At 63.7% G+C, this 230686-nt stretch carries 171 protein-coding genes, 1 tRNA gene, 6 pseudogenes and 1 riboswitch (2 of these 179 only partly in view); of the genes and pseudogenes, 77 read left to right on the forward strand and 101 right to left on the reverse strand.

Annotated features, from left to right (window positions below):
* The 14 genes from BBIA_RS01550 to BBIA_RS01615 all read left to right on the forward strand — a co-directional run.
* Positions 1-684, forward strand: the end of a protein-coding gene (locus tag BBIA_RS01550; RefSeq protein WP_033493388.1) for a phage major capsid protein. It extends 915 nt beyond the left edge of the window; the window shows 684 of its 1599 coding nt (coding positions 916-1599); the start codon falls outside the window, past its left edge; the stop codon is at positions 682-684.
* A 15-nt stretch (positions 685-699) separates the two neighbouring features.
* Positions 700-1548: a hypothetical protein gene (locus BBIA_RS14575; RefSeq protein WP_193786486.1), complete on the forward strand. Its 849-nt coding sequence runs from the start codon at positions 700-702 to the stop codon at positions 1546-1548.
* On the forward strand, positions 1532-1864 hold the full coding sequence (locus BBIA_RS01560; RefSeq protein WP_033493386.1) for a hypothetical protein: 333 nt from the start codon (positions 1532-1534) through the stop codon (positions 1862-1864). The genes BBIA_RS14575 and BBIA_RS01560 overlap by 17 nt, the downstream gene beginning before the upstream one ends.
* Positions 1864-2196: a hypothetical protein gene (locus tag BBIA_RS01565; protein ID WP_033493384.1), complete on the forward strand. Its 333-nt coding sequence runs from the start codon at positions 1864-1866 to the stop codon at positions 2194-2196. The genes BBIA_RS01560 and BBIA_RS01565 overlap by 1 nt, the downstream gene beginning before the upstream one ends.
* A complete protein-coding gene (locus tag BBIA_RS01570) occupies positions 2193-2561 on the forward strand; it encodes a hypothetical protein (protein ID WP_033493382.1) in 369 nt (122 codons plus the stop codon). The genes BBIA_RS01565 and BBIA_RS01570 overlap by 4 nt, the downstream gene beginning before the upstream one ends.
* Before the next feature lie 19 nt (positions 2562-2580).
* The gene (locus BBIA_RS01575) at positions 2581-2988 is read left to right on the forward strand and encodes a hypothetical protein (RefSeq protein WP_033493381.1); all 408 of its coding nucleotides are present in this window, start codon (positions 2581-2583) and stop codon (positions 2986-2988) included.
* A 23-nt stretch (positions 2989-3011) separates the two neighbouring features.
* The gene (locus BBIA_RS01580) at positions 3012-3377 is read left to right on the forward strand and encodes a hypothetical protein (RefSeq protein ID WP_033493516.1); all 366 of its coding nucleotides are present in this window, start codon (positions 3012-3014) and stop codon (positions 3375-3377) included.
* 2 nt (positions 3378-3379) lie between these two features.
* On the forward strand, positions 3380-3655 hold the full coding sequence (locus BBIA_RS01585; RefSeq protein ID WP_033493380.1) for a hypothetical protein: 276 nt from the start codon (positions 3380-3382) through the stop codon (positions 3653-3655).
* A gap of 162 nt (positions 3656-3817) precedes the next feature.
* The gene (locus BBIA_RS01590) at positions 3818-5671 is read left to right on the forward strand and encodes a tape measure protein (protein ID WP_033493379.1); all 1854 of its coding nucleotides are present in this window, start codon (positions 3818-3820) and stop codon (positions 5669-5671) included.
* A gap of 3 nt (positions 5672-5674) precedes the next feature.
* Positions 5675-7177: a hypothetical protein gene (locus BBIA_RS01595; RefSeq protein WP_051923636.1), complete on the forward strand. Its 1503-nt coding sequence runs from the start codon at positions 5675-5677 to the stop codon at positions 7175-7177.
* On the forward strand, positions 7174-7740 hold the full coding sequence (locus BBIA_RS13140; protein WP_051923637.1) for a hypothetical protein: 567 nt from the start codon (positions 7174-7176) through the stop codon (positions 7738-7740). The genes BBIA_RS01595 and BBIA_RS13140 overlap by 4 nt, the downstream gene beginning before the upstream one ends.
* Before the next feature lie 3 nt (positions 7741-7743).
* The gene (locus tag BBIA_RS01605) at positions 7744-7983 is read left to right on the forward strand and encodes a hypothetical protein (RefSeq protein WP_033493378.1); all 240 of its coding nucleotides are present in this window, start codon (positions 7744-7746) and stop codon (positions 7981-7983) included.
* Between the two features lie 16 nt (positions 7984-7999).
* Entirely contained in the window at positions 8000-8413 is a 414-nt protein-coding gene (locus BBIA_RS01610) for a phage holin (RefSeq protein WP_033493377.1), read from the forward strand.
* Positions 8410-9150 carry an N-acetylmuramoyl-L-alanine amidase gene (locus BBIA_RS01615; RefSeq protein ID WP_033493375.1) on the forward strand — a complete coding sequence of 247 codons (741 nt, stop codon included), beginning with the start codon at positions 8410-8412 and terminating at the stop codon, positions 9148-9150. The genes BBIA_RS01610 and BBIA_RS01615 overlap by 4 nt, the downstream gene beginning before the upstream one ends.
* Positions 9151-9180: 30 nt before the next feature.
* On the opposite strand, the gene BBIA_RS01620 is transcribed toward BBIA_RS01615, so the two are convergent.
* Both BBIA_RS01620 and BBIA_RS01625 read right to left on the reverse strand, forming a co-directional pair.
* Positions 9181-9966: a tyrosine-type recombinase/integrase gene (locus BBIA_RS01620; RefSeq protein ID WP_238548400.1), complete on the reverse strand. Its 786-nt coding sequence runs from the start codon at positions 9964-9966 to the stop codon at positions 9181-9183.
* Between the two features lie 376 nt (positions 9967-10342).
* Positions 10343-12889 carry a peptidase gene (locus BBIA_RS01625; RefSeq protein WP_152600519.1) on the reverse strand — a complete coding sequence of 849 codons (2547 nt, stop codon included), beginning with the start codon at positions 12887-12889 and terminating at the stop codon, positions 10343-10345.
* A gap of 262 nt (positions 12890-13151) precedes the next feature.
* On the opposite strand from BBIA_RS01625, the gene BBIA_RS01630 reads away from it, so the two are divergent.
* The 5 genes from BBIA_RS01630 to BBIA_RS01650 all read left to right on the forward strand — a co-directional run bounded on the left by BBIA_RS01630 (position 13152) and on the right by BBIA_RS01650 (position 21293).
* Positions 13152-15428 (forward strand): alpha-1,4-glucan--maltose-1-phosphate maltosyltransferase, encoded by a 2277-nt coding sequence (locus tag BBIA_RS01630; RefSeq protein WP_033493371.1) that lies wholly within the window; start codon positions 13152-13154, stop codon positions 15426-15428.
* 31 nt (positions 15429-15459) lie between these two features.
* Entirely contained in the window at positions 15460-15906 is a 447-nt protein-coding gene (locus BBIA_RS14085) for a hypothetical protein (RefSeq protein ID WP_152600518.1), read from the forward strand.
* A 72-nt stretch (positions 15907-15978) separates the two neighbouring features.
* The gene (locus BBIA_RS01640) at positions 15979-16473 is read left to right on the forward strand and encodes an inorganic diphosphatase (protein WP_033493367.1); all 495 of its coding nucleotides are present in this window, start codon (positions 15979-15981) and stop codon (positions 16471-16473) included.
* Positions 16474-16643: 170 nt separating this feature from the next.
* The gene (locus tag BBIA_RS01645; RefSeq protein ID WP_033493365.1) at positions 16644-19451 is read left to right on the forward strand and encodes a glycoside hydrolase family 2 protein; all 2808 of its coding nucleotides are present in this window, start codon (positions 16644-16646) and stop codon (positions 19449-19451) included.
* A 69-nt stretch (positions 19452-19520) separates the two neighbouring features.
* Positions 19521-21293 (forward strand): DUF2264 domain-containing protein, encoded by a 1773-nt coding sequence (locus BBIA_RS01650; protein WP_051923639.1) that lies wholly within the window; start codon positions 19521-19523, stop codon positions 21291-21293.
* Positions 21294-21348: 55 nt separating this feature from the next.
* Here the strand turns inward: BBIA_RS01650 and BBIA_RS01655 are convergent, their stop codons facing one another.
* Together BBIA_RS01655 and BBIA_RS01660 are read right to left on the reverse strand one after the other, a co-directional pair.
* Positions 21349-22527, reverse strand: coding sequence for a beta/alpha barrel domain-containing protein (locus BBIA_RS01655; protein ID WP_033493363.1), 1179 nt, complete (start codon positions 22525-22527; stop codon positions 21349-21351).
* A 102-nt stretch (positions 22528-22629) separates the two neighbouring features.
* Entirely contained in the window at positions 22630-23940 is a 1311-nt protein-coding gene (locus BBIA_RS01660) for a CPBP family intramembrane glutamic endopeptidase (RefSeq protein WP_081891829.1), read from the reverse strand.
* A 126-nt stretch (positions 23941-24066) separates the two neighbouring features.
* Between BBIA_RS01660 and BBIA_RS15030 the strand changes: the two genes are divergently transcribed.
* Positions 24067-24798: a response regulator transcription factor gene (locus BBIA_RS15030; protein ID WP_160268223.1), complete on the forward strand. Its 732-nt coding sequence runs from the start codon at positions 24067-24069 to the stop codon at positions 24796-24798.
* Here BBIA_RS15030 and BBIA_RS13145 read toward each other — a convergent pair.
* The 3 genes from BBIA_RS13145 to BBIA_RS13150 form a co-directional block, all read right to left on the reverse strand.
* The gene (locus tag BBIA_RS13145) at positions 24795-26288 is read right to left on the reverse strand and encodes a sensor histidine kinase (protein ID WP_051923640.1); all 1494 of its coding nucleotides are present in this window, start codon (positions 26286-26288) and stop codon (positions 24795-24797) included. The two genes, BBIA_RS15030 and BBIA_RS13145, sit on opposite strands and share 4 nt — an antisense overlap.
* The gene (locus BBIA_RS01675) at positions 26288-27055 is read right to left on the reverse strand and encodes a DUF805 domain-containing protein (protein WP_035140949.1); all 768 of its coding nucleotides are present in this window, start codon (positions 27053-27055) and stop codon (positions 26288-26290) included. The genes BBIA_RS13145 and BBIA_RS01675 overlap by 1 nt, the downstream gene beginning before the upstream one ends.
* A 115-nt stretch (positions 27056-27170) precedes the next feature.
* On the reverse strand, positions 27171-27566 hold the full coding sequence (locus tag BBIA_RS13150) for a hypothetical protein (RefSeq protein ID WP_152600517.1): 396 nt from the start codon (positions 27564-27566) through the stop codon (positions 27171-27173).
* 80 nt (positions 27567-27646) lie between these two features.
* Between BBIA_RS13150 and BBIA_RS01680 the strand changes: the two genes are divergently transcribed.
* On the forward strand, positions 27647-27931 hold the full coding sequence (locus tag BBIA_RS01680) for a PH domain-containing protein (protein WP_051923642.1): 285 nt from the start codon (positions 27647-27649) through the stop codon (positions 27929-27931).
* Positions 27931-29577 carry a PH domain-containing protein gene (locus tag BBIA_RS01685; RefSeq protein ID WP_033493358.1) on the forward strand — a complete coding sequence of 549 codons (1647 nt, stop codon included), beginning with the start codon at positions 27931-27933 and terminating at the stop codon, positions 29575-29577. The genes BBIA_RS01680 and BBIA_RS01685 overlap by 1 nt, the downstream gene beginning before the upstream one ends.
* A 143-nt stretch (positions 29578-29720) precedes the next feature.
* Here BBIA_RS01685 and BBIA_RS01695 read toward each other — a convergent pair whose 3' ends face one another.
* The 3 genes from BBIA_RS01695 to BBIA_RS01705 all read right to left on the reverse strand — a co-directional run bounded on the left by BBIA_RS01695 (position 29721) and on the right by BBIA_RS01705 (position 35444).
* On the reverse strand, positions 29721-31427 hold the full coding sequence (locus BBIA_RS01695; RefSeq protein WP_338010480.1) for an MFS transporter: 1707 nt from the start codon (positions 31425-31427) through the stop codon (positions 29721-29723).
* Positions 31428-31627: 200 nt separating this feature from the next.
* The gene (locus BBIA_RS01700) at positions 31628-34030 is read right to left on the reverse strand and encodes an alpha-L-arabinofuranosidase C-terminal domain-containing protein (protein ID WP_033493356.1); all 2403 of its coding nucleotides are present in this window, start codon (positions 34028-34030) and stop codon (positions 31628-31630) included.
* Positions 34031-34079: 49 nt separating this feature from the next.
* A complete protein-coding gene (locus BBIA_RS01705) occupies positions 34080-35444 on the reverse strand; it encodes an alpha-amylase family protein (RefSeq protein WP_033493355.1) in 1365 nt (454 codons plus the stop codon).
* Between the two features lie 310 nt (positions 35445-35754).
* On the opposite strand from BBIA_RS01705, the pseudogene BBIA_RS15085 reads away from it, so the two are divergent.
* A pseudogene (locus tag BBIA_RS15085) lies at positions 35755-36899 on the forward strand (LacI family DNA-binding transcriptional regulator).
* A 321-nt stretch (positions 36900-37220) separates the two neighbouring features.
* Here BBIA_RS15085 and BBIA_RS01715 read toward each other — a convergent pair.
* Positions 37221-39791 carry an alpha-L-rhamnosidase gene (locus BBIA_RS01715; protein ID WP_160268222.1) on the reverse strand — a complete coding sequence of 857 codons (2571 nt, stop codon included), beginning with the start codon at positions 39789-39791 and terminating at the stop codon, positions 37221-37223.
* A gap of 349 nt (positions 39792-40140) precedes the next feature.
* Here BBIA_RS01715 and BBIA_RS01720 point away from each other — a divergent pair, with 349 nt between their 5' ends.
* Positions 40141-41190, forward strand: a complete 1050-nt coding sequence (locus BBIA_RS01720) for an alpha-arabinofuranosidase (RefSeq protein ID WP_033493351.1) — start codon at positions 40141-40143, stop codon at positions 41188-41190.
* A gap of 482 nt (positions 41191-41672) precedes the next feature.
* On the opposite strand, the gene BBIA_RS01725 is transcribed toward BBIA_RS01720, so the two are convergent.
* Positions 41673-43262 (reverse strand): type 2 periplasmic-binding domain-containing protein, encoded by a 1590-nt coding sequence (locus tag BBIA_RS01725; protein WP_051923644.1) that lies wholly within the window; start codon positions 43260-43262, stop codon positions 41673-41675.
* Between the two features lie 153 nt (positions 43263-43415).
* Here BBIA_RS01725 and BBIA_RS01730 point away from each other — a divergent pair, with 153 nt between their 5' ends.
* Positions 43416-44435, forward strand: coding sequence for a LacI family DNA-binding transcriptional regulator (locus BBIA_RS01730; RefSeq protein WP_051923645.1), 1020 nt, complete (start codon positions 43416-43418; stop codon positions 44433-44435).
* A 173-nt stretch (positions 44436-44608) separates the two neighbouring features.
* Here the strand turns inward: BBIA_RS01730 and BBIA_RS01735 are convergent, their stop codons facing one another.
* The 4 genes from BBIA_RS01735 to BBIA_RS01750 all read right to left on the reverse strand — a co-directional run bounded on the left by BBIA_RS01735 (position 44609) and on the right by BBIA_RS01750 (position 52580).
* The gene (locus tag BBIA_RS01735; protein WP_033493349.1) at positions 44609-46804 is read right to left on the reverse strand and encodes a beta-galactosidase; all 2196 of its coding nucleotides are present in this window, start codon (positions 46802-46804) and stop codon (positions 44609-44611) included.
* An 855-nt stretch (positions 46805-47659) separates the two neighbouring features.
* Complete coding sequence (locus BBIA_RS01740) at positions 47660-48823, reverse strand: family 43 glycosylhydrolase (RefSeq protein ID WP_081891833.1); 1164 nt, start codon at positions 48821-48823, stop codon at positions 47660-47662.
* Between the two features lie 386 nt (positions 48824-49209).
* Complete coding sequence (locus tag BBIA_RS01745; protein ID WP_033493495.1) at positions 49210-50262, reverse strand: alpha-arabinofuranosidase; 1053 nt, start codon at positions 50260-50262, stop codon at positions 49210-49212.
* Between the two features lie 47 nt (positions 50263-50309).
* Entirely contained in the window at positions 50310-52580 is a 2271-nt protein-coding gene (locus tag BBIA_RS01750) for a hypothetical protein (protein ID WP_035137917.1), read from the reverse strand.
* A gap of 253 nt (positions 52581-52833) precedes the next feature.
* On the opposite strand from BBIA_RS01750, the gene BBIA_RS01755 reads away from it, so the two are divergent.
* Positions 52834-55119 carry an extracellular solute-binding protein gene (locus BBIA_RS01755; protein ID WP_033493347.1) on the forward strand — a complete coding sequence of 762 codons (2286 nt, stop codon included), beginning with the start codon at positions 52834-52836 and terminating at the stop codon, positions 55117-55119.
* Between the two features lie 165 nt (positions 55120-55284).
* On the opposite strand, the gene BBIA_RS01760 is transcribed toward BBIA_RS01755, so the two are convergent.
* On the reverse strand, positions 55285-56865 hold the full coding sequence (locus BBIA_RS01760; RefSeq protein WP_033493345.1) for a type 2 periplasmic-binding domain-containing protein: 1581 nt from the start codon (positions 56863-56865) through the stop codon (positions 55285-55287).
* Between the two features lie 483 nt (positions 56866-57348).
* Entirely contained in the window at positions 57349-58938 is a 1590-nt protein-coding gene (locus BBIA_RS13155; RefSeq protein WP_051923646.1) for a glycoside hydrolase family protein, read from the reverse strand.
* 397 nt (positions 58939-59335) lie between these two features.
* Here BBIA_RS13155 and BBIA_RS01770 point away from each other — a divergent pair, with 397 nt between their 5' ends.
* Entirely contained in the window at positions 59336-60199 is an 864-nt protein-coding gene (locus BBIA_RS01770) for a hypothetical protein (RefSeq protein ID WP_152600513.1), read from the forward strand.
* Between the two features lie 207 nt (positions 60200-60406).
* Here BBIA_RS01770 and BBIA_RS01775 read toward each other — a convergent pair whose 3' ends face one another.
* The 3 genes from BBIA_RS01775 to BBIA_RS01785 all read right to left on the reverse strand — a co-directional run bounded on the left by BBIA_RS01775 (position 60407) and on the right by BBIA_RS01785 (position 63678).
* Positions 60407-61321: a family 43 glycosylhydrolase gene (locus BBIA_RS01775; protein ID WP_033493341.1), complete on the reverse strand. Its 915-nt coding sequence runs from the start codon at positions 61319-61321 to the stop codon at positions 60407-60409.
* Positions 61322-61707: 386 nt separating this feature from the next.
* The gene (locus BBIA_RS01780) at positions 61708-62664 is read right to left on the reverse strand and encodes a carbohydrate ABC transporter permease (protein WP_035137920.1); all 957 of its coding nucleotides are present in this window, start codon (positions 62662-62664) and stop codon (positions 61708-61710) included.
* A 30-nt stretch (positions 62665-62694) separates the two neighbouring features.
* The gene (locus tag BBIA_RS01785; protein WP_035137922.1) at positions 62695-63678 is read right to left on the reverse strand and encodes an ABC transporter permease; all 984 of its coding nucleotides are present in this window, start codon (positions 63676-63678) and stop codon (positions 62695-62697) included.
* A gap of 340 nt (positions 63679-64018) precedes the next feature.
* On the opposite strand from BBIA_RS01785, the gene BBIA_RS01790 reads away from it, so the two are divergent.
* The gene (locus BBIA_RS01790) at positions 64019-65062 is read left to right on the forward strand and encodes a LacI family DNA-binding transcriptional regulator (RefSeq protein WP_033492863.1); all 1044 of its coding nucleotides are present in this window, start codon (positions 64019-64021) and stop codon (positions 65060-65062) included.
* Between the two features lie 208 nt (positions 65063-65270).
* Here BBIA_RS01790 and BBIA_RS01795 read toward each other — a convergent pair whose 3' ends face one another.
* The 4 genes from BBIA_RS01795 to BBIA_RS01805 all read right to left on the reverse strand — a co-directional run bounded on the left by BBIA_RS01795 (position 65271) and on the right by BBIA_RS01805 (position 70168).
* A complete protein-coding gene (locus tag BBIA_RS01795) occupies positions 65271-66695 on the reverse strand; it encodes a type 2 periplasmic-binding domain-containing protein (RefSeq protein WP_051923647.1) in 1425 nt (474 codons plus the stop codon).
* Positions 66674-66862, reverse strand: a complete 189-nt coding sequence (locus BBIA_RS14090) for a hypothetical protein (RefSeq protein WP_156103660.1) — start codon at positions 66860-66862, stop codon at positions 66674-66676. Before BBIA_RS14090 ends, BBIA_RS01795 begins: the two co-directional genes overlap by 22 nt.
* A 321-nt stretch (positions 66863-67183) precedes the next feature.
* Positions 67184-68968, reverse strand: coding sequence for an ABC transporter ATP-binding protein (locus BBIA_RS01800; RefSeq protein ID WP_033492866.1), 1785 nt, complete (start codon positions 68966-68968; stop codon positions 67184-67186).
* Between the two features lie 129 nt (positions 68969-69097).
* Entirely contained in the window at positions 69098-70168 is a 1071-nt protein-coding gene (locus tag BBIA_RS01805) for a glycoside hydrolase family protein (protein ID WP_051923648.1), read from the reverse strand.
* A 228-nt stretch (positions 70169-70396) separates the two neighbouring features.
* Between BBIA_RS01805 and BBIA_RS01810 the strand changes: the two genes are divergently transcribed.
* A complete protein-coding gene (locus tag BBIA_RS01810; RefSeq protein ID WP_081891839.1) occupies positions 70397-71920 on the forward strand; it encodes a tagaturonate reductase in 1524 nt (507 codons plus the stop codon).
* 33 nt (positions 71921-71953) lie between these two features.
* Positions 71954-73507 (forward strand): UxaA family hydrolase, encoded by a 1554-nt coding sequence (locus BBIA_RS01815; RefSeq protein WP_033492867.1) that lies wholly within the window; start codon positions 71954-71956, stop codon positions 73505-73507.
* Between the two features lie 449 nt (positions 73508-73956).
* Here the strand turns inward: BBIA_RS01815 and uxaC are convergent, their stop codons facing one another.
* Together uxaC and BBIA_RS01825 are read right to left on the reverse strand one after the other, a co-directional pair.
* Entirely contained in the window at positions 73957-75366 is a 1410-nt protein-coding gene (gene uxaC / locus BBIA_RS01820; protein WP_033492873.1) for a glucuronate isomerase, read from the reverse strand.
* A gap of 191 nt (positions 75367-75557) precedes the next feature.
* Positions 75558-76688, reverse strand: a complete 1131-nt coding sequence (locus tag BBIA_RS01825; RefSeq protein WP_051923649.1) for a LacI family DNA-binding transcriptional regulator — start codon at positions 76686-76688, stop codon at positions 75558-75560.
* A 137-nt stretch (positions 76689-76825) separates the two neighbouring features.
* Between BBIA_RS01825 and BBIA_RS01830 the strand changes: the two genes are divergently transcribed.
* Positions 76826-77854, forward strand: coding sequence for a glycoside hydrolase family 43 protein (locus tag BBIA_RS01830; protein ID WP_033492875.1), 1029 nt, complete (start codon positions 76826-76828; stop codon positions 77852-77854).
* A 220-nt stretch (positions 77855-78074) separates the two neighbouring features.
* Positions 78075-79607 (forward strand): glycosyl hydrolase family 28 protein, encoded by a 1533-nt coding sequence (locus BBIA_RS01835; protein ID WP_160268214.1) that lies wholly within the window; start codon positions 78075-78077, stop codon positions 79605-79607.
* A 216-nt stretch (positions 79608-79823) separates the two neighbouring features.
* Here the strand turns inward: BBIA_RS01835 and BBIA_RS01840 are convergent, their stop codons facing one another.
* The 7 genes from BBIA_RS01840 to BBIA_RS01870 form a co-directional block, all read right to left on the reverse strand.
* A complete protein-coding gene (locus tag BBIA_RS01840) occupies positions 79824-81110 on the reverse strand; it encodes an amino acid ABC transporter permease (protein WP_238548402.1) in 1287 nt (428 codons plus the stop codon).
* A 6-nt stretch (positions 81111-81116) separates the two neighbouring features.
* On the reverse strand, positions 81117-81794 hold the full coding sequence (locus tag BBIA_RS01845) for an amino acid ABC transporter permease (RefSeq protein WP_033492877.1): 678 nt from the start codon (positions 81792-81794) through the stop codon (positions 81117-81119).
* Position 81795: 1 nt separating this feature from the next.
* Positions 81796-82632, reverse strand: coding sequence for a glutamate ABC transporter substrate-binding protein (locus BBIA_RS01850; RefSeq protein WP_033492879.1), 837 nt, complete (start codon positions 82630-82632; stop codon positions 81796-81798).
* Positions 82633-82704: 72 nt separating this feature from the next.
* The gene (locus tag BBIA_RS01855) at positions 82705-83469 is read right to left on the reverse strand and encodes an amino acid ABC transporter ATP-binding protein (RefSeq protein WP_162834997.1); all 765 of its coding nucleotides are present in this window, start codon (positions 83467-83469) and stop codon (positions 82705-82707) included.
* Between the two features lie 163 nt (positions 83470-83632).
* Positions 83633-84184 (reverse strand): YbaK/EbsC family protein, encoded by a 552-nt coding sequence (locus BBIA_RS01860; protein WP_033492882.1) that lies wholly within the window; start codon positions 84182-84184, stop codon positions 83633-83635.
* A 158-nt stretch (positions 84185-84342) separates the two neighbouring features.
* Entirely contained in the window at positions 84343-85716 is a 1374-nt protein-coding gene (locus tag BBIA_RS01865; protein WP_033492884.1) for an MATE family efflux transporter, read from the reverse strand.
* A gap of 59 nt (positions 85717-85775) precedes the next feature.
* On the reverse strand, positions 85776-88289 hold the full coding sequence (locus tag BBIA_RS01870) for an excinuclease ABC subunit UvrA (RefSeq protein WP_033492886.1): 2514 nt from the start codon (positions 88287-88289) through the stop codon (positions 85776-85778).
* Positions 88290-88546: 257 nt separating this feature from the next.
* On the opposite strand from BBIA_RS01870, the gene BBIA_RS01875 reads away from it, so the two are divergent.
* A complete protein-coding gene (locus BBIA_RS01875) occupies positions 88547-89743 on the forward strand; it encodes a MalY/PatB family protein (protein WP_033492888.1) in 1197 nt (398 codons plus the stop codon).
* A gap of 359 nt (positions 89744-90102) precedes the next feature.
* On the opposite strand, the gene BBIA_RS01880 is transcribed toward BBIA_RS01875, so the two are convergent.
* The gene (locus tag BBIA_RS01880; protein ID WP_033492890.1) at positions 90103-91146 is read right to left on the reverse strand and encodes a zinc-dependent alcohol dehydrogenase family protein; all 1044 of its coding nucleotides are present in this window, start codon (positions 91144-91146) and stop codon (positions 90103-90105) included.
* Positions 91147-91429: 283 nt separating this feature from the next.
* Here BBIA_RS01880 and BBIA_RS01885 point away from each other — a divergent pair, with 283 nt between their 5' ends.
* Positions 91430-93010, forward strand: coding sequence for a beta strand repeat-containing protein (locus BBIA_RS01885; protein ID WP_051923651.1), 1581 nt, complete (start codon positions 91430-91432; stop codon positions 93008-93010).
* A gap of 146 nt (positions 93011-93156) precedes the next feature.
* Entirely contained in the window at positions 93157-93984 is an 828-nt protein-coding gene (locus tag BBIA_RS13160; protein WP_051923652.1) for a hypothetical protein, read from the forward strand.
* A 325-nt stretch (positions 93985-94309) separates the two neighbouring features.
* Here the strand turns inward: BBIA_RS13160 and BBIA_RS01895 are convergent, their stop codons facing one another.
* Positions 94310-94771 carry a MerR family transcriptional regulator gene (locus BBIA_RS01895; protein WP_274518573.1) on the reverse strand — a complete coding sequence of 154 codons (462 nt, stop codon included), beginning with the start codon at positions 94769-94771 and terminating at the stop codon, positions 94310-94312.
* Between the two features lie 99 nt (positions 94772-94870).
* A complete protein-coding gene (locus BBIA_RS01900; protein ID WP_033493048.1) occupies positions 94871-97174 on the reverse strand; it encodes an elongation factor G in 2304 nt (767 codons plus the stop codon).
* Positions 97175-97526: 352 nt separating this feature from the next.
* Between BBIA_RS01900 and ilvD the strand changes: the two genes are divergently transcribed.
* The 5 genes from ilvD to ribH all read left to right on the forward strand — a co-directional run bounded on the left by ilvD (position 97527) and on the right by ribH (position 103501).
* The gene (gene ilvD, locus BBIA_RS01905) at positions 97527-99389 is read left to right on the forward strand and encodes a dihydroxy-acid dehydratase (protein ID WP_033492892.1); all 1863 of its coding nucleotides are present in this window, start codon (positions 97527-97529) and stop codon (positions 99387-99389) included.
* A 225-nt stretch (positions 99390-99614) separates the two neighbouring features.
* A riboswitch (FMN riboswitch) is annotated at positions 99615-99756 on the forward strand.
* Between the two features lie 113 nt (positions 99757-99869).
* Entirely contained in the window at positions 99870-100985 is a 1116-nt protein-coding gene (gene ribD / locus BBIA_RS01910; RefSeq protein ID WP_033492894.1) for a bifunctional diaminohydroxyphosphoribosylaminopyrimidine deaminase/5-amino-6-(5-phosphoribosylamino)uracil reductase RibD, read from the forward strand.
* On the forward strand, positions 100966-101643 hold the full coding sequence (locus BBIA_RS01915; RefSeq protein ID WP_033492896.1) for a riboflavin synthase: 678 nt from the start codon (positions 100966-100968) through the stop codon (positions 101641-101643). The genes ribD and BBIA_RS01915 overlap by 20 nt, the downstream gene beginning before the upstream one ends.
* 74 nt (positions 101644-101717) lie before the next feature.
* Positions 101718-103010 (forward strand): 3,4-dihydroxy-2-butanone-4-phosphate synthase, encoded by a 1293-nt coding sequence (gene ribB / locus BBIA_RS01920; RefSeq protein WP_081891841.1) that lies wholly within the window; start codon positions 101718-101720, stop codon positions 103008-103010.
* Between the two features lie 2 nt (positions 103011-103012).
* Positions 103013-103501 (forward strand): 6,7-dimethyl-8-ribityllumazine synthase, encoded by a 489-nt coding sequence (gene ribH / locus BBIA_RS01925; RefSeq protein ID WP_033492899.1) that lies wholly within the window; start codon positions 103013-103015, stop codon positions 103499-103501.
* 387 nt (positions 103502-103888) lie between these two features.
* Here the strand turns inward: ribH and gmk are convergent, their stop codons facing one another.
* From gmk to BBIA_RS01975, 11 genes and pseudogenes are all read right to left on the reverse strand, one after another.
* Complete coding sequence (gene gmk, locus BBIA_RS13650; RefSeq protein WP_081891862.1) at positions 103889-104488, reverse strand: guanylate kinase; 600 nt, start codon at positions 104486-104488, stop codon at positions 103889-103891.
* A 369-nt stretch (positions 104489-104857) separates the two neighbouring features.
* Positions 104858-105775: pseudogene (gene pyrF, locus BBIA_RS01930) on the reverse strand (orotidine-5'-phosphate decarboxylase); the annotation flags it as partial.
* On the reverse strand, positions 105772-109158 hold the full coding sequence (gene carB, locus BBIA_RS01935; protein WP_033492901.1) for a carbamoyl-phosphate synthase large subunit: 3387 nt from the start codon (positions 109156-109158) through the stop codon (positions 105772-105774). The pseudogene pyrF and the gene carB, both read right to left, overlap by 4 nt.
* Positions 109151-110380 carry a glutamine-hydrolyzing carbamoyl-phosphate synthase small subunit gene (gene carA / locus BBIA_RS01940; protein WP_033492902.1) on the reverse strand — a complete coding sequence of 410 codons (1230 nt, stop codon included), beginning with the start codon at positions 110378-110380 and terminating at the stop codon, positions 109151-109153. The genes carB and carA overlap by 8 nt, the downstream gene beginning before the upstream one ends.
* Before the next feature lie 92 nt (positions 110381-110472).
* Entirely contained in the window at positions 110473-110982 is a 510-nt protein-coding gene (gene nusB / locus BBIA_RS01945; RefSeq protein WP_051923653.1) for a transcription antitermination factor NusB, read from the reverse strand.
* 45 nt (positions 110983-111027) lie between these two features.
* Entirely contained in the window at positions 111028-111594 is a 567-nt protein-coding gene (gene efp, locus BBIA_RS01950; protein ID WP_033492904.1) for an elongation factor P, read from the reverse strand.
* A gap of 174 nt (positions 111595-111768) precedes the next feature.
* Positions 111769-112968 carry an elongation factor Tu gene (tuf, locus tag BBIA_RS01955; RefSeq protein WP_033492906.1) on the reverse strand — a complete coding sequence of 400 codons (1200 nt, stop codon included), beginning with the start codon at positions 112966-112968 and terminating at the stop codon, positions 111769-111771.
* A gap of 174 nt (positions 112969-113142) precedes the next feature.
* Positions 113143-115272, reverse strand: a complete 2130-nt coding sequence (gene fusA, locus BBIA_RS01960) for an elongation factor G (RefSeq protein WP_033492907.1) — start codon at positions 115270-115272, stop codon at positions 113143-113145.
* A 30-nt stretch (positions 115273-115302) separates the two neighbouring features.
* Positions 115303-115773 (reverse strand): 30S ribosomal protein S7, encoded by a 471-nt coding sequence (gene rpsG, locus BBIA_RS01965; RefSeq protein ID WP_033492908.1) that lies wholly within the window; start codon positions 115771-115773, stop codon positions 115303-115305.
* A 5-nt stretch (positions 115774-115778) separates the two neighbouring features.
* Positions 115779-116150, reverse strand: a complete 372-nt coding sequence (gene rpsL / locus BBIA_RS01970; RefSeq protein ID WP_003813881.1) for a 30S ribosomal protein S12 — start codon at positions 116148-116150, stop codon at positions 115779-115781.
* A 349-nt stretch (positions 116151-116499) separates the two neighbouring features.
* A tRNA-His gene (locus BBIA_RS01975) sits at positions 116500-116575 on the reverse strand.
* Between the two features lie 749 nt (positions 116576-117324).
* Here BBIA_RS01975 and BBIA_RS01985 point away from each other — a divergent pair.
* Positions 117325-118362 carry a threonine aldolase family protein gene (locus BBIA_RS01985; protein WP_033492916.1) on the forward strand — a complete coding sequence of 346 codons (1038 nt, stop codon included), beginning with the start codon at positions 117325-117327 and terminating at the stop codon, positions 118360-118362.
* 262 nt (positions 118363-118624) lie between these two features.
* Here BBIA_RS01985 and BBIA_RS01990 read toward each other — a convergent pair whose 3' ends face one another.
* Positions 118625-119812 carry a glycosyltransferase gene (locus BBIA_RS01990; protein WP_033492918.1) on the reverse strand — a complete coding sequence of 396 codons (1188 nt, stop codon included), beginning with the start codon at positions 119810-119812 and terminating at the stop codon, positions 118625-118627.
* 57 nt (positions 119813-119869) lie between these two features.
* Between BBIA_RS01990 and purT the strand changes: the two genes are divergently transcribed.
* The 5 genes from purT (at position 119870) to BBIA_RS15165 (ending at position 126547) form a co-directional block, all read left to right on the forward strand.
* Positions 119870-121159, forward strand: a complete 1290-nt coding sequence (gene purT / locus BBIA_RS01995) for a formate-dependent phosphoribosylglycinamide formyltransferase (RefSeq protein ID WP_152600494.1) — start codon at positions 119870-119872, stop codon at positions 121157-121159.
* A gap of 179 nt (positions 121160-121338) precedes the next feature.
* Positions 121339-121803 (forward strand): hypothetical protein, encoded by a 465-nt coding sequence (locus BBIA_RS02000; protein WP_033492921.1) that lies wholly within the window; start codon positions 121339-121341, stop codon positions 121801-121803.
* 155 nt (positions 121804-121958) lie between these two features.
* A complete protein-coding gene (purC, locus tag BBIA_RS02005; protein WP_033492923.1) occupies positions 121959-122708 on the forward strand; it encodes a phosphoribosylaminoimidazolesuccinocarboxamide synthase in 750 nt (249 codons plus the stop codon).
* A gap of 99 nt (positions 122709-122807) precedes the next feature.
* A complete protein-coding gene (locus tag BBIA_RS15160; RefSeq protein ID WP_420796673.1) occupies positions 122808-124529 on the forward strand; it encodes an AIR synthase-related protein in 1722 nt (573 codons plus the stop codon).
* A complete protein-coding gene (locus BBIA_RS15165; protein ID WP_420796674.1) occupies positions 124526-126547 on the forward strand; it encodes a phosphoribosylformylglycinamidine synthase subunit PurQ in 2022 nt (673 codons plus the stop codon). The genes BBIA_RS15160 and BBIA_RS15165 overlap by 4 nt, the downstream gene beginning before the upstream one ends.
* A gap of 178 nt (positions 126548-126725) precedes the next feature.
* Here BBIA_RS15165 and BBIA_RS02015 read toward each other — a convergent pair whose 3' ends face one another.
* Positions 126726-127745, reverse strand: coding sequence for a formate/nitrite transporter family protein (locus BBIA_RS02015; protein ID WP_238548403.1), 1020 nt, complete (start codon positions 127743-127745; stop codon positions 126726-126728).
* Between the two features lie 714 nt (positions 127746-128459).
* A pseudogene (locus BBIA_RS02020) lies at positions 128460-130019 on the reverse strand (Y-family DNA polymerase); the annotation flags it as partial.
* A gap of 302 nt (positions 130020-130321) precedes the next feature.
* On the opposite strand from BBIA_RS02020, the gene BBIA_RS02025 reads away from it, so the two are divergent.
* From BBIA_RS02025 to BBIA_RS02040, 4 genes are read left to right on the forward strand one after another with little or no spacing between them, the layout of a single operon-like run.
* Complete coding sequence (locus BBIA_RS02025) at positions 130322-131899, forward strand: ABC transporter substrate-binding protein (RefSeq protein WP_033492927.1); 1578 nt, start codon at positions 130322-130324, stop codon at positions 131897-131899.
* 23 nt (positions 131900-131922) lie between these two features.
* On the forward strand, positions 131923-132870 hold the full coding sequence (locus tag BBIA_RS02030) for an ABC transporter permease (RefSeq protein WP_033492928.1): 948 nt from the start codon (positions 131923-131925) through the stop codon (positions 132868-132870).
* Positions 132867-133703, forward strand: coding sequence for an ABC transporter permease (locus tag BBIA_RS02035; RefSeq protein WP_051923654.1), 837 nt, complete (start codon positions 132867-132869; stop codon positions 133701-133703). The genes BBIA_RS02030 and BBIA_RS02035 overlap by 4 nt, the downstream gene beginning before the upstream one ends.
* Entirely contained in the window at positions 133700-135289 is a 1590-nt protein-coding gene (locus tag BBIA_RS02040) for an ATP-binding cassette domain-containing protein (protein WP_033492930.1), read from the forward strand. Before BBIA_RS02035 ends, BBIA_RS02040 begins: the two co-directional genes overlap by 4 nt.
* 237 nt (positions 135290-135526) lie before the next feature.
* Here BBIA_RS02040 and BBIA_RS02045 read toward each other — a convergent pair whose 3' ends face one another.
* Complete coding sequence (locus BBIA_RS02045; protein ID WP_152600495.1) at positions 135527-136507, reverse strand: D-2-hydroxyacid dehydrogenase; 981 nt, start codon at positions 136505-136507, stop codon at positions 135527-135529.
* The gene (hisC, locus tag BBIA_RS02050) at positions 136504-137565 is read right to left on the reverse strand and encodes a histidinol-phosphate transaminase (protein WP_033492935.1); all 1062 of its coding nucleotides are present in this window, start codon (positions 137563-137565) and stop codon (positions 136504-136506) included. Before hisC ends, BBIA_RS02045 begins: the two co-directional genes overlap by 4 nt.
* A gap of 163 nt (positions 137566-137728) precedes the next feature.
* Here hisC and BBIA_RS02055 point away from each other — a divergent pair, with 163 nt between their 5' ends.
* The 8 genes from BBIA_RS02055 to BBIA_RS02090 all read left to right on the forward strand — a co-directional run bounded on the left by BBIA_RS02055 (position 137729) and on the right by BBIA_RS02090 (position 147370).
* A complete protein-coding gene (locus tag BBIA_RS02055; protein WP_160268215.1) occupies positions 137729-138814 on the forward strand; it encodes an ABC transporter substrate-binding protein in 1086 nt (361 codons plus the stop codon).
* A gap of 14 nt (positions 138815-138828) precedes the next feature.
* Positions 138829-139707 (forward strand): ABC transporter permease, encoded by an 879-nt coding sequence (locus tag BBIA_RS02060; RefSeq protein WP_033492939.1) that lies wholly within the window; start codon positions 138829-138831, stop codon positions 139705-139707.
* Positions 139704-140507 (forward strand): ABC transporter permease, encoded by an 804-nt coding sequence (locus tag BBIA_RS02065; protein WP_033492941.1) that lies wholly within the window; start codon positions 139704-139706, stop codon positions 140505-140507. Before BBIA_RS02060 ends, BBIA_RS02065 begins: the two co-directional genes overlap by 4 nt.
* A 52-nt stretch (positions 140508-140559) precedes the next feature.
* Positions 140560-141708: an ABC transporter ATP-binding protein gene (locus tag BBIA_RS02070; RefSeq protein ID WP_051923656.1), complete on the forward strand. Its 1149-nt coding sequence runs from the start codon at positions 140560-140562 to the stop codon at positions 141706-141708.
* Between the two features lie 40 nt (positions 141709-141748).
* Entirely contained in the window at positions 141749-143797 is a 2049-nt protein-coding gene (locus BBIA_RS02075) for a CocE/NonD family hydrolase (RefSeq protein ID WP_160268217.1), read from the forward strand.
* A gap of 75 nt (positions 143798-143872) precedes the next feature.
* The gene (locus BBIA_RS02080) at positions 143873-145111 is read left to right on the forward strand and encodes an MFS transporter (protein WP_033492943.1); all 1239 of its coding nucleotides are present in this window, start codon (positions 143873-143875) and stop codon (positions 145109-145111) included.
* A gap of 2 nt (positions 145112-145113) precedes the next feature.
* Positions 145114-145758 carry a GntR family transcriptional regulator gene (locus BBIA_RS02085; protein ID WP_033492945.1) on the forward strand — a complete coding sequence of 215 codons (645 nt, stop codon included), beginning with the start codon at positions 145114-145116 and terminating at the stop codon, positions 145756-145758.
* Between the two features lie 211 nt (positions 145759-145969).
* Positions 145970-147370, forward strand: coding sequence for an AAA family ATPase (locus BBIA_RS02090; RefSeq protein WP_033492947.1), 1401 nt, complete (start codon positions 145970-145972; stop codon positions 147368-147370).
* 471 nt (positions 147371-147841) lie between these two features.
* On the opposite strand, the gene ileS is transcribed toward BBIA_RS02090, so the two are convergent.
* On the reverse strand, positions 147842-151171 hold the full coding sequence (gene ileS / locus BBIA_RS02095; protein WP_274518574.1) for a mupirocin-resistant isoleucine--tRNA ligase: 3330 nt from the start codon (positions 151169-151171) through the stop codon (positions 147842-147844).
* Positions 151172-151791: 620 nt separating this feature from the next.
* Between ileS and BBIA_RS13165 the strand changes: the two genes are divergently transcribed.
* Both BBIA_RS13165 and BBIA_RS02105 read left to right on the forward strand, forming a co-directional pair.
* On the forward strand, positions 151792-153783 hold the full coding sequence (locus BBIA_RS13165; RefSeq protein ID WP_081891849.1) for an AAA family ATPase: 1992 nt from the start codon (positions 151792-151794) through the stop codon (positions 153781-153783).
* Positions 153761-155392 carry an LlaJI family restriction endonuclease gene (locus BBIA_RS02105; RefSeq protein ID WP_160268218.1) on the forward strand — a complete coding sequence of 544 codons (1632 nt, stop codon included), beginning with the start codon at positions 153761-153763 and terminating at the stop codon, positions 155390-155392. Before BBIA_RS13165 ends, BBIA_RS02105 begins: the two co-directional genes overlap by 23 nt.
* Positions 155393-155552: 160 nt before the next feature.
* On the opposite strand, the gene purK is transcribed toward BBIA_RS02105, so the two are convergent.
* The 5 genes from purK to hisS all read right to left on the reverse strand — a co-directional run bounded on the left by purK (position 155553) and on the right by hisS (position 161273).
* Complete coding sequence (gene purK, locus BBIA_RS02110; protein ID WP_033492952.1) at positions 155553-156722, reverse strand: 5-(carboxyamino)imidazole ribonucleotide synthase; 1170 nt, start codon at positions 156720-156722, stop codon at positions 155553-155555.
* Positions 156706-157203 carry a 5-(carboxyamino)imidazole ribonucleotide mutase gene (gene purE / locus BBIA_RS02115; RefSeq protein ID WP_033492954.1) on the reverse strand — a complete coding sequence of 166 codons (498 nt, stop codon included), beginning with the start codon at positions 157201-157203 and terminating at the stop codon, positions 156706-156708. Before purE ends, purK begins: the two co-directional genes overlap by 17 nt.
* Positions 157204-157344: 141 nt before the next feature.
* A complete protein-coding gene (locus BBIA_RS02120) occupies positions 157345-157875 on the reverse strand; it encodes a PadR family transcriptional regulator (RefSeq protein WP_033492956.1) in 531 nt (176 codons plus the stop codon).
* Between the two features lie 201 nt (positions 157876-158076).
* Entirely contained in the window at positions 158077-159873 is a 1797-nt protein-coding gene (aspS, locus tag BBIA_RS02125; RefSeq protein ID WP_033492958.1) for an aspartate--tRNA ligase, read from the reverse strand.
* Positions 159870-161273: a histidine--tRNA ligase gene (gene hisS, locus BBIA_RS02130; protein WP_033492960.1), complete on the reverse strand. Its 1404-nt coding sequence runs from the start codon at positions 161271-161273 to the stop codon at positions 159870-159872. The genes aspS and hisS overlap by 4 nt, the downstream gene beginning before the upstream one ends.
* A gap of 104 nt (positions 161274-161377) precedes the next feature.
* Here hisS and BBIA_RS02135 point away from each other — a divergent pair, with 104 nt between their 5' ends.
* Complete coding sequence (locus tag BBIA_RS02135) at positions 161378-162832, forward strand: DUF349 domain-containing protein (protein ID WP_033492962.1); 1455 nt, start codon at positions 161378-161380, stop codon at positions 162830-162832.
* Positions 162833-163232: 400 nt separating this feature from the next.
* On the opposite strand, the gene BBIA_RS02140 is transcribed toward BBIA_RS02135, so the two are convergent.
* The gene (locus tag BBIA_RS02140) at positions 163233-165854 is read right to left on the reverse strand and encodes an ATP-dependent Clp protease ATP-binding subunit (protein WP_033492964.1); all 2622 of its coding nucleotides are present in this window, start codon (positions 165852-165854) and stop codon (positions 163233-163235) included.
* Between the two features lie 139 nt (positions 165855-165993).
* Here BBIA_RS02140 and BBIA_RS02145 point away from each other — a divergent pair, with 139 nt between their 5' ends.
* A complete protein-coding gene (locus BBIA_RS02145; protein ID WP_033493063.1) occupies positions 165994-166953 on the forward strand; it encodes a universal stress protein in 960 nt (319 codons plus the stop codon).
* 143 nt (positions 166954-167096) lie between these two features.
* Here BBIA_RS02145 and BBIA_RS02150 read toward each other — a convergent pair whose 3' ends face one another.
* The 5 genes from BBIA_RS02150 to BBIA_RS02170 form a co-directional block, all read right to left on the reverse strand.
* A complete protein-coding gene (locus BBIA_RS02150) occupies positions 167097-168254 on the reverse strand; it encodes a DUF3027 domain-containing protein (protein WP_051923659.1) in 1158 nt (385 codons plus the stop codon).
* A 2-nt stretch (positions 168255-168256) separates the two neighbouring features.
* Positions 168257-168646, reverse strand: coding sequence for a cold-shock protein (locus BBIA_RS02155; RefSeq protein ID WP_033492966.1), 390 nt, complete (start codon positions 168644-168646; stop codon positions 168257-168259).
* A gap of 99 nt (positions 168647-168745) precedes the next feature.
* Positions 168746-170575, reverse strand: coding sequence for a sensor histidine kinase (locus tag BBIA_RS02160; protein ID WP_081891866.1), 1830 nt, complete (start codon positions 170573-170575; stop codon positions 168746-168748).
* 161 nt (positions 170576-170736) lie between these two features.
* Positions 170737-171480, reverse strand: coding sequence for a response regulator transcription factor (locus BBIA_RS02165; RefSeq protein ID WP_033493069.1), 744 nt, complete (start codon positions 171478-171480; stop codon positions 170737-170739).
* Between the two features lie 91 nt (positions 171481-171571).
* The gene (locus BBIA_RS02170; protein WP_081891852.1) at positions 171572-172312 is read right to left on the reverse strand and encodes a hypothetical protein; all 741 of its coding nucleotides are present in this window, start codon (positions 172310-172312) and stop codon (positions 171572-171574) included.
* 164 nt (positions 172313-172476) lie between these two features.
* Between BBIA_RS02170 and BBIA_RS02175 the strand changes: the two genes are divergently transcribed.
* Positions 172477-172764 carry a WXG100 family type VII secretion target gene (locus tag BBIA_RS02175; protein ID WP_033492967.1) on the forward strand — a complete coding sequence of 96 codons (288 nt, stop codon included), beginning with the start codon at positions 172477-172479 and terminating at the stop codon, positions 172762-172764.
* Between the two features lie 111 nt (positions 172765-172875).
* Here BBIA_RS02175 and groL read toward each other — a convergent pair whose 3' ends face one another.
* The 3 genes from groL to BBIA_RS02190 form a co-directional block, all read right to left on the reverse strand.
* Positions 172876-174492 (reverse strand): chaperonin GroEL, encoded by a 1617-nt coding sequence (gene groL, locus BBIA_RS02180; RefSeq protein ID WP_033492969.1) that lies wholly within the window; start codon positions 174490-174492, stop codon positions 172876-172878.
* A gap of 250 nt (positions 174493-174742) precedes the next feature.
* Positions 174743-174946 (reverse strand): cold-shock protein, encoded by a 204-nt coding sequence (locus BBIA_RS02185; RefSeq protein WP_033492971.1) that lies wholly within the window; start codon positions 174944-174946, stop codon positions 174743-174745.
* Positions 174947-175215: 269 nt separating this feature from the next.
* Positions 175216-175989: a LytR C-terminal domain-containing protein gene (locus BBIA_RS02190; protein WP_033492973.1), complete on the reverse strand. Its 774-nt coding sequence runs from the start codon at positions 175987-175989 to the stop codon at positions 175216-175218.
* Between the two features lie 169 nt (positions 175990-176158).
* Between BBIA_RS02190 and BBIA_RS02195 the strand changes: the two genes are divergently transcribed.
* The 9 genes from BBIA_RS02195 (at position 176159) to BBIA_RS02235 (ending at position 184428) form a co-directional block, all read left to right on the forward strand.
* Entirely contained in the window at positions 176159-176863 is a 705-nt protein-coding gene (locus BBIA_RS02195) for a uracil-DNA glycosylase (RefSeq protein WP_033492975.1), read from the forward strand.
* Between the two features lie 125 nt (positions 176864-176988).
* A complete protein-coding gene (locus tag BBIA_RS02200) occupies positions 176989-178056 on the forward strand; it encodes an AAA family ATPase (RefSeq protein WP_033492977.1) in 1068 nt (355 codons plus the stop codon).
* On the forward strand, positions 178053-179003 hold the full coding sequence (locus tag BBIA_RS02205) for a DUF58 domain-containing protein (protein WP_033492979.1): 951 nt from the start codon (positions 178053-178055) through the stop codon (positions 179001-179003). Before BBIA_RS02200 ends, BBIA_RS02205 begins: the two co-directional genes overlap by 4 nt.
* Positions 179000-179527 carry a hypothetical protein gene (locus BBIA_RS02210; RefSeq protein WP_033492980.1) on the forward strand — a complete coding sequence of 176 codons (528 nt, stop codon included), beginning with the start codon at positions 179000-179002 and terminating at the stop codon, positions 179525-179527. The genes BBIA_RS02205 and BBIA_RS02210 overlap by 4 nt, the downstream gene beginning before the upstream one ends.
* The gene (locus BBIA_RS02215; RefSeq protein ID WP_033493073.1) at positions 179524-180624 is read left to right on the forward strand and encodes a vWA domain-containing protein; all 1101 of its coding nucleotides are present in this window, start codon (positions 179524-179526) and stop codon (positions 180622-180624) included. Before BBIA_RS02210 ends, BBIA_RS02215 begins: the two co-directional genes overlap by 4 nt.
* Positions 180606-181676 carry a vWA domain-containing protein gene (locus BBIA_RS02220; protein WP_033492982.1) on the forward strand — a complete coding sequence of 357 codons (1071 nt, stop codon included), beginning with the start codon at positions 180606-180608 and terminating at the stop codon, positions 181674-181676. The genes BBIA_RS02215 and BBIA_RS02220 overlap by 19 nt, the downstream gene beginning before the upstream one ends.
* Positions 181673-182374 carry a DUF6466 family protein gene (locus tag BBIA_RS02225; protein WP_051923660.1) on the forward strand — a complete coding sequence of 234 codons (702 nt, stop codon included), beginning with the start codon at positions 181673-181675 and terminating at the stop codon, positions 182372-182374. Before BBIA_RS02220 ends, BBIA_RS02225 begins: the two co-directional genes overlap by 4 nt.
* Before the next feature lie 129 nt (positions 182375-182503).
* Complete coding sequence (locus BBIA_RS13170) at positions 182504-182818, forward strand: hypothetical protein (protein ID WP_051923661.1); 315 nt, start codon at positions 182504-182506, stop codon at positions 182816-182818.
* Positions 182818-184428: a PGAP1-like alpha/beta domain-containing protein gene (locus tag BBIA_RS02235; protein WP_051923662.1), complete on the forward strand. Its 1611-nt coding sequence runs from the start codon at positions 182818-182820 to the stop codon at positions 184426-184428. Before BBIA_RS13170 ends, BBIA_RS02235 begins: the two co-directional genes overlap by 1 nt.
* An 85-nt stretch (positions 184429-184513) precedes the next feature.
* On the opposite strand, the gene BBIA_RS02240 is transcribed toward BBIA_RS02235, so the two are convergent.
* From BBIA_RS02240 to BBIA_RS02255, 4 genes are all read right to left on the reverse strand, one after another.
* The gene (locus BBIA_RS02240; protein ID WP_081891854.1) at positions 184514-185515 is read right to left on the reverse strand and encodes a sensor histidine kinase; all 1002 of its coding nucleotides are present in this window, start codon (positions 185513-185515) and stop codon (positions 184514-184516) included.
* A gap of 173 nt (positions 185516-185688) precedes the next feature.
* Positions 185689-186564: an ABC transporter permease gene (locus BBIA_RS02245; RefSeq protein ID WP_033492984.1), complete on the reverse strand. Its 876-nt coding sequence runs from the start codon at positions 186562-186564 to the stop codon at positions 185689-185691.
* Complete coding sequence (locus BBIA_RS02250) at positions 186561-187517, reverse strand: ATP-binding cassette domain-containing protein (protein WP_033492986.1); 957 nt, start codon at positions 187515-187517, stop codon at positions 186561-186563. The genes BBIA_RS02245 and BBIA_RS02250 overlap by 4 nt, the downstream gene beginning before the upstream one ends.
* A gap of 273 nt (positions 187518-187790) precedes the next feature.
* Positions 187791-188609, reverse strand: coding sequence for a response regulator transcription factor (locus BBIA_RS02255; protein ID WP_033492988.1), 819 nt, complete (start codon positions 188607-188609; stop codon positions 187791-187793).
* 84 nt (positions 188610-188693) lie between these two features.
* Here BBIA_RS02255 and purB point away from each other — a divergent pair, with 84 nt between their 5' ends.
* The 3 genes from purB (at position 188694) to BBIA_RS02270 (ending at position 193227) form a co-directional block, all read left to right on the forward strand.
* A complete protein-coding gene (gene purB, locus BBIA_RS02260) occupies positions 188694-190130 on the forward strand; it encodes an adenylosuccinate lyase (protein WP_033492990.1) in 1437 nt (478 codons plus the stop codon).
* Between the two features lie 40 nt (positions 190131-190170).
* Entirely contained in the window at positions 190171-192690 is a 2520-nt protein-coding gene (locus BBIA_RS02265; protein WP_033492992.1) for a lysylphosphatidylglycerol synthase transmembrane domain-containing protein, read from the forward strand.
* A 255-nt stretch (positions 192691-192945) separates the two neighbouring features.
* Positions 192946-193227 (forward strand): HU family DNA-binding protein, encoded by a 282-nt coding sequence (locus tag BBIA_RS02270; RefSeq protein ID WP_033492994.1) that lies wholly within the window; start codon positions 192946-192948, stop codon positions 193225-193227.
* Between the two features lie 104 nt (positions 193228-193331).
* On the opposite strand, the gene pafA is transcribed toward BBIA_RS02270, so the two are convergent.
* From pafA to BBIA_RS02300, 6 genes are all read right to left on the reverse strand, one after another.
* The gene (pafA, locus tag BBIA_RS02275; protein ID WP_033492996.1) at positions 193332-194795 is read right to left on the reverse strand and encodes a Pup--protein ligase; all 1464 of its coding nucleotides are present in this window, start codon (positions 194793-194795) and stop codon (positions 193332-193334) included.
* Positions 194795-194992, reverse strand: coding sequence for a ubiquitin-like protein Pup (locus BBIA_RS02280; RefSeq protein ID WP_033492997.1), 198 nt, complete (start codon positions 194990-194992; stop codon positions 194795-194797). Before BBIA_RS02280 ends, pafA begins: the two co-directional genes overlap by 1 nt.
* 122 nt (positions 194993-195114) lie before the next feature.
* Complete coding sequence (locus tag BBIA_RS02285) at positions 195115-195942, reverse strand: inositol monophosphatase family protein (RefSeq protein ID WP_033492998.1); 828 nt, start codon at positions 195940-195942, stop codon at positions 195115-195117.
* Between the two features lie 157 nt (positions 195943-196099).
* The gene (gene dop / locus BBIA_RS02290; RefSeq protein ID WP_033492999.1) at positions 196100-197752 is read right to left on the reverse strand and encodes a depupylase/deamidase Dop; all 1653 of its coding nucleotides are present in this window, start codon (positions 197750-197752) and stop codon (positions 196100-196102) included.
* Between the two features lie 171 nt (positions 197753-197923).
* Positions 197924-199486: a proteasome ATPase gene (arc, locus tag BBIA_RS02295; RefSeq protein WP_051923663.1), complete on the reverse strand. Its 1563-nt coding sequence runs from the start codon at positions 199484-199486 to the stop codon at positions 197924-197926.
* On the reverse strand, positions 199483-200184 hold the full coding sequence (locus BBIA_RS02300) for a DedA family protein (RefSeq protein WP_420796675.1): 702 nt from the start codon (positions 200182-200184) through the stop codon (positions 199483-199485). Before BBIA_RS02300 ends, arc begins: the two co-directional genes overlap by 4 nt.
* A 161-nt stretch (positions 200185-200345) precedes the next feature.
* Here BBIA_RS02300 and serB point away from each other — a divergent pair, with 161 nt between their 5' ends.
* Positions 200346-200957, forward strand: a complete 612-nt coding sequence (gene serB / locus BBIA_RS02305; protein ID WP_238548409.1) for a phosphoserine phosphatase SerB — start codon at positions 200346-200348, stop codon at positions 200955-200957.
* 440 nt (positions 200958-201397) lie between these two features.
* Here the strand turns inward: serB and BBIA_RS02310 are convergent, their stop codons facing one another.
* The 7 genes and pseudogenes from BBIA_RS02310 to rpoZ all read right to left on the reverse strand — a co-directional run bounded on the left by BBIA_RS02310 (position 201398) and on the right by rpoZ (position 210334).
* Positions 201398-201742 (reverse strand): DUF6176 family protein, encoded by a 345-nt coding sequence (locus tag BBIA_RS02310; RefSeq protein WP_033493003.1) that lies wholly within the window; start codon positions 201740-201742, stop codon positions 201398-201400.
* A 785-nt stretch (positions 201743-202527) separates the two neighbouring features.
* Positions 202528-203499: a methionyl-tRNA formyltransferase gene (gene fmt / locus BBIA_RS02315; RefSeq protein WP_033493005.1), complete on the reverse strand. Its 972-nt coding sequence runs from the start codon at positions 203497-203499 to the stop codon at positions 202528-202530.
* 332 nt (positions 203500-203831) lie between these two features.
* Positions 203832-204536, reverse strand: a complete 705-nt coding sequence (locus BBIA_RS02320; RefSeq protein WP_033493007.1) for an HAD family hydrolase — start codon at positions 204534-204536, stop codon at positions 203832-203834.
* 144 nt (positions 204537-204680) lie between these two features.
* A pseudogene (locus tag BBIA_RS02325) lies at positions 204681-206939 on the reverse strand (primosomal protein N').
* A 62-nt stretch (positions 206940-207001) separates the two neighbouring features.
* Positions 207002-208305: pseudogene (locus BBIA_RS02330) on the reverse strand (class I SAM-dependent methyltransferase).
* 227 nt (positions 208306-208532) lie between these two features.
* Complete coding sequence (metK, locus tag BBIA_RS02335; RefSeq protein ID WP_033493013.1) at positions 208533-209756, reverse strand: methionine adenosyltransferase; 1224 nt, start codon at positions 209754-209756, stop codon at positions 208533-208535.
* A 293-nt stretch (positions 209757-210049) separates the two neighbouring features.
* Positions 210050-210334 carry a DNA-directed RNA polymerase subunit omega gene (gene rpoZ / locus BBIA_RS02340; RefSeq protein ID WP_033493015.1) on the reverse strand — a complete coding sequence of 95 codons (285 nt, stop codon included), beginning with the start codon at positions 210332-210334 and terminating at the stop codon, positions 210050-210052.
* 125 nt (positions 210335-210459) lie between these two features.
* Here rpoZ and BBIA_RS02345 point away from each other — a divergent pair.
* Positions 210460-211508, forward strand: a pseudogene (locus BBIA_RS02345) (D-2-hydroxyacid dehydrogenase family protein).
* Positions 211509-211525: 17 nt separating this feature from the next.
* Here BBIA_RS02345 and BBIA_RS02350 read toward each other — a convergent pair.
* From BBIA_RS02350 to BBIA_RS02425, 16 genes are all read right to left on the reverse strand, one after another.
* Complete coding sequence (locus BBIA_RS02350) at positions 211526-212458, reverse strand: hypothetical protein (protein ID WP_033493016.1); 933 nt, start codon at positions 212456-212458, stop codon at positions 211526-211528.
* A 5-nt stretch (positions 212459-212463) separates the two neighbouring features.
* A complete protein-coding gene (locus BBIA_RS02355) occupies positions 212464-213468 on the reverse strand; it encodes an ATP-binding cassette domain-containing protein (protein WP_051923664.1) in 1005 nt (334 codons plus the stop codon).
* On the reverse strand, positions 213465-213833 hold the full coding sequence (locus BBIA_RS02360) for a GntR family transcriptional regulator (protein ID WP_033493017.1): 369 nt from the start codon (positions 213831-213833) through the stop codon (positions 213465-213467). The genes BBIA_RS02355 and BBIA_RS02360 overlap by 4 nt, the downstream gene beginning before the upstream one ends.
* 118 nt (positions 213834-213951) lie before the next feature.
* A complete protein-coding gene (locus BBIA_RS02365) occupies positions 213952-214710 on the reverse strand; it encodes an ABC transporter ATP-binding protein (RefSeq protein WP_420796676.1) in 759 nt (252 codons plus the stop codon).
* Between the two features lie 8 nt (positions 214711-214718).
* On the reverse strand, positions 214719-215606 hold the full coding sequence (locus BBIA_RS02370) for an ABC transporter ATP-binding protein (RefSeq protein ID WP_081891858.1): 888 nt from the start codon (positions 215604-215606) through the stop codon (positions 214719-214721).
* 242 nt (positions 215607-215848) lie between these two features.
* The gene (locus tag BBIA_RS02375) at positions 215849-216697 is read right to left on the reverse strand and encodes an ABC transporter permease (RefSeq protein ID WP_152600498.1); all 849 of its coding nucleotides are present in this window, start codon (positions 216695-216697) and stop codon (positions 215849-215851) included.
* Complete coding sequence (locus tag BBIA_RS02380) at positions 216694-217671, reverse strand: ABC transporter permease (RefSeq protein WP_033493018.1); 978 nt, start codon at positions 217669-217671, stop codon at positions 216694-216696. Before BBIA_RS02380 ends, BBIA_RS02375 begins: the two co-directional genes overlap by 4 nt.
* Positions 217672-217988: 317 nt before the next feature.
* Positions 217989-219659 (reverse strand): ABC transporter substrate-binding protein, encoded by a 1671-nt coding sequence (locus BBIA_RS02385; RefSeq protein WP_033493019.1) that lies wholly within the window; start codon positions 219657-219659, stop codon positions 217989-217991.
* A gap of 166 nt (positions 219660-219825) precedes the next feature.
* Positions 219826-221226: a 3'-5' exonuclease family protein gene (locus BBIA_RS02390; protein WP_051923674.1), complete on the reverse strand. Its 1401-nt coding sequence runs from the start codon at positions 221224-221226 to the stop codon at positions 219826-219828.
* A gap of 92 nt (positions 221227-221318) precedes the next feature.
* A complete protein-coding gene (locus BBIA_RS02395; RefSeq protein WP_033493021.1) occupies positions 221319-221972 on the reverse strand; it encodes a peptide deformylase in 654 nt (217 codons plus the stop codon).
* 57 nt (positions 221973-222029) lie between these two features.
* A complete protein-coding gene (glmM, locus tag BBIA_RS02400; protein WP_033493023.1) occupies positions 222030-223418 on the reverse strand; it encodes a phosphoglucosamine mutase in 1389 nt (462 codons plus the stop codon).
* Between the two features lie 232 nt (positions 223419-223650).
* On the reverse strand, positions 223651-226260 hold the full coding sequence (gene pepN / locus BBIA_RS02405) for an aminopeptidase N (RefSeq protein WP_033493025.1): 2610 nt from the start codon (positions 226258-226260) through the stop codon (positions 223651-223653).
* A gap of 88 nt (positions 226261-226348) precedes the next feature.
* Entirely contained in the window at positions 226349-228406 is a 2058-nt protein-coding gene (locus BBIA_RS02410) for a ribonuclease J (RefSeq protein WP_152600499.1), read from the reverse strand.
* A 144-nt stretch (positions 228407-228550) separates the two neighbouring features.
* Positions 228551-229441, reverse strand: a complete 891-nt coding sequence (gene dapA / locus BBIA_RS02415; RefSeq protein WP_420796677.1) for a 4-hydroxy-tetrahydrodipicolinate synthase — start codon at positions 229439-229441, stop codon at positions 228551-228553.
* A 71-nt stretch (positions 229442-229512) separates the two neighbouring features.
* Positions 229513-230265, reverse strand: a complete 753-nt coding sequence (gene dapB, locus BBIA_RS02420) for a 4-hydroxy-tetrahydrodipicolinate reductase (protein ID WP_033493029.1) — start codon at positions 230263-230265, stop codon at positions 229513-229515.
* Between the two features lie 159 nt (positions 230266-230424).
* A protein-coding gene (locus tag BBIA_RS02425) for an ATP-dependent helicase (protein ID WP_033493095.1) crosses the window boundary here: on the reverse strand, positions 230425-230686 show its 3' end. 4037 nt of this gene lie beyond the right edge of the window; 262 of the gene's 4299 nt are visible here — the last part of the coding sequence; its start codon lies beyond the right edge, outside the window; the stop codon is at positions 230425-230427.

Below are 230686 nucleotides of genomic sequence, written 5' to 3' on the forward strand. Positions count from 1 at the left end.
GCGCTCACGTTCGGCAAGGTCACGTTCGGTACGAAGAACGCCGAAATCAAAACGTACGGCGGTTACACCACGCTGTCGCGTCAGGTGATCGAACGCAGCACCACGCCCATGCTGAACACCGCGTTGTCCGCGCTGCGCAACGCGTACGCGAAGGCCACGGAAACGGCCGTGCGTACCTTCCTGTACACGACCATCGCCGCGCAGCGCGACGCGGCCACCGGCGCGAACAAGATCGACGCGCCCGCGACCCTCGCGGCCATGACTATCGACCAGTGGGCGGCGTTGATTATGGACGCGGCCGAACTCGCGGACGATCGCAACGTGAACCTGACCCGTTTGGGCGTGAGCAAGGACGTCATGGCCGCGCTTATCAAGCTCAAGGACACCGGCAGCAGGTTCTTCGACCTGTCCGGCGACGGTTCCGACACGCTCGGCGACTTCGATCTGACCGGCATCGCGGGCCGGTTCCTGCGCGTGCCCGTGCAGATGCTCCCGAACGCGCCGGCCGGCACCGCGTGCTTCATCGATTCGGAGTCCGTGACCGTGTGGGAGTCCGGCGGCCCGACCCAGCTCACCGACGGAGACGTGACCAAACTCACTAACGACTACAGCGTGTACGGGTACATGGCCGTCGCCGCGACCCATCCGACCGGTCTTATCCCGGTCAAGTTCAAGACCGCGTGAAAATGAGGTGACCATATGGCGGTACGCACATTAGGGCCGGGCAGTCTGAAAATCGGCGCGACCGGCAGCGAACGGGACTTCAGCGCGGACGTGATTAACACCGCGTTGGAACCGTCCACGTCCAGCGAGGACAACGACAATTTCCTTGACGGGCACACCGAGGGCGGCAGCCAGACCGAATCGTGGACGCTCACGGGCACGATCAAGGAGGACTTCAGCACCGGCGGCGTGCAGGCGTGGTGTCTGGCGCATTCCGGCGAGACCATGCCGTTCACGTGGATACCGAACACGGACGGCAGCCTGAAACTCACCGGTTCGCTAATCGTGTCTTCGATCAAGTTCGGCGGCGACGTGAAAACGAAGAACAGCAACGACTTCAGTTTCACCGCGTTCGACATCGAAGCGCACGAAGCCAATGTGAACCTGTTGCAGTACGGGCCGGCGTCGGGCAACAACCTGACCTCGACCGTGCAAGCCGACGGCAGCCTGCTCTTGTCAGACGCGGGCGTGGCCAAACGTAACGGTGTTGCGTGGACATTCCCGTTCATCGGTCACGACGGAGAAAAAATGGTCTTCGGATACGTTGACCTACCGGATAAGGCAGCTTCGAAAGTCGAAGCCATCACCACGAACGGCGACCCGACCGAACTCGCGTTGATCTACGGAACATCGAACCTGATAACGTTCACCGTACCGGACGGTACCGCGTCCGTCCGCCTGTCGATCATCCGGCGTTCAACCGACGACACGGACAAGATGAACGGCATTTGCAAAATCCAGTTGCAGAAGGGTTCAACACTCACCGACTGGGAAAAGCCCGCCGTAACAACGCTTAAGGGGGGGGGGTATGAATATCTTGCCTGAAATCAACGTGTCCACGGATACGGTGACAGCCCGCACGACATCCGACGGCGTACTTGTGGAAAAGCTGACCGAGAGCGGTGCCGACTTGACGAAAATATCTCTTGAATCTGGAACTTACCGACTGTCAACGGACTGCGAAACGGCATACTCACGCGTCAATTCCATCACGGTAATCGCGAACAATACTGATGGCACCTATAAAGACACCGAAACGTTCCGGCCGGAACAAGCCGGAACATATACGTTTCGTGTCATCAAGGCCAACAAGTTCACAGTTCCCCTCACGTTTCACCCGGTGTTGGAGCGGTTGGCGTGATGGCGGACGATACGGCGAAGCTCGTGGCCCTGTTGCGCAACGAGGTGAACGTGTTGGCCGGCGACGACGATCGGCTGGCGGAGAAGATCGCGGCGGCCATCGTGTACGTGGACGGCGCGATAGGCGGGCACGTGGTCGCGGATTCGGTGCGCGTGGATTGCATCGTGTCGTGCGCGGCCGATTTGTATAACTCGCGTGACGCGCGGTTGGGCGTGATGAACGTGGCCGATAGCACGCTGGAACCGTTCCGCGTGTCCACCGACCCGTTGCGCAGCGTGTGGCCGAAGCTGAACGCGGCGGGCGTGCCGACCGGCGGGCTGGTGATCGCATGACCGAGATTATCGAGGAACGTGACAGGCTGGTGGAACGGCTCACCGAAGTGCTTGGCAGTCTGGTAAGCACCGTGACGATCGACGCGGCCGAGGCCCGCCCGTTGCCGGGCACGGCCGTAGTGTTGGTCGAACCGCCGACCATCGAGTACGAGGGCTGGCAGTTCGTGAACATCACATGGACGTTGGACGTGATCGCCGGCACGATGGCGACCCAGACCGCGTCGATGGACCTGCTCATGCCCGTGTTGGAACGCCTGCACGAACAGGGGTTGAACATGCGCAAGGCCGAACCGGTCACCTATCAGCTTGCGGGCGCGGGACAGTTGGCCGCCTATCAGATCACGTTAAACCCATTGGAAATCTGAACCAGAAAGGAATCTAGCCATGGCTGAGAAAACTCGTACGCTCGGGCCGGGCAGTCTGCGTATCGGCGCGACCGGCAGCGTGAAGGACTTCAGCGCGGATGTGATTAACACCGCATTGGAACCGTCCACGTCCAGCGAGGACAACGACGTGTTCCTTGACGGACACACCGAGGGCGGCACGCAGACCGAAACTTGGGCGCTCACGGGCACGATCAAGGAGGACTTCAGCACCACCGGCCTTCAGGTGTGGTGTCTGCAAAACAGCGGCAAAACGTTGCCGTTCGCGTGGATACCGAACACGGCCGGCGGGTTGAAGCTGTCCGGCGACGTGGTTATCGCGTCGATCAAGTTCGGCGGCGATGTGAAGACGAAGAACAGCAACGACTTCAGTTTTACCGCGTTGAACGTGACGGCCGGGAAGGCGTAGCCGTGGGCAAGCAAACCGCGCTCATGGTGGTGGGGCAAAAAAGGTTCGTGCAGACCATGCGCAAGGCCGGCGCGGACATGACCGAGTTGAAGGGCGTGAACCGTCAGGCGGCCGACATCGCCCTGCCGGCGGTCAAGGCGCTCGTACCCAAGGGCAAGAGCGGCAAGTTGGCGCGCAGCGTGCGCGCCGGCGCGACCAAACGCGCGGGCGTGATTCGCGCCGGAAAGTCCACCGTCCCGTACGCGGGACCACTGAACTACGGTTGGCCCGGCCACCATATCGAACCCATGTTGTTCGTGAACACCGGCGTTGCCAGAAGTGAACCCGCATGGCAGCGCCCGTACAAGGAATTTATCGAAAAGACACTATCCCAAGTGAAGGGAGCATAGGCATGAAGCAGAAGACAGCGACTATCTACTACGCGGACGGGCACGAAGACGTCGTGAACCTGACCGCCCGCGCGCAGTGCAAGGCCGAGGAACACGCGCAGGTGAACGGCTGGGGTTCGGCCGAGGACTGCAAGATTCGGTTCGTGTACTACTACGTGTACGCGGCCGCACGCACGAGCGGTAAAACCAGTCTGCCGTATGACGCTTGGATTGATTCGATCATCGACGTGCAGGTCAACGTGCCCGAGGACAACGACGCGGAAAACCCTACCGTCTAGCCGAGTGGCCCGACGACAGTCTGGGCGTGCTGTCGTTTCTGCTTGCCAGTCGGTTCGGCGGCACGCCGTGGCAGTGGCGGGCCGAGGCGAGCGACTTGGATTGGGGCACTGGCTTGCGTCTCTTGCAGTTGGAACGGGAACGTTGGGAGGAGGTGAACGAGGATGGGTCATAGCGCCGTAATGAGCGTGCGCATTACCGGCAACGCCGACGAGGCGGCGCGCGCGTTCGAGAAGACCACGAGCAAGGCAGCCGCGTTCGGCTCGTTTATGGGCGGTGCCGCGTTGAAAGGCGTGACCGCGTTGTGGGACACGATAAAGAACTTCAGCGCGGACGTCATGGACATGTCCGATTCGACGGACAAGTTCAAGAACACCATGAGCTTCGCCGGCTTGGATACCAGCGCCGTCGAGAAGGCCACGGCCGCGACGCGCAAGTACGCGGACGACACCGTGTACGATCTGACCACCATCCAGAACACCACCGCGCAGCTGGCCGCGAACGGCATCGGCAACTACACCGAACTGACCGAGGCGGCCGGCAACCTGAACGCGGTCGCCGGCGGTAATTCAGACACGTTCAAGAGCGTGGCCATGGTGCTGACCCAGACCGCCGGCGCGGGCAAGCTGACCACGGAGAACTGGAACCAGTTGGCCGACGCCATCCCCGGCGCGTCCGGTAAGCTTCAGGAAGCGTTGAAGGAGGCCGGCGCGTACACGGGCAATTTCCGCGACGCGATGGCGGACGGGCAGATAACGGCCGACGAGTTCAACAACGCATTGGTAAAGCTCGGCATGTCCGACGTTGCCAAGGAAGCGGCCACGAGCACGCAGACGATGGAAGGCGCATTGGGCAATCTCGAAGCGTCGATCACCGGCGGGTTGACGGACGCGTTCGATCTGATAAAGCCGGCCGTCACTGGTTCGATCGGTTGGGCGGCTGAGAAGATCGCCGACTATGCGAAAACCGGCACGGACAACATGAAAGGGTTCGCCGACGGCCTATCCAATACCAGCGCGTTCCAGTCCGCCAAAACCATGTTCGAGAAGACCGCGGGCGCGGTCAAGGCAGTGGGCGGCGCGTTTCAGGACATCGTAAGCGTGATCGCGCCGGGCGTGCAAGGTTTGTCGGACGCGCAGGGCGTGGGACAGACCACGGGCGACGTGTTCGCGGACGTGGCCGACGCCGTCGGCTGGGTAGCGGACAAGGTGAAGGCGTTCGGCGATTGGGTCAGCGCGAACGCGGACCCAGTCACGGCCGGGTTAGTTGGTATCGGTACCGGTTTGGCCGTGTTCAAGGCCGCCACGCTCATCACGGCCGCCAAGACCGCGATGGAAGGGTTCAGTACAGCGGCCGCATTGGCGGCTGCCAAGCAGGAACTGTTGAATCTGGTGATGTCCGCCAACCCGCTGCTGTTGGTGATATCGCTGATCGCCGGCGTGGTGGCCGCCTTGGTGTGGTTCTGCACGCAGACCGAGACCGGCCGCCGCCTATGGGGCGAGGTCACCCAGTTTTTCGCGGACTGCATGGCGAAAATCAAGGGCCTATTCGACAAGCTGCCGCAATGGGCGTCGGACGCGTGGACCAATGCGAAGAACAGCGCCAAGGCTGCGGTAGACGGTATTGCCGGGTTTTTCGGCGGGCTGCGCGACCAAGTGCTTGGCGTGTTCGATTCGATCATATCCGGTATCAAGAAGTCGTTCGATTGGGCTTCGAGCTTGTGGGACAAGATCACGGGCGCAAAGAAGGAAGCAAGCGGGCTGAGCGCGCAAAACTATTCGGCGGAACCGTCCGCACTGTACGGTGCCGCACCCGTTGCCGTGGCGGCGATGCGGGCCGTGCCGGTCGCTGACCGGTTGCGGGCCGTGCCGGCTGTCCAGTACGCGTCGGCTGGGTCGGCGTACGCCCGACCCGTGTCCCAGACATTCCAGATCACCGTGAACGGAGTGTTGGACGGCGAGGACGCGGCGCGCAAGATTCGTCGCGTGTTGAAGGACTACGAGCGCAAGAGGGGGTGAATCATGTCGCAACAGGTGTTTTTGTTTATGAACTGGGGCGACGGTTGGGTGTCCCTGACCAGCCATGTGAACTCTATGGCCGCTCTCGCCGGCCTGTCGTGCAGGTGGGGCGTGGATACGCCGGACGAACAGCCCGACCCGGCCGTATTGTCGTTTCGCGTGCTGGACCGTACCGGTGATCTTGCCGGACGTGCGGCCACGTTGGCCGGCGCGCGCGTGCTGTTGCAGTTGAGCGAGTCGCCGCGTTGGAGCAGCCTGCCGTCGTTCACGTATGATTCCAGCGACCTTACGTGGTCGAAACTGCCGTCGAAATACACGCCGGACATTCCGGACGTTGCGTCGGCTTCGGCGCAAACCTTGTTCGACGGCATCGTGTCCACCGGCGGCGAGGTGCGGCCGGTGGCCGGCGGTTGGATGCTGTCTCTTACCGCGTCCAGTCGCATGATCGTTCTGAAACGCCTGTCGTCCAAGGGGCCGACCAATACGGCCGCGAAATACAAGGGCTTGCACTGGGTCGGCAGTCCGGCCGAACGGGTGGCCGAGATCAACAAGCGAGCCAGGGCGGCGAACGCGCCTACCGTGGACACGACCGGTTTGGAGCTGCCGCCGAACGTCGCGCCCTATGATGATTCGGATTTTCCGTCACTGCTGGACCTGCTGCACCGGTTGTACGCGCATAGCGGCCGAATGCTGTTGTGGTGCGAGAAACCCAGCAAGACCGCAAGCGTGATCGGGTACACCGCGTTGGCCGACCCGGTGACGATCGGCACGAACGCGAACGGCGACGCGTACACCACCGTGGACGGGGAACGCCGCGATGCGGTGGACGGCTCCCGGATACCGGCAGACGAATCGTATATCATCCCCGAACCGGTCACGCAAATCACGCTCACCTGTCGCAGCGTGAAAAAGAATTCTGACAACGTGCTGGAGATCGGCGACACGCAAACCGTGTACGGCGACGGCGGACTATTACCGGCCAACCTGAAGAACACGCAGTCGGCCATTACCCGTGAAAGCGACGTGATTACGTCGGACGAGTCCGGCGGCACGTGGGGCGGTGTTTTGTGGTCGCCTACCAGTGAGGGCAAGGCCACGGCGTCGGCATGGCTGTACGCGGTCAACATGCGTTTGCGTGCGCAAAACATCGTGTTCGACAGTCGTCGTGTCGAACCGGCCGAACGGCCCGAACTGTACCGCACCTGTCCCAGTGGCCCGCTGGTGATTACCAACGCGACAGCCGCCCGTCTAGTTGGCGACGACGGCAAGCCCGCGTTCACGGGCGCGTGGACCACGATCGGCGGCACGCTCACGTTCGACTGGGAGGCCGACGAACCGGTGTTGCGGCATGAAACCACGATTTGGCCGTTGCCGGTGTACAGCGCGGTCAAATGGTCCGACCTGTCGGGTTGGACCGCCACGTATGACGACGTTGAGATTACGTGGGCTGATTTGTCGATTATGTCGCCGGCGGCGGCAGCTATTGCAGAAAGGACCCCGGTATGACCGGAACCACGACGAACTACAAAATCCCCTACCCGTCCGGCAGTGATCTTGTATCGAAAGCACCGGCGCAGTTGCAGGCATTGGCGGAAAAAGTCGATAGCGCGTTGAAGGAAGTCGATTCGCGAGCCACCACCGAGGGCACCGCGCCGATTGTCGTCACCACTCAGTCGCAACTGAATTCGGCGACCGCGAACACGGGACAGATCGGCTACGTAACCGGCGATTCCACGCAGGAAAAGCGCGGCCCGTACATTCGCGGTACAAGCAGCTGGCAGAAGGTCGTAGCGTCGCAGAACTACGAGGCCGGTTTCTACAACGCAAAAACGAACGCCAACGGCGTCGTCGCTGTTCATTGGGAACGTCACACCCGCGCGCCTTCCACCATGGTGGTCACCCTAGCCAACCACAACGTGGAATCGGAAGTGTTGTTATTCACGCCCATAGTGTGGACGCTCGAGGCGAACTATGCGCAAATCCGGTTCCGACGCGAGGACACGCACAAGTGGATTAACGGTAATGCCGTGAAGTTCCAGTGGCTGGCGTTCTGGGACTACGTGGAGTGAGGCATGAGCGAGAACCTGCTTATAGCGGTGATCGGCATAGTGTCCGCGATCGGCGGGGCGATAGCCACCCAGCTGTTCACGGCAGCGAAGACGCAGATAGAGACCTATCGCATGTTATTGGAGCTTCGCGCGGACAATCAGCGCCTATGGGCGTGGAATCGTTCGCTTGTCGATCACATTTACAAGGGCTTGGGCCCGCCACCGCCTGAACCGCCCGACGACCTGTTCGACCACGAGCAATAAAGGAAGGACCGAAATTATGAAACTGACCACGGAACGAATCAAATCGTTTGGAGTGCTGGCCGCGAGCCTTGTCACCACGGTTAACGCCGTGCTGGCCCTGATCGGCTGGAACCCGCTGCCGTTCGGCGATACCGAGGCGGGCGTGGCCGTGAGCCTTGCCCTGTCGGTGGGCGTGGACGTGTGGGCGTGGTGGCGGCAGAATGTCGTGACCCAAGCCGCCGCGATCGGTCACGACGTGACCGCGAACGAAAAGGCCGCCGCCCGGCAGATCACCGCCGACCACACGGAAACGGCCGTGTCCGCGCTTGTGAACGCGAACGCCGCCGCATCCGAACCGGTCGGACTCACCGACGGCGAGCTGAAGGCGATCACCGCGCAATGGCTTGCCGACATTAACGCGGCACAAGACAAGGAAGGCGGCACGGCGTGACCGATTACAGTGGAGCGACGTGGGTCGGCTCCCCGAACTACACGCCGGGCCGAGCCCAACCCGTCCAGTACATCGCGCTGCACGTCATGGCCGGATACTTGGCCGGCACCGACGCGACGTTCGGCCGTGCCGGCGGCGCGTCCAGCACCTACGGCGTGGGAGCCGTCGGCACGGTTCACCAGTACGTGAGCGAGGCCGACACCGCGTGGGCGGACGGCAACGGCAGTTACGGCAATTCCGCCAGTATCAGCATCGAGCACGAAGGCGGCATTACCGGCGCAGTAAACACGGACGCGTGCGTGGCCGCGTCCGCTCGACTGTGTGCCGACATCGCGCGCCGTTACGGCTGGACACGACTGGAGCACGGCAAGAACGTGCGATTGCATCGGGAAATCTACCCGTACTCGCATCCGGCTTGCCCGGACAAATGCCCGAACCCGCTGCGATGGCAAGAGATCATCGCGCAGGCCAACAACATACTCGCCACCGGTTCGCCGGACTATACGGAAGGAAATCTTTACGACATGGTCGCCGCGATCATTCAACCCAATGACGAAAGCCGTCTTGTTTACTGGGACGGCGCGCATATCCACAACCTCAGCCACCCGGACGAGGTGACGGCCATCAAGGACGCGTACAAGAAGGCCACCGGCACGGACATCGCCGTGTTCAAGCTCGGTTCCAAGACCGCGCCGTGGGCCACGCGCCTGTTCTCCGCCATGAAACGCATCTCATAAAAGCGAAAGGGCCCCATTCGGTCCATTTCGCTATGCCTGAAGCGTTACGGCCGCCATGGCCGCACGCAGATGACTGTCGGGCATGGCGACGTAGATCTGTGTCGTCTCGACGCTGGAATGTCCCAGTAGCTTGGCGACTAGGAACAGATCATGCGTCTGTTCGTACGTTTTCGTGGCGTACCGGTGGCGCAGCGAGTGACAGCCCCACCCGTCCGGCAGCAGGCCGGACACGTGCCGGTTCACGTACGACTGTTCGACATGGCCCGACCACCGGCCGGGAAACAGGTAGCCGCCGGCCGCCTGTATCAGGTCCGCCAGATCGTCCGGCAACGGCACTATCCGCTGCTTGTCGCCCTTGCCTGTCACTATCAGCGACCGGCCTAGCAGATCGTCCATCACGTCGCGCGAGTGGACGCGGGCTATCTCCCCGCGCCGCAACCCGCATTCGGCCGCGAGCCGGACCATGAGCCGTTCCGGCCCGGTGGCCCGGCGCAGCGCGTCCAGTATGTACCGGTCCGGGCACGGGCGCGGCTTCGGCGCGGCCTTGCGCACCTTCGGCAGATCGTCGGCCGGATTGTCCGCGCGCCGACCGGTGCGCTGCATCCAACGGAAGAACGACACCAGCGTCTTGCGGTAGGCCCGTCGCGTCTCGACCTTCCATTCCTGTGCGGCCATCCAGCGCGTGAGCTGTTCGGCCGTCACCGTCTCCGGAGGCTCCCCGACACGGCGGGCGATATATCCCAGCTTGTAGCGCCGGCAGCGGATAGTCTCTTCACTGAGACCGCCCGCCTTGAGCGAGTCAAGCCAGTCTTCCATAGGTTGCCGCCATTCGCCCGGCGGCTGGGCCTTTCTTCTATTTGCCATGGCGACATGTTCGCCTAGGCAGCTAAGTTAAAGACCGATAATCGGCGCAGCCGGTCATGGATTTGAACCATGTTCCTCTGGGGCCTGCCAAGGTTCCCAGAGGAACATGGTTCAAATCCATGCCCCGCTACTAATCGAAAGGCCGGAAATCGCAAGGTTTCCGGCCTTTTCGCGTTCTCGGGGTTATAGGCCAGATTGTGTGTCCGGCGGTCTAGTTGGTTGATGGCCGTTCGACGCGGGTGTGGAACCCGCCGTAGGCATGGAGCCCGGTTCCAGACCGCCATTAATGCGCGCACGGAAGTCGTTCCGGTCGGCGCATATACCGCCATCAGATTGGTCGGCGATGGGCCGCCATGAGCAGGGCGATTCCTCCGGCGAGCGCGACGCAGGCCACGGCCAGCGCGATACCGATGTCCGCGCCCGTATACGGCAGTGACGGTTCCGGTTCTTCCGACGGCGGGACTTCGACGGTCGGCGGTTCGGTCACGGTCACCACTTCCCCTTCGACGCCGAGTTCGTGGGTGACGAGCACGTCGCCTTCCGCAGAGAACACGGTGGCCCTCCAATATACGAACCCAGCGTCGGGCGAGCTGATCTCCGGGCTTGCGGCCGTCCACGTGCCAGTTGCAGCGGCATCGTCGCCGGCATCATCGGAACGCCCAGCTTCTTCTTCGCCAGCGATATCGGCAGCGTCCGTAGCATATCCGTCGTCCGAGGTCTCCGTATCGCGGTTCTCGTCGTCGTGCGTATCATCGTTCACTCCGATGTTCTGATCGTCATCCGGAATCGCATTGCCCTTGCGGACCGCAGCCGCCCCATCCACAACGCCGGCCGGCTGCGGCACCGAACGGGCTTCGTCGAGCAGTTTGTCGTTCACGCCGGGCAGTTCCCCTTCGGCGATCGCCTTGTAGGCGCTGAACGTCACGTACGCGCCGTCCGGCAGCGAACCACGGATCATCGCCACGTCGCGGAACGACTCCCCCACGGCGACCCGTTCGGGGTCGACCTGCGTCACCAACGTCAGCTCGACCGGCTCCTCCGTCGTCTCCGGCTCGTCCGGCGGCGTCTCCTCGTCCGGCGTGTCCGGCGGGGTCATAGGCGGCGATTCGCGCACGCGCGTGCGCTCCCACGCGTCGTCGTACGCGCTGAATGCGGCGGCCACGCGATCGTCTCCGGCGAAACTCCACACGAACACGTACCAGCCATGCGTTTCGGCCGTGATGTGCACCGCGTCGCCGTGCGCGTCCGGCTCGCCTCCTCCCACGCGAATCCGCCCGTTCACGGCCGGATAGTCCCACGTGCCGACGAGTCGGTGATGCTCGTCCTCGTCGGGCACCTGCGCGCCGGCCGGACGCCAGTCGTCGTCCTTGGACGGGTCGCTCGCATCTCCGGCCCACCATACGCTCACCTGCGCGTGCGCGCGATCCGCCCCTAGGCCGAGCGTTTTGTCACCGGCGAACGAACCGTGATCGTCGGGAAAACCACCGACGGTGATCGTGTCGCTCAGTTCGGCGCCCACCGTCGCTGAGTGCTCGGTAACGGTCGATTCGACCATGAGGTTCGACCTGTTCGCGTTGGTTTCGGCCGGGTCGAGGAACGGGGTGACGATGTCGTGCGTGAGATGTTCCCGTACGCGCTCGCTCTGCTCGTCCAGTTCGATGGCCCATACCCAGGTGCCGAACTTGCCGTCGCCCGGCGCCAGATACGGTTCGTCGCCGCCGAGTTCGGTCATCGCCTGCACGCGCACGGTTTGCCCGGACTCGGTGAATGTCGCCATGCCGTACGCGGCCGGCTCGTATCCGAATTCGGCGATGCGCTTCACGAACGCCTCCGCACGTTCGTTCTCGTCCGGCGCGAGATCATCGTCGACACGATCCGCGGGAATACCGGCGAAATACCATCCCGTCGCATTCAGCACTTCCCCGTCGAGCCAGTGGTTGCGTTCGCCGTCGAGCAGCACGGTCACGTCGTCGTATACGGCTTCGCCCGCATCCACTGTTCGGCTCGTAGTTTCGGTGACGATGCCGGGCGCGAAGTCCTTGCGCGCGGCGAACCTCACCGCGTCGCCACCCTGCTTCGTCATGCGTTCGGACAGGCGGATCAGATCCTGTGTGCCGGGCACCAGCTCCAACGCGGGCACGTCGTATGCCGGGGTCACGGTCACTTCGCCAGCTTCCGTCGCACGCCAGGCGTGTATAATCGGCTGGTCCGTCGTAACGCCGGAAATCGTCGCCTCGCCGTTTTCGACGAACACGGCCGGCCCGCTGAGCGTGACCGTGTACGCGACGCCGGCAACCGGCTCGTCGTACGCGTTGAGTATCTGCACGCTGACGTCGCCTTCGCGCACGCCCTTCGCATACGTTTGCTCGACGGTCGAATCAAGCGGCGCGTTGCGGCCGGCCTCCTCCCACAGTTCGTCGACGCGCGCGCCGATGTCGGGATATTCGGCGTAGATCACGTCACGGTGCATCTTCCACCGTTCCATGTTCACGTCGAAATGGTCGTGGACCAGCACGCCGATCGCGGCGAGTGTCAGACCGTCGCCCTGCGTATCGTATTCGTCCATCAGCCAGGCCAGTCTGCGCGCCGGGTCACTGTCGGCGATGAGCGTGGAGTCGCCGATGAAATAATTCACCGACTCCCCCACTTCGCTGCAGTAGTATCGCGCGCCGTTGTGCTTGTCGACCGCCGTCACGCCGACGATGATGCGTTTGTCGGCCTCCGGAGACGGATAGCCGAGATACGTTCCGGATTGTGGGCGGCCCAGCGCCGATGCGGCGATGGCCGTCATGCCCGTCAATCCGAGGACAAGCATGGTCGCCAACGCCGCCGTAATGGCGCATATCAGCTTCACCGCCTTGGTGCGAACCGTCATGATCATTCCCCTTCCTGTATCGACTTACGTTGTCGTCCCGTTCGGCCCACGTCGGCGCATACGGGATGCGAGCATCATGGCACAATTGCGCTGCGGATCGTCCGAATTTCGGACCATGTGGTCGAAAGGTCGCTTTGCCGGCGTGTTGTGGACAACTTTCGGCAAATTCACAGAAAAGTTATCCACATTTAACCGATTCAAGCTCAGAAACGGCGATTTTATGCACAAATTCGCTGTTCCACGTCACACGCACCACCCTAGAATGGGCCGTATGGAAAATGCACAGACTAGCGCTGAAGTTGAGCGCACCAGCAGCACCTCCACGACCTCCGCCCCCGCGACGAAGAAGTCTGACTCCGCCGAGAAGGCAACCAAAACCACCCGCACCCGCAAGACGACCGCAGGCAAGACCACGCGCACCCGCAAGGCGGCGGCCAAGCTTCCCTCCACCACGGCGGTCGGCGAAATGCCGGCGCAGACCCTGCCCGTCACCGAGCCCGGCCAGTTCGGCCGCGTCAACGTGCTGGACATCACCCCGGGCGAGGAGCGCGGCATCTATCCGGCCCGCGTCGAGCTCGGAGAGCCGTTCAAGGTCACGGCCCAGGTCTTCATCGAAGGCCGCACCAAGGTCGGCGCCACTCTGATCGTGCGCAACCCGCGCGGCAAGGAGATGGAACGCGTGCCGATGACCTGCGTGAACAAGGGCCTCGACCGTTGGTCCGCCGAGCTCAAGTGCGGCGAACGTTCCGACGTCAAACCGTGGGATCCCGAATTCGCGGCCGTCAAGCGTCAGCTCGGCGAGTGGACGGTCACCGTCGAGGGCTGGGAGGACACGTACGCCTCGTGGCTGCACGACGCGCGCATCAAGGTCAAGGTCAACGACGACGTGGAGAACGCGCTGGATTCCGGCGCCGAACTGCTCGCCCGCTGGGCCGTCGACAAGGATGCGAAGCTGAACGCGGAGGAGCGCAAGACGCTCAAGGAGGCCGCCAAGACGGCCGCCGACCGCACGCTCAGCCCCGAGGAGCGCCTCGCCGCCGCCGACAACGCCGCCATCGAGGCGCTGCACGAGACCAACCCGCTGCGTGACGGCATTTCGCCGAGCGAACCGCAGCGCTTCAAGGTCGAGCGTCCGACCTCCAGCTTCGCCGCATGGTATCAGTTCTTCCCGCGTTCCGAGGGCGCGTACGTCGATCAGGCGACTGGCAAGATCGTGCAGGGCACGCTCAAGACGGCCGTGTCCGGTCTTGAACGCGCAAAGGCCGAGGGCTTCGACGTCGTGTACCTGCCGCCGATCTTCCCGATCGGCGTGACGAACCGCAAGGGCCGCAACAACTCGCTCGTCGCAGGCCCTGACGATCCGGGCTCGCCGTTCGGCATCGGCTCGTCGTTCGGCGGCCACGACACCGTCGACCCGCTGCTCGGCACGATGGACGACTTCAAGTCGCTCGTCGCCAAGGCACACGAGCTGGGCCTCGAAATCGCGCTCGACTTCGCGCTGCAGTGCTCGCCCGACCACCCGTGGGTCAAGGCGCATCCGAACTGGTTCCGCACCAAGCCGGACGGCACGATCGCGTTCGCCGAGAACCCGCCGAAGAAGTATCAGGACATCTATCCGATCGACTTCAACGCCGACATGCCCGGCATCGAGAAGGAAGTCGAGCGGATCATGAACCTGTGGATCGAGGCGGGAGTGACGATCTTCCGCGTCGACAACCCGCACACCAAGCCGGTCCGCTTCTGGCAGGACGTGATCGCGGCCGTGACCAAGAAGCACCCGGAGGTGCTGTTCCTCGCCGAGGCGTTCACCCGCCCGGGCATGATGCGCGCGCTCAGCTACGTGGGCTTCACGCAATCGCACTGCTACTTCCCGTGGCGCAACACCAAGGAGGAACTCAGCGAGTACCTGCTCGAGACGAACGGCGACGACGGCTACTACCAGCACAACACGTTCTGGCCGACCACGCCGGACATCCTCACCGCCTACATCCGCGACAACGGCATCGCCGGCCACGCGGTGCGCGCGGTGCTTGCCGCCATGGGCTCCCCGAGCTGGGGCATCTACAACGGCTACGAGCTCATCGAGAACAAGCAGCGCCCGGGCTTCGAGGAGCAGATCGACAACGAGAAGTACGAGGTCAAGGTTCGCGACTGGGCCAAGGCCGACAAGTACGGCATCGCCGAGCTGCTCACGTCGCTGAACCGCATCCGTCGTGAGCACAAGGCCGCGTTCGGCTACCACAATGTGACGCTGCTGCGTTCCAACGACCCGTCGATCCTCGCGTTCGCCCGTCACACGCCGGCCGAACTGACCGGCACCGGCAAGGCGGAGACGCTGATCGTCGTCGTGAACCTCGACGGCCACAACGCGCACCAGGACGAGATCCACTTCGAGATGCCTGACTTCGACGTTGACCCGGCCAAGGGCGCGCATCTGCGCGACGAGCTGACCGGCCGCGAATTCGACTGGAAGTGGGACAACTTCGTCTCGCTGGCCCCGTGGGCCGACGTGGCGCACATCTTCACCGTCGTGCGCTAGTCGTTTTCGGCAAGCGGCATAACCCGGCAACATGAAAGGGCTTCCTGCCACTGCAGGGAGCCCTTTTCCGTCTCTTCGGCTTTTCCGCTCGTCCGGCCAGTCGGATCATCCCGACCGATACACTGGAATCACCGAGGAAAGGGCCTCCCATGAAGCACAGGAAAACCATCATGGCACTGACATCGGCGGCAGTGCTGATCATCTGGGCGATCTGCGTCTCCACTTTTTTCATACCCCGCACACTCCCTCTCTGCCGGAAGGATACGTGAACGATGTGATCTCATCCAAGGGCATCGACAACGTATCGTGGGACGATTTCAATCAGTATCCGCATCAGGACGTGGGCAGCGGCAACTACGTTTATCGATACGATCTGCCCGACGACACCCACCTGCTCATCAGCGGTCCGAATCTCGATGATCCGCCCATGTCCGTCACTTTCATCGGCACGGACGGCACCGAAATCAAGCTGAAATGACTCGCGCCGCATCCGGCAAACGCGGTATTGTGGTGCATGTCAATACAACTGTCGATTCTCAAGGAGAACAACATGGCAGAAACCTTCAACGTCGTGGTCGAGATTCCGCGCGGTTCCAAGAACAAGTACGAAGTGGATCAGGAGACCGGCCGCGTCTTCCTCGACCGCGAGCTGTTCACCGCGATGGGTTACCCGGATGACTACGGCTACATCGAGGGCACGCTGGGCGAGGACGGCGATCCGCTGGACGCGCTCGTGATGGTCAAGAACTCCGTGTTCCCGGGCTGCGTCATCGAGTGCCGCGCCGTCGGTCTGTACCACATGGAGGACGAAGAGGGCGGCGACGACAAGGTGCTGTGCGTGCCGGCCGATGTCCGTTACGACGGCATCAAGGACGTCAAGGACGTCAACGAGTACCACCTCGCCGAAATCAAGCACTTCTTCGAGCAGTACAAGGCCCTCGAGCCGGGCAAGGAAGTCAAGCCGGGCGACTACTGGACCGGTGCGGACGTGGCCGAAAAGGAAATCAAGGAGGCGCGCGAGCGCCTCGCCGCTTCGCAGAAGTGAGTCGCGAGTCGGCGATCGTCGTTTGACGCGGATCGCCGGCAACGCTTAGGGGATTCTTCCGCATATGGGAGAATCCCCTTTTTTTCGTTGCCTTCCGCCTGTCATCCGCAAGGCGATCCGCGTACAATAATCGGATGTATAACGATACATAAAACGAAGGGGTTCATCCGATGACGCATATCATCCCGCTTGCACAGACCGAAGTCAGTCATTATCACGTCCGAGACGCCGGCGGCACCGCGGCACTCAACCACGGGCCGGAACGCATGGTCGTCGACCTTGCCGACCTCGGCTGGCGGTTCACCTGCGGGCACGGGGATGAGGGTATCCTCGCCCCGTCCGTCGCCGCCGCGACGGGCTTCGATGATTCCGGCTGGGAGCCCGTCACCCTCCCCCACACCTGGAACGCGCGCGATACCAACGACGGCGTGCGCGGCAACATGAACCGCACGGTCGGCTGGTATCGCGCGCATCTACATGTCGCCGCCACCACGGACGCTGGCCGGGCCACCGTCATCAAGCCCGCAACGATCGCCGCCTCCCCCGACCGCCGCACGTACCTCGAATTCGACGGCGTGAACTCAATCACGTCGCTGTACGTGAACGGCCACGCGCTCGCCCCGCTCGGATCAGATCCGCAGGACACCGCACGCGACACCGGCGATCCGGCGCATCTCGGCGGCTACGCGATGTTCCGCTTCGACCTGACCGACGCACTGCACGAGGGCGACAACGTGATCGCCGTGCGCGTCGACAATCGCCGCGACCTGCGCGTCGCCCCGCTGTTCGCCGACTTCAACTTCTACGGCGGCATCTATCGTCCAGCCAGGCTCGTCCAGACCTCCGACGTGCATCTCGCGCTCGACGATCACGGCGCGCCCGGACTGCGCGTCGTCACGCCGAACGCGGGCCGCAGCGAGTCGATCGAACGGCCCGAGCATCTCGGTCTGACGGAAGTCCACGCGGACATCGTCAACGATTCCGATCGCGAGCGCCGCATTTCCGTCCGCACGACGATCGTCGCGCCGGGCAGTGCGACGGCTGCATCCGTCAGTGCAACAGGCACGCCCGACGACGCGCACTCCGCGACCGTCGCCGACAACGTCACTGACATCACGCTCGCGCCGCACGAACGCCAGCACGTCACGGTCACGCTGGAGGTCGCCGAACCGCATCTGTGGCAGCCGATCGACTACTCGCGCGGTGCGACGAACAGCGACGTCGCGTACCAGTACAACGTGCGCATGGTGCTCGCCGATCAGGACGCGCTCGAGGAAGCTCACGGAACCGCCCCGCTCGACTCGGTGAGCGAGAAGGTCGGCTACCGCTGGTTCCACGTGAGCCAGAACGACGGCTTCTTCATCAACGGCCGGTCGCACCCGCTGCGTGGCGTCACGCGTCATCAGGACCGCGAGAATCTCGGCAACGCGCTGCACGACGCGCAGCATCTCGAGGATTTCACGCTCATACTCGAGATGGGCGTGAACTACCTGCGCCTCGCGCACTATCCGCACGCGAACTACTTCTACGACCTGTGCGACGCGAATGGCGTGATCGTGTGGGCGGAGATCCCGTTCATCGACTGGGTGGGCGAGGACGAGCGCTTCGCGGACGTGACCAAGGAGCAGCTGGTCGAGCTGATCCGCCAGCAGGGCAACCGCCCCTCGATCTGCTTCTGGGGCTTGCAGAACGAGGTCGGCAACCACAACACCGCAAACCAGTGGATCGCCATGCCGCAGCTGTCGCGCGAATTGAACGATCTCGCGCACGCGGAGGACGCGACCCGCTACACCACGCAGGCCGCCGATCAGGACGAGACCGCCAGCGAGCGCGACGACTGGGCGAGCGACATCATCTCGTGGAACATGTATCCGGGCTGGTATTCGCAGCCCGGCTTCGGCGCGCTCATCGAGCAGAAACGTTCGATCGAACGCCGCCCGCTGGGCCTGTCGGAGTACGGCACGGGCGCGAGCATCGACCAGCACGAGCTGCATCCGAACGCGCACAAGACCCGTCCGAACAGTTACTGGCAGCCGGAGGAATACCAGTCGCAGCAGCATGAGGAGGCGCTGGCGTACATCAACGCGCACGACTGGCTGTGGTCGACGTCGCTGTGGAACATGTTCGATTTCGGCGTGGATCACCGGCCAAGCGAGGCGGGGCGGTTCGAGATCAACAACAAGGGTCTCGTGACGTGGAACCGTCGCGTGAAGAAGGACGCGTTCTACCTGCACAAGGCGAACTGGAACCGGCTCGATCCGTTCGTGTACATCGCGTCGCGGCGGTACACGGCACGCGCGGAGGGACCGAGCACGGTGCGCGTGTATTCGAATCTCGACCGCGTGTGGCTGCGCGTCGCGCATGACGGCGGCGCGCAGGTCGCGTACGATGCGGTCGCGCAGGGCAACGGCGTGTTCACCGTGGACGGGCTGCTGGATGAGCCGGGCACGTACACGATCTGGGCGTACGGCGCGTACGACGACGGCACTGCCGGCACGACCGGCGCGCACGATGCAGCCGACGCAACTGACACGCACGACGACGCAGCCGGCGCGCCCGACGATGCGACGGTCTGGGCCGATCAGGTGATCTGGACGCGGCTGGCGGACGACGACCGCGTGGACGGCGGACAGTTGGCCAAGACGCTGATCGACGCGGCCGACAGCACGGCCGTCGACGGCGACGCGACCGACGCCGACGGCCGTGCGCGCGTCACCGGCACGGTGATCCCGTGGTCGCTGTGGGCCCGCCCGGACAGCGGTTTCGCGCTCGACCGCGAGAACCGCCGCATGGTCGCCGAGCGTCCGCTGCACGACATCACGCCCGAACAGTGGCGCGCCGCATTCTCCTTCAATGGCTCCGGCACGATCGACTTCTACGCGACGCTGCCGACCGGCCTGACCCCGGCCGACAAGGCCGTCGTCACCGCGCCGGACGGCACGCAGACCGTGTTCACCGTCGAAGAACGCGCCGACTGAACACGCAAACGCCGCACCCCTCCCATCCGCACCGGACGCAACACCATCATCCAGAAATCAGGCATACCAATGAGTCCCCGTCAACTGCACATCACCGTCGACGACTTCGGCACCCGCGATCGCGCGTGCGCCGTGCTCAAACGCATCATCGACCCGGTCAAACCGTTCTACTCGCCTTCCGGCGCACGTCTCGACATCGGTTCGACCAGCACGTGGTACGAAAACGACACCATTCCCATGGAGGCGTTCTCGCGCGTGCTGTGGGGACTCACCCCGTTCTGGGCCGGCGGCGGCCACGACGCCGACTTCGAGCGCATCGTGCACGACGGCCTGACCGCCGGCACCGATCCAAACCATCCCGACTACTGGCATCCTTGCCACGACTACGACCAGAAGTTCTGCGAAATGGCGTCGATCGCATTCAGCATGCTGTTCGCACCCGCGCAGGTGTGGGATCCGCTCGGCGACGAGGCGAAACGCAACCTCGCCGACTGGCTCAACGAGATCAACCGTCACCGTTGCCTGTCCAGTAACTGGACGTTCTTCCGCATCATCGCCAACGTGGCGCTGCTCAAGCGCGGCATGCCGTATGATGCCGCGAAACTCAAGGCCGGAGTCGAGTTCATCAACAGTCTGTACGACCGCGGCGGCTGGTATTCGGACGGCGTGAACGGCGACAAGGACTACTACAACCCGTTCGTATTGGTGACGTTCGGCGTGCTCTACGCGCTGTTCATGGCCGACGAGGATCCGGACAACGCGCGCCAGTTCCGTGAACGCGCCTACGAGTTCGGTCGCGACTACATCCACTGGTTCTCGCCGAGCGGTCCTTCTCCCGCATTCGGCCGTTCGCAGATCTACCGGTTCGCGCAGGTCGCGTTCTTCTCCGCGTGCGTGGTCGCCGGCATCGATGTGTTCCCGCTGCCGGTGCTCAAGGGCATCATCGCCCGGCATCTGGTGGATTGGCTGAATCGCCCGATTTTCGACAATGCAGGCGTGCTCACCATCGGCTACGGATACCCGAACCTGCGCATGCAGGAGTCGTACAACGCGCCGGGCTCGCCGTATTGGGGGCTCGAGGCGTTCCTGTTCCTCGCGTTGCCGGCCGATCACGAGTTCTGGCGGGTGCCGGCAGCGCCGATGCCGCAGCTGGAGCCGCGGCATTACAGCGAGGCGACGCGCACGATCGTCCAACGCGGGTCGGACGGCGACGTGGTGCTGCTGACGCCGGGGCTGGTCGGCGCGGACCGTCACGCGCACGATATCGACAAGTATTCGAAGTTCGCGTATTCGAGCGCGTTCGGATTCTCGGTGGCGCATTCGATGATGAGCGTGCGCGAGAACGCGCCCGACAGCATGCTTGCGTTCCGCATCGACGGATTTGTGTACTGCAAGGGCGTCGCCGAGCTGCTGCGCGCGGATTCCCGTGGGTTTGCGATTCGTTGGTCGCCGTGCCGCGGCGTGCGGGTCGAAACGACGGTGGAAGCGACCGAACACGGTCACGTGCGCACGCATCGGATCATGTCGGACGTGGACTGCACCGCATACGACTGCGGTTTTGCGGTGAACAACGACGATCTGCGGCGGCCGACGCGGACGGTTGGGGGTGCGCACGCGCGGTGCGATTGCGACGGGCTGTTCTGCAGCGTCACCGCGCTGGCGGACGGTCCGGACGACCGTGACGGCGCGGACGGCGCGGATCGGCAGCCGAAACCGCTGATCATCGAAGCGGATCCGAACACGAATCTGGTGCACCCGAAAACCGTCATTCCGGCGATCGAATACGCCATCACGGCAGGAAGGCCGGTCACCGTCCGCACGGCCTTCGACTACCTGCCGTAACGCCATAACGCTTCGATACGCCGCTGCCGCCGCGGCGCACGTCATGCATCGGGATTCAGCGTGCGGCCTTGATCTTGCGGGCGAGATCGGCGTCCCACATGGCGCCGGTGGCGCTCATGACCGCGTCGGCGCCGGCTGCGCGGTACGCGGCGTAATCCTCGGGCGATACCACGCCGCCGAGTCCGACGATCGTGTAGTCGAGGTCGAGCTTCTCGCGGATCGCAGCCAGACGGGCCACCATGTCGAGACCGGCGCGACGGATCGCGCGGCCGCACACGCCGCTGCGGTCGCGGCCGGCGCCCGGCAGCGCCTGCTCGCCGTTCGCGTCGACCAGTCGTGCGGAAATCGTGTTGATCGCGGAGAACGCCTGCACCGTGCCGCGCGCGGCGGTTTCGCGCACCATGAACTCGAGCGCGGAATCGTCGACGATCGTGCGCTCCGGACCCCAGCCGCCGGTCACTTCGGTCGGCGGGATGTACGCGAGCTTGATGGCAAGCGCGCGGTCGCCGATCTCGTTCTTCACGGCCTCGGTGATGCGGCCAACCAGCGCCGGATCGTGGCACAGCAGGCGGTTGTGACCCTCGTTCGGACAGCTCGTGTTCATAACCATCAGGTCGGCGCCGGTTTCGGTGACGAGCCGCGCGGTGGCGACGTGGTCGGCGATGTAGTCGTCGGTGGTCATGCCTTCCACGCGCGAGCCTTGGAAGCTCGGGATAAGCAGCTGGCCCGGACCGGCGGCCTCGATGGCGCGCTTCATGTCGGGCTGCCATTCGTCCGGGTCACGCGAGGGCACGCCGAACGAGTTGGAAATGGAGATCGGCTGCTCGTAGCGGGTGTCGGCGAGTACGCCCTCGTCGAGTTCGGCACTGCCGGGGATGAGCGAGCCGTCGGCGGATTGCGGATGCACGGCAAGCACGTTCGGGAACGGGTTGCAGCCCCACGCGCGCGAGCGCACGGTTTTGTAGGTGGCGAGGTCGAAGCCGGCGCGGAACGCGGCCGTGGTGAACCGTTCGTTGAGCAGCGGGCCGGCGGGGATGCCAAACGGCAGGTTGACCTTGTGGCCGAGGAAGTCGACGGCGGTTTCGTCGACGGCCGCCGCGCCGGCAGCACCGGCACCCGCGCCGGTCTCGCCCGCATCCGCCGCAAGCGCCGCGGCGAACGCGCCGAACGGGCCTTTCGCGTAATTGTCGTCGTAGCTCAGGTTCACATCGTAGAACGGTTCGAAATCGCTCATGGCACTCCCAACGTCAGGCAAACAGCGTGCGGAAAATCGGTCCATTCCACTGTAAGACAAGCCGTCCTCCGCACACGCCCAGCCCGGCCGCCGATCACGCGATCATGCGGCGCCGGCCATCGCCATCGCGAACGAGATGAGCGCGATCAGCACGTTCAGGATCACCAGCGTGAGGAACAGGCCGGACGTCCAGCCCCAGTACGTGCCGGGCGCGGACCGGTTGACGCGCACGTACTCGCGCAAACCCCAGCCGTACTTGAGCAGCACCCAGATCAGGCCGCCCACGCCGACGATCACCAGACACACCGCATACACGACGTTGCCCGTATCGCCGAAGCTGCCGGCGATCGCACTGAACACGCCACCGATGACCGCATTGTTGAACACGTGCAACGCGATCGACCACACCAGCGAATACTCCATCGCAACGAACGCGAAGATCAGTCCGCACGCAAACGCGAACAGGCCCTGCACCACGTCGTCGTGGAACAGCGCGAACATGAGCGACGAGGTGAGGATCGCGAAATTCCTGCCGAGCGGTTTGAGCTCCTTCATCACCACGCCGCGGAACACGAGTTCCTCGATGACCGGCCCGATCAGGCCGATGTACAGCCACATGCTCACCGTGACGGCCGACTCGGCGATGCCCTCCGACGTGGGCGACGCCAGCGGCGTGCCGAGCGCGGCGAACGCAACCTGAATGAGAATGGATACGCCTTGCACGCCTACGAGCATCGCGGCGAACGCGAGCAGCCACGCAGGTCGCATGGCGGCATGCGGCTCGTGCGGATCGCCGGTCCAGAACGCGCGCGTGAGGATCGTTCGATGCCGCATGAGCAGCATGAACGCGAAACCGACCGCAACGGCCAGCAGGTACAGCACGCCGGTCCATTGCACGGTCTGCCGGGCGACTTCCTGCTCGAATTGGGACAGTTCCTGCTCGGAGAACATGCCGGACGTGGCTTGCGAACCGTAGCGGGACGCGGCCGCGGCGAGGCCGATCACCATGCCCGCGATCAGGCTCGTGGCGGTGAATATGGCCTGATACGCGAGCGCGAGGCCGGCGACTCGGCCGACCGACTTGCGTAGAGTGCGGCGGCGGACCGTTTCCGGGTCGACCGGCGGTTGCGGCGGGTAGGCGTAAGGATACGGCTGGTACTGATACGGCTGGTATGGCTGATACTGCGGCCACTGTTGTTGGGGATACTGCGGTTGCGGTTGAGGCTGCTGATAGTGCTGCCCGGACTGCGACGGAGAACCGGCAGAGTACGGCTGGTATTGCGGATACGGTGGCTGCGGTTGCGGATATGGGCTTGGCTGTTGCGGCTGGGTTTGAGGCTGCGACGATTCCGGCTGCGTCGGCTGCGACGAAGCGCCGGAATCAGGCTGAGGCTGAGATTCGTTGGTACTCATGCCGTTCAGGCTACCCGCCGTTGCTGAACGAATCGTGACGATATCCACACGCGTCTACCAGCGGACATTCATGGACCGTCCAAGCAATGACAATAAGACGAACCGCGAACCATTAGGATGGGATTCATGGTCGAAGCACAAGGGGCCGCACGCGGGCCGGTGACGGTTGCGGCGGTGGACAACGATCGCATGGCACTGCTGGCGTTGAAGGGGATCATGCCGCAGCTGCTGCCGGAGTCGCGGTGGCTGTGGGGCGTGGAAACCGCGGACGAGGCGGTGCGCAGGGCGCTTGATCCGGACGCGCAACCGCAGGTGCTGTTGGTGGACATGTCGCTTGGCGACGCGACCGGCGTGAGCGTGTGCCGCATGATCCGGCAACGCACCGACCGGGTGGCGCTGCTCGCCATCACCGCGTTCTCGACGGACGCGTATGCGCGTCGCGCGGCCGAGGCGGGCGCGCGGGGCATCGTGTCGAAGGCGGACATTCCCCAGTTGGCCAAGGCGTTGCGCACGGTGGCGGCCGGCGGGACCTTTGCCCCGCCGCAGTGCGCAGGCATGTTCCGCACCGCCGATGCCACGGGAACCGTTACGGGAACCGCTGCCATTTCGACCGCGCCCGAAGAGACCCCCACGCTCGGCACCGAGGCCAACGCCGATGCCAACGCCGGGAGCCGTCCCAAGCTCGGCGCCAAAGAAGCCGAAACCCTGCATCTCCTGTCGCAGGGACTCAGCTACGACGAGATCGCCTCGCGTTGGGGCGTGGCCGCTTCGACCGTGCGCACGCACGCGCACCGGGCGGTCGACAAGCTCGGCGCCCATTCCCTCGCCCACGCCATCGCGATCTGGTTAAGCCGCTAGCTGACCGCAAGCGGAATTTCGGCGCTGAGCGTCCATGCGCCGTCCTGCGCACTGGCGTGCAGCATGCCGCCAAGCGCCTCGATGGACGCGCGATGGAGACCAAGACCGCTGCCATGCCGGTGACCGTGCGTCAAGGAGTCGGATTCGTCCGCAAGCGTGTTGACCTCGTTGATGCGAATGTGCCGATCGTCGATGGCGACGAACAGATGGTACGCGGCATCCGCCCGCATCGTGCAATGCCGCACCAGATTCGCGTAGATTTCCTCCAGCAGGTTCATCGTCACCCGTCGCACGGCTGGCGACACCGTCTGCGAGCCCGTGCAACGCACTTGGGATACGCCCCGAATGCCCAGCATGGTCATCGTGCGGTCCTGATCCTCGACGTATTTCTCCAGTTGCACACCGAATGGAGATTCCGCGCTCGCACCATACGCGGTCATCACTTTGGACGGGTCCGACTTCGTCATAAGGTCCCGCTCGCCGTTGAGCACGTCGATCACTTCATGCACGCGATCGAGCGCATGGTGCGACCGTTCGTAGATGGTGTCGAGCATCGTGTCAAGGTCTTCGGCATCAGCAATGCCCGAGACGGTTGGAACATCTGCAACGCCTGAAACGTTCGAAGGGTTCGGCGACTCCGCGGAATCGTCCGTCGTCCCGGCACGGAGTTCAGACGTCATCGGAGTCTGAGCCGCGACCGCGGCTTTCGCCCGCCACGCGAGCATGGCGATGGTGGACATGTCGTTGGCCACCGAATCGTGGATCATGTGCGCGAGCTCCTGTTCGCGCGTGATGCGGCGCAGCAGCCGCTCGCTGCGCGCGGCCCGCTCGTTCGCTTCGGCGGTGCGCCGGAACACCGCGCCGAACGTGACGAGGAAGCCGACGATCATCAGGTCGAGCGCGAACGTGAACACGAGCACGATGATCGAATACTGCGGCAACGCGACTGCAACGGCTTGTCTCCGCGCCTCGGCGCCGCCAGTCGCCGCATCGTCGGCGACGATGTCGTTGATCGCGCCGATGGCGCCGCGGATGACGCGGCCGCCGATCGAATTGGTTCCGGCGAACGAGAAGCCGACCGCGTCGAGCGTCGCGTAGCCGAGCACCGCCGCGACCGCGCCCCACCGCGGCAGCAGATAGCCGACGGCGAGAAACGCGGTCATGATCGCCGTGCCGCCGCTGGTCCACCAGCCTTGGCCGGGCAGGAGCGAACAACCGGCTACGACGGCCTGCAGCGCGATCGCGTATGGCACGCCGCGCATGAACGGGATTGCCGAGACCAGTCCTAGCCATGCGAGCGCGAGCAGCATCTGCATCGGCGAATCGGGCGGCAGGACGATGAGTTCGAGCACGATCAGGGCGCAGCCGAAGATCGTGTTCTTCTCGAGAAAGTGCGGTTCGCGCCACCACGCACGCCGTTCGGCGAGCGGATTGTCGCCGCGCGACGAATCGTCGTCATGCGGACGGTTGCAGTCAGCCGGACCGGTCATCACGCCTCCCCGCGGGCCGTATCGGACACCGCTGGCGGCCGGTCGAATCGCGCGCCGCGCGGGTCGCTGGGCAGGATCATGAGCAGCACCGACGCAAGCAAGGCCAGCAACAGCATGCCGAGCATGGTCAGCGTGGCCACGACGGTCACCTGCAGCGAACCGTCGTCACCCCCGGCGTATCCGTCGATCATGCCGCCGACGAACAGCACCGCGAAAAACGACGTGAACGCGCCGAGCTGCAGCGCGGTGGGCAGAATCACCCACCATCCGCGCAGGTTCTCGTCGTGCAGCCGGCGCACGGACAGCGACAGGTCAGGCAGAAACAGCAGCAGCCAGCAGACGAGCTGCGCCACGGTTCCCGCGTCGTCCCAGACCGCGGTCCCGACGCCGGCCCACAGCATGGCGACGCTTGCGATCGCGATGCAGACCGCCTGCACGAGCATGCCGAACAGCCACGCCCACCAGTATTCGCCGCGCGACGCACACCCGTGGAACACGAACGTCTTGCGGAACATCCGCACGGTCGCCGCGCGGAAACCGATCCCGTACCACGGTTCCCACAGCGCGGGGCGTCGCGCGTCCGACGCCGATGCCCCGACCCGTTGCGACTGGGCGTACTGGGCATATGTCACGTACGGATTCGCCGCGTACGGATTTCCGGACGCTGGATTGTCGAACGGCGCCGACGATGGCTCAGACGCCGCCGATGATTCAGACGGCGTCGCCGGCGGGCGTTGCCCCGGCGGGAACATGTTGGACTCGGTCACGGGATCTCCCTTGCTCACGGTCTCCACTCAACCCCATTCCCGCCGATTCGTCCAGTCCGCCTCGCCTCCCGGTCAACAAGCGTGTACCGGATCGTCGCGGCCGCGCCCGCGTCGTCTAGAGTGAAGGCATCTTGGTCGTACGGCAAACCGTGCGCACATCCGAGGAAGGGGAATTCATGGACGACACCGCATCGCCGAAACCAATCATCGACACCGGCACGCCACCGCCAACGACCGCCCCGTCCACAGCATCCGACATCCCGACAACCACGTCTCCGCCCGTCGCCGAACCGGCGGGGACTGCAGCAGCGGCGCCCATACCGATGCCGTCCGAACCGACGACGCCCGAACCGCCGCGGCACGATCCCTCACAGTCCGTCCCGTGGAACCATACGAACGAGTGGCGCAAGCTGCCCGAACGCATGGCCCAGGTGTGGATGATTGGCGAGGCGGTCAGCTGCGCATGCTGGCTTGCGGGATGCGCGGTCGCCGCGGCGATCTGCTGGTTCAACGGCTGGTGGCATTTCTGGCAGCCGCTCGTCATCGGCCTGATCGGAGCGGGCGGCGATCCTCGACCTCGCGTCGCAGCCGTTGCAGACGCGCTACCGCTACGCGTTCAACCGCTTCATGATCGGCGACCGCTACCTGCGCATCCGCGACGGCTGGCTGTTCCGCAAAACCACGACGGTCCCCTATAACCGCGTGCAGCACGTGGACACCGAGCAGGGCCCGATCCTGCGCCGCTTCGGATTGACGACCATCGCCATTCATACCGCCGTCGGCGAGCACAAGATCGAATCGCTCGACACGGCCGAGGCGGAGCGCGTGACGGCGCTTATCGCCGAACGCGTCGCCGCCGCGAAGGAGGACCTGTAATGGGCGGCGCAACGGGCGAAACCACGCGCGCCAGCCAGACCGGACATGACATTCAGGCCCAGCACGCCGGCCGACCCGGCCGGCACGATGACGGCTGGCGCATGCTGCATCCGGCTGCGTTGATCATGGGCGTCGCCAGCTCGGTCAAATCGGCGATCGGCGTCCTCCTCGCCGTCGTCGGCTACCGGATCATCCGAAACGGATGGTCCGACTGGATTTTTGCCGGTGCTGTCGTACTGGCATTGGCGCTGTTCGTCGTACCGGCCGTCACCGAATGGCTGACCACACGCTACCGGCTGGGCGCGGACGCGCTGGAGTTGCGCACGGGCCTGTTCTCGCGCAAACACCGCACGATCGGATACGGCGCGATTCACACGATCGACAGCGCGTCGCCGATGTACCTGCAGCCGTTCGGCGTGACGCGACTGACGGTCACGGCGGCCGGATCGGACGCGAACATTACGCTCGATGCGGTGCCGGCCGCGCTGCAGCTTGAGCTGGAATCGCTGCGCGCGTCCAGCCGCGGCGGCAACGGCCGCGGCGATACGGGCGACGATCCATCGCCGTCCACGGTCCGCACAACGTCCGCAGTCTCCATAACGCAGCCGTCGCAGCACTCCGCAACCAACTCCCAAACCGAAACGCCGGCGGCAATCGACGATCTCCCCGCACGCGACGGCGTCCCCCATTCCGCCGCCGACCTCCCCGACCGTCCGGTCTTCCGTGCGTCCGTGCGCGACATCATCCTGTTCGCCGTCACCAATATCGGCGCGTTCACCGCAGCGCTGGCGATATACGCGTTCTTCGACCGAGTTCGCGACCTGATCCCGCGCGACTGGATGCGTTCGGCCACGCGGTCGGTCGACGCGATCGTCGCGCGCGGAGTCCTGTCGATCGCACTGTTCGCGGCGGCGTGCGTCGTCACGGTCATGGCCGTGAGCGTCGTCGCGGCGATGCTGCGGTTCTACGGGTTCGAAGTGTGGCGTCGCGGCGACGATCTGGTGATCGTGCGCGGCCTGTTCACGCGCCGCACGTCCACGCTGCCGGTCAGCCGCATTCAGACGATCGTGATCCGGCAGTCACTGCTGCGCCGGCCGTTCCGACTGTGCTCGGTCAGTCTCGGCCTGAGCGCGTCGGCGGAGTCCGGAGACGATGATTCGTCCGGCTCCGACGCGTCGGAGATTCTGCCAATCGTCGGCACGCGCCGCGTGACCGCGATCTTGCGCTCGATGCTGCCGGAGTGGGACGTGCGCGACGGTCTGCCGATACGTCGCACCGGCCGCGGCCTGACGCGGTACTACGTGACGATGCCGATCGCGTGCGGACTGCTGGCCGTCGCCGTGACGGTCGGGGTGATGCTGACATACGGCTGGATGGGACGATGGTGGGCGTGGCCGGTGACGGCTATAGTGACGCTGGCGGCCGCACTGTGGACGGCCCGCGGTTGGCTGCGCGCGCGGGTCGAGGGGTATGCGCTGCCGGTCGACGAAACGGCAGCCTCCGCCGACGGAGACGCGGATGGGCGCACGCAAACAAGCGTCTCCCGCTCCCCCGCTCCCCCACCGCATCGTGGCGACCGGCATGCGCGGGCTGACCCGGTACATGATGGTCACCCGCAGGTCGCGCGTGCAGTCCGTGACGCGTGAGTCGGCGCTGTGGCGCGAGCCGCGAGGCGTCGAAACCCTGCGGATGCCGCTGTTCGTCACCAACGACATCGACGAGCTGCGCTTCCGCTTCCTACGCACCGCCGACGCCGATCGGCTGGCGGAATGGGCCTTGGGACAGGGTTCTACCGCCAGCACCGCTCGTAGGGCAGGCCGGTGAGCGATTCGACGACGCGTCGGGTTTCGGGCGTCACGTCGGCCTTGCTGCCGCCGTTGCGCAGACGGGTGATTTCAGCGAGCACGATGCCGTCGGTGCGCTTGTCGATGGTCAGGCGCGAGGAGATGATCCAGCACACGATCATGGCGAACGCGAACCAGCCGAGCAGCACCGCGCCGAGGCCGATGCGGGCCTCCGGAGTCTGAGCGGCGCGCGTCGCGTCGAACCCGACGAACGAGAGTACCGCACCCACCGCGATGGTCGCGATGCCGGAGCACAACTGCCGGAATGAGGATTGAATGCCGGAGAACGTGGCGGAACGGTACCGTCCGGTCACGATCTGGTCCACGTCGGCGATGTACGGGAACACGGCCCACGGCAGGTAACCGCACAGCGATTTGAATGCGAAGAACCACACCGCGCCGGCCACGGCGAACACGGTCCACCACGCGTCCGGCAGGGCAGGCAGGCCCAGCGCGCCCGCACCCGAACCCGTGCCCGTGCCCGAACCCGGAGCCAGCATCCACGCAACAAACAGCCATGCCAGCCCGCTCAGGCATCCCGCGAAGTTGATCGCATACATGCGTCGCGGCCCGAGCCGGGTCATGCCGAGTCCGAACAGCGGCATGAGCGGCAGGGATATCGCGAGGCATCCGAGCAGCAGCGAGGCGAACGCGGCCGTGTGGTTCCAGTTGTAGACCACGAAGAACACGAATGTCTGCCCGAACACGTCCATAGAGACCTGCACGAGCAGGTAGATCGCCAGATGCTTGCGGAACACGGAGACGCGCAGCGTGGTGGCGTATTCGCGCAGCACTTTGAGCGCGCGCCGCCACCAGCCGATCAGCCCGATATGCCCGTCGCGGATCTCGCCGCGCGCGTACGCCCCGAATCCGGCCTCTTCCGGGGTCATTTCCCACGTGAACCGCCATGCGCCGAACACGGCGAGCGCGAACAGCACGGTGGTGGTGATGGTGAACGCCATGTACCCGCCGGGCCGGGTTTCGCCGAACACGGCCAGAACCGCGCTGCCGGCGAGCGGGATGAGCGTGCCCGCACCGGTGGAGATGAACAGGCGCGTGGTGGACAGTTTGGTGCGCCCGTTGAAGTCGGGCGTCATTTCGCCGGGCAGCGGATTGTAGCCGGTGGCGAACGACTGGCCGAGCACGACCCACAGCGCGTAGGTCGCAAAGTACACGCCGACCGGCAGTCCGGGGATCCACAGCAGGATGCCGGTGAGGATGAGCGGCGAGGTGACGAGCAGCATGAGCCGGCGCCGTCCGAACCGCCGGCCGATCGGATAACGGTAGAGGTTGTCGTCGAACACGCCGAACAGAAGCGCGGCGAACGCGCTGATGATGGCGCTCAGGCCGACCACGGTCTGCGCGGTGCCGATGTCCATGCCGCAGAAGCGCGTCCAGAACAGCGTCAGGTAGGTGGCGCAGATGGTGAGCTGTCCGCCACCGTAGAAGTCGCCGACGCCGAAGCCTATGGCCTGACGCATGGTGATTTTGCGCGGCCCCGGCACGGCGACGGCGGCGGCGAGCGCCTTGCTGCCGCCGCTGTCAGTGCCCGTCTTGTCGTTGACGGTCGCGTCGGAGACGTCGGCGCTGGCGTCCGTTGCGGTGTCGATGATTGTGCCGGAGACGTCGGCTGCGTCGGTCGGGGCGGACAACGTTGGTGCTCCTTGGTCGGGTCGGATGCGGTTGGTCGGGTGCGATTGGTCGGGATGTTTGGACGTGACGCTTGGTCGGGGACGCTTTGGCCGAATGCCGGCTTCGGCATGACAAAAGGGAGGCGTGCGCAGCCCGTGCATCGCATGGGCGGGCGCATGCGCTCCCTTCAGTCTAGTCTCGGCGTATGCCGACGAGGATGTCAGCGGATGACGAGCGTGGTGAACGACCAGGCCGGCGCCGTGTACGTGCCGGACGCGAGGTTCGCCTCGTGGGCCGTCGGCTGGGTCGGCGATTCGGCGCCCTTGTCGCCCGCGTACGGATCGTCGCCGGTGAGCACGTTGGCGGTCGCGTTCGCGCGCGCGGTTTCGCTCACGCCGAGCGCGTCGAGCACTTGCGTCAGGTCGACGTCCGCGGCTTCCGGCAGCGCGTTGACGATGCGGATGTAGTCGACGCCGGCGACTTCGTCGCGCGAGACGGACACGGTGCGGCGCGGCTCGTCGGGCACTTCGTGGCCTTCGGCGACGACTTCGCCGTTGATCGTGAGCTTCATCGCCTCGCCGCGGTCGGTCACGTCGACGCGCACGTCCCACACGGTGCCGGGGCGCACGGCGTCCATCGACACTTCGGTGCCGGCGATGTTGTAGCCGGCGCCGTCGCGGATGAGGCCGAGGCCGAAGCCGCGGCCGAGCGACGTGCGGTTGTGGTTCTTGCCTGCGAGGTCGCCGGAGACGATGTTGACGCCCCACATGCCCTCGTGGTAGGTGACCTTGGCGCGGATCGTGTACGCGTCCGCATGGAGGTTCACGCCGAGGTCGATCGGACCGTTGCCGCGGTAGGAGACATCCGGCAAATCGACACGCTGGCCGTCGGCGGTTTCGATCGAGAAGTCGGCGAAGTCGGCGTGCGCGCCGCCGTCGATCTTCACACCGATCGTGTCGGGCAGTTCGCGGCGGAACGTGGTCGTGCCGTCGAGCGCGACCGGCCATGCGGTGTCGGCCGTGGTGGTCGCGTACATCTGCTGCACCCAGTAGCTGTACGGGTGGTAGACGTGCTCGTTGTCGAAGTAGATGAGGTTCGGGTTCCAGCTGTCGTGGCCGTTCTTGCAGAACAGCGGTGCGTAGGACGCCATGTGCACGACGTCGCCGTTCAATTCCATGCGGCCCATGAACGCGGCCTCGGACAGGCCGTTGATGAGGCCGGTGCCCCACGAGCCATATTCGCCGAGGTAGACCTTCGGGCCTTGGCGGTCGGCGTCGTCGTAGTGGTCGAGGTTGTGGAACCACCAGCTCGGCGCCTGGTACGAGTGCTCGTCGACGATCGGCACCTGCGCCTCGCGCGCGTACGCCCAGCCCTGCTCGTAGTCCTGGCCGCTAGGCGCGGGACCGACGGTGCCGACGACGGTGATTTCGGGGTGCGCGGCCTTGACCGCGTCGAAGATCTGCTGGAAACGGCTCTTGAACACGTCGTCGATGAGATCCTCGTTGCCGATGCCGAGGTATTCGAGGCCGAACGGCTCCGGGTGACCCATCGCGGCGCGCTTGGCGGCCCACTTGTTGGTGGCCGGGTCGGCGTTGCAGAAGTCGATGAGGCCGAGCACCTCGTCGATGTAGGCGGGCATGTCCTCCTGCGCGACCGGGACCGGGCCCTGGCTCGTGTTCTGGCAGCTCACGCCGGCGGGCAGCACGGGCAGCGGCTTGGCGCCGATGGTCTCGCACAGGCGGAAGTACTCGTAGAAGCCGATGCGGAACGACTGGTGGTAGCCCCACACGTTGAAGTTGTGCGGGCGGTGTTCCACGTCGCCGATGGTTGTATCCCAGTGGTACATGTTGCTCATGCCGAGGCCGTGCGTGATGCAGCCGCCGGGGAAGCGCATGAAGCGCGGGTGCAGTTCGTCGAGCGCCTTCACCAGGTCCGGACGGAAGTGTTCGAGGCCCTTGTACGTGGTGCGCGGTTCGCACGAGACGAAGTCGACGTCGATGACGCCGGGCTGGTCGAACGCGACGCGCAGCATGCCCTGCGACGCGACGACCGGCTTGCCGTCGGCGGTGCCAGCATCGCCGGCCGTCTCGCCGTCGCCCGCCGGCACGGTCAGTTCGGCGTGCAGCCATGACCAGTCGCCGCCCGCGTACGATGCGGGAGCGGTCAGTTCGGCCGTGGCGAGCGGCTTGCCGTCGTCGCCGACGAGCGCGACGGTCAGCGGCAGTTCGCGGTCGTGCGCGCGCGCCCACACGGTGAAGTCGTACGTTTCGCCGGCACGGAACACCATGCCGTCGAAGCCGATGTTTTCGAGCGCGACCGGACCGCCGTCGACTGAGCCGACCTCGACGACCGCGTAGTGCGGGTTTTCGGTCGCGACCGGCGCGGCTTCGCGCACTCCGAACGCGGCGAATGAGCCGGCGGGCACGATCTTGCGCCACGCGGTGTAGTTGCTCCAGTCGCCCTTGTCAGCGCGGTTGTATTCGAACGCGCCGTTCTGCACGAGCTCGCTGTTCAGGCCGCCGTCGCCCGAATAGCTGATGTCCTCGAAGAAAATGCCCCACAGGTCGGTGCTGACCTTGCGCACGCCCGCTTTGTCGAGCGTCGCGACGAGTTTGTCCGTCATGAAAAGTCTCCCGTTGATTAGCTTGTTAATGAATGTGCCGGATTACCGGTTACTTGCGATCAAGGGCGATCCACAGAGCGCCATGCGCCGGGATCGTGCCGGTGATGACGCGGTCCGCACCTTCGCCTTCGATGCGCACGTCGGCGGGCTTGCCGGGCGCGCCGGCGAACAGGTCGGTGAGCGTCCAGGCGTCGTTGCGCGCGCCGAGGCCGACGATGGACTGCAGCTGGATGTTGCCGCCGATCTCGAAGTCGTCGGAGCCGGTCCAGAACAGGGCCGCGTAGTGGCCGCCGCGGTGCGCGGAGGGCGTGCCGTCGGCCCAGTCGGCCGCGTCGGCGGCCCATACGATGAATTCGCCGCGGTAGGAGTCGTCCTCCCACCAGTGCTTGAAGATGCGTTCGCGTACGGTTTCGCGGTTGTTGGTCGAGCCGGCGAGCACCTCACGCAGCGCCGGATTGGCGAGCAGCGCGATCGTGTCGTCGGTGCTGGTCGGCAGGTCGCCGCCGACCATGAGCGGCGAACGGCCCATGCACCACAGGGCGAGCAGCGTCTTCTGCTCGTCGAGCGCCAGACGGGACTGGCGGTCGTCGCCACGCTCGGCGCGAAGGCCGATGTGGCCGAACGGCACCATGTCGGCGTCGGCCCAGTGGCCGGTCGTCTGGAACGGCGCCCAGCGGGCGAGGCGCGCGAACTGCTGGTAGATGTCCTCCCAGCGGTCCCACAGGTCGTCGGAGATGCGCCACATCTGCGCGTTTTCGCGCAGGAAGTCGACGTACGAGGTCGCCACCCAGCCGCCGGGCGACAGGGACAGATCGATGGAACGGCCGTATTTGGCTTCGGCCTTGGCGATCGCGCGGTGGTAGGCGGCGATTTCGTCGGAGTGGAACGGGGTCTGCATGTCGTCGACCTTGAGGAAGTCGAGCCCCCACGAAGCGAACAGGTCGAGCTGCGCGTCGTACCAGGCCTGCGCGCCCGGATGCTTCTGGTTGAGGCCGTAGTTGTCGGGGTTCCACTTGCACACGTGCTCGAGGTCGGCCACGTCCTTGGCGGTGTATTCGGTGCCGAGCACGGGCAGGTTTTTGTCGACGGCGATGCGCGGGATGCCGCGCATCATGTGCACGCCGAGCTTAAGGCCGAGCTCGTGGACTTTCTCGGCGAGCGGGCCGAAGCCCTTGCCGTCGGCGGCGGACGGGAAGCGCACCGGGTCGGGCAACTGGCGGCCGTATTCGTCGAGGATGAGCGGGGCGTTGCTGTTGTAGCCGTGGGCGCGGGCGGTCGGGTCGTACCAGTCGATGTCGATGACCAGCGTATCCCAGCCGGCGTCCTTGAGGTGTTCGGCCATGAACCGTGCGTTGGCGAGCACCTCATCCTCGTTGACGGTGGTTCCGTAGGAATCCCAGCTGTTCCAGCCCATCGGCGGGCGCCATACTTGGGGAAGATTCGCCATTGTGACCTGCTTTCGTCTGTGTGGTAAATCGCAAGCTAATATGTACCGATACATATTTTATCGGCAAATCTCAATACGACAACCGGCAAACCTTTCGGAGAGTCGCCTGTCATTGCAACGTTCAGCGACACGCAACCACGATTTTACAAGCGGCGATTTTCTGCATACCGTTACATAACTAAGTTGCATAATTGATGACGGTGTAGCCGGCGATGCACGGCAATGGCCCCGGGCACGGGCCGCGGCGACAAGCCGGACGACCGCAAAGGAGACGATCATGGCAAACAGCAAACCGACCCTGCGCGACGTGGCCGCGGCCGCCGGCGTCTCCCCCATGACCGCATCGAACGCGCTGCACGGCAAGGCGGGCGTCAAGGAATCAACGCGCGCCAAGGTCCTCGCCGCGGCCGAACAGCTCGACTACCGCATCAACCTGACCGCCAGCATGCTCAAGTCGGGCCGCAGCAACATCATCCACATCATCGTCAACGAATTCGATTCGCCGTTCTACTCCAAGCTCGTGCAAGCGCTCGCCACGGCGACCACCGAACGGGGGCTCACGCCGTTCGTCGAACAGACCAGCTATTCCCCCACTGCGGCCGAGCGGGCGCTCACCCGCAACCCGTTCTCCGACCAGCTGTTCGACGGCGAAATCATCCACGCCTCCGGACTCGGCACCAACCTGCCGCTCGCCCGCATGAACGCGGGCCGTCCGCTCGTGCTCATCGACGGATGCGAGGAGACGCCCAGCGTGGACACCGTCAACTTCCCCAACGAGGAGGGCGCGCGGGCCGCCGTGCAGCATCTCATCGAACGCGGATGCCGCCGGATCGCGATCGTCGGCGGCGAATTCGTGCCGCGCGCGACGCTCGCGCACGTCGAGCACTCGTACGGCCTGCGCCTGCGTGGCGCGAGCGGCGCGTTGCTCGACGCCGGGCTGGCGTACGACGAGTCGATCATGTTCTACGGGTACAACAGCGACTACGGCATCAAGCTGGTCATGCGATCGGCGACGCGATCCTCGCGTCCCGGGGCGACACGGCCACGAAGGCCGATAAGGCCGGCCATGACGCCGAACCGCCGTCGGCCGCCGATGCGCCGTTTGACGGTGTGTTCTGCGCGAACGACTATGCGGCGTTCGGTGTGATCCGCGGGCTGAAGGACCGCGGGCTGCGCGTGCCGGAGGACGTGAAGGTGATCGGCATCGACGGCACGAGTTTCGGCGCGTATTCGACACCGACGCTGAGCACCATCCAGGTCGATCTCGATCAGCTCGCCCAGTTCGCGCTCGACATGATCACGCGCCGCATCGAACGCGGCAACGTCGACGGCGCCGGCAACGCCACGGACGCCGCATCGGACCAGCCGGTGCGGGCGACCATCGGATACCGTCTGGTCGCCCGCGAATCCACCGAAGCCTGACCGGCCGCTCCGACGAGGAGAACATATGGCCATAACCGCCAACGACGATTGAGATGACCGGCAATGGTCTTTCCTGAAATTGAGCGGTGTTTCTGCCATATTGCACAGGTCAATTCGTAAATTGAGCGACGGCAAACGCACAGCATGCACCTTCAACGACTCCATGAGCAGCCTTCATAGAGCAATTCAGCTCCGCGCAGCGTGCATGCCACCGCTCAATCGGCAAATCGACCCAGCCACCACCAACGAAACACCGCTCAATTGGCGAATTGCCTCATACCGTTGTTGACGCACATCTCGCCGAGACCAGCACGGCTTCGTCTACCGCAACCGTAAACAGTACGTTCCCACCGTGAGCCGCGAACCCGCGGCATACCCATCAGCGTTCACGCCCAGCACTGCGGTCACGCCCTCCGGCACCGCAATATCCAACGAGACGGTGCCGTCCGCGCTCTGTTTCCACGCCGCTTCGACGCGTCCGAACGGTGTCTCGTGCGCGGCCGAGCCGGAGGTCAGGCCGTGCGCGAGCGCGGCGTCAATCCGCGGAGCGACCAGCACTTCGCGCCAGCCGGGCGCGGCGAGCCGCAGGCCTCCGATCGCGTCGTGCATCCACGAGGCCACCGAGCCGAGCGCGTAATGGTTGAACGAGGTCATGTCTCCCGGGTTCACGTTGCCGTCAGGCAGCATCGAATCCCAGCGCTCCCACGTGGTCGTGGCCCCCATGCGCACCTGGTACAGCCACGAGGGGCACTTGTCGGACAGGAACAGCGAGAACGCCTCGTCCGCATGACCGGTCGCGCACAGCGCATCCAGCACGTACGGCGTGCCGGCGAAGCCGGTGCCGACCACGAACCCGCGTTCGTGCACCAGTTCGGCGAGCCGCTCGCCCGCGACCGAGCGCAGCCACGAACCGTTCTCTGCGTCGTCCAGCAGTTCGAGCGCGATGGCGAGCGCGTACGCGCACTGCGTGTCGGAGGTCATGCGTCCGTCGTCGCGGACGAACCGTGCGCGGAATCCGGCGCGGATGTGCGCGGCCAGCCGGTCGTAGTACGCGGCATCGTGCGCGACATCGTGCGCGGCGTCACGCGTAGCGTCATGTCCGCCCGCGGTCCGATCATCGCCGACGATGCGCAGCATGCGCGCGACCAGCGCGGCGGAATGCGCGGCGAACGCGGTGGCGACGAGCGGCTTTTCGGTCATGGCGCGGGCCGCATCGTCGGGCGGGGCGGTCGGGTCGAGCCAGTCGCCGAGCTGGCCGCACCACACGTCGGGCTCGCGGTCCCACACGCCGTCGTCGGACAGCAGCGAGGCCTCCTGGTCTGCCCAGCGGCGAGCCAGCGGCAGGTGCCGGCTCAGCACGTCCGCGTCACCGGTGGCCATGTACATCGCCCACGGCACCATCACCGCGGCGTCGCCCCACAGCGCGACCGCGTCGGGCTTGCCCCAGCCGGGGTACGGGTACGGCACGTAGTACGGCACCGTGCCCCACTTGTCGGTTTCGATGGCCACGTCGTCGAGCCAGCTGTCGAGGAATCCGGTCACGTCGTACAGGTATTCGGCAGTAGGCGCGAACACGGCGATGTCGCCGGTCCAGCCGAAACGTTCGTCGCGCTGCGGGCAGTCGGTGGGTATCGACGCGAAGTTGGACAGCATGGACCAGCGCACGTTCTCGTGCAGCCGGTTGACGCGTTCGTCGGAGCAGGAGAACCAGCCGAGTCGGGTGTGCGCCGAGCTGTATACGCGCGTATGCAGGTCGGCGGCGGTGAGTTCGGCCCCGTCCGGCCAGCCGCCGATGACCGCGTACCGGAAGCCGTGCATGGTGAACCTCGGCTCCCACCATGTCGCAGTGTTCGCGGCGTCGCCGGACTGTCCATGGTCGTCGCGCCCGGCGTCGGCTGCGACGCCGTCGCATTCGCGTCCGGACGCGATATATCTGTCGTGCTGCACGGCGCGGCGCAGCGGGCGCGTGGCGGGCGCGCCGTCGGGGTTGAGTACTTCGACGTGCTGGATGTCGATTTCGTGCCCGGTCGGAACGTTCGGGATGCGCAGAACGACGCGCTGCGTGCAGTTTTGCCCGAAGTCGACGAGCCAGCGGCCGTCGGCGAGCCGACTGATCGCGACGGGCTTGCGTTCGCCGATGCACCGGATCGCGGTGCCGTCTTCTGCCGGATACAGCGTGGTCCGGTCGAAGTCGAGCCGTTCGACCGGCTGCCATGCGCACGCAGGATCGGTCGACGGATCGTCGGCGCCGGAGCTGGTCGATACGTCACGGCCGGCATCGCCGCGTACCGGTCGGAATGGCTCATTGTCGCCGATGCTCCCGTCGGCCTTGTCGGCGTCATCCGGCCATGCCGGCAGCGTTGCTTGCGCGTCGAACGTTTCGCCTTCGTACAGGCCGCTGGACACGATCGGTCCGTATGCCGCGCACCACAGCCCGTCGTCAGCGTTGCTGGCGATGACGATCTCGATCCCGTTTGCGTCGGTGATCTCGAGTTGCGCGATGAGGCCGAGTCGGCTGCCGTAGCAGTCCTGCTCGCCGCCGCCGAAGCCGATGCGGCCGCGGTACCAGCCGTCGCCGAGCCAGAAAACGAGCTCGTTGCGGCCGGCGCGCAGCAGGTCAGTCACGTCGTAGGTCCAGACGGGCAGGCGCGTGCCGTAGACGGTCCAGCCGGGCGTGAGCACGTCGTCACTGGCTTTACGGCCGTTGATGTCAGCCTCGACGAGCCCGTGCGCGCTGACGTGCAGCAGCGCGCGGGTTGGGGCCGCGTTCAGTTCGAGCATTCGGGCGATGACCGGCGGGCGTCGCATGCCAGTGTCGTTGACGACTTCGTTGTCGGGGCCGGCGATCATGTCGGCCGACTGCATCATTGGTGTGGTCTGTATGCTTGTCATCAGTTCACTCCATCGTTGAAGTAACAACGCGGGAACATCCGCGTCGAAAACCTGCATTGCGCGTCATCGTAGCATCATATCGATACATATCAGCAGCCTCATCCGACACTTCGCGCCACCTCCAATCAAGCCGGCAATTCCCAGCAACAGCGCGGCGGTTCCCCTCTCCGCGTGTCGTACATATAATTATGTACCGTTACATATTTGATCGACGCGAGCCATGATTTCGACGACACGAGCGCACCAGACGCCGGCAAAGCGAGCCGACGCCGACGCAACCGCGCCGGACGACACAGCCCGCAGCGATCCGCACCGACCGCATCCCGAAGACAAGGAATCAACGAGGACCATGAGCGAAACGAACACCCCCAAAACCGAAGCGTACCTTTTCGTGCACTTCATCGGCGACGAAAAGACCCCGACCGACGAGCAGCTGTACTTCGCGCTCAGCCGCGACGGCGTCAAGTGGCACGACCTGCGCCCGGCCGGCAAGCCGGCGCTGACCTGGCTCGGCGGCGAGAAGGGCACACGCGACCCGCACATCGTGCGCGACCCGAATGGCGGCTTCCACATCGTCGCCACCGACCTGTCCATCCATTACCGCGGCGGTTGGGGCCCGCACGACGGCGCCACCACGAACGGCTCCACCGGCCTGGTGATCTGGGACTCCCCCGACCTGGTGCACTGGAGCGAGCCGCGTCTCGTGGACGTCGCCTCGAAGATCCCGGGCGCGGGCATGGCGTGGGCGCCGGAGGCCAGCTGGGACCCGGACAAGGAGCAGTGGATCGTGTTCTGGGCCACCAAGACCAACGAGGACGAGGCCGGCAGCCCGCTCAACAACGAGCTCGGCGACCGCACGAACATGTACTACGCGACCAGCAAGGACCTCGTCACGTTCTCCGACCCGGTCAAGTGGATCGACCGCAAGAACGTCGTCATCGACTCGACCATGCTGCGCGACGACGACGGCTGGTGGTACCGCGCGTCCAAGGATTCCGAGATCACGATCGAGCGCACGCGCAACCCGTACGCGAGCACGTACGAGGTGCTGCGCACCGACGACGACCAGCAGTGGTCGTACGTCGGCTCGCTCACCGACATTCTCGGCAACGGCCGCTACTCGTGGCACTATCTCGAGGGCCCGGAGCTGTTCCGCTACAACGACGCCGACGTGAAGACGGTCAACGGCCGCGAGATGAAGTACGGCCTGATGTGCGACCAGTACGCCGAAGCGAAGGGCTATCTGCCGTTCCGTTCGGCCGATCTGTCCAGCCGCGACCCGCAGGACTGGGCCGTCGCCGACGACATCGACTTCGGCGGGCTCAAGAAGCGTCACGGCGCGATCCTGCCGATCACGGCAGCCGAATACGACGCCGTGGAGGCCGCGTTCAAGCTGTGACCGTGACCAATGAGGCCGGGATTGTCGCAACGACAATTCCGGCCTCGGCCATACGCCGACGGCATCACAACCCCGGTGTCCGCACGGTGCAATTGCCGCGCAGATACCGAGGTTGTCACGATTCACAGACTTTTCCCAGCCAACCCGCACGATTCACCATGAATCGTGCGGTTATATAGGAATCACGGCCGAACAAGCCGCATTGCATAACTGAACATCCTTCTTCTTTCTCTCTTCTCCTTTCTTCGCCCGGCGGCTTCTCCCCGCCGGGTTTCTTTTTGCGCGGGAACCGCAGGAACCACGCCGCACGCCGGAGCCTCAGACAGGAGCCACGTGCAGAAACCAAACCGCGAGCCACCCCGAAATAGCAAACGGCCGCGAACCCCGAGGAAAGGAAGGGAGTTCGCGGCCGTTTCAGGTCAGTCGGCGATCGGCAGGCGCCGGATCAACCGGATCGTCTACCGGACCACCGGTGCGGAATTTCACTTGGCGCTGTCGTACAGCTTCTGGTAGATCTCGATGTTCTGATCGATGTTCAGCGTCTTGAGCTGCTTCTGGAAGTCGTTCCAGGAGGCGTCGGTCAGGCCGCCGTCCTTGATCCACTTGGCGATGATCGGCATCGCGTAGGTGAAGATCGAGGTGTTGTTGTTGGAGACGGTGTTGGAGTCGTCGTCGCCGAGGGTCAGGTACTGCGGCATGTAGTCCTTGGAGGACTTGGGCTGGTACTTCTGGTAGACCGGCCAATCCTTGTTGGAGGCGTCGATGTCCGGCACGCCGGTAATCTTCAGGCCCGGACGCAGCCAGGCGAGGCCACGATCAGCGAGTGCAACCTGGATGGACGAGTCGGCGGAGGCTTCCGGCTTGACGGTGTAGTCGTTGTCGCCGTTCTTGACGACGTACTTGTCAAAGTCGCCGAAGTAGGACTGGATGCTCACGTCAGGATCGAGCCATTCGTTGATGATCTTGAAGACCTGGTCCTTGTACGGGGAGTCGGCCTTGACCGCGGCGCCGTTGTAGACGTCAGCAACGCTCGGCTCCCACGTGGGGGTGGCGCCCGGAGCGGCCGGGGCCGGCATGGAGACGTACTGGTCCTTGAGGTTGCCGAAGGCGTTGGTGTTCCAGCCGAAGGCGACGCCGACCTGCGCGGTCTTGCCGTCGCCGGTCCATTCGGCGTTGTACTTGTCGTCAGCCTTGGTCAGCGCGTCAGCCGGGATGAGGCCCTTGCTCATGAGCTCGTGCAGGTATTCGGTGACCTCGCGGAAGTTCTTGGTCTGCAGGAAGTTGCCGACCTTGCCGTCCTTGACGTAGATGCCCTGGCCGCCGACGCTGGACATCTGCGTGGAGATGCCGGTGGAGTTGAGCAGCAGGTACGGATCCCACCAGCCGAAGCCGTTCGGGTTGAGCGCGCGGATGGTGAACGGGATCTCGTCGGCCTTGCCGTTGCCGTTCGGATCCTTAGTCTTGAAGGCTTCGAGCACGTTCTCGAGCTCGGCCCACGTGGTCGGCACCTTGAGGCCGAGCTTGTCGAGCCAAGTCTTGTTGATCATCATGGACTGGCCGTTGACGTTGACCTTCATGCGGGAGGAGGCGTCGGACGGGATCTGGTAGAGGTGCCCCTGCGAGTCGGTCGCGAAGTCCTTGGCGTCCTTGTCCTCTTCGAGGTACTTCTTGGCGTTCGGCATCTTGTCGAGATCGTCGGAGAGGTCCTCGAACAGGCCCTGGTTCTTGGAGAAGTCGGTCTTGCCGAAGCCCCACACGGTCAGGTCCGGCACGTCGCCGGCAGCCAGCGAGGCGTTCTTCTGCTGGTCCCAGGCGGTGCCGTCGACCTGCTGCCACTTGATGGAGCAGTCGCAGGCGGCCTCGAGCTTCTTCCACCACGTCATGGTGTTCATCTTGCGGGTGGCGGAGTTGGTGATGACCATGACCTTGACCACCGGCTTGCCGTTGGCGTCGGTCTCGCCCTTGCTGGTGTTGCCGCAGCCGGCGAGCACCATGGCCAGCGCCGACACGCCCGCGACGGCGGCGAGCATGCGCTTGCCGTTGCGTCCTGCGTTCTTAAATGAAACGCTCATCGTTGAACCTCTTTGCCTTCGTTCCTCAAGGGTCGGTTCACGCCGGCCCGGTCGTTTCCTAATCGATTAACTTAATCGATTAGTTTTAATATAGAATGATGAGGTAAGCTTGTCAAATCAATTCGTCGACAAGCGTGTGCATAAGGAGTTGTGATGAGTGCCACCATCGCCGACATCGCCAAGGCCACGGGCTATTCGACGGCGACCGTCTCGTACGCGCTGCGCGGCAATCCGCAGGTCAAGCCGGAAACCGCGGCGAAAGTGCGCGAGGCGGCCGCGCGTCTCCACTATCAGGGCAACGCGTCCGCGCGCAGCCTGCGACTCGGCCGCAGCAACGTCATCGCCGTGGCCGTGCACGACCTCGCCCTGCCGTTCTCCGCCGAACTCGCGCACGCGATCTCGGTCGCGCTCGCGCCGCGCGGCTATCAGGTCTTCGCCCAGCAGACGCTGTTCACCGGCAGCAACGAGGAGACCGTGCTGCGCGAGCTCGACCACCAGTTCTGCGACGGCACCATCTTCTGCTCCGGCGAACTCAAGCCCGAACAGATGAAGAAAATCACCGGGTCCAAGCCGCTCGTCATCCTCGACCCCAGCCAGCCGACCGACCTGTACGACAGCGTGTACACGCCCGGTCACGACGGCGCGTATGACGTGGTCAGCCACTTGCTGCGCACCGGCTGCCGCCACATCGTCGCGATGGGCGTCGCGTACCAGCCATACGAACGCGTCCGCAACCTGATCGACGTGAGCAACTCGCGACTGGCCGGCTGCATGGACGCCTGCCGCGACGCCGGCGTCGCGTTCGGTCCGGACAATACGGCCGTCCCCGCGCAATGGACGGTCGAAGGCGCGTACGACGCGACGATGCGCCTGCTGGACGAGGGCCGCAAGTTCGACGCCGTGTACTGCCTGTCCGACACGGTGGCGATCGGCGTAATGCACGCGCTGCACGACCGCGGCATCGCGATCCCCGACGACGTGGCCGTGGCCGGGTTCGACGGCATCGAGGCCGGACGGTCGGCGTTCCCGCCGCTGACGACCACCGCCGTGGACTTCGACCGGCTCGCCGCAACGCTCGCGGACCTGCTGCTGCGCCGCATCGAAACGCCCGACGCGCCGATCGAAACCCGCACCGCCGACTTCACGCTCGAAGTGCGCGGTTCCACGCACTGATCCACACGCGACTCCACACGCTCATCGCCAAACCACGCGTCAGACCCGTCCACCACCGCCATACAGGACGCCCGTGCGAGCATACAGCCGTTTCAACCCCATGAAACGACCGTATGCCCGCAAACAATGCGACATCCGCACATACATACAGCCGAGTGGCCCAGCCAGCCCGGTCAGTAGTGGATCGGATTGACCTCCTCCGGCACCCGGTCGAACGCGACCCGCTCCCCCGCCGCCACGCGGTAGACCGCCTCATGGCAGTCGCGCATCGCCGCGGCCATTTCCGGATACTCCTGCATGCACACGTCCACGAGCCCGATCTGGTAGTTCTCGCCGTCGAAACGGCCGATCGCGCTCTGATCGTTGTACTGGAAGTAGTGCGCGCCCACGAAATACGGGCTGCGCGCGGCCTGCTCCACGTAGTAGCGGTAGGCGACGCCGCGTTCGGTCTGCGTGGTCACGCCGCGGATGCCGTGCGCGGTAAGCCCGCGGTCGAGCGCGCCATGATGGAATTCGCCGACCATAACCGGCATGTCGAGCATGCGCCCGACCTGTTCGACCTGATCGTACGCGGTGCGCTGGTAGCTGTTGATCGAGAACACGTCGTAGCAGTCGGCCCCGGCCAGCAGGCTTTTGTCGGTGATGTACGCGTAGCGCATGCCAAGGTTGAGATGATGCGGGTCGACGCGTCGCAGCGCTTCGGCCGGCACGCGCACGTAGCGGTCGATCATCATCGTTGAGAACGTGTGCAGATCGTCGGCGGAACCCGGCCACGCACTCGCCGCGCGGAACCGCGGTTCGGCCGTGATCTCGTCGAACGAGCCGAACTCCGCGCCCCAGTGTCCGTTCAGCGTGGCGATGCTGTCCGAATACCGCTCGCGCAGCCAGTCGACGAACCGGCGCTTGGACGCGAGATCGGCTGGGTTGGCGAGCATCTCCTCGGCGATGTTGAGGTCATAGACGAACGCCCAGTTCGGCTCGTTGCGCATGAAGTAGCCGATCATGTTCGGATCGTCCTTCCACGCCTCGAGCCCGGCCGCGTAGCGTGCGGCCTGACGCTCGTATTCCGGGTCGAACACGTCCGGGAAGTCGCGGAAGACCATGTGCGGCGTGCTCGGGAAGCCGACGCCGGCAAGCTCCTCGACCGGCAGCACGTACGGCAGGCCGGCCTCGCGGATGAACGCGCGGTCGGACCAGTTGCCGATCGTGTTCACACCCCAGTCGAGCAGGTGCCTGCGCGTGATGCGCGCCCACGCCGCACGCCAGCCGTTCTCGCCGAACGCGGCGCGCAGGTTGGCCTTGCCGTAGTCGTAGAACGCGGTGACGCCGCCGCAGCCGCGCGCGTCCGCACGCCAGCTGAACGACGGATCGGTCGGGTCGACGACGGGCTCGCTGCGGCGGCGACCGGCGTAAACGTCGGTTGCGGCCGGCTTGGCCGAGTCGTGCGACGCGCCGTCTGCCGACGATGCCTTGGCCGCGTCGATCGCATGATCCAGCAGTCCGGCGACGTGCGCGTCCAGCCACGGACGGACCGGGTCGACGCGCGCGCCGACGCCGGGGCCGATGCAGTCGACGCCGGTGGAAACGAACGCGTTGCCGTCCGGGTCGACCAGCCAGAACCGGCCGGGCCTGCCGTCCGAGCCGGCGGGTTCGCGTTCGACGCGGAACCAGCCGGTGGCCTTGAACCGCTTGCCGGTCCAGCCGCCGAAACGGCCCCAGCCATCCAGCGTGTAAACGGGATCGCCGGCGGGCACGCCGGACGTTTCGGACTTGCCGGACGCATCGTCGCCGGCCATCTTGCGCAGCACGGCGTCGCAGGCGGCGCGGTCGGCGACCTTGCCGGGCCATTGCTTGGGCAGCCACTGGCCGAGTTCGTCGACGAGCGGCTGAGGCTGAATGTCGATCTCGGGCATCTGGTCAAGCAGTTCGCACGGCCACAGGCGCACGCTGCGGTCGGGCAGGCTCGGCGTGGCGGAGAGCACGATTTCGGCGATGTCCGTGCGGCGGATGCGTTTGCCGAAGATGGTCATCTTGAGGCGGCCAAGCGTGCGCGGGGCGAACAGCGTTTCGCCGTCGAGCCATGTAAGGTCGAACGGCACGGGCACCTTGACGCCGGGCAGCAGGCCAAAGACGGCGCGCAGCGTCGGGTCGTCGCCGCGCTCGCGCTGGCCGGCCTCGTAGAAGGCGAGCTGGAGGCAGACGGAATGCTCGTCGAGGCTTTGCGCGACGACCGTCAGGCAGGCGGCGTGCTCAAGCGCGCGTGCGGCCTCCGGTTGTGTTTCGCGGTTGAAAATGGTCAGATCGATCCCTTCGGCGGGATACGTCACATCAACGGGACCTTCTTGTCCCGACTGGCAGAGCAGTTGCATTGCGGAACCCCTTTCCACTCTCGACTATATCGTTACACATATTGATTTTCAAAGGATTTGCCGCTCTTTGGCACTGGAAAACGAGCTGGATCCCCTCACCGTGCAGCATCCGCAGTGTCCGCAGGAATCCATGCCACCATCCATTCGCCACCGCCCGGCGTCATCCTGGCGTCATCCAGTTAATGTACCGCGTATGTCCACAATGAGTCTGACGAATACGAGTTGCATCTGACCGAAAGATCAGTCGTGGGCATAGACGGGACCATACCGGCGTTCCGCATCAGTCTTGTCGACAGGGAACCCCGGTCGTGGGCATAACCCGACCATTACCGCCCGCTGATCGTGGGCATAAACGGACCATTCATAGGATCGTGGGCATAACCGGTACACGAACGGGCCCGTTCACGTCTGTTCATATACCGTCCATGCCCACGAATCCTGTCAGCGTACCGTCTACACCCACAACGGTCTCAATATCGGAAGAGATCGGCAGAGCCATGTCATTGTCAGGGAACATACAGGGCAATCGAACGGAACGTTGCACAAAACCGCACGTTGCGCCATGAAAGAGGCGGTTATATGGAGTCACGGCCGCACAGGCCGCACATAACTGAATACACCTCTCTTCTTCCTCTCCTTCTCTCGCAAGCCCGGCCCCAACAGCCGGGCTTGTTCGTTCCCGGGGCATCGTACATGCCATTCGAGCCGACGCAACCAGTCCTTCAGAATTGAACGGCCACGTTTTTATTTCCAGGCTCTCCTTGTCAGGGGGAGCTGTCACGCAGTGACTGAGGGGTAGTCCGAACCCATCGCACAAGGTTCGACAAGCACCTTGCAGACGATGCTCATACGACTTCATGCATCGTCGCGCGCGGGATCGGCGATGCCGTCGATGTCGTCGCGATGCCGGCCGAGGCGGAACCCCTCGTCGGTCACGGCAACCTCATACACGATGCCGTGCGACGTGAGCGGTTTGCCGTCGGCGTCGTGTCGGGTCATGTTGGTGTGCATGATGAGCAGCGGCGTGCCGTCGAACGTGCGGAAGACCATCGCGTGACCGGCATCGCTGTAGTCGATCGGCGCGAGCTGCTCCCACGGTCCGGCGACGCGGCCGGATCGCGAGATCGCCTGCGAAAGAATGTATTCGCCGCGACTGTACGACGTCCACACGCTGATCAGCGAGCCGTTCGGCGTGCGTTCGAGATACGGCCCGTCAGTCACGTATCCGCCGGAGTGTTCCGGAATCGTGGCGCGCGCCTCGTCGGTCGTGAAGTCGCCGCGCCAACCGCCGGCCGGAGCGTCGCCGTCTGCCGGATGCCACACGCCTTCGCTCGCGGACCACAGGTGCACCGGCTCGCCGACGGAGCGCGCGATGTCGTCTGGATCGAGTCGGATCGCCTCCATCGTGCCGTCGAACAGTTCCACCCATTCGTGCGCATATACCATCCACGGACTGCCGTCCGCGTCGGTCGCGAGCGTGCCGTCGAGCGCCATCACGTCGTCCGGCGAGGTCGGCCGCGCCGGGTCGATCACGCGGAACGAGCCGAGCGGCGAATCGGCGACGGCCACGAACACGCCTCGCCGGTGCATCATGCCGTGGTCTCGCACGTACCAGTCCGGGCCGGCGTGCGGCGGTTCCGGAGTGGTGCGCTCGGCGTGCAGCGTGACGAACATCCAGTATCTGCCGTCCCGCGCGTAGACTTCGGGCGCCCACGGCGAGTCGGAATCGTCGTACCATGCGCCGGCGGGCACGTTGTTGAGGTCGAACACGTCGACCGGTTCGGAGAAATGCTTGAGATCGGGGCTCACGTACACGACCACCGACTTGCCGTGCCCGTGCGCGGCGTCGCGATACTGGTAGTAGTTCGCGTTGTACAGGTAGTACAGGCCGCTCGCCTGATCCGCAAGCACGAACGGATCATGCAGGCTGAAGTCGTGCATCTGCAGCGGATAACGCACGTCGATGGCATCGACATCATGCGTTGACGAGGATTCGACAGCAGGCGTATTGGCAGGCATCTCTGGCTCCCTTGCTGGTTTCATTCACTACTGGTCGGCGGAGTGTGCCGTACACGAGGCGCATGCCGAACAGCACACCATGATAGCGATATCATAGCCGCGACTCGCGCATTCATGGCTCTTCGCATTTCCGGCGCACAGGAGATGCAGACACGGCATCGGGATCGCGCGTAGCGCGATCCCGCGTTGTTAGCGGTCTTCGGCCACGGACGCTCCACCACCCGGCTTCGCCGGGAGCCCCCTCAGCCAGGCAGAGCCGTCAAGCAAACGCCGGAGGCGTTTGCAGGCGAGGAGCGAGCGACGGTGAACCAGCAACTCCTATGACATGTTTCACGTGAAACTCAGTAGTGTGTTTCACGCGCGTACCGTCAATACGCCACAACACGTCACCGTGAGAATGCCTCCATGGCCGCACGATATTCCGCTTCGGTGATCGGCAGGATGCCACCGTGGCGCTTCTTCAGCGCACCAAGATCCACGTCAGCGGCGGCATCCCAGTCGGCGCGATCCGCGCTGGCAAGGCTGGCCGAACGGAACGGCAGATAGCCAAGCCCGAGCCGATATTGGTCGCACATCAGCCCATATCGCATGGCGCGCCCGTCGACCACCCGCACGTCGGAGTCATTGAGCCGAAACAGTTCCGGACCTTCGAGATATCCCCCGCTCAGCCGTTCGTCGCCGAAAATCGACGCAAGCGAACCGACGTACGCCCACGAATCGACGCCGTCGCCGGTTTCCAGCCGTGCGTTGGGTGCAAGCGACGTCGCGTACGGGTTCCGCGTCCGTTCGATGGTGATCTGCCCGTCGCCGGACGCACGATACCACCAGCCGTCGTCGGCGTGGATCATCGTCGTATCAATGCAGTAGCTGTCGCGGTCGATCCACTTGACTGGGTCGGTAAACGTCACGAAATCCTCAGTCGTGGCGTAATACATGTTCTGATAATCACCGTTGACGTTGTCCTCATGCGACCCGGTGGCCCAATAGACGATGTACCGGCCGCGTTCCTCGTCCCAGCACGCTTCCGGTGCCCATGCGAAGCACACTCCCGGAATCCCTGACGCAACGTCGACGAGCCTCGGTTCGCTCCAATGCACCAGATCTGTCGTCTCCCAGATCACGATGTCCGTGCTGCCGTTCGTTTTCGCCCCGCCATTCTTCCAACCGCCGCGATGATAAATACTCAGATCGGTGGCCAGCAGGTAGATACGCGACCCGTCATGGGCTCGAATCAGGAACGGGTCACGCACACCGCGCTCGCCCACCGTCGAAACCAGAGCCGGGTCGCCGTCGTTGCGCATGTCGGTCCAATGCACACCATCGCGGCTGAGCGCGAAATACACCTGCTCGTCCGTCGGTCGGCCTTCTGTCCCGGTGAAATGGGCGAACAGGTAGGCGGCGTATGTCTGCGACCGCGACGATTTAACAGTACCGGTCATCGTCATTCCCTTTCGTTCGGATTGTTCGGCGTTACTCCGACAAGCCGCTATAGCGTCTCCAGCAGCCGGCGCACGATGAAGTAGAGCGCCCAGTCCTGATCGTTGGCCATCGGGTCGGCGAAGTGCGTGCGTTCGCCGTTCACCGAGAACGGGAACACGTATGCGCACGATGCGGTGCCGTCCGGGAAGAACAGCTGCAGCAGCGCACGGCGGGAGGCCGCGGCGCGGCGATGATATTCCGTCGGGAAGCCGCCGGGCTGCGATGCCAGCAGCGTCAGCAGATGTTCGCGCACAAACTTGCCGGCGGCGGCGATATCATCATCGCCGTCCCCGTCACCGTCGACCAGCAGATCGCCGACCAACTCGAACACGTCGGCCGTCAGTCCGCTCCAGTAGTGCGGGAACGTGTCGCCGTACTGCTTGCGCTTGCCGAACCAGAAGCCATCCCAGTGGCGGATCGCCACCTCGTTCAGGTGCGCGTCGGGCTGGCATCCGTTAAACTGGTCGAGCACGCGCAGCTGCTCGAAGCCGGCGCGCAGCAGGTCATGGTCGCCGGTCAGCACGGCGGTCTGCAGGATCACGCTCGCGGCGGGAGCCACGATCGACTGCTCGTAGTTCACCTCGTGCTTTGGGTAATACAGACCGAGTCCGGCGAGCGTGCGCGCGTGGGTGAGGAACAGTTCTCGCATCTCGGCATACAGCGCGGTCTCCCCCGTCTCGCGCAGTGCGCGTCCGAGCGCGAGCACCGGCAGTTCGAGCGGATAAAACTGGCTGCCGCCGCCTGCGTAGAACCACTTGAGGATGCGCGCGGCGATGCGCAGGTTTTCGACGTCGCCGTCCGACTTCCAGAATTCGACGTACAGTTCCGCGAACCACGGCGCGTTGTACAAACGCCGGTACGAGTTGTCGCGCGGCGAGTCGTTGAACACTTCGCCGGTGACCGTGTCGACCAGTTCGCGTTCCATGAACGCGCGATATTCGGCGAGGCTTGCGGCCAGTTCGTCGCGCAGCGACAACGCATCGCCGTCGCTGAACAGCAGGTGCGCCACGTCGGCGAGGGAATCGCCGGATTCGTTGCTCCACACGCCGCGGTCGAGCGCGCGCAGGTATGCGTTGATGAGCAGCGCCATGCACACGCGTTCGCGGCCGGCGTTGTAGTCGTTGATCACCTTGCCGTCGTCATCGCCCACGTAGTAGTACTGCCGCTGGTCTTCATTGTCGTAGGCCAGATACGCGCCTTTGAGGTGCGGATCGTCGCCGCGGTACTGCTGGTTGCGCACGATGAAGCGCACGCGTTCGGCGAGCAGCTCGCCCATCGGCGCGGAGACGAATACGCGCGTATGCACGGTGCGGCCGCCCGCTTCGACCGTAAAGACGTGCTCGCCGATGCGGTCGTTGTACGTGTCGTGCGTGAACACGTCCGCGTAGACCGGCGTGTAGTCGAACGCGTATGTGCCGTCGCTGAGCGGCCGCGCGGGCCTGCCGTTGACGGTGACGGCCGAGCTGTCGGCCCGGTCGTGCACGCGATCGCGCGCGCCATCTTGCGCGACGTCGGTCCGTTCGTCCGCGGAATCGTCCGCGCCGTCCGGATCGCCCGTGCCGCTCGCGCCGTACGCATCGTTCACGTCGAACGACGGACAGATGCGCAGCGTCGTCGTTTCTCCGGGGAACACGACGGTGCGGTCCCAGCGCGCGTCGATGAAGCGGCTGCGTTCGGCGGCCTGCGCGAAGAAGTCCTCGCGCGAGTCGCACGGGAAGATGACCCACGAGATCGTGCGCGTCTGGCCGGGCGCGAATTCCATGGCTTCGGGGTGCAGCACGAAGCAGCCGCGGTCGTTGCTGTACTGTGCGAAGTCGCGGCTGACGCTGTACGCGGCGAGCGCGCCTTCGGTGAGCACGAGGCCGAGGTGCGGGGCCTTGCCGCTCATGCGCAGGGCGAGCGCCCAGCTGCATGTGCCGCCGCAGAACAGGTGCGCGTTGCAGTGACGTTCGATGGAATAGTCGTCGGTGTCGTCGTAGTAGCGGTCTTCGAGCGGCAGCGTGATGCCGATGTCTCCGACGGCCGCACAGATGGTTTTGCCCGTCGCGTTGCCGAGCGTGACGGTGGTGACGATCGAGTCGCCGCCGCGCAGCATGTGCACGCTGGATTCGATGCCGTCCGGCGCGGATACGGCCGCGTACGGATGGTCCGGCCGTAGCCAGTTCATGTTCGACGGATCGTTGCCGAAGCGGATTTCGATGCGCCCCAGTTCTGAGCGCATGGAGGTCGTGTCGGCGTATGCCGGCGCGACCGGCGCGTTGTTGCCCAGTGCGTACATGATGGTCGTTTCTCCTTTTGCGGGTCGCCTTCGGCCCCGCCGATCGGTGTTCACTTCAAAATCGCAACGCTGCGATTTTATGCGTGCCGGCGTCCCTTTGTCAACTCGGAACGTCGAACGTTCCGTCCCATCAACTGTCCGAGAGGCAACTGTCACACCATCGCGGCGTTTCTCTAGATTCCATCATTCCTCCCGACCTTGCGCTGTCCAACTTGTTGACAACTCTTGCCAAGTCGGTGCCATAATGACAACCATGGCATCCGTCAATCGCAACCGCCCCACGCTCAACGACATCGCCGCCGAAGCCGGGGTCAGCCTGTCCGCGGTCTCCCGCGCATTAAGACACCCGGGCCGGCTCAACGAGCGCACCGAAGCGCACATCCGCGACGTCGCACGCAGACTCGGCTACCTCGACGCCGCAACGGACCGGCAGGGCACGCAACCGGCGGCAACGGCGGCGTCCACCACGCTCGTCGTCATCATCGCGGCCGACATCAACGACGCGACGACCGCGCACGCGATCGATGGCATGCGCCGGCGCCTGGCCGCACGCGGCTACCATGCGCTCATCATCGAGGAAAGCGACATCATCACGCGCGACGGCCTTGCCGCGCAGTTCCGCAAACTACCGGTGTGCGGCGCGATCATCCAACGCCGCGCGCTGCGCGATCAGGAGATCCGCGCGCTCGCCGCGCAGCTGCCGATCGTGCTCGTCGGCCGCGGTCTGCCGGGCGTCTGTGCCGGCACGATCGACACGGCCGACGCCGTCGCGCGCATGATCGACGCGCTCAAAGCAGAAGGACGTACAAGCCTCACGTATCTGGCCGCTCCGGACGACGGCGTGTTCGGCACCCAACTGCGCGCGCAGATCGCCGCCGAAGCCGCACGCCAGGGCATCGCCATGCTCACGCTGCTCGGCTGCCAACCGGACACTGCATCCGCGCGCGGCACGCTGGAACGGTTCCTGAACAATCCGACGCACGCCGTGTTCTCGCCCGACAACCGCGTAGCCGTGCGGTTCATGGCCGCGGCGCGCGCACGCGGCATCGCCGTGCCGGACGAGCTCGCCGTCGTCGGGTTCGGTGACGACGACGCGATCGGCCTGGACCGGCCGACGCTCGCGCGCATCTCCTGCCCGGCCGAGGAACTCGGCACGGACTGCGCGGAAAGCCTGATTTCACTCGTCAAAGCGCAGCGTCCGGCCGACACGTCACGCGAGGCCGCGTTCGTGCCGGCCGGCAGCATCGGCAAACGCACGCGCGCCCTGTCTGCGAGCGCCGTGCGGGATGATCGCACGCCGCTTGCCGAAGTCCGCAGCCAGCCGATCGAACTGACCATGATGGCGAGTTCGTTCCAGGATTGGGAGCAGCACATCGCCGAGTACGAGCGGCTGCATCCGGAGGTGTCCGTGCGGCGCATTTGGGGCGGCACGCAGGCGGAAATCGTGTCGTCGTACTATCAGCGCGTTCGCGAGGGGCGCGACATTCCGGACATCACGGTCATTGAATACCGCTGGCTGCCGCAGTTGGCGGAGGACCGGCTGCTGCTCAATCTGAACACGCCGTCGGTCCGTGCCGCGTTCCGTCGGCAGTTCGTCGGCGACTGTTGGGATGCGGTGAGCTGGCGCGGCGGCGTGTACGGTGTGCCGTGTGATTACGACACGACGATGCTGTTCCGTCGCACCGACGTGTTCGATCGGTTCGGCGTGGAAACGCCGCGCACGTGGGCCGAAATGATGCGGATGGGTGCCGCGTTGCGCGCGCAAGATCCGCGCATGCGTGCGGTAGCGGTCAATACGCTTGATTCGGCGCCGTTCATCGCGCTGCTGTATATGGCCGGCGCGCGGCCGTGGTCGATGGATGCGGACGGCACGACGATCCAGCTTGCTCTGACGTCGGAGCCGGTGCGCCGGACGACCGCGTTCCTGCGCGATGGCATTGACCAGGGCGACGTGCTGATGATGAATTTCAACGATACGGAATTCCGGCAAATGGTCGCTGACGGATTGGTGGCCTGCGTGCTGAGCGCGAACTGGTTCTGCGAGAATATCGTGCAGCGGTGGCCGGACGAGCGCGGGCTGTGGCGGGCGGCGCTGCCTCCGTCGTTCGGCGACCCGTCCGAACTGCGCACCGCGCACATCGGCGGTTCGGCGTGGACGATCAGCAACCGCGTGCCGCCCGAACGCCGCAATGCGGCCGCGCAACTGGCATTCTGGGCGCAGACCGACCCCGCGTCGATCGACGTGCAGCTGGACCGTGTCATGTCGGCCTCGACGTACTTTCATCGCAATCCGCGGCTCACCGGCAAAATCGACCCGTTCTTCAACCAGAAGCTGTACGACGTGTTCTTCGAGGCGGCCGAGCATATTGCGCCGGATTTTCGGTACCTGCCGTTCATGCCGCAGGTCGAGGCCGTGTTCGCGAACACGGTTCGACCGCAACTCGTGCCCGGCGGCGACCCGGTCGGCCAGCTCGCGAACTGGCAATCGCAAATCGCCGCGTTCGCGCGCGCCAAGGGGTATCGGGTCGAGGTCGGGTAGGCCGACGGCTTGCGCGACGCGGGCAATTGGTTTTCCCGAACGATGAAATGAGCCGTCCGACCGGCCTACCCATTCCGTTCTCCATACGCGCGACGGGCGTCGCCACTGGGGTGACAGCGCCCGTCGCGGCGATTGCGCCGCAGTCAATCGGCTATTGCATGCCGGTTACTTCATGTACTGGTCGTACCACTTCTGCCAGATCTGCACGTTCTGGTCGATGTTGTACGACTTGAGGTTCTTGACGTAGGCGTCCCATTCATTGTCGAGAACCGGCTTACCGGAGTTGATCCACTTGGCGATGACCGGCACCGCGTAGTTGATCATCGTCGCGCCGTTGTTCGACAGGGTCACGCGGTCCTCGTCGCTCGGATTGACGTAGTTAGGGATCACGTCCTTGGTCTTATCGACGTGCGCGAGCTGCTCGTCGTACACCTTGCCGTCCTCGGACTTCTGCACGTCCTGTGCGGCGGCATTTTCGATCTCGACGTTGTCGGGAATCCAGCCGGCGAAATGCTCCTGCAGGCCAGGCAGTTTGCCGTCGTTGTAGTTCTTCTGCCATTCGTCGTTCATCGTGTACGTGTCGCCGGATTTGGTCCAGTACTTGGAGTCGCCGTAGTACTGCTTGACCGAGAACTCCTGCGAGTACAGCGCGTCGATGACTTTGAGGATCTTGTCCATGCGCGGCGAATCCTTCCGAACCGCGACGCCCTGCGCGACGTAGGCGTTCACGCCGGAATCCCAGGTCACGTCGTCGGCGGAGACGCCCGGTGCGGCCGGCAGCGGCATGGCCACGTATTCGTCCGACTTGGAGAAGTCCATGATGGACCAGCCGAATTCCATGCCGACGGTGTTGGTCTTGCCGTCGCCCTTGAGCGTGTTGTAGTACTTCGACCAGTCGGAGGTCAGGTCGGTTTTGCGCATGAGTCCCTTGCCCACCATTTCGCTGAGCAGGTCGACGGTCTGGCGGAATTCGTCGGTGGTCAGGTACGTGCCAACCTTGCCGTCCTTGACGTAGTAGCCGTTCATGGTGGCGTCGTTCATAGTGGTGGTTTCCAGTCCGAACGAGTTGAGGAACAGGAACGGCGAATACGATTCCATGATCTGCGTGGTAGTCCACGGACGGGCGAGATACGGGATTTCGTCGGCTTTGCCGTTGCCGTTCGGATCCTGCGTCTTGAACGCTTCAAGGGCCGTGATCAGTTCGTCCCATGTCTTGGGGATGTCGAGTCCGAGCTTGTCGAGCCACGCCTTGTTGATGACCATGATGTTGTTCGGTGATTCGAGCAGCTTGCCGCGGTAGCTCGGCAGGTTGTACATCTTGCCATTGAGCGTCTCGACGTATTCCTTGGCTTCGGGCTTTTCCTCGAAGAATCGCTCGACGTTCGGCATGTCCTTGAGATGCGGCAGCAGATCCTCGAACTGGCTGCTGAATTTGGCGGTGTCGCTGGTGCTGTATCCGTAGACGGTGATGTCGGCGATGTCGTTGGCGGCGAGCGTCTGCGACTTCTGGTTGCTCCAGGTGGCTTCGTCGATGCCCTTGATGTCGATCTTGACGCCGGTTTCCTTTTCGAGTTCCTTCGGCCAGTCCATGGTGCCGATGCGCATCATGTCGGTTCGCACGTTGACAACGATCGTCACCGGTTCGTCCGCACTGCCGGCGGTGTCGTTGCCGCATGCGGCCAATGGCAGCAGCATGGCCGCCGCCGATGACGCGGCGATGATCGCTTTTACTGATGTTCTTGACATGGTTGCTCTCCTTCGTTGGATATAGTTGTCCCAAGCGTTGCATCTGCAACGTTGCGATTGGGTAGTGCGGCATCGTCTTCAATGCCGTCATCTGTATGGGTGAGATTCCTTCTCGATCGCTCGATTGGTTCCCATTATGCCGGGTGTCCCGCTCCCCCTCCACTTTTTGACAGATTTGCCAAATGCGGAGCGATAAGCGCGATAAACGATCCTCTAGACATGTTTTTCCCCAAGCATCTGCACAGTGACGCATATCATCGGGGCGAGCTAAGAAGCCAACGGGAATTATAGAAAAATCTATAATAGAATTTTCAATAATAGAAAACTCTATAAAGATTCTTGCAGCACTTGCGTGACATTGCAACCGGTAGACCAGCCAAACTGGGGATATCGTCACACGAATCGGCCTCGTGGCGTGACATTGCAATCAGCATGCCAGCGGCACCGGGCTCAATGCCACGCGTCTGCTCGCACAAAGCACCGTTACAGCAGCAGAGCGTGCCAGACGTTGACGTAGGAGTCGGCGCCACCGCGGCGGGTGCCATTCTTTTCGATCCACAGGCCGGTTTCGCCGAGCGCCTGCACGGTGACTTCGTATCGCCCGGCCGGCAGCGGTTTGCTCACGAACAGCGGACCACTGTAGGCCGATTGCGCGTAGCAGTCGAACAGTTGGCAAACGATCGGCGCGGACACGGAACGTGCGACGATACCGGTCTCACGTCCGACATTGCTGCCGGCTGTGCGATCAGCGACATGATCGGCGCCGCCGTCGATACGGCGGATGACGACGCGGCCGACGCCGCCATCCTTGCTGCGCGGGCCGATCAGAACGAGTCGTGCGGCATCGTCGCCGCCGATCGTGCCGTTATGCTCATCGGTGGCAGTGTCATCGGCGGTGTCAGCGATCTCGATAACCGCGGACGCCGAGTCGCCATGACGATTCGAGAACAGGCTCAGCGGCACGGTCTCGCCGCGCAACGCGACCGGTTCGCCGGTCGCCGAATCCCAAGCATCTGCGTATCGCGGCAGCAGCGGACGGCCAAAATCGGCGGGGCGGCCGGCGACCGCACCGCTTTCGGTCGCCGTGCCGATCATCGCGGTCGGCGCGTCGACCGGATCGAGCATGTCGACTCCGGCGTCATCGGCGAGCGCGGCGTCATCGGCCGACCGACGACGCGCGTCATCGGCGTCCGTTGCGATATCGGCTGAACCGTCCCTGACGGACGCAACATCGTCGCCGAACCGCAGCGGCAGCCAGACCTGGCTCGCGCAGGACGCCTGATGCGGGAACGACCAGCGGTCGCCCATGTAGATCAGCCGGTCGCCGTGCCCGGTGTGCAGCGGGAAGACGAACGAGCTCTGCGAATCCCACGTGCAGGTGCCCTGCGGCGCGACGTTGCCGCGGTACGTCCACGGGCCGGACGGGTCGGGCGCAGTCAGGTAGAAGTTGTCGTTGCGGTCCCAGCCGGTCAGATTCGACATGATGAGATAGTACGTGTCGCCGACGTGCGCCATCGCGGGCGATTCGCCGTACGGCTCGAGCGTGTCCGGCTGGACGAGTTCGGCGGACAGATAGTCGTCGGAGAGACGATAGATGTGGCCGCCGTGGATCAGCAGATAACCGGTGCCGTCGTGGTCCTGGAATGTGCCTATGTCCCACATGCGGATCGGCCGGCCGTCGCACAAGAGTGGTCCGACGATCTGGTATTCGCCGTCGATCGTGTCCGACACGGCCATGAGCGTCATCGGATCCTTGTATTCGAGGTTGTCGGAGTGCATGAGCATCACGTACTTGCCGGTCGCGGGGCAACGCATCACCTTGACGCGCTCGCCGACGCGGTCCGGGCCGAGCCGGCCACCGCTCTGACGTGGCAGCACGAGCCGCTCGAAATGCCAGGTTGCGAGATCGCGCGACGAATAGCAGGCGAACCCGTTGAACATGTTCCGGTCGTCGGTTTTGTATTCGCCGAACAGGTAGTACGTGCCGTGTTCCTCGACCACGCATGCGCCGTGCGCGTTCACCGTCTCGCCGCGATCGTCGAACCACGATACGCCGTTGAAGATGGTCGCCATTGTCGTCTCCTTTGCCTTGTGGCGGTATCGTCGCGGACAGCCAAACCCGGAGCCGCGCGACGTACGATCGCCGCGGCCGGCCGCTCCGCCGATATGCCAACTCACTCATGCCTACGGCACCATAGTCAACCGAAACGGCCGTTCTTGCTCAATAAGTTGCCAAAATTGCCGAGTCGTCACGCATGTCGCGTGAGACGTCGATCCGGCAGACATACAGGTCGATGATCGTCTTGCCGTGCGGAAACCCCCGGCGTATCGTGGTAAGCAGCACAACCGTTCTCCTGCAGTCAGTGACGATGCAGCCAGTCAGCCATATATATACAGCAGACGATCGTCGGGCGGGTACGAGGCAGTACCGACGACGATCCCAGCAGCAGACGCATCGGAGGCATCCACGATGAAGCGGTTCACTAGTCGTCATTCATTGGCCGCACGGCACATACGGTACGTATCGGCGCTCATCACAGCGGCGGCATTGCTGGCAACGTTCGCTGTCGCATGGGCAACCGTTCCGGCCACGGCGGCACAGCCATCCCACGGCAGCCAGGTTCCGGAGGAAGTCGCGCAGCTCATGCAGGACAATCTGCCGAAGGCGGCGCAGTTCATCGCAACGCAGGGCACCGTCCGGACCGGCGACGTCGCAGGCCGCACCGCACACGTGCGCTATATCCAGCCGTATTACGTCATCGCGGCCGGCGACGACGGCGGCTACCAGGCCGTCGACGTGGGTTGGATCGCCGCCATAACCATTCGGGGCAAGCCGGCGGGCACCGCCAGCGTCATGCGCGATCCGGACAACGGCACGATCACACCGTACGAGACGACCACGAACGCCGACGTTGCCGCATGCCTTGAGCGAGCGTATCGCGAAGGCGGCGTGTTCGCGGAGCTGACCCGGCTTCATCCGTATGGCTATTTCATGATCAAGGACGGCAAGGTGACGCCGCTGAACGAAGAGTCGGAGCATTACATTACCGAAGCCGTGAGCGAAGACGAGTTCTTTGACGGACTGAACCGTCTGTCCGCGTGGCTGGACGAGGCGTCGCAGCTGGGCTCGTCCGCCCCCGACATCTCCTCCAACCGCAACGTGCTCGTGAATCCCTTGGAGCCGCTCGACACCGGCACCCCGGTCGACGCCATCCTGATCTCGGCGGCGTTCACCCTGCTGCTGGTCGGCGCGTGCGGCGTGGGCTTGTACCGCGGGATTGCGCGGCTCAGCCGCCGGTCTCGCCGACATGTCCGACGAGTCGCCAACGGCTGACGATGGCCGAAGACGGACATATATGACAAAGCGGCGCATGGACGGGAAGGAGGAGAAGGAAAAAAGATCCCGTTCATGCGCCGCCGATTAGGACGGCCGGGCTGGATTCGACAAGTGAGCGATACCGGCCCGGTGTTCAGTTGTTCGAGTGGACGCGCCGCCGACAAGACCGCTGGCGCGACGGCGTCGCCTGTACGTCGGTTCGGGTCAGAGCTCGTTGTCCCATTCGTCGTGCCATGCGAGCAGCGCCTTGCGGTCGCCGATCTCGATGGGCAGGGTGACGAGTTCGGAGTTGCCGAGATCCTTGTTGTGCCAGCGGTCGCCGATGTAGAGGAACTTGGTGGCATGCCACTGGTCCTCGCCGTCGAGCGGGACGATGATGTCGCACTGCGATTCGTAGGTCTTGGAGCCTTCCGGCGTGAACGGCTTCCACTCGCTCCACGGGCCGTGCAGATCGGTGGCGGTGGCGTACATGTTGTCGTTGCAGTCCCAGCCAGTCAGCTGCGAGCCGAACCAGTAGTAGACGCCGTCGCGCTTGACCATGATCGGCGACTCGTAGCCGGCCCAGTAGTTCGTGCCCTTGAGGCAGGCCACGTCCTCGACGACCGACAGGTAGTCTTCGGACAGGCGGTAGATGTGCGTGCCGTGCGGCCGGTCCTCGCTCAGGATGTAGCCGGTGCCGTCTTCGTCCTGGAAGACGCCGATGTCGCGCGACTCGTAGCCGCGGAATTGGAACGTCGAGAGGAACTCGAACGGTCCGGTCGGCGAGTCGCTGATGGCGGTGCCGATGTGCGCGTACGAGTAGTTGTTTTCGCCGTCGACGTGCAGGTACATGACGTACTTGCCGTCGGACGGGCGGCGCAGCACCTTCGGCCGTTCGACGATGTGCTTCGGCCCGTAGACCGAGTCTTCGGGACCGACCGGCAGGACCGTGCCCTCGTGTTTCCACTCGGCGAAGTCCGTAGTGGAGTAGCAGGCGACGCCCTGGAACAGGTTGCCGTTGTTCTTGATCTCGCCGTACGCGTACCAGCGGTCGCCGAACCGCTGCACGCCGATGCCGTGCAGCTGCGCGACGTTGCCGTCGGTGTCCTTGAAGAGCTGAACGCCCTTGAGAGTTGCCATGATTACGTATGTTTCCTTGTTGTTGGATGTATTTAAGTGTGTTGTAGCGGTATCGCGCTTTGCGCGATGCTGTGTTGTTGGCGGCCTTGCGGCCGCGACGCTCCCCCACCCGGCTTCGCCGGGAGCATTCAGCAATTAAGGACGGCCTGACGGCCGCGTTTTGCTGGCTCGCTATCGCTCGCTCCTCGCCTAAAAACGCCTCCGGCGTTTTCTTCACGGCTCGGCCTAGCCGAGGAGGCCGAGAGCTGCCGCCAGCTTCATAGTCGTTGCTACGGTTATGAAGCCAGCGCCTTTAACACGCCTTGCTGGCTCCCTCGGCTGAGGGAGCTGTCACGCGAAGCGTGACTGAGGGAGCGTCGCGAGCCGTCGGCCGGAGGCCGATTCCGTCAGCCCTTGACGGCGCCGATCATGACGCCCTTGTTGAAGTACTTTTGCAGGAACGGGTAGAGGATCAGGAGGGGGGCGGTGGAGACGATGATCACACCGTACTTGATCTGGTCAGCCAACTGCTGCTGCTGGAGTGCGCTCTGGCCACCGTTACCGGCACCGCCCTGCTGAGTCTGGTTCGCCAAGAGGATGTTCTGCAACACCATCTGCAGGGGCTGCTTCGTATCCGTACGAATGTAGATCAGGCCCGTGAAGTAATCATTCCAATGACCCACGAAGTAATACAAGCCCAACACGGCGATGATCGCACTGGACAGGGGGATCACGATTTTGAGGAAGTAGCCGAAGAATGAGAGGCCATCAATCTGCGCCGCATCATGCAGTTCTTCAGGAATCGAGGTTTCGAAGAACGAACGCGCGATAATCAAATTCCACACACTCACGGCACCCGGCAGGATGAACACCCACATGTTATCCAACAGATTCAAATCCTTATACAACAAGTAAGAAGGGATCAGACCACCCGCGAAGTACATCGTGAACGTAAACAAGAACAAAATCACACGACGCGGCTTGAAATCCACCCGGCTCAACGCGAACGCGGCAGGCAGGGTCACGATCATGTTCAACGCCGTGCCCACCACCGAGTAAATAATCGTGTTCTTATAACCAATCCAAATACGACTATCAGAGAACACTTTCTCGTAACCACCGAAGTTAATATCCACCGGCAGAACAGTGACCTTACCAGTCGAGACCATCGCGGGATTCGAGAACGAGGCGATCACCACGAACCACAACGGGTAAATCACCACCACCACAATCAAAGCCAACAAGACCCAGATCACGATATCCGCAACCCAATCAGCAGGCTCACGATGCTGAGCCACATGCTTATTAAACGGAATCTCATCCCCGCTCTTCTTCACGGCCGGGGAAACAGTCGCACTAGCCATAGCCTTTACCTTTACCCTTTCCACGTTCGCTTAGAAGATGCTCGTATCCGACACGCGCTTGGAAATCCAATTCGCCAAAATCAAGAACACGAAATTAATCAACGTGTTAAACAAACCAATCGCCGTAGCATACGAGAACTGGAACGACTTCAAACCAATCATGTACGTATACGTGGCAATCACCTGAGAACCCGGCAAGTTCATAGCATTCTGCATCAACAGAACCTTCTCAAAACCAACCGAGAGGATATTACCCATATTCATAATCAGGAGAATCACACACGTCGGCATAATCGTCGGAATATCCACATAACGAATCAACTGCATACGACCAGCACCATCAATCTTCGCAGCCTCATACAGACTCACGTCAACCGAGCTCAACGCAGCCAGGTAGATGATCGCATTCCAACCACAATGCTGCCACACCTCAGACAACCAATAAATCGGCGCCACCATATTCGGATTATCCAACAGGCTCGTCCCACCAAAGAAACGACCCAAGAGTCCCGTGTTCGGCGTCAAGAAAATGTTCAACATAGCCACAATCACGACCGTCGAGATGAAATGCGGCATGTACGTAATCGTCTGCACAAAACCCTTCACCTGAGTACTGTGAATCTGGTTAATCAACAGAGCCAAGATAATCGGCGCGATGAAGCCTAGCACCAGAGTACCAAGACTGATCTTGATAGTGTTAAGCATCACCTTGCTAAACATCGGCGACGTGAAAAACTGGTTGAAATACTTCAACCCAACCCACTGACCACCCGTCAACCCCTTCGACGGAACAAAATCACGAAACGCCAACTGAATACCATACATCGGGATATACGCGAAAATAAACACAAACACCATCGCCGGCAACGCCATCACCCAATGCTGCCAATAATGCTGCACATGCCACACCAACTTCCTCGGCCACGGCAACGCCTTAAACGCAGCAGTATTATCGATCACTCCCGAAGCATCAACCGTCTGGACGGCCGCGGTCTTTGTCTTGGATGCTGTCATAGCAGTTCCTCCGCACGCATGATCATTGTCTCCTCCTGAGCCGTTGCCGGCCCATCCCTTACGAGCTGCAATGCCCGTAAACCCGCGTTCCTTGGTTGTCGGTGGCCCCGTCAACCCCTGAACGACTATAACGATATACTTAACATTTCAAAAAGTCAAAATCTGAACTCAAACATATCTCAAACGCACAAAACCCAGCAATTGCAACGTTTTTCGCACCTCCCTCGACTACCGAACCGCACAAACGGCATCGCAACCAGCAACAAAACACAACAGAATAGCTCAGAATCACAACGACACGGCACGTAACTTATATATAAAAGCATGTATCTTTATACATATGAAGTCCGTACCATCTTCCCAACAGTCAAAGCCGACGCTCAAAGACGTGGCCGAGGCGGCGGGCGTGTCGATCATGACCGTGTCGAACGCGCTGCACAACAAGCCAGGCGTCAAGGCCGAAACCCGCAAGAAAGTGCTTGCGGTGGCCCGGCGCATGAACTATTCCAGCAATCCGTCGGCGAAAATGCTGCGCTCCGGCCGCAGCGACATCATCGAAGTCATCGTCGGCAGCTTCGACAATCCGTTCTATTCGCGGCTTGCCTCCGCACTGTCGGACGAGATCGAACGCAACGGCCGCGAGGCGCTGCTGCGCGAGACGCACTATGACCGCCGCGGCGAGGAAAACGCGCTGAGCGAACCGTTCAGCCTGTTCTGCGACGGCGTGATCATCGTCACGCCGCTGCTGTCGTCGGACAAGATCAAGCAGATCGCCCTGCACAAGCCGGTGGTACTGCACGAGATGCCCTCCGACGACAACGTATTCGATACGGTCAATCTCGCCAACGAGGACGGCGCGGCCGACGCGATCCGTCACCTATATGCCAAGGGTTGCCGTAACATTGCCGTGATCGGCTCGTCGCATCTCGGTCCCGAGGACATGCTGCTCAATCTGAACAATCCGGGAACGCTGCGCTATCGCGGCTGTTTCCGTGCATTCAACGAACTTGGGCTCACGATGAGCCAGGACACCGCGTTCGACTGCGGTTGGGACGCGCACAGTGGGCGCGAAGCAGCCGAACGGATGCTCACCTCGGGCATTGCGTTCGACGGCGCGTTCTGTCTGACCGACTCGGTCGCGCTCGGCGTGCTACAGACGCTGCGCCGGCATGGCATCCGGGTTCCGGACGATTTCAAGGTGATCGGATTCGACGGCATCAGCATGGGAGCGGATGTCTCCCCCACGCTCACCACCATCGAGCCGGATTACCGCGAGGCCGCGCGCGCACTCGTCGCGGACCTGCTGGCCCGCATCGACGGGTCGACCGCCGCGCCGCGCAAGACGATCGTCGGATATACGGTCACCGAACGCGAGTCGGCGTAACGCATTATCAGGCAGGCGTTCGTCCGACGTCCGATCCGACGTTTCGGCGACCACACCCGTTGTACTGAGTCGCTCACTGAAACGATCCACGACCGGCAACGGACGCACCATGATAAACGAGCGAACCGTGATATAGACGTGATATGCATGGTGGCGGGATACTTTTCGAAGCATCCCGCCACCATGCATATCGGCCGTTCAGCTTGCGTCACTTGGTGTACTTGTCGTACCACTTCTGCCACAGGGCGACGGTGTCGTCCATGCCGAGCGTCTTGAGCTTAGAAACGAAGTCGTCGAACTCGTTATCCACGCCGCCGGAGACGATCCAGCGAGAGATCACCGGCATCGCGTAGTCGAACATCTGCGTGTCGTTGTTGGAGATGGTCGTCGAGTCGGTGTCGGACGGGCGCACGTAGTCGGGCATCGTATCCTTGGTCAGGTCGAAGTGCTTGTACTGTTCGGCGTACACGTCGTCGGCCGCGCGGAACGAGGTGAGGTAGTCGATGTTGTTGACGGTCACGTCGTTCGGGATCCAGCCGGCCGCGCTCTCACCGCCGAGGCCGACGCGTTCGGTGGAATCGTAGACCTTCTGAGTCAGCTCGTAGGTCTTGTCGTCCTTCTTGGTGACGTATTCGGGGCTGGAACCGTAGAACTGCTGGACGGAAACGTCCGGATCATACAGTTCGTTGACGATCTTGAGCACTGCGTCCATGTGCTCGTCGCCGGCACGCACGGCCAGCTTGTTGTTCTGGAACATGGTGGTTTCCACGGAGCCATCCCACGTCACGTCGTCGGCCGACATACCCGGGCCGGCCGGAGCCGGCATGGCCACGTATTCGTCAGACAGGTCGCCGAAGTCGGTGGCCGCGTAGGCGAACGCAACGCCGGTGAGCGCGGTCTTGCCGTCGCTGGAGAGTTCGGCGTTGTACTTGGAGGCGTCCTTGGTGAGCGCATCGGACGGGATCAGGCCCTTGCTCATCAGCTCGTGCAGGTACTTGACGACGGTCTTGAACTCGTCGGTGGCCATGAAGTTGCCGACTTTGCCGTCCTTGACGTAGATGCCCTGCTGCGACGGGCCGGAGTTGAAGTGGGTGACAATGCCCAGCGAGTTGAGCAGCAGGAAGGTGTTGTACCAGTCGGGACCGAAACCGGTGGTGTCGAACTTCTTGATGTTCATCGGGATTTCGTCGGCCTTGCCGTTGCCGTTCGGATCCTGCGTCTTAAACGCCTCGAGCACGTTCTCGAGCTCGTCCCACGTCTTCGGGATTTGCAGTCCGAGCTTGTCTAGCCAGGTCTTGTTGATGAGCATGTGCTGGCCGGAACCGTAGAACTGCTGGCCGCGGGAGGACGGCAGTACGTAGACGCTGCCGGACGGGGTCTGCGCGAGCTTCTTGGCGTTCGGCTGCTCCTTGAAGAACTTGGCGACGTTGGGCAGCTGGTCCATGTGCTGGTTGAGGTCTTCGAACACCGGCACCTTGTCGGCGTCGGACGGGTCGAATGCCGCGATGGAGATGTCCGGGACAGAACCGGAGGCCAGCATCGGGGACTTCTGGTTGGACCACGCGGTGGTCATGACCTGCGACCATTTGATCGTGCAGTCGCACGCCGCGGTCAGCTTCTTGGTCCACTCCATCTTGGCGGGGGCGATGGTGTTAGCTGGGTGACCACGAGGATTTCGATCTGCGGCTTGTCTCCGCCGGCGGTGTCGCTGCCGCAGCCGGCCAGCATGGTCGCGGCCGCGCAGGCCATTGCAGCTCCGGCGATGATGCGCTTGCGCGTGTTCTTCTGTGCACCACTCATTGCTCTGTCTCCTCACTGAGCGTTGCGGGCGGTCCCCCTGTGGACGGCCCTGCGGTTGCCCGATTACTGTTCCCGGCAGGTTTTTGGTATACCGGTGAACCTATCGACAATCACTAAGATATACCGCTGTACCAAACATGTCAAGTCATCGCGACACGCCGGCGCAATCATCGCCCGCGCCGACCTGTGCCGACGCCTCCCCGGCAACCTTCCGGCACCGTCGTATACAAAAAGGCCCGGAATCATCCGAGCCAGGCAGTATCACAGCACCGACGCAACCGTCGTGCAGCCGCGTGCGATCGCACGACTGCGGCAACGCGGCTACATCTGCATCGTTTTGAGCTCGTAGAACTTGCCGCGCGCGGCCATGAGCTCGTCGTACGAGCCCTGCTCGACGATGCGCCCATGCTCGAGCACCACGATGCGGTCGGCGTTGCGGATCGTGGACAGCCGGTGCGCGACCATGAACGTCGTGCAGTGACCCATCATCTTCTCGGTGGCGTGCTGCACCTTCTTTTCCGAGACCGAATCGAGCGCGCTCGTCGCCTCGTCGAAAATGATGATGCGCGGATGGCGAATCAGCGCGCGGGCGATCGAAATGCGCTGCTTCTGACCGCCCGACAGTGTACCGCCGTGCTCGCCAACCGTCGTATCGAGCCCGTCGGGCAGCTGCGCGACCACATCGTCCAAGCCTACCTCGTTGATGATCCGGTCCACCTCGGCCTCGTCGACATGCTCGAGCCCATAAGTGATGTTGTCGCGCAGCGTGCCGGAGAACAGGATCGTGTTCTGCGGCACGACGGCGATCTGGCTGCGGTAGGCGTCCAAATCCATGCATTTCAGGTCGATGCCGTCAACGAGCACCGCGCCCGACTCCGGCTCGGCGAAACCGATGAGCAGCTTGATGAGCGTCGACTTGCCAGAGCCCGAGTCGCCGACGAACGCGATCGACTCGCCGGCGCGCACTTTGAGCGAGAAATCGTGCAGCACGAGCGGCAGGCCCTGGTCGTAACGGAAGTCGACGTGCCGGTATTCGACGTCGCCGCGCAGCGTGCCCGGTTCGACGCCGGCGCTTTTCGGATTGTGCTCGACATCGTCCTCCTGCAAGATCTCGCCGATCGAGCTGACCGATTCGACGCCTTTGGTCAGCAGCGGATACAGGTTGATCAGATTCGACACGCCGCCGACGATCTGCGTGAAGTACGTCTGGAACAGCACCACGTCGCCCACGGAGATGCGGCCGCGGTACGCGAGATAGCCGGTGAAGCCGAGGCACAGCAGCTGGAAGATCTGGAAGATGACCCAGCTGGTCGCGCCGAACACGATGTTGATGATGTCAAGCCGGAAGCCGGCTTCGCGGATGAACTCGAGCTTGCGGTTCATCTTGCGGATTTCCACGTCCTCGAGGCCGTGCGCGCGGGTGACGGGGATCATTTCGATCATTTCGGCCACGGCGGCCTGCGTGCGCTCCATCTGCGTGCGGAAGTCGTGGTTGGATTCGCGGATCGGCTTGCGGAAGAACCAGATCGAGAATACGGCGGTCGGGATGGCGAGCGCGAAGAAAATCAGCACGATCGGGCTGCTGATCGCGGTAACGGTGATCGCGATGATGATGTCGAGGATGACCAGCGGCAGACTGCGGTAGGTCTGGTCGAGCAGCACTTCGACGTTTTCGACGTCGCGCATGATCTTCGACATGAGCCGGCCGGACTGCGTTTCAGTGTGGAACCGGATGGACAGCTGCTGCAGTTTGGCGATGAGGCTGCCGCGCAGCCGGCGTTCGATGAGCCGGTTCACCTTGCCGAAGTGCTTGATGTACATGTACGCGGTGAAGATGTTCTGCGCGATGAAGAAGACGCCGATGACGAGGTTGACGAGCATTTCGTTCACGCTGTGCGCGGCCGGGTTGGTCGCGCAGTTGATGATGTTGCGCGTGACGATCGGCGTGACCCACATCGGAGACTGTTTGGCGATGAGCGCGATGGTGGAGATGGTCAGGTCCACCGCGCTGCCTTTGAAGAAGCGCAGCAGGATGCGGATCGGATGCCCACTGTTGCGCCGGTAGTTCTGGATGTATTCCTCGAATGTGGCCGCCTGCTGCGTCATTGCCTTCCTCTTCCCCTTCGGCTTCTTCGGCGATGCTGTGTCCCAACGCTTGAGTTTAACGATACACAACACGCACTACAACGACGGATGAAGAGGCCGCCGGACGGGGCAGACGGCCCGGCACCACGTTCAGCCCAGATCGATGACCGGTACGGCGCCGCGGTCGCAGACGATGACGTCGCCTTCGACGCGCAACTCGGCGGCCTGGACAACGCTGAGCTGGGCGGCGGTTGGATCGGCGGGCTCGCCGGCAGCGCGCGGAGAACCGTCGTCGTGCGCGTAGGGATGGCAGAAGTAGAAGATGGTGGCACGGCCGTCCTTCGGGTTCACCCAGATGTCGGCGTGGTGACCGAATCCCTGATCCATCGCGCGTCCACTGGACCTGTCGAGGATGTCGGGGCATCGCGTCCAACGATGGAGGGCGGATCCACCATGCCCCTCGGCCGCGTTCCCTTCACCCAGGATCCCGGCATTCCTCTCGGATCCGTCGCCCGCAGCCGAACCCGGGGCGGAGTTCCCGCAATGTTCCTCAGCCACATCTTCCTGCCGGTAGACGACGAGGCCATGCCAGTAGTCGGAGATCATCCAGCGCCGGCCGCCGAGGTCGAACACGTTCGGTCCCTCCTGATGACAGTCGAACACCTCCTGCCCGAGCACGCTCCACTCGTTGAGGTCGCGGCTGACGGCCCGGCAGGTCACGCCGCCCAGATCCTCGTCCTTGTACCACATGGAGTAGGTGCCGTCCGGTTCGCGCGCGACGCACGGGTCGATCACACGGTTGGAGGCGAGATCGATTTCCGAGACGAACGCCCACCGCCACAGGTCGCGCGACGTGTAGTGCAGCATGCGTGAACGGCCATGCCAGTCGGTCGGCACGCCCACGATCATCGGCACGAACATGTGATAGACGCCATCGATGTCAACGACTTCCGGCGCCCAAAACGTGTTCTCTCCAGGAAACGCGTCCAGATCGAGGTCGAGCGTGCCGCGGTACAGCCAGCGGGCGCCGTCCTCGCTGGAGGCGACGGCGATCTTCGTGCCGTGCACCCACGAGACGCCGACCGCGTGCGGGTTCGGCCTGCGTTGGGTATAGAACATGAACATTTGCCGTTCGCAGCCGTTCCAGATCACGGTCGGATCGGTCGGACCTCCGGTGATCGGGTCCTCGTACAGCGGCGCGGACATCGTCACTTGCGTCATGGCACAGCCTTTCAGCATTGGCCCGTCACGGCCGCGGTCCCGGCGGTCACGCCGGGCCGTCCGCGGCACGATCGCAACAGACCGTGCAATCATCAATGATATGTATCGTTACAGCAACCGTTATACCAAACAACGCCCTCTAGTTCAATCGTGTCAACGCACCGTGCCGCTCTGCAAACCGCGGCAACAAATGACCCGCCCGGCGCACAGCGTCCCTACGCTGGCGGCATGAGCGAACAACAGTCTTCCCAGAACATCAGTACCACCGATATCACGTCCGAGGCAACACCACCCCAGCTCAACGCGCGATACGTGCTCGCGCACAGACTGACCACGCGCGAAGCCGCCACACGGCCGATCCGCGTCATCCAGTTCGGCGAAGGCAACTTCCTGCGCGGATTCGTCGACTGGATGGTCCAGCTGCTCAACGAACGCGAGCCCTCGTTCGACGGCAACGTGGCCATCGTGCAGCCGCTGGCCGGAGGCCGCGTCGCAGCGCTCGAGGCGCAGGACCGGCTGTACACCGTACTGCTCGACGGCATGCTGGGCGGACGCGACGTGCAGAGCCGCACCGTCGTCGACTCGATCGGCGCGACCGTAAACCCGTACACGGACTGGGAACGGTTCCTCGCGCTCGCCGACGATCCGAACGCGTCGGTGATCGTGTCGAACACCACTGAAGCGGGCATCGCGCTCAACGACCATGACACGCCCGACCTGACCCCGCCGGCGAGTTTTCCAGCCAAGCTCACGTTGCTGCTCGAACGACGCTGGCGGCGCGGTCTGCCCGGTTTCCTGCTGCTGCCGTGCGAGCTGATCGAAGCGAACGGCGACGCGCTGCGGAAGGCGGTCGTCGAGTGCGCGAACCGGTTTGCGCTGCCGGACGCATTCATCGCGTGGATTGAGCATGACAACGTGTTCGCGTCCACGCTCGTCGACCGCATCACGCCTGGGTTCCCGCGCGACGATGCCGAAACGATCTGGCGCGAGCTCGGCTACCGTGACGACAATATGGTCAAGGCCGAGCCGTTCGCCTCGTGGGTGATCGCCGGCGACGAGCGCGTACGGAACGCCGTGACCGAGCGGTTCCCCGTCGACCGGCTTGGCGTGGGCGCGATCCTCGTGCCGGACGTGCGGCCGTACCGCGAGCGCAAGGTGCGCCTGCTCAACGCGCCGCACACCACGATGGCGCTGGTCGCGCGACTGGCAGGTTTTGCGACCGTGGGCGAGGTGGTGGCCGACCCGCGCATGCACGCGTTCGTCGAACGGGAGATGAACGAGGAGATCATTCCCGTGCTGTCGTTGCCAGCCGACGAGTTGCGCACGTTCGCCGGTCAGGTGATCGAACGGTTTGCGAACCCGCACATGCGGCATGAGCTGGATTCGATCGCGTTGAATTCGGCCGCGAAGTACGCGGCGCGCGTATTGCCGATCGTGCTGGAGAACGTGCGGCGCGGACGCGGGCTACCCCGGCGTGCCGTGCTGGCGCTCGCCGGACTGCTGGCGGTTTACGGCGGTTTCACGCCGGTTGCCGTCGCGATCAGCGATGTGCCGGAGACGCTGGAGCGGTTCCGTTCGTCCGCCGCTGCCACGCACGGCGACGTTCGCGCGTATGTCGCGACGGTACTGGCCGACCGCACGCTGTGGCCGGAGGATCTGACCGCGATCGACGGCCTGGCCAATCTGGTGGCCGACGACGTGACGGCGATTGCGAACGGGCGTATGCAGCAGCTGATCGACAGTCTGGCGTAGCCGATCACGCGTTCAGGGAACAAGGGAGTCATTATGGATGTCATTCGTTTGGACGAACACGACACGGTGGTCGTGGCGGCGCGCGACATCGCCGCCGGCGAGCGCGTGAGCATACCGGGAGCCGACGTGCCGATCACGCTACGCGAAAACGTCTCGCGCGGGCACAAGATCGCGATCCGGCGCATGGAGACCGGCGATCCGATCGTCAAATACGGTTATCCGATCGGACATGCGAAAGCGACGATCGAACCGGGCGACTGGGTGCACACGCACAACTGCCAGTCGAATCTCGGTCCTGACCTGACGTACGAATACCGGCCGGACGCGGGCCGCGTGCATCCCGGCGCGCCGTCCGGCCGCACGTTCCTCGGCTATCGGCGCGCGACCGGCAAGGTCGGCATCCGCAACGACCTGTACATCGTGCCAGCAGTCGGTTGCGTCAATTCGCTGTGCGACAACATCGCGCGCGCGTTCGAACGTGCGCATCCGGGCAACGGGTCGTTCGACTCGGTGATCATCGCGCATCATCCGTACGGCTGCTCGCAGCTGGGCGGCGACCACGCGATGACCAAGCGCATTCTGCAGGACATCGCCATGCATCCGAACGCTGGCGGCGTGCTCGTGGTCGGCTTGGGCTGCGAGAACAATCAGATTCCACAGTTCCGAGCGGAAATGACATGCTGCGGCGAGGAATCGGATAACCCCGCGGCGTCCGTGGACGATCTCAAGGACGGGCTCGTGTATGATCCGGCGCGCGTGAAGTTCATGATCTGCCAGCTGGAGGACGACGAATACGCGACCGCCGCCCGACTGCTCAACGAGCTGAACGACGCCGCGGCCGGCGACCGGCGCGAGCCGATCGGACTGCGCGAGCTCACGGTGGGCGTCAAATGCGGCGGCTCGGACGGCCTGTCCGGCGTGACCGCGAACCCGCTAGTGGGCCGGTTCGCCGAGTTTCTGGTACGCGAGGGCGGGCGCGTGGTGCTCACCGAAGTGCCGGAGATGTTCGGCGCGGAGCAGGTGCTCATGAATCAGGCGAAGGACGAGGCGACGTTCCGCAGCATCGTCAAGCTCATCAAGGATTTCAAGGACTATTTCCGCCGTTACGGCCAGCCGATCGGCGAGAACCCATCGCCGGGCAACAAGGCAGGCGGCATCACCACGCTGGAGGACAAGTCGCTCGGCTGCATCCGCAAGGGCGGCCACTGCGAGGTGACCGACGTGATCGCCTACGGACATCAGGCGACGCGCCCGGGGCTCACGCTCCTGCAGTCGCCAGGCAACGATCTGGTGTCGGCGTCGGCGCTCGCCTCGGCCGGCTGCCAGATCGTGCTGTTCACCACGGGCCGGGGCAATCCGTACGGCACGTATGTGCCCACGTTCAAGATCGCGACGAACACGCCGCTGGCGGACAAGCATGCGCGCTGGATCGACTTCAACGCGGGCCGTCTGCTGGACGAGCCGATGGACGACGTGCTGCCCGGGTTCATCGAGGCGGTGCTGGCCGCGGTCGACGGGGCGCCCACGCGCAACGAGCGCTACGGCATGCACGAGATCGCCATCTTCAAGGACGGCATCACCGAGTAGGCGTCAGCCTCGCTCAGGGGTTTCTTCCTTCTTCCGAAGATCCATCCGATGTGCCTCGCTGGGCTTGCCGGCGGGGTATTCCGACTGGACCTTCGGCGAATCGCCCCGCTCAGACCACTCCCAGCGGGGCAAGACCGAAGGATCTTCGGAACAATGCCCCGCTCAGGAAACCCAGCGGGGCAATTCTGCTAGACCTTCTCCGTTTCACCCCGCCAGGCAACCTCTCAGCGAAGCAAAACCGACAGGCCTTCGGAACAATGCCCCGCTCAGAAAGCCCAGCGGGGCAATCCTGCTAGACCTTCGGCGTTTTGCTCCGCTCAGACCACTCCCAGCGGAGCAAAACGGAGAAGGTCCGGCAGAATCACCTCGCGAAAACCTCGCGAAGACCTGCCTCGTAGACCTGCCTCGTAAAGATCACAAGGCCAAAAGTACGGAAAGACCAAAAGGATTCACGCGAACAGCGCCTTGGCGTTGTTGAAGGAGATGTCGCGCACGAGCCCGCCGAGCCATGCCTCGTCGTCCGGGATCTCGCCGCGTTCGGCCCATTCGCCGAGCAGCTCGCACAGGATGCGGCGGAAGAATTCGTGGCGCGGGAAGCTCAGGAAGCTGCGCGAGTCGGTGGTCATGCCCACGGCGTTGCCGAGCAGCGATTCCTCGGCCATGACTTCAAGCTGGCGGCGGATGCCGGCTCTCGTGTCGTTGAACCACCATGCGTTGCCGAGTGCGAGACGCTGGCGCGCGCCGCCGCCCTGATAGCATCCCATCACCGTGGCGATGGGCAGGTAGTCGTTTGGGTTGAGTGAGTAGATGAGCAGCTTCGGCACTCCCCCGCGCCGCGACGCCGCATCGAGCAGGCGGGCGAGCGGCTCGGCGACCGGCCGGTCGTTCAGCGCGTCGAATCCGGTGTCGGGACCGTGTCCGGCGAATCCGCGGCTGTTGACGTTGCGCATCGCATGCAGGTGCAGCTGCATCGTCCAGCCTTTGGCCGCGAAGATCTGCATGAGCCCGACCAGCAGCGCAGTGCGGAACTGCGAGGCCTCCAGCGCATCAAGTTCCCGCCCGGCACGTGCCTTGTCGAGAATATGGTCGAGTTCGGCGGGCGTCGCCTCGTCGTAGGTGACCAGATCGGCGGCCTGATCGGACAGGCGGGCGCCGTGTTCGTGGAAGAAGTCGACGCGCTGCGCCACCAGCGCCATGAGCGAGTCGAAGCTGGTCACGCGGTCACCGCACGCAGTTTCGAGCCGTTCCACCCACTCGCCGAAGCCGGGCTTGTCGGGGTTGAGCGCCTTATCGGGACGCATGGCGGGCAGCATGCGGAACGTGTCGCCGCCGTCGGCCGCGAACCGCTCGTGCCAAGCGAGGTCGTCGGTCGGATCGTCGGTGGTGCAGATCGTGTCCACGTGCATGCGCCGCAGCAGGGCGCGCCGCGTGAAGTCCGGCCCGGCGAGCATGGCGTTGGTCCGCTCGTAGATGTCGCGCGCGGTGCGCGTGTTGAGCGTGTCCGTAATGCCGAAGTAGCGGCGCAGTTCCATGTGCGTCCACAGGAACACGGGGCTGCCGACGGCGCGTTCCATGGTCGCCGCGTAAGCTTGGAACTTGTCCCACGGGTCGGCGTTGCCGGTGATGAGTTCCTCCGGCACGCCGTTGGCGCGCATGAGCCGCCACTTGTAGTGGTCACCGTAGTTGGAGCCGTCGGTGAGCCACGCCTCGACGATGTTGTCGAAATGCGGGTCGAGATAGATTTCCTCGGGGTGCAGGTGGCAGTGGTAGTCCACAACCGGCATAGCGGCCGCATAGTCGTGGTACAAGGTGTGCGCGGTGCATGTGGTGAGCAGGAAATTGTCGTTGAGAAAGTCCATGGTCCGTCCTTTGTGCGTGCGATGCCGTCCGAGCGGGCGCCCGGCCGGTCGGCCGGTACCATCGCCGGCCGATGATGACGTCATCGTAGAAACGTCGCGCCCGCGCGCCGTCTTTTGTTGCCAGCATTTGCGAACGGTCGCATGATGCCGCGATCGTCACGCGACAACCGTCATGCATGCCGCATGCCGCGTCACCGCACGTCGGCGACGCTCGCGCGCTCGGTCAGCGACGACGGGACGGTGATCAGGTCCGGCACCGGCTCTCCCGCGATGCGGCGCAACAGGATGCGCGCCGCGTACACGCCGAGTTTCGGCACGGACAGGTTGATGCTGGCGATCGCCGGATCGCAGATGCGCGCGACCATGCCGTCGTCGAATCCGAGCAGCGAGTAGTCGTCCGGGCAGCGGATGCCGCGGGCGCGCATGGCGACCATGAATCCGACCGCCATGAGGTCGTTGTGAGCCACGACGGCGTCGGTAGGCGATGCGGCGCAGCGTTCCGCCGCAGCCGCTCCGCCGTCGAAGGTGGGCAGATTCGGCCAGATGCGGCGCACGGTCACGCCGCGCCGTTCGCATGCGGCTTTGAGCGTTTTCCAGCGCACGCCTGCGGACCATGAGGCGGCCGGTCCGTCCAGATACGTGACGCGGCGGTGTCCGTGGTCGGTCAGGCATTGCAGCGCTTGGTCGATGCCGGTGCGCACGTCCACGACCACGCTGGGCACGCCGCGCACCTCGCGGTTGACGACGACCAGCGGCCGCGTCTGCGCGCATTTGCGTATCGTCGCATCGGGCATGCGTGAGCCGGCCAGCACCATGCCGTCGACGTACGGGGCCAGACGGTCGAACGCCTCGCGTTCGGCACGCGCGTCCTCCTGCGATTCGGCGACCATGAGCGAAATGCCCTCGCCCTGCAGTTCGCGCTGCACGCCGCGCATGATGGTGGAGAAGAACTGATTGGCGATGTCCGGCACGATGATGCCGACAAGCCTGGTCGGTTTGCCCAAGGGACGACTTTCAACGCGGTCGTCGTGATAGCCGAGTCGTTCCGCCGCCTCGAAGATGCGTTTGGCAGTGGCCGTGCTGACACGGTCCGGCAGTGCAAACGCGCGCGATACGGTAGACGGGGACACTCCGGCGAGCGCGGCGACGTCGCGAATGGTGACGCGCCGCGGAGTTCTCGGGATGCCGGCTGACAATGACGGCGACCCGGTTGGTGCCGGCGATGCGGACACAGCCGACGATGAAGGCAATGCGGACATGATTTCCGCTGCACCGGTACCATTATCATCGCCACCGCCGTGCCGTCCGATCCCGCCCGTCATACCGCCTCCCGTCAGGTTTCATCATCATAGGTCTTCCGTTGTACCATCTGTCGCACGTATCGAGCCGAACCGTCATATGTAACGATATAATAAACGTCGGTTCCATCTCACGATACCTCTACGCAAAGGAGCACGCCATGACCGACCCGACCACCGACTATCTGTTCGTCCATTTCACCGGATTCGAACAGTCCCCCGACGACGAACAGCTGTATTTCGCGCTCAGCCACGACGGCCGCGTCTGGCATGACCTGCGCGCTCACGGCGATCCTGTGCTGCGTTCGGAACAATTCGAACACGGCGTGCGCGACCCGTACATCATCCGCGAACCGAACGGCACAGGCTTCACGATTCTCGCCACCGATCTGAGCGTGTACCACCGCCACGGCTGGAACGGCACGATCAACCACGGCAGCACGCGGCTGGCCGTCTGGCATTCCGACGATCTGGTCGACTGGGGCGAGCCGTGGTACCCGGACGTTGCCTCGCCGATTCCGGGAGCCGGCTGCGCGTGGGCACCGGAGGCGATCTGGGACGAGGAGCACGGCTGGTACGCGGTCTACTTCGCGGTCGGCGCGGACATGAGCACCACGAATCTGCAACCCGACGAGCCGAACGGTTCGATGAACATGTACATGACCACCACGCGCGACTTCCGCGAGTTCACCAAGCCGGTCAAGTGGATCGACTACACGGGCGCCGCGCTCGACACGACGGTGATCGCCGCAAACGGTCGCTTCTACCGCGCGTCCTCCACCGAAGGTGGCATTCCGCTCGAAACGTGCTCCGACCTGTACGCGCCGTCGATCGGCCACGATGCGACCGGCCGCGCCGACCGCTGGCAAAGCATCGCGACCGTGGACGGCCTGTTCCCCGACGGCGACTGGTTCGGCAAGCTCGAAGGCCCGGAACTGTTCCTGCGCAACCGCGCCGACTGGCGACCGGACGCGAACGGCGAGCCGACGCCGACGTGGGGGCTTATGTGCGACCAGTTCCGCGAGTCCAAGGGCTACATCATGTTCTCCACGACCGATCTGGACGATGCGACGGGCGCCGCGTGGCTGACCGAGAATATCGATTTCGGCACGCTCGTCAAGCGCCACGGCTCGATCCTGCCGATCACCGCGGCCGAGGCGGCGCGCCTGCGCGAGCGCGTGGCCCGCTGACGGTGCGGCGGTCCATTCATCGACGGAGGCCGGGAATCATGCGACTGCGCGCCGATTGCACGATTCCCGGCCAATGACTGGGCCGATCACCGATTTCAGCGGAAGTTTCGGCAAACCGTGGCAACAGTTTGCCCTCGGTTCATTCAATGCTGATAACGTAACCACGCATGAAACAACGGGCTTCACCGGCCCGGACACGCTGAACGCAAAAGAGGCATACATGGCTGATGCAATGCTGCAGTACACAGCGACGCACGATTCGCTGACGGTCTGGTGGGACCGGCCGGACGACGCCGGCGCCAAGCGACACTACCGCGTGATGGTCAACGGCGAGATGGAACGCGAAACGACCGTGACACACTGCACGATCCGCGGCCTGCAGCCGTCGCAGACGTACCGCGTCGCCGTGCGGCTCGACGCCGACGGTTCCGGCCGCTTCCACGGTCTGGCGAGCGTCGAGGCGCGCACGACCGCCGTCAAACGCGTGATCGACGTCACCCAGCCCCCGTACTACGCGGTCGGCGACGGGCGCAAGCTCAACACGGCGGCCATCCAGCAGGCGCTGGACAACTGCGACGCCGACTCCGTCGTGGTGATTCCGGCCGGCACGTTCCTGACCGGCGCACTGCGCATGCACTCGCACACCGATCTCGTCGTTTCCAAGGACGCGACGCTGCAGGGCACCACGGATCCGGCCGACTACGAGCCGTACATCCGCAGCTGGTTCGAGGGCATCGAAATGAACTGCCTGTCGAGCCTGATCAACATCGGCGAACTCGACCACGACGGCCCGGCCAACGTCACCGACGTGACGATCCGCGGCGAGGGCGCAATCCTGAGCGGCGGCCGCGAACTCATGCGCAACGTGATCGACCGGGAGAAGCAACGCATCCGCGACGGGCGGTCGACGGCACCGGCCGCGGTGGGCCGCCCGGACGGCGACGACACGGTGCCGGGACGCGTACGGCCGCGGCTGATCAACATGAGCAATGCGAGCCGGGTCACGATCGCGGGACTCACGCTCGGTCAGTCGGCCAGCTGGAACGTGCACATGATCTACAGCGACCACATCGTCACGTACGGCTGCACGTTCCGTTCGAAGGGCGTGTTCAACGGCGACGGCTGGGATCCCGACTCGTGCGAGGACTGCACGATCTTCGACTGCGCGTTCGAGACGGGCGACGACGCGATCGCGATCAAATCCGGCAAGAATCCGGAAGGCAACGTCATCAACCGGCCGTGCCGGAACATCCGCATCTTCGACTGCCGTGCCACGTTCGGCTTCGGCATCACGCTCGGTTCAGAAATGTCGGGCGGCATCGCGAACGTGCGCATCTGGGACTGCGACATGTCGAGCACGTCGTTCGGCCTAGAAATCAAGGCGACGCGCAAGCGCGGCGGCTACGTGCGCGACGTGCGCGCATACGACAGCACGTTCTCGCACATCCAGCTGCACGGCGTGCCGTACAACGATGACGGCGAGGATTCGGGCCACGTGCCGGAGTTCGAGGACATGCTGTTCGACAACGTGCGCATCGAGGACCGCTTCCCGGCAGCCAGCGACGCGCGCGGCAAGGGGCGAGACATCGAGGTGTGTGGATTCGACGCGGAGCATCCGGCGCATGACATCACGTTCCGCAATCTCACGATCGCGTCGACGCAGCCGGGCGACATCGACCCGAACGCCAACGGCATGGGCAACATCCGTCTGCAGTTTGCGCGCGACATCAGCTTCACCGGAGACTGCGCGTAAGTCCGTCGACGCGTAGATCCGTCGACGCGTCGGTTCGTCCGGGGAAGGCGGGCAGATCGCGGATGATTCGCGCCAGTCCGTGCAGATCGTATCCGCGCAGACGACGCGCACTATAAAGGGCGGACGCCGGTCCCCGTAAGGATCGACGCCCGCCCTTGCTTGCTGTCATCGGATCGAATCGCTCAGTCGGCCATCCGATCGGGTCTATCGGATCGGTCAGATCTTCGGCCGGTGCGGCCCGATGCCCGGATGGCTCTGGTGGCCTTCCGGATTGGTGTGGCCCTTGCCGACATCATTGCCGTGGTTGAACACGGCCTCGTTCTTCGGCATCGCGTCGGGCTTGCCCGCCTTGTCCTCGCCCTTGCCGGAGCCGGACTTGGACTTGTCGATCGAACCGACCTTGCCCGGCTTCTTCGATTTGCCCTTGCCGCCGAGCGCGGGGAATTCGCCGGTGGCCGGGTCGACCTGCGACTCGGGGTGCGTCTCGTCGTAACCCTGTTCGTAGCGCGTCTTGCGCCAGTTGCGGATGGACGCGTTCGTGCCGCGATGGTGCACGTGGTACTGGCGCGGCGTGCCGCCGAGCGGCAGTTCCTTGACTTCCTTCGCGACGGCGATCTGGTTCACGTTCGACGGGTCCATGATCGCGATCGGCGCGACCGGCTCGGGTTCGGCCGGCGCGGCCGTGCGCTGCTGCATGCGCGCCGGCAGCCATTCGGCCAGACGCGACAGCAGCCAGCAGGCGATGAAGTAGATCACCGCGGCCATGACGAGCGTCTGCAGGATGTTGAAGTACATCGAGCCGAGTCGACGCGATTCCTGCAACAGGTCGGTGTACATGATGATCGAACCGAGCGCCGTGTCCTTCAACACGACGACCAGCTGCGTGACGGCGGCCGGTAGCATCGCGTACACGGCTTGCGGCACCTCGATCTGCATGAGCGACTGCGTTTCGGTCAGGCCCAGCGCCAGCGACGCCTCGCGCTGGCCGTTCGGCAGGTTGCCGACACCGGAACGCACCAGCTCGGCCACAACCGAACCGTTGTACAGCACAAGCGCGAGCACGACGGCCCAGTACGAGGGGCTGTCCATGCCGGCGAACGCGAACAGTCGCCAGAAGAAGATCATGAGCAGCAGCACCGGCACGGCGCGGCAGAATTCGACGATCACGGCGGCGATCGCGCGCAACACCGGGTTCGGCAGCAGTCGGCCCACGCCGAAGACGAGGCCGAACGCGACGGCGCCGACCACGGCCACCACGGTGGCCTTGACGGTCATCCACAGACCGGGCAGGTAGAAATCGGTCCACGCCTCGCGTTCGACCGCGGGCTTCCACAGCTCCCAGCTCAGCTGGTTCTCGCCGTCCGGCGGATTGTGCAGGCGCATGAGGATGAGCACGATCACGATCGCGAACAGGATGCCCGCCACCCAGTTGGCGATGCGGATGGTGCGGCGGCCCTTGGGACCGGGCGCGTCGAAGAGCACGGAATTCGAAGTATCAGCCATGGCGGGTCACCTCCTGACCGCGAGCTTGTTGGACAGGTACGTGGTGAGCATGCCGATCGGGATGATCAGGATCACGTAGCCGAACGCAAAGATCAGGAAGATCTGCACGATCACGTCCGGGCGGAATTCGATCATTTCGCTCATGAGCGACGACGTTTCGGTCGACACGGACGCGGCCGCGGCGACGGTCGAGTTCTTGAGCAGCGCGATCAGCGTGTTGCCGAGCGGCGCGACGGAGCCGCGGAACGCCTGCGGCAGGATGATCTGCGTCGCGGCCTGCATGAAGTTCAGTCCCAGCGCGCGTGCGGCTTCGGCCTGGCCGATCGGCACGGTGTTGATGCCAGAACGCAGAGATTCGCACACGAACGCGGCCGTGTACAGCGACAGGCCGGTCACAGCGAGCCAGAAGAAGTTCGTGGCGAACGTGTCGGAGAAGCTGAGCTTCAACTGCGCGTATGCACCGAGCACCATGAACACCATGATGATCGTCAGCGGCAGGTTCTTGAACAGTTCGACGTACGCGCCGGCCACGGCGCGCAGCGACGAGATCGGCGAGATGCGCATCATGACGAGGATCACGCCGAGCACGGTGGAGAACAGGGCGCTCCACAGGGTCAGTTCGATGTTGACGAGGAACGCGCCGAGCACGTCGTAGGTTTGGAGCAGTTGCATGAATCCGTTCATGTCATGCCTCCCCTTCGGTCGGTTCCGGCGGGTTGTACTTCGCGTTCGGCTGGTACGAGGTGCCCTTGGTGTTGTCCTCGATGGCGCGCTGCCATGCGCCGTCTTGGATCATGTCCTCGATGGCGGCGTTGATGCGCGCGGCGAGGCGCACGTCGCCCTTCTTGATGCCCACGCCGTAGTATTCCTGCGTGAACGGCTTGCCGACGACGCGCAGCTTGCCGCGCGAGGCGGAGGCGAGGCCGGCGAGGATGATGTCGTCGGTGGTGACCGCGTCGACGATGCCGGAGAACAGCGCGGTCGCGCATTCGGCGTATCCGGGCTGCTCCATGAGCTGCACTTCGGACGCGAACTTCTCCTTCACGGTCTTCGCGGAGGTGGAGCCGGTCACGGAGCACAGGCGCTTGCCGTCGAGGTCCTCGGGGCCGTTGATCGAGTGGTCGTCGTCGCGCACGAGCAGGTCCTGGCCGGCCACGAAGTACGGTCCGGCGAAGGAGACGGCCTTTTTACGCTCGTCGGTGATGGAATAGGTGGCGAGGATCATGTCCACATCGCCGTTCTGGATCATGGCCTCGCGCTGTTTGGACGGGGCTTCCTTCCAGATGATCTCGTCCTCGGAGTAGCCGAGCTCCTTGGCGATGTACTTGGCCACGTCCACGTCGAAGCCGACGTACGTGCCGGACTTCTTGAAGCCGAGGCCCGGTTGGTCGAATTTGATGCCGATGCGGATCTTGCCTGCCTCGTCCTCACCGCATCCGGCGAGCGAGAACGCGCAGGCAAGCGCGGCCACGGCGGCCACGACGCGCGTGGCGGCGCGTTTGATGCTTGGTCTGAATGTCATAATGCTTCCCTCAGTTGCTTCCTCAGGTGTTCCGCTGTCGCTGTGCGATCGTGCGATCTTGCGATCGGGCGGTCAGTGGGTGAGGATCTTCGACAGGAAGTCCTTGGCACGGTCGGTCTGCGGATGCTCGAAGAACTCGTCGGGCGTGTTCTGCTCGAGGATCTGGCCGTCGGCCATGAACACGATGCGATCCGCGGCCTTGCGCGCGAAGCCCATCTCGTGCGTCACACAGATCATGGTCATGCCCTCGTGGGCGAGTTCGACCATGACGTCGAGCACTTCGTTGACCATTTCCGGGTCGAGCGCGGAGGTCGGCTCGTCGAAGAGCATGACCTTCGGCTTCATGGCGAGGGCGCGGGCGATGGCGACGCGCTGCTGCTGGCCGCCGGAGAGCTGGGACGGCATCTTATTCGCCTGCGTGGCGACGCCGACGCGGTCGAGCAGGTCCATGGCGAGGCGCTCGGCCTCCTTCTTGTCCATGTGGCGGACCTTGACGGGCGCGAGCGTGACGTTGTCGAGAATGGTCTTGTTGGCGAACAGGTTGAACGACTGGAACACCATGCCGACTTCGGCGCGCAGGCTGGCGAGCTCCTTGCCCTCTTGGGGCAGGGGCTTGCCGTCGATGCGGATGTCGCCGGAGTCGATGGTTTCGAGGCGGTTGATGGTGCGGCACATCGTGGACTTGCCGGAGCCGGACGGGCCGACGACGACGAGCACCTCGCCCTTGTTGACGGTCAGGTTGATGTCTTTGAGGACGTGCAGGTCGCCGAAATGCTTTTCGACGTGGGTCAGCTCGACGAGCGGACGGCCGGGTTCGTCTCCCGGGACAAGCGGCATAGTGGGCCGCACTTCTTCTTTCTTATCGGACATAGCGGGCAGTATATCGACAGCATGTTACCGACTCAACCCCCATCGTTCACCCCGCGGACAAGTGAACGTTCACATGGGACCGTTCGCGACAAAAGGCATTATGACGCCGGTTCCGACCGATTTTGCCCGGTCAGCCGCGCGGGTGCCCGAGTCCGGCCACGAACGTGACGCCGGGGATGTCGTCGAAGATCGACCCGTCGACCACGAGCTTCGACGGGCGGATGCCGCTGCCGAGGTACAACTTCGGGATCGACAGGATGTGCTGGTCGACGAGCAGCGGCCAGCTTTCGGGCAGTCCGATCGGCGACATTCCGCCGGATTCCATGCCGGTGGCCTCCACCGCGTCGGCGATGGGCGCGAAGCTGACCTTGCTCACTTCCAGCGTGCGCTTGACGACGCCGTTGAGGTCGGCGCGCGTGTCCGCGGTGACGAACGCCGCGGCGAACTGCGGCGGCGCCTTGCGCGTCTTGTGCGTGTGCACGACGACCACGTTGCCGGTTTGTTCAAATGGGATTCCATATTTCGGACACCACAGGTCGGTGTCCGACTCCTCGTCAGAGTTGATCGTCACGCCCAGAATCTTGCTTTCGGGCGTACCGTGTTCGACCAGCCCCTTCAGCGCGTCGAACACGGGCGCCGCCAGCAGATCCCCATCATGCCAGTCGAGCAGTTCCAGTGTCATCGAAGTCCTCCACGCAAACTTGTTACGGGACAGCTTACCGGCGCGGTTCCGCACGCAACGCCGCGCGACTATAGGCGTTGCTTATGACCGTCTATCAGGCGCCGGCCGATCGCGGCAGCCGCACGGCGACGCGAGGACAACCGCGCACCGACCGCACGTCAGCGTCCCGTCTCGCGCAGATCGTCATGCAGGAGACGCCGCAGCACCGGCACGGTGACGGCGAACGAGAGGATGTCGGAGACGGACTGGGCCATCTCCACGCCGAGCACGCCGAGGAACTGCGGCAGGATCAGCACGACGGGCGCGAGGAACAGGCCCATGCGGCACACGGCGAGGAACGAGGCGATGCCGGTCTTGCCCATGGTCTGCGTGATCATGTTGCCCATCATGTTCACGCCGTTGACCACGACGGTGACGCATTCGAAGTGCAGCGCGGCCACGCCGACCTCCACCACGGCCGGGTCGGAGCGGAAGATCTCGACCAGTTGCGGCGCGAACAGCCAGACGAACGCGCCGATGACGACGAGCACGGCGGTCGACAGGCGGATCACGAACCAGAACGCCTCCTTGACGCGCCCGTACAGCCCGGCGCCGTAGTTGTAGCCGCACACCGGCTGGAAGCCCTGGCCGAGACCGATGATGACCGAGTTCGCGCCGAGCATGATGCGCATGACGATGGCCATGCCGGCGATGGCCGCGTCGCCGAACGGGTTGGCGGCGATGTTCACGCAGGTCGTGGCGATCGAGCCCGCGCCCTGGCGCACGAGCGAGGGCAGGCCGCCGCCGACGATCTCGCGCATGAGCAGCGCGTCCGGCCGGCAGTTGCGCAGCGAGAGTTTCATGACGCCGAACTTGCGGCTCATGGTGGTCAGGATGACGAAGCTGACGGTCTGGCAGATACCGGTGGCGAGTCCGGCGCCGAAAATGCCGAGATTCAGCACGAAGATGAACAGGGGGGCGAGCAGGAAGTTGAGCAGCGCGCCGGTGACGAGGCCGATCATGCCGAACGCGGACTGTCCTTGGTAGCGCAGCAGGCCGTTGAGCGCGAACGAGCCGCATACGCACGGCGCGGCGACGAGGATCGGCGTCAGATACTGCACGGCGTACGGCGCGATCGTATGCGTCGAGCCGAGCATGACGACGAGCGGATGCAGCGTGATCAGCCCGATCACGGCGACGGTCGCGCCGCACACGACCGCGCCCGTGAAGCCGACGGCGAGCAGGCGCGCGGCACGATCGTTGTTCTGCTTGCCGAGTTCGCGGCTCATGGAGTTGCCCGCGCCGTTGCCGAAGAAGAAGCCGATGGCCTGCAGGATGGTCATGATGGAGAACGCGATGCCGATCGCGCCGGACTGCGCGGTGCCGAGCTGGCCGATGAAGAACGTATCGGTGAGATTGTACGCGGTGGTGACCAGATTCGAGACGACGGCCGGAATGCACAGCCGCAGGATGAGCGGCCGGATCGGACTGCCCGTCATCTGCCGGTATTTCGCGTCCGCACTTGCCCGTTTGATCGCATGCATCTGAACCACGCCGCCACTCTACCACCCGCCCGGATACGCCGACGGCGGACGAATCCACAGCGGAACGGCTATCGCAGGTATCGGCCGGTTATACTGTCGGCGTTCCGGGCAATCGCCGGTGGCGTGCCGACAGCGACCACGCGGCCGCCCGCCTCGCCGCCGCCCGGGCCCATGTCGATGATCCAGTCGGCGTTAGCGATCATGTCAAGATCGTGCTCGATCACCACCACGGTGGCGCCGGCGGCAACCAGCCGGTCGAACACGCCGAGCAGCACGCGCACGTCGAGCGGGTGCAGGCCGATGGTCGGTTCGTCGAACACGAACACCGCGTCCGATTGGGCTTTGCCCATGTCGCCGGCGAGTTTGAGCCGCTGCGCTTCGCCGCCGGACAGGGCGGGCGTGGGCTCGCCCAGCGTAAGATAGCCGAGTCCCAGGTCGTGCAGGGTGGTCAGCCCGGCGTGCACCTTGCGCAGGTCGCCGGTCGCGTCCATCGCCTCGTCCACGCTCATCGCCATGAGCTGAGGCAGCGTGAGCTCCCGCCCGTCCTTGCCTCGACGGTGAATGCGTCCGGCCGTCGGCGCGTAGCGGGAGCCCCTGCAGTCCGGGCATTCGATGTCGACGTCCGGCAGGAACTGCACGTCGAGCGAGATCGATCCGGTGCCGTCGCAGGTCGGGCAACGCAGTCTGCCCGTGTTGTAGGAAAAGTCACCGGCCTTATAGCCGGCTTGTTTGGCTTCGTCGCAGCGGGCGAACGCGCGGCGCAGTTCATCGTGGATGCCGGCGTACGTGGCGACGGTGGAGCGCACGTTCGCACCGATCGGCGTCGCGTCGATGAGGTTCGCGCGGTGAATGCCGTCAGCGTCCAGCGCGCGCACGTGCGCGGGCAGCGGTTCGCCGGCCGCGCGGGCCTTGAGCGCAGGGATCAGCGTTTCCAATACCAGCGTGGTTTTGCCGGAGCCAGACACGCCGGTCACCGTCACGAGCCGGCCTCGCGGAATGTCCACGGACAGCGGCCTGACCGTGTGCAGGCGTCCGGTTTCCAGGTGGATGCGCCCCAGATCGAACATGCGCGACTCGTCTGTGGCCGGACGCACCCGTTTCGGCCGGTCTTCAGCAAGGAACGGCGCGATGCGGCTGCCAGGAGTCGTTTCGACGTCGCCGACCGTGCCCTGCGCAATCACATGGCCTCCGCCGGCGCCCGCCACCGGGCCCATTTCGATGAGATGATCGGCGGCCTTGAGCACGCGCACGTCATGGTCGACCACCACGACCGAATTGCCGTCCGTGACCAGATCGCGCATGACGCCGAGCAGGCCGTCCACGTTCGACGGGTGCAGGCCGATAGACGGTTCGTCGAGCACGTACAGCACGCCCGTGGTGCGGTTGCGCACGGCGCGGGCGAGCTGCACGCGCTGGCGTTCGCCGGTGGACAGCGTGGCGCCGGCGCGGTCGAGCGACAGGTAGCCGAGTCCGAGTTCGAGCAGTCGTTTCGCCGTGTCGAGGAAGGATTCACCGATGTTCGCGGCCATTTGCCGCATGTCGGGAGTCATCGTCTCCGGCACGCCGCGTACCCACGCCACGGCCTCGTCCAGGGTCATGGCGGTCGCCTGCGCGAGGTTGATGCCGCACACCTGAGGAGCTCTTGCGCGGGCATTCAACCGCGTGCCGCCGCAGTCCTGGCACGGCGTTTCCTTGAGAAACCGAGCCACACGCTTGAGCCCCTTTTCGTCCTTGGCTTTGGCGAGCGCATTTTCGACCGTGTAGACGGCGTTGTAGTAGGTGAAGTCGAGTTCGGCGAAATCGTCGCCCTTTTTCGGCCGGTACAGGATGTGCTTTTTGACGGCTGGCCCGTTAAACACGATGTCGCGCTCTTCGGGGGTGAGTTCGCGGAACGGCACGTTGGTGCGCACGCCCATCGCGCCGCACACTTGCTTCATGAGATCCCACATGAGCGATCCCCATGGCAATACGGCCCCGTCGTCGATGGATTTGCTTTCGTCGGGCACGAGCGCGGCGCGGTTCACTTCGTGCACGATGCCGGTGCCCGAACAGGCGGGGCAGGCGCCGCCGGAGTTGAACGCAAGGTCTTCGGCGCCGGGCGCGCGGAACTGCCGGCCGCAGGAGGCGCAACGGATTGGCAGATCGGCGGCCACGTTGATCGTGGGCTCGTTGCGCGTGCCGCAGTGCGGGCACACGTGCGCAGCGCAGCGGGAGAACAGGAGACGCAGACTATTGAGCAGTTCGCTCATCGTGCCGAACGTGGAGCGGATGCCAGGCACGGCCGGCCGCTGGTGCAAGGCGAGCGCCGCCGGCACGTACCGAACGTCGTCGACCTGCGCGCGACCGGCCTGTGTGAGCCGGCGACGCGTGTACGTGGACAGCGCCTCAAGGTATCGCCGTGAGCCCTCCGCGTACAGCACGCCCAGCGCCAGCGAACTTTTACCCGAACCGGACACGCCGGCGATGCCGACCATCTCCCCCAGCGGCACGTCCACGTCGATGTTCTTCAGATTGTGCACGCGCGCCCCGCGTACTTCGATCGCCTGCGGCTTGCCGCCGCCGTTCCCCTGCAGACCGTTCATGCCCACCATTCTAAAAGCAGGCATCGTGACACGTCGCGAGATGCCCACCACTCCAACGCACATGCGCATAACAACGTTGGAGAATCCGTCTTTTCACAAGCCATCCGACAATCGGTCCCACTCCCGATCACGCTCCCGGCCATGTGTGCGCCGCACGCCCCGCGCACAACGGGTTACTCTCCGGGTTGAATCGTTCCGCATTGCTATGCTTTGTCGTGGAAAAACTGACGTTCCAGCATGGTTTAAGGTGTGGCAGCATGTTCGATTTCGATACTCCGGTGGACCGTTCGGGCACATATTCGCTCAAATGGGAGGAGGCGGGCGACGCGCTGCCGATGTGGGTCGCGGACATGGATTTCCAAACCGCGCCGGCGATCCGCGAGGCGCTGCGGCGCAGGCTTGATCACGGCGTGTTCGGCTATTCGATCGTGCCGGACGCTTGGGCTCAGGCGTACGTCGACTGGTGGGGTTCGCGGCACGGGCTTGCGATCGACCCGGATTCGCTGATCTTCACGACGGGCGTGGTGCCAGCGATTTCGAGCATGGTGCGCAAGCTGACTACGCCGGCCGAGAACGTGGTCATCCAGACGCCGGTGTACAACATTTTCTTCAATTCGATTCTCAACAACGGCCGCAACGCGCTTGAAGCGCCGCTCGCCTACGATCGCGAGGCCGGCCGCTATTCGATCGACTGGGCTGATCTGGAAGCGAAGCTTGCCGACCCGCAGACCTCGCTGATGATCCTGTGCAATCCGCACAATCCGACCGACATGATCTGGGATCGGGACACGCTCTCCCGCATCGGCGAGTTGTGCTGGGAGCATCACGTCACGGTGATCAGCGATGAGATCCACTGCGATCTGACCGAACCGGGCGTCTCGTACGTGCCGTTCGCGTCCGTGAACGAGCGGTGCGCGGCGATTTCGGCGACGTGCATGGCGCCGACGAAAGCGTTCAATATCGCCGGTCTGCATACGGCTGCCGTGATGGTGCCCGATCCGACGTTGCGACACAAGGTGTGGCGCGGGCTCAACACGGATGAAGTCGCCGAGCCGAACGCGTTCGCGATGGACGCGACGATCGCCGCGTTCAGCCAGGGTGGACCGTGGCTGGACGAACTGCGTGCGTATCTGGCCGGCAATAAGCGCGAGACCGCGCGCATGATCGACGACTACAACGCATCCGAGCCGACCGACCGTCGCGTCACGCTGGTGTGCGGCCCGGCCACGTACCTGCTGTGGCTGGATTGCGCTGCGTTCGTGGGCGAAGGGAAGCGTTTCGCTGATACGGACGGCCTGTGCGATTGGCTGAAGGACGAGCACAAGGTGCTGTTCTCCCCCGGCGCCCAGTTCGGCGGCAACGGCCGCGATTTCATCCGCATCAACGTCGCATGCCCCCGCACACGCCTGCGCGAGGGCATCGGCCGTCTGGCCGACGGGCTGAACAGCCTCTGACCGTTACGCATTCAATCAATTGGCGCAGCATAACGGGTGGCGGGGAAGCCGATAGGAAACGACTTTCCCGCTACCCGTTTTCAAGCTCTTCGTATTTTGGTGTGTATGGCGCGCATGCCTGTTGTATTGGAATCGCGCTGCGCGCGATGCTGTGTTGTTGGCGGCGCGTGGCGCCGCGACGCTCCCCCACCCGGCTTCGCCGGGAGCCCCCTCAGCCGAGGGGGCCGAGAGCTACCGCCAGCACTGGGGAGCGTTGCAACCATTTGGGTACGGCAGATGGCTGCCGCCGGAAACACTGGATTGCGCGTCGCGCAATGTCGTTTTCATGCCTCTCAGCCAACAACGCGAATGGACCGCGGTCAGAAGCGGATGAGGGACTTGATGACCTTGCGGGCGTCCATATCCTCGTAGGCTTCCTGAATGTGGTCGAGATCGTATTCGCCGGTAAACACGCGGCCGGGGTTGATCTCGTGGTTCAGCACCGCGTCGAGCAGGCCGGCGTGCAGATCGTAGTGACGCACCGGGGCCGGGCCGCCCTTGACGCCGATGTTGCGGCCGAACGTGCCCTCGGCGCTGATTTCGGCATAGTGCGGCAGGCCGACGCGGCCGATCACGCCGCCGGCGCGCACGAGTCCCATCGCCGTGTCGAACGACTGCTTGGATCCGACACATTCGAGCACGGCGTCCGCGCCATAGCCGTCGGTCATGGCCAGCACCTTGTCGATCGCGGCCTGATCGCGTTCGGCCACAATGTCGGTCGCGCCGAACTCGCGGGCGACGGCCGCGCGGTCCTCGTGGCGGCTCATCGCGATGATCTGCGTCGCGCCGCGCATCTTCGCGGACAGCACGCCGCACAGGCCAACCGCGCCGTCGCCCATCACCACCGCCGTGTCGCCCGGCTTGACTTCCGCGGACGCGGCCGCGTGGTAGCCGGTCGACATCACGTCGGAGATCGTCAGCAGCGAGGCGAGCGTCGCATCGTCGTAATCCTCCGGCTTGCCGGGAATCTTCACGATCGTGCCGTCGGTCTGCGGCACACGCACGTATTCGGCCTGATTCGAACCGAAGTAGCCGCCGTGCGGGCAGGACGACTCGAAACCGGCCTTGCACACCGGGCACACGCCGCAACTGTATGGGAATGGCAGAATCACGAAATCGCCCGGCTTGACGGACGTGACGGCCGAACCGACCTCCTCGACCACGCCGATGCCCTCGTGACCGATCTGCGCGTGGCGCTCATGCGGGGAAAGCCCCCGGAAATACCACAGGTCGGACCCGCACACGCATGTGCGCACCATGCGCACCACGGCGTCCGTATCGGCCTCAAGGCGAGCCTTCGGCACTTCCTCGACGGCCATGCGGCCCGGTTCCACGAAAATCGCGGCCTTCATCGTTTCACTCATGTCATGCTCCTTGCATTGCGTATTCCGCGTGTATCCTGCATCTTGCCGGAATCGCGACGGCGCGTTCCGCATCAATTCCAGCGACGGCATCAACGTTAGGAACTTCGAGCGCTCGAAGTACAACCGGCGACACGCCGACGCGCCTCATCGCTTTCAGGAAGCGCCCAGAAAACCTCCAGCGAGTTGTTCCAAGGCTTGGAGGCGATGTTTCGCGACATTGCAGGGGTCCTTTCGGAAACGGCCGTTCAATAGGAGTCATCCAAACAAGCGAAAGGATGACACCATGAACAGGAACAAGCGCACTGCCGCAGTCGCCCCGGTGATCGTCACCCGCAAGCTCGTCGCCCTAGCCGCAGCCGTCGCGCTCGGCTCCGGACTTGTGGCGGGAGCCGGCGCCGCGGCGATCGTCAACCACAACTCCTCCTCCAGCCAGTCCCAGACCGGCATGGGCACCCCGCCCGGTGGCATGGGCGGCGCGAACACCATGAGCTACGACTACACCGGCTCCTATTCCGCCGCGCTCACCGCCGACGGCAAGGAGGTCACCTCCTCCGACGACACGACGGCCACCAAATCCGACCAGAACGCGGCCCTCGCCCAGAACGGCGGCACGCTCACCATCGAGAACGCCACGCTCACCAAATCCGGCGATTCCGACAACGCCGATAACAACAACTTCTACGGCACCAACTCGATCTCGCTGACCGTCGGCGACGGATCGAAAACCGTCATCTCCGGCAGCAAACTCACCGCGTCGAGCTCCGGCTCGAACGGCGTGTTCGCCACCGACTCGGGTACCGCGCTCGTCTACAACACGACGATCAGCACCACGTCCGACAATTCGCGGGCGCTCGACGCGACCTACTCCGGCACGATTCTGGCCGGCAAGGTCACGGCCAGCACCAAAGGCGACCACAGCGCGACCGCGGCGACCGACCGCGGCGGCGGCAGCGTATCCGTCACCGATTCGACGCTTTCGACAGCCGGTTCCGGCTCGCCGCTGCTGTACTCGACCGGCGACGTGCAAGTCAACAACGTGACCGGCACCGCGTCCGGCAGCCAGATCGCCGGCATGGAGGGCTACAACACGATCCTCATCAGCAACTCCACGCTGGAAAGCACGAACACCGGCAAAACCGGTTCCGACCCGATCGCCAACGGCGTGATCATCTACCAGTCCACGTCCGGCGACGCGGAAAGCTCCACCGGCGAGCACGCGACGTTCCAAGCGAAGGACTCCACGCTCAAGTCCGCGATCACGTCCGGCTCGATGTTCTATTTCACGAACACGACCGCCGACGTGGTGCTGAACAACACGACACTCGACTTCGATACGAGCAAGGCGACGCTCATCAACGCGTCCGGCAACGACTCCAACAACTGGGGTTCGGCGGGTTCGAACGGCGCGACGGTCACGTTCACCGGGCGTGACCAGACGCTTGAGGGCGATGTGACGGCGGACACGATCTCGTCGGTCGACCTGTATCTGCTGGAAGGCTCGACGTGGACCGGCGCAGCGTCGATCACTGAAAACTCGTCCGCCACGAACGGCAAGACCAGCGACGCGCCGATCACCGTGAACGTCGACGGCACGTCGACGTGGGTCGTGACGAAGGACACGACGATCTCCGCGCTGAACGTCGCGTCCGGCGGCAAGATCGTCGACGAGAACGGCGATACGGTGACGATCGTCGCGAACGGCAAGACCGTGGTCTCCGGCGACAGCGATATCACCGTGACCGTGACCGATTCGTATTCCACGACCGTCGACGCGGGGTCCGATACGGAACTCGCGGACGAGACGATCGATCGCTCCGACTTCGACAGCCAGTTCGGCACCAGCACCAGTTGGTCAATGAGCTGACAGCCCTCCTTTCTTTCCCTCTCGCACACAGCGCGCCGGTCCGGTCCGAAACGTCCCGAATCCGGACCGGACCGGCGCCCCACCACCAAAATCCTTGAACAATATCCGGTCCTGGAAACCGACTCTTTTCCCGAAAGGAACCCATTATGAGCAACAACACCATCAACCCGAACGCCATCAACGGCGACGCCACCGAGCAGACCACGGCCGACACTGACCGCACCGTGCCACTGGAGGCAAACTACGCCGACGCCTCGAACGACACGCAGTCGTCGTACCGCACGTATCACAACGAAGCTCCGACCATGTCCGGCTTCTCGACGGCCGGCACCTCGGATGCGGCGAATGCCGCCGCATCCGGCAATGATGCCGAAACGCGGCAGACCACGACCGCCGCTCCGACCGAGGGCCAGCAGTATGCTGCGCAGGGTTATCCGCAGCAGCCGTACGGCCAGTATCCGCCGCAGTACGGGCAGCAGTACGGCCAGAGCACCCAGGGTGCCTGGCAGCAGCAGCCGATGTGGGCCACGCAGAACGCCGCGAGCAACGGCGTGCCGGGGGTACCGGGTGTGACCGGCGTCGCCGGAGCGGCGGGCGCTCCGCAGGGCAAGAAGGCGCTGGCGAAGGCGTGGGGCATCGTCGCGGCGGTGTCGCTGGTGTGCGGCCTAATCGGCGGCGGCATCGGCGCGTTCGCCGTCACGGCGCTCACCGATAATGGCGGCTCCAACAGCCAGCAGATGAACATGCAGATGCCCGGCGGCGGCATGGGCGGTCAGTCCGGTAATGGCCAGTCGGGCAACGGCCAGTCCGGCAACGGCATGGGCGGCGGCATCCCCGGCAGCACGAACGGTCAGTCCGGTTCGTCCGACGGCCAGTCGTCCGACAGCCAGTCCAACTCCTCCGACAGCGGCAGCTCCAGCAATGATTCGAGCAGCTACTACGGCTCCTCCAGCGACGATCTGATCGAATCCTGATCCGAGCCGTTACAGTCCGATCGCATCAGCAGGCCGTAGCCCGACAGCATTTCCCCGGCTGTTGGACTACGGCCTTTTCAATCTCCATAGCGACCGAGGCCAACGACCACAGCCAACGGTGGCACTCCCCTCTCTCAGTGAGGCGAAGTCCTGCCTCGCGAAACATGATTCCGACCAGTACTTTGTCGGAATTGATGCGATGAGTTCTGACTACCCCTCAGTCACTGCGTGACAGCTCCCCTGACAAGGGGAGCCAAGAATAAAGAATGCGGCAGTATAAATTCGACAAAGTACCAGTAAGCCACCACAGGATGTGAAGGCGTCGTCAGTCGGTGAAGATCTTGTCGCCGTAGTCCTTCCAGTCGGGGCGCGGCGTGCCGTCACGCAGGCTGTCACGGATGTCGCCGTAGAAGTGCAGCTTACGCAGCACGTGATGATAGGCTTCCTCGAGCGCGCGACGCTGCTCTTCGATGGCGGCGCGGCGCTCGGTGAGCAGTTCGACCATGTCGTCGATGTGTTCATCCTCGTTCGCCTCATACATGAAGAAACGTTTGATCTCATCGATCGTCATGCCGGCGTCCTTGAAGCAGCAGATCGATCCGAGCCGCCACACATGCCACTGACGGTAGACTCGCTGGCCGCTGGCCGTGCGTTCCACTCCGGGCAGCAACCCTACCTCCTCGTAATAGCGCAGAGCGGACGGCTCCATATGGAACCGTTTGGCCATGTCGCGGATCGTATACCGGCGTTCGCTGTCATCCGCGCAGCATTCGCCCGTCTCGTCCACCGCATTTTCCTGTATTTCCACAGACTCTGCAGGTTTTCCGGACTGCTCCGCAGCTCGCGTCGCACGCACGTTCTGATGCTCCGTATCCTTCACCATCGGTCAGTCCTCTCCCCGCTCTCCGTTCCAATCGGTTGCATAGTCGAGATGTTTGAAATCAGGCACCTTGTACCATTTGACCGGATATCCGGCCCCGTGCGCGCAGAACACCGAATCCGGCGTGTTCTCCAAGTCGGACTCGGGGTCGTAAGCGGCGTCGGCGATCACGTCGTCCGCGTTATGGCAGGGCCGGTAGCCGCCGAACGTGCAGGAAAGCCGGCCGAGACCGTGCGTGTAGGCGTTCACGTCCATCGCATAGTCGCGCATTTCGGACACCGGGCAGTCGCCTTCGAGCACCGCGTAGTCGCCGTCGGTTGTGACCGGGTCGAACGTGCCAGCCATGCGCTGCACGTCGGACATGGCCCGGCCGATCATGTCCTGCGGAATCTCAAGCCGGAACCGGTACCACGGTTCGAGCAGGCGGCACCAGCCGGGATCGACCGGCTGCCGATCGTCCGCGCCGTCGGCATTGTCGGCGCTCTTGTTGGCGACGTCACCGGCATGCCTGCCGCCCACACCGGCCGCGTTGCGCGCATCGGACGTGCCGTTCTTGCCGCCGACCCCGGCCGCATCACGATCGTCAGCGCCGCCGGAGCGCGCTTCGACTGTATCGCCGATCTCGGCATCCCGCCCGTATCCGGACACGTCGCCTTCCGCACGCGCCATCATCAGTCCTTCGCGCACGGCCCGATACGTGGCCTGACGGAAATCACCGCCCTCCGTATGCTTCTCGTGAGCGCGGCCGGCCACGAGCGTGAGCCGCATGTCGGTGATCGGCGAGCCAGTGAGCACGCCCAGATGCTCCTTTTCCTTGAGATGCGTGAGGATGAGCCGCTGCCAGTTGCGCGCGAGCACGTTCTCGCTCACCGCGCTCGCAAAGCTCAGTCCGCTGCCCGGCGCGGCCGGTTCGAGCAGGATGTGCGCCTCGGCGTAGTGGCGCAATGGCTCGAAATGGCCAACGCCCTCGACCGGATGCGTGATGGTTTCGCGGTACAGGATGCCGCCCGGACCGAAGCCGATGTCGAGCCCGAACCGGTCGTGCATGATCTGTTCGACGATTTCGAGCTGCACCGCGCCCATGAGCTGCACGTGGATTTCCTGCAACCGCGGCACCCACACAACGCGCAGCAGCGGATCCTCGTCGTCGAGTTCGCGCAGCGCGACCAGGCACTTGTGCACGTCGTTGCCGCGCGGCTCGAGCGTATAGGTGAGCACCGGCTGCAGGCTCGGACTGCCCGCATCCAGCTCAAAGCCGAGCCCTTCGCCGGGAAACGTGCGCGTGAGGCCGGTGACCGCGCACACCGCGCCGGCGGGCACGCGTTCAACGGTGGCGAATTTGGCGCCGGAGTAGACGCGCACCTGGTCGGCTTTTTCGTTCCACAGCTCGTCCGCGGATTCGATAACCGCGGCAGCACTTGCAACAGCGCCTGCCACGGTGTTCGCCGCATCGTTCGGAGCGGCAGTCCCAGCCTCGCCGGCTTCCGCCGCGGCTCCTGCAGCCGTCCGGGCGTTCGTGAGCATCATTTTCGCGCGCAGTTCGCTGCCTGTCACCTTCAGCCATGTCAGCCGGTTGCCCTGCGCGTCGTGCGAAATTTTGTAGATGCGAGCACCGAATGCGTCACCGTATCGCGGCTCGCGTACGTACCGCTCGAATCCTGCCAGGAATTCGTCGATCCCGTCCATGCGCAGCGCGGACCCCCAGAAGCAGGGGAACAGCTTGCGTTCGGCAATCATCCTGCGCATGTCATCGTCAGACACGCGACCGTTCGCGAGAAACGCGTCGGTCGCCGCCTCGTCCTGCATCGCTACGTCTTCCGACTCTTCCGGCGCGACGTCGCTCTGAAAATCGACGCAGCCGTCGCCGAACCGTCGCCTTAGCTGCGCGAGCAGGGATGCCCGGTCCGCGCCGGGCGCGTCCATTTTGTTGACGAAGATGAACGTCGGCACCCGGTAGCGCGCGAGCAGACGCCACAGCGTGGCCGTGTGTCCCTGCACGCCGTCCGCGCCGGAAATGACGAGGATCGCGTAGTCGAGCACGCTCAGCGTGCGCTCGGTTTCGGCCGCGAAGTCGACGTGGCCGGGAGTATCGAGCAGTGTGAGTTCAAGGTCGCCGGTTTCTATGACGGCCGGTTCGGCGAAGATCGTGATGCCGCGGGCGCGTTCCATCGCGTCGGTGTCGAGAAACGCGTCGCCGTGGTCGACGCGGCCGAGCTTGCGGATCGTGCCGGTGTTGTACAGCAGCGCCTCGGACAGCGTGGTCTTGCCCGCGTCCACGTGCGCGAGAATGCCTGCGACGATGCGTTTCATGCGATGATCCAGCTCCTTCCGCTTGTATGCGAGCGTCTGCCGCGCGTTCGCCGCGTGCCCCGGCCGCGCACGGCCGGCACGTCGCCACGGCCGGCACGATGCGCACCACACGCGGAACATATGTTTCACGCTACGTTTCACGATTGGATGACCGTGATGCGCAACCGCTGACATACCAGCATACCGTCCGCTTCGCCGGAGGCTGCACCGTGAGCGGGGAATGCCTCCGGAACGCGGATGCGCGAACGTGTGGAGCCGACAGAGAACAGCCCGCCGAACGTTAATAAATTGTGAATTCCACTATCCGAGTATTGACAACACCCGTGTCTCGATTAAGGGCTTGAATAGAGGCATGGCAGAAATGAGATCCGCGAAACTGATGAATGGGCGCGTATTCGCGGGCGCCCGAGCCCTCTACCGTGCCGCCGGTGTCGACGGCAAGGATTTCGGCAAACCGATTATCGCCATCGCCAACTCGTTCGACGAGTTCCTCCCCGGTCATGTGCACCTCAACAAGGTCGGCCGCATCGTCTCCGAAGCGATCAAGGAAGCCGGCGGCATTCCGCGCGAGTTCAACACGATGGCTGTGGACGACGGCATCGCGATGGGCCACACCGGCATGCTGTACTCGCTGCCCTCCCGTGACATCATCGCGGACACGGTCGAATATCAGGTGAACGCGCACTGCGCCGACGCGCTGATCTGCATCCCGAACTGCGACAAGGTCGTGCCGGGCATGCTCATGGCCGCGCTGCGCCTGAACATCCCGACGATCTTCGTCTCCGGCGGCCCGATGGAGGCCGGCACCACAGTGCTCGCCGACGGCACCGTCAAGAAGAACACCGATCTGATCTCCGTCATGTACGCGTCCGCCGACGACAACATCTCGGAGGAGGACCTGCTCAACTACGAGAAGACCGTGTGCCCGACCTGCGGTTCGTGCGCCGGCATGTTCACCGCGAACTCGATGAACTGCCTCACCGAGGCAATCGGCCTCGCCCTGCCGGGCAACGGCACGATCCTGGCCTCGCACGGCTTCCGCAAGGAGCTGTTCCGCAAGGCCGCGCGTGAGATCGTGCACATTGCGAACCGCTACTACAAGGAGGACGACGACTCCGTCCTGCCGCGTTCGATCGCGACCAAGCACGCGTTCGAGAACGCGATGACGATGGACGTCGCGATGGGCGGCTCCACGAACACCGTGCTGCACATCCTCGCCATGGCCCAGTCCGCCGACGTGGACTTCACGCTGGACGACATCGAGCGCATCTCACACACCGTGCCGTGCATCTGCAAGGCCAGCCCGTCCGGCAAGTGGGAGATTTCCGACGTGCACCGCGCAGGCGGCATCACCGGCATTCTCGGCGAGCTCGACCGTGCCGGCAAGCTGCACCGCGACGTGCATTCGGTCGACTATCCGTCGCTCGAGGCCAAGCTGGACGATTGGGACATCATGCGCCCGACCTGCACCGAAGAGGCCAAGACCATGTACCATGCGGCGCCGGGCCACATCATCTCCCCCGAACCGTGGACGCACGAGACGCTGTTCGACTCGCTCGACACCGACCGCGTGAACGGCGCCATCCACGACATCAACCACCCGGAGATCCACGAGGGCGGCTTGGCCGTGCTGCGCGGCAACCTCGCCCCCGACGGGTGCGTCGTCAAGACCGCCGGCGTGCCGGAGGAGATCTGGAAATTCCGCGGACCGGCGCTGGTCGTCGAGTCGCAGGAGCAGGCCATCGAGGTCATCCTCAACGACACACTCAAGCCGGGCATGGCGCTGGTGATCCGTTATGAGGGTCCGAAGGGCGGCCCGGGCATGCAGGAAATGCTGTACCCGACCTCGTTCGTCAAGGGCAAGGGCATCGGCAAGCAGGTCGCCATGCTCACCGACGGCCGCTACTCCGGCGGTTCCTCGGGTCTGGCCATCGGCCACATCGCGCCCGAGGCTGCGAACAAGGGCCCGATCGCGCTCATCAAGAACGGCGACATCATCAACATCGACATCGAGAACCGTTCGGTGAACGTGGAGCTGACCGACGAGCAGCTGGCCGAGCGCCGTGCCGAACTCGAGGCCGGCGACGGCTATGTGGCGCACCGCGACCGCAAGGTGTCGCAGGCGCTTAAGGCGTACGCCGCCTTTGCCCGCTCCGCCGACAAGGGCGCCACTCGCGACCCCGACCTGATCAACAAGCTGTCCGGCCTCGCCTGATGGTCTTCTGACCAGACATACGAGGGGGCGGAATCGCACATGCGGTTCCGCCCCCTCGTCGTATCTCACCACTGCTTATCAGAGCATCGGCATGCGCCAACGGTTCCGCGCAACGGCCATACGCATTCCCGATAGCCGGCTCATGCCAGCGCATATGTCCGCATATCGGACATGCCATGCGGCGTTGACTGGACGCCTCCGTATGCTGAGCCGCAATAACCGAACACGCATCTTCAGGGCAGGGTGAAATTCCCGATCGGCGGTACAGTCCGCGAGCAGCGCGCCTTGGCGCGATGTTGGAGCATACGCTCATGAACCGGTGAGACTCCGGTACCGACAGTTACAGTCTGGATGGAAGAAGTTGCAGCAGCACGACGCAGGCGGAAGCATATCCGAATGCCGTATATCCGCATGCGGTCGTGCCGCCACTGATCCCACGAACCCCTGGACATGCCCTCGTTGCCGAAGGAAAGGGGTTTCATGGGCGACAGGGAATTCATGTCCGTGGCATTGCGTCACGCACGGCTTGGGGCTGGCAAGGTCAATCCCAACCCGATGGTCGGCGCCGTCATCGTACGCGACGGCCGCATCATCGCCACGGGCCATCACGATCACCTCGGTGGATGGCACGCCGAACGCGCCGCACTCGAAGCGGCCGCCGCGGCCGGCGTCGACGTGCGCGGCGCCACCATCTACGTCACGCTCGAACCATGCTGTCACACCGGCAAGCAGCCGCCATGCTCGCAGGCTCTCATCGACGCCGGCATCGCACGCGTCGTCGTCGGCTCCCCCGACCCGAATCCGCTCGTCGCCGGCAAGGGCATCCGCCAGCTCGCCGACGCGGGCATCGCCGTGACCGAAGGCGTGCTGCGCAGCGAATGCGACGCGCTCAACGAGATCTTCCTGCATGCCATCGTGACGCATACGCCGTTCGTCATGCTCAAGTACGCGATGACGCTCGACGGCCATATCGCCACCGCATCCGGCCTGTCGCAGTGGATCACCGGCGAGGCGGCGAGGCGGCGCGTGCACGAGGACCGTGCGCGCTTCGCTTCGATCCTCGTCGGCGTGAACACCGTGCTCGCCGACGATCCGCAGCTCACCAGCCGCATCGAGCATGGGCACAACCCGCTGCGCGTGATCTGCGACACGCATCTGCGCACGCCGCTCGACGCGCAGGTCGTGGCGACCGCCGCGCGCACCCCCACGATCATCGCCACCGCCAGCGCGAATGACGCGCGCGCCCAGCAGTACCGCGACCGTGGCTGCGAAGTGCTGCGCGTCGCGACCGACGGCGACGGCCATGCCAGCATCGCAGCCGTCGCCGCAGCGCTCTATGCGCGCGGCATCGACAGCATCATGATCGAAGGCGGCAGCGGCATCGCATGGTCGGCGCTGGACGCGGGCATTGTCACGAAGGTCAGCGCCTACATCGCGCCCAAGCTGTTCGGCGGCGCCGGCGCGCCTGCGCCGATCGGCGGCCTCGGCGTCGCCTCGCCTGACGACTGCTTCCGCATCGCGCATCCGGCCGTCAGCGCCATCGGCGACGACATCCTCATCGAGGGAGGCGTGGACTATGTTCACCGGCATCGTTGAGGACCTCGGCACGGTGCTGGCCGTGGAGCGCGGCGCGGACTTCGCCCGGCTGACCGTCGATTCGCCCGTCGTCGTCACCGACCGCACCATGCTCGGCGACAGCATCGCCGTCAACGGCGTGTGCCTGACGGTCACCGGCCTGCATGGCACCGCATTCACGGCGGATGTGATGCACGAGACCCTGCGCCGTTCCAGCCTCGGCGCGCTCAGGCGCGGCAGCCACGTGAACGTGGAGCGCGCAATGCCGGCGGACGGCCGCTTCTCCGGGCATTTCGTCTCCGGGCACATCGACGGCACCGGCACCATCGCCTCGATCACGCGCGACGGCATCGCCACGGCGTACGCGATTCGAGCGCCGTACGCGCTGCTGCGCGCCATCGCCGAAAAGGGCTCGATCGCCGTCGAAGGCATTAGCCTGACGGTCACGTTCGCCAATGCAGATGCGTTCGGCGTCGCGGTCATTCCGCACACCGCAGCGCACACCGTCCTGCCCGAGCGCCGCGTGGGCGACATCGTGAACCTCGAAATCGATCCTCTGGCACGGTACGTGGCGCGGCTCATGGCGGTGCCAGCGCGCGCCGCCGACGCCAGCGCCGATGCCGCCAGTGCGCACGCCGATGGCATCACCGAGCAGTTCCTCGCCGCGCATGGATTCTGACGCGCGGCCGTCATCGTCCCGTCATCACCTTTCATTATCGTCAACCTGTCATTGCTATCTGCAAGGAGCCTGCCATGGCCATCACCGATTCCAACTCCTCTGTCACTGCCGCATCCTCCATCGATCCCGAAGCCGAACGCGCCGTTGCGCGCGCGATCCGCGACATCGCCGCCGGACGCACCGTCGTCGTCGCCGATGACGAAAGCCGCGAGAACGAAGGCGACCTGATCTGCGCCGCCCGCTACGCCACCACCGCCAACATCGCGTTCATGGCGACGCATGGCCGCGGCCTCATCTGCACGCCCATGAGCGCCGAACTGGCGGCACGTCTTGAGCTGCCGCCCATGTGCACGACGAATACCGACAACCATCAGACCGCGTTCACCGTGTCCATCGACCATGTGACCACGTCCACGGGCATCAGCGCGCGCGACCGGTCGCTGACGGCGCTGGCGTGCATCGACCCTGATACGCGTCCGCAGGACTTCCGCCGTCCCGGCCACATGTTCCCGCTGGTGGCGCGTCCCGGCGGCGTACTGGAGCGCAACGGGCACACCGAAGCGACCGTGGATCTGGCGCGTCTGGCCGGGCTGGAGCCGTGCGGACTGTGCTGCGAGATGATGAAGGAGGATGGTACGATGATGCGCCGCGACGACCTGCGCGCCTTCGCCAGCGAGCACGGTCTTGCGATCATCACGATCGCGCAGCTGCAGGCCTACCGTCGCGCCCACGAGTTCCCGCGCACGGTGCGCCGCGTCGCGCAGGTGCAGTTGCCGTCCGACTATAGCACGTTCACGATGGTCGGCTACGAGGCGGATGGCGCCGAGCATGTGGCGCTCGTCATGGGCGACGACGTGCTTGCCGCCATGGCCGGCGGCGACGCCGTGCGCGAGCCGGTGCTGTGCCGCGTGCATTCGCAGTGCCTGACCGGCGACGTGTTCGGCTCGCAGCGCTGCGACTGCGGGCCTCAGCTGCGTGAGGCGATGCGTCGCGTGGCCGAGCGCGGACGCGGCGTCATCCTGTACCTGAGCCAGGAGGGACGCGGCATCGGTCTGCTCAACAAGCTGCGCACGTATGAGCTGCAGGACCAGGGCTTCGACACGCTCGACGCGAACATGAAGCTCGGCTTTCCCGCCGACGCGCGCGAATACGAGACGGCGGCGGTGATGCTGCGGAATCTGGGCATCGCGTCGATCGATCTCATGACCAACAACCCCGACAAGATCGGCCAGCTTGAGCGCGCCGGCATTGTCATCGACCGTCGTGTGCCACTGGTCATTGCGCCCACCGACTACGACGCGAAGTATCTGTCCACCAAGGAACATCGAATGGGGCATCTGCTGGGTGCTCTGGCAAAGGAGAACTGATCATGACGGTATTCGAAGGACAGCTGGTCGCCAACGCCGCGAACGGCGAGGCGGCGCCGATCCGCATCGGCATCGTGGCGGCGCGGTTCAACGAGTTCATCACGTCGAAGCTGCTGTTGGGCGCGCTGGACGGTCTGAAGCGGCATGGCGTTGCCGAATCGGATGTCGATGTGGCGTGGGTGCCGGGATCGTTCGAGATTCCGATCGCCGCGAAGCGCATGGTGTCGACGGGCCGCTACGATGCGGTGATCTGCCTTGGCGCGATCATACGCGGCAGCACGTCGCATTACGATCTGGTGTGCAACGAAACGGCGAAGGGCATTGCGCAGGTGTCGCTGAGCACGGATGTGCCGGTGCTGTTCGGCGTGATCACGACCGAGAACATCGAGCAGGCGATCGAACGCGCTGGCACAAAGGCCGGCAACAAGGGCTTCGACTGCGCGCTGGGCGCCATTGAAATGGTGAACGTGCTGCGCGCCATCGACGCCTGATCCGTCCCTCCAGGCATCGCGGAATAACGCGTGCGACCTTGCGGCCGCTTACTTCGCCTACGGGAAGCCCACTGGACTTCCCGCTTAACGGCTCAGCGCAGAGGGCGCTCCGTTATCCCCTACAACGCTGCCTTCGCCCGCTCCGCCGACAAGGTCGCTACGCGAGATCCCGAGCTCATCAACAAGCTCTCGGGACTCGCGTAGCCGTCGCGGCAAGCCGCTCCCCTCACCTACGGACAGTCCACTGGACTGTCCGTTTAACGGTTCGGCCCGTGACCCGGAGCTGATCAACAAGCTCTCCGGTCTCGCCTGATAGGCATTTTCGCCCGATATTGAAAACCCTCCCGATCGGTCGGGAGGGTTTTTCATATCAGAGCTGCTTCATCATTATCGTTCGCTGATACCGTATTCTTTGGCGATGAGGGCCCACAGCTCCTCTGCGGCCTTGTCGACGTTGTCGTTGACGATGGTCACGTCAAATTCGCTTTCGGCGGCGAGTTCGACCTTGGCGGTTTCGAGGCGGCGCTTGCGCTGGGCTTCGGTTTCGGTGCCGCGGCCGACGAGGCGGCGGACGAGTTCGTCGAAGCTCGGCGGCGCGATGAAGACGGACAGGACTTCGAGGCCGAGGTCCTTGGCGGTTTCCTTGACGCGGCGGGCGCCTTGCAGGTCGATTTCGAGAATCGTGGGCGTGCCGGCGGCAAGATGCTCCTCGACCGGCTTGAGCGGGGTGCCGTAGTGGGCCATGCCGTGCACGACGGCGGTTTCGAGGAACTCCCCCGCCGCTTCCTTGGCGATGAATTCGTCCTCGCTCATGAACCAGTAGTTGATGCCGTCGATTTCGCCCGGACGCGGGTCACGCGTGGTGGCGGAAACGGACACCCATACTTCGGGGTGCTTCTTGCGCAACGCGTTTTCCACGGTGCCTTTGCCGACTCCGGCGGGACCGGTGAGCACCAGCAGACGGCCGCCGTGCATGGCCCGCTTCATCTGCCGTTCACGCACGTCCTGCGCGCTTTCATCGGACACGGCGACGGACGCATTCGCTGCCGCCGACGCGTCGACGGTGAAGGCAGCGGACTTGCCGGCTCCGGCCGCGGACGCACCGTCGGCACGGTCCGCGGTTGCCGTCGTATCGGCATCATCGTGTGCGGGTTCGGCGGGCGTCGCATCATGTCCGGCCGCAACAGAAGCATCAGCCGACTCGCTATGCGCCGGAGCAACGGGCTGAGTGGCTGCGGCAGTCGGCGCATCGGCACTCGCTGCGGACGTGTCGGCATCACCGGACGTGCGGGAAGCGGCGCCCATGTCCACGACGGTCGGCGCGTGCGGATCGGCCGCCCGGTCGTCCGTGGCCTTGGTCGCTTCGAGCAGCGCCTGACGCACGTCGAGCGAAATCGCCTCGGTGGCCTGCGACAGCGCGGCGATGTCCGGTCCGTGCGAGGCGATGAAACGAGACACGGTGACGAGCACGTTGCCACGCGTGCCCTTGAACACGGTGCGCAGGTCCTTGGCCTCGGCGCCCTGCCAGCCGTAGCCGGGAGACAGGATCGGGCCGGTGAACTGCGCGGGGTCGACGCCGCTGTCGTTGATCCACTGGCCGATGGTCGCGCCGATGATCAGGCCGACGGATCCCATGCCGGTGATGCCTTCGTTGAACTTCTGCACGGTGCTGGCCACGCCGTACGCCACGGTTTTGCCCTTGTAGTCGCCGTTTTGGCGGATGGCGGTCTGCAGGCTCGCGCCTTCCTCATTCGAGGTGAGGGAGGCGACGAACACGCCGCGGCCGTTGTTGAGTGCATCGTTGATCACGCCGCCGAGCGAACGCGCGCCATAGTACGGCAGCAGCGTGATCGCGTCGGCGAGCAACGGGGCGCCCGGCTTGAAGTAGGCGCCCGGCTTGAAGTAGGCGTCCGAAATCGCGGAGATCGTCGTGGACAGACCGCCGTGCAGGCAGTCGACAATGGTGATGATGCCCATTTGGCGCGCCGCGTACAGGACGCGCTCGAGCGCGGCAAAGCCCTTCGACCCGTAGCGCTCGAACATCGAGGACTGGAATTTGACGGCGGCGGCGCGGCCGGACGCGGCCTGCAGCATGCGCATGGCATACAGCTCCGCGCCCTCCGCATCGACGTTGTAGCCCCAGTCAGTGAGGAGCTTGCGATGCGGGTCGATTCCTACGCACAACGGGCCGTACTTGGCCATTGAATTGCTCAGGCGCAGACCGAAGTCCGAGCGCTGAGCTTGCTGCTCTCCACTGCTGAGGCTGTTGATCATGAGTTATCCCGGCTTTCCATTTCGAACAACTGCTGCGAATGTTCCTGAATGCTCATGATCTGATAGTCGTTCTTCTTGACGGCTTCAATGGCCATGAGCACAGCTGAAAACTCGGTCATCGTCGTGAACTGCGGAATGTCGGCCGCGATCGCGGCGGCACGGATCGAATATCCGTCGGAACGCGAACCGCGGGAGTTCGGCGTGTTCAGGATCATGTCGATGTTGCCGTCCTCGATGAGTTCGACGACATTCTTGCCGATGCTGCCTTCCGCATGCTTGACGACGACCGGCGCGTCCGGATCGGTGTCCATGCGCGTGCTGATCTTGTCGACGATCTTCGATTCGATGCCGTAGCGGCGCAGCACGGAGGCGGTGCCTTCGGTGGCCCACAGCTTGAATCCGAGTTCGACAAGTCGCACGGCGAACATCGGCAGCTGGCGCTTGTCGGAGTCGTTGACCGAGATGAACACGTTGCCGCCGGTCGGCAGGCCGCCTTCATAGGCGGCGAGCTGGCTCTTGGCGAACGCGTGCGGGAAGTCGCGGTCGAAGCCCATGACTTCGCCGGTCGAACGCATCTCGGGTCCGAGCAGCACGTCGACGGTCTTGCCGACCGGCGTGCGGAAGCGCTTGAACGGAAGCACGGACTCCTTGACTGCCACCTGCTGGCCGCGGTGGATGACGCCGCCGTCGCCCTTGGGCAGCAGCAGGCCGTTGGCGCGCTGATCGGCGACGGTTTCGCCGGCCATGATGCGCGCGGCGGCCTTCGCCAGCGCCACGCCAGTGGCCTTGGATGCGAACGGCACGGTGCGGGAGGCGCGCGGGTTAGCTTCGATGACGTACAGGGTGTTCGCCATGAACGCGTACTGCACGTTGATCAGACCCTTGACGCCGCAGCCCTTGGCGATGGCGTACGTGCCCTCGCGCAGACGACGGATCTGGTCGTCGGACAGCGTGGACGGGGGCAGCGTGCAAGCCGCGTCGCCGGAGTGGACGCCGGCTTCCTCGACGTGCTCCATGATGCCGCCGATGTACAGTTCCTCGCCGTCGAACAGCGCGTCGACGTCGATTTCGATGGCGTCCTGCAGGAACTTGTCGATGAGCAGCGGGGAGGGCAGTCGGCCGGACACCACGGTGTCGGCCTTCGCCTCGTCGAGCGCGCGGTTGACGTACTTGACGAGCTGCGCGTCGTCGTACACGATCTCCATGCCGCGGCCGCCGAGCACGTAGCTCGGGCGCACCAGCACCGGGTAGCCGATGTTGTGCGCGGCCTCGCGGGCCTCCTCGAGGCTGAGGGCGGTGCCGTAGCGCGGCGCGTTCATGTGCGCCTTCTTGAGCACCTCGCCGAACAGCTCGCGGTTTTCAGCCAGGTCGATGGATTCCGGCGTGGTGCCGAGGATCGGCACGCCGGCGGCCTTGAGTCGCGCGGCGAGCGAGAGCGGCGTCTGGCCACCGAGCTGCACGATCACGCCCTTGACCGGGCCCATCTTCTTCTCGGCCTCGTAGATCTCGAGCACGTCCTCGAAGGTGAGCGGCTCGAAGTACAGGCGGTCAGACATGTCGTAGTCGGTCGACACGGTCTCCGGGTTGCAGTTGACCATGATCGTGTCATAGTCCTTGCCGAGCTCCTGCACCGCGTGCACGCAGGTGTAGTCGAACTCGATGCCCTGGCCGATGCGGTTCGGGCCGGAGCCGAGGATGATCACGGCTTCGCGCTCGCGCGGGCGCAGTTCGGACTCGTCGGCGTAGCAGCTGTAGTAGTACGGCGTGACCGCATCGAACTCGGCGGCGCAGGTGTCGACGGTCTTGTAGACCGGCTTGAGCCCGTACGTCCAGCGCAGCTCGCGGATCGTGTTCTCGCCTTCGTCGCCGAGGCGGCGCAGGTGCGCGATCTGCAGGTCGGACAGGCCGGCCTGCTTCGCCTTCTTGAGCAGCTTCTTGGTGAGCGTCTCGGCGGCGGCGATTTCGAGCGCGGTGTCGTTGATGAGCGCGAACTGGCGGATGAACCACGGGTCAATCTTGGTCGCATCGAAGATCTGCTGCTCGGTCGCGCCACCCCACAGGGCGCGCTGGATCTGCAGGTAGCGATGCTCAGTCGGCACCTTGATAGCCTCGAGCAATTCGGCGACCTCGTCGGCGGACGGCTTGGCACCGTCCCAGTTAAAGCCCATGTGGCGCTTGTCGATCGAGCGCATAGCCTTGCCGAGCGACTCCTGGAAGTTGCCGCCGAGAGCCATGGCCTCGCCAACGGACTTCATCGAGGTGGTCAGGGTCGGGTCGGCGCCCGGGAACTTCTCGAACGCGAAGCGCGGCACCTTGGTCACCACGTAGTCGATGGTCGGCTCGAAGGAGGCCGGCGTGGACTGCGTGATGTCGTTGCGGATCTCGTCGAGCGTGTAGCCAAGGGCCAGCTTGGTCGCGATCTTGGCGATCGGGAAGCCGGTCGCCTTGGACGCGAGGGCGGACGAACGGGAAACGCGCGGGTTCATTTCGATGACGATGATGCGGCCAGTGTCCGGGTGGATGGCGAACTGGATGTTGCAGCCGCCGGTGTCGACGCCAACGCCGCGGATGATCGCGATGCCGATGTCGCGCAGCTTCTGGTATTCGCGGTCGGTGAGCGTGAAGCACGGCGCGACGGTGATCGAATCGCCGGTGTGCACGCCGACCGGGTCGACGTTTTCGATCGGGCAGACGACCACGACGTTGTCGTTGCGGTCGCGCATGAGCTCAAGCTCGAATTCCTTCCAGCCTTCGATGCCCTCTTCGATCAGGACCTCATCGGTCGGCGAGTAGTGGATGCCGGCGCCGGCGATGCGGTGCAGCTCCTCCTCGTCGTGCGCGATGCCGGAGCCGAGGCCGCCCATGGTGAAGCTCGGACGCACGACCAGCGGGTAGCCGAGCTCGTCGGCGATGCGGTCGCATTCGACGAGCGTGTGCGCGATGCGCGAGCGGGCCGATTCGGCGCCGGCCTCCTCGACGACCTTCTTGAACAGTTCGCGGTCCTCGCCGCGGTCGATGGCCTCGAGCGAGGCGCCGATCAGCTCGACGTTGTACTTCTTGAGCACGCCGGCCTCGCCGAGCGCCATCGCGGCGTTCAGGGCCGTCTGACCGCCGAGGGTCGGCAGCAGCGCGTCGGGGCGCTCCTTGGCGATGATCTGCTCGAGGATCGGGGTTGCGATCGGCTCGATGTAGGTGGCGTCCGCCATCTCCGGGTCGGTCATGATGGTGGCCGGGTTGGAGTTGACCAGAATGACGCGAATGCCCTCCTCGCGCAGCACGCGGCATGCCTGGGTGCCGGAGTAGTCGAACTCGGCGGCCTGTCCGATCACGATCGGGCCAGAGCCGATGACCATGACCGACTTGATGTCCGTACGCTTAGGCATTGCGCTTCTCCTCCTTGGCAGTCTTCGTCGTCTTCATCAGGTCGACGAAACGGTCGAACAGATATGCGGCGTCATGCGGACCGGCCGCCGCCTCCGGGTGGTACTGGACGGAGAACGCGGGGATGTCCACGCACTGCAGGCCCTCGACCACGTCGTCGTTCAGATCGATGTGGGACACGAACACCTTGCCGTACTTGCCGTTCTCGTACGGGGCATCCACCATTTCGCCGATCGGCGCGTCCACGGCGAAACCGTGGTTGTGCGCGGTGACCTCGACCTTGCCGGTGGTCACGTCCTTGACCGGCTGGTTGATGCCGCGGTGGCCGAACTTGAGCTTGTACGTACCGAAGCCGAGCGCACGGCCGAGCAGCTGGTTGCCGAAGCAGATGCCGAAGAACGGGTAGCCGGCGTCGAGCACCTTGCGCAGCAGCTCGACTTCGGGACCGGCCTGCTCCGGGTCGCCCGGGCCGTTGGAGAAGAACACACCGTCCGGGTTGAGGTTTTCGATTTCTTCGAACGTGATGGTGGACGGCACGACGTGCACGCGGCAGCCGCGCTCGGCCATGCGGTGCGGCGTCATGGCCTTGATGCCGAGGTCGACGGCCGCGACGGTGAACAGCGGCTCCTTGCCTTCGAATTCGCCGCACGGTTCGATGGTGTAGGTTTCCTTGGTGCTGACCTCGTCGTAGAGGCTCAGGCCCTTCATCTGCGGCGTGGCCTTGACCTCGGCCAGCATGGACGCGACGGAGCGCAGCGTGCCAGTGCCCTCGTCGATCAGCGCGTCGCCGGAGAAGATGGCCGCGCGCATCACGCCGGCGGTGCGCAGGTGGCGCACCAACTTGCGCGTGTCGATATGGCACAGACCGACGATGCCTTCGCACTTGAGATCGTCGTCGAGCGAGCCCGTCGCACGCCAGTTGCTCACGGTCGGGCTGGGATCGCGCACGATGTAGCCGGCGACCCAGATACGCGAGGATTCGGGATCCTCCTGGTTGATTCCGGTGTCCCCGATGTGCGGGAACGTCTGCACCACGATCTGCCGATCGTAGCTCGGATCAGTCAGCGTCTCCTGGTAGCCGGTCATGCCGGTTGCGAACACGATCTCGCCGCTGGTCTTGCCGATGGCGCCGTAGGGGTCTCCCACATACACTTGCCCGTCCTCAAGAACGAGAACGGCTTCATCAGGGGAAAAACTCACGGCTTCGGAATCAATCTGGTTCACCAAAACCCCCTTAATTACTCGGGATATTCGTCACTCACGATAGCGGCCGGCGGGGACTGGGAACCCGAACGAAACCGCTGGAAATGTGCTGTTTATTCGGACTCGCCGGTCGTATCGGCGGACGTTTCGCCGGTCTGTTCGCCCTGTTCGGACGGCTGCTCGCCGGACTGGTCGGACTGCGACGGACCATCGTCGATGGGGCGCTCGATGCCGTTGCACACGGCGCTCAGCAGGCCGTGGATGAACGCTGGCGAATCGTCGTCGCACAGGGTCTTCGCGAGGCCGAGGGCCTCGTCGATGGCGACCTTGTTCGGCACTTCGTCGTTGAACAGGATCTCCCAGACGGCGATGCGCAGAATGTTGCGGTCGACGACCGGCATGCGCCAGACCTTCCAACCGGTGGAATGGTCGTTCAGCGTGCGGTCAATGTCACGACGGTGCTCGGCGACGCCGCGCACGATGTCGATGGCGTAATCGGGAAGCGGGGTCTGCGCGCCCGGCTCGGCGATGCGCTCAGCAAGAAGGGACAGGATATCCTGTCCCTTCTCGTCCGCTTCGTACAACGTGTTCAGAGCCCTCTTGCGGGCGGTGGAACGTGCCATGAAGCTCTCTATTCCTTTGGTCCCAGCGGATCTCGTACCCGCGGATCAGTTGTTTTCGCGGCCGAGGTAGGAGCCGTCGCGGGTATCGACCTTGACCTTCTCGCCCTCGTTGATGAACAACGGGACCTGGATCTCGGCGCCGGTTTCGACGGTGGCCGGCTTGGTGCCGGCGTTGGAGCGGTTGCCCTGCAGGCCCGGCTCGGTGTGGGTGACGGTCAGGATCACGGAAGCCGGCAGTTCAACGGACAGCGGGGTGCCGTCGTGGAAGGAGACCACGCAGTCGGTGCCCTCGAGCAGGTACTTGGCCTGATCGCCGACCAGCGACTTCGGGATGTAGATCTGATCGTAGGTGGTCATGTCCATGAAGACGAAGTTCTCGCCGTCCTCGTAGGAGTACTGCAGGTTGCGGTTGTCGACGGTCTCGAATTCCATCTTCATGCCCGCGTTGAAGGTCTTGTCGACGATCTTGCCGGACAGGACGTTCTTGATGGTGGTGCGCACGAAGGCGGGGCCCTTGCCCGGCTTGACGTGCTGGAACTTGGTGACGGTCCACAGCTGGCCGTCGAGGTTCAGGACGGAACCGTTCTTGATGTCATTGGTAGTCTGTGCCACAGTTACTCACCTATTCGTTTTGACTGATTTTGCGTGAAGCTGAAAAATAGCCTTCGCCATTATGCCATACCGCCTATACAGGCGTTTCCAATATAAGAAAACCCCCGAATCCGTTGGGATTCGGGGGTTTCTCAGAACGCTAGTTCAAGCGTGTCATGATCTCTCTGACAAAAATCAGGCGAGGATCTTGGTGACACGGCCCGAGCCGACGGTGTGGCCACCCTCACGCACAGCGAAGGTCAGGCCCTCCTCCATAGCGATCGGCTGGATCAGCTCGACGGTGAAGGTCGCGTGATCGCCCGGCTGGACCATCTCGACGCCTTCCGGCAGCTCGATGACGCCGGTGACGTCGGTGGTGCGGAAGTAGAACTGCGGACGGTAGTTGGAGAAGAACGGCGAGTGACGGCCACCCTCATCCTTGGTCAGCACGTAGACTTCGCCCTCGAACTTGGTGTGCGGGGTGACGGAGCCCGGCTTGGCCACAACCTGGCCACGCTCAACATCGGTACGGTTGATGCCGCGGAGCAGCAGACCGGTGTTGTCGCCAGCCTCGCAGGCGTCCATGGTCTTGTGGAACGTCTCGATGGAGGTGACGGTGGTGGACTGGGTCGGACGGATGCCGACGATCTCGACCGGGGTGTTGACGGCCAGCTGGCCACGCTCAACACGGCCGGTGACGACGGTACCACGACCGGAGATGGTGAACACGTCCTCGATCGGCATCAGGAACGGCTTGTCGAGGTCGTGGACCGGGGTCGGGATGTACTCGTCGACGGCGTCCATGAGCTTCTTGACCTGCTCGACCCAGTGCTCGTGATCCGGAGCGTCATCGTGCAGAGCGCCGTAGGCGGACAGACGGATGACCGGGCAGTCGCGATCGAAGCCGTTCTCGTCGAGGAGGTCACGGACCTCTTCCTCAACGAGCTCGATGAGCTCCTCGTCCTCGACCATATCGCACTTGTTCAGGGCGACCAGGATCTTCGGGACGCCCACCTGACGGGCGAGCAGCACGTGCTCGCGGGTCTGGGCCATCGGGCCGTCGGTGGCGGCCACAACGAGGATAGCGCCATCCATCTGGGCGGCGCCGGTGATCATGTTCTTCACGAAGTCGGCGTGGCCCGGGCAGTCCACGTGAGCGTAGTGACGCTTCGCGGTCTGGTACTCGATGTGGGCGATGTTGATGGTGATACCACGCTGCTGCTCTTCCGGAGCGGCGTCGATCTGGTTGAAGTCGTACTCCGGGTTGAGATCCGGGTACTCCTCGTGCAGGACCTTGGAGATGGCCGCGGTCAGGGTCGTCTTGCCGTGATCGACGTGGCCGATGGTACCGATGTTAACGTGCGGCTTAGTACGCTCGTACTTTTCCTTTGCCATTACTTTTGTCCTCCTGGACGTCTCGTGTAGTAGAAGCCCCGGCTTGTGGCCCGGGCACTCGCTACAGTTTACTGGGTTTCTGGGTTATGTGCCACTTTGGAGCCAGAACCCAGTCAGCGCTACACGATATTAGCGCTGACTGGAGACACTGGACGCCTTAAGCGGCAGCGCGTGTCACTCGCCGCGCTGGGCCTTGATGATCTCGTCGGAAACCGACTTCGGCACCTCGGCGTAGGAATCCATCTGCATGGTGAACATGGCGCGGCCCTGGGTCTTGGAACGCAGATCGCCGATGTAGCCGAACATCTCGGACAGCGGGACCTTGGCGTCGATGACCTTGACGCCGGTGGCGTCGGTCATGGACTGGATGTTGCCACGACGCTGGTTCAGATCGCCGATGACGTCGCCCATGTACTCTTCCGGCGTACGGACTTCCACGGCCATGATCGGCTCGAGGATGACCGGCTTGGCCTTCGGAGCGGCTTCCTTGAACGCCATGGAACCGGCGATCTTGAAGGCCATTTCCGAGGAGTCGACCGGGTGCATCTGGCCGTCGTACACGGTGGCCTTGACGCCCACGACCGGGAAGCCGGCGAGCACGCCGGATTCCATGGCTTCCTTGACACCGGCCTCGATGGGTCCGATGAACTCGGCGGAGATGTGGCCGCCGGTGACCTCGTTGACGAACTCGAACGTCTCGCCGGCCTCGGTGTCGAGCGGCTCGAAGTTCATGAACACCTTTGCGAACTGGCCGGAACCACCGGTCTGCTTCTTGTGGGTGTAGACTTCGTTCATCACGGCCTTGCGGATGGTCTCGCGGTACGCGACCTGCGGCTTGCCGACGTTGCACTCGACCTTGAACTCGCGGCGCATACGGTCGACGATGATGTCGAGCTGGAGCTCGCCCATGCCGGCGATCAGGGTCTGGCCGGACTCTTCGTCGGTGGTGACCTGGAAGGTCGGATCCTCGTCGGAGAGCTTCGCGAGGGCGATGCCCATCTTCTCCTGATCGGCCTTGGTCTTCGGCTCCACGGCCACCTGGATGACCGGGTCCGGGAAGGTCATGGACTCGAGGGAGATCGGGGCGGACTCAGCGCACAGGGTGTCACCGGTGGACACGTTCTTCAGACCGACGAACGTATAGATGTTGCCGGCTTCAGCGGCGTCGACCGGGTTCTCCTTGTCGGCGTGCATCTGGAAGATCTTGCCGATGCGCTCCTTCTTGCCCTTGGTGGAATCGAGCACGTTGTCGCCCGGCTTGACGGAGCCGGAGTAGACGCGCACGAACACGAGCTTGCCGTAGAACGGGTGCGTGGAGATCTTGAAGACGAGGGCCGCGAACGGATCGGAGACCAGCGGCTTGCGGTCGATCTCGACGGACTCGTCGCCCGGCTTGAAGCCCTTGATGGACGGCACGTCCTCCGGGGAGGGCAGGTAGTCCACAACGGCGTCGAGCATCGGCTGCACGCCCTTGTCCTTGAAGGCGGAACCGCAGAGAACCGGGTACGCGCGACGCTCGATGGTGAGCTGGCGAATACCCGCGCGGATCTCCTCTTCGGTCAGCTCGCCGGCCTCGAGGTACTTCTCGGTCAGCTCGTCGCTGGCCTCGGCCACGTCGTCGAGCAGCTGGGCACGGTACTCCTCGGCCTTGTCCTGCAGGTCAGCCGGGATGTCGACGGTGTCATAGTGGGCACCCTGATCGGTGGACACGTCGTTCCACACGTAGGCCTTCATGCGGATCAGGTCGACGACGCCGGCGAAGTCGTTCTCGGCGCCGATCGGCAGCTGGACGACGAGCGGCTTGGCGCCGAGCTTGTCCTTGATGGTCTGCACGGAGAAGTAGAAGTCAGCGCCGAGCTTGTCCATCTTGTTGATGAAGCAGATACGCGGAACGCCGTACTTGTCAGCCTGGCGCCACACGGTCTCGGACTGCGGCTCCACGCCTTCCTTGCCGTCGAAGACGGCGACGGCACCATCGAGGACGCGCAGGGAGCGCTCCACCTCGGCCGTGAAGTCCACGTGGCCCGGGGTATCGATGATGTTGATCTGGAACTTGTCCTTGGTGTCGTGCGTCTGGCGGTTCCAGAAGCAGGTGGTGGCGGCGGACTGGATAGTGATGCCGCGCTCCTGCTCCTGAGCCATGAAGTCCATCGTCGAGGCGCCGTCGTGAGTCTCACCGATCTTGTAGTTCTTGCCGGTGTAGAAGAGGATGCGCTCGGTGGTGGTGGTCTTACCGGCATCGATGTGGGCCATGATGCCGATGTTGCGGATCATGTGCAGATCCGTAAGCACGTCAAGTGCCATTTGCTATTCCTTAGCTCTCGTTCTTGGAAATTACCAGCGGTAGTGAGCGAAGGCCTTGTTGGCCTCTGCCATCTTATGAGTATCCTCGCGGCGCTTGACAGAAGCACCGAGGCCATTGGAGGCGTCGAGGATCTCGTTGGCGAGACGCTCGGCCATGGTCTTCTCACGACGGGCGCGGGAGAAGTCGGTCAGCCAGCGCAGCGACAGCGTGTTGGCGCGGTTCGGCTTGACCTCGACCGGGACCTGGTAGGTCGCACCGCCGACGCGGCGGGAACGGACCTCGAGGGACGGACGGATGTTGTCGAGGGCGCGCTTCAGGACAGCGACCGGCTCCTGGTCGGTCTTCTCCTTGACCATATCGAGCGCGGAGTAGACGATGTCCTCGGCGATCGACTTCTTGCCGTCGAGCAGGATCTTGTTGATGAGCTGAGCCACGACGGTCGAGCCGTAGATCGGATCGGGCAGCAGCGTGTGCTTCTTAGCGGGGCCTTTACGTGACATATCTCTTACTTCGCCTTCTTTGCTCCGTACAGGGAACGACCCTGCTTGCGATCCTTAACACCCTGGGTATCGAGCGCGCCACGCACGATGTGGTAACGCACGCCCGGCAGATCCTTCACACGGCCGCCGCGCACGAGCACGATAGAGTGCTCCTGCAGGTTGTGGCCCTCGCCCGGGATGTAAGCGGTGACTTCGATGCCCGAGGAAAGGCGCACACGGGCGACCTTACGCAGAGCCGAGTTCGGCTTCTTCGGGGTGGTGGTGTACACACGGGTGCACACGCCGCGACGCAGCGGGCTGCCCTTCAAGGCCAAAGTCTTCGACTTCTTCGGCTTGGCCTGACGTCCCTTACGGACGAGCTGTTCAATAGTAGGCAACTTGAATTCTCCGATTCAGTGGTTTCTCTTGTTTCCGTGAGACCGCCGCACTGCGCCCACACTTTGCCCACTGATCGACAGATCGGTCAAAGATAGCCACAGTCCACCGGCCCGATGGCCCGATCCTCTTTCACAGTCCGCATTGCTGCGCGCGATCCAGTCGATTCACGGGATATCCCAACCCGCACGCCTGTCACATAAGGCATGCCGTTGGCACACACGAATATCCATAATACGGAAACCCTCGACATACGACACGCCAGGCACCGGTATCATGCCGCGATTTGTCGGAAGACAGGAACTGGGATTGAAAAACAAGAAAGCCCGGGACCTGAGTCCCGGGCTTTACTGGGGTGGATAACGCGGCTCGAACGCGCGACCTGCTGAACCACAATCAGCTGCTCTACCAACTGAGCTATATCCACCATCGTTGTCCTCCGCACCAGCAGTGCGCTAGGCAACAGATGGATACTATACACGAACCTCCGAGATGCGCCAATTCGGCGTGTCGCGTCGTTCTGCCTTGCCCGATCGTGTGCGTTTCATCATCACGAAAACGATCCGAATGTGCAGTTCCGTTCGTTTGGTAAATCGTAAGGAAACACTTGCAAACATTGGGCTAACGGCATCTTGCACTCGCGTGTTCGATCGACGAAACGCGTATACTGTTACATGGAGGCCGGAGTTGTAGGTCGGTCGGGAAGCCGGCAGGCCGCAACGAAGCGCCGCGGTTGTGAGAACCATGCGCAACGCCTCCATATAACTTCATCCGGCAGCAACAGAGGTGGCACCATACAGACGCGCACAGGGCGGTGCGCAACGAACGATATGTACGAGCAGATGTATCATGAGAACCTCCTTTCAGCAGAGGGCCCGCACGGAACGAACCGTGCGGGCCCTTGTTTGTCCCCGACCTTTTCTTCCGCATATGCGACTGCGACGATCGTTCGATCCTCGCTCGGCAACAGTCGGAACGCGGCCGCGGCATCACATGACCACCTCACGCAACGGAACATCACGGCGACCACCGCGACGACGAGCGGCCTCACGGACGACGGCGGCATCGCGCGGTAGACTCGCCTTCGTCATGCAGGCATGCCTTTTGTCATGCAGGCATTCCCGCCGTACGACAGACCGCCGTGCAACAGACGCGGCACAATCCAAGGAGCCAACCATGCTGTCCTTCGAAAACGACTATTCCTGCGGGGCAACCCCAGAAATCCTCGCCCGACTCGCCGAAGCGAACACGACCACGTTCCCCGGCTACGGTTCGGACGATATCTGCGCGTCCGCCAAGGCGAAAATCCGCGAAGCGTGCGGCGCGCCGGACGCCGACGTGTGGTTCCTGGTCGGCGGCACACAGACCAACCAGACCATCATCGACGCAATCACCCCGCCGTACGCGGGCGTCGTCGCGGCCGCGACCGGGCACGTCAACGTGCACGAGGCCGGCGCGATCGAGGCAAGCGGGCACAAGGTGCTCACACTCCCCCATCACGACGGCAAGATCGACGCGAAGGAGCTCAACGAATACTGCGCCACGTTCTACGCCGACGCAAACTACGAGCACATGGTCTTCCCCGGCTGCGTCTACGTATCGCAGGCCACCGAATACGGCACGCTGTACACCAAGGCCGAGCTCGAGGCCATCGCCGAGATCTGCCACGCCTACCACATGCCGCTGTTCGTGGACGGCGCGCGGCTCGGCTACGCGATAACCGCGACCGGCAACGACGTGACGCTCGAGGATCTCGCGCGCATCGCCGACGTGTTTTATATCGGCGGTACCAAGGTGGGCGCGCTGTTCGGCGAGGCTGTCGTGTTCACGCATCACGGCGACTATTCCGACACGCCGAAGCATTTCCTCACGCTCATCAAGCAGCACGGCGCGCTGCTGGCCAAGGGCTGGCTGCTGGGGCTCCAGTTCGACACGCTGTTCACCGATGACCTGTACATGCGCATCGCCCGCCACGCGAACGAGGCAGCCGACCGCATCCGCGCGACGCTGCGGGACAAGGGCTACACGCTGACGTTCGAAGCGCCGACGAACCAGATCTTCATCACGCTCGACGAGCCGACGCGCGAACGCCTCGAAGAGCACGTGCGTCTCGGCTTCATGGAACGCGCCGACGAAACGCACACCGTCATGCGTATCTGCACAAGCTGGCACACCACCGACGATCAGGTCGAGGAGCTGCTCGCGCTGCTGTAGTCAGGGAAAGTTCGACGATCGAGAGGCTGATTGGGCGCATTGCATAGGTCGGTTCGACGATCGAGAGGCAGCCGTTCGATCACAACGGGTGTATCAAACCGCGCTATCCGCGAAATATCAAGGGAGCATCGGACGTTCACGCCGACTGGTCATGAAAGATAGCCTCTCAATCGTTCAACCGACCTAGGCAGGAGTCGATATCAGCCTCTCAATCGTCAAACTCCGGTTGACGTCCGGACAAATTCCACGTCGGATGATGCAATCAGGCATCCACGATGGCCTCACGTTCCATATCCACGAACTTGGCGACGGACGCTTCGACCGAATAATGCTCCTTCGTGTGCGCGGCGTAGCGCGCACCCCACTCAGACAGTTCGTCCGGATGGTCGATCCACCAGTCGATGCGCTGCGCAAGCGCAGCCGCGTCGCGCACGGGGAACAGCGATTCGTCAAGCAGCGCGAACTGGCCGGCGGCACTCAGTTCGGACGAAGCGATCACCGGCACGAGGCCCGAGGCCATGCCCTCGATCACGCTCAATGATTCGATGTCCACGATCGAGGGATGCACAAACAGATCGCAGGAGCGCAGCAAAGCCGGCATGTCGTCGTTCCTATGGAAGCCGATCGACGCAGGCCGGCTGAGCAGCATTTTCGCGCGCAAACGCAAATACCGTTGCAGCGGTCCGGTGCCGCAGATCGTCAGCTCGATGTCCTTGGCGTGACGGCAGCGGGCAATCGCCTTGATGAGCGTGATGTGGTCCTTCTCGTGCGTAAGTCGCCCGGACGCGACGATGCGGAACGGCACGGGCGCCGGTTCGCCGGGTTTGCGCTGCGTCTTCGGCGTGAATCGCGCCGTATAGCCGTTGGAGATCACGTGCAGCTTGGCTTTGTAGCCGTGAGCGCGCAGCTGGCCAGCGATCATTTCTGTGGGCGTGTGGATGTGATCGATGCCGCCGTACAGCCATGTTTTGAACAGCCAGTACAGGAAACCGGAAATGCCCGGCACGTATTTGAGCGGCCCGGCCGAATAGGTGACGTTTTCCGGCTGCAGGTGGAATCCGGCGGTGACCGGAATGCCCATCGCGCGTGCAGCCCGGGCGGCATGGCGGCCGAATCGGAACGGCAGATAAATGTGGACGACGTCCACGCCGCGGAATGCGGTGCGGAACAGGGTTTCGCTGGGTTCGGCGAACTGCATCTGCTGTTTGGCGGCCACCCACGAGACGAGCGGCACGCGGCTGACGCGCGCCGGATATTCGGGCGCGCCGATGCCGACAAGCCGCACGTGGTGGCCCTGACGTTCGAGTTCGTGCGCGTATTGCAGTGCCGAATTGGACGTGCCGTTGCCCTTGTTGCCGATCGTGTCCATGACGAGCGCGATGGTCAGCGGACGGTCGATCCGCGGTTCCTTCTCTCCGGCGGCGACGCCGTCTTCCCTGTTTTCGAGCATTGTCCCATCCTATCGCCGTCGTCGGCCGTATCGTCCCTCGATGGCACAATGAGGGGCATGAGTGATATGAACGTTTCCCCGGTTTCCGCATCTTCTTCCCCTGCCGGCCGCACGCTCGGCACGCCGCTGGGCGCGCATCCGACGCGTGTGCTGTTCCTCGGCGCGGGCGAGCTCGGCAAGGAGGTCACGATCGAGCTGATGCGTCTTGGCGCGTGGGTGTGCGCGGCCGATTCGTACGCCGGTGCCCCCGCGCAGCAGGTGGCGCACGAATGCCGCGTGCTTGACATGGCGAACGCGGAGCAGCTGCGCGCCTTGTTCGACGAGGTCAGGCCGGACATCATTGTGCCGGAGGTCGAGGCGATCGCCACGGGCGAGTTGGCCGCGGCGGCCGCGCGCGGCATTCAGGTGGTGCCGAGCGCCGAGATTGCAGCGATCTGCATGGATCGCGAGCGCCTGCGCGTGATCGCGCACGAGGAGCTGGGTTTGCCGACCACGCCGTACCGGTTCGCCGGCTCGCTTGAGGAGCTGCGTGCGGGAGCCGCCGAGGTCGGCTATCCGTGCGTGGTCAAGCCGATCATGAGCTCGTCCGGTCACGGCCAGTCGGTCGTGCGTTCGACGGATGCGATCGACGCCGCGTGGACGGAGGCGCAGGAGGGTCGCCGCGCGTCCGGCGAGGGCGACGTGTCGCGCGTGATCGTCGAAGCGCTTGCGCCGCTTGACTATGAGCTGACGGTGCTGACGGTGAGCTCGTCGGCCGGAATCGTGACGTGCGCGCCGATTGGTCAGCGTCAGGAGTCGGGTGATTACCGCGAGTCGTGGCAGCCGGCCGCGACGGATGCCGGCGTGCTGGAAACGGCGCAGTCGATCGCCCGCCGTGCGGTCGAGGGGCTCGTGGCGAAGGCCACGGCGACCGGAGAGCATGGCTGGGGCGTGTTCGGCGTGGAATTGTTCGTGCTGACGGACGGTTCGGTACTGTTCAACGAGGTGTCGCCGCGCCCACACGATACGGGCATGGTGACGATGATCTCACAGCGTTTGAGCGAATTCGCGTTGCACGCGCGTGCGATTCTCGGCCTGCCGGTGACGGCCGGCCATGTGGCGCTGTCGATGCCGGCCGGCGCGGTGGCGGCGAGCCATGCGATCGTCGTGTCGGGCGACGGCGAGGCGGAATTTGCGAATGTGCCGGCCGCGCTGGCCGAGCCGGATACCGATCTGCGCATCTTCGCCAAGCCGGAGGTGCACGGTCATCGTCGCATGGCAGTCGCGCTGGCGATCGGCTCGTCCGCGGACGACGCGCGCGCCAAGGCGGCCCGTGTTGCGGACGCGCTTGACATCACCGTGCGATAGCACGTTGCCGGTACGCGGGTGCCAATTCGCCGCGCATTCCGCTGTTGCGTGAGCCGGGCCGTGCATGTCATGAAAGATATGACATGCACGGCCCCGTTTCGTTTCCGGGCGGGACAATGGTTGCAGGGCGGTGTCTGCCACGGCGGGCCGTCGAAGCCCGTTGAAGAAGGAGGCCGATCATGGCTGCGAAACGGCGCATCATACTCATCATCGGCATTGCGATCGTCGTCGTGCTGGCGTGCGCGATCGCCGTGAGCGGACAGAATCGGTCCGTTTCAACCGGCAGCGACGTCGCGGCGAACTGTGCGATCAGCTATGCGAAGTCGTACGATTCCGCACAGGCGTATCTTGACGACGTCCATCCCGATCTGGTCGCCAAGGCGACGCTCGGCGAGCCTGCATTGTCGTGGTCGGGCAACGCCGTCACGTTCACCGCGCACCTGCTGGATGTGAAGGCCGGCACCTATCAGGCTGGCGACGACGTGAAACTCCGCTTTGCATGCAATTCGGTCGCATCGTTCATGCCGGACGGCTACCGTACCGGCGACACAGTGATCGTACTCGCCAACGGCGGCACGCTGCGGCAGCCCGAAAGCGTATGGCCGTTTGATGAGCAAACGTACGATTCGCTGACCGTGGATTAACCCGTGGATCGTCTGCTCTCATCGCGTGCCGGCGCGCGTGCATGTGACGAGAACAGCCGGCGCCATGCCACTCCGAAACAGCCCGCTTGTAGCCCTTTATTGGTACCCTTTTACCGTTAGTTCACCCAGAAATTCCGCTGATTTGAAAGGCGATCATGGAGAAACTGGAAAAGCTCTACGAGGGCAAGGCCAAGCAGCTGTACGCAACCGACGACCCGGAGATCCTGTGGGTCGAGTACAAGAACACCGCAACGGCGGGCGACGGCGAGAAGAAGGAGGACTTCACCGGCAAGGGTCGTCTGAACAACCTCATCACCACCATTATCTTCGACCTGCTCAAGGCCCGCGGCATCGACAGCCACCTCGTCAAGCGCGTGAACGACACCGCCCAGCTGGTGCGCAAGATGGACATGTTCCCGCTCGAGATCGTGCTGCGTAACACCGCCGCCGGCCACTTCTGCTCGCGCCTCGGCGTCGAGGAGGGCCTGCCGCTCAAGGAGCCGGTGCTCGAGTACTTCCTCAAGAACGACGACCTGCATGACCCGTTCGTGAACGACGACGACCTCGTGGCGCTCGGCGTGTGCACGCGCGAGGATCTCGCCGAGATCGCTCCGCTGGCCCGCCGCATCAACGAGGCACTCATCGACATCTTCGCGAAGATCGACGTCAAGCTCGTCGACTTCAAGATCGAGATGGGCCGCGCCTCTGACGGCACGCTGCTGCTGGCCGACGAGATCACGCCGGATTCCTGCCGCCTGTGGGACCAGCGCGACCACTCCGGCAAGGTCGAGCACCTCGACAAGGACCTGTTCCGCCGCGGTCTCGGCTCAATCATCCCGGCCTACGAGGAGATCGAGGGCCGTCTGGCCGAGCTGGCCAAGTCCGAGGGCATCGAAGTCGCCTGACCTTGTTTTCTAGGCTCCCCCTGATGTCAGAGGGAGCCGATTTTCGTTTTATTTGCGCGTTTATTTGCGATCCTCAAGAGTTTTCAGGAAAGGATTTCCATGGTTTTTCGCGTGTACGTGGAAAAGAAGCCCGGTTTTGACGTCGAGGCGCAGCAGCTCGCCGGCGAACTGCGCACGATCCTCGGCATGACCGGACTCAAGTCCGTGCGCATCGTGAACCGCTACGACGTGGAGGGCATCAGCGAGGAGCTGTTCGCCCAGGCCACGCCGACCGTGTTCAGCGAACCGCAGGTCGACAACGTGTCCAACGACCTGCCCGACTTCGGCGACGCGAAGGTGTTCGCCACCGAGTTCCTGCCCGGCCAGTTCGACCAGCGCGCCGATTCGGCGAGCGAGTGCATCCAGTTGATCTCGCAGGGCGAGCGCCCGACCGTCCGCTCCGCCAAGCTGTACGCCCTCGACGGCGAGCTGACCGACTCGGACATGGACGCGATCAAGCGTTACGTGATCAACCCGGTCGAGGCCCGCGAGGCGAGCCTTGCCGTCAAGGAAACCCTGAAGACCGCCGTGCCGACCCCGGGCAAGGTCGAGGTCATCGCCGGCTTCAACGAGATGGACGCGGCCGCCGGCCAGAAGTTCATCGACGAGCGCGGACTCGCCATGGATCTGGCGGATCTCGAGTTCTGCCAGAAGTATTTCGCGGCTGAGAAGCGCGAGCCGACGATCACCGAGATCAAGGTCATCGACACGTACTGGTCTGATCACTGCCGCCACACGACGTTCGGAACCGAACTGGACGACGTCAAGATCGACGACGCGACCGTCAAGGCCGCGTTCAAGCGCTATCTCGAGCTGCGTCACGAGCTGGGCCGCGACGGCAAGCCCGTCTGTCTGATGGATATGGGCACGATCGGCGCGAAGTGGCTCAAGAAGAACGGCATCCTCACGGGCCTCGACGAGTCCGAGGAGATCAACGCCTGCACCGTCAAGGTCAAGGTGGACGTCAACGGCGAGGATCAGGACTGGCTGTTCCTGTTCAAGAACGAGACGCACAACCATCCGACCGAGATCGAGCCGTTCGGCGGCGCGGCCACCTGCATCGGCGGCTGCATCCGCGATCCCCTGTCGGGCCGCTCCTACGTGTACCAGGCGATGCGCGTCACCGGCGCCGCCGATCCGACCGTGCCGGTCGCCGACACGCTGGAAGGCAAGCTCCCGCAGCGCAAGCTCGTGACCACCGCAGCCGCCGGCTACAGCTCGTACGGCAACCAGATCGGCCTCGCCACCGGCCAGGTCGACGAGATCTACCATCCGGGCTACGTGGCCAAGCGCATGGAGGTGGGCGCGGTCGTGGCCGCTACCCCGGCCGATCACGTGCGCCGCGAAACCCCGGCTCCGGGCGACAAGATCATCCTGCTCGGTGGCCGCACCGGTCGTGATGGCATCGGCGGTGCGACGGGCGCGTCCAAGGCGCACAACGTGGAGTCTCTCGAGCTTGACGGCGCCGAAGTGCAGAAGGGCAACGCGCCGGTCGAGCGCAAGCTGCAGCGTCTGTTCCGCCGCGGCGACGCGTGCCGTCTGATCAAGCGCTGCAACGACTTCGGCGCGGGCGGCGTGTCCGTGGCGGTCGGCGAGCTGGCGGACGGCCTGTACGTCGATCTCAACACCGTGCCGAAGAAGTACGAGGGCCTTGACGGCACCGAACTGGCGATTTCCGAATCGCAGGAGCGCATGGCCGTGGACGTGGCCGCCGAGGACGTGGACGAGTTCCTCGCTACGCCCGCGAGGAGAACCTCGAGGCCACCGTCATCGCGACCGTGACCGAGGATCCGCGCATGGTGATGACGTGGAACGGCGACGAAATCGTGAACCTCTCCCGCGAATTCCTCGCCTCCAACGGCGCGTCCAAGCATCAGGTCGTGCACGTCGAGGCGCAGCAGGCGTACGAGACGCCGGCCGCATGGCGTGAGGGCTCACTTGCGGACCGTCTGCGCGCGGTCGTGACCGATCTCAACGTGGCCAGCAACAAGGGCCTGTCCGAGCGTTTCGATTCGACGATCGGCGCGGGCACCGTGCTCATGCCGTTCGGCGGCCGCCGTCAGCTCACCCCGAACGAGGCGATGGTCGCCAAGTTCCCGGTGTTCGGCGAGACGACCACCGCCTCCGCCATGGCGTGGGGCTTCAACCCGTACATCATGAGCGCGAACCAGTTCACCGGCGCCTACCTGTCGGTGGTCGAGTCGCTCGCCAAGCTCGTGGCCGCCGGCTTCGAGCATGAGAAGGCGTATCTGAGCTTCCAAGAGTACTTCGAGAAGCTGCGCGACGAGCCGGAACGCTGGGGCAAGCCGACCGCCGCCGTGCTCGGCGCGCTCATGGCGCAGATCGACCTTGGCGCCGGCGCGATCGGCGGTAAGGATTCAATGTCCGGCACGTTCGAGCATCTCGACGTGCCGCCGACCCTGATCTCCTTCGCCGTGGCCGTGGGCAACATGAAGCGCGCCACGTCGCCGGAGTTCAAGGGCGCCGACCATCGCGTCGTGCGCATCGCGCCGCGCTATCTCGCGGACGGCATCACACCGGACAAGGATGCGCTGCTCGAGGCGTTCTCGATCGTCGAGGAGCTCGTCGACTTCCACGACGCGCTGGCCGTGTCCACGCCGGGTTACGGCGCGACGGCCGAGGCGCTGTTCAAGATGACGCTCGGCAACCGCATCGGCGTGTCGCTCAACGATTCGATCGCCGCGGACGACCTGTTCACGCCGGCGTACGGCTCGTTCATCATCGAGCTTGCGGACGACGCGAAGCTGCCGGCCGCGTCCAACCTCGTCGAAATCGGCGAGATCGGCACGACGACCGCCGCATACGAGCTGCGCGCCGCGGGCGAGACGCTTGATCTGGATGCGATCCAGGAGGCGTGGGAGTCCGGCATCGAATCCGTGTTCCCGTACCGTTCCAAGGGTGCCGATAAGGGCGCGACCGTCGAGACGGTCACGTTCGAGACGCCGAAGAAGACCGTGTACGTGGGCGCTCCGGTCGCCAAGCCGCACGTCGTGATCCCGGTGTTCCCGGGCAACAACTGCGAGTACGATTCGGCCGCCGCGTTCGAACGCGCGGGCGCGGACGTGTCGACGCTGATCGTGAACAACCTCACGCCGGCCGCCGTTGCCGAGTCGACGCAGGCGCTGGTCGAGGAGATCAACAAGAGCCAGATCGTGATGATCCCGGGCGGTTTCTCGGGCGGCGACGAGCCGGACGGTTCCGCGAAGTTCATCACCGCGTTCTTCCGCGCCCCGGCCGTCACCGAGGCCGTGCGCGACCTGCTCAAGAACCGCGACGGCCTGATGCTCGGCATCTGCAACGGCTTCCAGGCACTCATCAAGCTGGGTCTGGTGCCGTACGGCGACATCGTGCCGATGACCGAAGAGTGCCCGACGCTGACGTTCAACACGATCGGCCGCCACCAGAGCCGTCTCGTGCGCACGCGCGTCGCGTCGAACCTGTCCCCGTGGCTGGCGAAGACTTCCGTCGGCGACATCCACACGGTCGCGATCTCCCACGGCGAGGGCCGTTTCGTCGCGTCCGAGCCGGTGCTCGACCTGCTCAAGACCAATGGCCAGATCGCCACGCAGTACGTGGACGAGTCCGGCGTGCCCGGCATGGATCTCGACGTGAACCCGAACGGTTCGCTGCTCGCGATCGAGGGCATCACCAGCCCGGACGGCCGCGTGTTCGGCAAGATGGGCCACTCGGAGCGTTCCGGCAACGGTCTGTACGTGAACGTGCCCGGCAACAAGTACCAGCCGCTGTTCGAGGCCGGCGTCGAATACTTCGCCGCCTGATCCTCGATGCGCTGATCTGACCGGTTGAACGGTCAGGCCGATACGAAAAAAGCTCCCGTATTGTTCGGGAGCTTTTTTCGTATGGTTACGCGCGAAACGCAATGGAGTTGAACAACGCGGTTGCACGAACCTCAAGAACACGCGTTTTTGTCTGCTTGCGGTTCAATCCCCTGTAGTCCTACAATCCTGCCGGACGCGGCGCCTCGAGATGCTCGAGGGCGGAGTTCTCGAACTCGCCGGGCTGCGACGGGTTGGGGTGCGGGCGGTCGTTCATGACGGCGAAGTTGAGGCCGATGAGCACGCCGCCGCCCACGAAGTTGCCGAGCAGGATCACGACGATCGCCGCGATGGCCAGCCACGGGTTGATCACGCCGTGCAGGCCGACGATGAGGAACAGCACGGAATCCGCGACGGAATGCTCGAAGCCGAGATAGGCGAACACGAACACGGCCACGACCATGATGATGCACTTGGTGAAATCGTTGACGAGCTTGCCGTTGTACACCATGAGCATGCCGATGTTGATGCAGAAGTTGCAGAAGATGGCGCGCACGAACAGGTCGACGATGCCGCCGAAGCCCTGCGTGACGTAGCCGGTTTTCGTGAGGGCCGCGTTGGCCATCTGCGTGAAGATCACGCCGTCGGTGATGCTGGAGAAGCGCATGAGCACGGCGATGATGAACCCGCCGATGAGATTGCCGAGCAGGCACAGCGCGAGGATGCGCAGTGAATGCAGCCAGTCGATGCGCTTGTGGTAGACGCCGATCGAGATGATCATCATGTTCGACGTGAGCAGTTCGGAGTTCGTGTAGTAGATGAGCACGAGCGCCCAGCCGAACGTGAGCGCGGCGATGACCTTGCCAATGAGCGCCATTGAGGGGCCGGTCGCGGCGAACGTGGCGCTGATCGCGAAGAACGCGGTGAAGAAGATGCCGACGAAAAAGCCGGCCATGACAGCGCGCTGCATGTACTTGCCGGTGAACTTGCCGGTCATGGTTTCCTTGCTGTCGAGCGCGTCGAGCACGGTGCTGATGAACGTGCGCCCCGGGAACAGCGGGTTCATGCGGGGTGCCGGCGCGGCGGCGACGCCGGCGACCGGAGCCGGGTTCGGTGCCGGTCCTGCGGGCGCGGCCGATGCCGCCGAGCCGCCGGCAGGGATGGTGTCGTTGACGAATGATGCGATGACTTTCTCTTCCACCCCTTTAGTGTGTCACTCCCCCGCACGAGAAACCGGAAAAACCGGTATGACCGACCTCACATTGCCATGTTTTGCAGTGGTTGTAAGGATCAGCACGGCAACAATGGCGGAATTCCGCCGTTCTCCAATGGTTTCCATGTCCAGTCATCCGCCACCCGGTCCACATGGGTACACATGGCTTTCAATCCCGACCATTCGCCGCGAATGCACACGACCGACGTCGCTATCGACTTATGCGCCGAAATCGCAGTCCCCCGCCGCATCCTCGGCGGCGACGCGTTCCTCCACGGCATGCAGGTTGGCAAGAAGCACATCGTCGTAGCCGGCGAGCGCGGCGAACGGCATGAACTGTGCGGCGCGATTGATGGCGGCCATCTGCGGATGGTGCATGGAACGATGGCCTGGCATATCGATGATGTCGTCGTAGCGATGCGTGACGCGCAGCGATGATGCGAGCTGCGATGCTGCGGATTGCCGCGACGCGACGCCGGTCGGCAAGGGCTGCGGAGGAAATGCCGTTGTACGGGGACCCTTGCGGGAACCCGTCGACGATGAGTCCGTCGAAAACGTCGCCGTCGGTATCGAGGCCACAGACCGGGACGGCGTACCGGCATGGGGAGGCAATGCACCAGACCTGCCGCCGCTGCGAACCGCGACTGGTGTGGACGACGACGTGGACGTTACCTCACGTGTCGGTCCTTCATCCGTGGTTCCGGCGGCGTGGCCGCCGATCTGGCTGTTGCGGTCGCGTCCGGTGGCGTCCTGTTCAAGGTTCATGGCCTTAAGCACCGCGTTGTTACCGTATTTCTGTTTGATGGCCAGCAATGCCTGCTGCACGTCGTGTTCGCGGCGCTGTTCCGCATGCCGCGTCTCGCGGCGTTCGTCCTCCGCATCGACGTCGGTGAACAAATCCAGCTGTTCCGCCTCACCAACCGGCGCAATGGTCGAAGCCGAAACGCGAGCGCCATCGACGCTGTCATCACCGTCCGCATATTTCCGCAACCGGCCGACGACCATGTTCAGCCGGCGTACGCTCACGTTCGTGTTGTCGCTGACGATGCGGTCGTACAGCGCGACCATCGCGTCGGCGATGACTTTCGTCGACGACGTGTACTCCCCCAATTCGGCCGTGCCGTTGGCCGGTCGCGGCACCGTCCTGCCGAAACGGTTCGTGGACACCGGCATCGATCCTTCGAATCCCGGCGCACCCTCGTAGCCGACGTACAGGCCGATCTGGCAGGTTTCCTGTTTGCTCTTCACCAGTTCCAGCGAAATCGCGTCGGCCATCTCGCGCACGATGAGCCGCGCTTGCTCGCGCGAGTACGGCCGGTGCAGCACCTGCCCGTTGCTCAGCGAATTTTCGGCCGGCTTGTACGCTTTGATGTCGGCGATCGTGCATGGTTCCCGGCCCCACGCGTGGTCGATGAGCAGTTCCGCGTTCACGCCGAACATGCGGTAGAGCAGGTCTTCGTTGTAGTAGTCGCTGGCGCGGCCGAGCGAGCAGCGGGCGACGTCGCCCATGGTGAGCAGCCCAGCCGATTCGAGCCGTCGCGCGTAGCCGCGACCGACGCGCCAGAAGTCGGTGAGCGGACGATGGTTCCACAGCAGCCGCCGGTACGATTCCTCGGTCAGTTCGGCAACGCGCACGCCGTCGCGGTCGGCGGGCATGTGCTTGGCGACGATGTCCATGGCGACTTTGGCGAGGTACATGTTCGAGCCGATGCCCGCGGCGGCGGTGATGCCGGTGCGTTCGAGGATGTCGCGAACGATGGTGCGGGCCAGATCGTGCGGGCTCATACGATGCACGGTGTTGAGATAGTGCGTCGCGTCGATGAACACCTCGTCGATCGAGTAGACGTGGATGTCAGCGGCGGCGGCGTACTTGAGATAGATCGTGTAGATGTCGCCGCTGGTTTTGAGATAGTACGCCATGCGCGGCTTGGCGGCGCGATACGCGACCTTGAGCTGGGGGAAGCGTGCCAGTTCCTCGGCGTTGCTGGACTCCCCCGCGAACCGGTGTCCGGGGATTCTCGCGCGGCGTTCCTCGTTGACCCGGTTGAGCTTCTCCTCGACCTCGAACAGCCGCGCGCGGCCGGGAATGCCGTATGCCTTGAGCGACGGGGAGACGGCGAGGCAGATGGTCTTCTCGGTGCGGCTCACGTCGGCCACGACCAGATTGGTCGTCAGCGGATCCAAACCGCGCGCCGCGCACTCGGCCGAGGCATAGAACGACTTGAGGTCGATGGCGAGGTACGTGCGGTCAGGTGCTGTCATGCAGCCCATTATCGAACATATGTTCGACAACTGCAGTGATTAACACAACACAAGACGGACTTGGATTTGCGGGATTTCACCCTCCCCACCGTCCCATAAGCGGTTGATTTCGGGCAGGCTTGATGCGTAGTTTTGATACTGGCTGAACGGTGTAACTTGGTTTCCTGTTCATCTTCGGTTGCTCGATTCGTCGCGACAGGTTCAATCACGGCAAATACGGTTGCAAGAAGTTTTTGCGAGAGCAAGAACCACTAATGACGATCGTTAGGTCGTTTCTCCCAAGAAGGAAGAGAGCAGGAACAATGAGCAAAACGTTCCTCGGAAAAATGTCCGCCGCAGCGATAGCGATCACGGCCACAGCCACCATACTTGCCGGTTGCACCAACAATTCGGCAGGAACCTCAGCAAGCGGCAGCAATGACAAGCCTGTCTCTGGCGGAACGCTCATTTTCGCCCGAGGAGGCGACGCAGGCAATATTGTCCCCACTGAAGCCGGCGGCAATGATTCCATTTTCGTGGTCGAGCAAATGTTCGACACATTGCTGACACCAAGCAAGGACGGAACCAAGCTCGAACCCAGCCTCGCCACCGACTACAAGCAAAGCGACGACCAGCTCTCTTGGACATTCAACCTTCGCAAAGACGTGAAGTTCTCCGACGGTACGAACATGACTGCCAAGGACGTGGTCTTCTCCATCAAAACCGCCAGTGATCCCGACCTACCTTTCGGTTTCGTCAACGAAGGCATCAAGAACGTCGAAGCCGTTGACGACTACACGGTCAAAATCATAACGAAGAGCCCGTGGGCACCGTTGCCTTCTGATGTGGCTTTGTTCTCCAATGCGATCGTCCCGGCCAACTACGGTGGCAAGTCTTTGAAGGAATTCGAGAAGAACCCGGTTGGTACCGGCCCATTCATGTTCAAGGAGTGGAAGAAAGGTCAAAGTCTCTCGCTGGTTAAGAACCCACACTATTGGAAGGCAAACCGCCCCTACTTGGACGGCGTTACCTTCACTACAGTCGGCGAGGATAATACTCGTCTCATGCAGGTTCGCGGCGGTCAGGCGCATGTGGACGAAGGTCCGTCGTTCACCACGCTTGATTCCGTGAAAAAAGATTCCAGCGTTAACGTGCTCACCTTCGGCTCCAGTCAAACCGATTATCTGATCATGAGCAACAAGAGCAAGCCGTTCAAAGATCAGCATGTGCGCGCGGCCGTCGGTCATAGCGTTGACAAGGAGTCTATCATCAAAGCCGTGTTGAACGGTAACGGTACTCCCGCGAACTCATTCCTCGCCCCGACCATCTGGGGGTATGACAAGAATCAGAAGGTTCGCGAGTACGATCTCGATAAAGCCAAGGAAGAATTGAAGAAGTCGGCTTATCCGAACGGTTTTGATACGACCATCGAAGTCGTCGCCGGTGATAGTGGCCAGCAGACCACGGCTCAGATCGTTCAGGAATCGCTGAAGAAGATCGGGATCAACGCGAAGATAGTCACCAAGGACGACAGTGCAGCCGGCAATGATCGAGTCAATGGCACCTACGACATGGCGTTCACCTTGTCCACGACCGATATTTCTGACCCGGATGAGCTCGTCAAATTCGTTGCTGTCGAATCAGGTGGCGCTAACGCCATGCGTACGTTCTTCCCGGATGAAAAGATCACCAAGTGGGCTTCCGAGGCCGCTGCAGCTACGGACAACGATAAGCGCCTCGACTTGTACAGCAAGATCCAAACCGAATTCAATGAACAGCAGCCGCTGGTGCCTCTGTACTATTCGCCGAACATTTACATCACATCCAAGAAGCTTCATGATTTCGCCGTCAACGAGGAAACGGGAGCGTACCTGCTAACTGATGCTTGGATCGAAAAGTAGTCGCAGAAAACTCATTCTCTGATATGTTCCAGCGGTTTATTCTGCCAACCCTCAAGCGACTGGTCACATTGATCCCGGTCGCCTTGGGGGTTTGCCTTCTCACGTTCCTTCTCCTTCATGTCGCTCCCGGCGACCCAGTTCGCTTGGCGTTAGGCGACAAGGCAAGCGCCGAAGCGATTGCCACCCGACGCCACGAATGGGGGCTTGACAAACCCCTGTGGGTGCAGTTCCTTGACTTCGTCGTCGGCATCTTCCACGGTGATTTGGGAGACTCGATCACGTTGAACGAGCCGACAGCCACAGCCATCGCGCAACGATTGCCCCCAACACTGCTGCTCATGGCCGGTGGCACTCTGATTGGAATCGTCTTGGCGTTGCCTCTCGCAATCCTGTCAACCAAAAAGATTGGCGGTTTCTTCGACGAGTTCATGCGCGTTTTTGTCGCTCTGTTGCAAGGCATCCCATCGTTCGTGTTGGGCACGTTCGTGATCATCCTGTTCGGACTCCAGCTGAAATGGATGCCAGTCGGCGGGTATGGAACAACCTTGATGGACCATCTGGTCTCCATCGTCTTGCCGTCGATCACGATCGGTATCGGTCTGATTCCCGTACTATTTCGAGGATTCCGACAGGCAATCCTCGACTCCTTGGAATCCGATTCGGTCGCTTTCGGTAAAGCTAAAGGATTGCCGGACGGGTTACTGAAGAGGGATTATGTGATACGTCCCGCAGCCGTCGACACGGTCAATCTCATCGGACTGCAACTCGGATCATTGGTTGGCGGCGTCGTCATCGTGGAAAACGTGTTCGCCATCCCCGGCATGGGCAATCTGATGATGTCAGCTATCCTGTCCCGCGATTTCCCGCTCGTACAAGGCGTGGTCATCGTCTTCGCCGCGCTGGTCACGGTCATCTATCTGCTGACCGATATCTGCTATACGGCATTGGACCCACGAGGAAGCATGTCATGACAGGCAAACAAGTGAAACCCAAAGAGTACGATCCCGCCCGCATCCGCATGTTCAGCGGATGCGCATTATTGCTCGTCACGCTGCTCGTCTGCTTCATCGTCCCCATCTTGATTCATGCCGACCCGTACGCGCAGGACGTGGCAAACGGGCTACGATCCCCGTACGCGGAGCACATCATGGGCACCGACGCGCTCGGCCGAGACATATTCGCCCGGCTGCTCTATGGTGGGCAAACTGATCTCATCGTCGCCATGGTTGCCGTCATCGCTCCATTGATCTTGGGCACATTTCTTGGTGCGTCGGGCGGCTATTACGGCGGCTGGCTCGATACGCTCATCATGCGTATTGCGGACGTGATCAGCGCGTTCCCGTTCTACGTGCTTGCCATCGCGCTCGTCTTTGTCATCGGCAACGGAATGGGAAGCGTGTTCACCGCCATCGCCATCGTCAGCTGGGTCCCATATTGCCGTCTGGTCAGAGCCGAAGCATCAAGGATCAAAAACCTGGATTTCATTTCAGCTGCGAAAATGGGCAACCTCTCCGACCTGAGAATCATCATCAACCACGTCATGCCAAATGTCATGCACCAGGCGCTCACCTACGCTGTAACTGACGCCAGCGCCAACATCGGCGTCATCGTCACCCTCAGCTATTTCGGCATGGGCTTAGTTCCACCTCAACCAGATTGGGGCCAGATGTTGTCGGAAGGACAACAGTACTTCGCCAATGGCGACTATTATCTGATCTTCTTCCCAGCATTGGCGATCATTATCGCAAGCTTCGCCTTTTCCCTGATCGGAGAAGGATTAAACGTAGACAAGGAGACGCGATGAATGCGTTAATGACCGTCTCGAATCTGACTATCGCCACCTCGAATAGAAAACTCGTCACCGGCGTCAATCTGCAGGTTACAGCTGGAGAGGCGACCGGTCTCGTGGGCGAATCAGGTTCTGGCAAAAGCATGGTTCTTCGCTCGATCATGGGATTGTTGCCCAATGGAGTCAACGTCGAATCCGGCGTCCTGACCTACGGGGGCAAAACCTACGACATGACTGATACGAAGCGGCTTGCCACGCTTCGCGGTCAACATGTGACCATGATCTTCCAGGAACCCGGTTCCGCATTGAACCAGCTCCTTCGGATCGGCCAGCAAATCACCGATGCGGTCAACAGCAAAGAGCATTTGTCGAAGGAAGCAAGAAGGCAGTTAGCGCTGCATTTGCTGCAATCGGTCGAAATGCGCAATCCGGAAGAAACCGCCAAAAGTTATCCGTTCGAGCTGTCTGGCGGCATGAAGCAACGGTCAATGATCGCGGCCGCCACCGCGCTCAATCCAGGCGTTATTCTCTGCGATGAGCCAACCACCGCATTGGATGTGACAGTACAGGCGAGGATACTGGACTTGCTGAAAACCATGATGCAAACCACGAATCTGGGCCTGCTGTACGTATCGCACGATCTCGCGGTCGTCAGCCAGTTATGTTCTACGGTCAACGTCATGCACTCAGGCCAGATACTCGAAGAGGGATCATTGGATCAGATCTTTCATGACCCTCAAGACGACTACACAAAGAAACTCATAGCCGCAACTCCGACCATGACCGGACCATATCAGCGTTATGAACCAATCTCGGACGATTCCCTGTTTCAGATGAACAATGTTGTGGTCTCCTTTGAGAACAAAGGTTTCACTCTATTCCATAAAAACAATCGAAAAACCGTTTTGCACAACATTTCGTTAAGCATCGGAAAAGGTGAAATTGTTGGCTTGGTCGGTGAATCAGGTTCTGGAAAATCAACGATCGCAAGAGTAATCAGTGGCCTTCAACCATACGATTCCGGAACCCTGCGATTCGATAATGAGCCGCTTGGCAAACATCGTACAGCAAATCAAAACTGTGCGATACAAATGGTTTTCCAAGATCCCAATGCTTCGCTTGACCCGACAAAAACAATTCGTCAGACACTGCAGGAAATTGTGAATGCAAACCATATAGTTCCACACAACCAATCTAACGAATACATTGTCGAAACCTTGGAAAGATGCCAGATCGACAAGGAGTTACTCAATCGAAAACCTAAACAACTTTCAGGTGGGCAAAAACAGCGTATAGCTATTGGCCGAGCACTGGCATTGCAGCCGAAGCTGCTTATCGCAGATGAGCCAACAAGCGCTTTGGATGTTTCTATTCAGAAAGAAATTCTAGATCTTTTGCTAGATCTTCACAATAAGTTAAACTTGTCAATTCTGTTCATTTCACACGATTTAGCAGTTGTGAGGAGTTTCTGCTCCAGAGTTGTCGTGCTGCAAAACGGAAAAGTAATGGAGGAAAACACAACCGAAGCCATTTTTGATCATCCGACAGATAACTACACAAAGGAACTATTGGATTCCATACCGCAGAAAATAATCAGGTGACAAAGAAGCTGTCGGCTTTATACCGACAGCTTCTTTGTATTCAATCTCCCTTTCCTTCATAAACACAATAATTCGACACTAAAGGAAAAGCCAATTCTCAGCATTCCGCAATTTCTATATCTTCTCTCCTCCAGATTCATATTCTTTTTGTTTCAAGACTTGAGATCGCCTTTACGCGAGAAGCCAAGCAAATGAGCAATATCAGCAGACGCAAGATGCCACACCATAACTGCTCGGTCATCTTCTCACTGCATACCCTTTCTCCTTATCAACAACAAGCGGGAAGTCGCCGCCGGACAACCATGTTTTGGCAAGATCTATGAACTGGCGGATCAACGCCATTTCAAAATCGCCGGCGTCACCTGATATGTGAGGACTGATCGACACATTATTCATGTCCCATAGCGGACTATCCGCAGGCAAAGGCTCCTGCTCGAACACGTCGAGCGAAGCCGATCCGATACGATGCGACTGAAGCGCATCAATCAGATCCTTCTCGTCGATGACCGCACCTCGGCCAACGTTGATAACGTGGCACGTCGGTTTCATCCAAGAGAAAACCTCACGATTGATACTATGCCTTGTGGCTTCAGTCAACGGAGCACAGATGATGAAACAGTCTGCCCATTCAACCGCTTCCCGCATCTTGTCAGAAGAATAGATGCGTTCAAATCCATCAGCCGAAGTGACATACGGGTCAATTCCCCTTACCCGCAAACCAAGACCGTGAAGCATCGCGCCGACGGTGCGACCAATGCTGCCAGTACCGTAAATTACAGCTTGGGAACCGTTCACCGACTCGCTGTGTATGTGCTTCCACGTCTTCTCATGCTGCTGCGACCACAGCATTCCCGACCGTTTCGCATGGGCAAGCACCGAATATGCGACGAATTCCGCGATGCTTACATTGTAGATTCCCGCTGCATTGGTCAACGTAATGTCGGAATCAACCAGTTCAGGGAATAGGAACGAGTCAACTCCAGTGACCGCAGCGTGCATCCACGCTACGCGGCTGAATGTACTCCAATGCCGGCGCATGTATTCATGCAGGTCTGTATCCCATACGAACAACATATCCTCGCCAAGAACATTCGGCAGAGTCTCCGGAACATATACGGATACGGGGCATCCCAGCTCATAGAATAGTTCGGTGGCCCCTTGCGGCAACGGCACCGAACGCGACGTTAATACCGCAATCGAATGGCGTTCTCCGCTCACTGCCAGACCTCCCTTGCAATCGCCATCTGCTCCGGCGTACCGACCGTGATGCGGACTCCGTTCGGCGATTCGAACGGGCGGACGATGAGATTATGCTTGCGGTATTGCGCGAACAGCCGGTCGGCATCGCCGGGAATCATGATGAAGTTTGCCTGGGAAGGAATGTAGCTGACGTCTTTGTCTCTCAAGAACCGCTCATAGGCTTCACGCTGCTGTTTGATGACGTCAACCTTGCTCTTCAGATCGTCAAGAACGTTTCGGTCGGACAACATGGCGACACCGACTGCCTGAGATAAGGTGGAGACCGAGAATTCGGCCACAACCTTGTTGACGGCATCCACGATTTCCGGTCGGGCGATACCGTATCCGAGTCGCAGCCCTGCCATGCCGAACGCTTTGGAGAAGGTGCGCAGCAGTACGACATTGTCGTATTCGTCGACTAGTTTCTTGGATTCCCCGTACGGCTCAGCCGTGACAAAGTCGCGGTACGCTTCGTCGACGACAACCAGAATGTCATCAGGAATGCGGTCGAGGAACCGCCGAATGGCTGCGGTGGTGAGAAACGTGCCAGTCGGGTTGTTCGGGTTGCAGAGCAGGATCATGCGAGTTTTGCCGGTAATCGCACGTTCGCAACCCTCAAGGTCGTACGTCCACGAATCATCCAACGGAACTTTCACCGATACTCCGCCGGCCAGCACCACATCGATATCGTAGGCGGCGAACGAAGGAGAGCCAAAGATGACCTCATCACCGGCGTTCACCACGATGCGTACCAGATCCTGCAGCAACGTGCCTGACCCATCATCGGCAAAGATGTTCTCCGGCTTGGTCCCGACAAACTCTGCGAGCCGTTCGGACAGATCCACCTTGTAAAAATCCGGATACCTGTTCAATGTGGAGAACGCCTCTTCCACAGCTCCGAGCAACGATGCCGAAGGGGACCAAGGAAGCTCGTTGGACGACATTTTGATCAGCTGAGCGCCCGTCTCCTCATCAGGACACTGTCCGGGCCTATAGGTGGGAATCGAGTCGAAAATGGTGCGGAGACGAACGTTCATGCCATGCCTTCCTCTGATTTTTTCAGATTTTCTTGTAGTTGTCAGTCTGATGTCAAAATGTTACAGGCATGTAATTCCAATGGTTTTGACGCCATTCACCCGTAACAAAGCAGAGTTAACTTCGGTTTTGTTGTCAGACAATATGACAAGAGAGGATATCATCATGAGGAAGCCAATCACTAAGCGCGCGAGGATGATCATCGCGGCTGCAGGAGCGTTCGTCATGTCGTTGTCGCTCGCAGGCTGCCAGATCGGCGGTTCTACCACCGGAGCCGTAGAGAAGAAAGCCGCATCCGACACCATCACCATGATGAACTATCCAGACTGGATGGGGAGCAAGGAAGTTGACTCCTTTAAGGAGAAGACCGGATATACCATCAAGCAGGTATCCACTCCGGACGGCGGAGACTCGGCGTGGGTCAACATCATCCGCCAAAACCAAGGCTCGTACGACATGTCCCTCGCTGGCATGAAGGTCGCCGAAACCCTAAAGACTGCCGGACTGCTGGAAGACTTTGACGCATCAAAGGTCAAGAACCTGTCCAATATCGACGAAAAGTACGTGAAGGCATTCCCTTGGGGCATCCCCGTAGAGCAAGGCAAGATCGGCATCATCTACAACAAGGACGAAGTCAAAGACCCGCCGACGTCATGGAAGGATCTGTTCGCCCGCGCAAAGGAGTTCTCCGGCAAACTGCTCATGCCCAGCTACTCGTCCGACGTAATCGACGTTGCCCTGCTCGCCACCGGCCATGATCTGAACACGAAGAACACCGCTGACATCGACGAGGCGAAACAGGCGGTGCTGGGAATCAAACAGTACGTCAAGGCGTTCGTCGATTCGGATGCGGCCTCACAGGTCTACGACGGTTCGACCTCCATCGCGGTCGTATACGACTATGATTACGCATCCGCCAAGGCAAACGGAGACAAGGTCGGCTGGGTCTCGCCCAGTGAGGGCATGCCCGGATACATCGACGGATGGGTGCCGCTGAAGGGCACCGCAAACCTCAACAAGGTATACCAGTTCATGGATTTCCACTTGGACAAGAGCAACTACGCCGACTTCATCAACACCACCCAAGCCTCTTGGCTGATGCCCTCCGTCACGGATTCTCTCGACAAGAATCTCGTGGACAACGAAGCGCTGAACCCGGAGACCGCCGGAAAGACGATCTACGGAACACTGCAAAGCGCTGACATCCAGCAGGCAGTGGCGTCTGCCTGGCAGGAAATTCAGAATTCCTGAAACGAGAGGCCGCCATGAAACGCCATGATCGGAAACTCGACAGCAAGGGAAAGGAACGAGACGGCATAGTCGGAGCGATCCTCGCTTTGCCTGACGGGATCCTAACACTCTGCTGCTTTGCCGTTCCACTCGTCATCATCATCCTATATTCCTTCTGGAAAATCGATCTGACCACATTCATCGTGACGACGGATTGGAACCTCGGCAACTATGCCGATATCGCCAAATCCATCTATCTGCAGGCACTGCTCCGTTCCCTGCTGATTACGCTCATCACCGTCATCGGCTGCATCCTGCTTGGACTGCCGATCGCCTACTTCATCGCATCCTGCAAAGGCAAGCTTCAGCTACTGCTCATCGGTGCGATCGTCATCCCCTTCTGGACGTCGTTTGTCGTTCGTACTTACGCCTGGCTGGAACTGCTCGGAGCCCACGGCGCCATCACTCGGATACTCGTAGGCTTCCGCCTACTTCCCGAGGGAACGGATCTGCGCTATTCCCTGACCGCTGTCGTCATCGGCATGATCTACTCCTACCTGCCCATGATGATCCTGCCGGCCTACTCCACTTTCGAACAGTTAGACAAGTCCCTGTTGGAGGCCGCGGCGGATCTCGGACGACGTCCCTCGCAAGCGTTCTTTGAAATCGTGTTGCCTTCCTGCGGAGGCGGCATCGCAGCCGGCGCATTGCTGGTAGCCATCCCCGCATTGGGCGAGTATACAATCCCAGCGATCCTCGGCGGCAGCAAGACGCTGATGATTGGCAACGTCATCGCCAGCGAATTCCAGACCACCGGCAACTATCCGCGTGGGGCAGCACTTTCATCGGTGCTAATGCTCGCGGTTCTGGTCATACTCATCGGCAAAGAAATCACGGATTGGAGGAAACGATGAAACTGCGCCAGCATTGGTTCTCGGCCATCATGTCAGCCATCGTGTTCGTCTTCCTGTTCCTGCCCATCGTCGTGGTGTTCAGGGATGCGTTCAACGCGAACAAGACGCTGCTCACGTGGGGCGGTTTCACCTTCAAGTGGTTCGCCGAAGCACTGTCCGGAGAACGATTCCAGAATGCATTCGTCATGAGTCTTACGATCGCGATCATCGTCATGCTGCTGTCCATGATCTTCGCGTCATTGGGAGCGATCGGCATGGCGAAACTTCCAGCGAAGGTCCGCACATTCTACGAGTCGGCGATTTTCCTGCGCATCACCTTGCCCGAAATCGTCATTGTCGTCGGACTGTTCATCGTGGCGCGCATGTTCGGCCTCAAGCTCGGACCGGCATGGGTCGTGATCGCACAGACCCTGATCTACTCCGCCTACGCCGCGGTCACCATCAACGCCAGACTCGCCAACGTGTCGTCCCTGTACGAAAAGGCCGCAATGGATCTGGGCGCCAGCCAAACCAGAATCATCTGGACGATCACCCTTCCCCTGCTTGCCCCGTCGATTTTCGTTGGTGGGCTGCTCGCGTTTACGTTCTCGCTGGATTCCGTCGTTTCTCCCACCTTCCTCGGAGGCCCTTCAGCCGAAACCATCCCGCTACTGATCATGGGAATGATCAAGAAGGGCGTATCCGCCGAAGTCAACGCCATAGGCGTCATCATGTCCGTGTTCAACATTCTTGTGCTGCTTATCGTGGTGCGGTTCATCGGTATTCGCCAGGTCGCCGGATCCGCGGTCAAAGGCAGCTGACCGAAACGTCACGCATCCGATTTCGTAAGGCCGAAGACAAAAAGGAACCATTATGTCAGTCAAAACCAAGGGCTTCACTACGCCGGGACACGAGCGTATCGGACAAGGGCCGGTCGCGGGTATCCTATTGGACGACGTTTGCCGCACTTTCGGCGACAAGCAGGCTGTCAGCCATGTCACGCTTGAGATCAACAAGGGCGAGTTCTTCTCCCTGCTGGGGCCTTCCGGATGCGGCAAGACCACTACGCTACGCATGTTGTCCGGTCTTGAGTTTCCCACATCGGGCAGCATTACGCTCGATAACGAAGAGATCACCGACGTGCCAGCCAACAAGCGCAGCGTGCATACCGTATTCCAAAACTACGCGCTCTTCCCGCATATGACCGTATTCGAAAACATCGCCTACGGTTTGAAGAATCGCGGACTCAGCAAACAGGAGATCACCAACAGCGTCGAAGAGATGCTCGATCTGGTTGAACTGCGCGGACAGGAGAAAGTCTCCCCCGGTTCACTGTCCGGCGGCATGCAACAGCGCGTCGCACTTGCCCGAGCGCTCGTGCTCAAGCCGAAAGCCTTGCTGCTTGACGAACCGTTAGGCGCGCTTGACTTGCGCCTACGCCAGCACATGCAAATGGTACTTCGCCAAATTCACCAGGAAGTGGGCATCACGTTCGTATATGTCACTCACGATCAAGGCGAAGCATTCGCCATGTCGGACAGAATCGGCGTCATGCGCGGCGGCCATCTGCTCCAAGTGTCCACTCCGGAGGAGCTATATCGCAATCCGGTGAACAAATTCGTCGCACAATTCCTCGGTTCTTCTTCCAGACTGAAAGGAACCGTTACCAAACGTATTACGGATACCAGTTATGAGGTGGACTTTCCCGAGGCGGGATTGCACTGCCAATGCGCTGGAGTAGCTGGCTTGGATGCCGGAGCGAGCATTGTCGGTGTTATACGCCCCGAGTGCGTCGAAACCCATTCGGCTGGAAAACACGACAGCGAACCCGACACGCTCGGCATCGATCTGGCTGTCGACAACGTCACCTTCATGGGGGCTCACTACCGCACCATACTGTCAGGCAAGAACGACGTTTCCATGCTCGCACATATACCGTCCAACGGCATGCGCGTGCGTAAAGGCGATACACTGCACGCGCAATGGCGGATCCGCGACATGTGGGTTACTCCTGCAGAGTGAGCAGTTGGTATAGAAGATCAGCAAGAATCGAATGATAATCATGAACAGTTCTTATGCAGTTGAGGTACGGCCACACGTGTCCATTCCGATGAGCGACGGCAAGTCTCTGTCGGCCAAAATCTGGATGCCGCAAGGAGCGGAACGGTTCCCAGTCGTGTTGGAAGCAATTCCCTATCGCAAGGATGACGTGTGCCTTATCGATGACGAAGTGCGGTTCGCTTATGTGGCGAAGCACGGCTATGCCTGCGTCCGACTTGATCTGCGCGGATCAGGCGACTCCGAGGGAGTGCTGGACGATGAATACTCTCCTCGAGAGCAATTGGATATCTGCGAGGCAATCGAATGGCTGGCGTCGCAGGAATGGTGTACCGGCAATGTCGGCATGACCGGCATTTCCTGGAGCGGTTTTAACAGTCTGCAGGTTGCATCGCATACTCCGGAACATCTCAAAGCCATCATCACCACCTGCTCCACCGATGACCGATACGACAACGACGTGCATTACATGGGAGGATCCCTGCTGGGGTTCTACATGAACTGGTGGGGTGCAATCATGCACGAGTTCAACGTTCGACCGCCGGATCCTGCGGTTGTCGGCGATGATTGGCGATCCCGGTTCATGGAACGGCTTAGCGAGAACACCAATCTCAGTGAGTTGTGGTTGTCGCATCAGCGTCGAGACGCATACTGGAAGCAGGGCTCGGTGATAGAGGACTACGCTTCGATCCACTGTGCCGTCATGGCCGTGGGCGGCTGGGCCGACTCGTACACGGACGCTATTTTCCGACTGATGAAAGGTCTTACCCAGTCCCCTTGCACGCAAGCCATTATCGGACCATGGGGCCATACCTGGCCCGAACGCGGCATCCCCGGTCCGTCCATCGGCTATCTGCAGGCATGCGTGCGTTGGTGGGACAAATGGCTGAAGGACCAGCCCAACGGGGCCGAGTTCGATCCCAAGATCCGTTTCTTCACCCAAGAGGAATGCCATTCATATCCTGCGATGACCGAACGCACCGGCGTCTGGTATCAGGCAGACGGCTTCCATGCCGGCGATGAATCGAATGCACCGTCGTTTCGGCTGTCTATCGACGCCAAGTCGGACCATTCATTGGCGTGCGAACCTTCATCGGATCCGGAAAGCTATACGCGCATCCATGACGGGAAGGTCACCCATCGCAGCGCGCTGGTTACGGGAACTCAGGTCGATACATGGCTACCCATGGGCTCTCCCATCGACTTGCCGCAAGAGCAAACTCCTGACGATCTCAGAAGTGTATGCTTCACCAGTCAGCCACTGGCAGAAGATCTCGTGATTTCCGGTCAGCCGGTGGTTCGACTGAAAGTATCCGCCGCTGGACGGCAAGCGTTCGTGTTCGCTCGACTGTGCGACGTATGGCCTTCCGGAGAATCGGAACTCATTACACGAGGCAACCTGAACCTATGCCATCGTCGATCCCATGAGTTCCCCGAAGACTGCATTCCCAACGAAGAATACGATGTAACCATTCGTCTGAAGAACGTGTCCCAGAGAATCCCGGCCGGTCATCGACTGAGGCTTTCGCTGTCCACCAGCTATTGGACGTGGATCTGGCCATCTCCGGTTATGACGCCCATCACCATCGACCCGGCCGAAAGTTCTCTGCGCCTCCCGCAGCCTCCCGACAATCTCGCGCCGCTTGCGGTCCCGTTCGAGCCGTCGGTCAACGCGCCCGCGCCGGATGTAACGCAACTACGAGCCATGCACCCGTATTGTCGTCGCTTCGTGGACGAGGAAACCGGAGACGTGGTATATCGTCGTTCCACCGACGGTCGTGGTGACCAGCTGACACCGAGCGGAATGAGATTCTGGGGTAACGAGCATACGGATTATCTCATCAACCCCGATGATCCGTTATCGGCGTCTATGCGCACCACTCGTCATTCCGGCTTCGAACGTCCGGGATGGAAGGTCACTACGCAGTTGGAATCCTCCATGACTTGTGATGCAACCGACTTCTTTGTCAACACACATATGACGGTTACATACAACGGGAAAACCATTCACGAGGAATCATCCACGGTAACCGTGCCACGAGATTTCAACTGACACAGACACGTCTGATGAGCTAGACGGTCGGAATGACAATAAGCGTTTGAGTATCGTGACAAACGGAGAGGGAACATGACACAACGCCAACGGAAGGACCGGCATAACGGAACAGGATATTCGGAACTGTTCGCCACCGCGCATATTCCGTTTCTCGTTGTGTCCTCCGTGCTCGCACGCATGCCTCTGGGATCGTCAGTCATGCTCGTGGTGCTACTGGTGAGCTCTCACTATGATGCCGCTGCAGCGGGTAGCGCCACGGCACTGATGACTGGAGTCATGGCGGTATGCGCTCCGCTGTTCGGCAAGCTCATTGATCTGGGCAAGGCTCCAGTCAGTCTCATCGCGCTAGGCGTCTTGCAGTTCGCTGGCATCATCGGTCTGGTCATATCCGCTATGGCTAATTTTCCAGTCATAGCGGTGTATTTCTGCTCTCTTCTCACAGGAATAACCACTCCGCCCGTAGCTGGGACTACGCGTTCTCTATGGTCGTCAACGGTATCCTCCCAGCTGGTTCCCGTCGCATATGATCTGGAAGTGCTCATCGTGGATGTCTTGTACGTAGCAGGACCATTGATGGCAAGCATGATGATGGTCATATTCGACCCGGGCATGGCCTTGGGACTGGTGTACGGTCTCATGGCCTGTGGATGCATACTTCTAGCCATGAGCCGGCCCGTTCGTAATTACGCCGCCACAGTTACTGCATTGTCCAGTGAAACGGAATCCCACCGACCATTGTTGGGCGATGCGAATGTGGTGTGCTTATTACTAGTTTGCCTGTTTACGGGAGCGTTCAGCGGATGGGTGGAAACCGCGGTTCCACTGTTCTACTCGCAATTGCAGCAGACCGCGTTGAGCGGCATGGCCATTTCGATATGGTCCATCGGATCCATCGTAGGCATTCTGTTATTCACCCGGTTCCATCCCAAACATGCGACGACCACCGTCCAACTGACGTTGTTTACCGGATTGTACTGTCTGGCCTGCGCGCTGCTGATACTACCGCATAACGCATATTCGTTGATCGCCATATTGTTTCTCGTGGGCGTTGCGGTGTCTCCGGGCACGAGTTTGCAGTATCAACTTGCTGGACAGTTGACGCCGCAAAATCGTCAAGGAGAAATGTTTTCCTGGGTTAATACGGCAATGGGCGTCGGCTTGGCAATCGGCTCATTCGGAGCAGGGCAGGTCGCAGACGGCTTAAACGTACACCTACTGTTCCTGCTGCCGGTTGGTTTTGTTATGCTGGCAACGGGGGCCGCTGGTGCGTTGCTCGCGCACAGCGGGGTGGCCGTTCCAGAGGAAAGGTAAACATGGCAGGAGTCAGGCGAATCTCACTCGTGGATCAGCTGGTTGCAACCATCCAACAGGAATTGATTACCGGTCAATATGCCGCAGGAACACCGTTCATCGAGGAAGAGGTCAAGAAGCGGTACGAGGTTTCGCGCAGCACCACTCGAGAAGCTCTCGCTCGTTTGGAGGAAGACGGATATCTGACGAGGGATCCAGCAACGCGCACGCTACGTTTTCGCACACCCGCCGCAGATGAGATCGAGCAAGTGTATTTCGCCCGTCGTTTTTATGAAGGCGCCGGCATCAACAACGCGAAACATGCGTCGCCGCAACAGCTTGAGGCAATACGGGAATCATCGCAGCAATTGGTTGCCGTGTTGGAAGACGGTAAACCTCTGGAGGTTGTTGAGGCTGAGTGGCGTTGTCACACGGCTATCGTCGAATGCATCGGCTCACCGTTGATCACAGCCCAGTACCGTCAACTGCTGCGCAGGCTCAGCTTGGCATTAGCGCAAATAGAATCTCCGCAAGAAGATGCCGCTGCAGGTCAGGATCACATGAGCATTGCCAAACTCATCCTAGCCAAACAGTATCGCGACGCTAAAAAACTGCTGTTCGACCACTTAGCCTCCGGCGAAAAGGAGCTGCTCGCACAGGCGTCATAATCGCGCAGTCGATTCACGCTCGATGATACGGAACGGCGCTGTCATGGTACGGAACGAAGACGCTGCAGCGGGTTTTCGATGCAATCAATGAGGATGGACACTCATGTCCGAACTTCCGACAGATCACGCACATCTGATGAGCCGCCATTATCAAATCACGTTTGTCAAATCATAATTTGACAAAACGTGATTTGATATACAAGATGTAATCATGGTATTCATCGGTCGCACCAAGGAGCTGCAGTTCCTCGAAACCTGCTACTCGGACAACAAGGCCCAACTGGTCTTCCTGTACGGAAGACGACGGGTCGGGAAAACCGAGACACTGTCCAAGTTCGCCGAAGGCAAGCCATGCGTGTTCTTCGCCGCGCAACTATCCACCAAAGAAGCACAGCTGGCGTCCTTCTCCCGACAAATGTTCGAGGCTGGCGCCCCAGCCGGACGATACGTATCTCAATATGAAGACTGGCAGAGCGCCCTGCGCGACATCAGTTCGTTGCCAACTGACGGCAAACGTAAGCTGCTCATCTTCGACGAGTTTCCATATCTGGTCAAATCGGACCCATCGCTGCCGTCCGTACTGCAGAATCTATGGGATCACGAGCTGCGCCATGAAAATGTTATGATTGTGATCTGCGGCAGCGCAATGAGCTTTATCGAGAAGGAACTGCTTTCCGAAAAGGCGCCGCTGTACGGACGAGCTACCGGCATTCTCAAACTGCAGCCCATGTCATACCGCGAAGCAGCTGAATTCCTGCCCGGATACGATGCAGAGGATCGAATCCTTGCGTACGCGATATTGGGCGGAATCCCTCACTATCTTACGCAGTTCGATCCAGATAAGAGCCTGGAGGAAAACGTCAAACAACGAATTCTCACCAAAGGGTCAGTACTGTACAGCGAAACGGAATTTCTCATGCGACAGGAATTCCGTGAAACCAGCATATACAACACGATCATCCAAGCAGTTGCCCTCGGCGCGACGCAATTAAGCGACATCGCCAATCGAACCATGCTCACCCCCCAAAAGACCAGCGTGTACATCGCCAATCTGATTGAAGTAGGCATTCTGGAACGTGAGTTCCCAGTCGGTTCGAAAATCGTCGAACGGTCCAAAGGAATGCGGGGACTCTATCAGGTGAGCGACAATTTCTTCCGGTTCTGGTATGCGTTCGTTTTCCCCAGTATCTCCGATCTCGAGATCGGCGATACTGACGGCGTCTGGGAACACGACATCGAACCCTTACTCCACGATTTCGCAGCCACCCCGTTCGAACGCATATGCACGGCATGGCTACGACAGGAAAGCATCACCGGCCAGCTTCCATTCCGCGCCGGCGATATCGGACGCTGGTGGGATAACCGTGACGAGATCGACGTGATCGCCACAAGTCGAACAAGTAAACAGATGATTCTCGGCGAATGCAAGTTCCGCAGCAAACAGGTTGACAACACCGTACTACGGTCTTTGCAGGTCAAAGGAGCGAAATTCGGAACGATGCAGACCTACTATTACTTGTTTGCCCTAGCCGGATTCACTGATGCATTGAAACGAACAGCAAAGACGGAAGACGACGTGAGACTGATATCAGCTACACAACTCTTTGAATAAAGATGAGACACAAATCAAATCCGACTCATGCAGACCAGAGTTTGGGGCCGACATTACGACCCCAATCTCATATACACCATGCCCCGTCACCGCACGCCCAGCATCGGGCACTGGGCGTCGTTCCACGGACACACTCTGCGGTAGGACAGCCGCCTATAGTCATCGGAGACGCTCCGTCCGACCAGACCATGCGCGAGCAGTAGTCCAGATCGATGATTCTCGCCAGACAGGAGACGGTCACCCGTTTCACGCCATGCTGCTTGAACATGACGAAAGCCAACTCGACGATGCCACCCGACGTCCACATATCGTCGATGAGCAGAATATGTCGGCTCTCTCATCCTCAGCATAGAGCACGGCCAACTCACCACAAAACAATTTGGGGACAGACCGTCATATCCGGTCTGTCCCCAAATTCGGTCACTGCGCGCTACGAACCTACGAGCAGCACACGTTCACGACTCGGCTGTCTCACGCCTTGGCGACGCTCACGCCCAGCTCCTTGGCGTCCGCGTCAGCCACGATCTCGACGCCGGCTTCGGCGAGGGTTTCGCGGGCGATGAGGTCGCGGAACTGTTCGGCCTTCGGCGCGTCGACTGCCGGCACGGTCAGCTTGAGGCTGATGCGGTCGGCGATGTCGAGGCCGGCGTCCTTGCGGGCGTCCTGCACGGCGCGGATCGCGTCGCGCGCGTAGCCTTCGGCGATCAGATCGTCGTCGAGCGCGGTGTCGAGGATCACGAAGCCGCCGGTCGGCAGCGCCGCGGAGACGGACGACGCGGCTTCGGCGGCGTTCTCCTCCTCCACGCGGTTGATCAGCTCGTACTCGCCGGCTTCCAGCGCGACTTCGCCGTTGGGCGTCTCGACCACCGGAGCGCCGGTGGCAGCGTCGACGTGCCAGGCACCAGTCTTGGACGCCTTGATCGCGAACTGGACCTGCTTGCCGAGACGCGGACCGGCCGCACGGGCGTTCACCTTGAGCTGGTGGACGATCCTGAGGCCCTTGGAGCCGGCGTCCTCCATCGTGCAGAACTCGATGTCCTTCACGTTCAGCTCGGACTTGAGGATCTCGGTGTACGCCTCGACATCGGCCACGTCCTCAACCACGACGGTGAGCTTGGCGAGCGGCTGGCGCACGCGGATCTGCTCCGCCTTGCGCAGCGAGAGCGTGCCGGAGACGACCTCACGCACCTTCTCCATCGCGTTGACAAGCTTCGGATCGTCGGCCAGCACGCGGCCGAGTTCGGTCGCCTCGCCGGTCTTCTCGTCCGCAAGGAACGGCCAGTCGGCCAGATGCACCGACTCGCCGCCGGTCAGGCCGCGCCACACGGATTCGGCTTCCATCGGGGCGAGCGGGGCGAGCACGCGCATGAACACCTCGAGCACGGTGTACAGCGTGTTGAACGCGTTCGCGTCCTCGTTCCAGAAGCGGTCGCGGGTGTTGCGGATGTACCAGTTGGTGAGCACGTCGATGAAGTCGGCGGCCGCGTCGCAGGCGTCGGAGATCGCGAACTCGTCGAGCGACTTCTGGACCTTCTCGACCAGTCGGCGGGTGCGGGCCAGCAGGTAGCGGTCCATCTCCGGCAGGCCGGCCACCTCATCGGCACGCAGCGCGCGGGCGTCGAAGCCGGCGCCCTTGTTGGCCGCGTTGGCGTACAGCGTGAAGAAGTAGTAGGAGCTCCACACCGGCAGCATGACCTGGCGGACCGTGTCGCGGATGCCTTCGGCGGTGACGATGAGGTTGCCGCCGCGCAGGATCGGCGAGCTCATGAGGAACCAGCGCATCGCGTCGGAACCGTACTTGTCGAACACGCCGTTGACGTCCGGGTAGTTACGCAGGTGCTTGGACATCTTCTGGCCGTCGGAGCCGAGCACGATGCCGTGGCAGATCACGTTCTTGAACGCCGGACGGTCGAACAGGGCGGTCGCCATGACGTGCAGCAGGTAGAACCAGCCGCGGGTCTGGCCGATGTATTCGACGATGTAGTCAGCCGGGAAGTGCTGTTCGAACTTCTCCTTGTTCTCGAACGGGTAGTGGAACTGCGCGAACGACATCGAACCGGACTCGAACCAGCAGTCGAGCACGTCGGTGATGCGGTGCATGTGGCTCTTGCCGGTCGGGTCGTCCGGGTTCGGGCGGGTCAGGTTGTCGATCCACGGACGGTGCATGTTGATGTTGCCGTCCTTGTCGCGCGGATAGTCGCCGAAGTCGTTCTTCAGCTCTTCGAGCGAGCCGTACACGTCCACACGCGGGTACTTCGGGTCGTCGCTCACCCACACCGGGATCGGGGAACCCCAGAATCGGTTACGGGAGATCGACCAGTCGCGCGCGTTGGCGAGCCACTTGCCGAACTGGCCATCCTTGACGTTCTCCGGGATCCAGTTGATCTGCTGGTTGAGCTCGAGCAGACGCGGCTTGATCTTGGTGACGGAGACGAACCAGGAGCTGACCGGCTTGTAGATCAGCGGCGTGGCGCAGCGCCAGCAGTGCGGATAGGAGTGCACGTAGCTCTTCTCCTGGAAGAGGATCGCGCGCTTGTCCTCGTCGATCTGGGCGAGCGGGCCGTCGCCGGCGCGCAGGTTACGCAGGATCGGCAGGTTGGCGTCGAACACGAACAGGCCCTCGTAGTCCGGGCACTGCGACGTGAAGTTGCAGCCGTTGTCGAGCACGTCGGTGCTTTTGATGCCCTTGGCGTTGAGCGTGTTCATATCGTCTTCGCCGTAAGGGGCCTGGTGCACGAGGCCGGTGCCCTCGACGGTGTCGACGTAGTCAGCGGTGAAGATCGTGTAGCCGTTCGGGCCGGGCACGTTGCCTTCGGTCTCGGCCTTTTCGCCCGCGAAGTACGGGAAGACGGGCCAGTAGCGGCGGCCGGCCAGCTCGGAGCCCTTGAGCTCACGCACGACCGTGTAGTTCTCGCCGAGTTCCTTGGTGTAGTGCGGCAGCAGGTCCTTGCCGAGGTAGAACTTCTTGCCGGCGAACTTGCCTTCGGTCGGCTCGACCTCGACGTAGTCGATGTCCGCACCGACGACGATCGCGAAGTTGGTCGGGACGGTCCACGGCGTGGTGGTCCAGAACACGGCATAGGCGTCCTCATCGCGCATCTTGACGGCGACGGAGACGGTGGTGTCCTGACGGTCCTGGTACACGTCGGCGTCCATGCGCAGCTCGTGCGCGGACAGCGGCGTCTGGTCCTTCGGGCAGTACGGCAGCACGCGGTAGCCCTGATAAGCGAGGCCCTTCTCGTACAGCTGCTTGAACGCCCACATCACGGACTCCATGTACGGGATGTTGAGCGTCTTGTAGCCGTGCTCGAAGTCGACCCAGCGGGCCTGACGGTGCACGTAGTCCTGCCATTCGCGCGTGTACTTAAGCACGGAAGCGCGGCAGGCGTCGTTGAACTTGTCGATGCCCATTTCTTCGATCTGGGCGACCGAGTCGATGCCGAGCTCCTTCTGCGCCTCGAGCTCGGCGGGCAGGCCGTGCGTGTCCCAGCCGAACACGCGGTTGACCTTGTGGCCCTTCATGGTCTGGTAGCGCGGGATCACGTCCTTCGCGTAGCCGGTCAGCAGGTGGCCGTAGTGCGGCAGGCCGTTCGCGAACGGCGGGCCGTCGAAGAACACGAACTCGTTCTGGCTGTGATCACCGGAGGGGCGGCGCTCGACCGACTTCTGGAACGTGTCGTCCTTGTCCCAGTAGTCGAGGACGGTCTCCTCCATGTGCGGGAAGCTCGGGTTCGGCGCAACGGATGCGGTTTCGCCGCCTTCGTTCGCCTTGGGATACACATGATTGGTGGTTTCGCTCACCATGGTTCTCCTCGTCAATGTGTTGCTCTGTCCTACAGGACTGACATGTGACGTGCCATGCGCGAGCCTCGCGGCCGGGCATGACGGTCAGTGTCATTCCTGCCTACGAGGACGATGACCGGTCGGCTCGGCCCTGTGGCCGTCCGCCCGTCACCGCGGTACCACCTCGCTTGTCATCGCTCGCCCGGACAGACCCGCGCAAACGCGACCGCTTGAGTTTCGGCTGTGTCGGGCCGATCCCGTCGGTTCTACTGAGCGCGCGCCATGCCGGCCCGCGCCGTTCTTCCGAAGACTCCCCGCTGATAACGGATCATTGCCTTACAACGCGGCTCATCGTAGCACGTCGTGAGGTCAACGCGCGGGGTACGGCAGCAACGCGCCGTCGGCGGACTCCATGCCGCAATCGATGCACATTCGGCATACCATGAATCATACGTATCGGAGGAAGGAGCGGTCATGAGCAGCGCAACGCAAGCCGTCCCACGATCCATCATGCCGAACCGCAGTCGGGGCAATGCGGACATACTGCGCGACGGCAAGATGACCGGGACTTGGGATCTGCAACGAATCCTTCTCCGTGGAACAGCATCGGCATCTCATGCAGCTTGGAGGACAGCATCATGACCGAATCCTTATTACAGTCATTGCGCGAGTACCATGACTATCTGGAAAACGGCAAGGACATCAAAAAGACACCGTCAAAGGGCGATCCCGACTACAACGTGCTGATCGCGCCGATGGTGCCCCTCCAAGTGAACATCAGTCAGGCCGTGCTGCGGATTCTGGACGAACGTCATATCGATCGCAACGCGTACGGCATCGTTTCCGCACCGAAACAATCCGGCCCCAGCAAGGGACGGGAATCGTTCTCCTGCAACAGTTCGGCCAATCTGCCCGACTGCTCCTGGATCTCCTTCAACGGGCGAATGTCGAAATGCGACATCTGCGTGGTGTACCTGTTCCCCCGCTGGGAAGACAAGGACTCCCGCACAATAGCCCGCCGCTTCTGCCTGACGCTCAACATGTCCAACCGATCCTACGGACAGGACATCTCCGACGACATTCTTGAACAACGTTCACTATTCATCGCCAAGCAGTGCAGGCAGCTTCTGCACGACGATATGACGGGACACGATATCCCGCCAGTGCACTCGTTCATCTCCGGAGATTCGTTCGCCGGCGACTACGGTCCCTACACCGCGTCTAACATCCTTGCCAAGGAGTACGAGTGGAACAACATGCCGACCGACGAACAGCTATCCGCTGACGTCATCAGCCTGATCACCTACTACCATCAACTGCAGGATTATCTGGGCGACGACGGATTCGGCAAGCTCGCAGAGGAGAGCCGGCTGCGCTATCCCGGATCCGGCGAGCACTCAACCACGCCGGACGCCCTGAATGACGCTGGTATGGAAGAGGAGGATCCCGAAGACGGTGAAATCCTGCCCCCGGACTCGTCCGATCCGTACCTTCGAGCATGGAACCTGTGCTGCTTCGGCGCTCCGGGAACCGGCAAGAGTTATCGGATCAAAACCCTATTCGATCCGAGCCGGCATGCGCCGAACACCGTCAACCCGTTTTCCGCCGACCGATTGGAACGCGTAACCTTCTATGCGGACTACATGCACGCGCAGTTCGTCGGATCATACAAACCGCATATGGTCAACGGCGACATCGCGTACGCGTTCCGACCGGGCCCCTTCACCCGCATGCTCGTCAACGCGCTCAATCATCCGAACCAGCGTTACGTGCTGGTCATCGAGGAGCTGAACCGTGCGGATGCGGCCTCCGTATTCGGCGACCTGTTCCAACTGCTGGATCGTGGCAAGGAAGGTGTCAGCGAATATCCCATTGCCGTCAGCGAGGATCTCAAGGACTATCTGGAGAATCAGCTGACAGAGGATGGCAAGACGCAGCTGAGCAGGCTCATCGCCGCCGTGAACCAGACGACGCCCGCTTCGGATCACGTGTGCGATCGCATCGTCATTCCCTCCAACATGTACATTTGGGCGACCATGAATTCAGCAGACCAAGGCGTCTTTCCACTGGACACGGCGTTCAAGCGGCGCTGGGACTTCGAATACGTCGGCATCGACGACGGACAGCAGCGATTGGCCGATCAGGAATGGAACAGGCAACGCAGGCACATCAACAAGCTGCTGCTCAAATCCGGAGTGAACGAGGACAAGCAGCTCGGCCCATTCTTCCTCGGCGATCCAGATCTCGTCCGCAGTGACGGAAACCAACGGGACCGCTTCGACAAGGCCATGATGAACAAGGTCATCATGTACCTGTTCGAAGACGCCGCACGATATCGTCGCGACAGCGTGTTCGATCTCACCCGGATCGCGCAGGCGAACGGAATCCGCTACACCCTCACCGGCCAGACCGTCTCGCTGCACATGCTGTTCAAGGGCTGGGAGCGTCTCGGCTACGCCCTGTTCAAGATGGACGACGAACCTGCCGACGATGGATCCGAGTTCAATGCCGAACCGCTCGCGGCCGATGCCGACGGCGCCGACACTCCATCCGACATGCCGGCGCCGGCCGAATACGATGCCGACTTCCCGATTCGGACCGACGACCATGTCGAAGACGATGTTCTGTAGAATTCTCATCGAAAACGTCGTCTATACGTTCGACCAACTGTGGGGATCACCATCGCAGGTCGCTGGCAACGACGTCCCCATGGACGACAGGAGGCGAATCGTTCGCCTGCTGCGCAACATGAGCGTCGGACGCAGGAACATGCTGGCAAAACTGGACGGCAACCGATACCAGTTCCGTTATGTCGGCGTCGTCGCCGTGCATGAGTGCGTGTTCGCCATCCTGCCAAAGTACTACGCGCCGCAATCGGCAAGTGCGCACGATATCACCATGCAGGAGGCGATTCCCCCGCTGGTCGACGTCCTAGAAGCGATCGAACGGTATGCCAAGGACAACCAGCAGGACAAGATACTGTTCAATCCGGTGATGGAGAACGTCGAAGTCGAGCAGAATACGATGGGCCTGTATCGTTCGCTGCTTGAGGACTACGCCGAATACGGCGCCTATACGAACACCCGGCAGCTGCACGAGTACAACGGCGACGGCGAAATCGACTGGACGCGCACCATCGCGCGCGTCGCTCCCGTTATGCAGCGTCATCGCCCGGCGTACATGGAGATGATCACGTCACGGCGCACGCACGAGCAATCCAACGTCATCGCCCGCATCCAACAGGCTATGGTTACGGAAATCAGCAATATCGTCGCAACCACCGGCATGAACGCCATCTTCCGTCTGCCGCTCATGAGGCCGTCGACGGAGTCCCTCGCCGATCTGGGTGGCGTCTCCTATCTGATCTCCGTAATCGAAAAGGAACGATCCGTGCAGTTTGAGACTAGGAAAAAGATGCTTCTGCACAACATGCTGCTCTATCTGAGCAGCAGGAGCCCGGCCGAATGCACCAAGGTGTTCGCGGAAGGCACCGGATCGTTCAACCTGGTGTGGGAAGGCATCTGCAAGTCGGTGTTCGCCGACGACGGCGCGGACATGCCGCATCCGAGATGGACATATCGCACCAGCAGGCGACTGCTTTGGCCGTCCGGCAACTCGGTGCACGACACCGTCAACGGATCGCAGGACGAAAAAGATGCAGGAGACGAATCCGATGCGCAAGGCACTCGTCTCGATGCGAATGTGCACACACTGATCCCGGACGTCGTGACCAACGTCAACGATACGGAATGCTATATTTTAGACGCGAAATACTATGTTCCACGGTATCGAGACGCCGACGGCAACGGCAAAGGCGGCATTGCGGGCGCGCCGGGCATCTCCGACATCATCAAGCAGTACTTTTACATGATGGCCCTGCAAAACCGGAACGACCATCCCCGAAAGGTACTTGGCAATGCGTTTATCATTCCCGGACGCATCAGTCCCGGGGAACGCGACACCCCCTTCTTCCTGGCGCAGCGCGGCCATGTGTCGCTCGATTTCATGAAAGACGTTCAGGGAAACCTGCACAGGATTCCGATGTTCGAAATGAATCCCGAGCAGGCGATCCGGCTGTATATCAGCGGTAATGGCTCCAAACGAAATGCGCTGCACTATCTTCGGCTCATGTTCCCGGAGCCCCGGCACGCAACAGATCCCGCACACACCCTGCGATGGAGCGGCATTCCACTCACCGGGACACCCACCGTGGGACTGCCCCTGCACACCCGTCAATGATGTTCCCGGGATCAGCCAGTTGCATCCCGGGAACCGGAAACCGCACATTATCAAACAAGCCCGGCATCGCGTTTCGCATAATGCCAGGCTTGTGCATGTTCATATGAACATGGGATAGTTCCCGGGATTTTCGGCGCGAAATCCCGGGAACCGGAAACCGCTACTTGAGGTCGTCCCAGCAGCCGGTCGCCTCGAGCGCGGCCACGGTGGCGGCCGTGTCGTCGGTGAGCACGGTGATGTGGCCCATCTTGCGGTTGTGGCGCAGCTGCGCCTTGCCGTAGTCGTGCACGTTCCACTCGGGGTGCGAGGCGATCTGTGCGCGGGTCGGCAACACGTGCTGGCCGAGCACGTTGACCATGACGGCCGGGCTGAGCAGCTTCGGCTGGATGAGCGGCCAGCCGGCGATGCCGCGGATGTGCGCGTCGAACTGGTCGATCGAGCACGCCTCGATCGTGTAGTGGCCGGAGTTGTGCGGACGCGGCGCGAGCTCGTTGACGATGACGCGGTTGTCCTTGGTGACGAACAGCTCGATGGCGAGCGTGCCGGCCAGTTCGAAGCCCTTGGCCAGTCGCAGCGCGAGCTCGTGTGCGGCCTTAGCGATTTCGGGGCTGACTTCGGCCGGAGCGATCGTCATGTGCAGGATGTTGTTGCGATGATCGTTGCGCACGATCGGGAACGTGACGTACTGCTCGCCGTTGCCGGACACGAGGATCGACGCCTCGAACGCGAAGTCAACAAAGCCTTCGAGGATCGACGGCGGGAAGCCGCCACCGCGGTCGCCGCGCGCACGGATCTTTTCAAGATCGGCGTCATTCTTCAGCACATGCTGACCGTGGCCGTCATAGCCGCCGGAACGGGTCTTGAGCACGCACGGATAGTGCAGTTCGTCGATCGCAGCCTCGAGCTCGTCGAAGTCGTTGACCTCGCGCCACGGCGCGGTTTCAGTGCCGTGCTCGTTGATGAACGTCTTCTCGTGCACGCGGTCCTGCGTCACACGCAACAGATCGGTGCCCTGCGGCGCGGCGACGAGATGACGCACCTCGTCGATCGCCTCGGCGTCCACGTTCTCGAATTCGTAGGTGAGCACGTCGGACTTTTCGGCCAGATCATGGATGGCGGTCTTGTCATCGTATTCACCGACGATCTGGAAGTCAGCCACCTGCGCGGTCGGGCAGTCCGGAGTCGGGTCGAGCACACCGATGCGGAAGCCCATGTATTTGGCGGAAAGCGCCATCATGCGGCCGAGCTGGCCGCCGCCGATGATGCCGATCGTGGCTCCCGGCTGCAGCATCTTAACCGCGCCGTGGGTTTCCTCAGACAAGCTGGGCATTGGATTCAGCCACCTTTTCCTTCAGAGAGTCACGGTATTCCTGCAGCGCGTTCGCGAGCCGCTCGTCGTTGGTGGAGAGGATCTGCACCGCGAGCAGGCCGGCGTTGGTCGCACCCGAGTTGCCGACCGCCGTGGTGGCGACCGGGATGCCACCGGGCATCTGCACGATGGACAGCAGCGAGTCCCAGCCGGAAAGCGCGTGGGAGCGCACCGGCACACCGATGACCGGCAGCGTGGTCTGCGCCGCGACCATGCCGGGCAGGTGGGCCGCACCGCCGGCTCCGGCGATGATGACCTTGAAGCCGTTGCCGCGCGCGTTGTGCGCGAATTCGCCCATGAGTTCGGGCGTGCGGTGGGCGGAGATGACCTGCTTGTGATAGGGCACACCGAACTGGTCGAGGATGTCGCACGCGTGCTTCATCGTCTCCCAGTCGCTGGCCGATCCCATGATGACTGCCACTTCGGGCTTGCCGTCTGCCATAAGAACCTCCGAAAGCGGAAACAAATAAGTACGCTCCAACTGTACGCAAGGCGGGCTACAGACGGCCATTCCCGACGGCTCATACGAATGTCGGGAGCGGGCCGGACGTGCGCCGATCGTCGTCGTCGGCCGATCGGCGCGTCAGTCGTCGATGCCGAGCTGTCCGCGTAGCCAGTCGAGTTCGGCCGCGAGCTCGGCGTCGTGCACGGCGATGATGCCGCGACGGTACGGATCCTTGATTTGCTCGGCGGAGAGCGGGTTACCGGCGTCGCAGTAGAAGTAGTGCACGTCGCCGCGCGACAGATAGTCGTACCGGCGTCGCAGCACCGCATTGCGGTCGGCTTGATCCGGCACAACGGACAGGAATGTGAGGATGACGGTCCAGCGCGTGAAGTCCGTGATGTTGAATCCGTTGGCGTTTTTCAGTTCGTCGACGAGACGATCGAAACCGTCGTCAAGCAGCGTGAATAATCGGCGCTGCCGCCCGTCGCGGATTTCTGATTCTTCGTCGATCAGTCCGGCCGCGACGAGACGACCGGTAGCCGGGTAGATCGCGCCGTCGCTGAACTTGCGCGCGTATCCCTGCAGCTGCTCCATTTTCTTGCGCAGTTCGTAACCGCACATGGAACGTTCCGACAGGAATCCCAGAATCATCATCTCGATCAGGCTCATACGCTTCAGTATATCTCGTTTCGACATATCAGATTGGGGCATTCGCCCATGGCTTCACCGGCACCGCCGCACGGCAACGGTACGGGCATACGCGCGGGCTCAAACGGCGGAGGCCCCGTCGAATCCGCGAACGCGAATCCAACGGGGCCTCCGCATCGTCGGTCAGTCAATAGACGGCCGGACGCAAATCGGCGCAGGAACTCAGTCCTCGTCCTCCGGGTCGTAGTCGACGCCGGTCTCGGCGCGCTGCTCGTCCGTGATCGGAGCCGGGGCACCAGTCAGCGGGTCGCGGCCGCCGCCAGCCTTCGGGAAGGCGATGACGTCGCGGATCGTGTCCGCGCCGGCCAGAATCGACACGGTGCGGTCCCAGCCGAGCGCGATGCCCGCGTGCGGCGGGGCGCCGAACTTGAACGCGTCGAGCAGGAAGCCGAACTTCTCCTTGGCTTCGTCCGGGCCGATGCCGAGGACGTTGAGGACGCGGTCCTGGATGTCGTCGCGGTGGATACGCACCGAGCCGCCGCCCATCTCCTCGCCGTTGCAGACGATGTCGTAGGAGTCCGACATGGCGTGTTCCGGATCCTGGTCGAACTTGTCGATCCAATCCTTGCTCGGCATGGTGAACGGGTGGTGCATGGAAGTCCACTTGGAGTGGCCGACCGCCACGTCGTCGTCGTCCGGATCGTCGGTCGGCTTGAACAGCGGGAAGTCGACGACCCACGTGAACGCGAACTTCTTCGGGTCGAGCAGGCCTTCGCGGCGGGCCAGCTCCACGCGCACGGCGCCCAGCAGCAGCTGGGAGGACTCGCGCGCACCGGCGGCGAAGAACACCGCGTCGCCCGGCTCGGCGCCGACGGCCTCGCGCAGGCCGTTGCGTTCCTCTTCGGACAGGTTCTTGGCGACGGGGCCCTTGAGCTCCCCGTCCTCAGCGAAGACCACGTACGCGAGGCCCTTGGCTCCGCGCTGCTTGGCCCACTCCTGCCATGCGTCGAACTGGCGGCGCGGGGTGGCGGCGCCGCCCTTGAACACGACGGCGCCCACGTACGGGGCCTGGAACACGCGGAACGGCGTGTTCTTGAAGTAGTCGGTCAGTTCGACGAGCGGGTTGCCGAAGCGCAGGTCGGGCTTGTCGGAACCGTACTTGTCCATGGCCTCCTGCCAGGAGATGCGCGGCAGCGGCAGCTGGACGTCGTAGCCGGCGACCTTCCAGATGGCGGCGATGACCTTTTCGGCCATGGCCATCACGTCCTCCTGGTCCACGAAGCTCATCTCCATGTCGAGCTGGGTGAACTCGGGCTGGCGGTCGGCGCGGAAGTCCTCGTCGCGGTAGCAGCGGGCGAGCTGGTAGTAGCGCTCGACGCCGGAGACCATGAGCAGCTGCTTGAGCAGCTGCGGGGACTGCGGCAGCGCATACCACGAGCCCGGCACCAGACGGGCCGGCACGAGGAAGTCGCGGGCGCCTTCCGGCGTGGACTTGATGAACGTCGGGGTCTCGACCTCGGTGAAGTCCATCTCCTCGAGCGCGTGGCGGGCGGCCTTGGCCATGTCGGAGCGCAGCTTGAGGTTGTGCTGCATGGACGGGCGGCGCAGGTCGAGGTAGCGGTACTTCAAGCGCACGTCCTCGCCCGGCAGCTTGTTCTCGGACTCGTTCTCGAGCGCGGTGGACACCTGGAACGGCAAGGCGTCGGACTTGGCGAGGATCTCGATGGACTCGGCCACGACCTCGATCTTGCCGGTGGCCAGATGCGTGTTCTCGTTGCCGTCCGGACGCAGGCGCACCTCGCCGGTGACCTGAATGACGAACTCGGAGCGCAGCGGGCGGGCCATCTCCTCGTCGTAGATGACGACCTGCACCAGACCGGTGTTGTCGCGCAGATCGATGAAGGCCACGCCGCCGTGGTCGCGGCGACGGTCGACCCAACCGGCGAGGGTCACCTTCTGGCCGACGAGCGCCTCGGTGACGTCGGTTGCATGATGTGTTCTGTAAGCCGTCTGGCTCATGCTTCCTCTACTCCTTTGATTTCCACGGTTTGCCGGGCCACCAGCGTATCCGGCTCCCAAGACTGCGCATCGGCTTGCGTCTGCTCGCCGGTGACGATGTTCTTGACTTCGTCGTGAGCGTTCTCATCGGCCTTGTCCGCCGGGAACCACACGTACGGGATGCCGAGCTTGTCGGCGTACTTGATCTGCTTGCCGAGCTTGGCCGCGGTGGGGGCTACGTCGGCGGCGATGCCGCGCTCGCGCAGCGCGTTCGCGATCAGGTTCGACGCGGGACGGTCCTCCTCGTTCCAGACGGCCACGAGCACGGCCGCCGGCGAGACGCGGCTGGCGTGCGCGCCGGCCGTGTGCAGCATGTACGACACGAGGCGGGACAGGCCGATCGACAGGCCGACGCCCGGATACTTGCGGTTGCCCTGCGAGGCGAGGTTGTCGTAGCGGCCGCCCGAGCAGATCGAGCCGAGCGCCGACGCGCCGTCGAGGAACGTCTCGTAGACGGAACCGGTGTAGTAGTCGAGACCGCGGGCGATCTTGAGGTCGGCGATCACCGAACCGGGGCGGATGCGGGCCGCCTCGTCGACGATCATCGCGAGCGTGTCCAGTCCCTGCCTCGCCAGCACGTACGCGTCGGAATCGGACGCGATGCCGTGCGCCTCGCACAGCGCGTCGAACTTGGCGGACAGCTCCGCGCCGTCGGCGGCGGTCAGGTCGGCCAGCTCGAGGCAGGCGCGCGCCTGCGCCTCGCTCGCGCCGCAGCCTTCGACCAGCAGCTTGGCGACTTCGTCCGCGCCGATCTTGTCGAGCTTGTCGATCTCGCGCAGCACGCCCTCGATGTCGGTCAGGCCGAGACCGCGGTAGAAGCCCTCGGACAGCTTGCGGTTGTTCGCGTGCACGGTCGCCTTCGGCAGGCCGAACTCGCGCAGGCACTCCAGCGCGGAGACCATCACCAGCGGCAGCTCGACCTCGTAGTGGTCGGGCAGGTCGCCCTGGCCGATCACGTCGATGTCGGCCTGCACGAACTCGCGGAAACGGCCCTCCTGCGGACGCTCGCCGCGCCAGACCTTCTGGATCTGCCAACGCTTGAACGGGAAGGCGAGATCGCCGGAATGCTCGACCACGTACCGGCTCAGCGGCACGGTGAGGTCGAAGTGCAGGCCGAGACGGTCCTCGACCGGGGTGTCGTTCTCCTGACCGACCTCCTGCAGGCGGCTCAGCAGGTAAATCTCCTTGCTGGTCTCGCCTTTCTTGAGCAGGCTGGAACCCTGCTCCACCGCGCGGGTCTCGATGCCGATGAACCCGTTGAGCTCGAATACCCTACGTAGCGTGTCGATGACACGCTGCTCCACGACACGTTCAGAGGGGAGCCACTCTGGAAATCCTGAAATAGATGCGCCTTTAGCCACGGTTCCCTATAATAAGGGAGGTTGCGGAAAACGCGGAGCCGGCTTTCGGCCGGGAACGCACGTTTTGCAACCCCTCTACCACCTTGTAGCTTAAGGAGCTGGCCATGGCCGACGAGAACGTCACCGAAGAGAAGAACACCGAAACCACCGGACAGGCGAGCACGCCCGCCCCTGAGTCACAGGCCAGCGCCAAGCCCGCACAGCCGACACCCGCAAGCATGCCGAAGCCGCACGCGCCGTCCCCGGCCGCGTTCGCCAAGAAGGCCGCGCACCCGCACGCCTCCGCCCCGGCCCCGGCCAACGACGCCTACACCGAGGCCGACGTCAAGGCCGCCGAGGCGTTCGGCCGCGTCGACGACAACGGCACCGTCTTCGTCAAGGACCGCGAGGGCGAGCGCGAGGTCGGCCAGTTCCCGGACGTGTCCAAGGAGGAGGCGCTGGCGCTGTACGCCCGCCGCTTCCTGGACCTCAAGGCGAAGCTGAACCTGCTGGCGAACCGTCTGAAGGCGTCCAACGTCAAGCCGCGCGAGATCGACGAGTCGCTCAAGTCGCTCGCCGAGGAGACCGCCGAACCGGCCGTGGTCGGCGACATCGCCGCCCTCAAGGCGCAGTTCGAGTCGCTCAAGGCCGAAGGCGCCGCCAAGAAGGCCCAGCTGGCCGAGGCCCGCAAGGCCGCCGTGGCCAAGGCCGTCGAGGAGCGCACCGCGATCGTCGTCAAGGCCGAGGAGCTGGCCGCCTCGCTGGGCGAGAACACGAACTGGCGTTCCACCGCCGACAAGTTCCGCGCCCTGTTCGACCAGTGGCAGGAGCATCAGCGCACGAGCGGCGTGCGCATCGACAAGACCGAGGCGGATGCACTGTGGAAGCGCTTCTCCGCGGCCCGCACCAAGTTCAACCAGGGCCGCCGCAAGTGGGCGCAGGAGCGCGACAACGAGCGCAACGCCGCCAAGGAGGCCAAGGAGGCGATCATCGCCGAGGCGAACGAGCTGAAGGATTCGACCGCCTGGGGCGAAACCTCCCGCAAGTTCAACGAGCTGATGGACCGCTGGAAGCAGGCGGGCCGCGCCGGCCGCAACGAGGACGACGCCCTGTGGGCGCAGTTCCGCGCCGCCGCAGACACCTTCTTCAACGCGCGTCAGGCCGACCGTGACCAGATCTCTTCCTCCGAGAAGGAGAACCTCGCCAAGAAGGAGGAGCTGCTCGCCAAGGCCGAGGCGCTCGTTCCGGTCGCCGACGAGGCCGCCGCGAAGAAGGCCCGTCAGGCTCTCGCCGCCATTCAGGAGGAGTGGGACCAGATCGGCTACGTGCCGCGCGACGACATGCGCCGCATCGAGGGCCGTCTCGACGCGGTCGACAAGCAGATCAAGGCCGTCGAGGACGCCGCCTGGAAGAAGACCGACCCGGAGGCCGACGCCCGCAAGTCCAGCTTCGAGGAGCAGCTCAACGCGCAGCTCGCCGAACTGAACGAGAAGATCGCCGCCGAGTCCGACCCGAAGAAGAAGGCCAAGCTCGAGGCCGAAAAGGCCACCAAGGAGCAGTGGCTGAACGCCATCAAGTAAACGATCGGATTCACCGGTTCTGACAGGGGAAGGCCCCTCCGTCCCGTGCATCATGCACATGGGATGGAGGGGCCTTCCCCATTACCGGCATGTGCCGTTATCCGGTTCTTCGTATGGCGGCGTGTAGGGGTTCGGTTTATCACGGCACCTGCGTGATATTGCCGAGAGCAGGATGGAGTTACCGGGGACAAGACCACGCAAATCAGCCTTATAGCGTGACCTTGTGGCGAGTAGGCCGACCGTACTGGGGTCTATGTCACGCTATCCGTTCAAAAAGCCTATGCGCAAGCCCCTGTGCATACCGTATGAAGCATCAGACGAACGCAAGAACGGGAGGTCTCGATTCGCATGGAATCGAGACCTCCCGTTCTTGGTTTGCTATCAGCCTAATCGAGCGGAATCACTCGGCGTCGGCGTGTGACGACGCGTCGGCTGCATCCGAACCGGATGCAGCGGCGTCGACCAGTTCGGGCTGATCGCCACCATCCGCCGGCTTGTCGCCTTCGGCGTTGGCGTCGGACTGGTCATCCGTCTTGGCCGGCTCGAAGTCCTCGCCGGTGAAGGTGAATTCCTCGTCGAGCACGTTGTCGCCCTCGGTGCCCACGGTCACCTTCTGACCGTCCTTGAGATCGCCCATGAGGATCTTCTCGGAGATCGCATCCTCGATGTCGCGCTGGATCACGCGGCGCAGCGGACGCGCGCCGAGCAGCGGGTCGAAGCCCTTCTGCGCGAGCAGGTCCTTAGCGGCGTCGGTGAGTTCGAGCGACATGTGACGGTCAAACAGGCGGTCGTTGAGCTGCTTGACGTCGAGATCGACGATCTGGCGCACCTGCGGCTCGGTGAGCTGCTTGAACACGATGATGTCGTCCAGACGGTTGAGGAACTCGGGGCGGAACTGCTGCTTGAGCTCCGTGCTCACCTGGTCCTTCATGCGCTGGTAGCTCGACTCGGTGTTCGTGCCGAGGTTGAAGCCGGTGTTCGCCATCTTCGCGATGTCGCGCGTGCCGAGGTTCGTGGTCAGGATGATGATGGTGTTCTTGAAGTCCACCTTGCGTCCCTGACCATCGGTCAGATGACCGTCGTCGAGCACCTGCAGCAGCGTGTTGAAGATGTCCGGGTGCGCCTTTTCGATCTCGTCAAACAGCACGACGGAGAACGGCTTGCGGCGCACCTTCTCGGTGAGCTCGCCACCCTCCTCGTAGCCGACGTATCCCGGAGGCGCGCCGAACAGGCGCGACGCAGCGTACTTCTCGGAGAACTCGGACATGTCGACGCGGATGAGCGCGTCCTCGTCGTCGAACAGGAACTCGGCGAGCGCCTTGGCCAGCTCGGTCTTGCCGACGCCGGTCGGGCCGGCGAAGATGAACGAGCCCGCCGGGCGCTTCGGATCCTTGAGGCCGACGCGGGCGCGGCGGATCGAGCGGGACAGGGCCGAAACGGCCTCGTCCTGGCCGATGATGCGCTTGTGCAGCTCGGCTTCCATGTTCATGAGCTTCTTGGATTCGGCCTGCGTGAGCTTGAACACCGGGATGCCCGTGGTGTTCGAGATCACTTCGGCGATCACGTCCTCGTCCACGACCATCTTGACGTCGGATTCGCCCTGCTTCCAGGCCGTCTCCTTCTCCTTGCGCTCGGCCTCCAGCTTTTCCTGGCTGTCGCGCAGCTTGGCGGCCTTCTCGAAGTCCTGGGCCTTGATGGCCTCGTCCTTGTCGGCGGCGAGCTTGGCGATACGCGTGTCGAGATCCTTGAGCTCCGGCGGCGCGGTGAGGCGCTTGATGCGCAGGCGCGCGCCGGCCTCGTCGATCAGGTCGATGGCCTTGTCCGGCAGATTGCGGTCCTGGATGTAGCGGGCCGACAGTTCGGCCGCGGACTGCAGCGCGCCGTCGGTGATGGTCACCTTGTGGTGGTTCTCGTAGCGCGAGCGCAGACCCTTGAGGATTTCGATGGTTTCCGCGATCGACGGCTCATGCACCTGGATCGGCTGGAAGCGGCGTTCGAGCGCCGCGTCCTTTTCGATGTACTTGCGGTACTCGTCGGTCGTGGTCGCACCGATGGTCTGCAGTTCGCCACGCGCGAGCATCGGCTTCAGCATGTCGGACGCGCCGAGCGCGCCGTCGGCCGAGCCTGCGCCAACGATCGTGTGGATCTCGTCGATGAACAGCACGATGTCGCCGCGCGTCTTGATCTCCTTGAGCACCTTCTTGAGGCGTTCCTCGAAGTCGCCGCGGTAACGCGAGCCGGCCACCATGGAGCCGAGGTCGAGCGAGTAGACCTGCTTGCCCTTGAGCGTCTCCGGCACGTCGCCCGCGTTGATCTTCTGCGCGAGGCCCTCGACGACGGCGGTTTTGCCGACGCCGGGCTCGCCGATCAGCACCGGGTTGTTCTTGGTGCGACGGGAGAGCACGACCATCACGCGTTCAATTTCCTTGGAACGTCCGATGACCGGGTCGAGCTTGCCTTCAGCCGCTTCGGCTGTCAGGTTGCGGCCGAACTGGTCGAGGATGGCGGAACCGGTCTGCGCGCGCTTGTCCTGCACGCCGCCGGCGTTCGCAAGGTCGCCCTTGTTCTGTCCGTCACCGGTCGCGGAGTTGCCGCGGATCATGTCGATGGTCGCGCTACGCAGCTCGCCCAGATCGACGTCCATTTTGATGAGCACCTGCGTGCCCACGCCTTCGCCTTCGCGAATCAAGCCGAGCAGGATATGCTCGGTGCCGATATAGCTGTGCCCCAGCTGCAGCGCCTCGCGCAAGCTCAGCTCCAGCACCTGCTTGGCGTGCGGCGTGAAGGGTATGTGCCCACCGGGGGCCGCGTTGCCCTTGCCGATCATCTCTTCGACCTGCTTGCGCGTATCTTCGAGGGTCACGCCCTTCGAAGCGAGCGCCTTGGCTGCGACGCCCTCGCCTTCGCGAATCAGGCCGAGCAGGAGATGCTCGGTGCCGATATAGTTGTGCTGGAGGGTACGAGCCTCTTCCTGCGCCAGTACGATGACGCGCCGGGCACGGTCGGTAAACCGTTCGAACATGCTTGTCCTTCCACTCTTGTTATTCACTGACACTCTACCGATTTGCGGTGACGTTTCTTCCCGTTGTCCCATGAATTGCGCTGAGAACGCAACGCGAGACGTTATGCTGGTTTTGTCAGGTTATGTCAAGGAGGGCATGATGACCGAGAATACGACTCTGGCCGACATCGTGGTCGGCGTGGACGGTTCGGACGAATCCTTCGCCGCGTTGCGTTGGGCGTTGCGCGAGGCGCAATTGACCGGTCAGCGCGTGAACGCCGTGTACGGTTGGACCCGCTCGTGGGACATGGGTTCGGAGCCGAACAGTGAGGAAGGCTGGGAGCAGCTGCGCGCGCAGATCACCGAACGGCTGCGTGCGTGGGTGGATGAGGCCGTTGCCGGTTTGGACGACGTGTCCGCGGACAACGTGATGCTGACGTCGGTGCATGCGTCCGGCACGTCGGCGTTGCTGCGGATCGGCAAGGACGCGCAGCAGCTGGTGGTTGGTCGCCGTTCGCTGGGACGCGTCGCGCGCTGGTTTACTGGCTCGTTTTCCGCGTCGCTTGCGGAGGAGGCGACCGTGCCGGTGACGGTGGTGCGCATCTTCACCGACGAGGACGAGACGATGCAGGATGCGATCGCGAACGCGCTGACGCCCGGCGAGACGCCGGTCGGCTATGCCCGGCCCACGGCCGACGGCGGCAGGCCCGTGGTGGTCGGCGTGGACGGCTCCGCCACGTCGCGCCGCGCGCTGGAGTTCGCCGCACATGAGGCGCACGTGCACGGTCTGCCGCTGCACGTCCTGTTCTGCTGGCAGCTCAAGGATCTGGGGATCGTGCCGGGATACGAGAACGCGGTGGCCCCGGTCGCCGAGGGGCAGCGTCGCGCGGAGCATCTGCTGGACGACATGCTGGCCGACGAATCATTCGACGAAAGCCTCGCCGTGCAGGCGCATGCGTTCCATATTTCCGCGGCAAAGGGTCTGATCGCAGCGTCCCGCTATGCCAGCCACCTGGTGGTCGGCTCGCGCGGCCTGTCCGGTCTGGACGCGCATTTCCTCGGATCGGTGTCCAAGCAGATCGTCAATCTAGCCGAATGCACGGTCACGGTCGTGCACTGACACACACGGCTTGCGCGATCGCCGCACGGAAACGATCGCACGGACAACGAGGGGGCTGTCGGAATGTTCCGACAGCCCCCTCGTCTGCGTTTCACGGTTCTGCTGCGTTTCACGGTTCCGCACCGGTCAGACCCGGTTACGGCTCACAGCTGCGATCGAAGTACGATCACGCCCTTGCCGACGTTGATGCCGGCGTCGTTCAGCCGTTCGATCAGCTCGATCTGCCCGCGTTCCTCACGCGGTGCCTGTGCGATGACGTCGATGTGGTAATCGTCGTACGCGGGCTTGGACTGCACCCACAGCCTGCTCGGTTCCGGCGGGTCGATTTCCGAATGCTCGCCGCAGCCGTGGTCGATGGAGACCACGCGTCCGTCGTCCGGGCTCCATTTGTTCGCGCACACGCCGAACAGCATGTTGAGTTCGCCCTTGAGCTGGATGAAGAAGCCGCAGTTGGCGCACACGTTGCCGTCGGCGGTTTTGGTGGACAACGACTTGGGTCCGTGCTGTCCCTCGTACCAGCGCTTGGCCGCCTGTGCGCGTCCGAGCGGGGTCAGGACGTGCCGGCGCGACAGGTTGAATTCGCGCACCGTGTCGTCGACGTCCTGTTCGGATGTGACGGACGGTGCGGAAACCTGTTCCGTCGCGTCAGCGGCCGCGTCGGCTGCAGCGGCCGCATCATCGGCAACAGCATGATCGGCCACGACTGTCCCGTCCGAGGTCGCCGCCGCAACGTCCGCGGCATCGGCCACACTCTTCGCGGCATCCGGCGTCGCGGTTTTGTCGACAGTCGATGTATCAGTCTGAGCAACGTCATCCGGCGCAACGTCATCCGGCGCAACGGCGACCGCGACGGCATCGGCCGCATCGGTCTCCCCAGCGTTCGCGACATCGGCCGCCTCCCCGTCCTGCAACGGAGCATCGACCGCGGGTTCGGTCTTGCGGAAGCCTTCCTCGATGCGCGGGTCGTCGGGATCCGTGCCGATCGAATCGGTGACGGACAGGTCGGTCGGTTCCAGCCGGTCCTTCCACGGCACCCACGCCGGCGGGCGCAGGGCGTCCTCCGTAGGCACCAGCGTGGACTCGTTGACCGTCCAGCGTTCCGCCTCCTCGTCGTGGAACAGCGTTACGGTCCACTGCCAGCCCTCATACCCCTTAAGCATGCAAGAGAAGCGGAAGTCGGTCACATGGTCGCCCAGGTCGGAGGACGTGACGAACTGGCCGACCAGCGCGGCCTCGCCGTCCGCGGCCTCAATGGCGACGTCGCGCGCCAGCTGGACCGGATCGATTGTCGTTTCGGGCATCATCATTCCTGTACGTCGAAGTTGTCGGCGACCGCGCGCAACAGCGTGGCCAGCTTCTTGCTTTCCTGCTGCGACGGATAGCGATGGCGACGCAGCGTGGTGCCGGCAGAGTCCAGCAGCTTGATGAGATCCTCAACGATGGCGGCCATGTCGTCCGGCTTCGGACGGGTTGCCTTGACCAGCGACGGCAGGGCCTCGACTAGGGTCACACCCATCGCCTGCGGTCCCTTGCGCCCGTCGACGACGGAGTATTCAACCTTGGCTCCCTTGCGCAGCGTGGTGACGCCGGCCGGCAGCGCGGCGGAGGGCAGGAACACATCCTTGCCCTCCTCGTTCGTGATGAATCCGTATCCCTTGTTCGCATCAAACCAACGCACTCGTCCACTGGGCATCTTGTCTCACACCTCTGTCTTTGCCTCGGTATCGGCGGGCCCCATGCCCGCCGTCACATTCAGATCAAAGACTCAGTGTACCTCAAGCCATGCTCAGTCTCACCGGTTTTTCCGGTCGGCCTTGGCGGATTTGCGGTCGGAGGAACGTGTCCAGACGCTTTTGCCCGTGTTGGATTGGTCGGCCGCGGCAGGCGCCGGAACCGTCGGTTCGACCGGCGCGACCGGCAGCACGACGGTCAGAGTCAGGCCGCCGCCTTCGCTGCCCGTGGCGCAGATGAAGCCGCGATGCGCCTTGACGACCGACTGGGCGATCGCCATGCCGAGGCCCGTGCCGCCCTTGAGGCGGGCGCGCGACGGATCGGCGGTGTAGAACCGTTCGAAGATCTGCGAACGCGACGCTTCAGGCACGCCCGGGCCGTGGTCGGAGAATCGTATGATCGCGTAGTTCATGCCGACCTGCATGTTCTGGCCGACTTCAATGGCCTCGATGAGATGGTGCATGGACGTTTCGGTGGCGGGCATGAGCGCCAGCGATTCGGGGCTGATCGACGCGGGCAGCACGCTCATCGACACTTCGACCGGCGAGTCGGCCGGCGTGTAGCGGTGGATGTTGCCGACGATGTTGGTGACGACCTGGCGCAGTCGGGAACCGTCGCCGGTAAGCGTGACCTGCGGCATGTCGCCTTCCACGAACGTGAAGTCCGATCCGTTGCCGTCCTCGTTGCGGCGCAGCTCGAGACGGCCTTCGCGAATGCCGCGTTCGGGATCGAGCGCGTGCAGGTCGTCGGTCGCGTCGGACACGATCGACGTAAGCGGCACCTGTTGGGTCAGATCGATGCCTCGTCCTTCGTCGAGCCGGGCGAGCGAAAGCAGGTCTTCAACAAGCACGGTCATGCGGGCGCTGGACGCTTCGATGTGTTCGATGGATTCGTCGGCGCGTTCGAGCGCACCCGGGAATTCGCGCTGCATCTTGTACAGTTCGGCGTAGCCGTGGATGGCGGCGAGCGGCGTGCGCAGCTCGTGGCTGGCGTCGGAGACGAACCGCTTCATCTTGTCGGTCGTCTCTTGCTGCTCGTGGAAGCTCTGCTCGATGCGCGCGAGCATGGCGTTCAGCGAGGCGGCCAGCGAGCCGACTTCCGTGTTCTCCGGCGCGGAGGGCACGCGTTGGCTCAGGTCGCCGGCGGCGATTTTCGCGGCCGTTTTTTCGATGCGCTTGAGCGGGGCGAGCGTGGCCTGCACGACAAGCATGCCGATCACGCCGCCGAGCAGGACGACGGCGATGCCAACCATCGCGCTGTATCGCGTGATCGTGTCGGCAGTGTCGTACTGGTCGCTCAGCGACAGGCCGATGTAGATGGTGCCGCGCGTGTACTGCTGCTGGTTGGAGTCAAGGTCAATCCAGCGCAGCGCGATGACGCGCCACGGCAGTCCGGCTTTCTGGATCGTGTCCCGGCCCGCACGCTCGTTTGCCGGGTTCGCCCCGTCGAACGACACTTTGGCGGCGGTGGTAAACGGCTGTCCGAGTGAGACGGAGTTGTCGTTGGTCGGCAAGTCGGGTTTGGAGACCACGCCGCCGCGCAGATTGGGCACGACCGCGTCGGTGACCGTGTTCTCCTTGTAGTCGCGCATCTGCACGAAGTAGCTGGTCATGCTCAGCGAGCCTTCGGACTTGCTCATTTCGTTGAGCAGTTCGGTGTTTCTGGCGACGAGCTGGCTTTGGTTAATCAGCTGTGAGTCGGTTTTTTCGAGCAGGTAGTTGCTGACCAGCTGTCGGATGGCGAACGAGAGCGAGAACGAGCCGATGGTGAGCAGCACGATGATGCAGGCCACGAGTTTGGTCGCCAGCGGGATCGCGTCGATGTGCCGGCCGACGTGCCGCTTGAACCAGGAGGGGCGTGTTTCCGTCCGGACCGCGGCACCCGCTGGCATGGCTTGTCCGTCGCCAGGTTGCGTCGGCGAGGCGGCCGGAAGCGCCGGACCGACCGGCGTCGTCTGCGTCTGCGACGGGGCCACCGGATTCACGCCCGCACCGGGACCCATCGGAACGGCCGGCTGCGGGGTGCCTCCCGACGGCGTGGTGTTTGTGCCGCTCATGCGCCCGGAGCCGTTTTCGGTTCGCGGATCATGTAGCCGATGCCGCGCTTGGTTTCGATGAGCGGGGTCACCTTGCGCTTCTCGCCGTTGGCGTCGGTGTAGGTGATGCCGTCCACCTTCTTGCGCAGGTACGAAATGTACGATTCGACGATGGCCGCGTCGCCGCCCCAGTCATACTGCCAAACATGGTCAAGGATCTGCGCCTTGGACAGCACGCGGCCCTCGTTGTCCATGAGATAGCGCAGCAGCTTGTATTCGGTCGGGCTCAGGTCGATGGGCTGGCCGGCGCGAGACACGTCGTGCGAGTCCTCGTTGATTTCCAGATCGCCGACGCGGATGATCGGGTCGTCCTCGATCTGTTCGCGGGTGCGGCGCAGGATCGCGCGGATGCGGGCGACGACCTCTTCGAGACTGAACGGCTTGGTGACGTAATCGTCGCCGCCGACGGTCAGTCCCATGACCTTGTCCTGCGTGTCGTCGCGCGCGGTAAGGAACAACACTGGTGCGCCGATGCCTTCCTGACGGATGCGACGGGTGACGGTGAATCCGTCGATGTCCGGGAGCATCACGTCGAGCACGATCAGGTCGGGCTGGGTTTTCTCTATCACTTCGATGGCCTCGGAGCCGGACGCGGCGGTGGCGACTTCGAAACCGGCGAAATGCAGGGACGCTACGAGCAGTTCGCGGATGGAGGGTTCATCATCCACAACAACAATCGATGCTTCAATGGGCTTGTTCATGCCTCCCAGCATGTCGCGCCCATCTGGAGGTTTCCTGAATGTCGGCTGATTCTTGTCCAATGGCTGAGAACCGCATCGGCATCGCCGCCGGTTACGATTGTTTCTTCCACATGCCGGCCTTGCGCCGCATGCGGATCTCCTTGCGGGTGAGCGGGCCGTTTTCATCGAATTCCTCGCCGGCCTCCTCCGCGGCCTTGCGCTTCTCGGCGATCTGACGCATCACCTTGCGTTTCATGCGACGACGTATCACGATGGTCGCGACGATGACGGCGACGAGCACGGCCAACACGATGGCCAGCACGACCACGCCGGCCACCACAGAGGAACCGGACGTGGACGTCTTCTTGACGGTCATGATCTCGTCCATCATCGCGGTGGCAGCTCCCGCCCAATCCGGCGTGTCCTTGAGCAGCTGGTCTCCGGCCGCCTTGGACAGGTCGTCGACCGTGGACTGCCGGCGCAGCCATTCGTCGGAATTGGACGAAACGGCCACCACCAGGTTGCCGTCGTCGGAGGCGACGGCCAGCATCACTGTGTTCTTGGCGGGGTTCATGCCCTTGAGCGCGCCCTTCGCCCACGAGTCCGCATTCACCTTGACGCCGAAGGTGCGCAGGTACATGAGCTTGACGCTGACCCCGGTCTCCTTCTTGGTTTCGGCGATCGCGTCGGTGACCTTGCCCAAATCGGAGCCGAGCAGGTTCTGCGTGTCCGTGATGTCGTCGGTGAACGCACCGGTCTGATCAGACGATCCGGAATCGGAATCTGATCCGTCGGCCATGGCCGGAGAAAAAAATCCCAGACACAGGATCAGCGAAATCAGCGTCGCAAGCATTGCAATCATTGGCGACACGCCGTGCCGCGACCTTTCGACCACATGGGTCGTTTTTCCGTACCCGTTTTCGCGATTTGTCATATCGTCCACCTTAGCGGCCGGTTGCGCCAAGCGGCCGCCGCTGGCACAACCAACACAGAACCCGTTCTTGGAAGGAGAACACCATGCCCCAGTACCAAGTGGATTCCGAACAGATCCAGTCATCGTCGGCGGCCGTCAATGCCTCCGTCGCCTCGATCCGGCAGGCGGTGAACGGCATGTACGCCAATCTCAACAACCTGCAAAGCGTGTGGAGAGGCGGCGCCGCTACCCAATTCGCCAGCGTGGCCGAACAGTGGCGCGCCGCCCAGCAGCAGATGGAAGCGTCTCTGGAATCCATCCAGCAGGCGCTCGCTTCGGCCTCCGCGCTTTACGCGGACACTGAAGCGCAAGCCATGCGCCTGTTCTCGTAATGCCGCCGCGACCGGTCATCCGAACCGACCGGTCAACGCAAAAAGGGCTCTCCGCGACCATGCGCGGAGAGCCCTTTCAATCAGCTATGCCGTTCGGCTTCAAACCGCCGATCAGTAGCCCATGTCGGCACCGGCGGCCGGAGCGGCCGGCTTCGGCTCCGGCTTGTTGGCGACCACGGCTTCGGTGGTCAGGAACAGGCCGGCGATGGAAGCGGCGTTCTGCAGCGCGGAACGGGTGACCTTGACCGGGTCGGTGACGCCGGCGGCCAGCAGATCCTCGTAGGTGTTGGTCGCGGCGTTCAGGCCCTCGCCGTCAGGCAGGGAACGAACCTTGTCGATGACCACGTCGCCGGACAGGCCAGCGTTCTCGGCGATCTGCTTGATCGGGGCTTCGATGGCGCGGAACACGATCGCGGCACCGGTGGCCTCGTCGCCTTCGAGCTTGACGTCCTTCTCGGCCTTGGCGGCAGCCTGAACGAGGGCCACGCCACCACCCGGCAGCAGGCCTTCCTCGATGGCGGCCTTGGCGTTGCGCACGGCGTCCTCGATGCGGTGCTTGCGCTCCTTGGCCTCGACCTCGGTGGCGGCGCCGACCTTGATGACGGCAACGCCGCCGGCCAGCTTGGCGAGACGCTCCTGCAGCTTCTCGCGGTCGTAGTCGGAATCGGACTTCTCGATCTCGGCGCGAATCTGGGCCACGCGAGCGTCGATGTCCTCCTTGGAGCCGGCACCCTGCACGATGGTGGTCTCGTCCTTGGAGACGATGACCTTCTTGGCGTGACCGAGCACGGACAGGTCGACGGAGTCGAGCTTGAGGCCCAGCTCGTCGGAAACGACCTGAGCGCCGGTGAGGATGGCCATATCCTGCAGCATGGCCTTGCGGCGGTCGCCGAAGCCCGGGGCCTTGACGGCGCAGGACTTGAAGGTGCCGCGGATGTTGTTCAGGATGAGGGTCGGCAGCGCCTCGCCGTCGACGTCCTCGGCGATGATCAGCAGCGGCTTGCCGGTCTTCATGACCAGCTCGGCGATGTGGACCACGTCCTGCTGGCTGGAGACCTTGCCGGAGGTGAGGAGGATGTACGGATCCTCGAGCACCGCAGTCTGGTCCTCGGCGTTGGTGACGAAGTACGGGGCGATGTAGCCCTTGTCGAAGCGCATGCCCTCGGTGAACTCGAGGTCAAGGCCGAAGCGGTTGTTGTCCTCGACGGTCACGACGCCGTCCTGGCCGACCTTGTCGAGGGCCTCGGCGATCTTCTCGCCGACTTCCGGATCCGCGGCGGAGATGGTCGCGGTCGCGGCGATCTGGTCCTTGGTCTCAACGTCCTTGGCGGCGGCGATGAGCTCCTTGACGATGGTGTCGGAGGCCTTCTCGATGCCGCGGCGCAGCGCGATCGGGTTGGAACCGGCGGCCACGTTCTTCAGGCCCTCGTGAACCAGAGCCTGGGCGAGCACGGTCGCGGTGGTGGTGCCGTCGCCGGCGACGTCGTCGGTCTTCTTGGCGACTTCCTTGACCAGCTCGGCGCCGATGCGCTCGTACGGATCCTCGAGATCGATCTCCTTGGCGATGGACACGCCATCGTTGGTGATGGTCGGAGCGCCGTAGGTTTTGTCGAGCACGACGTTGCGGCCCTTCGGTCCCAGCGTGACCTTGACGGTGTCGGCGAGCTTATCGAGGCCCGCGAGCATTCCCTGGCGAGCTTCCTCGTCGTACGAAATGATCTTTGCCATGGTTTGTCCTCCAAATGGCTTCACGGTACTTATGCTCACTGCGGAGGGCGGCGCGGCGACCGGCCGTCAGCTGCCGGTTATCACTCTCGCCTTCCGAGTGCTAATTGGGAGATTAGCACTCTCGGTGCCCGAGTGCCAACCGGCGGCCGGCGATTGCGCTCATGGCAAACGGCGGCGAGTACAAAAAAGTCCCCGAACGCCTGTGCGTCCGGGGACTAGCTAACGGGATTGGATCCGAATCCGGCGATCCCTACAGCTTGATCACCTTCGTGGCCTGCATGCCCTTGGGCCCGTGCTCAGCCTCATATTCGACCTTCTCCCCTTCTTCCAGCGTTTTGAACCCATCACCCTGAATCACAGAATAATGGACGAATACGTCGTCACCACCGTCATCCGGGTTGATGAAACCATATCCTTTACCAGCGCTGAAGAACTTAACGGTTCCGTGTGCCATAACCATTCTTTCCTAGGGAATCCGAACATCGCGGATAAATGGAAGAACACACACAGCACTACCTCGCGCTCCCCCTACCTCGCGACTCTACCCATTGTAACGGTTGACGGGACTAACTTTGCCCATCAACCGTGAAAACGCTGAATTTCCAACGATTTTTTCTATTGACTCGCGTCAATTCGGGGGAGTCGCCAGCCGGCCGGCCGTACTGCCGGGCATATCGCCCGCGATCCCGGTTCTTCAGGTTCGCAAGGCCGTTTTGCCCGCGATCAGTTACGCAGCACGACGACGACCGGCACGTCGATGCCCGTGACCTGCTGCACGTTCGCGATGCCCAGCTTCGTCGCCACGTCCTGGGCCGTGGCGAGATCCGTCTCGTTCTGGTACCAGACGACGGTGGAGTCCGGCAGGTTGTCGCCGGTCGGGTTCGCGGCCTGCACGTTGGTGTATCCGGCGTCGGTGAGCACTCCGGCCTTTTGCGCCGCGTAGCCGTTGATTCCGGCTGCGTTGACCACGCGCACGGAGGTCGCTTTGTTGGCGGTCTGCGCGTTCTGATCCGTGGACGACGTGTTCTGGTCGGTCGAATTCTGATCCGTGGAATCGGACTTCTGGTCGGACGAATCAGTGCCGTCAGAGGACGACGAACCGTCGGACGAGGTGCTGCCGTCCGTACTCTCGCTCTTCTGATCGGAAGAGGAAGAGGACGAATCGGTGCCGTCGGAGGACGAGTCCGAAGAGGAGTCCTTCTTGGACGAGTCGGTCGAGTCGTTCGAATCATTCGAGCTCGAACCGCTCTGGCCGCCGGCGGAAACCGACGTCGACGAGTTCGGGAACGCTCCCGACACGAACTTGGAGAACTCGCCGGTCATCACGCCCCATGCGAGCGCGCCGGCGAGCGCCGCGACGATGAGGACAATCAGATACGGCAGCGTGCGCGCGCCGACGGATCGTGCGCCGCGATGCACGCCCACCGGACCGACCGGAGGAGTGTCGAATGAATCACGAGCGTACGATTCATAGGTTTCCTTGTCTTGCTTCGCCATACCAGCCCTTCCGTCACAAAACTATCCACGAGTCTAACCGCCACCTTGCCCGAAAGACGACACGCCCGCCCCTCATGCACCGGATATGCACACTCCCCGTGCCGCCCGGAAGCGTTCCGGGAACCTTCGCGGGGCCGCTTCGGCCGGCGGTACGCCTACAGTGAACGGCATGGAAGCATCGCATGTCAAACCATTGTCCGAACTCGTCGAAGCCGGCTGGGCCGAAGCCCTGGCCCCGGTGGAGCCGCAGGTGCACCATATGGGGGATTTCCTGCGCTCCGAGTTGGCCGCGGGCCGCCATTACCTGCCGGCGAGCCGCAATATCCTGCGCGCGTTCACCATACCGTTCGATTCGATCAAGGTGCTGATCGTCGGCCAGGATCCGTATCCGACGCCGGGGCACCCGGTGGGACTGAGCTTCTGCGTGGCGCCCGACGTGCGCCCCCTGCCGAAGAGCCTGGTCAACATCTACAAGGAGCTGGTGGACGATCTTGGCGTGCCGATGCCCTCCAACGGCGATCTGACGCCGTGGACCGAGCGCGGCGTGATGCTGCTCAACAGGTGCCTGACGGTGGGCGTGGGCCGGCCGAACAGCCATCAGGGCAAGGGCTGGGAGCAGGTCACCGACGCCGCGATCCGCGCGCTCAACGCGCGCACCGACGCCGACGGCAAGCCCAAGCCGCTGGTGGCGATTCTGTGGGGACGCAACGCGCAAAGCCTCGAACCGCTGCTGACGAACGCGTACATCATCAAGTCGCCGCATCCGAGCCCGTTGTCCGCGTCGCGAGGCTTCTTCGGCTCCAAGCCGTTCTCCCGCGCCAACGCGGCGCTCGCCGCGATGGGTGCCGAACCCGTCGACTGGCGTCTGGACTAGGCAGTCCGGGGCATCCGAGCCAGCCGGGAGCAGTCCGACGCAACGGATACCAACCGGGCGAACGGGGGGTGGCCCACGGCGTTCGCCGAACGGGAATCTCAGCAAGTGCGGTTACAGTGGAGCGCATGCCTTTGTTCCCCATGCAATCGAATCTTTCCCCGCAGCCCGCGCCCGCCGCAGCGGCCCCGGCCGCACCGCAAGGCCTTTCTTTGGACGACGCGGCACTGGCCCGCCAGCTGGCCGACCGCATCCGCACGCGATTTTCCAAGACGCTGGTCGGCCAGGACAATCTGCGTGAGTCGCTGATCGTCACGCTCGTGGCCGGCGGTCATATCCTCATCGAGTCGGTGCCGGGTCTGGCGAAGACCACGGCCGCGCAGACGCTCGCCACGAGCGTGTCAGGCACGTTCAAGCGCGTCCAGTGCACGCCGGACCTCATGCCGTCGGATCTGGTGGGCACGCAGGTGTTCAATTTCGCCTCGCAGAAGTTCACCACGCAGATCGGCCCGATCCACGCGAATTTCGTGCTGCTCGACGAGATCAACCGTTCGAACGCGAAAACGCAGTCGGCGATGCTCGAGGCGATGGCCGAGGGCGCGACGACGATCGGCGGCGAACGCATCGCGCTGCCCAAGCCGTTCATGGTGATCGCCACGCAGAACCCCATCGAGGAGGAGGGCACGTTCAACCTGCCCGAAGCGCAGATGGACCGTTTCATGATGAAGGCGGTCATGACGTATCCGACCGCCGACGAGGAGACGCGCATGCTCGCACTGCTCACCACGCGCGGTTCCGACACGCTTGATCCCACGACGCTTACCGACGATGTGATTTCGATCCGCGACGTGGAGTTTCTGCGCTCGTCGGCCCGCCGCGTGCATGTGTCGGAGGCGATCATGCGCTACGCGGTGGATATCGCAGCCACGTCGCGCGGCGCCGGCACGCATCCTGTCAAGGGCCTCGCACAGCTGGTGCGTCTGGGCGCGAGCCCGCGCGCTTCGATCGCACTGGTGCGTATCGGTCAGGCGAACGCGCTGCTGGCGGGCCGCGACTACGTGATTCCCGAGGACGTCAAGGCGTTCGCGTTCGAGGTGATGCGCCACCGCATCATGCTCACGTTCGAGGCGCTGGCCGACGGCGTGAGCGCCGATCAGGTGATCGATTCGATCGTCAAGGCGGTTCCTGTCCCATGATCGGACGCAACCGTTCCGACGACCCGATTCGCAGGAGGATCGAGTCCCTCGGCACGTCGCTGAGCCTGCCCACGGTTCGCCGCGCGTTGGGCCTGTTGGAGGGCGAGCATGCGTCCGGCCGCCGTGGGGGCGGCGACGACGTCATGGACGTGCGCGTGTACGAGCCGGGCGACGAGGCGCGCCTGATCGACTGGAAGTCGAGCGCGCGCCAGGGTCGGCCGATGGTGGTGCAGCGCGAGCGGCGCGTCACGAGCCGCGTGTGGATGCTGATGGACGCGGGCCGGCAGATGACCGGCATGTGCGCGAGCGGCGAGACGGCGGGCGATGTGGCGGCGAACGCACTGCGCATGTTCGCGGCGTTGTCGCTGCGCCGCTCCGACGATATTTCGCTGGTGTTCGGCGACTCCGCGAGCATCACGCGTGTACCGTTCAACGGCGGGTTCAGCCAGTTCGAGCACACCCTTGACCGGGCGATGGATCGCGAGTGGAGCCACGACCGCAACATCGACGCACTGCTGGCGTACGCTCGCCGCATCCGCGACCGGGACGCGCTGATCGTGATCGCCACCGACGAGCATGCGCTGCGCCGCGAACATGTCGGCACGATCGGCCTGATCGCGCGCACGCACCCGGTGGTGCTGATCGACGTGGCGACGTTGAACCCGTTTGCGCCTCCCGTCGGCGCGGCAGTCGTCGACGGCGCGGATCGTCGGCGGGTTCCGGCGTTTCTGCGGTCCGCGGCGGCGGCCGAGCAGGTGCGCGTGCACCGCGAGTTCAATGCGGAGGCACTGCGCCGTGAACTGTCCCGGTACGGTTCGCGGATGATTCGCGCCGCGTCGAGCGAGGAGATGTTCGACGAATTCGTGCGGCTGGCGTCGTTGTCGATGACGTCCGCCGCGTTCAACCAGCTGCGCGCGGGACAGCAGAACATGGGAGGTGTCCGATGAACGCGATCGCGGATGGTACGGCCGATCTGAACCCGGTGCCGCAGCTTGCGCTGACCACTCCCCTGCTGGCGGTGATCATCGGCTGTCTGGTGTTGGCGGCCGCACTGATCGCCTTGACGGTCGTCTTGTCGCGGCCGCGGCGCGTGCCGGCGAATGCGCCGCGCCGCGGCAATCACATGACCGGCGGCGACGCGGCGGCGTGGCATGCCCGCATCGATGGCATCGTCGCCCGGTACGAGGCGAAGGAACTGACGCGGGAGCAGGCGTTCGTCGAGCTTGCGGAAACGACCCGTGATTTCGCCGGGGCCGCGACGGGACGCGACATGCGTGCGAGCACGCTGCGCGATCTGTCCTCCCTCCCCCGCAATGCCGGCGACCGGCAGGGTCTTGACCTGTTGCGGCAGACCGTCGCCGCGCTGTATCCGCCGGAATTCGCCGATGCCGCGCTGAACAGGCACGCCGCGTCGATCAACGTGCGCGAGGCGGCCGGATGGGTGTCGAATCTTGTGGAAAGGTGGCGCTGATGCTTTCCTGGCAGTGGCCGTGGGCCGCCGCGGCGGGCGCATTGTGCGTCCTCGCCGTCATCCTGCTCGTCGCGGCATTGGGCAATCCCCGGCGCGGCAGGCGAAACGGAGACGCCGAACAGGCTGAACGCAACGGCAAGCTCTATGAGATGCCGGTGTTCTCGCTGGACGACGATCTGAACACCGAGCAGGCGTCCCGTCTGTTCCATCAGTGGCGTGCGCTGAGCCGCCTGGCCGCCGCGCTGCTGGTCGCGGCGCTGGCGCTGTGCGTCGCGTTGCTGGCGCGCCCGTCCGTCATCGACCGCAGCGAGGAGGTGTCGAGCAGTCGTGACATCGTGCTGTGCCTCGACGTGTCCGGTTCGACACTGCCCTACGACCGCGAAGTGCTGGAAACGTATCTGGATCTCGTGTCCAACTTTCAGGGCGAGCGCATCGGTTTGAGCATCTTCAACTCCACGTCGCGCACGGTCTTCCCGCTCACCGACGACTACGCGCTGGTCGCGCGCGAGCTGAAAAGCGCGGCCACGACGCTCAAAGGCGTCGAATCACAGGCCGACATCGACAAAATGAGCGACCAGCAGTACCAGGAGATCTCCGACTGGCTCGACGGCACGCAGAACCGCACCAACGCGACGTCACTGATCGGCGACGGCGTGGTCAGCTGCGCGGCGATGCTGCCCGGATTCGCGTACGGGTCGGGCGGTTCCGGCGACGCGCGGCAACGCGCCGCGTCAATCGTGCTCGCCACCGACAACGTCGTGTCGGGCAAGCCCACGTATTCGCTGTCCGCGGCGCTGGATCTGGTCCACAGTGCGGGCATCACCGTCGACGGACTGTTCTCCGGGCCCAAGGAGAGCGAATCCGAATCAACCACCACGGACATGAAAAAGCTCATCGAATCGCACGACGGCATGTTCCTCACCCAGTCGAACGGCGCGAGCGTCAACGAACTCGTGCGCAGCATCGATCAGCGGCGCACCACGCACAGCGAACGTACGTCCAAGGCATCCGTTGCGGATGCGCCCGGCTGGTGGGCGCTCGCGCTGACTGTGTTCGTGGTCGCATGGCTGGCCGTCGCATGGAGGTTGCGCCGATGACATGGCATGATTTCACGCTTTCCCCCGCGCTCGGCTGGCCCGCCGGCGCGTGTCTCGCTGCGCTGATGACGGCGTTGGCTGTGACCGAAATCGTGCTGCATGCGCGGCGCCGCGATTCGAGCGACGAAACGGTTGCGGCGTGCGTGCGGCGCGTGCTGCTGTGCGTGACGCTCGCCGTGATGATGCTCACGCCGAGCGTCGTGTCGACGACGAGCAGCCGCGCGGTGAACGCCACCGACGTGGTCATCGCCGTCGACGTAACCGGCTCGATGGCCGTGCAGGACGCGCAATACGGGTCCGCTCAGACCGTCACCCGTATTGACGCGGCCAGGCAGGCCGTCAAGGACATCACGTCGCTGTATCCGGACGCGAGCTTTATGGGCGTGCGGTTCGGTGCGAGCGGTTCGCTTGACGTGCCGCTGACGCCCGACGAGCGGGCGATCGGCAACTGGGCGGATACGCTGGCCGTCGAGGCCACGTCCGTCTCGTCCGGTTCCAGCCTCGACGCGCCGCTCGACACGCTGCTGCTCGACCTCAAGTCGGTGCGCGAGGCGCATCCGAACGACGCGATCATCCTGTACGTGATCAGCGATGGCGAGCAGACCGGTACCAAGCCGCGACGTTCGTTCTCGACGCTGCGCAAGTACCTGAACGACGGGTTCGCGGTCGGCGTCGGTTCGACGCAGGGCGGCAAGATACCGGTGATCCGTGACGGCACGTCGTCCTCTTCGTCGTCCTCGCAGTCGTCCCAGTCGAAGGACGAGGCGTGGGTGACCGACCCGGACACCGGCAAACCGGGCATTTCCAAGCTCGACGAGAAGAATCTGACCAACATCGCCGACGAAATCAGCGGCACCTACCTGCACATGGACCAGACGACCACGATGACGCAGGGCGCGTCGAAACAGGCGTCATCCCGCTGGCAGGTGACCAGCACGGTGAAGCGGCGCACACGCATCACGCCCGTGGTCTGGCCGCTGGCCGCGGTTGCGCTGATCCTGCTCACGTGGGAGGCCGGTACATGGATCGTCACGTCAAGGAGGCTGCTATGAGTGCCACGCATGGGCGTCGCGCCCGACGTGCGGACCGCAACGCACGCCGCGACAGTCGCGCTGCGACCGCGGAGAACGCCGTCGCGGACGAAATCGATATGCCCACGACCGCCGACAGCGCCAAACCGAACGAGGGAACGACCGTACGCCGGACACGCGCCGGACTGCCGATGCGCATCGCGCTCGGAACGCTGGCCGCGATCGCGGCGGCCGCAGCCCTGATCGCCGCAGTGAACCTGCGCGCGGCGACGACGTTCAATCAGGCCACGCAAAGCCTGACCGAGCATATTGCGGCGGCCAAGGCGGACACTCCGGACTGGTCCAAGCTCAACGCGCTGCAGGAGCAGACCGACGCGCAGTTCGACGAAGCCGCGGCAGCGAGCGCCGTGCTGCTGCCGGGCATCCGCGAGGCGATCGCAGCGAACGCGGCAGTGTCGGACAAGCTGACGGCACTGGTGAAACGGAACCTTGACGCGCAGCAGGGCGGTTCGACATCGTCTGGTTCCGGCGATTCGTCGTCGGGAGGCAACGATCAGGAGCAGTCGTCCGATTCGTCGTCGGGCGCGCTCACCGACGAACAGCGCAAGCAGGTGGAGGACCTGCTCAAGGCCAACGAGCAGTCCACGCCGTCGGGCAAGAGCACGTCCAAGGAATCGACGGTCACCAACAACACGGGCAACACGAACAAACCGTGGTGACCGGTGTGTTGTCCACAGCCGACGGGCAAAAACTGTGGACGACACGCCGGGGTGTGGATAACCCCGACCATTCGACCACATACCCCGTTCCGGCTGGACACGGCCGCCGCGTCCCGGTTCAATGGGCGCATGAACAGCATTTTCGCCTCATCGTCCGCGTTCGGCGTCGCATCGCCGTTCGGCGGCTCCTCCGTTTTCGGCACCGACGGCACGTGTTCCTGCCATGGCATCGTCGACGCCAGCCGCAATCTCGTCAGCGCCCGGGTCTCGCAGACGCGGCTCGCGTCCGAGGCCATCCTCGCACCCCGCTCGCGAGGCGACGCCATCCCGTGGGAGGGCAACGCGGCCTCCCTGTTCCGCCAACGGCTCAACCAGTGCGCCGTAGACGCTCGACTGGTCGAACACAACGCGCAAACCGTGCTGAGCCTGTGCTGGGGTGCATGATGGGATGGCAGGTCACTTCGACTATTTCCGGCGGCCAGCCGTATGCGGTGGCCGACCGTGAGGAATACGCGTCGCTGGCCCGGCTGCTGGACGACGTGGCCGCCGACTGGCGTGCCGCCTCCGCCGCATGGAGCGCCGCAGCATTAGAACTGGCACAGCATCAGGCAAGCCTGACCTGGTGCTCGTCGGCGACACCGGATGAAGGCACAACTGTCAGTCATTCTTCGTTGCCCTACGGCGCGCTCATCCAACGATGTTCCGACCTGTCGGTCGACTGCGCGACGATCGGCGAGGAATTGGACACCCTGTCGGCGCTGCTGGTGCGCGCGCACTCGCTGTACGAGGACAACGAGGCATGGGTGCGCCGTCTGGTGACCATGACGGTGACCGCGGCGGCCATCGTCGCACCGCAGTACACCGCACTCGGCACATATGCCGTGGCCAAGGCCGGCATCTTGACCGGTTCCGCCGCTGAAGGCAAAGACAACCGCATCTACGGGCTCACCTCGACGCAATGGGCGCAGGAAGGTTTGGTCCGAGGCGCCTCGGTATGGGTGAACGGTCTTAGACGGGCCTCGCTTCCCCTACTCAACACCGACCAGGGCTACGGCGTGGACGACGCGGCAGGATTTCTCGCCGCGGTAACCAAGCCGATTCAGGACGCCAAGCAAGGCGACGTCCTCACCGTCAGCGAAGTTATGGCAGAGGCTGTCGTGGTCAAGGAATCACATTCGGTGGCCGAATCGCTCGAAAACCTGCGTCGTCTCGCCGAAGAGCGGCTCGGCACCATCGATTTGGGGAGCAAGCTGATCTACGGCACGGTCGCCGTACAACGCTACCGGCACGCCGACGGATCATCCGCATGGCTGATCACCATTCCCGGCACGGACGGCGAACACGATTCCCCGTTCGACTGGCTGCAGAATCTGGAAATCATGTCGGACGACCCCGTGCAGCGCATGACCGGCGACAGTGCGCGTATGGTCGCAGAAGCGATGCGGCAGGCCGGCATCGGCGCCGACGAGCCGGTTGCGCTGATCGGACATTCGCAGGGCGGCATCGTCGCGGCGACGATCGCAGCCGATCTGGCCGACCAGTACAACATTCAGCATGTGATGACCGCCGGATCGCCGGTGGCCAACCATCCTATCCCGTCAACGACATGGGTGACGAGCATTGAAATGGACGACGAGCTGGTGGCGGCGCTCGACGGCGCACCTAATCCGTCAACCGACAACTGGCTCACCATTCGGGGCCATGCGACGCGCACCGACGTCACCTCGCAGGGCGAGGTCAGCTCGGACGGTTCATGCCTGCCCGGCAACGGGTTCTCGTCGTGGAGCCGCGGTTTCGCCGCCGAGGAAGTCAAAGGAGCCTCCGAAGACAAGGAGATCACGCATTGGCTCAAATACCATCAGGCCGCCTACAAGAACGCCTCCGATCTGGGGTCCCACGCCGTAAACGCACACGAGGAGCATTTCCGCCGGATCATTGACGGCACATTGGAGGAAACGCGCTACTATCAAGGCACCATGAGTCACACGCCGCTGCCGTCCACCGTCATGGCGCCGGACAGCGATCGCATAGACATGCAACGGTTCGACGAGTAGTCTCCTTCGGCGTGCGCTGCCGTGCGTTGCCGCAAACTCGCCGTCGTCGACTCATCGTTGCCGTTGCGTCCAGCCATCACTGCCGTCAATGGCCGGACGCGATGGCAAGAGACTCCGGATCCGACTGCCGTTGCAGGCGAATGACCAGCGAATACCGGCAGTCCGTGGCCAACCCGTCGCCGGCGGCATCGTCCCGCTGCAGTGCTGCGTCCAACCGCAGTCGCATCGCGCAGGCAAGGGATTGGGCGACGGCGAGGCCCAGACCTGATCCTTGCTTGCCGCGCGCATCGTCGGCCTGATAGAAGCGGTCGAACAGCCTGTCCGGGTCGAGATCGGCGGCGGTCCGCGCGGCAACGGGATTGGCGAACGCGATCACGCCGCCATGCTGGCTGATCGTCGGCGCACCGCTGCCGTGACGCAGTGCGTTCGTGACGAGATTGTCGACGATGCGCCGCAACGCGGTCCGATCCGCCTCCAACGTGAACAGTTCGTCATCAAAGTCGACGGTCGGCTCCCATCCGCGCTCCTCGAACTCGGGATAATGCCCGACGAGCACCTCGGCCACGAGCGGCTGCACGGCGACCGGTTCGAGATCGAGCGTGCGGTCGGGATCGTTCGCACGCGCATAAGCGAACAGCTGGTCGAGCAGTCCGCGCATGTCGTCCATGCGCTGCAACGCCGCCCGCAAATGACGTTCCCGCTCCGCATCCTGACCGGCACTCGACGCGGACGGGACTTCGCCGCCATCCCGGGCCGGGCGATTCCCGTCCATCGCCAGCTGAATGTGCCCCTGCGCGCCCATCAACGGCGTGCGCACATCGTGTGCGAGCGACGACAGGTCACGCTGGAACTCCTGCGTCTTGGCCATCGCAGCAATCCGCTCGGACTGGATCGCGTCCAGTTGCGCGTTGATCGCCCGAGCCAGTTCGCGGCTCGCCCCACCCGGCAATTCCACAACCAGCCGAGCATTGCTTCCCGCCGGCCGTTCACGCAGAAACCGCGCCATCCTCCGCATCTCGCGCCCATATAGCGCAGCCCCGATAGCAATCCCCGCAACCAGCCCGACCAGCAATCCCACCATCACCATGCCTTCATCCTACGTGTTGTCTTGATCACGTTTGTTCGGTTCCGACGTTGCCGCGTGGAGCAGGGATGTACCATTCCCGACACGCTCCGGGCCGCTCAGCCAAGTCATACGGTCGGAAACGGCACATCCCCGCTCCACGCTCCCTTGCGTACCATCGTCATGTTTGCGACAACTCAGCACACGTCGCGCCGGCGGTTGACGAGAAGCGCGGCGCCGGCGGACAGGACAATCCAGCCGGCGAAGCAGATCAGCGCGTGCGCCCAGACCGGTATGCCGAGCGATACGCCGCCGGCCGTCGTGGCAAACAGGCCGGCGCTGTCGGCGTACAGTTTCACGTTGTTCGACGGCAGCCACGGTGTCAGTTGGCCGAGCCACGGCATATACGCGGCGATCATCGACAGCACGATGTTCGTCAGAGATCCGATAACGCCCGCGCCGACGAGGACCGCAACGGCAACGCCGAACGCCTTGCTGCGCACGATCATCGCCAACGCGACGGCGATCAGCACGAACGTGGTCGTTCCCAATATTTTGAGGCCGCAGAATCCCAGGTAGGCGCCGATGCTCTCCGTATGGCGGAACCGGACGCCAAGCGCGAGACAGGACAGTTCCAAAGCGACGATCGCCACGATCGCATTCCATGCCGTCAGCAGGAATGACAACAGCAGACGGCTTGCGACGTATGGCGTCCGGCTGCGGCGTCCAGCGACGAGGTTTTTGACGAAGCCCGTATCCCAGTCATCCATCACGGCGAGCACGGCCAGCACGGCGACGCACATGGCCAGTATGGAGCCGCCGCCCATTCCCGAACTGGCCAGCATCGCGGTGTGCGAGTCCATCATGCGGGCGGTCGCCGCCAGTCCGGCGGTGGCGTTGGCCGTGACCGAAACGCCGTCCGTGTCGGTCTGCGCGGCTCCGGTGGCGGCGCCGAGCAGAATCAGCGTGGTGAGCAGGCCGGCGGTCAACAGGACGGACAGCGCGGTGACGATCCAGAATTTACGACCGTGAATGAGACGGTACAGGTCGGAACGCAACAGGTTGAACATCATCGGTTTCCTTCCGTGCGGGCGTCGTCCATGAGAGCGACGAAATAGTCTTCCATGTCGCGCGATTTCGCGGACAGTTCAAGGACGGTCTGGTTCGTTTCGTGCAGCAACCGCGAAACTTCGGCCGCGTCGAATCCGCCGGAGATGGTGATCGAACCGTCCGGTTCGGCGGCGAACCGCACCGGGGCGTCCGGATTGCCCGGCAGCCGGTCTTCGAGGATCGCGAGCGCGGTCGCAGTGTCGGCGGTGCGCACGGTGAGGCTTTCGCCGCATTCGGCTTGGACTTGTTCGGCGGTCATCTCGCGTACCATGTGGCCGTTCGCGATGACGCCGTAATGGGTGCACATGCGTTCGAGCTGGTCGAGGACGTGCGAGCTGACAACGATGGTGATGCCGCGCTGTTGGTTGAGCTGCACCAGATAGTTGCGCATGGTGCGTGCGCCTTCGGGGTCGAGGCCGTTGAGCGGCTCGTCGAGCAGCAGCAGATCTGGCCCGCCGACGAGAGCGAGCGCGAGTCCCAGCCGCTGTTTCATGCCAAGCGAGAAGCCGCCGGTCTTCTTGTGACCGGTATTGCCGAGTCCGACCTGATTGAGCAGGTCGCGGCAGACTGGCTTCGGGTCGACGACGCCGAGCACGAGCGCCTGCGTCATCATCGTGTCGAAGGCGCTCATGTGCGGCAGCAGGCCGGGGTTTTCGATGAGTGCACCGACGCGCTGTACTCCGACAGGCGTACGGGCGGTTCCATCATTCACGTTCCCAGCGTTCCCGAACAACGTGATCTCTCCGCCGTTCGGCATTGCGAGTCCGGCGATCATTTTCATCACAGTCGACTTGCCGGCGCCGTTCTTGCCGACGAATCCGTAGATCGCGCCCTGCGGCACGGTCATGTCGAAATGGTCGACTGCGCGTTTGCCGGCGTACCGTTTGGCGAGCGATCGTATGCGAATCGCATCCATAGCCGTTCCTTCCTTTTCGTTTCCTTGGATGATGCACTCATCGTATGGAACGGATCTTGCGCAACCATCGTGCAGCCATCACGCGAATCTTGCGAAAGTCTTGCGAAAGCGTGACGGCGCCGATCACGGGCCGGCTGGGCGTCGTCGTCCGTATGTTCGCGCGATCACGACGGCTGCGCGAACATACGGACAATTGAGGCGCCTGTGTCCTCCGTATGTTCGCGTCAATGCGCCGATCACGCGAACATACGGAGGATCCCCGCGCGACGACGCTCACACGTCGAGCTTGAAGCCGAGTCCCCAGACGGTTCTGACGTACGCGTCGGTGCCGGACGGTTTGAGCTTGGCGCGGATCTTGCTCACATGCGCGGTGACGGTGTTGTCGTCGACTATGTACGGCTCGTTCCAGCACAGTTCGTATACCTGCTGTTTGGTGAAGACCGTGTTGGGGTGCGCCATAAGCAGTTCGACGATGTTGAATTCGGTATTGGTGAGGGACACCGGCCGGTCGTCGATGGCGAACGTGCGCGCGGCGGGGTTGAGCGTCCAGCGGCCGGCGGTGAGAAGACCGGCATGATTGGCGTCTGCGGTCGCGGGATCGTGCGCTTCTCCGGTTGTCTGCGTCAACGTTGCATTCGTCGGCGAAGGTCGACGGACCGCACCGCCCTGCCCGTAGCCGCGGCCGCGCAGCTGGGCCTGGACACGCACGACGAGCTCGTCCAGGTCGAACGGTTTGACGAGATAGTCGTCGGCGCCGAGCTTCAGCAGCGATACGCGATCAGCTACGGCGTCGCGCGCTGAGATCACGATGATCGGCACGCCCGCGCCGCGTTCGCGCAGCATGGCGACCAACCGTTCGCCACTCAGTCCGGGCAACATAAGATCGGTGATGATGCAATCGTACGCACCGCATTCGCCGCCGCCATTGTCGTCCCGTGCGCCCGCGGAATCAGCGCCACGAGCCAGCAACAGCCGCGCCTCCGAACCGGAATATGCGGCCGTGCAGGAGAATCCGGCCTTCATCAGCCGCGTGCAGACCACTTCGTTGATGTCCGCATCGTCTTCGACCACCAGTATTCGCACATTGCCCATAGTCCCCTAAGCGTACAACCACCGGTTCTTGGCGTTTCCCGGCACGACACCGCCCGGTTCACGGCTGGAAGTACCCTAGAATCCATGAAGCTTACTGATATTTCCCCCGCAATCGCACTGACCCCGCTCGACGGCCGCTATCACAACGCCACCGCCCCGCTCGTCGAATACCTGAGCGAACCGGCCCTGAACCGCGAGCGCATGCGCGTCGAGGTCGAGTGGATGATCCTTCTGGCGAACGGCTTCGATGGCAACGGTAACCAGCCGATCGTCGACGGCGTCAAGCCGTTCACCGACGCTGAGAAGGCGTTCCTGCGCGCGATCCCCGAGGATTTCGGCGCCGAGGGCATCAAGCAGCACGCCGCGCATGAGGCCGTCACCCATCACGACGTGAAGGCCGTGGAGTACTACATCGACGACCAGATCGACAAGGCCCCGGCCGAGCTCGCGAACATCAACGACGCGCTCAAGACCCTCGTGCACTTCGCCTGCACGTCCGAGGACATCAACAACCTGTCGATCGCCCGTTGCGTGAAGAACGCGATGGAACATGTCTGGACCCCGGCGTTCAAGGAGATCATCGACCATCTGGCCATTAAGGCCGACGAGTACCGCGACAAGGCGCTGCTGAGCCTCACCCACGGCCAGCCGGCCACGCCGACCACGCTCGGCAAGGAGCTCGCCGTCTACGTCTACCGCCTCAACCGCCAGCTCAAGCACATCGAGAACCAGGAGTATCTGGGCAAGATCAACGGCGCAACCGGCACGTTCGGCGCTCATCTGGCCGCCTGCCCGGACGTCGACTGGATTGCCGTCTCGCGCGAGTTCGTCACAAACCGCATGGGCCTGACCTGGAACCCGCTGACCACGCAAATCGAATCCCACGACTGGCAGGCCGAACTGTATTCGACCGTCTCCCACGCGAACCGCATCATGCACAACCTGTGCGTGGATGTGTGGATGTACATCTCGCGCGGCGTGTTCGCGCAGGTGCCGGTCAAGGGCGCGACCGGCTCGTCCACGATGCCGCACAAGGTCAACCCGATCCGTTTCGAGAACGCGGAGGCGAACTTCGAGATCTCCTGCTCGCTGCTCGACACCCTGTCGGCCACGCTGGTGGAGTCCCGTTGGCAGCGCGATCTGACCGATTCGACCACGCAGCGCAATATCGGCTCCGCGCTCGGCTACTCGCAGCTGGCCCTGTACAACCTGATGGGCGGCCTCAAGTCTATTCACCCAAACGACCACGTGATCTCGCGCGAGCTTGACGAGAACTGGGAGGTGCTCGGCGAGCCGATCCAGACCGCCATGCGCGCCTGCGAGCTGCGCGGTCTGCCGGGCATGGACAAGCCGTACGAGAAGGTCAAGGAGCTCATGCGCGGCCACACGATCGACCGAGAACAGGTCGAGCAGTTCATCGACCAGCAGTCCTTCGATCCCGAGACCGCGGCGCGCCTGAAGGCGCTCACCCCGGCCACGTACACGGGAGTCGCAAGCAAGCTGGTCGACTTCGACCGCTGACCCTCCACATAACCGCACACACCTATCGCAAAGGGTTCCGATGAACAGTCAGGAACATGCGACCGATTCCGCCGACGAGCGCACCGTCTCGCCGGCGGAATCGCGTTTTACGCACCAAATCACGCCGGACGCCGAGCACGACGATCCGAATCACCCGCACATCAACGACGTGCCACCGAAGCGCATCCACGACGTCGGCGACCTGTTCCGCGCCATTCTCGCCGTACTGCTCGCCGCCGTCGCGATGCTGTCGTCCGTATATCTCAACGGCATCACCACCGGAGTCGAATCGGACGCGCACACGGCCGGCCGGGCGCTCACCTGGATGGTCGACCTGCCCACGACGATGCTGCAGCAGCTGGCGATCGTCGTGATCGTGGTGATGGTGTTCGCCCAGATGCTGGTCAGCCGGGAATGGGTGCAGTCGGTGATCGCGATTCTCGCCATGTTCGGCGGATATGCGGCCGCGTGGGGCATTTCGCTGGGCGTCACGGCGATCGGCAACGAGCGTCTGCTCGCCGCGCTCGGCTCGCCGAACGCATGGTTCGGAGCCGGCCTGTTGCCGGGATTCTATGCCGGTTCCGCGGCGCTGCTGACGGCCGCCGGGCCGCGGCGCACCCGGTCAACGGTCAAATGGGGCTGGAACGTACTGTATACGGTGGGCGCGCTGCTGGTGCTCCTGTCCGTGAATTCCGTGGCGGGCGTGCTGGTTTCCTTCGCCGCGGGCCGCCTAGTCGGCATGCTGCTGCGCTTCACCGTCGGCACCAAGAACCAGGGCGTATGGGGCGAAGGACTTGTGCAGGCGTTGGCCGGCGTTGACCTGCACGTCACGTCGCTGGAACGGCGTCTGGATACTATCGCCGCTTCGCACAGCACGTTGAAAACGACGCTGGACGACGATCTGGTCGAAGGCTCCCGACTGTATGACGCGACCGACGACCGCGGTCGGCATTTCGCCGTGTCCGTACTCGACAGCCAAGTGCGTACGGCCGGCTACGTCAAACAGCTGTGGCAATGGATCCGGTTCACGGGCGTGTCCATGCGGCGCGACCGTTCGCCGCGAGAGGCGACGCAGCATCACATGGCGATGATTCTCGGCCTCAAGAACAGCGGATTGCCGACACCGCGCGTGTACGGCGTGGCCGACACCGGCGAGTCGTCGATCCTCGTGTTCCAGGGCGCGGACGCGATGAGCGAATGCAACCTGCACACGCTGACAGACGACGACGCGGTCGCGCTCATGCGCTTCCTGTCCGTCGCGAACCGGCGCGGCTACACGCACCGGCGCATCACGCCGGACACGCTGGCGCGATTGGAATCGGGCACGCCGATCATCGCCGGCTGGCAGAACGGCGACGACGCGAGCACGGCCGCGAACGTGGCGCTCGATCAAGTGCAGCTGCTCACCCTGCTCAGCACGCTGATCGGCCCGGAAAGGGCAGTGGCCGCCGGCAGCCATGTGTGGGGCGCCGACACGCTCGTCGCGCTCACGCCGTTCGTGCAGAAGGCCGCGATTCCGGCCGGAACACGCGCGCTCGACGAGTGGAACAAGCATACGCTCGACGATCTGCGCGCCCGGCTGCGCGCGCTCGCTCCCGACGACACCGTTGAATCGATGGAACCGGTGAAGCTGTCCCGGTTCAGCCTGCGCTCGTTCCTCGGCATCGCGTTGCTCGTGGTGGCGGTGTCCGTGGTGTTCACGCAGCTCAAGCCGGACGAGGTCATCGCCGCCGTGAAAAACGCGAATCCGGAAATGGCGGTCGTCTGCCTGCTGCTCGGCCTCGTGGCGTGGCTCGGCTCGGCGCTCGAACTCGGCGCGTTCATCGACCGCGACAAACGCAACACGGTTGGCATCATCATGTCGCAGGTGGCGCAGAGCTTCGCGATGATCTCCATGCCGGCCGGCGTGGGACCGGCGTTCGTCAACCTGCAGTTCCTGCGCAAAAGCGGCTACCGCACCACGCCGGCGACCGCGATCATGGGCGCAAACCTGGTCGTCTACTATGCCGGCACCGTGCTGCTCATGCTGCTGCTCGGCCTGTTCACCGGCAGCGACGCGATCAGCGGCATGATCCCGACGAACACGCTGGTCATTCTGCTCGGCGTAGCGCTGATGGCGCTCGCGATCGCGCTGATGATTCCGCCGGTGCGCCGTCTTGCGGCGGAGAAGCTGCTGCCGTTGGTGAAAACGTACGCGCGGCAGTTGGTCGACGTCCTGTCCGATCCGAAGCGGCTGACGTTGAGCGTCGTCGGCATGCTGATTCTCAACGTGGCCACCGGGCTCGGCTTCTGGGTGGCGCTGCTCGCGTTCGGGCACATGACCAATCCGATCGAGACGCTGTTCATGTTCCTGCTGGCCAATGCGATCGGTTCGGCCATGCCGACGCCAGGCGGCCTCGGCGGCGTGGAGGCGGCGCTGGCGTTCGCGTTCGGCGCGGTGGGTGTGCCCGCGGGCGTGGCGTTGTCGGCCACGCTGCTGTACCGCGTGGTGTTCTACTGGCTGCGCATTCCGCTCGGCGCGGCCGCGATGCGCTGGCTGGACCGGCGCAACCTGATCTGAATGCGCTCCGGATGCGGCCTGGGTACAGCCGTATCCGGTCCGTATCCAGCCTCAATGTGAGATGAACACAATCCGGACACGATCGAACATGATCGAACGGCAGCAACGGCCGAACCAACCCCGATTTTGGGATAAAAACCTGCGAAAACCGTTGGAAAATGCGGTATTTGGCACTATCGTGCGCTATTATTCAGTATGAACCTGTGGTGAGGCCGACCTAAGTAGGCCCCACCCCTGACCCAAGAAGGATGCTTTATGGCATACAACAAGTCTGACCTCGTCTCGCAGATCGCTCAGAAGTCCAACCTGACCAAGGCTCAGGCCGAGGCTGCCGTCAACGCTTTCCAGGAAGTGTTCGTTGACGCCATGCGTTCCGGCGAGGGCCTGAAGCTGACCGGCCTGTTCTCCGCCGAGCGTGTCAAGCGTGCCGCCCGCACCGGCCGCAACCCGCGCACGGGCGAGACCATCGAGATCCCGGCGACCTACGGTGTGCGCATCTCCGCCGGCTCCCTGCTGAAGAAGGCCGTCACCGAGTGACGCTTGCCCCTCGAGGCGTAATGACAAGCCCCCGACCATAGATGGTCGGGGGGCTTCGTTTTTGTGTCGCCGGTCATCTCACGGCGCGGTCGCGGCCAGCACGATCACAGCGCGGCCATCAGCCGCTCGTAGTCCTCGGACGGATCAGCGTCGAACGGGTCGAGCATCACCGCCTCACGGTGTTCCGGGCTGGTCAGCGTCAGCCGCGTCCAATCGCAGGCGAACTGGGCGCCGGCGTCGAGCGCGGCGGAGACGAATCGTCCGCGCAACGCGGCGCGCGTGTCGACCGGCGGTTCAGTGAGCGCGCGCTGCGCGTCATCGTCATTCAGTAGCCGGATCATCATGCCGCGTCGCAGCAACGCGTCATACACCGTGCCGGACGCGATATCGTGATAGTCCATGTCGAGCTGCGTGAGCTTGGACTGGGCGATCATGCCGCCCTTGCGCGCGTGCAGAGCTTCGAACAGACGCAACTTGGCCGCCCAGTCGATACGGTCGGCGAGCCGTTCGCCCTGCCCGGATTCCAGCAGTTCCAGCACCTGCCGCCATTCGTCGACGGTGCGTTCCATGTCGCTGGTGTCGACGTCCGACTCGCCCTCCAGCGTACGGTGATCGGCCATGAACCGTTCGACGATGCGCAGGTATCCGCGCTGAATCTCGATCGCGGTGAGCTCCCGGCCATCGGCCAGACGCAGCTTCGCCGTTCGGCAGGTCAGGTCGCGGCTGACCGCGCGGTTCGCCTCGCCGGGATCGGCCAGCGCGAACGCCTCGCAGCCGGACGGTCTGCCAAGACGCGCCGCCTCCTCGATCGCACACAGCACCAAATGCGTGACGGCAAGCTTTATGCGCGTGGCCCACTGCGAGCGGTTGGAGTCGCCGATGATGACGTGCAGGCGGCGGAACTCCTCCGGATCAGCGTGCGGTTCGTCACGCGTGTTCACCATGGGACGCGAGCGCGTGGTCGCAGAGGAAACAGCCTCGTCGAGATAGTCGGCGCGCTGCGTGATCTCGAATCCCTCGTCGGTGACGCGGCCGGCGCCCGTGTACAGTTGGCGCGTGATGAGGAACGGCAGCAGTTCGTGCTCGACCTGTTCGAGGGACACGTAGCGGCGCACGAGATAGTTTTCGTGGCAACCGAACGAGTGCCCGGCCGAATCGGCATTGTTCTTGAACACGTGCACGCGCAGGCCGTCGCCGTAGCCGGAGTCGCGCAGCTGCTGCTGCGCCTGCGCGGCGAGCCGACGCATGACCAGTTCGCCGGCCATGTCCTGTGCAAGCGCGTCGATCGGGCGGCGCGCCTCGGCCGTCGCGTATTCGGGATGCGAGCCGACGTCCAGATACAGCCGCGAACCGTTGGCGAGATACGTGTTCGTGGAGCGGGAGCGGGAGACGATCGGACGGAACATGGTCATGGCGACCTGTCCGGCGTCCACTGGCCGACTCGCGCCGGTCACGGACACGCCGTATTCGGTTTCCACGCCGAAAATGCGCGCGAATCCCTCGAATTCCGGAGATCGTTCGACGCTCGCGCCCGGGCCGCTGTTGCCGCTGTCGCGCAGCTGCGGCATCACTCGCCGCCCTTCTGCACGAAGCTCGACACGTACTCCTCGGCGTTGGTTTCCAGCACGGATTCGATGTCGTCGAGCACCGAGTCGAGCGCGTCGCCGGCCGTTTCGGCGGCTTCGGCCTTCACTTGGCCGACGTTCTGCTCGTCCTGCGCGGCGGCATTCTCCTGCGCGTGCGCCTGTGCGAATTCCTGAGGCATGGTGGTCCTCCCCTGCTGCTCATCCAATAACAACATGCTCCCCGCGATCGGACGATCACAGGGAGCATTCACGTACGGTCACTGCACGATCATAACCGCATCGACGTGCGCGCAGCGCGCCGTCAGTGCAGGTATGGACGCAGTTCGTCGATGATCAGGCCGTTCGAGGCAACGATGTCGTTCTCACGGCGCCAGTGCACCAAGCCGCCGCTCCACGTGCGCAGCTTGGCCTGCGCCTCCCAGCACACGACGGCGCCCGCGGACACGGCGGGTACGTCCCAACGGTGCAGGTTCGGTTCGAAGTACGCGTCGTACGTGCCGTCGGCGACCTTGCACAGGTCGAGCGAGGCCGGGCCGACGCGCTTGATGTCGGCGGGCTTGCCGGCGATCGCGCTCACCACGTTCAGCGCACGCTTCGACTCCTCGGACACGTACGACATGCCGTAGCTGACGACGGAGCCCTGCAGATGCTCGGTGGTAGAGGGCATGATCTTCTCGCGCTTGTCGCCGATCTGCGTCTTGCGGATGCGGATCGCGCCCTGTCCGCGGGCCGCCAGATAAGTGACACCGAGGGCGGGCGCGTGCACAACGCCGACGATCGGCTGCGCGGAGCCCTCCTCGTTGAACTCGAACAGGGAGACGGTGATGGCCCATTCGGGCATGTTACGCGTGTAGTTGATGACGCCGTCGATGTTGCCGACGCACCAGTAGCGCTCCCCCGGCTGGCACTGTTCGGGACGGTCCTCCCAACGGCCGTTGAAGTTGTCAATGTAGGACAGGCGGTTCATGATGAACCGCGACAGGCGGTCGTCCACGTCAAGCGAAGACTGTTTGGTGGGTGACAGGTCAATCCCCTTCAGGTCTCGCGGGTTGAGCTGGTCGGTGAGCGCGTGGCGGCCGGCGTCCTGCGCGATGCGCGCCACTTCGAGTGCAAGCTGTCTCAGTTCCATCGTCATGTTCCTCGGTTTCCTCGGTTGTCTCAGCGGTGCGCTGATAGTGCGGTTTCGTCTGTCTGTTCTCGCGCGGCGGAATTCCGGGGATTCCGAAGAATCAATCCGGTGATTGGCCGCGCGGTACGCGTCATGGCGTCGTGTGCTGAGCAGAATTTTACCGAGGAAATGTGATGTTTTCGTCCGCAGCCGTAACGATTCCGGTAGCCGAGTCAGATTCGTCCACAAAGCGTTCACATGCCGCGCGGCCGAAGCCCAGCGGATCGGACATGTCAAGCGTGAGCAGGTCGGACGCTCTTTCGGCCGGCCGGCTCGCATTGCCGTACGCGTCGAATGCGGCGTCGCCGAGCGGCGAAGCGTCGGCGTGCCGGCGCACGGTCAGATGCGACCACGAGGCGGCAACGACCTGTTCGGGATACCGGTTCACGATCGCGGCGCGCAGCCACGCACGCGTGTCCTCCGGCGCATGTTCGGCCGCCGCGTGCACGTCGGCGTCCGTCGCAACCCGTTCCGTGTGCGCGGCGAGCTTGGCGAACACACTATGCGCCGGGTCGAGCGCGGCCCAGCTCAAATCGATGGCGGCGAGCCGCGGATCGGACCAGTCGAGCGAACCCTTGCGGCGCATTTTCTCAAGCAGCTGCCATTTGAACAGCCATTCGAGACGCCCCGCTTCGGCAGCCATCGTCAGGCGCGCGTCATCGTCGGCATGGCGTATGGCGGCCGTGTCGGCGAGCGCCTGTCCCCACATCGCCATGATCGAACGCGTCGAACGGTCCGGCCATGCGGGCTCTCCGGTCGTGTCGGTGCCGTGGATCATCGCCGCGGCGGCGTATACGGCGGAACGCAAAGTGACCTGCATCAGCCACGCGGTTGTTTCCCCGCCGTTCGCGAGCGGCAGCGGCCGGGCGAGCGTCAGGTCGTGCGACACGTCGTGCATAGCGGCGACCGGATCGGCGAGTTCGAGCTGGTCGAGCAAAGCGGACAGGTTGAATCCGGCTTCGTCGGCGTGTTCGGCGAGCCACAGCAGCATGGACGTGACGCCGAGCTTGAGCGCCTGCGGCACGTCCATGCGGTTCGCGTCGCCGACGATGACATGCAGGCGGCGGAATCGCGACGTGCTGTGCGATTCGTCGCGCGTGTTGATGATCGGCCGGTCGAACGTGGTCTGCAGGCCGATTTTCATGTGGACGTAGTCGGCACGCTGGGACAGCTGGTAGCCGGCCGTCTCGCTTTTCTCGCCGATGCCGACGCGGCCCGAGCCGGTGTAGATCTGCCGCGAGACGAAATGCGCGGTCATGAGCCGCGCGATCACGTCGAACGGCACGGCGCGCTCGGTCATGTAGTTTTCGTGCGTGCCCCAGCTGGCGCCCTTGCCGTCGACGTTGTTGCGGTGCAGCACGATCGGCGTGCCGGTCGCCTCGGACGCGCGGCGCGCGGCGGCGAGCATGACGAGGTCGCCGGCGTGGTCGTAGCGCACGGCTTCGAACGGGTCGCAGGTTTCGGGCGCGGAGTATTCGGGGTGCGCGTGGTCGACGTACACGCGGCCGCCGTTGGGCGCGATCACGTTGACGATGTTGAGCTGGGGCGCGTCGGTGAGCATGTCGGGACGTGCGGCGGCGCGTTCAAGACGGGTGCCGCGTGCGTCGTTGACCGGGTCCTCCTGCCGATAGTCCCAGCGGATGCGCGCGCGTGCGCCGTCGGCGGCCGCGCCGACCACGTCGAACGACAGCTGCACCGGGTTGGCCCGTTGTCCGTCGGCGCGGGAGACCGCGTATTCGGTTTCGGTGCCCATGACTCGTTTCACGCTCATGCCGTGTCTGCTCCCGTTCATTATTGGTGTGATGACGTAATGATGATATTGCATGATGACGTTGCCACACGATTATTGCATGCGATTGCATTGCGTATTGGCGCGCGATCGGTTCGGGCCGTCCGCTCTGCCCGCCGGCCTGCCAACCTGGCCGAGCGGGAACGGTCGAGACTATTCGGAAGTCTCCTCCGCCGGCCGGATGCGCACGATGCGCCCCGCGTCCATGCCGTTGACGCGGCTCCACTGCTCCGGATCGGCGTCGAGCACCGAGTCGCGCGTCTCCACGAACTCGTCCCCGACCGCCGCGCCGATCATCGCGGCGTTCAGCGCGACCGGCGAACCGGAGACGATCGACGCCTTGACGGCCTTGGTTTTGGCCCGGTCGACGATGTTCTTGAGCATCGCGCCGGACGCCACGTCGGCGAGATGCACGGCCGTCCAAACGCCCTGATCGTTCATCACGTCGCACAGGTGGCGATGGCCGTCGCGCGCGTACGCGTCGTCGACGAGCGCCTGCGTCAACGCGTCCGCGTCCGTGCCTGCTTCGAGCGGCAGGTCGTCGGTCAGATAGTGGCGCACGATCGAGATCGCCTGTTCCGCACCCGGCCGGTCGATGTGGATCTTCACGTCGAGTCGTCCGGGACGCAGCACAGCCGGGTCGATCATGTCGATGCGGTTGGACGCGCCGATCACCATGACGTTGTCAAGCCGCTCCACGCCGTCCAGCTCGGCCAAGAACTGCGGCACGATCGTCGTCTCCACGTCCGAGGAGACGCCGGAGCCGCGCGTGCGCAGCAGCGAGTCCATTTCGTCGATGAACACGATGACGGGCCGGCCGTCGGCGGCGCGTTCGCGCGCGCGCTTGAAGATCAGACGGATCAATCGTTCGGATTCGCCGACGTACTTGTTGAGCAGCTCCGGGCCCTTGACGGACAGGAACACGCCGGCGCCCGCCCCCGAGCCGGCCGCGAGCGCGTGCGCGACAGCCTTGGCGATCAGCGTCTTGCCGTTGCCGGGCGGACCGTACAGGAGTACGCCCTTGGGCGGGTTCAGATCGTAGCGTTCGAACAGCGCGCGGTGCAGGAACGGCAGCTGCACGGCGTCGCGGATGCGTTCGATCTGCTCGTCGAGACCGCCGATGTCGTCAAACGTGACGTCCGGCGTTTCCTCGAGCACGAGGTCGGCGTCGTTGGTTTCGGGCAGGAGTTCGAGTGCGAAGCGCACGGACGGGTCGACAGTGACACGGTCGCCCGCGTTGATCGCGGCGGCGGACGCGGACGCGAGCGCGCCGGCGCGGCGGACGAGCTGCGGGTTGCCGCTCGCGTCGGCGACGACGAGCCGGCCGTCGTCGAGCGTTTCCTTGACCGTGCGGATCATGCCGAGCGTGTCGGTGCCGCGCTGTTCGACGAGCACCATGTTTTCGTTGAGCATGACGGTCGCACCGGCAGTGAGCCGGGCCGCGTTCACGTTGGCGGCGACGGGCACGACGAGCCGGCGCGTACCGTTGAGGATTTCGGCGCTGGCATGCTGGACACCGTCCTCGTCGATGCGCGACGAGTCGACCTTGACCATGGTGGCGAAGGTGAGCGGCGGCTGGGCGAGCTGGGTCAGCTGCGACTTCGCCTTGGCGAGCTCCTTGCTCGCCCGGGTGAGCGCCTGGGCGAGCGCGTGGTTCTTCTCCATCAGGCGGTCGTTGAGTTCCGCCAGTTCCTCGGGCTCTTCGCTCATGATCATCCCTTCCGGTTGCGTTGCGCTACCATGCTACGGATCTTGCGCGCGGCGAGCACGGCGATGACCACGATGAAGACGGCGATGACCACGTCCTCGAACACGCCGAGCGCGCCGAGGATCGAACACCACCGGTCGCCGAGCAGGTAGCCCGCGGAGACGAGCACCGTGTTCCACACGGCCGAGCCGAGCAGCGTCCAGCCGGAGAACTGCAGGAAGTTCATGCGGTTAAATCCGGCGGGAATGGAAATGAGCGAGCGAACGACGGGAATCACGCGGCCGAGCAGCACCGACCAGGTGCCGTACCTGGTGAACCAGTCGTTGGCCTTGTTCACGTCCTTGCGGCTCACGCCCGGAATCACGTCGGCCGCGCGGTGGATGCGGTGCAGCCCGACCCAACGCGAAACGCCGTAGAGCGCCCATGCACCGAGCAGCGAGCCGACGGTGGCCCAGACGATCGCCTCGGCGAGGTTCAGCGTGCCGCGCGCGGCGGTGAAGCCAGCCAGAGGCAGGATCACTTCGCTGGGGATGGGAGGGAAAATCGATTCGAGGGCGATGGCGAGCGCCACGCCGAGTCCGCCGACCGTTTCCATAAGGGAGACGAGCCAGTCGGTGATCGCGCCGATCAGGCCGGTTTCGCCGGTGGTGCACACGGGGATTTCGGAGGCTGCGAGCAGTGTTCCGGGAAAAGTCATAGGGGTCATTGTCCCAACGTTTTTCGACAATCGGTGGCATGTGCAGCGAAACCTTGCAAGACCTTGACACCCGCGACGGCGACTGTCGCGGCCGTTCCGACGCGCCGGTCGCGGTTGCGCGGTCCGGCGCCGCGGGCGCGCCGTCCCTGTCCCGTCCCGGACTGCTGGTGATGGACGTGGATTCCACGCTGATCGACGAGGAGGTCATCGACGAGCTGGGCGCGGCGGCCGGCTGCGGCGAGCGCATCGCCGCGGTGACGGAGCGGGCGATGCGCGGCGAACTCGATTTCGCGGAGGCGCTGCGCGCACGTGTGGCCCTGCTGGAGGGTCTGCCGGATTCGATATTCGCGCAGGTGCACGATGCGCTGCATTTCACGACCGGCGCGCTCGATCTCATCGGCGTGCTGCACGCGCACGGCTGGAAGGTGGGCGTGGTGTCCGGCGGTTTCCACGAGGTGGTGGACATGCTCGCCGCGGACGCGAAGCTCGACCATTGGATCGCGAACCGTCTGGAGGTGAAGAATGGCAGGCTGACGGGCCGCGTGCTCGGCGAGATCGTCACCAAGGACGTGAAACTGCGCTCGCTGCGCGCGTGGGCCGAGGAGCTGGGCGTGCCGATGGCGCAGACCGTGGCGGTCGGCGACGGCGCGAACGACATTCCCATGATCCGGGCCTCCGGCCTCGGTGTCGCGTTCTGCGCCAAGCCGAAAACGCGCGCCGCCGCTCCGCACGCGATCAACACCCGCGACCTGCGCCTCGTCCTCGACCTCCTACGTCCGTGATTCCGGTCTGTGAATCCAAGCCTTGCCTTGGACCGCGAATGACACGGCGATTGGTTTCACACCGTCATATCTGTATCGGCTGCGGCTCGGCATGATTCCGCTGGTGTCTTGATCGTCTTTTCAATGCTCAATGTCGTGGGCATTGTGGGCATAGACGGTACATCGACACATGCTCGTGGGCATGGGCGGTATACGAACGCGCGAAAATGGGCCCGTTCCTGTACCACCCATGCCCACGATCCCGTACACGGTCGGGTTATACCCACGATCAATGACCGCAAATGGTTAGGTTATGCCCACGATCGGAATCCCCTCTGCCGATAGAATCGGCGGGGAACACCGGTATTGTCCCGTCTATGCCCACAGCCGACATTGCCGGCAAGAATCTGCTCGGCGTCGTAACAATAAACGCCGAACATCGCATGGCGTGAACGACCACGTCAGCGCGTGAACACGGAATAGTCGCCAAGCGCCACCGAAGGCCGCATCTCGGTGTAATCGGCATAGTCGATGCACGCGCGCATGTATTCGTTGTGCTTCAAATCCAGCGGATTTTGACTTTCCTTGAACGTTTCAAACGCCTTTTCGCGGTCGTCATAGATCACGTACACATACCCGTACAGGCCACCTGGTTCCTCGTTCAGGAACCAGGATTCGATGTGCGCGCCCTCCGCGGGCATCGTCGCATTGCCTTCCTCCAGATGATCGCTGAGGTACTGGAACCATTCGCGGGCCAGTTCCTCCTTGCCGGGTTTGATATGGAATCGATCAAGTGATGTATACATGTGCTCTCCTTTTCGCGGCGCATACGGTCACGTAACCGCACCGACTTTCCCAGCTCCCCCAGACAGTCCCCAGACAGAGCACAAGGGGTATTTCGTATTGTGTCGTGCATGCAGAGGTTGAGGCCCTGCCGCTCGTGCCGGCGGTCACGCGATGGCAAATCCCTTGATTTTTCCATCGCGTTATGCAGGCAGCAAGAGCAAAACCTCATTCCTTCGCGTATGGACGGTCACGGGATGGTGTTCATATGGTGATCCGCCGTCGTGTGCCCACGAGTAGAGGTCACACGATGGCAAAAAGGGCGACTGTGCCATCGCGTGACCAACCGCATGCTCATGGGATGGGAAAAGGGATTGTTGTGCCATCGCGTGACCGGTGAACCGGTAAAAACAAGGTCACACGATGGAAGCGTTACGCGGTGTGCCATCGCGTGACCGCTCCCGCGCGCAACGCATGGTCACACGATGGAGAAAGTCCGTAACATTCCGCCTCGTGACCGATCGATGGAGCGCTCATGACCGTGCGATCCCTAGTACAGGGCGTGGTTGCACTCAGTAAACGACTGCGCGGCATATGGTGGTATCGCGGGTTGCGAGCAGTAGACTGCGGCAGTGGACGTATGCCTGTTATATCGGATGCCCAATCGTGCGAACGATTCCGACGCCATTGACTCTCATCCTCGCGTATACGCGCCGTACAATGAGAAGAGCTCCGCACCCGGCAATGATGATCATGGCCCCGTTCGTTGTTCAACGGACGGGACCGCAACGTTATGAATATGAAGGCGTCACGCGCAGTGGGCGGTGGAGGCGAGGCGGGCGCCGCGTGCCCAGTCGGCGGCCTTCATGGCCTTCTTGCCCTGCGCCTTGACTTCGAGCAGTTCGAGCGGATCGGACAGGGTGCCGACCCACACGTTCTTCTTGCCGGCGTGCAGCATGCCCGCGGCGAGGTCCTTCGGCGCGTTCGGGTTGTCCATGTCGGCGGGCTGCGCGCGCAGCACGTGCAGCACGGTCGGTTCCGTGCCGTCCTCGTCGTCGGCGTGCAGTTCGCACCATGCGCCCGGGTTCGGCGTGCAAGCGCGGATTTGGCAGTCCACGTCGTTGACGGGCGCGTCGAACACGATGTGCGCGTTCTCGACGGTGATCTTGTCGGCCTTCGGATAGTCACCCTCCTGCTGGGCGACGGCGGCCGCGCGTCCGGCCTCGACGGCCTGCATGGCGCGCACGAGCACGCTCGAACCGCTGTCGGCGAGACGGGCGAGCAGTTCGCCGGCGGTTTCGTGGCGGCCGATGTCGGTGCCGCACTGGGAGACGATCGGGCCGGCGTCCATCGCGCGCGTGATGCGGAACACCGTCACGCCCGTGGACTTGTCGCCGGCCCAGATGGAACGCTGCACGGGGGCGGCGCCGCGCCATTGGGGCAGCATGGAGAAGTGCAGGTTGTACCAGCCGAGCGGCAGCGCGTCGAGCACTTCCTGGCTGAGGATCTTGCCGTAGGCGACCACGGCGGCGGCCTGCGCGCCGGTGGCGGCCAGCTCGTGCACGAAGCATTCCTCTGACGGGTCGGATTCGATGACCGGCAGGTCGAGTTCGAGCGCGGCCTGCTTGACCGGGTTCGGGGTAAGCTTGCGGCCACGGCCGACGGGCGCATCGGGGCGGGTGAGCACGGCCACGATCTCGAAGTGCTCGGTGTCGGTGGCCAGCGCGCGTAGCGACGGCACGGCCACGTCAGGGCTACCGGCGAACAGGATTTTCAGCATGGTGTCCTTCCTCACTATCTCACGTTGTCATGCGACGTCTCGCATTGCCGCGCGATGACGGGCGGTGTCCCGCCGCATCAAGCGTCACAGCGTCGCATCAAGCATTGCGGACTTTCCCGAAGGACGCCCGCGAAGTACGATTCGCATCGCGATTCACGCATCCGCCCGACCGCGAGCAGTGCAACGACGACATACTACTCCCTGCCGCGCCCCATACGGCCCGAGCATGGTCCGCAAACGGAACCGCGAACGGACGACCGCGCACGGCCCGTGCATGGAACCGCATGCGCATATGCGTGCGGCCGCAAACCGTACCGGCTGCCGCCCGCCGGCTACTGCACGGCGGGGATGTTCACGCCCTGCGCGATGAGGATTTCGCGCAGCTTGCGCGAGTCGGAGAAACGGATGCCGCGGATGCCGGCCTCGTTCGCGCCGACGATGTTCATGGCCTTGTCGTCGATGAAGATGCTGGTTTCGGCCTTGATGCTGAAGTCCTTGAGCGCCGCCTCGTAGATCTCCTTATGCGGCTTGCGCAGCTTGACGAAGCCGGAGACGAGCTTGCCGTCGAGCTGCTGGAGGATCTTGCAGTTCTCCTCCGCGCAGTGGAACAGTTCCTTCTCCCAGTTCGACAGACCCCACACGCCGATACCGGCGGCCTTGAGATCGTTGACGAGCACGCGCATGCCGGGCACGATGCCGGTGAGCGAATCCTCGAAGTTGTCGACGTAGTACTGCAGAATGTCAGCCCACTTGTCGCCGTGGGTCTTACGCATCCACGCGACGCCTTCGGCGGGCGTGGCGCCAGCGTCCATGAGGTCGTTGCCGTCGTAGAAGCCGGACACGTCGTTGTCGAGGAACTGGTCGATGGTCTCCTGGCTGTAGCGTGCGATGAGCGCGGCGGCCGGATCCCAGTAGATAAGCACGTTGCCGAAGTCGAAGATCACGTCGGTGATCGGCTTGCCCGCGGCGGAGGCGGCGTTGCCGTCCGCCATGAGCACGTCGTGTTCCATGTTCGGCTCTCCCGGCCAACCCTTCATATGGTCCTCCATTCCAACCATGAACGTCGGTATGTTCCACGGCTATCGTCCCACGCCGCGCCGACCGGACGCGCGCGCTTCGGCCGCGGCGGATGAACGCGACGCGACGGCACGGCGAATCGTGGACGTCGATCGGATCGGATGTCAGATCAGGTCCTTCGGATCGAGCCGGAACCGCAGCTCCCCCGGCTCGCGCGCGGCGACGTGCCGGGCGACGATCGTGCGCAGCCGGATCGCCAGTTCGGCCCTGCGCGACTGGGCGACACGCACCACGGCCTTGACGCGATCCGCCGTGTCGGCGAATTCGCGCGCGTTCACGGTGGGCGGCTGCGGGATCGGCACGGGGCCGAGCATGGCCGGCATGTCCTCGCCGCCGACGTTCACCGTGCCCCACTCGCCGCCGGGCAGCGCACCGAGCCGCTGTATGGCCTGCATCACCGTGTCTCGTCGCCCCCACACGCAGGCGGCCGCGAGCACGGGCGGCAGGCCGGTCTGTGCGCGCTCCTCGATCTCCTTGGCGGCCAGCAGCCGCGAGTCCCAGAGCATGAGCGACTGGGCGATCACCGGATCGGTTTCGCCGATGAGCAGCCCCTGTCCGCCGCGTGATCGGGGCGCGCACAATGCCATCGATCGCATCCAGTTGGCCAGCGCGTCCGGCCGCGCGTCCACACCGGGCGCGTACAGGCTGGTCCACGCGTCGAGGATCGCCACGGCCCGGTATTCGCGGCCCGCGGCGCCGTCATTGCCGTCGACCGGCAGCACGCGCGGCTCGCAGCCGGGAGTCGCGATGACGATCTGCGGCCGGCAGGGGGATCGTGTCGACGAGTCCGCGCGGCTGGCTGCGCGACGAGACGACGATCGGCACGCCGCGGAACAGTCCGGCGAGTTCCTGCGCGGTGCCGGCCGCGCCGACGCGCACGACGCGCAGCCGGTCGCCGCCGCACCGGGACAGGTCCAGTTCACGACGGCCGCGCCGCACCAGCGGAACGTACGCCGTTCGTGCGCGGATCGTGCTCGAGCGGACCGGTGCAGCGCGGGCAGCGCGCCTGCCGGTGACAGCGTGCGCAACTGAGCGCTTCGGTGATGCCGTCGGCGGGGAGTGGACAGCAGGACAGGCCCGCGTTCGAGCGCCTTGGTGAGGATGCGCACGGCGGTGTGCGGCACACGCGCGCCGATGCTCGGGTCGGCGAGCCGGGCGAGTTCGTCGCGGTTGAGCCAGCGGATCCACGGGCTTTGCTCCTTGACGACGGCGGGCAGTGGCCTGATCGCCGTGCTGAAGCCGGTGGTGGGGGTTTCGCGCACGGCCGACGGGTCGCCCGTCTCCCACTGGCTGATCGGGCTGCGCACGTTGGCAAGGCTGACGAACACACCGCCGTGCGCTTTGGCGCGCAGCCGCAGCACGCCGCGCGCGTTCGGATACGGCATAAAGCCGTCCATGTTCTGATAGGCGAGGTCGTCGACGATGACGAACAGGGCGGGGCCTTCGACCGGCGCGTACATGGCCGAGCGCGCGCCGATCGCGCAGCGCACCTGGCCGGTGGCGACGGCCCGATAGGCGCGGTACCGTTCGGCAGGCGGCATGGCGCTGCCTTCGAGAATCGCGAAATCGCCGCTGTAGCCGCCGTTGGCGGACTGGTTCGGTGCAAACGGTCGCAGTCCACACGCGGCCGTCAATACGGCGGCGAGGTCGTTGACCTCACGGTTCGTCGGTAGCACGGCGACGGCCGATTTGCCGGCGAGCAGCGCGGTCATGATCATCCATGCCAGATCACGCGCCCATCGTGCGGCTCCCGGCAGCGCGTCGACGACGAACGAGGCAAACGCCGTGCCTTCAAGCGCGTCGCGCAGTTGCCGCGCATGATCGTACGACTGAGCGAGCCGGCCGAATCCGGCGTCGCGAGCCTGCGCCTGCGCGTCCGTGAACCGCCGCCGGCCCTGCCACGCGCCGGATTCGGCAAGACGCTGCTCCTGATCGACGCGGGCGACTCGCGCGGGCACGGCGAAGCGCAGGATGTTGGCGCGGGTGCCACCGTACGCGTCGGCGATGAGCTCGACGTCGCGGCGCATGGCGGCGGAAACGAGCGGCTCGGGGGTGAGCACGCGTTCGATGTAACGCATGGACGATTCTGGCGTGTCGCTGGAGTCCGTACGGTTCCAGATGATGCCACTGACGCGCTGGCCGCCGAAGCGCACGCGCACCATCGTGCCGGGCAGTGCCTGTTCGGACTGCTTCTCGTCGACGAGATAGTCGAACGTGCGGCCCAGATGCGTGGCCTGCACGTCGAGCACGATCTGCGCGATCGGCTTGTCGACGGCAGGTTCGCGTTCGGCCGGCGCACGACGGCGGCGCTTGCGCGGGGCGAGCCCGTCAAGCGCCAACTGTTCGGCGTGCGGCGTGGTCATAGGTCACTGTTGTACCACATGCCCGGCGCGAGCCGCAGGCGGCGTGCACCGGCGCTCCCGGCTCAGGCTCGCCACCACGGGCGCAGCGGATACCACTTGCCGTCCGGGTGACCGACGCGGTCGGGCTTGACGGCGAGGAACTGGTGCACCTGAATGCCGTCGATCTCGAAGTTGAGCGCGCAGGCGGCCATGTACAGGCCCCACACCTTCGCGCGTTCGAATCCGACCTCTTGGACGGCCTCCTCCCAATGCGCGGACAGGTTGCGGTTCCAGTGGTGCAGGGTGAGCGCGTAGTGCTGGCGCAGGTTTTCCTGATGCACTACGTTGAATCCGGCGTCGTGGATGCAGCTTTCGATGAATCCGGGCGCGCCGAGGTCGCCATCGGGGAAGATGTAGCGGTCGAGGAATTCGTCGGTGCCGGGCTTGCCATTCGGCTTGTCGTGGCTGATGGTGATCTGGTGGTTGAGCAGTCGGCCGCAGGGCTTGAGGAGCTTGAACATCTCCTCGAAGTAGCTCTGGTAGTTCTTGACGCCCACGTGCTCCATCATGCCGATCGAGCAGATGCCGTCGAAGTCGCGTTCGGGCACGTCGCGGTAGTCCATGACGCGCAGTTCGGCCAGATCCTCCAGTCCTTCGCGCTTGATCCACTCCTGCCCGTATTCGATCTGTTCCTTCGACAGCGACACGCCGAGCGCCTTGATGCCGCGCTTGGCGGCCTCGATCACGAGCGAGCCCCAGCCGCAGCCGATGTCGAGCAGACGGTCGCCGGGCTTCAGCCCGAGCTTGTCGAGCACGAGGCGGATCTTGTTGAGCTGCGCGTCCTCGAGACTCGTCTCCTCGCTCGGGAACACGGCGCACGTGTAGGTCATGGTGGGTCCGAGGAAATTGCGGTAGAACCCGTTGGACAGGTCATAGTGGAAGCTCACGGTTTCGCTGTCGGCCTTTTCGGTGTGCGGCAGCAGGCCGGACTTGATGCGCGCGAACTTGGACGGGCCTTCGGTGGCCGGCACGGGGGCCTTGCGGATGCCGTGGCTCAGGATCGATCCGGCGACCTTGGCGACCGAGAGCGGAGACAGCGGCCGGACGTAGGGGGCCAGCGACAGCAGCTGGCGTAGCTGCGGGTACGGGTCGGCGTAGTCGATGCCGTCGATGTCGAAATCGCCGAGCACGTAGCGCGCACGGCGCCGATCTCGTTCGGGTGTTCAAGCAGCTGGTATACGGCGTTCGGGGTCTTGACCCGCACGACCAGATCGGCCGTCTGCGGGCCGAACGTCGAGCCGTCGAACGCCTCGACGCGCAGCAGCGGATTGGGTTCGATGAATTCGCCGACCATTTCGGCGACGGTCATCGTCTTGCCATAGCTCATGGTTCGCCTCTTTCTTGGTGATGCATGATGTGCGTCGCCGTGTCACGTCCGATTCACGCGGTCTGCGCGGCTTGCACGCACGGCTTGCAAAAGGCGCCCGCCGCGAAACATCTTCACGGCAGGCGCCATAGTCTGTCATTGGGTTATAAGGTTCATGCCGGCGCGCAGGCGTCGGCTCGGCCGGAACCGCCGGCGTGACCGGTTCAGCCGGGCCGTCCGGCGTTGCGTCACGCGGCTTGGGCTTCGATCGCATCCTTGAGCGCGTCGACCTTGTCGGTGCGCTCCCACGTGAAGTCCTTGTCCTCACGGCCGAAGTGACCGTACGCGGCGGTCTTCGAGTAGATCGGGCGCAGCAGGTCGAGCTCGTCGATGATCGCGGCGGGGCGCAGGTCGAACACCTCGCGCACGGCCTTCTGGATCTGCTCGCGGGTCACGCCGCCGATTTCGGTACCGTACGTTTCGACGTTCACGGACACCGGGTCAGCCACGCCGATCGCGTACGCGACCTGCACTTCGACCTTGTGCGCGAGGCCGGCGGCCACGATGTTCTTGGCGACCCAGCGCGCGGCGTACGCGGCAGAACGGTCGACCTTGCTCGGGTCCTTGCCGCTGAACGCGCCGCCGCCGTGGTGGGCGGCGCCGCCGTACGTGTCGACGATGATCTTGCGGCCGGTCAGGCCCGAATCGGCGGCCGGGCCGCCGAGCACGAACGAACCGGTCGGGTTGACGAGCACGCGGTAGTCGTCGTGTTCAACCTTGTCACCGAGCACTTCGTCGAGCACCGGCTTGATGACGTGTTCGACCAGCTGCGCCTCAAGCCAGTCGTGCGTGGCTTCGGGATCGTGCTGCGTGGAGATGAGCACCGTGTCGAGGCGCACGGCGCGGTCGTTCTCGTCGTATTCGATGGTGACCTGCGTCTTGCCGTCCGGGCGCAGGTGCGTGACCTCGCCGCTTTTGCGCACCTGCGCAAGGCGGTAAGCGAGACAGTGGGCGAGATGGATCGGCAGCGGCATCATCACGTCGGTCTCGTCGGTCGCGTAGCCGAACATGACGCCCTGGTCGCCGGCGCCCTGCGCCTCGTAGCGTTCTTCGCGGGACGCTTCGGACTCCTGCTCGTGGCTCAGGCGGGAGACTCCTTGGTTGATCTCGGCGCTTTGGCCGGTGATGGAGACGAGCACGCCGCACGAGTCGGCGTCGAGGCCGACCTCGCTGCTCGTGTAGCCGATGCGGCGCACCACGTCGCGCACGACGTGCTGGACCTCGCAGTAGCCTTCGCTGTTGACCTCGCCGAAGATGAGGAACTGGCCGACGCCGGCCACGGTTTCCACGGCGACGTGCGAGTGGATGTCCTGCTTGAGCAGGTCGTCCAGAATCGCATCCGAAATCTGGTCGCAGATCTTGTCGGGATGGCCTTCGGTCACCGATTCGGCGGAGATCAATCGTCGTTCCATGTATCGCACCTCTTGTTGCAACCCGTCCGTGTCCCCCGTTCGGCCCGCACCGACGGGACGGCGGGCGGAACGTGTCATACGCAGAAAATAATACGCCCCATGGAAACGATGCTGCGGAGATTTCGTCTCCTGCATCGGTTCCAATGGCGTATACGCTATAATTGCGGCGATTTGGCTTGAATCGTGCACAAACCACGGATCACCATCCATTGACGCCGGTCAGTATCCGACCAGCAACTGTCCGCAATGCGAACGGTCCATGGACGACCCGCAACGGGCCGCACATGCGCGAATCAGTTACCTTCGCTCAAATCATCCTCACCAAGGGTCTCCTCGAGCAGACCCTCGTTGATTTCGCGGAACGCGATGGACAGCGGCTTCTCCTGGTTCTGGTATTCGACCAGCGGGCCAACGTTCTGCAGCAGGCCCTCATTGAGCTGCGTGAAGTAGGAGTTGATCTGGCGGGCGCGCTTGGCGGCGAAGATCGCCAGCGCGTACTTGGAATCGGCGTGCTCCATCAGATCGTCGATCGGCGGATTCGCAAGTCCCTGCGGACGGGGATCGGTGCCAAAAGCCATAGTGTTGTTCTCCAAATCATCAACATGAGCGTTACAGCTATTCCAACCTTGCAAGTATAGCGCGACCCCTCAACACGCGGACATGCGGGACCCGCCCGACACGAAACCGGTCTAGGGTAAGGGGCATGAGCGAACACGAACCCTCCCCCGCATCTTCCGCCGTTCCCCCAGTCATCGAAACGCAGCCGGACCGCACCGACCTGCCGCTGGCGGTGATGCCGTCGGTCATCGCTCGATGATCGAGCCGTTCCGCACCAACCTGCCGCTGCTGCGCGACGTAGCGCGTGTACGCATGTACACCGACTGCACGATGGACGAGGAGACGATCCTCACGCGCTCGGCCGACGCGGACGCGGTGATGGTGATCGGATTCCACGTTCCCGACGCGATGCTCGACCGGTTCTGCGGGTTCGACGGCGGCCCAGGCCATGTGCGCTGCTTCGCGTTCGGCGGCACGGGCGTCGCCAGCTACATCGATCTGGCGCGAACGCGCGAACATGGCGTGCGCGTGTGCAACATCGTGCATTACGGCGATCACGCGGTCGCTGAGCATACGTTCGCACTGCTGCTGGAGCTGGCCCGCGAGGTCGGCCGACTGAACGCCGAGGTGCGGGCGGGCGACTGGACGGGCGCTGACGGCTATGCATTGCACGGCAAGACGATCGGCCTAGTCGGCTTCGGCGGCATCGGGCAGGCCGTGGCGCGCATCGCGAACGGTTTCGGCATGAAAGTGGCCGTCTGGAATTCGCACGTCGACCCGATGGCCGCGGCCGGACTTGGCGTGGACCTGATCGACGACATGGGCGATCTCATGGAGCGCTCGGACATCGTAAGCCTGCACCTGCCGCTGCTTGCGGAGACGGCGGGCATCGTCACGATCCGCGAGCTGGACCAGATGCGTCCGGGAACGCTGTTCCTGAACACGGCCCGCGCCGAAATCGTCGAACCAGGCGCGCTGACCGCGCGACTGCTGCGCGGCGACGTCCGCGCGGCGCTCGACGTGTACGAGCGCGAGCCACTGCCGCTGGACGACCCGTTGCGGCGGGTGCCGGGCATCGTCCTCACGCCGCACGTCGCGTGGCGCAACGACGAGGCGTACGTGGGCCTCACCCGTCAGGTCGTCCAGTCGATCCGCTCGTTCTTTGCCGGCGGCGACTTCAACGTCGCCAACTGACGCTCGGCCGGCAATCGTCAGCGTCCGCGCGCGGGCCTGATCTCGCGCCGCAAGGTCATCCGGTCCACGGCGAACGCACACAACGCGAACAGAAGGATCGAGAATACGAGCGGAATCCACGCCTGATACGAGACGATCCGCCGCGCTCCCTCAGTACGTATCACGCTGCCGGACAGCAGGTTGTGGATCCAGTACAGCGATTTCGGCAGCGCGCCGTCGTACATGTCGCCGTAGTACCACCACGGATTGAGCACGGTGTACAGCGCGACCGCCACGATGATCAGGATCGAGCCGCCCGTCCAGCGCATCACGCCGCCGTTGAACACCCATGCGACCAACGCGCCGACCAGCATGCCCAACGACGAGACGATTAACATCAGCGAGAACATTTTCATCGACATGTACAGCCAGTCAAAGGCGACGATCCGATGGTCCGACGTGATGCCGCACACGCCGCCTATCCACTCCGCAGGGCATCCCGCCCCCGCGTATCGGAACCGGTCCGACCGGGTCGCCTGCAAATACAGCAGCGTACCGGCCGGCGAGTTCAGCAGGCTGTCACTCTGGGCTTCCGATGCAAGCGCGGATCGCGCCAGCACACTGCCTGCGTGACTCATCGGAGCCAGCACGATCGTCGCCACGACGGAGATCGCCACGGCTGCGATCATGCCAATGTTCGCGAACGATCGGCGCGAAACGCCGTGACACAGTTCGACGTCGAAGAATCCGACGAACCAGACCACTCCAGCCAGAAACAGGAACGGGAACATGCGCGCCTCGACGTCCACGGGGAGCACGGCGGATCCGGGTTCGGACAGCTGCACATACACGCGATATGCGGAAACACCGAGCGTCGCCAGCGGCACGGCGAACATCACCGCGTACAGGATCGCGCAGCGCTTGGCCATGGCGACGAACTGCCGGCTGACATGGGATTGCTGTCTGACCATGATCGTTACTCCTTCTCGTCTGTCGCGGCTGCGACGTCGCATGCGGCGTCGCGCGCGGTTGCGTTCGTGGTTTTGTTCACGGTTCCGTTCGCAGCGCCGCGTGAAGACGATGCTGATTCGGTCTCGCTGGCGCCGTCCGCCGCACCGCCGGTCGACCTGATGACGTAGTCCTGCAGGCCCAGGCCGCTGGCGACGATGCCTTCGGGCAGGTCGTCCGCCGCGATCGCACCGTGCACGGTGATGCCGGACAGCTTTCCCATGCTTTCGCGCGCGATGACGCTCAGCCCTGCTTCGTCGACAAAGTAGCCGACCGCGTTCGAGTCGCCGACGAGCACGGTGGCGCGAGAACCGACCGATTCGGCGGCGAATTCGTCCGCGACGCGGCCGTGGTCGAGGATGATCGCGCGTTCGATCACATGCGCGATTTCGTCGATGAGGTGCGTGGAGACGACAATGACGCGCGGCCGGCTGGCGTACGTTTCGAGCAAGAAGCGGTAGAACAGTTCGCGGTTGGCCGCGTCGAGTCCGAGCACCGGTTCGTCGAGCAGCAGCACATCGACCGGCACGCACAGTGCGGCAACCAGCTGCACGATGTGACGCTGACCGAGCGACAGGTTGCCGTACGCCTTGCCCGGTTCGATGCCGAATGCGGCGAGCATGCGCGCGGCGAATCCGTGGTCGAATCCGCCGTAGTAGCGTTCTTCGCGGCGGAAGATCGCGCCGAGGCGCACCGGCCACAGGAACGGACGCGTTTCGTTGGCGAGATAGATGCGGCCCTGCGCGGCTTCGTTGTCGCGCACGTTGGTGCCGTCGAGCATGACCGTGCCGGAGGTGGGCAGCAGACGGTTGGCGATGAGCGACATGAGCGTGGACTTGCCGGCGCCGTTGCGGCCGAACAGGCCGTAGATGGCCGGCTGCAGGGCGAGGCTGACGCGGTCAAGCGCAGGACGCGCGCCCGTGTTGGCGCCAGTGCCGTAGGTTTTGGTGAGGTTGGTGATGGTCAGGCTCATGATCGGTAGCCTTTCGTGATGATGGCAGCGAGTTCGTCGGCGGCGATGCCGAGCCGTTTGGCCTCGTCGATGAATCTGGGGACGCTTTCGGCGAGGAACGCCTCGCGCCGGGCGTCTTTGGCGCGTCGCTGCGCGCCCATGGTGACGAACATGCCCAGTCCCCTGCGCTTTTCGAGCAGTCCCTGTTCGACGAGCAGGTTCATGCCCTTGAGCACGGTGGCGGGGTTGATGCGGTACGCCGTGGAGATTTCCGTGGTGCTGGGCACCTGATCGCCTTCCCGGTAAGTTCCCGCGACGATCGCCTCGCCCAGCTGGTTCGCCACCTGCCGGAACAGCGGTTCCCCGCTGGAATCGTCGAAATGCACGCATCCCTCCTTTCTTCTCGTTACTTTGTTGGTTCATTACTCATGTAACTAACCATATAACCAAGACGCCGTTTCTGTCAACGGCGGCGCACGGAGACATTCGCCGCTGGCTGGTTATTTACAGCGAGGCGGAGGCAATGAGTTCGCGCGTATAGGCGGATTGCGGGTCGCCAAGCACGGCGTAGGTGGGGCCGCATTCCTCGACTCGGCCGTCGTGGAGGACGAGGATGCGGTCGGCGATGTGCTGCACCACGCCCAGATCGTGCGACACCATCACCAAAGCCGTTTCACGGCGTGTTTCACGGATAGCGGCGAAGGCGTCGAGGATCTGGATGCGCGCAGCCACGTCGATGGCGCTCATCGGCTCGTCGGCGAGGATGACGCGCGGCTCGTTGACGATCGCGCGCGCGATGGCGACGCGCTGCGCCTGCCCACCCGACAGGTCGATCGGATACCGGCCGAGAAACACGGCCGGGTCGAGTCCGACCGTGCGCAGCGCGGCGGCCACGCGGGCGGCGATCTCATCCCGGGACAGGTCGCGCCGCTGGATGCGTAGCGGTTCGGCGACGGACCGGCCCACACGCCAGCGCGGGTCGAGCGACGAGAACGGATCCTGGAACACAAGCCCGGATTCGCGACGGATGTCGCCGCCCGCATACGTGACCGTGCCGGAATCAGCGGTGTCGAGGCCGAGCATGATGCGGGTCAGCGTCGACTTGCCGGAACCGGAGCCGCCGATCACGGCGAGGCATTCACCGGGATACACGTCGGCGGACACGTCGAACAGCACCTGACGGCGGTCGGCGCGGCGTCCAAAGGACTTATCGATGTTGCGGACGGAAAGCAGCGGGGCATGTGACATGGATGTGGTGGGCATGACGGTACTCACTGATGCTGAGGTGGTTGAGTGTACGCTCCCCCAGTCAGCCTGCGGCTGACGGCCCCCTCGGCTGAGGGGGCCGAGGCTCCGCCAGCTGTATTGCCGGAGTCGGCCGCACAGGCCGAAGCGTTCAGGGAGAGGGTGCGGGCGGCGGAGACGAGATGGGAGGCTGCGGGGGTGGTCGGGTGCGCGAGCAGGGCGGCGGTGTCGCCGGAGTCGGCGATCGCGCCGTCGTCGAGCACGTAGCAGCGGGTGGTGGCGTGCGCGAGCACTGCGAAATCGTGCGTGATGAACAGCATGGACGCGCCCGCGTCGTCGACGAGTGAGACGAGCAGGTCGACGATCTGTCGTTGGACGATCGAGTCGAGCGCAGTGGTCGGTTCGTCGGCGATGATGAACCGCGGCGACGTGATCAGCGCGGTCGCGATGCCGACGCGCTGCTGCTGGCCGCCGGACAGCTGATGCGGGTACTTGCCGAGCACGTCGTCCGGCAGGCCGACCTTGGCGATCATCGCGCGCACGCGGTCGAGCCGTTCGGCCTTCGTCAGGTCATAGTGCAGTCGCAGCGGCAACGCGACCTGCCGCGCGACCGTCATCACCGGATTGAGCGACGAGCCGGGATTCTGAAACACCATGCCCATGTATCGTCCGCGCAGATCGGCCAACGCCACATCGGGCGCGCAGACGACCTGCCGGTCGCCGACCATGATCGACCCGGACACGCGCGCGTTCGCCGGCAGCAGTCCCATGATCGCACGCGAAATCATCGACTTGCCCGACCCGGACGAGCCGACCAGTCCGACGCGCTCCCCTTCGGCCACGCTCAGATCAACGCCGCGCACGATCGTTTTCCCCCCGATTGTCACGTGCAGTCCCCGCACCTCAACGCTCATCGCATATCACCTCTTTTCCCATATGACATCATTATTGTCAGAACGATTCAAGCGATCACGCATAAGAACCTCGTTATTCCTCAGACGGAGACGATGGCATGTTGCTCGACCGTATGACTTGGCCGAGCGGCCCGGAGCGTGTCGAGCGACATGTCATCGTCGCAGTCCGCACCCGCAACATATTGGCCATCAATCATAAGCATGCCAAGAAACAGACCGTCATCGTGATCCGCACCCAACGTCTAATCACGTATTTCCCTAAGCTCGGGATTGGACAGCGGGTCGGCCGCGTCGCGCAGCACGTCGCCGAACACGTTGAGCGCGACGACCACGATTGTCACGATCAGGCCCGGCCACAGGACGGTCAGCGGGTACACGTTGATGAACTTGACCGATGTGGCGAGCGAATGCCCCCAGCTCGGCACGCCGCTCGGCACGCCGATGCCCAGATACGTGAGCCCGCTTTCGGCCAGCACGGCGGTACCCGCGGACAGCGACAGCTGCACGAGCAGCACGGGCAGCGTGTTCGGCACGATATGCCGCACGAACGTCCACCAGCCGGACGCGCCGGCAGCAAGCGCCGATTCGACGTACGACGAACGCGCGGCGAGCAGCGCAGCCGGGCGGGCAACGCGCGCCAGGTTCAGCCCGTATCCGAATCCGCAGGCGACGACGATCACGGTGATGGACGCGCCGAGCGGCACGGCGAGGATGAGCGCGAGCAGCACGGTCGGGATCGAGATGAGCGCGTCGATGACGACCACGCTTGCGCCGGCGAGCGCCGTATTGCGCGCGACCATCGCGGCGACGAGCAGCAGTCCGAACGCGCCGGCGAACAGGACGGTAAGGATGACAATGAGCAGGTTGGTGCGCGAGCCGGCCATGAGCCAGCTGAGCACGTCCGCACCGGTGCCGTCGGTGCCGAGCCAATGCGCGGCGGACGGTTTGGCCCACACGTGATAGCCGTCGGTGGCGAGCAGCGGCTGCGGCGTCCAAAACAGCGAGACGAGCGCGACGAGCAGCCACAGCGAGAGCACGACGAGTGCGAACTTGCCTTCGCCGCGCCTCCACATGGAACGAAGAACGATCATGCGGTCACCTCCGTAGTGTCCGTGGCCGTGGCCAGCCGCGGGTCGAGTGCGCGGTGCAGCAGGTCGACGACGAGGCCGACGAGCAGGAAGAACGCGGCGAGCATGAACAATTCGCTTTGCACGGCGATCAGGTCGCGGTTGCCGACGTCGGTGACGAGTCCGGAACCGATGCCGGGCAGCGCGAACAAGTTTTCGATGACCATGACGCCGGTGATCATTTCCGCGAACGTGAGGCCGATGACGGAGACGAGCTGCGGCATGGCGAGCCGCAGGCCGACGCCGGTCACAGCTTGCGCGCGCGTCATGCCGCATGCCATGGCCATGTCGATGCGCCCCGATCCGGCGACGTCGCCGAGCGCGGAGCGCATGTAGCGCATGAGCGACGCGCCAACGATGATGCCGACGGTGAACGCCGGCAGGATGAGCGACCAGACGGCCTGTCCGGGCGCGGCCCATCCGTCGAGCGGAAAGCCCTGCGAGGGAAACAGGCCGATCAGTCCGGTGCCGCGTGCGAACAGCAGGATGAGCAGAAGCCCGCCCCACAGCGCGGGGATTGCGCCGCCAATGAGTCCGGCGACATGGAACGCGGTGCGCGCGGCGTCCGATCGCGCGAGCGTCGCCGCAATACCGAGTGGCACGCCGATCATGATCGCGACGAGCAGACCGAGCACGATCAGCGGGAACGTGATCGACGCGCGCGAGGCGATGAGCGACGTGACGGACCGTCCGGTCAGGATCGACGTGCCGAAGTCGCCGCGCAGCAGTCCTCCCGCCCAATCGGCGTACTGGACGACGAGCGGCCGGTTCAGGCCGAACTGTTCGCGCAGCGCTTCGACGCGCGACGCCGGAGAGTTGAGTCCGGCCATCACGGACGCGACGTCGCCCGGCAGGATCCGCAGGGCCGCGAACACGACGACGGACACCCCGAACAGCGCCACGACAAACAGCAGCAACCGTCGAACTATGAATCGCATATGCGGCTCCTTGATGATTGGAAAAACTGTGTCTGGAAGATGGTGTCCGCGTGGGGTGAGGGATGTCCTATTCTCGACACGCTCCGGGCCGCTCGGCCAAGTCATACGGTCGTGAACAGGACATCCCTCACCCCACGCTCGCTGATCCGATACGTTACGTTCTGCCGAGGCATCGACCGCGCAACAATTGCAGCGCAACGAGCGTAGGACTGGGATATGCCGTTCGAGACCGTAGGCTTGGCCGAACGGCCTTGAGTGTGTCGCGAATGGCATATCCCAGTCCCGCGCGGTCACCGCGACGATCCCGATCGGCCCCGCTACTTCGTGTAGGTGACGTTATAGAGAGGCAGGAGGGTCTGGTTGAGGTTGACCGGGAAGCCGCTGACACCGTTCGCCCACGCGGTGGTGACACGGTAGTTGAACAGCCAGTCGGCGGGCGCGTCCTCGGAGACGAGCTTGGCGGCCTTGGCGAGCAGTTCGTCGCGCTGGTCGTCGGATGTGGCGGCGATGGCCTGCGCGTACAGCTGCTGGACTTCCTTGTTGTCGTAGTTGTAGTAGTAGGTCGGGTCGGCCCACTGGTAGAAGTCGTGGCTTTCGTTGTGGTCGACGAGCGAGATGTCGTAGTCCTTGTTCGTGTACACGTCCTGCAGCCAGGTGGAGAATTCGACCACGTTGACCTTCAGGTCGATGCCGATTTTGGCGAGCTGCGAGCGCAGCTGGTCGCCGAGTTCGGTGCCGTAGATGTTCGCGTAGGTGAGGGTGAGCTGGAGCGGCTTGTCGGTGCTGTAGCCGGCTTCCTTCATGAGCGCCTTGGCTTTGGCCTCGTCATGCGGGTACAGGCCGGTCAGGTCCTCGTAGCCGGGGTCGAGGGACGGGATGGGGCCGCCGAGTGCCTTGTCGGCGCCGCCGCGCGAGGCGATGAGCTCGTCGTGGTCGATGGCGTAGCGAATGGCCTGGCGCACGCGCTTGTCGGACGTGTTCTTGCCCTTGGAGTTGAACGCCATCACGTATTTGTCGGTGTCGTCGCCGGCCTTGACCGTGTAGTGCGCGCTGTCGGAGGTGAACGGCGAGGCGAGGTTTTCGGTGATGGGCGCGAGCACCTGCACGTCGCCGGATTTGAGCGCGTTCACGGCCGCGTTGTCGTCGGCGAGGTATTTGACGACGACAGTTGCGGTCTTGGCCTTGTGCGTGCCCCAATACTTCGGGTTGGCTTTGAGTGTGATCGAATCGTTGGCGACGAATTTGGCGACGGTGTACGGGCCGGAGCCGATCGCTTCGGTTTTCGCGTCGTATGTGGCGTCCTTGTCGAAGACGAGGCCGGGGCGGCCGGTGAGCGTCCACAGCAGGTTCGAGTTGGCGGTGTTGAGTGTGATGGTCACGATGTTCTTGTCGTCGTCGGAGGCGACGGACTTGACCATGCTCAGGCTGTCGGCGTCGTGGTACTGGTTTTTGATGAGCTGGTTGATGGACCATGCGACGTCTTCGGCGGTGAGCTTGTCGCCGTTGGAGAACGTCATGTTCTCGTTGAGGTGGAACGTGTAGGTCAGGCCGTCCTTGCTTTCGTCCCAGCTTTTTGCGATGGACGGCACGACCTGGTTGTTCTCGTCGCGGGCGACGAGGCCTTCGTACACGTTGCCGATGAGCACCTGGTCGAGTGCGGAGCCGGACGTGTTGCGGATGTCGAGGTTGGTGGGCGCGAGCTTGAGGCCGATGGTGACGGTGTCGGCCGCCGTGCCGCCGGTTTCGACGGTGGAAGGGTTGCCGCCCTGCGCGTCGGTTTTCGGCTTGGCAATGTTGACGCCGACGGCGATGGCCGCGACGACGATGACGGCGATGATGGCCCACAGCCACCATTTGGGGCCGCGGTTGGGTGTTTTGGCGCGGTTTTCGAGGCTGGCGTCGGTGGTTGCCGTGGCGGCGCCGGTGGTGTTGGTCGTGTTGTCTGTGGTTGCGCCGGCGTTGCCGTGCGCACCGTTGGGTTCGGACATGATGTTCCTCTTGAGTTCTCGGTAATGACTGCGGCTGGCCGCCCGGCTTCGGGTCGACCGCCGCGAGTCATTATAGGCATGCCCGTGCGGGGTACGCGTCGACGTTGCCGCCGATTGCCACGTGACGACGACGCTGCATCACCACCGTTGTGTCACGGCCGTTGCGTCACCATCGGCGTCCGCAGCGTTTGCCGCCGACGCCGCTTGTGCCGCCTGCTCCCCATGGTCCGCGTCCCTCGGCGCGCAGGTCGGTCAGATGGTGTTTCATCGCGACGAGCATGATGTGCGCATCCTCGAGACCGAGGTGCCGTTCGTTGCGGCTCGGGTCGAGCGCGCCTTGCCGTTTGGCGTACGAGTCGAGCTTGTTGTCGCCGTACGGGTGCTCGTTGTCGGGCTCGGAGCCGGGGTCCCAGCGTTTGCTCATCGGCATGGTGTCGATGATGGTGATGTTGCCGGCACGGTAGCTTTCCGCATATCCGGCCACGTTGAGCATGAAGAACCCGTGTTCGAACGTGGCGTTGTGCGCCACGTATGGCTGCGTTTCGAGCCGTCGCAGAAGTCCCTGCTGGGCGGCGGGCCATTCGTCGAACAGGCGCAAACCGCTTTCGGGCCCGCGTTCGCGTACGTCGATGCCGGTCAGGTCGCGGATGATCCTGTTGTCGAGCCGTGCGGCGCGTGCGGGCACGCCGAAGGCGAGCCGCGCCTGTCCGTAGGCGTCGCCGGCCTCGTAGTAGTCCTGCTCGTACCGGTATGCGTTCGGTTGCGTGGGCGTGTCCGGGTTCATGTTCATGAATTCGAAGCCGACGTCGATGACGTATACGCGGGCCGGGTCGATGCCGGTGGTTTCGATGTCGATGCCCATGACGGTATCGATATCGCGGCCTGGCAGGTAGGCGTCGCGCCAGTCGGGCTTGCGATAGTCGCGCAGGCGAGCGTTCGCAACGTCCTGCGCCGATTGTTCCGGCCGCGACGGCTGCGGAGATGCGGACTGCGCTGGCTTGTCGTCGCCGAACAGTGTCGCCGATCCGGCCTGCGACGTGGCGCTGCCGAGGTTGGCGCGCATCATGTCGCGCCGTCCGGCCCGTTCCTGTTCGCGCTGTCGGCTGCGACGGTCGGCGCGCGCGTTCGCCACGTCGGCGCTGCGGTCCTGGATGTCGGCGAGAGCCGCGTCGTTGCCGTCCGTGGCGTGCAGGACGGACACGGTGATACGCCGGCGACGTTCCTCGGTCACGGTCCATCGTCCTTCGGCGACTCCACGTGCGATGAGCAGCGCGATTTCGTCGTTGAGCCGACGGTTCGCGTAGGCGAGCGCTCGTGGCAGTCGGTAAGACGCGATGATGCGGTCGAAGTCGGTCATGAACGCGGTGCTGCATTGCGCGATGATCGACTCGAGCCGGTCGCGCACGGCGTAGTCGCGTGCGATCAGCTCGTGCAGATCGGACGTTGCGTCCGGTTCGAGGTCGTCGTCTGACGCGCAGCCGACACCGCCGGCGAGGTCGAGCGCGCGCGCCCAGTTCCAGTCGATCGTGTGTCCGTCGGCGTCTTTCGGCATGGCTGCGGACCACATGCCGATGTCGTCCTTGGCTGATTCGAGCCATTCGCGACCGGCCGCGGGCGTTCCCGCCGCGGTCGGCGTGTGCGGGGCGTGTGCGGCGTCGCTCACAGGTCGAATCCGAGCTCTTCGGCGGCTTCGGTGGGCACCGGATCCTCGGCCCACAGGTCCTCGAGGTTTTCGGTGGTGGCGAGCGATCGGATTTCCGCCTTGTCGATGTACAGTTCGCCGCTCAGATGGTCGGTTTCATGCTGGAAGATGCGGGCCGGCCAGCCGTGCAGGTGCTCTTCGTGCTGCTTGCCGTCCTCGTCCTGCCAACGGGCGGTGATGTCGAGCCAGCGCTTGCGCACGGCCTGATAACCGTCGAAGCTCAGGCAGCCTTCGTAGAAGCTGCGGGTTTCCTCGCCGGCCGGCTCGTAGCTGGGGTTGATGATGACGTGGAACGGGAATTCGGCGATTTCGCGCGGATCATCCTCGTCGTCGCGCACATGGTCCTCGACGACGGCGAGTGCAAGCCCGAGGCCGATCTGCGTGGCGGCAAGGCCGACGCCAGGCGCTTCAAGCATGGTGGTGTGCATGGTGTCGATGAGCTTGTCGAGCGTCTTGCGGCTCAGCTGGCCGGCGTACGGCGCGGTTTCCTGACGCAGGACCGGTTCGCCGGCCTGCACGATCGGCAGGATGCGCTCCTTGCCGCCGGTTTTGATGAGCTGTTCGACGGCGCGGTTGAGCTCGATGTCGACTTTGGCGTTCTTTCCAAACATGTTCGTGATGTTCCTTATGTTCCGTGTACGGGAGCGGATGGCTGCGATTGCGGCCGGTTACAGGGCGAGCTCGTCGGCGACGACCTTGGCAAGACGGGCGCAGACCTCGTCGGCCTGCTCCTGCGTGGCGGCTTCGGCCATGACGCGCACGAGCGGTTCCGTGCCGGAGGGGCGCAGCAGCACGCGGCCAGTGTCGCCGAGCAGCTTCTCCTCGCGTTCGACGGCGGCCTGCACCTTGGCGTTCGTGGTGGCGGCCATCTTGTCGACGTTCGGCACGTTGACGAGCGTCTGCGGCAACTGCGGGAAGTCGGCAGCGAGCTGCTTCAAGCTCTTGCCGGAGCGGACGACCTCGTTGCACAGGGTGAGCGCGGTGAGCGTGCCGTCGCCGGTGGTGGCGAATTCACGGTTGATGACGTGGCCGGACTGTTCGCCGCCGAGCGTGTAGCCGCCGCGCAGCATCTCCTCGAGCACGTAGCGGTCGCCGACGGCGGTCTGCACGGTTTTGATGCCCATGTCGCGCAGGGCGAGCTTGAGGCCGAGGTTGCTCATGACGGTCACGACGAGCGTGTTGTCGGCAAGCTTGCCGGCCTCCTTCTTGGCACGTGCGAGGATGCCCATGATCTGATCGCCGTTGACCATGTTGCCGTCCTCGTCCACGGCGAGGCAGCGGTCGGCGTCGCCGTCGAACGCGACGCCCATCACCGCGTCGGTGGCCTTGACCATGGCCTGCAGCTGCTCGGGGTGCGTGGAGCCGGCGTGCTTGTTGATGTTGTAGCCGTCCGGCGAGGCGTTGATGACCATGACTTCGGCGCCGGCGCGGCGCAGTGCTTCGGGGGCGACCACGGAGGTGGCGCCGTTGGCGCAGTCGGCCACGATCTTCAGGCCCTTGAGCGGCTTGGGCTGAGTCTTGTCCGGGTTGAGCGGGGCGATGGTGGAGACCAGATGGTCGATGTACAGGTTGGTGGCGGTCACCGTGTCGTGGCTGACGCGGCCGACGCCGGCGCCGGTGGGGCGTTCCCAGTCCTGGCCGAGCACGGCTTCGATCTCGTCCTCCTTGGCGTCGGGCAGCTTGAAGCCGCCGCGCGCGAAGAATTTGATGCCGTTGTCGGGCATCGGGTTGTGGGAGGCGGAGATGACGGCGCCCATTTCGACGTTGAGCACGCTGGTCAGGTAGGCCACGCCCGGGGTCGGGATGATGCCCGCGTCGATCACGTCGAAACCGCCGGCGGACATGCCCGCGGACAGCGCGGAGGCGAGGAAGTCGCCGGAGACGCGGGTGTCGCGGCCCACGAGCGCGCGGCGGCGTCCCTCCGGCTGGTTCTCGTCGCGGGCGCCGGCCTTGCCGAGCACGCGTACGGCAGCGTCGCCCAGATCGAGCGCGAGCCTTGCGGTCAGGTCGCGGTTGGCCAATCCTCGTACACCATCGGTTCCAAACATCTTCGGCATGTCGATACTTCCTCTACCCATGAGTGGTCGTTTACCGTGACCATCGTACCCATCCGGGGCGGCCGAGTCACTCCCCCACGCATAATGACGCCCAATTTCCCCGCATTGTGTTCGATCGCGACGTCCGCCCTCGGCAACGGGAAAGGCTCCCCGCCCAGCACGAGGCCAAGTCGGGGAGCCTTGTCATCATTCCACGCATGATTGGCGCATGACGCCGAATCAGCGAACCGCCTTACAGCGCCGCGTTGAAGTCGCGAACCTTGAGGGTGCGCTGGGAGGATTCCACGTTGCCGCGGATGATGCGCTGCAGCGCGTTGTCGGCGGTCTCGTGGCTGGACAGCCATGCGTTGCCGAGCTCGACGAGTGTGGCCGGATCTGCGTAGATCGGGTAGAGGCCCTCGAGCAGCGCCTCGGCCATGTGGAACGTCTTGTTCGCCCACACCCAGTCGACGGTCTCGAAGTACTTCTCCGCGTACGGCTCAGCCAGATCGGCGCGCGGGGTGGCGGCGAAACCGCGGGCAACGGCCTCGAGCTGAGAGTTGGTCAGTTCGTCGTTGTTGAGGGCCTGATCCCACGCCCACGCCTTCGCGTCAGCCGTGCCACGCACCGCGCGGGCACCGTAGGCGAACTCGCGGTTCTCGGTGGTGTCGCGCTTGGCGAGCTGCTCGTCGATGTCAGCTTCGCCGAACACGTTCACCGAGGCGAGCGCGTTAACGAGCGTCCACGTGAAGTTGTTGTCGATCTCGAGACCGTCGAGCTTGACGGAACCGTCGAGCAGGCCCTTCGCGTTGGCGGCGAACGCCTCGTCGCCCTCCTCGCCGTAGCCGAGGTAGGCGGTGGCGAGCTGGAACTGCTGGTCGGAGCCGGCCGGGGCGGCGGACGCGAGCTTCCACAGTTCGGCAGCCACGTGCTCGATGACTTCGGCGCGGGAGGCCGGAGCGGTGTAGTGCCATGCGGCGGTGCTCATGCAGCCGAGCGCGTAACGGAACGTGGTCGACTCGGTTTCGGTCGACAGCAGGCGCAGCGTCGTGTCGACGAACTCGGTCGCGGCCAGCTCGCCGTCGCGAGTCATGTCCCACAGCGCGAGCCAGATCACGGCGCGGGCGAGCGCGTCGTCGAAGCGATACAGGTTTTCGGTCGCGAACTTGAGCGACTCGGCGTCGAAACGCAGCTTGGTGTACGTCAGATCGTCGTCGTTCACGAGAATCAGCGCCGGACGCTTCTTGCCGGCTGCCGCGGCGACGACCGTCTCCTCGCCGTCGACGTCGAGTTCGAAGCGGTCGGTGCGCACGATCTTGCCGGTCGCCGGATCCTCGTTGTAGAAGCCGATGGCGAGGCGGTGCGCACGCAGCACGGGGTGTTCGATCGGCGCGCTCTGCTTGAGCACGAGCGATTCGATCGTGCCGTCGGCCGCGGTCGTGACCTCGGTGGCGATCGTGTTGATGCCGGACTGCTCGAGCCACTGCGCGCTCCACGCCTTCAGGTCGCGGCCGGAGGTCAGTTCCAGCTCGCTCAGCAGGTCGGCGAGCGTCGCGTTGGAGTACGCGTGCTTGTTCAGGTACGCGTTGATGCCCTTGAAGAACTTCTCGCGGCCCACGTAGAACACGAGCTGCTTGAGGACGGAAGCGCCCTTGGCGTAGGTGATGCCGTCGAAGTTGACGTACGTGTCGTTCAGGTCGTTGATCGGGGCGACGATCGGGTGCGTGGTCGACAGCTGGTCCTGGCGCAGCGCCCAGCTCTTCTCGCCGGAGCAGAACGTGGCCCACGCGTCGTGCCATTCGGTCGCCTCGGCGGTGGCGAGCGTAGACGTGAACTCGGCGAACGACTCGTTGAGCCACAGGTCGTTCCACCACTTCATGGTCACGTAGTCGCCGAACCACATGTGGGCGAGCTCGTGCAGGACGGTCACGACGCGGCGCTCGGCGAGCGCGTCGGTGACCTTGGAGTCGAACACGTAGGAGTCGCGGATGGTGACCATGCCGATGTTCTCCATGGCGCCCGCGTTGTATTCCGGCACGTAGATCTGGTCGAACTTGGCGTACGGGTAGGGCACGCCCCACGTCTTGTCGTAGAACGCGAAGCCCTTCTTGGTGATGTCGAACAGGTAGTCGACGTCCTTGGCGAACGCCTCGGCGAGCGACTGGCGGCAGTACTGGGCCATCGGCACGACGCGGCCGTCCTCGTTGCGGTAGGCGGTGTGCCATTCGGCGTACGGGCCGGCGCAGATCGCGGTCAGGTAGGAGCTCATGACCGGCGTGGTCTCGAACGTCCAGTGCTTGACGGCTTCGGCGGCGTGGTCGCCGAGCGTGCCTTCCTCGGTCTGCTTGTCGGTCGCGTCGACGGACTTGACCGGCATGTTCGAGGTGACGATCCAGCTGGAGGCGGCGAGCACGTCGAAGTCGAACGTGGCCTTGAGGTCGGGCTGGTCGAACACGGCGTAGACGCGGCGGGCGTCCGGCACCTCGAACTGGGAGTAGAGGTACACGTTGCCGTCGGACGGGTCGACGCTGCGATGCAGGCCCTCGCCGGTGTTGGAGTAGCGGCACAGCGCCTTGACGATGACCTCGTTGTGCTCCTGGAGGTCGGTCAGTTCGATGCGGCTGTCGGCGTAGGCCGCGGCCGGGTCGAGCGCGGTGCCGTTGAGCGTGATTTCGGACACTTCGTCGGCGATCAGGTCGAGGAAGGTGGATGCGCCCGGCTTGGCATCGAACGTGATGACGGCGGTGGACGCGAAGTTCTTCGCGCCGACGGTCAGGTCGAGCGAGACCGCGTAGTGGATGGGCGCCGCGACGACGGCCTTGCGCTCTTCGGCTTCAATGCGGGTGAGGTTTGCTCCTGGCATGTCACTCCTTGTTTCAATCGTGAGGCGGCGTGATCGGTTGTGCCGTTCACGCCGCCTCTGCTTGTCGCTTGTGCGGGAAACTTACTGTTTACTGTTCGATCAGGTCGTTGGCGATGTCCGCCACGACCGGGACGATCATCGGCTTGCGGTGCAGCTGACGCGCGACCCATCCGCCGAGCGTGCGGCGCATGATCTGCTGCAGCTTGTACGTGTCCTTCGTGCCGCTCATCATCGCGTCGTTCAACTGCTCGACGATCTGGTGACGGACCTTGTCGAACTCGCTTTCGTCCTCGGCCACGGCGTTCAGGTAGATCTTCGGACCGGAGACGACCTCGCGCGCATCGGTGTCGACCACGACGAAGCTGGACACAAAGCCTTCGGTGCCGAGGATGCGGCGCTTCTCGAGCTCCTCATCGGTCAGCTCGCCGATCGAGTCGCCGTCGACGTACACGTAGCCGCACGGCACGGAGCCGACGACCGCGGCCTTGCCGTGATACAGGTCGACCACGTCGCCATCCTCCGCGAGCACGACGTTGTCCGGGTTCACGCCGGTCTTGACGGCGATCAGGCCGTTGGCGACCAGATGGCGATTTTCGCCGTGGATCGGCATCGCACACTTGGGCTTGACGATGTTGTACATGTACAGCAGCTCACCCTCGTTGCAGTGGCCAGAGACGTGCACGGCCGCGTTGTCGCGATTAACGACGCGCGCGCCGAGCTGGACGAGCTTGTTGATGACCTTGTACACCTCGTGCTCGTTGCCCGGAATCAGGGAGCTGGCGAGGATGACCGTGTCGAACTCGTTGATGGTGATATCGCGGTGGTTGCCGTCGGCGATGCGGCCGAGCGCCGCCATCGGCTCGCCCTGCGATCCGGTGCACATGTAGACGATCTTGTCGTCCTGCACGTCGTGCGCCTGCTTCAGGTCGATGACGGTGTCCTCCGGCAGATGCAGGTAACCGAGGTCAGCGGCGATGGACATGTTGCGCACCATCGAACGGCCGACGAAGACGACCTTGCGGCCGTACTTGTGCGCCGTGTCGACGACCTGCTGCACGCGGTGGACGTGGCTGGAGAAGCTCGCGACGATGATCTTGCGGCTGGCCTGCGCGAACGCCTGGTCGAGCGCCGGGCCGATCGAGGTTTCCGGCTTGACGAAGCCCGGCACCTCGGCGTTGGTGGAGTCCATCATGAGCAGGTCGACGCCCTGCTCGCCGATCTTGCCGAATTCGACGAGGTCGGTGATGCGGTGGTCGAGCGGCAGCTGGTCGAGCTTGATGTCGCCAGTGTCGATAAGCGTGCCTGCCGGGGTCTTCACGTACACGGCGAGCGCGTCCGGGATGGAGTGCGTTACGTTGATGAACTCGAGCTGGTAGGGGCCGACCTTCATCTTGTCGCGGCCGGTGACCGGCACCATGGTCGGGTGCTGGTTGTGCTCCTTGCACTTGGCTTCCACGAACGCGAGGGTGAGCTTGGAGCCGATGAGCGGGATGTCCGGGCGGAGCTTCAACAGGTAGGGCACGCCGCCGATGTGGTCTTCGTGGCCGTGGGTGAGCACGAGCGCTTCGACCTTGTCGAGACGGTCCTTGATGTAGTCGAAGTCCGGCAGGATCAGGTCGACGCCCGGCTGTTCCTCTTCGGGGAAGAGCACGCCGCAGTCGATGAGCAGCAGGTGGCCGTTGTACTCAATGACGTTCATGTTGCGGCCGATTTCACCGAGGCCGCCGAGCGGCACGATGCGCAGCGAACCCTTGCGGTACTTCGGGGGCGCGATGAGCACGGCGTCCTGCTGGGGCGCGGTGGCGGGCTGGCCGCCGCGGGAGACGCGGCGCGGGCCGGAGGAACGGCGGCCTTCGGAGCGTTCGCCGCGCTCGGAACGGGAACGGGACGACTTGCGCGGGGCCTTGCCCTCGGCCTTGTCGCCGGACTTGCCGGAACGACGGGTGCGACCGGCTTTGGAGGACTTGCGGTCGGCCTTGTCGGCCGGCGCGGCCTCGCTGGATTCGCGTCCGTCAAGATCACCGAGCAGTTCGACGGCCGCCTGGGCCGCCGCGATCTGCTCGCTTTCGGTCTGGTTCTGGGTTGCGCTGCGCTTGGTGGCGCGCTTGCGCGTGGTGTTCTGCGATGTTTCTTGTTCTGTAACCATTTCCTAGTTGGATTTCCATTGTTTGGTGTTCCCGCCTGTGCTGGGAACGACGTATGATGGCGGCCCTTCACGTTACGGCCGTGAACCGCGCGGCACGGCGTCCGGCGCGTCACACGCGGGCCATGCCGTGCCGCGGTCCGGTCATTACAGCAGACCGGCGGCGCGCATGCCGTTTTCGGCGCGCGAAAGCTCGGAGGGACCGGGGCCCACGTTCGGCAGGCGCATGGTGGTGTCGTCGAGCACGCCGCGCACCTTGAGCGCGGCCTTGGCCATGACGGCCTGGAAGCCGTTGCCGTTCATCGCCTCGACGAGCGGGGCGAGCTGGACGGCGAGACGCTGCGCCTCGTGGATGTCGCCGCGGTCGAACGCGTTGGCGAGGTCGCGCATGGGGCCGGCTGCCGCGTGCGCGATGACGGAGATGATGCCGACCGCGCCGACGGACAGGAACGGCAGGAAGAGGCCGTCGTCGCCGGAATACCAGGTCAGGCCGGTTTCCATGCGCTTGCGCACAGCGCCGGCGATGTCGCCGGTGGCGTCCTTGACGGCGGTGACATGGTCAAGTTCGGCCATGCGGCAGTAGGTTTCGAGCTGGATGTGCAGGCCGGTGCGGCCGGGCACGTCGTAGATGATGATCGGCTTGTCGGCCGAGTCGTTGACCGCCTTGTAGTGGCGGTAGACGCCTTCCTGCGAGGGGCGCGAGTAGTAGGGGGCGACGACGAGCACCGCGTCGGCGCCGGCTTCCTGGGTCTGCTCGACCATGCGCACGGTGTGCGCGGTGTCGTTGGATCCCGCGCCAGAGATGATCGGTACGTTCACGGCCTCGCGCACGGCACGCACGAGGTCGACTTTTTCGTCCATATGCGTGGTCGGCGACTCGCCGGTGGTGCCGTTGACGACGATGCCGTCCGCGCCGTCCTCGACCAGTTGCTTGGCGACGGTCTGCGCCGCCTCGAAATCGACGGAGCCGTCGGCTCGCATCGGGGTGATCATGGCGGGCAGAATGCGGCCGAACGGGGCCGGATCAAGAAGATGCATCGTCTCAGTCATACGGCTTACGGTACTTCTCGGCCGGGACGCTCGGTTCCGGCCGAGAAGCCGAACAGCCCTTACAGGTCGAGGAAGTGGTCGAGGCCGACCGTGAGGCCGGGGAACGAACCGGAGGCGACCTTGCGCACGGCGAGCAGCACGCCCGGCATGAAGCTGATGCGGTCGAAGCTGTCGGCACGGATGGTCAGCTGCTCGCCCGCGTTGCCGAACAACACCTCCTCGTGCGCGTTGAGGCCGCGCAGGCGCACCGCGTGCACGTGCACGCCGTCGACGACCTGGCCGCGAGATCCGCCGTCAGTTTCGGTGGCGTCAGGCATGTCGCCGAGCCCGGCGGCGCGGCGGGCCTCGCCGATGGCCTGGGCGGTGTGGATGGCAGTGCCGGAGGGCGCGTCCACCTTGGTCGGGTGGTGCAGTTCGATAACTTCGGCGGACTCGAAGTAGGGTGCGGCGACCTTGGCGAAATGATCGGCGAGGACGGCGGAGATCGCGAAGTTCGGCGCGATGAACACAGCCTGGTTCTCGCGCGGGGCTTCGGCGAGCGCCGCCTTGACCTGTGCGAGCTTCTCGTCGGTCCAGCCGGTGGTACCGACGACCACGTCCACGCCCTGCTTCACGAGCGCGAGCACGTTGTCGAGCGACACGCTCGGCACGGTGAATTCGACGACCACGTCGGTGTTGTCCGGCGTGATGGCAGTCAGGTCGTCGCCCGCGTCGAGCGCGAGCGCGAGCTGCGTGTCGGCGGCGCCGTTCACCGCGTCGACGACGTGCGATCCCATGCGCCCCTTGGCGCCGACCACTGAGACTTTGATCATGTTGTTCTCCTTGCGTATGCCCGTGCATCAACGGGGGCTGACGGCCGCGTGATGTATGGGCGACGGTTCTATCGTTTCCTGACCCATCGTATCGTCACGCCGGCCGGCATCGACCGGAACACGCGGCGTCGTGTCCGCATCGCAGAACGCCCGCCCCAGTCAGTCGTTGTCGGATTGGTCGGGCACGCCGCCGTCGCGTAGTTCGGCGAGGATCTGCGTTTCGGTTTTGTCGAGCGCCGGCAGTTCGCGTTTCGCCTCGTCCTCCTCGCGCAGGTAGTACAGTGTCGCGTCGATGCATTCGAGCGGCACGCGTTCGATGATCGACAGCAATAGCCGGTACCAGTCGAGTTGCACGAGCTTGCGTTCGATGTCCTTGGGTTTGACTGGCCGGTATCCGGTTTTCCAGTCGACGATGGTGTAC

The organism is Bifidobacterium biavatii DSM 23969 (assembly GCF_000741165.1).
GTDB classification, from domain to species: Bacteria; Actinomycetota; Actinomycetes; order Actinomycetales; family Bifidobacteriaceae; genus Bifidobacterium; species Bifidobacterium biavatii.

Bases quoted from the DNA above. Each gene is read 5' to 3' on its own strand.
- BBIA_RS01805 (WP_051923648.1), bottom strand. From the start codon at position 70,168: ATGACGCAAGTGACGATGTCCGCGCCGCTGTACGAGGACCCGATCACC.
- ribB (WP_081891841.1), top strand. From the start codon at position 101,718: ATGGCCATCACCGATTCCAACTCCTCTGTCACTGCCGCATCCTCCATC.
- BBIA_RS02200 (WP_033492977.1), top strand. From the start codon at position 176,989: ATGCCTTTGTTCCCCATGCAATCGAATCTTTCCCCGCAGCCCGCGCCC.
- BBIA_RS13165 (WP_081891849.1), top strand. From the start codon at position 151,792: ATGACCGAATCCTTATTACAGTCATTGCGCGAGTACCATGACTATCTG.
- BBIA_RS01685 (WP_033493358.1), top strand. From the start codon at position 27,931: ATGGGCGGCGCAACGGGCGAAACCACGCGCGCCAGCCAGACCGGACAT.
- BBIA_RS01645 (WP_033493365.1), top strand. From the start codon at position 16,644: ATGACGCATATCATCCCGCTTGCACAGACCGAAGTCAGTCATTATCAC.
- BBIA_RS02150 (WP_051923659.1), bottom strand. From the start codon at position 168,254: ATGCCCGAAACGACAATCGATCCGGTCCAGCTGGCGCGCGACGTCGCC.
- purC (WP_033492923.1), top strand. From the start codon at position 121,959: ATGGAGAAACTGGAAAAGCTCTACGAGGGCAAGGCCAAGCAGCTGTAC.
- BBIA_RS01790 (WP_033492863.1), top strand. From the start codon at position 64,019: ATGAAGTCCGTACCATCTTCCCAACAGTCAAAGCCGACGCTCAAAGAC.
- fusA (WP_033492907.1), bottom strand. From the start codon at position 115,272: ATGGCACTTGACGTGCTTACGGATCTGCACATGATCCGCAACATCGGC.
- BBIA_RS02055 (WP_160268215.1), top strand. From the start codon at position 137,729: ATGAGGAAGCCAATCACTAAGCGCGCGAGGATGATCATCGCGGCTGCA.
- BBIA_RS02245 (WP_033492984.1), bottom strand. From the start codon at position 186,564: ATGATGTTCAACCTGTTGCGTTCCGACCTGTACCGTCTCATTCACGGT.
- BBIA_RS02235 (WP_051923662.1), top strand. From the start codon at position 182,818: ATGGGATGGCAGGTCACTTCGACTATTTCCGGCGGCCAGCCGTATGCG.
- BBIA_RS14090 (WP_156103660.1), bottom strand. From the start codon at position 66,862: ATGAGTGGTGCACAGAAGAACACGCGCAAGCGCATCATCGCCGGAGCT.
- gmk (WP_081891862.1), bottom strand. From the start codon at position 104,488: ATGAAGCGGGCCATGCACGGCGGCCGTCTGCTGGTGCTCACCGGTCCC.
- dapA (WP_420796677.1), bottom strand. From the start codon at position 229,441: ATGCATCTTCTTGATCCGGCCCCGTTCGGCCGCATTCTGCCCGCCATG.
- BBIA_RS01750 (WP_035137917.1), bottom strand. From the start codon at position 52,580: ATGTACGCACTGGGCAACAACGCGCCGGTCGCGCCGGCATACGCCGAC.
- BBIA_RS01810 (WP_081891839.1), top strand. From the start codon at position 70,397: ATGAGCGAACAACAGTCTTCCCAGAACATCAGTACCACCGATATCACG.
- BBIA_RS02240 (WP_081891854.1), bottom strand. From the start codon at position 185,515: ATGGTGATGGTGGGATTGCTGGTCGGGCTGGTTGCGGGGATTGCTATC.
- BBIA_RS01565 (WP_033493384.1), top strand. From the start codon at position 1,864: ATGGCGGACGATACGGCGAAGCTCGTGGCCCTGTTGCGCAACGAGGTG.
- BBIA_RS01660 (WP_081891829.1), bottom strand. From the start codon at position 23,940: ATGAGTACCAACGAATCTCAGCCTCAGCCTGATTCCGGCGCTTCGTCG.
- BBIA_RS02105 (WP_160268218.1), top strand. From the start codon at position 153,761: ATGTCGAAGACGATGTTCTGTAGAATTCTCATCGAAAACGTCGTCTAT.
- BBIA_RS13145 (WP_051923640.1), bottom strand. From the start codon at position 26,288: ATGACCGGTCCGGCTGACTGCAACCGTCCGCATGACGACGATTCGTCG.
- BBIA_RS01780 (WP_035137920.1), bottom strand. From the start codon at position 62,664: ATGGCTAGTGCGACTGTTTCCCCGGCCGTGAAGAAGAGCGGGGATGAG.
- BBIA_RS01630 (WP_033493371.1), top strand. From the start codon at position 13,152: ATGGGCCGTATGGAAAATGCACAGACTAGCGCTGAAGTTGAGCGCACC.
- purB (WP_033492990.1), top strand. From the start codon at position 188,694: ATGAAGCTTACTGATATTTCCCCCGCAATCGCACTGACCCCGCTCGAC.
- BBIA_RS01775 (WP_033493341.1), bottom strand. From the start codon at position 61,321: ATGGCAACTCTCAAGGGCGTTCAGCTCTTCAAGGACACCGACGGCAAC.
- BBIA_RS01850 (WP_033492879.1), bottom strand. From the start codon at position 82,632: ATGACATTCAGACCAAGCATCAAACGCGCCGCCACGCGCGTCGTGGCC.
- dapB (WP_033493029.1), bottom strand. From the start codon at position 230,265: ATGATCAAAGTCTCAGTGGTCGGCGCCAAGGGGCGCATGGGATCGCAC.
- BBIA_RS02040 (WP_033492930.1), top strand. From the start codon at position 133,700: ATGAATGCGTTAATGACCGTCTCGAATCTGACTATCGCCACCTCGAAT.
- BBIA_RS01785 (WP_035137922.1), bottom strand. From the start codon at position 63,678: ATGACAGCATCCAAGACAAAGACCGCGGCCGTCCAGACGGTTGATGCT.
- rpsG (WP_033492908.1), bottom strand. From the start codon at position 115,773: ATGTCACGTAAAGGCCCCGCTAAGAAGCACACGCTGCTGCCCGATCCG.
- BBIA_RS02145 (WP_033493063.1), top strand. From the start codon at position 165,994: ATGACCGAGAATACGACTCTGGCCGACATCGTGGTCGGCGTGGACGGT.
- BBIA_RS02350 (WP_033493016.1), bottom strand. From the start codon at position 212,458: ATGGTCAGACAGCAATCCCATGTCAGCCGGCAGTTCGTCGCCATGGCC.
- BBIA_RS01835 (WP_160268214.1), top strand. From the start codon at position 78,075: ATGGCTGATGCAATGCTGCAGTACACAGCGACGCACGATTCGCTGACG.
- BBIA_RS01800 (WP_033492866.1), bottom strand. From the start codon at position 68,968: ATGACGCAGCAGGCGGCCACATTCGAGGAATACATCCAGAACTACCGG.
- BBIA_RS01610 (WP_033493377.1), top strand. From the start codon at position 8,000: ATGAAACTGACCACGGAACGAATCAAATCGTTTGGAGTGCTGGCCGCG.
- BBIA_RS01760 (WP_033493345.1), bottom strand. From the start codon at position 56,865: ATGTCAAGAACATCAGTAAAAGCGATCATCGCCGCGTCATCGGCGGCG.
- BBIA_RS02385 (WP_033493019.1), bottom strand. From the start codon at position 219,659: ATGTCCGAACCCAACGGTGCGCACGGCAACGCCGGCGCAACCACAGAC.
- glmM (WP_033493023.1), bottom strand. From the start codon at position 223,418: ATGCCGAAGATGTTTGGAACCGATGGTGTACGAGGATTGGCCAACCGC.
- purT (WP_152600494.1), top strand. From the start codon at position 119,870: ATGAGTGATATGAACGTTTCCCCGGTTTCCGCATCTTCTTCCCCTGCC.
- BBIA_RS02070 (WP_051923656.1), top strand. From the start codon at position 140,560: ATGTCAGTCAAAACCAAGGGCTTCACTACGCCGGGACACGAGCGTATC.
- BBIA_RS02255 (WP_033492988.1), bottom strand. From the start codon at position 188,609: ATGGGCAATGTGCGAATACTGGTGGTCGAAGACGATGCGGACATCAAC.
- BBIA_RS01870 (WP_033492886.1), bottom strand. From the start codon at position 88,289: ATGAACGGTCTGCAGGGGAACGGCGGCGGCAAGCCGCAGGCGATCGAA.
- BBIA_RS02160 (WP_081891866.1), bottom strand. From the start codon at position 170,575: ATGCCAGCGGGTGCCGCGGTCCGGACGGAAACACGCCCCTCCTGGTTC.
- BBIA_RS02135 (WP_033492962.1), top strand. From the start codon at position 161,378: ATGGCCGACGAGAACGTCACCGAAGAGAAGAACACCGAAACCACCGGA.
- tuf (WP_033492906.1), bottom strand. From the start codon at position 112,968: ATGGCAAAGGAAAAGTACGAGCGTACTAAGCCGCACGTTAACATCGGT.
- BBIA_RS02185 (WP_033492971.1), bottom strand. From the start codon at position 174,946: ATGGCACACGGAACCGTTAAGTTCTTCAGCGCTGGTAAAGGATATGGT.
- BBIA_RS01900 (WP_033493048.1), bottom strand. From the start codon at position 97,174: ATGAAACGCATCGTCGCAGGCATTCTCGCGCACGTGGACGCGGGCAAG.
- hisC (WP_033492935.1), bottom strand. From the start codon at position 137,565: ATGAACGTTCGTCTCCGCACCATTTTCGACTCGATTCCCACCTATAGG.
- BBIA_RS01915 (WP_033492896.1), top strand. From the start codon at position 100,966: ATGTTCACCGGCATCGTTGAGGACCTCGGCACGGTGCTGGCCGTGGAG.
- BBIA_RS01595 (WP_051923636.1), top strand. From the start codon at position 5,675: ATGTCGCAACAGGTGTTTTTGTTTATGAACTGGGGCGACGGTTGGGTG.
- BBIA_RS01885 (WP_051923651.1), top strand. From the start codon at position 91,430: ATGAACAGGAACAAGCGCACTGCCGCAGTCGCCCCGGTGATCGTCACC.
- BBIA_RS02410 (WP_152600499.1), bottom strand. From the start codon at position 228,406: ATGGTTACAGAACAAGAAACATCGCAGAACACCACGCGCAAGCGCGCC.
- purK (WP_033492952.1), bottom strand. From the start codon at position 156,722: ATGCCCAGCTTGTCTGAGGAAACCCACGGCGCGGTTAAGATGCTGCAG.
- BBIA_RS01650 (WP_051923639.1), top strand. From the start codon at position 19,521: ATGAGTCCCCGTCAACTGCACATCACCGTCGACGACTTCGGCACCCGC.
- aspS (WP_033492958.1), bottom strand. From the start codon at position 159,873: ATGAGCCAGACGGCTTACAGAACACATCATGCAACCGACGTCACCGAG.
- BBIA_RS01590 (WP_033493379.1), top strand. From the start codon at position 3,818: ATGGGTCATAGCGCCGTAATGAGCGTGCGCATTACCGGCAACGCCGAC.
- BBIA_RS02210 (WP_033492980.1), top strand. From the start codon at position 179,000: ATGAACGCGATCGCGGATGGTACGGCCGATCTGAACCCGGTGCCGCAG.
- BBIA_RS02265 (WP_033492992.1), top strand. From the start codon at position 190,171: ATGAACAGTCAGGAACATGCGACCGATTCCGCCGACGAGCGCACCGTC.
- BBIA_RS02310 (WP_033493003.1), bottom strand. From the start codon at position 201,742: ATGTATACATCACTTGATCGATTCCATATCAAACCCGGCAAGGAGGAA.
- BBIA_RS02270 (WP_033492994.1), top strand. From the start codon at position 192,946: ATGGCATACAACAAGTCTGACCTCGTCTCGCAGATCGCTCAGAAGTCC.
- BBIA_RS01825 (WP_051923649.1), bottom strand. From the start codon at position 76,688: ATGACGGGCGGGATCGGACGGCACGGCGGTGGCGATGATAATGGTACC.
- BBIA_RS02300 (WP_420796675.1), bottom strand. From the start codon at position 200,184: ATGACCCCTATGACTTTTCCCGGAACACTGCTCGCAGCCTCCGAAATC.
- pepN (WP_033493025.1), bottom strand. From the start codon at position 226,260: ATGCCAGGAGCAAACCTCACCCGCATTGAAGCCGAAGAGCGCAAGGCC.
- BBIA_RS02030 (WP_033492928.1), top strand. From the start codon at position 131,923: ATGTTCCAGCGGTTTATTCTGCCAACCCTCAAGCGACTGGTCACATTG.
- BBIA_RS01880 (WP_033492890.1), bottom strand. From the start codon at position 91,146: ATGAGTGAAACGATGAAGGCCGCGATTTTCGTGGAACCGGGCCGCATG.
- BBIA_RS01705 (WP_033493355.1), bottom strand. From the start codon at position 35,444: ATGGGCTGGAACAGCTGGGATTCCTACGGAACCACCGTCAACGAGGAT.
- BBIA_RS02375 (WP_152600498.1), bottom strand. From the start codon at position 216,697: ATGATCGTTCTTCGTTCCATGTGGAGGCGCGGCGAAGGCAAGTTCGCA.
- BBIA_RS02395 (WP_033493021.1), bottom strand. From the start codon at position 221,972: ATGTTTGGAAAGAACGCCAAAGTCGACATCGAGCTCAACCGCGCCGTC.
- arc (WP_051923663.1), bottom strand. From the start codon at position 199,486: ATGATCATGAGCGAAGAGCCCGAGGAACTGGCGGAACTCAACGACCGC.
- BBIA_RS02205 (WP_033492979.1), top strand. From the start codon at position 178,053: ATGATCGGACGCAACCGTTCCGACGACCCGATTCGCAGGAGGATCGAG.
- BBIA_RS01605 (WP_033493378.1), top strand. From the start codon at position 7,744: ATGAGCGAGAACCTGCTTATAGCGGTGATCGGCATAGTGTCCGCGATC.
- BBIA_RS01755 (WP_033493347.1), top strand. From the start codon at position 52,834: ATGGCATCCGTCAATCGCAACCGCCCCACGCTCAACGACATCGCCGCC.
- BBIA_RS02190 (WP_033492973.1), bottom strand. From the start codon at position 175,989: ATGGCGAAGCAAGACAAGGAAACCTATGAATCGTACGCTCGTGATTCA.
- ribH (WP_033492899.1), top strand. From the start codon at position 103,013: ATGACGGTATTCGAAGGACAGCTGGTCGCCAACGCCGCGAACGGCGAG.
- BBIA_RS01840 (WP_238548402.1), bottom strand. From the start codon at position 81,110: ATGGCTGATACTTCGAATTCCGTGCTCTTCGACGCGCCCGGTCCCAAG.
- BBIA_RS01875 (WP_033492888.1), top strand. From the start codon at position 88,547: ATGTTCGATTTCGATACTCCGGTGGACCGTTCGGGCACATATTCGCTC.
- BBIA_RS01815 (WP_033492867.1), top strand. From the start codon at position 71,954: ATGGATGTCATTCGTTTGGACGAACACGACACGGTGGTCGTGGCGGCG.
- nusB (WP_051923653.1), bottom strand. From the start codon at position 110,982: ATGGCACGTTCCACCGCCCGCAAGAGGGCTCTGAACACGTTGTACGAA.
- BBIA_RS02170 (WP_081891852.1), bottom strand. From the start codon at position 172,312: ATGCTTGCGACGCTGATTTCGCTGATCCTGTGTCTGGGATTTTTTTCT.
- BBIA_RS01720 (WP_033493351.1), top strand. From the start codon at position 40,141: ATGAGCGAAACGAACACCCCCAAAACCGAAGCGTACCTTTTCGTGCAC.
- BBIA_RS01860 (WP_033492882.1), bottom strand. From the start codon at position 84,184: ATGACACTGGAACTGCTCGACTGGCATGATGGGGATCTGCTGGCGGCG.
- BBIA_RS02225 (WP_051923660.1), top strand. From the start codon at position 181,673: ATGAGTGCCACGCATGGGCGTCGCGCCCGACGTGCGGACCGCAACGCA.
- serB (WP_238548409.1), top strand. From the start codon at position 200,346: ATGGACGTGGATTCCACGCTGATCGACGAGGAGGTCATCGACGAGCTG.
- rpoZ (WP_033493015.1), bottom strand. From the start codon at position 210,334: ATGGCTTTTGGCACCGATCCCCGTCCGCAGGGACTTGCGAATCCGCCG.
- BBIA_RS01585 (WP_033493380.1), top strand. From the start codon at position 3,380: ATGAAGCAGAAGACAGCGACTATCTACTACGCGGACGGGCACGAAGAC.
- BBIA_RS01655 (WP_033493363.1), bottom strand. From the start codon at position 22,527: ATGAGCGATTTCGAACCGTTCTACGATGTGAACCTGAGCTACGACGAC.
- BBIA_RS01725 (WP_051923644.1), bottom strand. From the start codon at position 43,262: ATGAGCGTTTCATTTAAGAACGCAGGACGCAACGGCAAGCGCATGCTC.
- BBIA_RS13170 (WP_051923661.1), top strand. From the start codon at position 182,504: ATGAACAGCATTTTCGCCTCATCGTCCGCGTTCGGCGTCGCATCGCCG.
- BBIA_RS02250 (WP_033492986.1), bottom strand. From the start codon at position 187,517: ATGGATGCGATTCGCATACGATCGCTCGCCAAACGGTACGCCGGCAAA.
- BBIA_RS02320 (WP_033493007.1), bottom strand. From the start codon at position 204,536: ATGAAGGGTTGGCCGGGAGAGCCGAACATGGAACACGACGTGCTCATG.
- uxaC (WP_033492873.1), bottom strand. From the start codon at position 75,366: ATGGACTTTCTCAACGACAATTTCCTGCTCACCACATGCACCGCGCAC.
- BBIA_RS02080 (WP_033492943.1), top strand. From the start codon at position 143,873: ATGACACAACGCCAACGGAAGGACCGGCATAACGGAACAGGATATTCG.
- BBIA_RS01855 (WP_162834997.1), bottom strand. From the start codon at position 83,469: ATGCCGCTTGTCCCGGGAGACGAACCCGGCCGTCCGCTCGTCGAGCTG.
- BBIA_RS13155 (WP_051923646.1), bottom strand. From the start codon at position 58,938: ATGGCGACCATCTTCAACGGCGTATCGTGGTTCGACGATCGCGGCGAG.
- ribD (WP_033492894.1), top strand. From the start codon at position 99,870: ATGGGCGACAGGGAATTCATGTCCGTGGCATTGCGTCACGCACGGCTT.
- BBIA_RS02090 (WP_033492947.1), top strand. From the start codon at position 145,970: ATGGTATTCATCGGTCGCACCAAGGAGCTGCAGTTCCTCGAAACCTGC.
- BBIA_RS02280 (WP_033492997.1), bottom strand. From the start codon at position 194,992: ATGCCTCAGGAATTCGCACAGGCGCACGCGCAGGAGAATGCCGCCGCG.
- BBIA_RS13160 (WP_051923652.1), top strand. From the start codon at position 93,157: ATGAGCAACAACACCATCAACCCGAACGCCATCAACGGCGACGCCACC.
- purE (WP_033492954.1), bottom strand. From the start codon at position 157,203: ATGGCAGACGGCAAGCCCGAAGTGGCAGTCATCATGGGATCGGCCAGC.
- BBIA_RS01700 (WP_033493356.1), bottom strand. From the start codon at position 34,030: ATGACGGACAAACTCGTCGCGACGCTCGACAAAGCGGGCGTGCGCAAG.
- BBIA_RS02220 (WP_033492982.1), top strand. From the start codon at position 180,606: ATGGAGGTTGCGCCGATGACATGGCATGATTTCACGCTTTCCCCCGCG.
- BBIA_RS02390 (WP_051923674.1), bottom strand. From the start codon at position 221,226: ATGTGGTCCGCAGCCATGCCGAAAGACGCCGACGGACACACGATCGAC.
- BBIA_RS02060 (WP_033492939.1), top strand. From the start codon at position 138,829: ATGAAACGCCATGATCGGAAACTCGACAGCAAGGGAAAGGAACGAGAC.
- BBIA_RS01740 (WP_081891833.1), bottom strand. From the start codon at position 48,823: ATGCCTGCCAATACGCCTGCTGTCGAATCCTCGTCAACGCATGATGTC.
- BBIA_RS02165 (WP_033493069.1), bottom strand. From the start codon at position 171,480: ATGAACAAGCCCATTGAAGCATCGATTGTTGTTGTGGATGATGAACCC.
- BBIA_RS01795 (WP_051923647.1), bottom strand. From the start codon at position 66,695: ATGGAGTGGACCAAGAAGCTGACCGCGGCGTGCGACTGCACGATCAAA.
- BBIA_RS02085 (WP_033492945.1), top strand. From the start codon at position 145,114: ATGGCAGGAGTCAGGCGAATCTCACTCGTGGATCAGCTGGTTGCAACC.
- BBIA_RS02285 (WP_033492998.1), bottom strand. From the start codon at position 195,942: ATGGAACTGAGACAGCTTGCACTCGAAGTGGCGCGCATCGCGCAGGAC.
- BBIA_RS14575 (WP_193786486.1), top strand. From the start codon at position 700: ATGGCGGTACGCACATTAGGGCCGGGCAGTCTGAAAATCGGCGCGACC.
- BBIA_RS02355 (WP_051923664.1), bottom strand. From the start codon at position 213,468: ATGAGCCTGACCATCACCAACCTCACCAAAACCTACGGCACTGGCGCC.
- dop (WP_033492999.1), bottom strand. From the start codon at position 197,752: ATGAGCGTGAAACGAGTCATGGGCACCGAAACCGAATACGCGGTCTCC.
- BBIA_RS02370 (WP_081891858.1), bottom strand. From the start codon at position 215,606: ATGAGCGTTGAGGTGCGGGGACTGCACGTGACAATCGGGGGGAAAACG.
- BBIA_RS02000 (WP_033492921.1), top strand. From the start codon at position 121,339: ATGGCTGCGAAACGGCGCATCATACTCATCATCGGCATTGCGATCGTC.
- metK (WP_033493013.1), bottom strand. From the start codon at position 209,756: ATGGAACGACGATTGATCTCCGCCGAATCGGTGACCGAAGGCCATCCC.
- BBIA_RS01735 (WP_033493349.1), bottom strand. From the start codon at position 46,804: ATGCAACTGCTCTGCCAGTCGGGACAAGAAGGTCCCGTTGATGTGACG.
- ilvD (WP_033492892.1), top strand. From the start codon at position 97,527: ATGGCAGAAATGAGATCCGCGAAACTGATGAATGGGCGCGTATTCGCG.
- BBIA_RS02195 (WP_033492975.1), top strand. From the start codon at position 176,159: ATGGAAGCATCGCATGTCAAACCATTGTCCGAACTCGTCGAAGCCGGC.
- BBIA_RS02120 (WP_033492956.1), bottom strand. From the start codon at position 157,875: ATGAGCCTGATCGAGATGATGATTCTGGGATTCCTGTCGGAACGTTCC.
- BBIA_RS01985 (WP_033492916.1), top strand. From the start codon at position 117,325: ATGCTGTCCTTCGAAAACGACTATTCCTGCGGGGCAACCCCAGAAATC.
- carB (WP_033492901.1), bottom strand. From the start codon at position 109,158: ATGCCTAAGCGTACGGACATCAAGTCGGTCATGGTCATCGGCTCTGGC.
- BBIA_RS02065 (WP_033492941.1), top strand. From the start codon at position 139,704: ATGAAACTGCGCCAGCATTGGTTCTCGGCCATCATGTCAGCCATCGTG.
- BBIA_RS01715 (WP_160268222.1), bottom strand. From the start codon at position 39,791: ATGACAAGCATACAGACCACACCAATGATGCAGTCGGCCGACATGATC.
- BBIA_RS02365 (WP_420796676.1), bottom strand. From the start codon at position 214,710: ATGCCCACCACATCCATGTCACATGCCCCGCTGCTTTCCGTCCGCAAC.
- BBIA_RS02075 (WP_160268217.1), top strand. From the start codon at position 141,749: ATGAACAGTTCTTATGCAGTTGAGGTACGGCCACACGTGTCCATTCCG.
- BBIA_RS15030 (WP_160268223.1), top strand. From the start codon at position 24,067: ATGGTCGAAGCACAAGGGGCCGCACGCGGGCCGGTGACGGTTGCGGCG.
- BBIA_RS01830 (WP_033492875.1), top strand. From the start codon at position 76,826: ATGACCGACCCGACCACCGACTATCTGTTCGTCCATTTCACCGGATTC.
- fmt (WP_033493005.1), bottom strand. From the start codon at position 203,499: ATGCTGAAAATCCTGTTCGCCGGTAGCCCTGACGTGGCCGTGCCGTCG.
- BBIA_RS02025 (WP_033492927.1), top strand. From the start codon at position 130,322: ATGAGCAAAACGTTCCTCGGAAAAATGTCCGCCGCAGCGATAGCGATC.
- BBIA_RS01625 (WP_152600519.1), bottom strand. From the start codon at position 12,889: ATGACGGTTCGCACCAAGGCGGTGAAGCTGATATGCGCCATTACGGCG.
- BBIA_RS02140 (WP_033492964.1), bottom strand. From the start codon at position 165,854: ATGTTCGAACGGTTTACCGACCGTGCCCGGCGCGTCATCGTACTGGCG.
- BBIA_RS01560 (WP_033493386.1), top strand. From the start codon at position 1,532: ATGAATATCTTGCCTGAAATCAACGTGTCCACGGATACGGTGACAGCC.
- BBIA_RS15160 (WP_420796673.1), top strand. From the start codon at position 122,808: ATGGTTTTTCGCGTGTACGTGGAAAAGAAGCCCGGTTTTGACGTCGAG.
- BBIA_RS02035 (WP_051923654.1), top strand. From the start codon at position 132,867: ATGACAGGCAAACAAGTGAAACCCAAAGAGTACGATCCCGCCCGCATC.
- groL (WP_033492969.1), bottom strand. From the start codon at position 174,492: ATGGCAAAGATCATTTCGTACGACGAGGAAGCTCGCCAGGGAATGCTC.
- BBIA_RS14085 (WP_152600518.1), top strand. From the start codon at position 15,460: ATGAAAGGGCTTCCTGCCACTGCAGGGAGCCCTTTTCCGTCTCTTCGG.
- BBIA_RS01990 (WP_033492918.1), bottom strand. From the start codon at position 119,812: ATGCTCGAAAACAGGGAAGACGGCGTCGCCGCCGGAGAGAAGGAACCG.
- BBIA_RS01770 (WP_152600513.1), top strand. From the start codon at position 59,336: ATGAAGCGGTTCACTAGTCGTCATTCATTGGCCGCACGGCACATACGG.
- BBIA_RS13140 (WP_051923637.1), top strand. From the start codon at position 7,174: ATGACCGGAACCACGACGAACTACAAAATCCCCTACCCGTCCGGCAGT.
- BBIA_RS01640 (WP_033493367.1), top strand. From the start codon at position 15,979: ATGGCAGAAACCTTCAACGTCGTGGTCGAGATTCCGCGCGGTTCCAAG.
- BBIA_RS02380 (WP_033493018.1), bottom strand. From the start codon at position 217,671: ATGCGATTCATAGTTCGACGGTTGCTGCTGTTTGTCGTGGCGCTGTTC.
- BBIA_RS02155 (WP_033492966.1), bottom strand. From the start codon at position 168,646: ATGCCCAGTGGACGAGTGCGTTGGTTTGATGCGAACAAGGGATACGGA.
- pafA (WP_033492996.1), bottom strand. From the start codon at position 194,795: ATGCCGCAGCTGCGCGACAGCGGCAACAGCGGCCCGGGCGCGAGCGTC.
- BBIA_RS01620 (WP_238548400.1), bottom strand. From the start codon at position 9,966: ATGGAAGACTGGCTTGACTCGCTCAAGGCGGGCGGTCTCAGTGAAGAG.
- BBIA_RS02175 (WP_033492967.1), top strand. From the start codon at position 172,477: ATGCCCCAGTACCAAGTGGATTCCGAACAGATCCAGTCATCGTCGGCG.
- BBIA_RS01745 (WP_033493495.1), bottom strand. From the start codon at position 50,262: ATGACCGGTACTGTTAAATCGTCGCGGTCGCAGACATACGCCGCCTAC.
- BBIA_RS01570 (WP_033493382.1), top strand. From the start codon at position 2,193: ATGACCGAGATTATCGAGGAACGTGACAGGCTGGTGGAACGGCTCACC.
- BBIA_RS01575 (WP_033493381.1), top strand. From the start codon at position 2,581: ATGGCTGAGAAAACTCGTACGCTCGGGCCGGGCAGTCTGCGTATCGGC.
- BBIA_RS01730 (WP_051923645.1), top strand. From the start codon at position 43,416: ATGAGTGCCACCATCGCCGACATCGCCAAGGCCACGGGCTATTCGACG.
- BBIA_RS01580 (WP_033493516.1), top strand. From the start codon at position 3,012: ATGGTGGTGGGGCAAAAAAGGTTCGTGCAGACCATGCGCAAGGCCGGC.
- BBIA_RS01845 (WP_033492877.1), bottom strand. From the start codon at position 81,794: ATGAACGGATTCATGCAACTGCTCCAAACCTACGACGTGCTCGGCGCG.